General features: G+C 65.0%; 219 protein-coding genes and 3 pseudogenes (2 of these 222 running past the window's edge). 109 read left to right on the top strand and 113 right to left on the bottom strand.

The features are described 5' to 3' along the window. The 5 genes from KU884_RS04185 to KU884_RS04205 form a co-directional block, all read left to right on the top strand. A protein-coding gene (locus tag KU884_RS04185) for a TRAP transporter substrate-binding protein (protein ID WP_167781439.1) crosses the window boundary here: on the top strand, positions 1-74 show its 3' end. 916 nt of this gene lie to the left of the window's left edge; the window shows 74 of its 990 coding nt (coding positions 917-990); the start codon falls outside the window, past its left edge; it ends in the stop codon at positions 72-74. Positions 75-151: 77 nt separating this feature from the next. Next, a complete protein-coding gene (locus tag KU884_RS04190) occupies positions 152-658 on the top strand; it encodes a TRAP transporter small permease (protein WP_167781440.1) in 507 nt (168 codons plus the stop codon). Next, the gene (locus KU884_RS04195) at positions 655-1,935 is read left to right on the top strand and encodes a TRAP transporter large permease (protein WP_167781441.1); all 1,281 of its coding nucleotides are present in this window, start codon (positions 655-657) and stop codon (positions 1,933-1,935) included. The genes KU884_RS04190 and KU884_RS04195 overlap by 4 nt, the downstream gene beginning before the upstream one ends. Before the next feature lie 61 nt (positions 1,936-1,996). Further along, positions 1,997-2,680: a FadR/GntR family transcriptional regulator gene (locus KU884_RS04200; protein ID WP_167781442.1), complete on the top strand. Its 684-nt coding sequence runs from the start codon at positions 1,997-1,999 to the stop codon at positions 2,678-2,680. Next, positions 2,677-3,579 (top strand): amidohydrolase family protein, encoded by a 903-nt coding sequence (locus KU884_RS04205; RefSeq protein ID WP_167781443.1) that lies wholly within the window; start codon positions 2,677-2,679, stop codon positions 3,577-3,579. Before KU884_RS04200 ends, KU884_RS04205 begins: the two co-directional genes overlap by 4 nt. Before the next feature lie 311 nt (positions 3,580-3,890). Here KU884_RS04205 and KU884_RS19230 read toward each other — a convergent pair whose 3' ends face one another. From KU884_RS19230 to KU884_RS04240, 7 genes are all read right to left on the bottom strand, one after another. Then, positions 3,891-3,986: a hypothetical protein gene (locus KU884_RS19230; protein WP_167781444.1), complete on the bottom strand. Its 96-nt coding sequence runs from the start codon at positions 3,984-3,986 to the stop codon at positions 3,891-3,893. A gap of 187 nt (positions 3,987-4,173) precedes the next feature. After that, the gene (locus KU884_RS04215) at positions 4,174-5,778 is read right to left on the bottom strand and encodes an IS66 family transposase (protein WP_254432083.1); all 1,605 of its coding nucleotides are present in this window, start codon (positions 5,776-5,778) and stop codon (positions 4,174-4,176) included. A 45-nt stretch (positions 5,779-5,823) separates the two neighbouring features. After that, entirely contained in the window at positions 5,824-6,180 is a 357-nt protein-coding gene (gene tnpB, locus KU884_RS04220; RefSeq protein ID WP_167780921.1) for an IS66 family insertion sequence element accessory protein TnpB, read from the bottom strand. After that, on the bottom strand, positions 6,177-6,383 hold the full coding sequence (locus KU884_RS04225; RefSeq protein WP_167780922.1) for a hypothetical protein: 207 nt from the start codon (positions 6,381-6,383) through the stop codon (positions 6,177-6,179). Before KU884_RS04225 ends, tnpB begins: the two co-directional genes overlap by 4 nt. A 79-nt stretch (positions 6,384-6,462) precedes the next feature. Continuing rightward, the gene (locus KU884_RS04230; RefSeq protein ID WP_167781445.1) at positions 6,463-6,951 is read right to left on the bottom strand and encodes a DUF2726 domain-containing protein; all 489 of its coding nucleotides are present in this window, start codon (positions 6,949-6,951) and stop codon (positions 6,463-6,465) included. A 286-nt stretch (positions 6,952-7,237) separates the two neighbouring features. Further along, positions 7,238-9,121: an AAA family ATPase gene (locus KU884_RS04235; protein ID WP_167781446.1), complete on the bottom strand. Its 1,884-nt coding sequence runs from the start codon at positions 9,119-9,121 to the stop codon at positions 7,238-7,240. A gap of 142 nt (positions 9,122-9,263) precedes the next feature. Beyond that, the gene (locus tag KU884_RS04240) at positions 9,264-10,037 is read right to left on the bottom strand and encodes a hypothetical protein (protein ID WP_167781447.1); all 774 of its coding nucleotides are present in this window, start codon (positions 10,035-10,037) and stop codon (positions 9,264-9,266) included. 278 nt (positions 10,038-10,315) lie between these two features. Between KU884_RS04240 and KU884_RS04245 the strand changes: the two are divergent. After that, positions 10,316-11,167 (top strand): annotated as a pseudogene (locus KU884_RS04245) (integron integrase); the annotation flags it as partial. Between the two features lie 151 nt (positions 11,168-11,318). On the opposite strand, the gene KU884_RS18875 reads toward KU884_RS04245, so the two are convergent. Both KU884_RS18875 and KU884_RS04250 read right to left on the bottom strand, forming a co-directional pair. Next, the gene (locus KU884_RS18875; protein WP_254432168.1) at positions 11,319-11,888 is read right to left on the bottom strand and encodes a protein-tyrosine phosphatase family protein; all 570 of its coding nucleotides are present in this window, start codon (positions 11,886-11,888) and stop codon (positions 11,319-11,321) included. Between the two features lie 17 nt (positions 11,889-11,905). Then, positions 11,906-12,682, bottom strand: coding sequence for an ADP-ribosylglycohydrolase family protein (locus KU884_RS04250; RefSeq protein WP_167781449.1), 777 nt, complete (start codon positions 12,680-12,682; stop codon positions 11,906-11,908). Between the two features lie 140 nt (positions 12,683-12,822). Here KU884_RS04250 and KU884_RS04255 point away from each other — a divergent pair, with 140 nt between their 5' ends. Then, the gene (locus KU884_RS04255) at positions 12,823-13,191 is read left to right on the top strand and encodes a hypothetical protein (protein WP_167781450.1); all 369 of its coding nucleotides are present in this window, start codon (positions 12,823-12,825) and stop codon (positions 13,189-13,191) included. Here KU884_RS04255 and KU884_RS04260 read toward each other — a convergent pair. The 13 genes from KU884_RS04260 to KU884_RS04315 all read right to left on the bottom strand — a co-directional run bounded on the left by KU884_RS04260 (position 13,124) and on the right by KU884_RS04315 (position 26,937). Beyond that, positions 13,124-14,119, bottom strand: coding sequence for a YafY family protein (locus KU884_RS04260; RefSeq protein ID WP_167781451.1), 996 nt, complete (start codon positions 14,117-14,119; stop codon positions 13,124-13,126). The two genes, KU884_RS04255 and KU884_RS04260, sit on opposite strands and share 68 nt — an antisense overlap. A gap of 54 nt (positions 14,120-14,173) precedes the next feature. Next, a complete protein-coding gene (locus KU884_RS04265) occupies positions 14,174-15,424 on the bottom strand; it encodes a helix-hairpin-helix domain-containing protein (RefSeq protein ID WP_167781452.1) in 1,251 nt (416 codons plus the stop codon). Positions 15,425-15,724: 300 nt separating this feature from the next. After that, positions 15,725-16,057: a hypothetical protein gene (locus KU884_RS04270; RefSeq protein WP_167781453.1), complete on the bottom strand. Its 333-nt coding sequence runs from the start codon at positions 16,055-16,057 to the stop codon at positions 15,725-15,727. After that, positions 16,054-16,803 carry an IS21-like element helper ATPase IstB gene (istB, locus tag KU884_RS04275; protein WP_167781454.1) on the bottom strand — a complete coding sequence of 250 codons (750 nt, stop codon included), beginning with the start codon at positions 16,801-16,803 and terminating at the stop codon, positions 16,054-16,056. Before istB ends, KU884_RS04270 begins: the two co-directional genes overlap by 4 nt. Before the next feature lie 23 nt (positions 16,804-16,826). Further along, positions 16,827-18,362, bottom strand: a complete 1,536-nt coding sequence (gene istA, locus KU884_RS04280; RefSeq protein ID WP_167781455.1) for an IS21 family transposase — start codon at positions 18,360-18,362, stop codon at positions 16,827-16,829. A gap of 195 nt (positions 18,363-18,557) precedes the next feature. Continuing rightward, a complete protein-coding gene (locus tag KU884_RS19150) occupies positions 18,558-18,674 on the bottom strand; it encodes a PIN domain-containing protein (RefSeq protein WP_167781456.1) in 117 nt (38 codons plus the stop codon). A 10-nt stretch (positions 18,675-18,684) separates the two neighbouring features. Next, positions 18,685-19,734: a helix-turn-helix domain-containing protein gene (locus KU884_RS04285; protein ID WP_167781457.1), complete on the bottom strand. Its 1,050-nt coding sequence runs from the start codon at positions 19,732-19,734 to the stop codon at positions 18,685-18,687. Positions 19,735-19,985: 251 nt separating this feature from the next. Further along, positions 19,986-21,440 carry a PFL_4669 family integrating conjugative element protein gene (locus KU884_RS04290; protein WP_167781458.1) on the bottom strand — a complete coding sequence of 485 codons (1,455 nt, stop codon included), beginning with the start codon at positions 21,438-21,440 and terminating at the stop codon, positions 19,986-19,988. Between the two features lie 115 nt (positions 21,441-21,555). Beyond that, positions 21,556-22,902, bottom strand: coding sequence for an STY4528 family pathogenicity island replication protein (locus KU884_RS04295; RefSeq protein ID WP_167781459.1), 1,347 nt, complete (start codon positions 22,900-22,902; stop codon positions 21,556-21,558). Between the two features lie 54 nt (positions 22,903-22,956). Then, a complete protein-coding gene (locus KU884_RS04300; RefSeq protein ID WP_167781460.1) occupies positions 22,957-23,556 on the bottom strand; it encodes a DUF2857 domain-containing protein in 600 nt (199 codons plus the stop codon). Then, entirely contained in the window at positions 23,553-25,184 is a 1,632-nt protein-coding gene (locus KU884_RS04305) for a ParB family protein (RefSeq protein ID WP_167781461.1), read from the bottom strand. Before KU884_RS04305 ends, KU884_RS04300 begins: the two co-directional genes overlap by 4 nt. After that, on the bottom strand, positions 25,177-26,019 hold the full coding sequence (locus KU884_RS04310; RefSeq protein ID WP_167781462.1) for a ParA family protein: 843 nt from the start codon (positions 26,017-26,019) through the stop codon (positions 25,177-25,179). Before KU884_RS04310 ends, KU884_RS04305 begins: the two co-directional genes overlap by 8 nt. Before the next feature lie 408 nt (positions 26,020-26,427). Then, entirely contained in the window at positions 26,428-26,937 is a 510-nt protein-coding gene (locus KU884_RS04315; RefSeq protein ID WP_167781463.1) for a CIA30 family protein, read from the bottom strand. A 98-nt stretch (positions 26,938-27,035) separates the two neighbouring features. On the opposite strand from KU884_RS04315, the gene KU884_RS04320 reads away from it, so the two are divergent. After that, positions 27,036-27,947 carry a histone deacetylase gene (locus KU884_RS04320; protein ID WP_167781464.1) on the top strand — a complete coding sequence of 304 codons (912 nt, stop codon included), beginning with the start codon at positions 27,036-27,038 and terminating at the stop codon, positions 27,945-27,947. 155 nt (positions 27,948-28,102) lie between these two features. On the opposite strand, the gene KU884_RS04325 is transcribed toward KU884_RS04320, so the two are convergent. Beyond that, complete coding sequence (locus KU884_RS04325; RefSeq protein WP_167781465.1) at positions 28,103-29,197, bottom strand: nitronate monooxygenase family protein; 1,095 nt, start codon at positions 29,195-29,197, stop codon at positions 28,103-28,105. Positions 29,198-29,444: 247 nt separating this feature from the next. Between KU884_RS04325 and KU884_RS04330 the strand changes: the two genes are divergently transcribed. After that, entirely contained in the window at positions 29,445-30,062 is a 618-nt protein-coding gene (locus KU884_RS04330) for a bifunctional 2-polyprenyl-6-hydroxyphenol methylase/3-demethylubiquinol 3-O-methyltransferase UbiG (RefSeq protein WP_167781466.1), read from the top strand. A gap of 2 nt (positions 30,063-30,064) precedes the next feature. Here KU884_RS04330 and KU884_RS04335 read toward each other — a convergent pair whose 3' ends face one another. Next, positions 30,065-33,349, bottom strand: coding sequence for a DUF3427 domain-containing protein (locus tag KU884_RS04335; RefSeq protein ID WP_167781467.1), 3,285 nt, complete (start codon positions 33,347-33,349; stop codon positions 30,065-30,067). A 357-nt stretch (positions 33,350-33,706) separates the two neighbouring features. Here KU884_RS04335 and KU884_RS04340 point away from each other — a divergent pair, with 357 nt between their 5' ends. Further along, positions 33,707-34,396 carry an SOS response-associated peptidase gene (locus tag KU884_RS04340; RefSeq protein ID WP_167781468.1) on the top strand — a complete coding sequence of 230 codons (690 nt, stop codon included), beginning with the start codon at positions 33,707-33,709 and terminating at the stop codon, positions 34,394-34,396. 139 nt (positions 34,397-34,535) lie between these two features. Here KU884_RS04340 and KU884_RS04345 read toward each other — a convergent pair whose 3' ends face one another. After that, positions 34,536-35,528 carry a Gfo/Idh/MocA family protein gene (locus KU884_RS04345; protein WP_167784110.1) on the bottom strand — a complete coding sequence of 331 codons (993 nt, stop codon included), beginning with the start codon at positions 35,526-35,528 and terminating at the stop codon, positions 34,536-34,538. Between the two features lie 96 nt (positions 35,529-35,624). After that, positions 35,625-35,690, bottom strand: a pseudogene (locus KU884_RS19235) (hypothetical protein); the annotation flags it as partial. 616 nt (positions 35,691-36,306) lie between these two features. Between KU884_RS19235 and KU884_RS04355 the strand changes: the two are divergent. Continuing rightward, positions 36,307-36,729 carry a RidA family protein gene (locus tag KU884_RS04355; protein WP_217351412.1) on the top strand — a complete coding sequence of 141 codons (423 nt, stop codon included), beginning with the start codon at positions 36,307-36,309 and terminating at the stop codon, positions 36,727-36,729. A gap of 164 nt (positions 36,730-36,893) precedes the next feature. Here the strand turns inward: KU884_RS04355 and KU884_RS04360 are convergent, their stop codons facing one another. Then, positions 36,894-37,919, bottom strand: coding sequence for an IS30 family transposase (locus KU884_RS04360; RefSeq protein ID WP_167781469.1), 1,026 nt, complete (start codon positions 37,917-37,919; stop codon positions 36,894-36,896). A gap of 63 nt (positions 37,920-37,982) precedes the next feature. On the opposite strand from KU884_RS04360, the gene KU884_RS04365 reads away from it, so the two are divergent. The 6 genes from KU884_RS04365 (at position 37,983) to KU884_RS18880 (ending at position 42,155) form a co-directional block, all read left to right on the top strand. Continuing rightward, entirely contained in the window at positions 37,983-38,714 is a 732-nt protein-coding gene (locus KU884_RS04365; protein ID WP_167781470.1) for an ABC transporter substrate-binding protein, read from the top strand. A 20-nt stretch (positions 38,715-38,734) separates the two neighbouring features. Then, entirely contained in the window at positions 38,735-39,415 is a 681-nt protein-coding gene (locus tag KU884_RS04370; RefSeq protein WP_167781471.1) for an amino acid ABC transporter permease, read from the top strand. 4 nt (positions 39,416-39,419) lie between these two features. Continuing rightward, positions 39,420-40,190: an ABC transporter ATP-binding protein gene (locus KU884_RS04375; RefSeq protein ID WP_167781472.1), complete on the top strand. Its 771-nt coding sequence runs from the start codon at positions 39,420-39,422 to the stop codon at positions 40,188-40,190. Between the two features lie 382 nt (positions 40,191-40,572). After that, positions 40,573-41,055 carry an SRPBCC family protein gene (locus KU884_RS04380; protein ID WP_167781473.1) on the top strand — a complete coding sequence of 161 codons (483 nt, stop codon included), beginning with the start codon at positions 40,573-40,575 and terminating at the stop codon, positions 41,053-41,055. Between the two features lie 21 nt (positions 41,056-41,076). Further along, positions 41,077-41,532, top strand: a complete 456-nt coding sequence (locus KU884_RS04385) for a PAS domain-containing protein (protein ID WP_167781474.1) — start codon at positions 41,077-41,079, stop codon at positions 41,530-41,532. Between the two features lie 101 nt (positions 41,533-41,633). Then, complete coding sequence (locus KU884_RS18880; RefSeq protein ID WP_254432169.1) at positions 41,634-42,155, top strand: hypothetical protein; 522 nt, start codon at positions 41,634-41,636, stop codon at positions 42,153-42,155. A gap of 99 nt (positions 42,156-42,254) precedes the next feature. Here KU884_RS18880 and KU884_RS19240 read toward each other — a convergent pair. The 3 genes and pseudogenes from KU884_RS19240 to KU884_RS04400 form a co-directional block, all read right to left on the bottom strand. Beyond that, positions 42,255-42,506, bottom strand: a pseudogene (locus KU884_RS19240) (hypothetical protein); the annotation flags it as partial. A gap of 74 nt (positions 42,507-42,580) precedes the next feature. Next, positions 42,581-43,459: a haloalkane dehalogenase gene (locus KU884_RS04395; RefSeq protein ID WP_167781475.1), complete on the bottom strand. Its 879-nt coding sequence runs from the start codon at positions 43,457-43,459 to the stop codon at positions 42,581-42,583. 144 nt (positions 43,460-43,603) lie between these two features. Then, on the bottom strand, positions 43,604-44,041 hold the full coding sequence (locus KU884_RS04400) for a DUF411 domain-containing protein (RefSeq protein ID WP_167781476.1): 438 nt from the start codon (positions 44,039-44,041) through the stop codon (positions 43,604-43,606). 347 nt (positions 44,042-44,388) lie between these two features. Here KU884_RS04400 and KU884_RS04405 point away from each other — a divergent pair, with 347 nt between their 5' ends. The 8 genes from KU884_RS04405 to KU884_RS04440 all read left to right on the top strand — a co-directional run bounded on the left by KU884_RS04405 (position 44,389) and on the right by KU884_RS04440 (position 53,575). Then, positions 44,389-44,973 carry a DUF1826 domain-containing protein gene (locus tag KU884_RS04405; protein WP_167781477.1) on the top strand — a complete coding sequence of 195 codons (585 nt, stop codon included), beginning with the start codon at positions 44,389-44,391 and terminating at the stop codon, positions 44,971-44,973. A 48-nt stretch (positions 44,974-45,021) separates the two neighbouring features. After that, positions 45,022-46,263, top strand: coding sequence for a zinc metallochaperone GTPase ZigA (zigA, locus tag KU884_RS04410; protein ID WP_167781478.1), 1,242 nt, complete (start codon positions 45,022-45,024; stop codon positions 46,261-46,263). After that, positions 46,260-46,691, top strand: coding sequence for an RNA polymerase-binding protein DksA (gene dksA / locus KU884_RS04415; RefSeq protein WP_167781479.1), 432 nt, complete (start codon positions 46,260-46,262; stop codon positions 46,689-46,691). The genes zigA and dksA overlap by 4 nt, the downstream gene beginning before the upstream one ends. Positions 46,692-46,938: 247 nt before the next feature. Beyond that, positions 46,939-50,154: a cobaltochelatase subunit CobN gene (locus KU884_RS04420; RefSeq protein ID WP_254432170.1), complete on the top strand. Its 3,216-nt coding sequence runs from the start codon at positions 46,939-46,941 to the stop codon at positions 50,152-50,154. A 3-nt stretch (positions 50,155-50,157) separates the two neighbouring features. Further along, positions 50,158-50,637: a MotA/TolQ/ExbB proton channel family protein gene (locus KU884_RS04425; protein WP_167781480.1), complete on the top strand. Its 480-nt coding sequence runs from the start codon at positions 50,158-50,160 to the stop codon at positions 50,635-50,637. Continuing rightward, the gene (locus tag KU884_RS04430; protein WP_167781481.1) at positions 50,634-50,933 is read left to right on the top strand and encodes a DUF2149 domain-containing protein; all 300 of its coding nucleotides are present in this window, start codon (positions 50,634-50,636) and stop codon (positions 50,931-50,933) included. The genes KU884_RS04425 and KU884_RS04430 overlap by 4 nt, the downstream gene beginning before the upstream one ends. 111 nt (positions 50,934-51,044) lie before the next feature. Then, complete coding sequence (locus KU884_RS04435; protein WP_254432171.1) at positions 51,045-52,121, top strand: patatin-like phospholipase family protein; 1,077 nt, start codon at positions 51,045-51,047, stop codon at positions 52,119-52,121. Next, positions 52,121-53,575: a GntP family permease gene (locus KU884_RS04440; RefSeq protein WP_167781483.1), complete on the top strand. Its 1,455-nt coding sequence runs from the start codon at positions 52,121-52,123 to the stop codon at positions 53,573-53,575. Before KU884_RS04435 ends, KU884_RS04440 begins: the two co-directional genes overlap by 1 nt. A 163-nt stretch (positions 53,576-53,738) precedes the next feature. Here KU884_RS04440 and KU884_RS04445 read toward each other — a convergent pair whose 3' ends face one another. From KU884_RS04445 to KU884_RS04460, 4 genes are read right to left on the bottom strand one after another with little or no spacing between them, the layout of a single operon-like run. Beyond that, entirely contained in the window at positions 53,739-54,419 is a 681-nt protein-coding gene (locus KU884_RS04445; protein WP_167781484.1) for a hypothetical protein, read from the bottom strand. A gap of 11 nt (positions 54,420-54,430) precedes the next feature. Next, on the bottom strand, positions 54,431-55,528 hold the full coding sequence (locus KU884_RS04450; RefSeq protein ID WP_167781485.1) for a hypothetical protein: 1,098 nt from the start codon (positions 55,526-55,528) through the stop codon (positions 54,431-54,433). Between the two features lie 36 nt (positions 55,529-55,564). Further along, entirely contained in the window at positions 55,565-56,245 is a 681-nt protein-coding gene (locus tag KU884_RS04455) for a hypothetical protein (RefSeq protein ID WP_167781486.1), read from the bottom strand. A gap of 11 nt (positions 56,246-56,256) precedes the next feature. Then, the gene (locus KU884_RS04460; RefSeq protein WP_167781487.1) at positions 56,257-58,140 is read right to left on the bottom strand and encodes a hypothetical protein; all 1,884 of its coding nucleotides are present in this window, start codon (positions 58,138-58,140) and stop codon (positions 56,257-56,259) included. Between the two features lie 164 nt (positions 58,141-58,304). Here KU884_RS04460 and KU884_RS04465 point away from each other — a divergent pair, with 164 nt between their 5' ends. Together KU884_RS04465 and KU884_RS04470 are read left to right on the top strand one after the other, a co-directional pair. After that, a complete protein-coding gene (locus KU884_RS04465) occupies positions 58,305-58,925 on the top strand; it encodes a bifunctional 2-polyprenyl-6-hydroxyphenol methylase/3-demethylubiquinol 3-O-methyltransferase UbiG (protein WP_254432240.1) in 621 nt (206 codons plus the stop codon). Further along, positions 58,925-59,362: a DUF488 family protein gene (locus tag KU884_RS04470; RefSeq protein ID WP_167781489.1), complete on the top strand. Its 438-nt coding sequence runs from the start codon at positions 58,925-58,927 to the stop codon at positions 59,360-59,362. The genes KU884_RS04465 and KU884_RS04470 overlap by 1 nt, the downstream gene beginning before the upstream one ends. A 4-nt stretch (positions 59,363-59,366) precedes the next feature. Here the strand turns inward: KU884_RS04470 and KU884_RS04475 are convergent, their stop codons facing one another. From KU884_RS04475 to nthA, 3 genes are read right to left on the bottom strand one after another with little or no spacing between them, the layout of a single operon-like run. Further along, positions 59,367-59,711 carry a nitrile hydratase accessory protein gene (locus KU884_RS04475; protein WP_167781490.1) on the bottom strand — a complete coding sequence of 115 codons (345 nt, stop codon included), beginning with the start codon at positions 59,709-59,711 and terminating at the stop codon, positions 59,367-59,369. Further along, positions 59,701-60,351 (bottom strand): nitrile hydratase subunit beta, encoded by a 651-nt coding sequence (gene nthB / locus KU884_RS04480; RefSeq protein WP_167781491.1) that lies wholly within the window; start codon positions 60,349-60,351, stop codon positions 59,701-59,703. Before nthB ends, KU884_RS04475 begins: the two co-directional genes overlap by 11 nt. Next, positions 60,348-60,977 (bottom strand): nitrile hydratase subunit alpha, encoded by a 630-nt coding sequence (gene nthA / locus KU884_RS04485; protein ID WP_167781492.1) that lies wholly within the window; start codon positions 60,975-60,977, stop codon positions 60,348-60,350. Before nthA ends, nthB begins: the two co-directional genes overlap by 4 nt. Before the next feature lie 219 nt (positions 60,978-61,196). On the opposite strand from nthA, the gene KU884_RS04490 reads away from it, so the two are divergent. Both KU884_RS04490 and KU884_RS04495 read left to right on the top strand, forming a co-directional pair. Further along, a complete protein-coding gene (locus KU884_RS04490) occupies positions 61,197-61,670 on the top strand; it encodes a Crp/Fnr family transcriptional regulator (protein ID WP_167781493.1) in 474 nt (157 codons plus the stop codon). Positions 61,671-61,746: 76 nt separating this feature from the next. After that, on the top strand, positions 61,747-63,141 hold the full coding sequence (locus KU884_RS04495) for an amidase (protein WP_167781494.1): 1,395 nt from the start codon (positions 61,747-61,749) through the stop codon (positions 63,139-63,141). 31 nt (positions 63,142-63,172) lie between these two features. Here the strand turns inward: KU884_RS04495 and KU884_RS04500 are convergent, their stop codons facing one another. The 7 genes from KU884_RS04500 to KU884_RS04530 form a co-directional block, all read right to left on the bottom strand. Next, complete coding sequence (locus tag KU884_RS04500; protein WP_167781495.1) at positions 63,173-63,958, bottom strand: DUF2182 domain-containing protein; 786 nt, start codon at positions 63,956-63,958, stop codon at positions 63,173-63,175. Next, complete coding sequence (locus KU884_RS04505; RefSeq protein ID WP_167781496.1) at positions 63,955-64,611, bottom strand: DUF1326 domain-containing protein; 657 nt, start codon at positions 64,609-64,611, stop codon at positions 63,955-63,957. The genes KU884_RS04500 and KU884_RS04505 overlap by 4 nt, the downstream gene beginning before the upstream one ends. 168 nt (positions 64,612-64,779) lie before the next feature. Then, entirely contained in the window at positions 64,780-65,832 is a 1,053-nt protein-coding gene (locus KU884_RS04510; RefSeq protein ID WP_167781497.1) for an alpha/beta fold hydrolase, read from the bottom strand. Positions 65,833-65,893: 61 nt separating this feature from the next. Further along, positions 65,894-66,253 carry a hypothetical protein gene (locus tag KU884_RS04515; protein WP_167781498.1) on the bottom strand — a complete coding sequence of 120 codons (360 nt, stop codon included), beginning with the start codon at positions 66,251-66,253 and terminating at the stop codon, positions 65,894-65,896. Between the two features lie 140 nt (positions 66,254-66,393). After that, positions 66,394-66,972 carry a TetR/AcrR family transcriptional regulator gene (locus KU884_RS04520; protein ID WP_167781499.1) on the bottom strand — a complete coding sequence of 193 codons (579 nt, stop codon included), beginning with the start codon at positions 66,970-66,972 and terminating at the stop codon, positions 66,394-66,396. Positions 66,973-67,115: 143 nt separating this feature from the next. Next, a complete protein-coding gene (locus KU884_RS04525) occupies positions 67,116-67,487 on the bottom strand; it encodes a hypothetical protein (RefSeq protein ID WP_167781500.1) in 372 nt (123 codons plus the stop codon). Beyond that, complete coding sequence (locus tag KU884_RS04530) at positions 67,484-67,744, bottom strand: hypothetical protein (RefSeq protein WP_167781501.1); 261 nt, start codon at positions 67,742-67,744, stop codon at positions 67,484-67,486. The genes KU884_RS04525 and KU884_RS04530 overlap by 4 nt, the downstream gene beginning before the upstream one ends. Positions 67,745-67,845: 101 nt before the next feature. Between KU884_RS04530 and KU884_RS04535 the strand changes: the two genes are divergently transcribed. Then, a complete protein-coding gene (locus KU884_RS04535; protein ID WP_167781502.1) occupies positions 67,846-68,136 on the top strand; it encodes a SelT/SelW/SelH family protein in 291 nt (96 codons plus the stop codon). An 8-nt stretch (positions 68,137-68,144) separates the two neighbouring features. On the opposite strand, the gene KU884_RS04540 is transcribed toward KU884_RS04535, so the two are convergent. From KU884_RS04540 to lexA, 7 genes are all read right to left on the bottom strand, one after another. Then, on the bottom strand, positions 68,145-68,516 hold the full coding sequence (locus KU884_RS04540) for a DUF4870 domain-containing protein (RefSeq protein WP_254432172.1): 372 nt from the start codon (positions 68,514-68,516) through the stop codon (positions 68,145-68,147). Positions 68,517-68,587: 71 nt separating this feature from the next. Continuing rightward, positions 68,588-69,313, bottom strand: a complete 726-nt coding sequence (locus tag KU884_RS04545; RefSeq protein WP_167784113.1) for an amino acid ABC transporter ATP-binding protein — start codon at positions 69,311-69,313, stop codon at positions 68,588-68,590. 2 nt (positions 69,314-69,315) lie between these two features. Next, the gene (locus KU884_RS04550; RefSeq protein WP_167781504.1) at positions 69,316-69,972 is read right to left on the bottom strand and encodes an ABC transporter permease subunit; all 657 of its coding nucleotides are present in this window, start codon (positions 69,970-69,972) and stop codon (positions 69,316-69,318) included. Between the two features lie 69 nt (positions 69,973-70,041). Beyond that, on the bottom strand, positions 70,042-70,788 hold the full coding sequence (locus tag KU884_RS04555; RefSeq protein WP_167781505.1) for a glutamine ABC transporter substrate-binding protein: 747 nt from the start codon (positions 70,786-70,788) through the stop codon (positions 70,042-70,044). A gap of 81 nt (positions 70,789-70,869) precedes the next feature. Next, positions 70,870-72,291 carry a DNA polymerase Y family protein gene (locus KU884_RS04560; protein ID WP_167781506.1) on the bottom strand — a complete coding sequence of 474 codons (1,422 nt, stop codon included), beginning with the start codon at positions 72,289-72,291 and terminating at the stop codon, positions 70,870-70,872. A 91-nt stretch (positions 72,292-72,382) separates the two neighbouring features. Then, a complete protein-coding gene (gene imuA / locus KU884_RS04565; RefSeq protein WP_167781507.1) occupies positions 72,383-73,198 on the bottom strand; it encodes a translesion DNA synthesis-associated protein ImuA in 816 nt (271 codons plus the stop codon). 55 nt (positions 73,199-73,253) lie between these two features. Beyond that, a complete protein-coding gene (gene lexA, locus KU884_RS04570) occupies positions 73,254-73,874 on the bottom strand; it encodes a transcriptional repressor LexA (protein WP_167781508.1) in 621 nt (206 codons plus the stop codon). A 227-nt stretch (positions 73,875-74,101) separates the two neighbouring features. On the opposite strand from lexA, the gene relA reads away from it, so the two are divergent. Both relA and KU884_RS04580 read left to right on the top strand, forming a co-directional pair. Further along, positions 74,102-76,321, top strand: a complete 2,220-nt coding sequence (relA, locus tag KU884_RS04575; RefSeq protein WP_167781509.1) for a GTP diphosphokinase — start codon at positions 74,102-74,104, stop codon at positions 76,319-76,321. Positions 76,322-76,400: 79 nt separating this feature from the next. Beyond that, a complete protein-coding gene (locus KU884_RS04580; RefSeq protein WP_167781510.1) occupies positions 76,401-76,736 on the top strand; it encodes a hypothetical protein in 336 nt (111 codons plus the stop codon). 268 nt (positions 76,737-77,004) lie between these two features. Here the strand turns inward: KU884_RS04580 and KU884_RS04585 are convergent, their stop codons facing one another. From KU884_RS04585 to ccmA, 10 genes are read right to left on the bottom strand one after another with little or no spacing between them, the layout of a single operon-like run. Next, complete coding sequence (locus tag KU884_RS04585) at positions 77,005-77,454, bottom strand: hypothetical protein (protein WP_167781511.1); 450 nt, start codon at positions 77,452-77,454, stop codon at positions 77,005-77,007. A 57-nt stretch (positions 77,455-77,511) separates the two neighbouring features. Further along, positions 77,512-78,411, bottom strand: a complete 900-nt coding sequence (gene ccmI / locus KU884_RS04590) for a c-type cytochrome biogenesis protein CcmI (RefSeq protein WP_167781512.1) — start codon at positions 78,409-78,411, stop codon at positions 77,512-77,514. A 27-nt stretch (positions 78,412-78,438) separates the two neighbouring features. Continuing rightward, the gene (locus tag KU884_RS04595; RefSeq protein WP_167781513.1) at positions 78,439-78,948 is read right to left on the bottom strand and encodes a cytochrome c-type biogenesis protein; all 510 of its coding nucleotides are present in this window, start codon (positions 78,946-78,948) and stop codon (positions 78,439-78,441) included. Further along, entirely contained in the window at positions 78,945-79,475 is a 531-nt protein-coding gene (locus KU884_RS04600) for a DsbE family thiol:disulfide interchange protein (protein ID WP_167781514.1), read from the bottom strand. The genes KU884_RS04595 and KU884_RS04600 overlap by 4 nt, the downstream gene beginning before the upstream one ends. Beyond that, positions 79,475-81,478 (bottom strand): heme lyase CcmF/NrfE family subunit, encoded by a 2,004-nt coding sequence (locus KU884_RS04605; protein ID WP_167781515.1) that lies wholly within the window; start codon positions 81,476-81,478, stop codon positions 79,475-79,477. The genes KU884_RS04600 and KU884_RS04605 overlap by 1 nt, the downstream gene beginning before the upstream one ends. Before the next feature lie 3 nt (positions 81,479-81,481). Next, on the bottom strand, positions 81,482-81,931 hold the full coding sequence (gene ccmE / locus KU884_RS04610) for a cytochrome c maturation protein CcmE (protein ID WP_167781516.1): 450 nt from the start codon (positions 81,929-81,931) through the stop codon (positions 81,482-81,484). Further along, positions 81,928-82,128 (bottom strand): heme exporter protein CcmD, encoded by a 201-nt coding sequence (ccmD, locus tag KU884_RS04615; protein WP_167781517.1) that lies wholly within the window; start codon positions 82,126-82,128, stop codon positions 81,928-81,930. The genes ccmE and ccmD overlap by 4 nt, the downstream gene beginning before the upstream one ends. Continuing rightward, positions 82,128-82,922 carry a heme ABC transporter permease CcmC gene (ccmC, locus tag KU884_RS04620; RefSeq protein ID WP_167781518.1) on the bottom strand — a complete coding sequence of 265 codons (795 nt, stop codon included), beginning with the start codon at positions 82,920-82,922 and terminating at the stop codon, positions 82,128-82,130. Before ccmC ends, ccmD begins: the two co-directional genes overlap by 1 nt. Positions 82,923-82,950: 28 nt before the next feature. After that, positions 82,951-83,619: a heme exporter protein CcmB gene (gene ccmB / locus KU884_RS04625; RefSeq protein ID WP_167781519.1), complete on the bottom strand. Its 669-nt coding sequence runs from the start codon at positions 83,617-83,619 to the stop codon at positions 82,951-82,953. A gap of 5 nt (positions 83,620-83,624) precedes the next feature. After that, positions 83,625-84,293, bottom strand: coding sequence for a cytochrome c biogenesis heme-transporting ATPase CcmA (ccmA, locus tag KU884_RS04630; RefSeq protein WP_167781520.1), 669 nt, complete (start codon positions 84,291-84,293; stop codon positions 83,625-83,627). Positions 84,294-84,501: 208 nt separating this feature from the next. Here ccmA and KU884_RS04635 point away from each other — a divergent pair, with 208 nt between their 5' ends. Continuing rightward, entirely contained in the window at positions 84,502-85,476 is a 975-nt protein-coding gene (locus KU884_RS04635; RefSeq protein WP_167781521.1) for a ketopantoate reductase family protein, read from the top strand. Continuing rightward, positions 85,469-86,620 (top strand): alpha/beta fold hydrolase, encoded by a 1,152-nt coding sequence (locus KU884_RS04640; RefSeq protein ID WP_254432241.1) that lies wholly within the window; start codon positions 85,469-85,471, stop codon positions 86,618-86,620. Before KU884_RS04635 ends, KU884_RS04640 begins: the two co-directional genes overlap by 8 nt. Here the strand turns inward: KU884_RS04640 and KU884_RS04645 are convergent. Next, positions 86,610-88,058: a PLP-dependent aminotransferase family protein gene (locus KU884_RS04645; RefSeq protein WP_167781522.1), complete on the bottom strand. Its 1,449-nt coding sequence runs from the start codon at positions 88,056-88,058 to the stop codon at positions 86,610-86,612. The genes KU884_RS04640 and KU884_RS04645 overlap by 11 nt on opposite strands. Positions 88,059-88,135: 77 nt before the next feature. Between KU884_RS04645 and KU884_RS04650 the strand changes: the two genes are divergently transcribed. From KU884_RS04650 to KU884_RS04715, 14 genes are all read left to right on the top strand, one after another. Then, on the top strand, positions 88,136-88,747 hold the full coding sequence (locus tag KU884_RS04650) for a LysE family translocator (protein ID WP_167781523.1): 612 nt from the start codon (positions 88,136-88,138) through the stop codon (positions 88,745-88,747). A gap of 223 nt (positions 88,748-88,970) precedes the next feature. Beyond that, the gene (gene arfB, locus KU884_RS04655) at positions 88,971-89,384 is read left to right on the top strand and encodes an alternative ribosome rescue aminoacyl-tRNA hydrolase ArfB (RefSeq protein WP_167781524.1); all 414 of its coding nucleotides are present in this window, start codon (positions 88,971-88,973) and stop codon (positions 89,382-89,384) included. 22 nt (positions 89,385-89,406) lie between these two features. Further along, positions 89,407-89,817, top strand: a complete 411-nt coding sequence (locus KU884_RS04660; RefSeq protein ID WP_167781525.1) for an HIT domain-containing protein — start codon at positions 89,407-89,409, stop codon at positions 89,815-89,817. A gap of 72 nt (positions 89,818-89,889) precedes the next feature. Then, on the top strand, positions 89,890-90,546 hold the full coding sequence (locus KU884_RS04665) for a DsbA family oxidoreductase (RefSeq protein WP_167781526.1): 657 nt from the start codon (positions 89,890-89,892) through the stop codon (positions 90,544-90,546). A 163-nt stretch (positions 90,547-90,709) separates the two neighbouring features. Continuing rightward, entirely contained in the window at positions 90,710-90,925 is a 216-nt protein-coding gene (locus KU884_RS04670; protein ID WP_167781527.1) for a hypothetical protein, read from the top strand. Positions 90,926-91,151: 226 nt separating this feature from the next. Further along, positions 91,152-91,898 (top strand): MHYT domain-containing protein, encoded by a 747-nt coding sequence (locus KU884_RS04675; RefSeq protein WP_167781528.1) that lies wholly within the window; start codon positions 91,152-91,154, stop codon positions 91,896-91,898. Between the two features lie 312 nt (positions 91,899-92,210). Further along, positions 92,211-92,666 carry a ribosome maturation factor RimP gene (gene rimP, locus KU884_RS04680; protein ID WP_167781529.1) on the top strand — a complete coding sequence of 152 codons (456 nt, stop codon included), beginning with the start codon at positions 92,211-92,213 and terminating at the stop codon, positions 92,664-92,666. 45 nt (positions 92,667-92,711) lie between these two features. Beyond that, the gene (gene nusA / locus KU884_RS04685) at positions 92,712-94,214 is read left to right on the top strand and encodes a transcription termination factor NusA (RefSeq protein WP_167781530.1); all 1,503 of its coding nucleotides are present in this window, start codon (positions 92,712-92,714) and stop codon (positions 94,212-94,214) included. 85 nt (positions 94,215-94,299) lie between these two features. After that, a complete protein-coding gene (gene infB, locus KU884_RS04690; protein ID WP_167781531.1) occupies positions 94,300-96,975 on the top strand; it encodes a translation initiation factor IF-2 in 2,676 nt (891 codons plus the stop codon). 16 nt (positions 96,976-96,991) lie between these two features. Next, complete coding sequence (rbfA, locus tag KU884_RS04695; protein WP_167781532.1) at positions 96,992-97,369, top strand: 30S ribosome-binding factor RbfA; 378 nt, start codon at positions 96,992-96,994, stop codon at positions 97,367-97,369. A 12-nt stretch (positions 97,370-97,381) separates the two neighbouring features. Continuing rightward, complete coding sequence (gene truB, locus KU884_RS04700) at positions 97,382-98,293, top strand: tRNA pseudouridine(55) synthase TruB (protein ID WP_167781533.1); 912 nt, start codon at positions 97,382-97,384, stop codon at positions 98,291-98,293. A gap of 101 nt (positions 98,294-98,394) precedes the next feature. Beyond that, positions 98,395-98,664: a 30S ribosomal protein S15 gene (gene rpsO / locus KU884_RS04705; RefSeq protein ID WP_167781534.1), complete on the top strand. Its 270-nt coding sequence runs from the start codon at positions 98,395-98,397 to the stop codon at positions 98,662-98,664. A 41-nt stretch (positions 98,665-98,705) separates the two neighbouring features. Then, positions 98,706-100,805 (top strand): polyribonucleotide nucleotidyltransferase, encoded by a 2,100-nt coding sequence (gene pnp / locus KU884_RS04710; RefSeq protein WP_167781535.1) that lies wholly within the window; start codon positions 98,706-98,708, stop codon positions 100,803-100,805. Between the two features lie 207 nt (positions 100,806-101,012). Further along, positions 101,013-101,225, top strand: a complete 213-nt coding sequence (locus KU884_RS04715; RefSeq protein WP_167781536.1) for a cold-shock protein — start codon at positions 101,013-101,015, stop codon at positions 101,223-101,225. A 24-nt stretch (positions 101,226-101,249) separates the two neighbouring features. On the opposite strand, the gene KU884_RS04720 is transcribed toward KU884_RS04715, so the two are convergent. From KU884_RS04720 to KU884_RS04740, 5 genes are all read right to left on the bottom strand, one after another. After that, the gene (locus KU884_RS04720; RefSeq protein WP_167781537.1) at positions 101,250-102,317 is read right to left on the bottom strand and encodes a hydrolase; all 1,068 of its coding nucleotides are present in this window, start codon (positions 102,315-102,317) and stop codon (positions 101,250-101,252) included. Beyond that, positions 102,307-105,048, bottom strand: a complete 2,742-nt coding sequence (locus tag KU884_RS04725; RefSeq protein ID WP_167781538.1) for a sensor histidine kinase — start codon at positions 105,046-105,048, stop codon at positions 102,307-102,309. The genes KU884_RS04720 and KU884_RS04725 overlap by 11 nt, the downstream gene beginning before the upstream one ends. Positions 105,049-105,053: 5 nt before the next feature. Further along, on the bottom strand, positions 105,054-105,284 hold the full coding sequence (locus KU884_RS04730) for a hypothetical protein (RefSeq protein WP_167781539.1): 231 nt from the start codon (positions 105,282-105,284) through the stop codon (positions 105,054-105,056). Between the two features lie 3 nt (positions 105,285-105,287). Further along, a complete protein-coding gene (locus KU884_RS04735) occupies positions 105,288-105,659 on the bottom strand; it encodes a response regulator transcription factor (protein WP_167781540.1) in 372 nt (123 codons plus the stop codon). A gap of 177 nt (positions 105,660-105,836) precedes the next feature. Further along, a complete protein-coding gene (locus tag KU884_RS04740) occupies positions 105,837-106,634 on the bottom strand; it encodes an enoyl-CoA hydratase/isomerase family protein (protein ID WP_167781541.1) in 798 nt (265 codons plus the stop codon). Positions 106,635-106,761: 127 nt separating this feature from the next. On the opposite strand from KU884_RS04740, the gene KU884_RS04745 reads away from it, so the two are divergent. The 7 genes from KU884_RS04745 to KU884_RS04775 all read left to right on the top strand — a co-directional run bounded on the left by KU884_RS04745 (position 106,762) and on the right by KU884_RS04775 (position 114,349). Then, complete coding sequence (locus KU884_RS04745; protein ID WP_167781542.1) at positions 106,762-107,409, top strand: TetR/AcrR family transcriptional regulator; 648 nt, start codon at positions 106,762-106,764, stop codon at positions 107,407-107,409. A 227-nt stretch (positions 107,410-107,636) separates the two neighbouring features. Further along, positions 107,637-108,449 carry an ABC transporter ATP-binding protein gene (locus KU884_RS04750; protein ID WP_167781543.1) on the top strand — a complete coding sequence of 271 codons (813 nt, stop codon included), beginning with the start codon at positions 107,637-107,639 and terminating at the stop codon, positions 108,447-108,449. Next, positions 108,446-109,327, top strand: coding sequence for a branched-chain amino acid ABC transporter permease (locus KU884_RS04755; RefSeq protein WP_217351415.1), 882 nt, complete (start codon positions 108,446-108,448; stop codon positions 109,325-109,327). The genes KU884_RS04750 and KU884_RS04755 overlap by 4 nt, the downstream gene beginning before the upstream one ends. 2 nt (positions 109,328-109,329) lie before the next feature. Next, the gene (locus KU884_RS04760; RefSeq protein ID WP_167781544.1) at positions 109,330-110,373 is read left to right on the top strand and encodes a branched-chain amino acid ABC transporter permease; all 1,044 of its coding nucleotides are present in this window, start codon (positions 109,330-109,332) and stop codon (positions 110,371-110,373) included. A gap of 34 nt (positions 110,374-110,407) precedes the next feature. Further along, the gene (locus KU884_RS04765; RefSeq protein ID WP_217351416.1) at positions 110,408-111,637 is read left to right on the top strand and encodes an ABC transporter substrate-binding protein; all 1,230 of its coding nucleotides are present in this window, start codon (positions 110,408-110,410) and stop codon (positions 111,635-111,637) included. 4 nt (positions 111,638-111,641) lie between these two features. Then, the gene (locus KU884_RS04770) at positions 111,642-112,448 is read left to right on the top strand and encodes an ABC transporter ATP-binding protein (protein WP_217351417.1); all 807 of its coding nucleotides are present in this window, start codon (positions 111,642-111,644) and stop codon (positions 112,446-112,448) included. Positions 112,449-112,525: 77 nt separating this feature from the next. Next, positions 112,526-114,349 (top strand): long-chain fatty acid--CoA ligase, encoded by a 1,824-nt coding sequence (locus KU884_RS04775; protein WP_167781545.1) that lies wholly within the window; start codon positions 112,526-112,528, stop codon positions 114,347-114,349. Positions 114,350-114,554: 205 nt separating this feature from the next. On the opposite strand, the gene KU884_RS04780 is transcribed toward KU884_RS04775, so the two are convergent. From KU884_RS04780 to KU884_RS04810, 7 genes are all read right to left on the bottom strand, one after another. Further along, positions 114,555-115,751 (bottom strand): acyl-CoA dehydrogenase family protein, encoded by a 1,197-nt coding sequence (locus KU884_RS04780; RefSeq protein ID WP_167781546.1) that lies wholly within the window; start codon positions 115,749-115,751, stop codon positions 114,555-114,557. Between the two features lie 66 nt (positions 115,752-115,817). Then, a complete protein-coding gene (locus KU884_RS04785) occupies positions 115,818-117,836 on the bottom strand; it encodes a TRAP transporter fused permease subunit (protein WP_167781547.1) in 2,019 nt (672 codons plus the stop codon). Between the two features lie 168 nt (positions 117,837-118,004). After that, positions 118,005-119,177, bottom strand: coding sequence for a TAXI family TRAP transporter solute-binding subunit (locus KU884_RS04790; protein WP_167781548.1), 1,173 nt, complete (start codon positions 119,175-119,177; stop codon positions 118,005-118,007). A 264-nt stretch (positions 119,178-119,441) separates the two neighbouring features. Beyond that, positions 119,442-120,620, bottom strand: a complete 1,179-nt coding sequence (locus tag KU884_RS04795; RefSeq protein WP_167781549.1) for a TAXI family TRAP transporter solute-binding subunit — start codon at positions 120,618-120,620, stop codon at positions 119,442-119,444. Positions 120,621-120,965: 345 nt separating this feature from the next. Then, positions 120,966-122,150: a TAXI family TRAP transporter solute-binding subunit gene (locus tag KU884_RS04800; protein ID WP_167781550.1), complete on the bottom strand. Its 1,185-nt coding sequence runs from the start codon at positions 122,148-122,150 to the stop codon at positions 120,966-120,968. 103 nt (positions 122,151-122,253) lie between these two features. Then, positions 122,254-123,927, bottom strand: coding sequence for a long-chain fatty acid--CoA ligase (locus tag KU884_RS04805; protein ID WP_167781551.1), 1,674 nt, complete (start codon positions 123,925-123,927; stop codon positions 122,254-122,256). 25 nt (positions 123,928-123,952) lie between these two features. Continuing rightward, positions 123,953-124,747: an SDR family NAD(P)-dependent oxidoreductase gene (locus KU884_RS04810; protein WP_167781552.1), complete on the bottom strand. Its 795-nt coding sequence runs from the start codon at positions 124,745-124,747 to the stop codon at positions 123,953-123,955. A gap of 396 nt (positions 124,748-125,143) precedes the next feature. Between KU884_RS04810 and KU884_RS04815 the strand changes: the two genes are divergently transcribed. Then, entirely contained in the window at positions 125,144-125,971 is an 828-nt protein-coding gene (locus tag KU884_RS04815) for an IclR family transcriptional regulator (RefSeq protein ID WP_167781553.1), read from the top strand. 13 nt (positions 125,972-125,984) lie between these two features. Here KU884_RS04815 and ispA read toward each other — a convergent pair whose 3' ends face one another. Beyond that, complete coding sequence (ispA, locus tag KU884_RS04820) at positions 125,985-126,902, bottom strand: (2E,6E)-farnesyl diphosphate synthase (protein ID WP_254432173.1); 918 nt, start codon at positions 126,900-126,902, stop codon at positions 125,985-125,987. Next, positions 126,871-127,119: an exodeoxyribonuclease VII small subunit gene (locus tag KU884_RS04825; protein ID WP_167781554.1), complete on the bottom strand. Its 249-nt coding sequence runs from the start codon at positions 127,117-127,119 to the stop codon at positions 126,871-126,873. Before KU884_RS04825 ends, ispA begins: the two co-directional genes overlap by 32 nt. A 227-nt stretch (positions 127,120-127,346) precedes the next feature. Here KU884_RS04825 and parE point away from each other — a divergent pair, with 227 nt between their 5' ends. The 3 genes from parE to htpX all read left to right on the top strand — a co-directional run bounded on the left by parE (position 127,347) and on the right by htpX (position 132,610). Continuing rightward, complete coding sequence (gene parE / locus KU884_RS04830) at positions 127,347-129,239, top strand: DNA topoisomerase IV subunit B (protein ID WP_167781555.1); 1,893 nt, start codon at positions 127,347-127,349, stop codon at positions 129,237-129,239. A gap of 127 nt (positions 129,240-129,366) precedes the next feature. After that, on the top strand, positions 129,367-131,628 hold the full coding sequence (gene parC, locus KU884_RS04835) for a DNA topoisomerase IV subunit A (RefSeq protein ID WP_167781556.1): 2,262 nt from the start codon (positions 129,367-129,369) through the stop codon (positions 131,626-131,628). Between the two features lie 94 nt (positions 131,629-131,722). Beyond that, positions 131,723-132,610, top strand: coding sequence for a protease HtpX (htpX, locus tag KU884_RS04840; RefSeq protein ID WP_167781557.1), 888 nt, complete (start codon positions 131,723-131,725; stop codon positions 132,608-132,610). 67 nt (positions 132,611-132,677) lie between these two features. Here the strand turns inward: htpX and KU884_RS04845 are convergent, their stop codons facing one another. From KU884_RS04845 to epmB, 3 genes are all read right to left on the bottom strand, one after another. After that, positions 132,678-134,759 (bottom strand): EAL domain-containing protein, encoded by a 2,082-nt coding sequence (locus KU884_RS04845; RefSeq protein ID WP_167781558.1) that lies wholly within the window; start codon positions 134,757-134,759, stop codon positions 132,678-132,680. A gap of 40 nt (positions 134,760-134,799) precedes the next feature. Continuing rightward, positions 134,800-136,437 (bottom strand): hypothetical protein, encoded by a 1,638-nt coding sequence (locus KU884_RS04850; protein WP_167781559.1) that lies wholly within the window; start codon positions 136,435-136,437, stop codon positions 134,800-134,802. Positions 136,438-136,532: 95 nt separating this feature from the next. After that, complete coding sequence (epmB, locus tag KU884_RS04855; RefSeq protein ID WP_167781560.1) at positions 136,533-137,558, bottom strand: EF-P beta-lysylation protein EpmB; 1,026 nt, start codon at positions 137,556-137,558, stop codon at positions 136,533-136,535. A 151-nt stretch (positions 137,559-137,709) separates the two neighbouring features. Here epmB and efp point away from each other — a divergent pair, with 151 nt between their 5' ends. Beyond that, positions 137,710-138,279 carry an elongation factor P gene (efp, locus tag KU884_RS04860; protein WP_167781561.1) on the top strand — a complete coding sequence of 190 codons (570 nt, stop codon included), beginning with the start codon at positions 137,710-137,712 and terminating at the stop codon, positions 138,277-138,279. An 833-nt stretch (positions 138,280-139,112) separates the two neighbouring features. Further along, on the top strand, positions 139,113-140,084 hold the full coding sequence (epmA, locus tag KU884_RS04865; RefSeq protein ID WP_371807948.1) for an EF-P lysine aminoacylase EpmA: 972 nt from the start codon (positions 139,113-139,115) through the stop codon (positions 140,082-140,084). 221 nt (positions 140,085-140,305) lie between these two features. Here the strand turns inward: epmA and KU884_RS04870 are convergent, their stop codons facing one another. The 3 genes from KU884_RS04870 to KU884_RS04880 are packed head-to-tail and all read right to left on the bottom strand — an operon-like array spanning position 140,306 to position 144,944. Next, a complete protein-coding gene (locus tag KU884_RS04870) occupies positions 140,306-141,724 on the bottom strand; it encodes a SpoVR family protein (protein ID WP_254432174.1) in 1,419 nt (472 codons plus the stop codon). Between the two features lie 39 nt (positions 141,725-141,763). Next, complete coding sequence (locus KU884_RS04875; protein WP_254432175.1) at positions 141,764-142,942, bottom strand: DUF444 family protein; 1,179 nt, start codon at positions 142,940-142,942, stop codon at positions 141,764-141,766. Positions 142,943-142,988: 46 nt separating this feature from the next. Next, on the bottom strand, positions 142,989-144,944 hold the full coding sequence (locus KU884_RS04880) for a PrkA family serine protein kinase (RefSeq protein WP_167781562.1): 1,956 nt from the start codon (positions 144,942-144,944) through the stop codon (positions 142,989-142,991). A gap of 535 nt (positions 144,945-145,479) precedes the next feature. Between KU884_RS04880 and ligA the strand changes: the two genes are divergently transcribed. Next, positions 145,480-147,798, top strand: a complete 2,319-nt coding sequence (ligA, locus tag KU884_RS04885) for an NAD-dependent DNA ligase LigA (protein ID WP_167781563.1) — start codon at positions 145,480-145,482, stop codon at positions 147,796-147,798. Positions 147,799-147,826: 28 nt separating this feature from the next. Here the strand turns inward: ligA and KU884_RS04890 are convergent, their stop codons facing one another. Genes KU884_RS04890 through KU884_RS04900 form a run of 3 tightly spaced genes read right to left on the bottom strand, consistent with a single transcriptional unit; the run spans position 147,827 to position 149,261 of the window. Further along, positions 147,827-148,678, bottom strand: coding sequence for a peptidylprolyl isomerase (locus tag KU884_RS04890; RefSeq protein ID WP_167781564.1), 852 nt, complete (start codon positions 148,676-148,678; stop codon positions 147,827-147,829). Then, positions 148,675-148,965, bottom strand: a complete 291-nt coding sequence (locus KU884_RS04895; protein ID WP_167781565.1) for a BolA family transcriptional regulator — start codon at positions 148,963-148,965, stop codon at positions 148,675-148,677. The genes KU884_RS04890 and KU884_RS04895 overlap by 4 nt, the downstream gene beginning before the upstream one ends. Further along, positions 148,962-149,261: a YciI family protein gene (locus KU884_RS04900; RefSeq protein ID WP_167781566.1), complete on the bottom strand. Its 300-nt coding sequence runs from the start codon at positions 149,259-149,261 to the stop codon at positions 148,962-148,964. Before KU884_RS04900 ends, KU884_RS04895 begins: the two co-directional genes overlap by 4 nt. A gap of 154 nt (positions 149,262-149,415) precedes the next feature. Here KU884_RS04900 and KU884_RS04905 point away from each other — a divergent pair, with 154 nt between their 5' ends. The 7 genes from KU884_RS04905 to KU884_RS04935 all read left to right on the top strand — a co-directional run bounded on the left by KU884_RS04905 (position 149,416) and on the right by KU884_RS04935 (position 155,129). Beyond that, complete coding sequence (locus KU884_RS04905) at positions 149,416-150,042, top strand: L-threonylcarbamoyladenylate synthase (RefSeq protein ID WP_167781567.1); 627 nt, start codon at positions 149,416-149,418, stop codon at positions 150,040-150,042. A gap of 418 nt (positions 150,043-150,460) precedes the next feature. Beyond that, positions 150,461-151,636 carry a tryptophan--tRNA ligase gene (locus KU884_RS04910; protein WP_371807955.1) on the top strand — a complete coding sequence of 392 codons (1,176 nt, stop codon included), beginning with the start codon at positions 150,461-150,463 and terminating at the stop codon, positions 151,634-151,636. Positions 151,637-151,658: 22 nt separating this feature from the next. After that, on the top strand, positions 151,659-152,477 hold the full coding sequence (locus KU884_RS04915; RefSeq protein WP_167781569.1) for a ScpA family protein: 819 nt from the start codon (positions 151,659-151,661) through the stop codon (positions 152,475-152,477). A gap of 5 nt (positions 152,478-152,482) precedes the next feature. Next, entirely contained in the window at positions 152,483-153,097 is a 615-nt protein-coding gene (gene scpB / locus KU884_RS04920; protein ID WP_167781570.1) for an SMC-Scp complex subunit ScpB, read from the top strand. Further along, complete coding sequence (gene rluB / locus KU884_RS04925) at positions 153,090-153,926, top strand: 23S rRNA pseudouridine(2605) synthase RluB (RefSeq protein ID WP_167781571.1); 837 nt, start codon at positions 153,090-153,092, stop codon at positions 153,924-153,926. The genes scpB and rluB overlap by 8 nt, the downstream gene beginning before the upstream one ends. An 8-nt stretch (positions 153,927-153,934) precedes the next feature. Then, positions 153,935-154,600, top strand: a complete 666-nt coding sequence (locus KU884_RS04930; protein WP_167781572.1) for an endonuclease III domain-containing protein — start codon at positions 153,935-153,937, stop codon at positions 154,598-154,600. An 85-nt stretch (positions 154,601-154,685) separates the two neighbouring features. After that, positions 154,686-155,129, top strand: coding sequence for a hypothetical protein (locus tag KU884_RS04935; RefSeq protein ID WP_167781573.1), 444 nt, complete (start codon positions 154,686-154,688; stop codon positions 155,127-155,129). A gap of 14 nt (positions 155,130-155,143) precedes the next feature. Here the strand turns inward: KU884_RS04935 and KU884_RS04940 are convergent, their stop codons facing one another. The 6 genes from KU884_RS04940 to KU884_RS04965 all read right to left on the bottom strand — a co-directional run bounded on the left by KU884_RS04940 (position 155,144) and on the right by KU884_RS04965 (position 160,025). Next, positions 155,144-155,368 carry a hypothetical protein gene (locus KU884_RS04940; protein ID WP_167781574.1) on the bottom strand — a complete coding sequence of 75 codons (225 nt, stop codon included), beginning with the start codon at positions 155,366-155,368 and terminating at the stop codon, positions 155,144-155,146. Continuing rightward, positions 155,365-156,171, bottom strand: a complete 807-nt coding sequence (locus KU884_RS04945; protein ID WP_167781575.1) for an SDR family NAD(P)-dependent oxidoreductase — start codon at positions 156,169-156,171, stop codon at positions 155,365-155,367. The genes KU884_RS04940 and KU884_RS04945 overlap by 4 nt, the downstream gene beginning before the upstream one ends. Further along, positions 156,168-157,028: a squalene/phytoene synthase family protein gene (locus KU884_RS04950; RefSeq protein ID WP_167781576.1), complete on the bottom strand. Its 861-nt coding sequence runs from the start codon at positions 157,026-157,028 to the stop codon at positions 156,168-156,170. Before KU884_RS04950 ends, KU884_RS04945 begins: the two co-directional genes overlap by 4 nt. A 125-nt stretch (positions 157,029-157,153) precedes the next feature. Continuing rightward, positions 157,154-157,924 (bottom strand): phosphoglycolate phosphatase, encoded by a 771-nt coding sequence (gene gph / locus KU884_RS04955; RefSeq protein ID WP_254432177.1) that lies wholly within the window; start codon positions 157,922-157,924, stop codon positions 157,154-157,156. Continuing rightward, on the bottom strand, positions 157,924-158,643 hold the full coding sequence (gene ubiG / locus KU884_RS04960) for a bifunctional 2-polyprenyl-6-hydroxyphenol methylase/3-demethylubiquinol 3-O-methyltransferase UbiG (RefSeq protein ID WP_217351418.1): 720 nt from the start codon (positions 158,641-158,643) through the stop codon (positions 157,924-157,926). The genes gph and ubiG overlap by 1 nt, the downstream gene beginning before the upstream one ends. A gap of 62 nt (positions 158,644-158,705) precedes the next feature. Further along, a complete protein-coding gene (locus KU884_RS04965; RefSeq protein ID WP_167781578.1) occupies positions 158,706-160,025 on the bottom strand; it encodes a TRZ/ATZ family hydrolase in 1,320 nt (439 codons plus the stop codon). 258 nt (positions 160,026-160,283) lie between these two features. On the opposite strand from KU884_RS04965, the gene mtnA reads away from it, so the two are divergent. The 18 genes from mtnA (at position 160,284) to KU884_RS05055 (ending at position 178,489) form a co-directional block, all read left to right on the top strand. Further along, positions 160,284-161,354 carry an S-methyl-5-thioribose-1-phosphate isomerase gene (mtnA, locus tag KU884_RS04970; protein ID WP_167781579.1) on the top strand — a complete coding sequence of 357 codons (1,071 nt, stop codon included), beginning with the start codon at positions 160,284-160,286 and terminating at the stop codon, positions 161,352-161,354. A gap of 49 nt (positions 161,355-161,403) precedes the next feature. Continuing rightward, positions 161,404-162,270, top strand: a complete 867-nt coding sequence (locus KU884_RS04975; protein ID WP_167781580.1) for an NYN domain-containing protein — start codon at positions 161,404-161,406, stop codon at positions 162,268-162,270. Then, entirely contained in the window at positions 162,267-162,614 is a 348-nt protein-coding gene (locus tag KU884_RS04980; RefSeq protein ID WP_167781581.1) for a DUF3301 domain-containing protein, read from the top strand. Before KU884_RS04975 ends, KU884_RS04980 begins: the two co-directional genes overlap by 4 nt. 59 nt (positions 162,615-162,673) lie before the next feature. Next, positions 162,674-163,201, top strand: coding sequence for a peptidylprolyl isomerase (locus KU884_RS04985; protein ID WP_167784123.1), 528 nt, complete (start codon positions 162,674-162,676; stop codon positions 163,199-163,201). 264 nt (positions 163,202-163,465) lie between these two features. Beyond that, on the top strand, positions 163,466-166,060 hold the full coding sequence (gyrA, locus tag KU884_RS04990; protein WP_167781582.1) for a DNA gyrase subunit A: 2,595 nt from the start codon (positions 163,466-163,468) through the stop codon (positions 166,058-166,060). 87 nt (positions 166,061-166,147) lie between these two features. Then, positions 166,148-167,230, top strand: coding sequence for a 3-phosphoserine/phosphohydroxythreonine transaminase (serC, locus tag KU884_RS04995; protein WP_167781583.1), 1,083 nt, complete (start codon positions 166,148-166,150; stop codon positions 167,228-167,230). Positions 167,231-167,285: 55 nt separating this feature from the next. Further along, positions 167,286-168,455 carry a phosphoglycerate dehydrogenase gene (locus KU884_RS05000; RefSeq protein ID WP_167781584.1) on the top strand — a complete coding sequence of 390 codons (1,170 nt, stop codon included), beginning with the start codon at positions 167,286-167,288 and terminating at the stop codon, positions 168,453-168,455. Between the two features lie 19 nt (positions 168,456-168,474). After that, the gene (gene pheA, locus KU884_RS05005; RefSeq protein WP_167781585.1) at positions 168,475-169,560 is read left to right on the top strand and encodes a prephenate dehydratase; all 1,086 of its coding nucleotides are present in this window, start codon (positions 168,475-168,477) and stop codon (positions 169,558-169,560) included. Between the two features lie 20 nt (positions 169,561-169,580). Beyond that, positions 169,581-170,711, top strand: a complete 1,131-nt coding sequence (hisC, locus tag KU884_RS05010) for a histidinol-phosphate transaminase (protein WP_167781586.1) — start codon at positions 169,581-169,583, stop codon at positions 170,709-170,711. Then, positions 170,711-171,595, top strand: coding sequence for a prephenate dehydrogenase/arogenate dehydrogenase family protein (locus KU884_RS05015; protein ID WP_167781587.1), 885 nt, complete (start codon positions 170,711-170,713; stop codon positions 171,593-171,595). The genes hisC and KU884_RS05015 overlap by 1 nt, the downstream gene beginning before the upstream one ends. A gap of 5 nt (positions 171,596-171,600) precedes the next feature. Beyond that, positions 171,601-172,944, top strand: coding sequence for a 3-phosphoshikimate 1-carboxyvinyltransferase (gene aroA, locus KU884_RS05020; protein WP_371807956.1), 1,344 nt, complete (start codon positions 171,601-171,603; stop codon positions 172,942-172,944). Continuing rightward, positions 172,941-173,624 carry a (d)CMP kinase gene (cmk, locus tag KU884_RS05025; protein ID WP_167781589.1) on the top strand — a complete coding sequence of 228 codons (684 nt, stop codon included), beginning with the start codon at positions 172,941-172,943 and terminating at the stop codon, positions 173,622-173,624. The genes aroA and cmk overlap by 4 nt, the downstream gene beginning before the upstream one ends. Before the next feature lie 115 nt (positions 173,625-173,739). Further along, a complete protein-coding gene (gene rpsA / locus KU884_RS05030; protein ID WP_167781590.1) occupies positions 173,740-175,425 on the top strand; it encodes a 30S ribosomal protein S1 in 1,686 nt (561 codons plus the stop codon). A 135-nt stretch (positions 175,426-175,560) separates the two neighbouring features. Further along, the gene (locus tag KU884_RS05035) at positions 175,561-175,842 is read left to right on the top strand and encodes an integration host factor subunit beta (RefSeq protein WP_167781591.1); all 282 of its coding nucleotides are present in this window, start codon (positions 175,561-175,563) and stop codon (positions 175,840-175,842) included. A gap of 94 nt (positions 175,843-175,936) precedes the next feature. Next, positions 175,937-176,230, top strand: a complete 294-nt coding sequence (locus tag KU884_RS05040) for a lipopolysaccharide assembly LapA domain-containing protein (RefSeq protein ID WP_167781592.1) — start codon at positions 175,937-175,939, stop codon at positions 176,228-176,230. A gap of 8 nt (positions 176,231-176,238) precedes the next feature. Further along, positions 176,239-177,408: a lipopolysaccharide assembly protein LapB gene (gene lapB, locus KU884_RS05045; protein WP_167781593.1), complete on the top strand. Its 1,170-nt coding sequence runs from the start codon at positions 176,239-176,241 to the stop codon at positions 177,406-177,408. Positions 177,409-177,410: 2 nt separating this feature from the next. Next, positions 177,411-178,112 (top strand): orotidine-5'-phosphate decarboxylase, encoded by a 702-nt coding sequence (gene pyrF, locus KU884_RS05050; RefSeq protein WP_167781594.1) that lies wholly within the window; start codon positions 177,411-177,413, stop codon positions 178,110-178,112. A gap of 101 nt (positions 178,113-178,213) precedes the next feature. Beyond that, entirely contained in the window at positions 178,214-178,489 is a 276-nt protein-coding gene (locus tag KU884_RS05055) for a ComEA family DNA-binding protein (RefSeq protein WP_167781595.1), read from the top strand. 80 nt (positions 178,490-178,569) lie between these two features. Here the strand turns inward: KU884_RS05055 and KU884_RS05060 are convergent, their stop codons facing one another. Next, positions 178,570-179,166: a glutathione S-transferase family protein gene (locus tag KU884_RS05060; protein WP_167781596.1), complete on the bottom strand. Its 597-nt coding sequence runs from the start codon at positions 179,164-179,166 to the stop codon at positions 178,570-178,572. 205 nt (positions 179,167-179,371) lie between these two features. On the opposite strand from KU884_RS05060, the gene KU884_RS05065 reads away from it, so the two are divergent. The 7 genes from KU884_RS05065 to KU884_RS05095 all read left to right on the top strand — a co-directional run bounded on the left by KU884_RS05065 (position 179,372) and on the right by KU884_RS05095 (position 187,541). Beyond that, entirely contained in the window at positions 179,372-180,340 is a 969-nt protein-coding gene (locus KU884_RS05065) for a PstS family phosphate ABC transporter substrate-binding protein (protein ID WP_167781597.1), read from the top strand. A 244-nt stretch (positions 180,341-180,584) separates the two neighbouring features. Next, the gene (locus tag KU884_RS05070; RefSeq protein WP_167784124.1) at positions 180,585-182,849 is read left to right on the top strand and encodes an ABC transporter permease subunit; all 2,265 of its coding nucleotides are present in this window, start codon (positions 180,585-180,587) and stop codon (positions 182,847-182,849) included. Positions 182,850-182,870: 21 nt separating this feature from the next. Continuing rightward, positions 182,871-184,535 carry a phosphate ABC transporter permease PstA gene (pstA, locus tag KU884_RS05075; protein WP_167781598.1) on the top strand — a complete coding sequence of 555 codons (1,665 nt, stop codon included), beginning with the start codon at positions 182,871-182,873 and terminating at the stop codon, positions 184,533-184,535. A 60-nt stretch (positions 184,536-184,595) separates the two neighbouring features. Next, positions 184,596-185,444, top strand: coding sequence for a phosphate ABC transporter ATP-binding protein PstB (pstB, locus tag KU884_RS05080; protein WP_167781599.1), 849 nt, complete (start codon positions 184,596-184,598; stop codon positions 185,442-185,444). 62 nt (positions 185,445-185,506) lie between these two features. Continuing rightward, positions 185,507-186,229: a phosphate signaling complex protein PhoU gene (gene phoU, locus KU884_RS05085; RefSeq protein ID WP_167784125.1), complete on the top strand. Its 723-nt coding sequence runs from the start codon at positions 185,507-185,509 to the stop codon at positions 186,227-186,229. Then, positions 186,226-186,831, top strand: coding sequence for a Yip1 family protein (locus KU884_RS05090; RefSeq protein WP_167781600.1), 606 nt, complete (start codon positions 186,226-186,228; stop codon positions 186,829-186,831). The genes phoU and KU884_RS05090 overlap by 4 nt, the downstream gene beginning before the upstream one ends. 11 nt (positions 186,832-186,842) lie before the next feature. Then, on the top strand, positions 186,843-187,541 hold the full coding sequence (locus KU884_RS05095) for a tetratricopeptide repeat protein (RefSeq protein ID WP_167781601.1): 699 nt from the start codon (positions 186,843-186,845) through the stop codon (positions 187,539-187,541). A gap of 171 nt (positions 187,542-187,712) precedes the next feature. Here KU884_RS05095 and phoR read toward each other — a convergent pair whose 3' ends face one another. The 6 genes from phoR to KU884_RS05125 form a co-directional block, all read right to left on the bottom strand. Continuing rightward, positions 187,713-189,047: a phosphate regulon sensor histidine kinase PhoR gene (gene phoR / locus KU884_RS05100; RefSeq protein ID WP_167781602.1), complete on the bottom strand. Its 1,335-nt coding sequence runs from the start codon at positions 189,045-189,047 to the stop codon at positions 187,713-187,715. 79 nt (positions 189,048-189,126) lie between these two features. Then, a complete protein-coding gene (gene phoB / locus KU884_RS05105; protein ID WP_167781603.1) occupies positions 189,127-189,816 on the bottom strand; it encodes a phosphate regulon transcriptional regulator PhoB in 690 nt (229 codons plus the stop codon). A 92-nt stretch (positions 189,817-189,908) separates the two neighbouring features. Next, positions 189,909-190,721, bottom strand: coding sequence for a phosphonate ABC transporter, permease protein PhnE (phnE, locus tag KU884_RS05110; RefSeq protein WP_167781604.1), 813 nt, complete (start codon positions 190,719-190,721; stop codon positions 189,909-189,911). A gap of 42 nt (positions 190,722-190,763) precedes the next feature. Further along, positions 190,764-191,561 (bottom strand): phosphonate ABC transporter ATP-binding protein, encoded by a 798-nt coding sequence (phnC, locus tag KU884_RS05115; RefSeq protein ID WP_167781605.1) that lies wholly within the window; start codon positions 191,559-191,561, stop codon positions 190,764-190,766. A gap of 102 nt (positions 191,562-191,663) precedes the next feature. Then, complete coding sequence (locus KU884_RS05120; protein WP_167781606.1) at positions 191,664-192,575, bottom strand: phosphate/phosphite/phosphonate ABC transporter substrate-binding protein; 912 nt, start codon at positions 192,573-192,575, stop codon at positions 191,664-191,666. Positions 192,576-192,736: 161 nt separating this feature from the next. Further along, complete coding sequence (locus KU884_RS05125) at positions 192,737-193,903, bottom strand: glycosyltransferase family 1 protein (RefSeq protein WP_167781607.1); 1,167 nt, start codon at positions 193,901-193,903, stop codon at positions 192,737-192,739. Positions 193,904-194,149: 246 nt separating this feature from the next. On the opposite strand from KU884_RS05125, the gene KU884_RS05130 reads away from it, so the two are divergent. Then, on the top strand, positions 194,150-195,304 hold the full coding sequence (locus KU884_RS05130; protein ID WP_254432178.1) for an OprO/OprP family phosphate-selective porin: 1,155 nt from the start codon (positions 194,150-194,152) through the stop codon (positions 195,302-195,304). A gap of 72 nt (positions 195,305-195,376) precedes the next feature. On the opposite strand, the gene KU884_RS05135 is transcribed toward KU884_RS05130, so the two are convergent. The 3 genes from KU884_RS05135 to KU884_RS05145 form a co-directional block, all read right to left on the bottom strand. Next, positions 195,377-196,516: an ABC transporter ATP-binding protein gene (locus KU884_RS05135; protein ID WP_167781608.1), complete on the bottom strand. Its 1,140-nt coding sequence runs from the start codon at positions 196,514-196,516 to the stop codon at positions 195,377-195,379. Then, positions 196,513-198,264 carry an iron ABC transporter permease gene (locus KU884_RS05140; RefSeq protein WP_167781609.1) on the bottom strand — a complete coding sequence of 584 codons (1,752 nt, stop codon included), beginning with the start codon at positions 198,262-198,264 and terminating at the stop codon, positions 196,513-196,515. The genes KU884_RS05135 and KU884_RS05140 overlap by 4 nt, the downstream gene beginning before the upstream one ends. Before the next feature lie 140 nt (positions 198,265-198,404). Beyond that, on the bottom strand, positions 198,405-199,463 hold the full coding sequence (locus KU884_RS05145; protein ID WP_167781610.1) for an ABC transporter substrate-binding protein: 1,059 nt from the start codon (positions 199,461-199,463) through the stop codon (positions 198,405-198,407). 214 nt (positions 199,464-199,677) lie between these two features. Between KU884_RS05145 and KU884_RS05150 the strand changes: the two genes are divergently transcribed. From KU884_RS05150 to KU884_RS05165, 4 genes are all read left to right on the top strand, one after another. Next, positions 199,678-200,742, top strand: a complete 1,065-nt coding sequence (locus tag KU884_RS05150) for an ABC transporter ATP-binding protein (RefSeq protein ID WP_167781611.1) — start codon at positions 199,678-199,680, stop codon at positions 200,740-200,742. Positions 200,743-200,747: 5 nt separating this feature from the next. Further along, complete coding sequence (locus KU884_RS05155; protein WP_167781612.1) at positions 200,748-201,755, top strand: extracellular solute-binding protein; 1,008 nt, start codon at positions 200,748-200,750, stop codon at positions 201,753-201,755. Between the two features lie 8 nt (positions 201,756-201,763). Beyond that, complete coding sequence (locus tag KU884_RS05160) at positions 201,764-203,440, top strand: iron ABC transporter permease (protein WP_254432179.1); 1,677 nt, start codon at positions 201,764-201,766, stop codon at positions 203,438-203,440. 334 nt (positions 203,441-203,774) lie between these two features. Next, positions 203,775-205,157 carry an OprO/OprP family phosphate-selective porin gene (locus tag KU884_RS05165; RefSeq protein ID WP_167781613.1) on the top strand — a complete coding sequence of 461 codons (1,383 nt, stop codon included), beginning with the start codon at positions 203,775-203,777 and terminating at the stop codon, positions 205,155-205,157. A gap of 76 nt (positions 205,158-205,233) precedes the next feature. Here KU884_RS05165 and KU884_RS05170 read toward each other — a convergent pair whose 3' ends face one another. Further along, on the bottom strand, positions 205,234-205,509 hold the full coding sequence (locus tag KU884_RS05170; protein ID WP_167781614.1) for a hypothetical protein: 276 nt from the start codon (positions 205,507-205,509) through the stop codon (positions 205,234-205,236). Positions 205,510-205,721: 212 nt separating this feature from the next. Between KU884_RS05170 and KU884_RS05175 the strand changes: the two genes are divergently transcribed. Continuing rightward, positions 205,722-206,543 (top strand): UDP-2,3-diacylglucosamine diphosphatase, encoded by an 822-nt coding sequence (locus KU884_RS05175; RefSeq protein WP_167781615.1) that lies wholly within the window; start codon positions 205,722-205,724, stop codon positions 206,541-206,543. A gap of 327 nt (positions 206,544-206,870) precedes the next feature. Next, on the top strand, positions 206,871-207,086 hold the full coding sequence (locus tag KU884_RS05180) for a YjfB family protein (RefSeq protein WP_167781616.1): 216 nt from the start codon (positions 206,871-206,873) through the stop codon (positions 207,084-207,086). Positions 207,087-207,100: 14 nt separating this feature from the next. Here KU884_RS05180 and KU884_RS05185 read toward each other — a convergent pair whose 3' ends face one another. Then, on the bottom strand, positions 207,101-207,613 hold the full coding sequence (locus tag KU884_RS05185; RefSeq protein WP_167781617.1) for a DUF4332 domain-containing protein: 513 nt from the start codon (positions 207,611-207,613) through the stop codon (positions 207,101-207,103). A gap of 93 nt (positions 207,614-207,706) precedes the next feature. Between KU884_RS05185 and KU884_RS05190 the strand changes: the two genes are divergently transcribed. Beyond that, complete coding sequence (locus tag KU884_RS05190; protein WP_167781618.1) at positions 207,707-208,075, top strand: DUF2784 domain-containing protein; 369 nt, start codon at positions 207,707-207,709, stop codon at positions 208,073-208,075. A 48-nt stretch (positions 208,076-208,123) separates the two neighbouring features. Here the strand turns inward: KU884_RS05190 and KU884_RS05195 are convergent, their stop codons facing one another. The 3 genes from KU884_RS05195 to KU884_RS05205 all read right to left on the bottom strand — a co-directional run bounded on the left by KU884_RS05195 (position 208,124) and on the right by KU884_RS05205 (position 213,390). Continuing rightward, positions 208,124-209,887: an AMP-binding protein gene (locus KU884_RS05195; protein WP_167781619.1), complete on the bottom strand. Its 1,764-nt coding sequence runs from the start codon at positions 209,885-209,887 to the stop codon at positions 208,124-208,126. Positions 209,888-210,072: 185 nt separating this feature from the next. After that, on the bottom strand, positions 210,073-211,254 hold the full coding sequence (locus KU884_RS05200) for an acetyl-CoA C-acyltransferase (protein ID WP_167781620.1): 1,182 nt from the start codon (positions 211,252-211,254) through the stop codon (positions 210,073-210,075). A 45-nt stretch (positions 211,255-211,299) separates the two neighbouring features. Next, entirely contained in the window at positions 211,300-213,390 is a 2,091-nt protein-coding gene (locus KU884_RS05205) for a 3-hydroxyacyl-CoA dehydrogenase NAD-binding domain-containing protein (RefSeq protein ID WP_167781621.1), read from the bottom strand. 179 nt (positions 213,391-213,569) lie between these two features. Between KU884_RS05205 and KU884_RS05210 the strand changes: the two genes are divergently transcribed. Continuing rightward, the gene (locus tag KU884_RS05210; protein ID WP_167781622.1) at positions 213,570-214,187 is read left to right on the top strand and encodes a TetR/AcrR family transcriptional regulator; all 618 of its coding nucleotides are present in this window, start codon (positions 213,570-213,572) and stop codon (positions 214,185-214,187) included. Between the two features lie 151 nt (positions 214,188-214,338). Next, positions 214,339-214,968, top strand: a complete 630-nt coding sequence (locus tag KU884_RS05215) for an SDR family oxidoreductase (RefSeq protein WP_167781623.1) — start codon at positions 214,339-214,341, stop codon at positions 214,966-214,968. On the opposite strand, the gene cfa is transcribed toward KU884_RS05215, so the two are convergent. Then, positions 214,961-216,040, bottom strand: coding sequence for a cyclopropane fatty acyl phospholipid synthase (gene cfa / locus KU884_RS05220; RefSeq protein ID WP_254432243.1), 1,080 nt, complete (start codon positions 216,038-216,040; stop codon positions 214,961-214,963). The genes KU884_RS05215 and cfa overlap by 8 nt on opposite strands. 173 nt (positions 216,041-216,213) lie before the next feature. Beyond that, the gene (locus KU884_RS05225) at positions 216,214-217,077 is read right to left on the bottom strand and encodes a crotonase/enoyl-CoA hydratase family protein (protein ID WP_167781625.1); all 864 of its coding nucleotides are present in this window, start codon (positions 217,075-217,077) and stop codon (positions 216,214-216,216) included. A 412-nt stretch (positions 217,078-217,489) separates the two neighbouring features. On the opposite strand from KU884_RS05225, the gene dctP reads away from it, so the two are divergent. From dctP to KU884_RS05240, 3 genes are all read left to right on the top strand, one after another. Further along, the gene (gene dctP, locus KU884_RS05230; RefSeq protein ID WP_217351420.1) at positions 217,490-218,527 is read left to right on the top strand and encodes a TRAP transporter substrate-binding protein DctP; all 1,038 of its coding nucleotides are present in this window, start codon (positions 217,490-217,492) and stop codon (positions 218,525-218,527) included. 118 nt (positions 218,528-218,645) lie between these two features. Beyond that, entirely contained in the window at positions 218,646-219,200 is a 555-nt protein-coding gene (locus tag KU884_RS05235; RefSeq protein ID WP_167781626.1) for a TRAP transporter small permease subunit, read from the top strand. After that, positions 219,197-220,510, top strand: a complete 1,314-nt coding sequence (locus KU884_RS05240) for a TRAP transporter large permease subunit (protein ID WP_167781627.1) — start codon at positions 219,197-219,199, stop codon at positions 220,508-220,510. Before KU884_RS05235 ends, KU884_RS05240 begins: the two co-directional genes overlap by 4 nt. Positions 220,511-220,538: 28 nt before the next feature. On the opposite strand, the gene KU884_RS05245 is transcribed toward KU884_RS05240, so the two are convergent. Beyond that, positions 220,539-221,969, bottom strand: coding sequence for a 1-acyl-sn-glycerol-3-phosphate acyltransferase (locus KU884_RS05245; protein ID WP_167781628.1), 1,431 nt, complete (start codon positions 221,967-221,969; stop codon positions 220,539-220,541). Between the two features lie 262 nt (positions 221,970-222,231). Here KU884_RS05245 and KU884_RS05250 point away from each other — a divergent pair, with 262 nt between their 5' ends. Together KU884_RS05250 and KU884_RS05255 are read left to right on the top strand one after the other, a co-directional pair. Further along, positions 222,232-222,435: a cold-shock protein gene (locus KU884_RS05250; protein ID WP_167781629.1), complete on the top strand. Its 204-nt coding sequence runs from the start codon at positions 222,232-222,234 to the stop codon at positions 222,433-222,435. Positions 222,436-222,638: 203 nt separating this feature from the next. After that, on the top strand, positions 222,639-223,232 hold the full coding sequence (locus KU884_RS05255) for a TetR/AcrR family transcriptional regulator (RefSeq protein ID WP_167781630.1): 594 nt from the start codon (positions 222,639-222,641) through the stop codon (positions 223,230-223,232). 47 nt (positions 223,233-223,279) lie between these two features. Here the strand turns inward: KU884_RS05255 and KU884_RS05260 are convergent, their stop codons facing one another. The 4 genes from KU884_RS05260 to KU884_RS05275 form a co-directional block, all read right to left on the bottom strand. Continuing rightward, positions 223,280-223,684: a globin gene (locus KU884_RS05260; RefSeq protein ID WP_167781631.1), complete on the bottom strand. Its 405-nt coding sequence runs from the start codon at positions 223,682-223,684 to the stop codon at positions 223,280-223,282. A 116-nt stretch (positions 223,685-223,800) separates the two neighbouring features. After that, positions 223,801-224,577, bottom strand: coding sequence for a ferredoxin--NADP reductase (locus tag KU884_RS05265; protein WP_167781632.1), 777 nt, complete (start codon positions 224,575-224,577; stop codon positions 223,801-223,803). A gap of 292 nt (positions 224,578-224,869) precedes the next feature. Next, the gene (locus KU884_RS05270; protein ID WP_167781633.1) at positions 224,870-225,280 is read right to left on the bottom strand and encodes a hypothetical protein; all 411 of its coding nucleotides are present in this window, start codon (positions 225,278-225,280) and stop codon (positions 224,870-224,872) included. A gap of 19 nt (positions 225,281-225,299) precedes the next feature. Then, positions 225,300-226,423: the 3' portion of an MATE family efflux transporter gene (locus KU884_RS05275; protein WP_167781634.1), read on the bottom strand. 253 nt of this gene lie beyond the right edge of the window; the window shows 1,124 of its 1,377 coding nt (coding positions 254-1,377); its start codon lies beyond the right edge, outside the window — the gene reads right to left on this strand; the stop codon is at positions 225,300-225,302.

Here is a 226,423-nt window from a genome sequence, read left to right on the forward strand (position 1 = left end):
GTGTCTACGACGAATACCGCGATGCAATCGGCGGTGACCTGCTCGATATGGCACTGGAACAGGTCTCCGAGTGATCATGCTCCCCACGGCTTCGGTGCGCCGGGGCCGTGGGAGTTTGTAGTCCGCCGCCGTGCAAAGGAGAGATCCTGACATGCTGCGCCGTGGCCTGGAAGCCATCAGCCGCTGGAGCGCCAACGTCACCGCTGTGGTCGCCTGCATAACGGGCATCACCATGGTGATCACGCTTCTCGTCGGAATCTTCTTTCGTTACGTCATGCAGGCCTCGCTCTCCTGGCCGGAAGAGGTCGCGCTGCTAACTTTCACATGGACAGTTTTCCTAACCGCCAGTCTCGGCGTGCGTGAGGATTTCCACGTGCGGGTCACGCTGTTGCGTGACGCCCTCCCCAACAACGCAGCCATCTGGCTTGAGCGCCTCCTGCTCGTTGGTATCGGCGGATTCGCGCTCGCCATGTTCTGGTACGGCTGGGAGTTTGCCGAGTTCACGCAACGCCAGGTTTCGCCGGCCATCCGCTACCCACTCTGGATCCGTAACGCCGCTGTCCCAGTAGCGGGAGCTCTAATGCTCCTTCATGTGGCCGCTCGACTCTCGAGGCCGGCCTGGCACCGCCCCGACGCGAACGTGGAGACGTCGCTATGAGCATGGTGGCCATCGTGATGGTCGTCGGCCTGCTATTGCTTCTCGCGATCGGAATGCCGATTGCTTTTACTCTGGGGATACTCGCACTGACAGGCCTCTTCCTGACAGATACGAATCCGCTCATCCTGGGCCAGCGCCTGGTCGCTGGAACCAACGTCAACAGCCTGCTCGCGATCCCGGGGTTCATCCTGGCCGGAGACCTAATGAGTTCCGGTGGGCTTTCACGACGGCTCGTCAAGATCGCATCGACCATCATCGGGCATCTGTCCGGCGGGCTGAGCATGGCAACCGTTGGTGCGGGCACATTCTTCGGGGCGATCTCGGGTTCGGCTCCGGCAACGACCGCGGCGATCGGCTCCGTCATGACCGACGAATTGGAGAAACGCGGCTATGAACGGGGCTATGCAGCAGCGCTCGCAACGGCCGTTGGACCACTGGGACAGATGATTCCTCCCTCGATTCCCATGATTATCTGGGGAGTTCTTTCGGAAGAATCCATCGCCAGACTTTTCCTTGCCGGCGTCGTTCCGGGCTTGATCGCGGCAAGCGGTTTTCTGGTCGTCAGCTACATCTATGCACGAGTCCATGGGGTGCCTCGTGTAGAACGCGCCACGGTTGGCGATATCGCCCTCGCGCTGCGGCAGGGTGTTTGGGCACTCCTTGCTCCCATCGTCATTCTCGGGGGCATTTACGGCGGCGTGTTTACGCCGACCGAGGCGGCTATGGTTGGCGCGCTGTACAGTTTCATCGTGGGTGTGTTCATCTACCGAGAGATCGGGTGGCGGGAACTCCCCGGGATTCTGCTTCGCTCCCTGCGCACAAGTGCCATGATCATGTTCATCATCGCGACTGCGTATGCCTTCGCGTGGGTCATCGCGAACGAGCAGATTCCCGCTCAACTGGCTGCCAGCATGCTCGCCATCACGGACAATCCGCTCCTTCTTCTGCTGCTTCTGAACATTATGTTGCTTCTGCTTGGGGCCGTGATGGACAACATCTCGGCGATGGTCATACTGAGCAGCGTGCTCATGGCCGTAGGCGCCCAAATCGGACTCGACCCGATCCAGCTCGGCGCGATGGTGGTCATTAACTTCGCCGTGGGTATGGTGACCCCTCCTCTCGGCTACTCCATCTTCGTCGGAGCGTCCATAAGTGGGTTGCGTATCGAGACCGTCGCCCGTCACCTTTGGCCATTTCTCCTCGTCCTCCTGGCGGTCATCGCCATCGTTGCATACGTGCCGTGGGTCACCCTGTGGCTACCGGGCTTGTGGGATTGAGTGAGGGTTACGCATGCATGCTCGAGAAATAGGACGACGTCTTCCTGCAGAACTGGCCAGCGTGCTTGAACGCGACATCCGGGAAGGGAAATTCGCTCCCGGAGCGAAACTGCCAACGGAGAGCGCGCTGGCAGAGCAGTTTGCCGTTAGTCGGCCGGCCGTGCGGGAGGCAATCGCACAGTTGCGGAGCGCAGGCCTTGTCCATACGCGCCAGGGCGCAGGCACCTTCGTGGCAGACGCCACCTCAGCCCGTTCCGCGTTCTCCTTGGCAGGCAGACAGCTGGATAAGGCAGAACTGTGCTACGTGTTCGAGATTCGTGAGGAAGTAGAAACGGGAGCCGCCGCATTGGCAGCACGCTACCGTTCCCTCGAGGATCTTGACGCAATGCGGGTATCGCTGAACCGGCTCAACGATGCGGTGGAACACGGGCAGCCGGCCGCGCAGCACGACATTGACTTCCATCATGCCATTGCCGCCGCTTCGGGGAACCGGTTCTTCCACGAACTTCTGGAGCTATTTGCGGAGCAAATCGTTGAGTCCATCGTCATCGCGCGATCCAACACGGCCAGGACAGGCCGGCTCACGCACAACGTCCAGCTCGAGCACCAGTCGATCTTTGAAGCCATCGAGGAGGGGAATCCGGAGGCGGCGCGAGCCGCCATGCACGTCCACCTCTCCAACGCGAAAAAACGCCTGGGTCTTCGACGCCCAGCAGAATCATCCCGAATCGAGGCCGCGGAATGACGACCGACACCAACATCCCCATGACACCCGCACCTGTCGCTCGGCCAAGCAAGCCGGATACGCCGCTTCCGTCGGGCTCGTGCGATAGCCATGCACACGTTTTCGACCCAGCAGGCCGGACACCGCTGGTCCCGACAAGCGAGTACGCTCCGGCTCCGGCGTCCCTCGTCGATTACGAGAACCTCCTCGCGACACTTGGTTTCGATCGAGGGGTCCTCGTCCAGCCCAGTGTCTACGGGACCGACAATCGGAACATGCTGGAATGCCTGGAGAAGAAGGGGCCTGGCGGCGAGGATGTATTCCGCGGCGTCGTAGTCGTGGACGATTCCGTGACGGACCGGGAGCTCGAAGCGATGCACGCGGTAGGTGTCCGCGGAATTCGCGTCAACGTGGTTTTCGGAGGCGGTGTCGACTTCGACGTCCTCGCCAACCTCGGCGAACGCATCGCGCCATTGGGCTGGCACGTGCAGTGCTTCGTCGATCTTTCAAGACTCCCGGACTTCGCGAAAAAGGCGGAGCGCCTTCCGGTTCCGGTTGTCGTGGATCACATGGGTCACTTTCCGGTTGCGCGCCACACGGACCGGTTACCAGCTTTTCAGGACCTGGTTGCCATGGTTCGAGAGGGTCAGGCCTGGGTGAAGCTGTCGGGGCCCAACCGAATCAGCGGCCACGACCACCCACCCTTCGATGACGTCAGGAGCCTAGTTGATGCCTTGGTGGCGGCCAACCCGCAGCAGCTCGTGTTCGGGACCGATTGGCCCCACGTAAAGCTGCCAACGCCCGTGCCCGACGACGGTGCTCTGATCAACGCGTTCCATCAGTGGATCTCAGACATCGAGATCCGCCACGACATTCTCGTTCGAAATCCTGGAAGGCTTTACGGTTTCAACCACCCGTGAAGAGGCTGCCTTCAAGCGTCTAACTCCAGAGCCTCAGATCACACTGGGGATTCTTGAATAACCGATGACAGACAACGGCTCATATGGCCAATGAGCGGGGCCGATCAAGCCACTTCAGCACTGACCTGATCGCTGCGTCCTCCTGTAACCTCGCGAGCAGCACCATCTGGCACCGTGGAAGCAGGGCCTCACGCGGTCTCACGAATTACGCGGGTGGGAAGAGAATACGGAACAGCGCCGAGCTTTCGCAGTGATGCGACGGTCCGCTCTTGGCCGACCGAGGTGACGGGGAGTCATGTTTCGGTGCCAGTCTAAATGGGGCGAATGCCGCGGCACGTCGGATACGCACTGCACCCCCAGAATGAATGGCCAGCCTTGGCCCCTTTTCGGATGGTCTTGCGCTCCATCGCCGCGGAGCATTTCGGACACGGTGGTGGCGCATCGGCTCCCTTTGGCTGCGGCTCTCCAGCGTGGAGGGCGCTAGGAAGGCCTTCCTCGTCCAGGCCAAGGACCGGCTCGACCCTGGAGGAAGTGGCTCCCTGTGGCTGCGGCAGTTGGTCTTCAAGGGCTTCGTAAGCGCTCCGCGAACCCCACCTACTCAGCGGGTTTGAGCGCGTATAGGCTCTCGTCCTGATGCCACGGCAGCAGTCGGTCGATGGCCTCGCCGGTTGTCGCGCCCGGCAGGTTCTTTAACACCTCGAGCAGGTACGCGTAGGGCTCCAGGCCGTTGATCTTGGCCGTCTCGATGACGCTGTAGATCGTGGCACTGGCGTGCGCACCCCGCGGCGTCTGACTGAACAGCCAGTTTTTGCGCCCCACCACGAACGGCCGAATGGCGTTCTCCGCGGGGTTGTTGTCCAGCGGGATGCGGCCATCCTCCAGGAAGCGGATGAGCCGGGGCCATTGGCTGTTGAGGTAGTGCACGGCCTTGCCGATGGCGCTCTTCGGCGGCACCTTCTCCAGGGACTGGTCAAGCCACTGGCGCAGATCCTCGATCAGCGGCCGGCTGTGCGTGGCGCGCAGGCGTTCACGCTTCTCAACGGGCAGGCCCTGGGCTTCGCGCTCCACCCGGTAGAGCTTGCCGATGGACGCCAGCGCCCGGTCGGCCTTGCCGGTCTTGCCCTTGGGCTGGACCTTCTGGGCCTCTTTGAACTTGCGGCGCGCATGCGCCCAGCACCCGGCATGGGTGATGGCATTATCGCGCACGACCTGGGCATAGCCCTCGTAGCCGTCGGTGAGCAGGATACCACCATAGTCATCCAGCAGGCGCCGCGGGACCTGGCCCGAGCGGCTGGGATCGTAGTCGAACAGCACCACCTCGGCTCCGGGCGGCCCGCCGCGTTGGACCCACATGTACGAGGTGCTGGAGGCGGCCCGCCCGGGCTCGGTGTTCACCTGCACGGTGGTCTCATCCATGTGGATGAGCTCCGCACTGTGCAAATGGGCGCGCATGCGCTCGGCCAGTGGCGCGAGCAACGCACCCAGGTCCACCATCCAGCGGGCGAGCGTGTTCCGTGGCAGCTCCAGGCCCAGTCGTTTGAAGACCTGCTCCTGGCGGTACAGCGGCAGCGCGTCCTGGTACTTGGCGGTGGCGATATAGGCAAGCAGTCCGGGGCTCGCGTTGCTCTTCGGCAGCGGCTGCGGCGGCAGATCGGCGATCTGGACACCGTCCTCGCAGGCCCGGCAGGCGTACTTGATGCGCACATGGCGCAGCACCTGGATCTGGGCCGGGATGATGTCGAGCTGCTCGGTGACCTCTTCGCCGATGCGGGTGAGCGCACCGCAGCCGCAGGCACACTGCTGTTCGTCCTCGGGGAGATCGTGGACGATGTCCACGCGAGGCAGCTCCGGCGGCAGTGGGGCGCGCCCACCCCGGCGACGCTTGCCGCCACTGGGGGCCGGCTGGTTTTCCTCTTCCGCCTCGGCAGTCTCACCTGACTCGGCGGGCTCTTCCACCAGGCTCTCGGCCTCGTCGAAGAACAGGTCCTGCTGCTTGATGCTGTACTTCTCGGTGGAGGGGCCGAAGCGGTTGTCCAGCAGCAGCCGGATTTGCTCGAACAGCGAGCGCTTCTCTGCCGCCCACGCGGCCTCCTTCTCGGCGAGTTGGGCCTGGAGGCGTTCGACCAGAGCGCGCTGCTCATCGAGCTCGCGCTGGAGATCGGAACTGGATGGCAACGTGTTGGTATCGGCCCGTTTCATGTGGGTAATTGTACCAAAACGCCACCGGTGCGGCGAGCAAAAATTTCATCCAACCGACTGAAAATGCAACGCTTTGTGCGGCTGCATACGGGTGATGTCGATGCCGTCGAGCAACCAGTTGAGCTCCTGGCCCGAGAGCGTGAGCCGCTCCCGCTCACCGCAAGCCGGCCACTTGAACCGCTCCTGCTCGAGGCGTTTGTACCAGACCACAAAGCCGTTGCGCTCCCAGAACAGGATCTTCACCTTATCCCGCGCCCGGTTGCAGAACACGAACACCGCCGCGGTGAACGGATCGCACGCCATGACCTCCTGGACGAGCAGCGACAAACCGTCAATCGACTTGCGCATGTCCACGGGCTCGCGGCACAGATACACCGCCACATCCGTCCCGGGCCGGATCATGCCACCACCTCCACGGCCACGAACCGTGCGGGACGGTGACGCTCCGGAACCGGAACTCCGGCCTCATGCAGCCGGCGCTCCCAGTCCATCAACTCGGCGAGCGAGACATCCTGGCGCCGCGCATACTCACTCAGCGACAACCCCAAGGCATGGGCGTGATACAAATGACCCAGCCAGCGGGCGCGTACCGGGGATAACCACATGCTCCAAGCCTCCCATCAATCTGGAAGGCTCAGTGTCGCGGAACTGGAATCGACTCAACAGATGGGGTTCGTGGAGCGCTTACAGGGCTTCCAGGATCTGACTGCGGACTTGGGAGACGGTGTAAGCCTGTTTTGCCGGAAACCGCAGCAGGGGAATTCCCGCCACCTGGCAAGCACGCTCGACGAACTGGTCACGCTGCCGGCTTGCCTTCCTCTGATGGGAGCCGTCGTCGAGTTCGATGGCGCCCACGACCGACAAATCGTCTGCGCGGCACAGCACGAAGTCGACATGTTTCGACGAGATTTTGTTGAAGGCGCTGCTGTGCTTCGATCGGTTGGATACGCCGTGAACCTCGATGACGTCGGCGAGTCGCACTTTGCCGAAGACCCGATAGGACGGTCCCGCCGCCTGGTCGAGCACACCAAGGAACGACCGCTCCGCCGGCGTAAACAGCGCGGTGCACTTCCGGTACGGGAAGTCGGCGGTGCGCAAGGCCCGGCGTGACATCAACAACGCGGTCGTCACCAGGATGAGGATCAGAACGACAACCGTAGCGATGGATGCCATGAGAAACTCCTATCGGTTCGAGCGAGCACATTCGCATATGGCGAGGACCTTATTCCTGGTCAGCCATCACATCTCCTGGATCGGCGCCGCGCGACAACATCGACCCGAAGCCGCCGGCCACGCCTCAGCCCTTGGGCGTCCGCTTTGATCCCAGTAATGCTGCGCTTTTGGAGCGAAGCGGAAAACCTGTCCGGCAGCAGCGCAATGTAAGGTCAATTGTGCCGCCTGAAATGCTCCATTCGACAACCCCCTTCACCTAGCGCACAACCCATCCATATGTGAGAAGTCAAAGTAACTTATCGAAAAGCGCTTTCCACCTTTCTATATCGTCATCCTCAACGTATCGGCTCGTGTTCGCTAGAAGTTTATCTTTGACGCCCAGAGCTAGCTTAACCTTCCACCCATCCTCCATGGCGAAGCCTTCTGTTTCAGCCCAATTCTTTATTTGAGGAACTATTGGTTTCTTTGGATCATGCACGTCTTCAAACTCTTCTTCGGCACGTCGCTCCATTCGGTCGAGCACTTGAATCATCAGACTGGTAGGTAGGAGGTCCTCGATTTCCGTACCTTTAAGGTCGGAAAACACTGCGTCAGTTTCAATTATCTTGTCCTTGTCATTAGAATAGAGATCCCCTTGAAGGGATTTGATAGTCTGCTTTCCAGCCGCGTCACTGTCTAGCAACACCTTCGGCAGGTCGTCATCTCTTCCAGACAAGATAGATGCGATAATCTTTGCGGTTTTGGCGCCACCGGACGGGGGAAAAACTAATTCGAACTTGGGTGCGATCTTTTCCTTGCCTATCAAAATACTTTTGATCGCGGTAAGGTAATGTTGATCTGATGGGCCTTCAACGATGATTGGCTGGCAGCCTAGAAGCAAACTTTCTGAAACAGTCAAGTTCAAGGCAGAATGAACCGCGTAGGTTGCCCCATTCTCTTTCAATCCTTTGGCTCCTCTCGTGACTCGTAGATCACTTGACGCCTCTGTGCAGCCATCATCTCCCACGAATACTTTTCGGACCCGATCCAGACGGTCGGCGTCGATCATAAATGGCGAGTGCGTTGTAAAAATTAACTGGTTAGTTTCGGCTAGATTGTTGAAGAACGCTGTTAAATCTCGCTGTGCGAGTGGATGCAACGAATGCCCTGGCTCATCAAGAAGAACGACTGCCTCTTCATGTGCATCCTCGCTTTCATAGGTAAAGACTAGAAAGAAGCTCAGAAACCATTGAAGTCCAGCGCTCCTGTTCTCAAGTTCGATTTCCTCAGATCGGCGATCATCCGCGACCAAGATTCGAAAGTAGTTTCCATCAGCAACCAGCCGAAACCGATAGTTACCTTGTTTCCACCAGTCCGAGAAGGCTGTCGTCAGCTTAGATGATGCTGATTGCAACAATGCCAAACGCTCACGAAGTTTCGCGTCGTCTTCTTTTATCTCATCGTCGGTCTTGTTTGTAACGCTTCCGACCTTCTCTCCCTTTTGATTTACTCTCTCTACAACACCTGTTGAACGCGCTAGCTCTAACATTTCGTCAGCACTCAGGCTCACGAGGTCAAACAACACTTTAAGAGTCCGAGTCTTTGCAGCTTCTCGCGCCCCCAGATCATCGCGTTCCATGTTATCAACAACATGTGGTAAATAAATTTGATCGTCTAGATTTCCATAATTTGAATAATATACGAAATATGGCAACCGACCCTTGAAACGTTGCCAAAGGCTCGGCCCCTTCTTCGGCTCTTCCCCTTCAGTTTCGGCCGGCTTTTCCAGTTCTGGGTTAAATGTATTTTTAAGGTCTACGTCTGGGAAATCAGGGAATTCGAAGCCGTACTGCCCCGCGAAATTTCGACGAGCAATGATGGTCGCTCCCACTTTAGCTTCGATACCGTAGCTGTTAGCAACTTCAATATCGGATTCATCCATTTCAAACTTGCAGTAAATGAATCGATGTGAACTTGGCTCATTGCGCATTTCCGCGTATCGACTTCGTGGCATGTCATCAAGAAGATTAATTCTACCGGATGCAGTTGGGTTAAATTTCCAAAGAGGCAGTAACAGATTTGTTTTTCCAGCTTCGTTTTCACCAATCAGGGCGGTTACATCGGAGACATCAATCCAACCACTGTCAGCGATGGATCGGAAATTGGTTACGCGGAATTGTATTAATTTCATAATTGACCTTTATGAGAAAGTTGGGCGCCGCTCGCGGCAGTAAGATAGCCTAGACCTCAATGGCTCGGCTTCGACCTAACGGCCAGCGTAACCGGCGCCCAACGGAACGCAGCGGAGTTGGGCGTCCGAGGTGACGCTGTTGTTAGACAAGTCTTGCCAACTCCTCTGGTGTAAGGAACTGGACGCCATATCGCTGTTCCAGCCAGGTTCTGTTCGCGGCCGAGAACACAGAGTTATTGCCAGCAGCTTTGGCGATATCTCGCGTACACACATAATCATTGCCATACGCATAATGTGCAGATATGGCATCACCATCCGCCCACTCAGCGACGGCTTTCGCTATGGGACCCTCTTCTGAGTCGGGGGCCGCCGAGATACCAGCGTGCCATGGCTCATGGGAAGAGGCGTACTCCTGTCCGATTGCTTTCAATTGGCTAATCCCGCAATCCTGCGCTTCGATATCCCTTCCGATTGTCCCGAACCGTTCGGCAATATCGTGGGTCACAGGGATAAACCACTCGGATTTAAGGTCCGGATTCTTGGCCGTTGCTAACCTCGTGCAGTGAAGAATCTTGAATCCGATCTTTTCAGCATCTGCCCAATGCTTCGAAAGGTAATGATTATTGCCGGGATGGGCATTTGGATCAGGGCCGATACCTATCGAAAAGGCTAGCGAACCGTCTGGTTGCTCTTTTTCTTCAAAGTTGACCTTAGCTTTGTACTCGGCCAGAAACTGGTGTCGCCCAGATTTCTTAACAGCTTCCAGCGTAAACACCGTTTCGGCAAGATACGCCTCAATAGTTCCTTGAGCTATCGCGTCATGGATCCGACGGAACTCAGCGATCGCGCTTTCGTTTGGAAAGGAATCGGGCGACGAGACGATCCGCCACACATTGGAATCAAACGTAACCTTCACTGCCCCTCCCAATTTGTCTAACAGTGAATGGATCGCCGTCACGATGATTCGATCACCGTGAAGGCGACATATCCACCGTGACGGGCCTCGGCCCTTCGATTTTTGCTCGTTCTTTCGGGAGGTTACCGCAGGAGGGTCATGCGGGGCCACCAATCACTTGACGGCGCGTTTTCGCGCCGTAATCATGCTGTATATGCACACAGTTGGCACGGAGGCCACAAAAGCAATGAACACGCCGGAGCGCCCGCTTCGACTGCGGGATGTCGTTAGGGATGTTCATGCGCACGCGGCGCTACAGCCCGAGAACCGAGAAGACCTACTGGTACTGGATCCGGTATTTCATTCGGTTCCACAACATGTCCCACCCGCGTGAACTCGGCGAGGCCGACGTACAGGCGTTCTTGACCTGGCTTGCTGTAGAGCGAGGGGTTGCCGCCTCGACACAGAACCAGGCGTTGAACGCCTTGGTTTTCCTGTATGGGAAGGTTCTGGAGAGTCCGCTTGGCGATATCGGTAACGTTGTCCGCGCTCAACGCCCACGCCGATTACCAACCGTATTGAGCCACGGAGAGGCCATGGCCGTGATTGGGCAACTCCAGGCTCCCTACGATCTCATGGCGTCCCTGATGTGCGGTGCAGGCCTCCGGGTGAGCGAGGTGGCACGCCTCCGGGTGAAGGACCTCGACTTTGATCAGCGCATGATCACGGTGCGCAATGGCAAGGGTGGCAAGGATCGGACGACGCTATTACCAGCAACGTTGGTCGAACCATTGCGAACCCGTGTTTCCGGGATTCGTGCGCGTCATCCGTGTGAGGCCGATAGGGATTCGGTGCCCGTGAGCCTCCCGGACGCGTTGATGCGAAAGTATCCCAACGCCGGCAGGTCGGTGCAGTGGAAGTGGCTTTTCCCCTCGGACGCGCTGTGCCAAGACCAGTGGGGCAACATCGTTCGTCATCACGTCCACGTCAGCGCCGTGCAGAAGGCGGTTAGCAAGGCCGTGAAACTCTCTGGATGTTCGAAGCCAGCCGGGTGCCATACCTTTCGGCATAGCTTCGCAACGGAACTCCTCAAGCGGGACACGGACATCCGAACTGTCCAGGAGTTGCTCCGTCACAAGGACGTCAAGACGACACAGATCTATACGCATGTCGTCGGTCAGGCGTTCGCAGGCGTCGGCAGCCCCCTTTCTGAACCTCGTGCTACACGATTGCCGAGCCGAGAGCGGTCATTGATGTACATAGCGCGACCGTCCGCTCCGGGTCGACTCCCGCCCTTCAATTTCACGATGTCGTTAACGCCAGAACGTAGCGCTCCTGCCCGGTCGTCTCCACAGCCCCGGGCCGTGCGGCACGAACCTCTTTCAGGGCCTGCTGAGGCGGCATGCCTCGCTCGACCAGGATGCGGCAGGCAGCAAGCCCCGTGCGCCCGAGCCCGCCCAGGCAGTGGATGACGATGCGCTCGCCCCGGTCGAGGCGGTCATAGAGCGGGTCACGCCATATTTGCCACTGCGCCTCCCAGACAGCATCCGGGGTGCTGCAATCCATGATCGGCAGATGCAGCCAGCCGGCCTCACCGTAGCGGGCGCGGGCCCGCTCCCCCAAATCCTGGGCCTGGTAGTCGATCAACTCGTGGAGTTCCATGAGCGTGATCAGACACCGGGTACCCCAGGCATCCAGAGCCTGGAGATCGTGCTCCAGGTTACGCACCCAGGGATGCCGGTTCCCCGGACCGATCTTGCCAGGGCACAGCGTCATGCCGATGACGACACCGCCGGGTGCGTCCACTGTAGCAATCCGCAGTGGCGAAGAGTGGCTGGTGGCAACGCCCTGGTCGAGGTGGTTCGTGGACATACTGCTCCCTCCCTTGATCACGCGGCGCGAGCAGCCGCTTCCTGGTAGAACCGCTCAATCAATTGGACTTGCTGAGGGTCGAGTCGCTCCATCACCGCCTCGCGGATCCACGCCGGGACCCCGAAGCGTGCCTCGGCAATACCGCCAGCAATGCACGCCAGGGTGTCGGTGTCCGCATCGAGCCCGATGCACACCTCCATGACCTCCTCGAACGAGGTCGCCTCGCAGGCGATACGGATCGCAGGCGGCACCGTGCCCTGGCAGATCTCGTTGTGGCGCAAGGTGCGCTGGATGACCGGGATCGACTCATCCAGGGCGTAGCTGTGGTGCTCGCGCACTGCCTCCAGGATCGCCTCGCCGGTGGCCCCGGTGCGGGCGAGCACGATGGCGTGCGCGGTCGCCTGCGCACCGCGGATGCCCTCCGGATGGTCATGGGTGACAGCGGCGGAACGCTCGGCCTCCCGGAGTGCGTCCTCCAGCGAGCCGGTCCAGAACCCGATGGGGCTCACCCGCATGGCGGAGCCGTTGCCGAAGCTGTTGTACGGGCCCCTATCCGGGTCATCCCCCCACTGCATGAACCGAAGCCCCCAGGAATGGTTGCGGTTCGCCTGGTAGGCGTCGCGGTAGGCCGTCGCGTAGTCGACGCCGTCGAGCAGACAGCGGGCGGTGGCCGAGGTCAGTACCGTGTCGTCGGTGTAGTGGCTGTGGGGCTTGATGAGCGGCGTCCCCGGCACCGCCGGCGGGCCGAACTCGTGGATGGATCCGATGATGTCGCCGGCAATCGCTCCGAGCATGACCTTCTCCTGTTGCTGGGGGTCCAGTGTGGCATCCCGCTGCGACGCATCGTGTCGCAGGGCGACACCCTCGGGGTTGTCTGCGTCCTCAGTGGTTCGTCAGAATACTATATATAATTACAGTATTCACGGTGAGCGCCATGATCGAGGACATCGCCTTCGACCCGGTCCAGGTCCACAGCCCCGGCTGGCAGGAGCTTGCTCGTGCGGGAGCGGCCTCCCTGGGGGAGGCCCGCAGCGTGGTGATCCGCGAGCGGCCCGGGCAGCTCGTGGTCCACTGCGACGTCACCGGTTTGGCCGTTGCCCAGCGCAAGGCCTGTGTCCGGGTGATCACCTGGCTGCAGGCAACAGCCGCGCAGACCTGCCAGACCTGTGGCAGCCAGAGCGAGGCGATTGCCTCGCCTGATGGGCGCAGTCCGCTTCGGTTGTGTCGTACGTGTATCAGTCGTAGCGGTCAGCCGCCCGTCGCAGCGTCGCTGCAATGGTCTGCCGCAGAGACCGCGGGCTGAGCACCTCCACCTGATCGCCGAGGCCGAGCAGCCACCAGCGCACCTGGGCCGTATCCACCACAGTGGCGGTGAGCCGGACACGGCGGTCCGCGGTGTCCTCCATGACTTGATCGTGGCTCAACGGCGTCTCACGCAGATGGAACGCGGTCTCGGCTTCCAGTAATAGCTCCAAGGCGAGCGGGGTATCGCTGAGTTTAAAGTTGAGCCCGCCGTCATCGACATAGCGCCCAAGATCGAAGCCCTCTGGACGATGCACGGGCGTGTCCAGGGGCTCGGCGGCGAGCACCCGGTGGAGGGCAAGTTGGAGCACGTCGTCGTAGTCGTAGAGCGTACAGACGAGATAGACCACGCCGTCGCGGAAGACGACGCCGAGCGGGTTCACCACATAGTCCTTCACCGCGCCATCGTGGCGGCGGTGATAGCGGGCCTGGAACTGGCGATCGTTGAACAGCGCATCGTAGACGGCTTCAAACATCTCGGGATCAACCGTGGGCGCGATCAGCGCCTGGCCGCGGGTGATGGCCTGGACCTTGTCCGGCCAGGCGCGCACGGGGCTCGAGGTGTCCGCAAGCACCTGCTCGGCGCGGCGGAAGTAGGGTGAGAGCGCCTGGAGCGTAGCCGGTGCCATGAGGGGACCAGCGAAGTGTTCGGCAAGTTTGAACGCGAGCGCCGTTTGCGGCTCCATGCCGGGGATGTCGAACTGCGCGGCATCCCGGTCCCAGTACCAGCCATGTGGCCGAGAGCGATCATCTACCGCCAGGCCGAAGAGCTGTCCCGAGAGTTCCTGGAGATCGCGCTGGATGGTGCGCTCGGTGGTCGGGTAGCCCTGCTCGCGCAGGCGCTCGTGCAGGGTGCTGACCGTGATCTTGCGCGGGTGCCTGGGGATGTGGCGGAGCATGGTCCATTGGCGTAGCAGGGTGTCCGACATGGGTGATCCGGCTCTGTTGTTGTCGTGGCGTCCGTGGACAGGGTATCGATGGGGTCAGGAGCAGTACGCCCCGGCGGCGCGGAGATCCTCCAGGCGCTTGGGGCCGATGCCATCGACTGCCTGGAGTGCGCCGAGATCCTGCACCGGGCGCAGCGCGATCACCGCCTGGGCGCGCTCCGGCCCCAAATGCGGCAGTGTCTGGAGTTCTTCGAGGCCGGCGGTGTTGATATCAATACCGGAGGAGACAGGTCTCGCGCCCTGGTCCGGAGCCGCCGGTTCCGGTGCAGCCTCCGGCTCGGCCTCGACTTCCTGCAGTCGCACGCCGGCGAAGTCGGCAAAGACCTCGAGCAGCTCTTCCTGCAGCACGGAGCGTGGCCCGTCCTGCAGGGCCAGGTCATCGGCCTGCAGCAGCACCTCGGCGAGTTCCTCAGCGGGCAGCGCACGCAGGTGCCGGGCGAGGACGGCGACGACGGCGTGTGAGCCCGGCTGGTCTTCCGTTGCACCGCCGCGGGCCGCCTCCAGGCTAGACGTCGTGTCGTCCAGTTCCTGAGTGGTCGGCGCCAGGACAGGGAAGCCCGCATCGTCGGTCGACAGACGCTGCCGCAACGCGTCCTTGATCTCCGTCGCCGCATGCCCAGGCCCCCAGCCCAGGTAGGCCAGGAGCCAGCCGGCGAGGTGCGCATCGGCACGCCACTGCTGTATCGGGGGCTGGAAGGCGAGGTCCGTGTCCGGTAGCTCCCGCTCGAGACCGCGGTTGCGACGGCGCCGCTGCCAGTTGTTCCAGGCATAAGGGGCGGCCAGGACCAGCCTGTACGCGAACCCGCCTACCTCAAGGACCAGCCGGACGGCACCGATGAGGACGGCTGCGACCAACTGCACCACGGCCAAGACCGCGGCGAAGAGCATGTAGACGATCTGGATCTGTGCCGCCGTCTTGCCGCGGACCTGGACGCCGGCGAGCTTGGCCGAGGAGCGGTTGGGCCGGAACCAGTTGAATGAGCCCAGGCGGTTGCGCGTTGAGACTGTTGCGCCAGTCTTCGAGAGGTTCAAGTGAAACGGCCCGGAGCGGTAGCGCCCCCGCAGGATGAAGCGCCCGTTCTGGAACGCTACCTGGGTGTTCCTGGCCGGTGTGCCGGAGACCCGGAACCCGTGCGACGTGTTGGCCGTCACGTTCACGCCGGCCGCCTTGGCCTGGGCGCGCAGGGCGACACCGCCGGTGCGGCTGGCGCGCAGATACCGCCCCCGATGCTCGATGCGGCGCTGTTTGCCGTAGGCGTCCTTCTTGCCGAGGTTGAGAAATGCCATGGGTGCTCCGGCCCTGATTGCCAGCTACTGTGCCATGGGACCCGCGCTCACCGACAGATTGTGTCGTAGTCGCATCGTACCGGTGATGATTGCTCTGAAATGCTGCCGGAGTTCGGGTTACGACGTCAGATAGGAGCGGTAGTGGCGTGTGCCGCATATGGGGACCCGATGATAGGACATCTGGGGTGGGGAACTCGTCGGGCAGGGTGCGTATTCCGGTGAACGTGACCGCTGATTCCGCTGTTCGTGACCGGTTCGCGGCGCGGTGTGCGCTGGGCCGTGTTCATTGAGCGTGATCGGTCACGATGGGTCAAGCGCGACCGGTGGTGGAGGCGTGCCGTCGAGGAGCCAGTTGGCGTAGTGGGTGGATAGTTTTGTATCCGCCACGACGGTGAGGACCTCGCGCTGGAGCCACTGGCTAACGGCAACGCGGCCGGGGTCGTTGTGCTCATCGAGGCGGTGCTGCAGCCAGCGCCGCACGGCCTGATGCGCCTGGGGTGTTTCGGGCTCAAGACCCAGGCGGATGGCGAGGTAGCTGGATAGCAGTGTATCCAGGGTGACGGTGGTGCGCCGTTCACCAAGGCGCAGATGGAAGCGCGTGTTGCGCGACAGGCCGGGTTCCCAGGTGTTCATTGGTCGGCCTCCGCGATGGTTGTGGTCTGGCGCATGGACGCGCCTTTCATGGGCAGGCGGTGGGCGTTGTGCAGCAGCCGGTCGAGGATGGCGTCGGCGAGCGTGGGCTCGCCGAGGTAGTCGTGCCAGTGCTCGACGGGGAGCTGGCTGGCGATGAGTGTCGATCGCAGGCCGTGGCGGTCCTCGATGAGCTCCATGAGGTCCTGGCGCTGGCTGGCGGTCAGCGGCGCGATGGCCCAGTCGTCAAGGATGAGCAGATCCGTGCGTGCGAGCTGCTGCATCAGCCGCGGGTAGGAGCCGTCGGCGTGGGCGATGTGGATGGCCTCGAGCAGCCGCGGGAGGCGGACGTAGCGCGTGGACAGGCCCTGACGACAGGCCTGGTTGCCGAGCGCGCAGGCGAGGTAGGTCTTGCCGGTGCCGGTGGGGCCGGTGAGCAGCAGGTTCTGCTTGTGGTGGATCCACTGGCAGGAGCCGAGCTGGGCCATCTGCGGGCGCTGCAGCCCGCGGGCGTGGCGGTAGTCGACGTCCTCCAGGCAGGCGCCGGGGATACGCAGCCGGGCGGCCTTGAGCAGCCGCGTCAGTCGGCGGTTGTCACGGGCGAGGATCTCGCGGTCGAGCAGCAGCGCAAGGCGTTCCTCGAAGGCGAGCTCCTGCGTGGCCGGTTGGGCGATCTGGTCTTCGAGGGCCTCGCGCATGCCGGTGAGCTTCAGCGCCTGGAGTTTCTCCAGAGTCGGTTCGTTGAGCATGATCGGTGTCTCTTGGTGCGAGGTCAGTGGTAGTAGCCGGGGCCGCGGACGTTGGCGTGCAGCGGCAGGGCCTGGGTCTCAGTGGTCGCCTCCACAGTGGCGCGATCGAGGCCGCTTTTGAGGATCGACTTGATGCTGCGGTAGCCCGGCGAGCCGATGTGCACCGCCCTGGCACATGCGGCCTCCAGGCGGGCGTTGCCGTAGTGGCGAGCGAGGTTGAGCAGCCCGAGGCAGGCGCGGTAGCCGTGCTCGGGATGGGGGCGGCCTTCGAGCTGGGCGCGGATGACCTGGCGTGTTGCCGGGCCGATGGCCTGCGCCCAGTTGAGGAACCGCCCCGGGGTCCACTGCTGGTGCTTGCGGTGGGCGGCGGGCATGTGCTCGGCCAGGGTGCTGTGGGCCCCCGTGCCGTGGCGGGCGTGAACGGCGACGCGCTGACCCTTGTGGTAGACCTCCACCGTGGTGGCGGTGACCCTCGCCTCGATCCGGTGGCCGACCAGGGCGTGGGGGACGGAGTAGAACCGGCGATCGATCTCGATGTGGTAGTCGATGCCGGGTTTGACGTACTTCCACTCGGCGTAGACGTAGGGCTCTGCGGGCAGGGGCTGCATGGCGGGGCGGTCGAGGCGCTCGAACAGCTCCCGGCGGCTGTGGGGCTGGCGCTGGAGGCGGCGTTCGTTGAGTTCGACGAGCAGATCCTTGATGGCGGCGTTGAGCGCGGCCAGGGAGTGGAACGTGTGGTGGCGCAGCCGCGCCAGGATCCAGCGCTCGACCACCTGCACGGCCACCTCGACCTTGGCCTTGTCCCGGGGCTTGTAGGGCCGTGCCGGCAGCACCGCCATCCCGTAGTGCCGGGCCATCTCCATATAGGTGTCGTTGACCTCCGGGGTGTAACGCGAGGCCCGGGTGACGGCGGCTTTGAGGTTGTCGGGGACCAGCAGCATGGGACAGCCCCCGAAGTACGTGAGCGCCCGCTGATGGGAGGCGATCCAGTCGGGCAGCGACTGGGTGCGTGTGGCCTCGGCATAGGTGTAGCTCGACGCGCCCCACACGGCGACGAAGATCGCCGCGGGGTGGATCTCCCCGGTACCCGGGTCGATCACTGGGACCGTGGGGCCGCAGTAGTCGATGAACAGCTTCTCCCCGGCCCGGTGCTGCTGGCGCATGGACCGCCGCTGCAGGGCGCGCCAGCGCCGGTAGCGCTCGCAGAACTGGCTGTAGCGAAGCGCCCCCGCCCCGTGGGCGGCCGCGTACTCCGCCCAGAGCAACTGCAGCGTCACCTCCTTGCGCTTGAGCTCCTGATGGATGGTGTTGTGGTCCGGCTCCGCCCCCCGCCCGGGCAGCACTGGGGCGGGGAACAGCAGCCGCTCCAGCGCGGCCTCGTCCATGCCCTCGGGCAGGGGCCAGCCCACGCCCTTGGCACGGGCGAGGCTGACGTACTTGTTGACCACGCCCTTGGAGAGATCCAGGACGGCGGCGATGCGGGCGTGGCTGAGTCCGGCCTGGTGTTTGAGACGCAGAATCTCGCTGAGTTGTCGCATGGTAATCCTCGGTGCCGGCATGCCCTCTCCCCGGGAACAGTGAAAAGAGAGCTATATGCCTGCAGTCAAAGGGAATTACCAGCGCACACCACGCCGATTCCGGCATCGTGACCAGCGATTCCGGGACCGTGACCAATGATTCCGGCGCCAGGGCCAAAATCGGTCACGCTCCGGCCGGAATCGCCGGTCACGATGCGCCGGAAACAGCGGTCACGATCAATCGGAATGAGCGGTCACGATGGGCCGGAATACGCACAGGGCAAACATACGCTCCAGCGGCTCGCCCACTTCCATGTCGATGAGAACGTTGGCGTTACTGATGAGCAGCGGCATCCGTCTCGGTCTACGTCAGCGATCGGTTTTGCTGGAATTGACTTGCCGACACGCCGAGAAGCTCTGCAGCTTTGGACTGGCCAATGAACTCCTCCGCCAGGGCGCGATAGACCAGATGCTCGAACAAGAGAGAGTGTTCAGGCTCCACAGGGTCACCGGGCTCCTCTTTGTGCCAGCCGCGCTTCCGCAGTTCGACAAACGCCTGCTTCTTGCGTCGCCCATCGATAATGCCCGCTTGAGCAGCACGGGAAAGGCACGCTGCCATACTGATCCCGAACTCGTGCTTGAGTAGATACAACTCGCGCCATTCCAGGGCGGTACGGTGATCCCCAACGCGGTCACGAACCGCTCGCCGAGGCAGCAGGAATGCGCCGCCCAGCCGGTTGCAGGCGGTCTCCTCGTCAAGGTCTGCAGCGAGGCGGCCGGCCAGCAGCCGATGCCCAAGCTCGCGCGCCAGCGTCAGACGTTGCCGATCCCCAGGAACACACTTGGAGACAACGAGGACCTGTTGCTCCCCGACCTCTCCGGCTAAACCATCGAAGCGCGTTCCATCCGGCACAGTGACAAGGATGACCAGCAGTCCTAGACCCTCAAGCGTGTCGAAGAGGTCCAGGGTGGGCTTCTCGCCAAGGCCCCAATCCTGTCGAACGCCCTGGGCGATCCCTTCCAGCTGCTCGTAGTCCGTGATCAGGGGAGGAACAGAAGCTGGCACTTCAAACCGTTTGATCGGGAACTCCGGGTACAAGTCCAGCAACTCCATCCAACGCTCGGCCTGATCCAGCACGTCCGCGGTGATGCGGTCCAGGACTTTCTTGGGAGTCTTGTAGTGCGTGTGGTATTCGACCTCCTCCAGATCCACTTCGGCCCGCTCCGGTCGAAGCAAGTATTCGGTCCGCACGCCAAGGGCGCGGCTCAGCTTGATGAGCTGCTCGGACGAGGGGGTAAGCGTCCCGTGCTCGAACTTGTTGAGGGTGGTAAGGCTGAGCCCCGTCTGTTCGGCGAGGGCACGGAGTGACATGCCGGCTGCCTTGCGAGCCCGCGAGATGCGGATGGCGACCATGGAGATGCTCCTGAAGTTTAAGATGATCTTATTCTTCTACTGAAAGAAAACTAGATGGCCGCCGTTGAACAGAGCGTAGTGGCTGCACAGCGGGATCTCTCGTCTCGCGGGAGAGGCAGGCCGATATCTGCCGGAAGCAAAGGTAGAAGAGTTCCGTCATGCCCGAGACACGCCGACCACAGTCCTTCTCGGGAAGCCTGGGCCGAACCGTACCGGTGTCGCCAAAGGGCGGGTGGCTGCCCTTGCCGTTGTCAGTCGCTGGTTAGTGACTGAAGTTCGGGAGCCAGAGGTGACCGGATCGTGCCGTCCAGTACCTCCTGGGGAGGCCAGCCTAATGCCCGGGCTACTTCAGCTGCCTTCTCCGCTTTACTACGCACGCTGGCCCGGGTCAGGCCCCGGAATCGCCAGGCGGCCGGAATGTGGAAGACACTGCGCACGAGGTGACCGCCCTTGTGCAGGTCGCGCTCGGCTGAGGCTTTCGTGATCAGTCCCACATGGCGAGCCGTCAGCAGGGCGCGAGCGTAGTTGTCGAATTCGCCGACCAGGTAGGCGCCCATGTAGCCGTAGGGGGTCGAGAAGTCGAGAGGGATCTGGATCGGCTCCAGGCTCTCTGCGACGTCGATCTCGACGTTCGGCATTACCTCCAGACGCGCCTCCGCCTGCTGTCGCAGGACGGCAAGAGTCTCCCGGTTTTCGTTGATGGCGTGGTAGGCCCGTAGCAGCAGCCAGTCCGCCCAGGGGTCATCCCTTTCTGCGGCGCGCCAGGCCCAGCGCATGAGTGTGGCGAACCGCGCGAGGCCGATGATCTCGGGCTTGCCTTCGCCTTCCCGACGGGTGCGGCCACGCATCACGCGTTGCGCCTGGCGGGTTTGTATGGTCATCCGAGCGCGCCCGCGCAGGCCACCGGGTTGTTCTTGGGCTGCGGACCAGGTCGCAATCACGTTGTCGGACTTCTCGGCTTGGGCCTCAGTCATGGCCGCCTCCTCCACGGGTTTGCCCGTTCGATGCGTTCCTGGATGGTTGCCTTTACGCTGGTTGGTTGGCGGATGCCCGCGAGCCGGACCTCGCCAGTCTCTCCGCCGCCGGCGGACGAGACTGCAACGGTTCCTATCCCGAGAACGCGCTCCAGCAGGCCCTGCGTCCAGGGTGGGAATTCGGGCATTGCGGTAATACATCTGGCGCACTCGGCGGGCGAGGATGCCCTCCTGAACGCAGATGGCCTCCGCGCCGAGCTCGTAGCGGTAGTAGAAAATCGCGACAATCAAGCGAACGGACGCGATGGCCAGGATCAGCGCCGCTACCGTGGCCAGGGCGACCTGTGCGGCGCTCATGGCGCCGGCGATCGGCACCGTCACCGGTTGGGCGGCCGTCGCGCCCAAAGCCGCGGGAAGCCCGACGAGTGTGTCGACCAGTGCCGGTGTGGCGAACAACAGAGCGAGGCCCGTGAGCCACCAGGTAAGCAAACCCACGTGGCCGCGCACGGCTGGCCGCAGGACAATCGGCGACCCCTCGTCTGTCTCACAGTGGGTGGCCACTCCGGCGGTGCCGGCGGTGGTATCGGTACCGCGCCGTCTGACAACGTAACCGTCGGTCTCCTGCATGGCCTCGAAGGTATGACCGGTGTATTGGCCGAGTGCATCACGAACCGCCTCGGCCTGGTCGAGCGTGGGGTACGGGGTTCCATTGCGTTGTCGGATCGCTGTCATGACTGACCTCCGTTCATCTCCTTCAGACTGCTGGCGCCGGACGAGTGTCGAGCCGGGAAAGGTTTCCCGGGGGCGCCGCACTTTCCTCGTCTACCGACATTACTTCCATCGCGGTTCACGATTGCCCTCCGGTACTCGCTGGGTCATCCCGTTCGAGCTGTGCGCCCAACTCCGGCGGGATAGGCTTGCCGGCGGCCTGGAGCAGTTGCGCGAGTTCCTCGGCGCCGCGTCGGCGGCTGAGCCGATCCTGTTCATTCACAGGCTGGCTCCGCCTGGCTGGGGGCGGGGGAGATTCCGGGCCTGTGCTCGGCGGCGAAGCAGACCGACGTTGCTGCGAGTAAGTGGGAACGAATGTGCCGCTGCGGGCCGCTCGTGCGAGTTTCGACAGGTAGCGGATGGGGTTGCGAATCGGAGCGCGCTCTCTGTCCTCCAGGCATCCGGCAAGCTCATCGAGAACCTGCTGGGCCATTCCTGGCTCGAGCTCACCGAGGCAGAGGTGGGCCAGTTCACGCTGATCCTTGGTGAGTTGCCGCGGGTACTCCAGGGGCGCCTGTGGTTCCTCGGCAGTGCCACTCCCCCCAGACCCCCCTGTAGTTGTTGTGTTGTTACTACTACTACTACCACTACTACCCGTGCGCGCGCGTGAGCGGTTAAGTTGCTTAACATGGGTGGAAGTTGTTGATTTTTCGGGGCTGTCATCCGGGTTAAGTTGCTTAACCCGGTGCTCGTTGCCCGAGTTAAGCTCGTTAACCCGGGTGTCCGGGTTAATCTGGTGAACCTGGGTGCGAGTCGTTTCGGCCTTTCCTGCAGCCTCATTCCGGTTCGGTTCGCGTGGTCCGTGGTGTGCACGGAGTGCGTCGCCGAAGGCGCCGGTCGCGAAAGCGTCCGAGTTCGCCTGGTGGGCGGAGAGCCGGAGTTCGAATCGGGTCGTGATGTCCTGCGCCTCCACGGGTTCAGTGCCGTCCATCAGACCGGCCTGGATGGTGGCGAGGACTGCTTCGGCAACCATCCGCACGCGGGAGTGATAGTGGTTGCACATCTCCCGGACGAAGCCCACGTACCCCTCGTCGAGTTCCATGGCCTCGGCGAGGCAGACCGGTTCGTCGTGGAGCGCGTAGATGTTGCCGCGATACCGTCCCTTCTCGTCGCGTACCTGGCGGCATAGCGAGATCCAGCGCGTGACACGGAGCAGGGCGATGGAAGCGGCGATGGTTGGCTTGCTGCCGACGCCGGCGGCAGCGAAGTCGTCGTACGACGGGAAGGCAGCCGGTGTCCGTGGGTCGCTGTGTGCCTTGATGACCATCCAGGCGATCTTGTCCCTGGCCTCAAGGGCCGGGTCGTACAGCAGGCGTCGGGGATGTGTGTCCTGCCAGTTGCCGGCATAGAGGACGGCGCCGCCTTCGCTGACGGCTGTCTCCGCAGAGGTCGGTATCTCGCACAGCTGACGCGCCGCTTCGGCCATTGCTCCCTGAAAGTTCGTGCCACGGGCGGAGGAGGGTGATTCGCTCATCATGACCTACTCCTCCTGCGCCGCGTGGTGTGTGACCAGGGGGACCACGTCCGGCGGTCCGGCACCATTGCCGCTTGCCGCCTGGATGGCCCGGCTTTCCTGGACGAGGCGCCAGACCGCCTGGGCCGAGACGTCGCAGTCGCGCGCGACCCGGAGATGGCGCTCGGGCTCATCCAGATCCGCGTGCGCCTGCCACAGCCGCCAGATACGGTCCTCTTTGGTGGGCGGCAGCCGTGGTGGCCGCCCCTGGGGACGTTGAACGCCGAGCATCCGTCGACGGCGGCACACTTCGCCCGGGGTAAGGCCGCACAGGGCATGCAGCATTTCGGTGCCGGCGCCCTGGCGAATCAGGTCGTCCTGGGTGCACTCGGTGCGGGCTTCGTCCCGGGCATGAGTGAGTGCGTGGTTCAGACAGCGGTGATCCACGGCCACGTCCAGGAAGTGCGTACCCATACGCGCGAGATGGTGAAGCTCGCCGACGGTCATCTGCTCCATGGCCCGGATCTCGTCGGGCTCGAAACCAAGGTCGGAGACGGCGTTGAGATCTCCGGTTTTCAGTTTGTCCACGGCGAAGCGAATCACTTGGTAAGCCAGTTCCGTGCTCATGTCCGATCCCTCCAGATGTCCATGCCCTGCCGCTGGGCGCTCCGTGCGATTTGGCGGCAGATGCGCATGAGGGTCATCAGGTCGTCGAAGTCCGTGTCGGGGGTCTCCGGGTGCGAGAAGAACTCCGTGGCCGCCGTGGTGAGGTACGGGTAACCGACGCGATAGTGGACGGCACGGTGGTTGTTCTCTTGCAGCATCCGGCCCAGCTCGAACCGCTCCGGGAAACTCCCGCGGGCCTTGCTGTCGTCCATGGCCTCGGACCACACGACCAGCAGCCACCACACCCAGCCGCGGCGTGCCCCCTGGGGATCCTGCGGCTCCCGGAGCACGTCCTCCGGGGGCGGCAGATCCATGAGGAACCCCATGCCGCGGTCCCAGGAGTTCATGTAGATGTCCAGCCGGTATCGGCGGGCGACGCGTTCGGCCACCGCACGGGCGCGCTTGCGTAGTTCGCCGACGTCCGTGCCGGTTCCCGAGTCTTCGTGTTCGACAGGTGTCGGTTCTGGCTCGCTAGTGGATTCCGACAGTGCGGGGCCGGAAGGTGTGGGCGCCGTATGCGGCGTTTCCGTGTTTTCATGAACTGGAGGTGGTTCATTGTCGGAATCCGGTGATGCTGCGGACTTGTCGCCCGTGGATACCGGGGACTGAGTGGTAGCGTCGTTCTGGGAAGCACCTGATGAAACAGCTTCTGTTTCGGGGCCCGAAGCCTTTGGCGGCCGCGAGTCACCAGTAGGCGGGACGTCGCGACTGTTGTCCGCCCGCGTCCGCTGGAGACGCGTCTCAAACTCCATGCGAACCCGCCTCAACGGAAGGTCCAGGGCAGTGGCCAGTTCCCGCTCCAGTTCTTCGCGACCAATGCTCACGTCCCAGTCCGGGCCGTCGGTCGCCTGCAGGGCCTGGGTCCAGAGCGGCTCCAGGAGCTCCTCGTCGTAACCGTGCTCTGTCCAGAGTTCAGAGGTGACCTGGTGCAGTCGGCGAAGTTCTTCGACCGCCGGCCCTCCAAGCCCAGCCCCTAGCGCCTCAGGGATCGCCGGGAGGAGTTGGGTCGCGGCGTATTCGAATCGGGAGAGCAGGCGGCGGGAGACCGTGTAGCCCACTTGCTCCAGCCGCCGCTGGAACTCGGAGCGATTCAGGCGTTCGCCCGCCTCACGCTCGAACTCCGCCCGCAGTTCTTCCAGGCCCACGGCCTTGTCGATCAGGGTCATTTCCCCGCGCAGCTCGTTCTCGACAAGGTGGCCGACGAGAACTTGGGCATCGTCCTGCCAGGGATGATAAAGGCAGTGGATGCGGCGGAAGGCCTCATCCCCCGTTTCTTCGTGGAGTTTTTGAAGGATTTTCAGGCGCGTGTTCCCGCCGGCGCGAATCATGTAGAGCTCATCACCCGGCCTCCGCGTGATTTCGAGCGCGTTGTTGAGGCCGCGCTGAGCCCGTATTGACGCCTTGATCTCCGAGTAGCGGGGGTTCAGTTTCCTTCGCGGGTTTCGGTCGTACGGTTTCACCTGGTCGATATCGAGGACCATCTGCGTGACGGTGACCGGCTCACCGGGGGCAAGTTCGCGGGCGGATTGCCCGAAATGCCCCTGGTAGAGGGTCTGTCGCAGCTTGCCGCGGTCGATTTCCTTAGCCATGGCTCTCGACCTCCCTGTCATCATCGACCAGATGGGGGAGGCACTCGGCGGCGAGCGCACGCATGGTCTCGGCCGCTGCGGGTGTCGGACCGGAGCGTCGCGTCTCCCAGCGATGCACGGGGATCTGATGGGTAGCCGCTTCCCGGTACGCCACCGTGGCGGGTACCGCTGTATCCAGAACGGTGATCTGCCCCCGGCTCGGGCCGTAGGATTCTCGACGCAGTTCGTCGGCGATGACCCGAGCGTCGGCCGTCCGGTCCATCCGGTAGAGCATGCCGCGGAGCGGGCCGATGGGCGCGCCGAGGGCGGCCATCGGCCGCAGTCGTTCCAGCATGGTCACCGTGCCGCGCGCGAACTCCCGAGCTGACAGGATCTCCGGTGGAATCGGTGAGAGCAGGAGGTCGGCGGCGAGAACAGCCGCATCCTGGAGTGGGCCGACTGCGCCCTGGGTATCGATCAGGATGGCGTCATAGATCTCGTCGTAATCCGAGAGGATATGCCGGAGCCGCACGCGACCATCCGGTGTATGCAGAATCCAGTTCTGGAGTGCGCCGTCGGGGTCGTTGGAGAGCACGACGTCCAGCGTGCCTCGGCCTTCGGCCTCAAGCGCCGTGGTGCTCACCGTGGAGCCGGTTTCGCCGGCCGTGATGAGTTCCGTGAGCCCGTAATCGGATTGTTGCGCCAGCGGGAAGTAGCTGGACAGCGTTGGTTGGATATCGGCGTCGATCAGAAGCACCCGGTAGCCCAGGTCCGCGATGTACGCGCCGAGGTTGGCCGTGACGGTCGTCTTCCCGACGCCGCCCTTGGTCGAAGTGACGGTCAGCTTGATTGCCATATCAGCCTCCACAGAGCTAGTTGCTTGCCTAGCTCCGGGGAGGAGATACCGTGGTTTCTCGTTACGAGAATTCGTAAGCTATTGATTTAGCTTCGTAATCAGTAGGTCGGCGGTTCGATTCCGTCCACCGGCACCATAAAATCAACAATATAGGTCGGGCACTGCCATCCACGAACGTCTACGGGGCTCTAGCCGAAAAGACTCGGCATGGGAGCCTGGCCTTCCCGGCGAAGTGGTAGAGAATGAGCCTGGCGGCCCCCAGATCGGCCCTTGGGGCGGCTCGGTGGAGGGCTTCTTCGCCGTTGGCCAACGGTCCGTCTGCTTCTGCGTACTGCCCCGACATTAAAAGCGTTTTGCTATTGGGACTGTCGGTCCAAATGTGGATACCCGGAGATTGGGCCGTGCAGGTTACGTCCCCGAGGGCGGACAGGCGTCGATCCCGTACAGAACCAGCGCAAATGGCCCGGCCTGCTTGCCGGAGATGAACAGACTGAGCGACGCGATACGTGCAGGATCCAGCGCCGGGGCGTCGGGCAGAGTGCGGCCCCGGAAGGATGGAACGAACCCGGCGAACGGCAGCATGATCGGCTCCCGGCAATCGGCCGTGGTCGCAAACGCGTGCTGATACACCGGGGCGTTGCGGTCCCACGTCATGCGCAGGCCCAGCTTGTACTCCTTGCCGTCGCCGCGGACGTCCAGCACCACGCCGTCGTGGCCCGACAGATCCAGGGTGGGAACGTCGCATTTGACCGAGGCAAAGCCGCCGCCATTCGCCAGGCTGACCTCACCCCGGAAGACACTGCTCTCGGCGTCCAGCGGCTCCACGGCCCCGGTGGACTGGCCCCCCATGACCGGGTCGCCCACGGACACCCATTGGGCGGGCCCCGCCTGCAGACCGAAGCGTGCAACTGCGACCATGCATCCTCCTCGGGCGTGCCCGGTTGCCAGGCTGTTCGCGGAGCAGTGTATTCTGCGCGCTTGCCGGAATCGATCCATCCTGCTCACCGGGAGCCGCCATGGGGTTAGCAACCGTCCACCATCCGGGCTACACCATCGATCTGCCCGACACGCATCCGTTCCCCATGCGCAAGTTCCGGGTTCTGCGGGAACAGCTCGCGGCCGCGCCGTATGCGCGTGTGGCGGAGTGGCTGCAACCGGAGCCGGTGGATCTGGCCCTGCTCACCCGTGTGCACACGCCGGAGTACATCGATGCGTTCCTGAATGGTCGGACCGAGCGCGCCGCCCAGCGGCGGACGGGGTTCCAGTGGTCAGAGGACCTGGTGGCCCGGGTGCGTCTGGAGACCGGTGGCACGGTGCGCACGGTGCAGGCGGCCCTGGAGTGCGGAATGGCCCTGAATACGGCCGGCGGCACCCACCATGCGCACGCCGATGCCGGCAGCGGTTACTGCCTCATCAACGACATCGCCGTAGCCGCCGTCCATGCCCTGGCGAGTGGCTGGGCGCGGCGCATCCTGGTGGTGGATCTGGACGTGCACCAGGGTGATGGCACCGCCGGGTTGCTCCGGGATGAGTCCGCGGTGTTCACGTTCTCCATGCATGCCCGCACCAACTTCCCGGCACGCAAACGCGCAAGCGATCTGGACATCGCGCTGGATAAAGGGGTCGCGGACGGCGAGTACATGGACACGCTGGAACGCACGCTGCCTCGGCTGCTGTCGCAGGTGCGCCCGGAGCTGGTGATCTACGACGCGGGGGTGGATGTGCATGCGCAGGACCGCCTGGGCCACCTGAACCTCTCCGACGCGGGCATCACCCGGCGCGATACCTATGTGCTGCAGACGTGCCGCGAGAGCGGCATTCCCGTGGCGGGGGTCATCGGCGGCGGTTACGACCGCGACATCGACGCACTGGCACATCGCCATGCGCTGCTGTTTCACGCCGCACAGGGGGTGTGGCACGCCTCCTAGCCGTGAGAAGCGGGCGGCAACTGGATCTAGTTCCGACGCCGGTCCCACGCTCGTTCGGCGGCTGCCGGGCCAGTGGCAGCTCGGGGTCGGTGGCCTGCATGTACCGCGGGGGATGAGTTTGACGCAGTCGGTGACTTGGCCCGTATCAGCGCTGGCTACAGCATCGCCCGCGCCTCAGTCCAGATTTGGGTGACAAGCTCGCCAGCGGGTTTCGCAGCAGCCATGGCCGCCGACTGTCCTGCCCACGCTTGCATGCGACGAATATCGTTAGCGGCTGCGCCGGCTTGCTTCATGGCCCCGATCAGGCCTCGCTGGATGGGGTAGGGGGCCGGCGCTTGTGCCTCGGGGGCCGCCATGGCGCGCACGAAATCGGTGTCAATGGAGCGGCCCGCCCGGCCGGTGAAAGCGCGGGTGAGCACCGTGTTCTCCGGTTCCAGGTGCTTCAGCGCATTGGCCCAGCTGGCGTGCGTTTCCGCCTCCGGGCAACGCAGGAAACCCGTTCCCATGATGGCGGCGCTTGCGCCGAGGGTGAGCGCCGCGGCGACCCCTCGGCCGTCCGCAATGCCGCCGGCGGCGATAACGGGGATGTCCACGTGATCGGTAATCCGCGGCAGCAGGGCGAAAAGCCCGACTGACTGGCGTTCGCCGCGGGCCGGATCAAAGGAACCGCGATGGCCGCCGGCCTCGGCACCCTGGGCAATAATTGCATCGGCACCAGCCTCCTGCGCCTGCTGCGCCTCTTCGAGGGTGGTGGCTGTTGCAAACCAGCGAATGCCTGCCTGCTTGAAGCGCTCCACGAACTGCGGCGGGAACAGCCCCATGATGGAAGAGACGACGGGCGGCTGTGCCTCCAGGAATGCTTCGCACTGCGCCTCGAAGCCCGGGAGCGGAAGGTCCGCCGCGGATTCGGGGACCTCGGGTCCCCAGTTTGCGAGGAAAGCGCGCATGCGCGCTTCCGCGGCTGTGTCACGGTGTGCCGGCGGATCGGGAATCCAGACATTGAGCTGGAACGGACCGCGACTGTCGGCGCGGAATCCGTTCACCCACTCGTGTATGCCCTCAGGGGACGTCAGTAGCGCGCCCATCGCTCCCATGCTGCCGGCGTTGGCGACGGCGACCGAGAGGCTCACCGGGCAGGCGCCGGCCATGGGTGCGAGGAGGACGGGGACATCGAGCCCGTACGCGTCACAGAATTGTTCGGCGCGCTCGAGCGGGCTGATAGCAGGCGTTGGATGTCGTGACGGGCGCATTGGTAGTTCCTTGTGGCGCGGGCGGCCGACGGTGGCCCTCGTAAGCGACTTGATCCGGTACATCCACCGTGATGTGATTCAGGACTTCCTTGGGATGAGCTGTTTAGACGAGCGGTGAGCGTCCCATGTTCGAACTGGATGAGGGTAGCATGGCGGAGTCCGATCTGTTCCGCGAGGGAGTGGCGTTACATGCCGGCGGCCTTGCAACCCCGATTACTCCTTCAGCAGCGCCCTGTATCCATACGCCATGCCCAGAGCTGACGACCTGAAGCCTCATGTTGCCCCGTACTCCGAGCGGGCCCGAGAGTTCTTCCAGCAGTACGAGTCGATCCGGTTCGAGGAAGCGCATGCGCCGTGGTTGCAGTGCATGCCGGAGTCGCCGGGATTGGCCCTGGATGTCGGTTCGGGCAGTGGTCGTGATGCCCGCGCGCTTGCTGCACGGGGGTGGCGCGTAACCGCCGTAGAGCCGGCGGCTGGTCTGCGCGACCTGGCCGTTGCCGCAACTCGCGATGTATCCGGTGTGGAGTGGGTCGACAGCGCACTCCCGGAGCTTGCAGGCGTTGCTCCCGAAGGAGATGGGTTCGGTCTGATCCTCCTTTCCGCAGTGTGGATGCACTTGGTCCCGGAGGCCGGTCCGCGCGCGATGCTGCGGCTTGCCGAGCTGTTGGCACCACAGGGCGTGGTTGTGATGACTCTGCGCCATGGGCCGTCGCCGGATGAACGACAATTCCACCCCTGTGATCGAGAGGTACTGGAAGAGCTTGCCCGGAAGTGCGGACTTGCCGTGCGGTTTGAAAACCGTGCCGACGACCAGTTGGGCCGCGACGGCGTGCGCTGGGAGACGGTTGTTCTCGGCTGGTCCTGAGTCTATCCCTGCAGCCGCAGCGTGACACTCATGGGCGCTGTGCCGGTGTGGGACTCGTAGTCCACCGGGCCCAGGTACTGGAACGGGGCTGCCTTGCCGTCGGGGCCAAGCTTGTTCTCGCGCACGAACAGGTGAATGGTGATGCCGCGACGGGTATGTTCGATGATTACCCGGCCCCGTTTGCTCTGCGGGGTGGTGCTGTTCTGCGTCTGCCAGTGGAAGGTGCGTTCGTCGATGAAGTAGTCCTGGTAGCGGTGGTCTTCGCCCTTGCCCTGTTTGTTCAGGGTGACCAGTAGCACGTGCGCCTTTTGCTCCGGGAGCACGATATGGCCGCTGTTCCAGCTCCCGGGGTTGAATGTGGTACCGAAAAGCTCCGGGATGTCCTCGCGCATGAGCCACTGCCCCACCGCCAGTTCCAGTGGATCAAGTACGGCGCGCAATCGCGCACGGCTGCGCATGCTGTCGTCGGCGATGACGTCGTCGTAATCGGGATTGGTTGCCTTGAGGACGTAACGGCCATCGGCTGCTTTGGTGACGACACGCAGCAGATACTGGCTGTCGCCAGTTTCGTCCTGGCGCTCGATGACCACGGTGTCGCCGGTGATGGATCCTGCACTGCCGGGGGTGACGTGCTCCAGCAGGAGGTAATCGCCGTCATGAACGGGGTTGCGACCGCCGTTCATGGACTCCCCGGACGCCCGGGCGATGAAGTGTCGTTCGGGGTCGATGCGACCGTGACCGGGGCCGACGGTACGGTACTCCTCGGCATCGGCGCGTCCGCTCTTGAAGTGGCCGCAGGCCACGCGGATGTTGGGAAAGTAGGGGAGTTCCGGCCGCGACGATGCTCCTGGGAACGGCACGACGGTTCCGGAGCCCTCTGGGGTGTGCGGTAGCCGCTGCTCCCGATAGCGGGCCAGCCGGTAGTCCACGATCTCCTGCAGCATGGCGGCGAATGCATCCAGCTGCTCGGATGCGACGACTCGCGCAGGAGTGAACCGGCCCTCACGCAGCGTGAACCAGGACTGCTTCTGCTTGCCCTGATTGCCCCCGGTCCAGGCGTTGATGGGGTTCCTTTGCCAGTACGCGCGCCAGGCCTCCGGGTCGATGCTGTCCAGCGCGTCGAACTGGCCCTCCAGGTCGGCAGCCAGATCGGGTCGCCGGCGCAGAACGTCCAGGGACGCCGTCGCCAGCGCATCCACCGTCGGCGGGTCCTGGAAGCCATCGATCTCCAGCAGCGCCTCCAGCAGCACCATCTTGAACGACTTGGTCATGGCGGTGGTTTCAACTTCCCGGAAGAAGTCGCCGTGGGCGGCCAGGCAGGCCTGCTCCGTGGAGTCGAGATCGCCGCACTCGTCCACGAATGCCCACCAACTTCCGTACTGGCGTCGAAGCTGCTCCATGGCGATGCCGGAGCGGTAGAACTCCAGCAGAGTCGGACGCCGGCCCATGCTTGCCTTGAGGCCGTCGTACTCGTCGGCGATGCCGGATGGATTCAGCGACTTCAGAAACTCGATGAGCTGCAGGTCGTAGTTCACATAGCAACCCGGCGGGAGCTCGATGGTCTGCTTCTCTGCGCGTTCGGCGAATGCAGCAAGGGCACTGCGTGTGCCGGCGACCTCGAACAGTGCCTGCGGCTTGTTGAGAAACCCGCGGTGGTTGCCGATGAAGTCGAGAATGGTCAGGCGCTCCTTGTTCGGAGCGGGGCGCAGCCCACGGCCGATCTGCTGCAGGAACAGGACCTTGGAGTCCGTGGGGCGCAGCATCATGACGGTGTCGATGTCCGGCACGTCCACGCCTTCGTTGAACAGGTCCACGGAGAAGATGACCTGCGTGGCGCCGTTGCGGAGCTGGTCCACTGCCTCATGCCGGTTGATTGCCGAGCGCGAATGGACGGCAACGGCACTGACGCCCGCTCCGGCGAACTGCTCCGCCATGAAGTCGGCATGGCTCGTGGATACGCAGAACGCGAGTGTGCGATGGCCCGCCTTGTCGCGCCACTCGCGCAGGGCGTGGCGGGCTCGGGCCAGGGTCGCGAGCCGGGTGCTCAGGGTCGCCGGGTCGAAGCGCCCGTTGCGCCACGGGATCTCTTCGTAGTCCACGTTCTCATCGAAGATCCCGTAGTAGGAGAACGGGCACAGCAGGTTCGAGCGGACGCCGTCGAACAGGTTGCGTGTGTAGACCAGGTTGTCGTCGCACAGCGCCAGAATGTCGGCCTGGTCGGAGCGGTCCGGTGTGGCCGTAAGCCCGAGCAGAAAGCTGGGTGCGAAGTGCTGCAGCAAGCGGCGGTAGGTGCCGGCCGCGGCGTGGTGAAACTCGTCCACGACGATGTAATCGAAGTGATCCCGCGGGAACCGGCGTAGATGCGCCTGGCGGTGCAGTGTCTGCACCGAGGCGAAGACCATGTCCGCCTCTTCCTCCCGTTGCTCGGCATAGTACCGCCCGACCCGGGCCCGGGGGAGAACCCGCTGGAAGGTGGCTTCAGCCTGCATCAGGATCTCTTCACGGTGGGCCACGAACAGCACGCGCTTGGCCCCCATCTGCCGTGCATCGAAGGCGGCGAGAAAGGTCTTGCCGAGGCCGGTGGCCATGACCACCAGACCGCGCTGAAACCCGGCCTGCCGTGTGGTCGCCAGTGCGCCCAGGGCCTGTTGCTGCTCGCTGTTGGGTTGCGCCGGGGCGGGCTCGGGCTCGTCGCTGCCGGGCGCCACGCTGGGCGTATTCGGCCGCCGGCGACGTTCATACGCCTCGATCCAGCTGTGGCTCAGCGGCGTCGCCGCCGGGTCGTGGAACAGCCGCTGGAATGCCTGGCGGATCTCGGCGAAGCCGCGGCGTCCGGAGTCGTCGGCGGCGCCGGGATCCGTTACGCGGTAGTTCCACTCCAGCCCGCTGGTCAGCGCGGTCTGACTGATGTTGCTCGACCCCACAAAGGCATCACCGCAGAGCACGCCCTGATCCGTGCGCACGAAGATGTACGCCTTCAGGTGGAAGCTTTGGCCCGCGCTTTCATAGACGCGGACATCGGCACCGGCGTCCGCCAACAACATCAGTCGCCGCAGGGCGGCCGGGTCAGTGACGTCCAGGTAATCGCTGGTGAGGATGCGCACGCGTGCGTACGGCTGCTCTTCCAGTCGGCGGGCGAGTGCCTGGAACAGCAGCTCCAGGCCGCTTGCCTTGATGAAGGCCACGGCGAGGTCGATTTCGTCCGCGCGGTGAATCGCGTCCAGAAGTTCGCGGATCAGCGGTTGATCCGCGCCCCCGGTGATGAGGTGCGGCTGCTCGGACTGCATCGCGGGTCCCTGACGCCCAAGGTGATTGTTTTTCTCGGTCGGAAACCGAGCGCAGTCCGTGTGCTCCGTGTTCCGCGCGCCCAGGATAACCGAATGATCAGGGGGTCACGAAAACGAGCATATTCTTGCGGTCGCTGTGCGGGTCGACTGGCTGACGGGCAGCGTGTAAGGCCACTTTTCGGGGCTGTATGCTGTTGCGCTCCCTTGATGTGGAACCACCACGCCTGCGCTCGCGCGCCTTGTCGGCAAGGCGCACAACGTGAGCTCTGACACTATGTCCTGAAATGTTGGTAACTTCGTATTCAGGCCGCCGTCGCCGGGGGAGGCGATGTACCTGGCTGCCTGGAAATCAGCTGCATGTGGCGTGCAGGCGCCAAGGAGTTTCCCGTGTGCGGCCGTTACGCGTTCTACGATTCCCGTCGACGCATCGCCGAATTGCTCCACTTGGACTCTGACGAGCCGGAGTTCACTCCGCACTACAACATCACCCCGGGAACTCATCCGCCCGTGGTCTGGCAGGACGATGATGGTCTCCAGCTTCGGCAGTGCCTGTGGGGGTTCCGCCCTCCCTGGGCCGGCGACGACGCACCGCGCCCCATCAACGCCCGCGCCGAGAAGGTTGCCACGTCCCCTTTCTTCCGTCATGCGTTTGCGCGCCACCGGTGCCTGGTGCCGGCCAACGGTTGGTTCGAATGGCAAACCCGGGAAGGTAAGGGCAAGGTCCCTCACTACATCACGCACGCCGAGAATGGCGAACTGCTGATGTTCGCCGGAATCTATGATCCTCAGCGCGAAGACAAGGAGGCCAACTTCGCCATCATCACCCAGCCCGCCGCGACGCCGATCGCCCACATCCATCCGCGAATGCCGCTTGTGCTTGACCCCGGGTCATATGGCGCCTGGCTCGACCCTTCACTGACCGAGCGCGATGCCATCAAGGCGGCGGTCCGGTCGCGCAACGCGGGGGAACTGCTCCACTGGGCTGTGAGCACCCGGGTGAACAAGCCCGATAACGATGATGCGGGTATTATCTCGAACGAGGAGTGATCCCCGTCTCTTCGGAACATGAACGATCCGAAGACGGTGAGAAGCACATGCTGTCCCGTCGCGTTAGCGCAGGGTGCTGGTGCCCATGGCCCGGATGCCCGCTGACCACTGTGCTGTGCGCCGATCGTCGGCGGGTGGCTCAGGGCTCGTCAGGGTACTGCAACGCCCACTGGGTTCGCAGTTCATCCATGGTTGCAGCGATGGCGACGGATTCGGCCAGGGGCATGGTCGGGTGCTCCTTGCGCCCGCGTCGCACCATGTCGGCAACCTCCCGGGCCTCGTGGCCGTAGCCGTTTCCGGTCACCGGGTGGTATTGGTGGTTCGTCTCGCCATTGTTGCGAGTGAGCGAAACGCACTCCGGTCGGAAGAAAGGTGCTTGCAGCGTGAGACGTCCTTGAGTTCCGCAAAGGACCGCCTGCTGTGGGGTGTTCAGTTCCAGTGCACCGAAGAGTTGGGCAACAGCTCCGCTGCCGTATGCCAGGGTGTAGGCGCTGTGCCCGTCGACGCCGGTCTCCGTCCAGCGTGCCCTCCCGTACACATTGGTGGGGCGGCCGAGGGCCTTATGAGCCAGGGCGATGGTGTACACGCCCACGTCCAGTAGTGCGCCCCCGCCCAGCGCGGGGTTGAACAGTCGACTGTCCGGTGCCAACGGGACATCGATACCGAAATCCGCAAACAGCGCTCGGGGTTCGCCGATGGCTCCCTGGCGCAGAAGTGTCATGAAGGCGTTCATGGCCGGCAGGAAGCGGCTCCACATCGCCTCCATGAGAAAGACGCCACGCTTCTGGGCGAGGTCGGCGAGAGCGGTGACCTGAGCCACGTTCAGACCCATGGGTTTCTCGCAGAGCACCGGGTATTCGCTCTGCAGCGCGGCCATGGTTGCGGGGAGGTGATCGCTGTGCGGGGTTGCGATGTAGATTGCGTCGATGTTGCCGCTGGACGTCAGCGCATTGATGCTGTCCGTGACGGTGGCCCGCAATCGTTGTGACTGCGCGAACGCGTGTCCGCGGTCACGGCTTCGTGATACGACCGCCGTGACCTCCATGCCCGGCTCTTGCTGAATGTCTTCGGCGAAGATAGTTGCGATTCTCCCGGTGCCCACGATTCCCCAGCAGAATGTGTCCTCACGCATGAATCGCTCCTGTCTGGCGTCTGCCGGCGATGAGCGTTGCCTGCGCTCGCCGAGAAAGGGATAGAACACCGAGCTCACGCGCGTCGGCAGCCTGTACCGGGAGATGATGAAGGCGAACGTCAGGCCTGGGAGGGTGCAGATCGCCCAGGTGTGCAGGCCCAGATGATAGAGCGAGAAGTCCGTGGCTTCGCGTGTTGCCTATACGGTATAGGGCTTGGTGTCTGCGTAGGGGGGCTTGCGAGGTGCAGGGTCGGCTTGGCCTCGCCCTAGGACATCAACACCGTGCCGATGCCGCCGGCGAAGAGCATGGTGAACCAGGACAGCAGGGAAATATTCGGGACGGTCGTCCAGCTCACCGAGGCGTAGCGCGCCGAAAGGGCTGAAGGCAAGCCAGAGCAGGAACAACAGTCAGCTGGTTGCGCCGAAGATGAAGAGCCAGCCGAGATAGGTCACGATCCAGCCGCGCCCATCCAGTGCAACCGCACCAACGAGGTGCCGACCCAACATCTGTCATGTAGACCGTTTGGGGCCGTGAACAACTGTTACTTGACCTGGGTGACCAGCGTGACAACCGAAGACCGTGACCAGCCGCAGCCGAAGTTCGGGACCACATCCGGATATTCCCTGTGCGCTATCTCAGTGCGTCCTGCACGCTCCCGCGTCAGGCAGGAGTGCGCAGGAAACCTCGTGAAAGGGTGGGCATGACACGCTTTTCGGTCAGCATGGCACGAGGTCTGCAAAGGTCAGATCGCCCACTGGATCCGAATGAGGAGCCAGGGTGTCGATCAAACATCTGGAGCAGAGCATGAATGACCTCGCCTATCGCATCATTGCCGGTGCCCCGAGCCCGGTCGCACCGTTCAGCCATGCTGTCGAAACCGGCGACTGGGTTTTTCTCACGGGGCAGATACCCCAGGACCCGACCAATGATGCCGCAAGCTTCCCCGTGGACATCGCGGCCCAGACCCGACAGACCATGGAGAACCTGAAAACGGTTTTGAAAGGACTTGATCTCGGGCTTGGGAACGTGGTCGCCGTCCGCGTCTTTCTCACCGACTTTTACCGCGACTACGCGGAAATGAACGCTATCTACGAAAGCTATTTCCCGAAGGATCAGCGCCCAGCAAGGACTTGCATCGGAGTCACCGGGCTCGCCAGAGAGGCGCTCGTTGAGATCGATCTGATCGCCCGGCGAACCTGAACGACCATGACCTTCCAAAGTGTCGACATACTAACGAGGTAAACCACCATGAAATCAGCCGTCAACGCAATTGGAGTGACGCTCTCCGCCATAGCAATTTTCCTTGCCGGAACGGCGCAGGCCGATCGGTTGCAGGATATTCTGAGTGATCGGGAGCCTTGGATTCAAGAATCAAGTGCAACGGATTTTGAGAACGCATGAAGCTCTTCGTTCATGGCCTCTTCGGGTGTTTTCCAGCCGAGCGTTTTGCGGGGGCGCTGGTTGAGCAGCCGCGCAATGTCGTTGAGCTGGGTCTGGCTGGCTTCGCTGAGATCTGCACCTTTGGGCAGGAACTGGCGCAGCAGGCCATTGGTGTTCTCGTTGCTGCCGCGCTGCCACGGCGCGTGCGGATCGGCGAACCAGATATCGAGTCTCAAGCGCCGAGCCAGTTCGGCATGACAGGCCATTTCGCTGCCCCGGTCGTAGGTCATGCTCTGGCGCAGGATGGCGGGCAGATAACCCATCTGCCGGGAGAAGCCCTCCAGGGCGGCTTCAGCGGTCGTTGCGTTCATTTTGCTGAGCACCACGAAGCGCGTCTTGCGCTCGACAACGGTGCCCACCGCCGAGCGGTTGTACGCGCCCTTGATAAAGTCGCCTTCCCAGTGGCCCGGCATCAGGCGCTGTTCGATCTCTTCGGGTCGGTGGCGGATGCGCAGCGATTCGGGAACCATGGAGCCGCCCGCCGGCGTTGTTCGCCGCTGGCCGCGTTGGCCCTTGGCTCGGCGCAGAGCATCGATCATCGCCTTGCGCAGCGTCCCTTTCGGGTGGGCATAGATGGCCGCGTAAATGGTCTCGTGGCTGACGTACTTGTCGGGATCATCGGGGTCCATGGCCTTAAGTCTGCCGGCGATCTGCTCCGGCGACCAAGCCCTGTGGATCAACCGATCGCGCACCCAGGCATGAAGCCATGTGCCGGCCACCAATTTCTGGCCCCGCCCGCAGCGGCTGCGCCGCGCCCTGTATGCCTGCGAGGCGTGCGTCGGGCAATACGCGCCTGTGGCTGGCGAGTGCCCGCGCCGCAGTTCACGACTCACAGTCGCTGGGCAGCGACCAATCCGATGAGCCGTCTCTCGAATGCTCATGCCCCGTTGGTGTTCACAGAAGATCACGGCGCGCTCTTCACTGCTGAGGTGTCGGTATCCGGTATTCATCGCAACAGCCTACCTCCCAAGGGGGCAGGTGTTGCACTTGAAGGTTGAGCCTAAGAGCTTACCGTGGGGTACATAACCTATGATGAACTTACGTATCGGGATTCCGATACCAATGAGATCAAGGGATTTTTCCCGGAGCTTCTGGAACTCATCGCTGAGGAGATGGGCATTGACAGCGGTGATATCGAGTATGTTGCGACGGATTGGTCCGATTTCGCCACCGGCCTTCAGACCGGCCGCTACGACTTCGCTATCGCGGGTCTTTTCTCAACCATACCACGTGCCACGTCTGCAGCGTTTACTGATCCGATTTTCTACCTTGGCAATTCCGCAATGGTGCTGGACGGCGATGATCGCTTCGACGATATCGAGAACGTCATGGATCTCGATCAGGAGGATCTCACCATCGCGGTGGTCTCCGGGGAGCAAAGCCACGATTTCGTGCGCAACAACTTCGAGAACGCCGAAATCGAAGTGGTTCGTTCGAGTGATCTCACGTCCGCGATGCTGCAGGTCATGTCCCGGCGGGCGGACGTCGCCATGTCCGACCATTTCGTGGTGCGCAAGTTTGTCGCCCAGCAGGATGGGACACGCGACCTGTTTCCTGACAACCCCTGGAATATTCAGCCCATTACATGGGCCGTCCGGCACGAAGACCAACAGCTGCTCACGTTCCTGAACAACGCCATTGAGTACATGGTGAGCACCGGCCAGTTGCAGGAACTCATGCGTGATCCGCGCTACGAGGACGTGCCGTTCATTCGCCCGGTTCGCGAGCTCGAACCCATCAACTGAAGTGATCACTGGAGGCGTCCATGGACTACCAGTTCAATTTCGCCGTTGTATGGGAGTACCGGTGGGTTCTCGGTCAGAGCATCTGGATTACGTTACAGATCTCTCTGGCCGCCATTCTCCTGGGTACGGCCATGGGCGTTCTCCTCGGGTCTGTACGTCACTATGCGGCCAGAAGTCTACTGGCATTTCCGGCGTGGGCATTGGCAACAGGCTATGTCTACCTATTCCTGTCCATCCCCGCGCTGGTTTTCATGCTCTGGCTGTACTACTGCCTGCCGCTGTTCGGCATCAATATCAGCGCCTATTACACGGCGATTCTGGCTTTGGCTCTGAACCTCTCGCCCTTTGCCGCGGAAATCTTCCGGTCCGGACTGGCGAATATTCCGAAGGGAGAACTGAACGCCGCCCAGGCCATTGGCTACACACGCCTGCAAACACTGGCGTTGTTCATGGTGCCGCAAATCTTCCGCAACTCGGTTCCACCGATGATGAATCAGTACTACACCACGATTAAGCTTTCGTCGCTGGCCTCGGTGATTGGCGTCTTCGAGATCGTGAATACGTCCCAGGAAGTCATTAATCAGACTTATCGGACCCTCGAGGTCTACACAGCGGTGGCGCTTTGTTATGCCGTGATTATCGTGCCGCTGGCCGTGCTCAGCAAGAAGTACGAGGACCGGGTTCTCATCAAGCGGGTATGAAGCCATGAAGACAGGAATCGAAGTACGGGACCTCGCCGCATCCTACGGCGAGGGGCGCAAGCAGGTCTCCGTTTTCACAGATCTCACGTTCAAGATCGGTCTGGGCGAGATCGCTATGGTCATCGGCCCCAGTGGTGCGGGAAAGAGTACGCTTCTTAATGCTGTCGCCGGGATGCACCCTCTAGACTCCGGGTCAGTCGTGTTGGCGGTGGATCATCCCAACGGCGGTATTCAACACACTCCCGATCAAGGTCTGAAACCACGCGACCGCAGAAGGGTTGGAATCGCGTACCAGAAGCCGAATCTGTGGTCGCACCTCAATGTGCGCGAAAACCTGCTGCATCCCCAGCGTTGGTTGTTGGGCCGGCCCCGCCGAGAGGCGCGCGAACGCGCTGACGCGTTGCTGGAGGCTATGGGTGTCTCCGAGTACGCCAATGCACCGGTGACGGATCTCTCAGGCGGCCAGGCCCAGCGCGTCGGAATTCTTCGTTCCCTGGCTCTGGAGCCCGACGTATTGCTGTTGGATGAGGTGACCGCCAGCCAGGATCCTCAGAACGCGCAGCTTGTTTTCGAACTGCTACGGGACTATGTGCAGCGGACTCAGTGCACGGTGCTCACCATTTCCCATGACATGGGATTCGTGGAGCGCATCGCCGATCAAGTTTTGTTTCTGGCTGACGGGAGGCTCCGCAATGGCGGGCCCCCGAAGTCCGTATTCCGCGGGGAAACGGATCCGGAAATAGCGGCATTTGTCCAGGGCGAGAATGCGGCGTAGTGGCGATCAAAGCGATGGAGCCAACACGTTCCACGGACGGGCAACGTGATCTCCTCGGTACGTGCATCCGGGTGCTTGAGGGTGATACCTCCGACGAGGTGCTGGACAGCCTCGCGCCGGGGGAGGTAATCACTCGGAGGCACCTTGGTATGATTACCGTGGTGCCGTTGATGGTTCAAGTCTGCCACCTGTTCGTGGAGGCGTTGAGACCATGGGTGACGAGGTCCGATCAGCGCGGCGGCAATGGCAACTCCCACCTGAGTGTGTTCATACAAAAATTGTACTAATATCGTAGGATCTTTGAGCAAGTGATGGCAGTCTCCGTGGCGGAACAGGGAACCAACAGCCAGTCTTTCTCATCCCGGGAATCAGAGGTGCATGAATGGTGCTCGGCAATCAACCGGTCGTTGGTGAGGCAGCGACCACCATCCATCGGCCGGTGGAATCGGTTTTCCGCTTCATTGCCGATGAGTTCGAGACCAATTACCCGCGCTGGTCACCGGAAGTGATCGAATTGAAGGTCCTCAGTGCCGGTGCGCTGGACTGCGACTGGTTCGCGCGTCAAACCCGCGTGGATCACGGACACAAGACCACCTCGACGTTTCGGGTCGTCGATATTCAACGACCCAACTGGATCGTCTTCTCCGGGGTGTCGGCCGAGTTCATGTGCACATACGCGCTCGACCATATCGGGGCGAGCAGCGAGAACGCCCGGCTACGATTTCGCTTCGAATTCCCGCGGCTGGAGCTGCGCATGCGCCCGTTCCGTAAACTGATCCAGACCTCCGTTCAGGAGGGAGCAGAACGAACGGTCTATAATCTCAAGGGGCTGGTCGAGCAAGCCGACGCATCGGCAGCACCCTGAGCACGTTTGAGGACGGAGCTAATGACCTTTGTTGTCGAGAAGGATCCGGGCGTGATCCCGACAGTGCTCACCGAGCTGCTGGATCACTGTGCCACGGGTATCACGTTGGCCGATCCCGACGAACCGGATATGCCCATCGTGTACGCCAATGCCGTTTTCGAGCAGCTGACCGGTTACAGCCAGAACGAAACCATCGGGCGCAACTGCCGGTTTCTGCAGGGCGACGACTCGGCGCAGCCCGAGATCGAGCAGCTGCGGCGTGCGATTGCTGCGGGAGAGCCGATCACGGTAACCCTCCGGAATTACCGCAAGGATGGCAGCAGGTTCCACAACCGCCTGTCATTGACACCGTTGCGGGATCCGCGTGATGTATTGGTGTACTACTTGGGGGTGCAGTACGACATCACCGCCCAGGTGGAAGCGGAAGCGGAGAACAAGCGCCTGCGGAGCCTTCTCGGGCAGAAGGGCGTCGATTAGCCGGATGAGGTCAGCACGGGAGAAGTTCGCTGACGCAGGGCACACCGGCATGGTGACGTCCGTTCGCAGACACGATCGCACCGAACGGGAATTGAGACCCTATGCTGCACGAGGGATGGCATGTTCACACCCTGGCGGAGCTGGCTGCCAAGTATCCGGTGACCAATCATCCCGGGTATGTCCCACCGGCCGGCGAGCGCCAGTTCATCTTCGATTACAGCGGTGTCGGCGGTACGCCGCACCAGGGCGCATGTTTCGTGCACATCCGCCGCTTCGGCGACGATGGCTCGGCGATCATCATGCTGGTCGACATCGACCGGGCCGGCGTGTGTGTCTCCGAAGTCGCCGGCGAGATCTCCATCGCCCTGCACCGTTTCTGCTTGCGGGACATGGTGCCGCAGTACACGCCCGACCTGCTGACCTTCCTGGAGCGTGACCGGCTTGGCGACTGGGCCCATATCGAACTGGAATGGAAGACCTTCCGGGAGCGGCTGCACACGCGGGTAGTGAAATGGCGCCCCCTGCCCTTGATGCACGGGGAAGGGCCGATTTGCGGGGCCCACCTCGACTGGTGCCGGAACAATCTCCCGGATGTCGCGTTCTCCCCGAACCCGGAGTGGTAGGTGCGCAGCAGCAGGTACGAATGACAATAGGGCCAGGGCCTTGATGGAGACGGCGTGTCGCAGGGCAGCGGCGTTGATCTGAGCGATATTGTCCAGGTCGTCTACGCATACCAGCACCCGCGCCTGGCGGGCGAGGGCGGTCAGGCGGTCGATCATGTGCGGGTTGATCACCTGGTTGGAGACCATCACGTCGCGCACCCCGCCGTCGACCATGGCTTCGGCCTCGCTGACCTTCTGGCAGCAGACGCCCACGGCGCCGTTGGCGATCTGGTGCAGGGCGATGTCCGGCGACTTGTGTGTCTTGGCGTGTGCGCGGTGGCGCAGCCCCTGGCTTTTCGCGTAGTGCGCCATGCGTCCCACGTTGCGCTCGTAGGCGTCCAGGTCCAGAAGCAGGCAGGGGGTGAGCACATCGTTCAGGGGCGTGTTCACGGAAGAAGGCGGTACCAGTCGGCCAGCGCCTCGCCGATGGCCTGTGGTGCGTCCTCCTGGATGAAGTGGCTGCCGGGCACGGTGACTTCCGCCTGATTGTGCCAGCTCCGGCAGGTCTCCCGAGCGGGGCCGATCAGAATGGCGCCGGGGTCGGCGTTGATGAACAGCTTCGGTATGGCATTGCCGCCCATCCACGCGGCGTACTCGGCAACAATGTCGTGGACGTCGGCGGGTTCAGCGTCCAGCGGGATCTCCCGCGGCCATGTGAGCGTTGGTCGTCGCGCTTCGCCGGTGTCGGAAAACGGGCGTCGGTACTCTGCCATCTCCGCCGGCTCCAGCTCCCGCAGGATCGAGCCCGGCAGGATGCGCTCCACGAAGACGTTCTTTTCCAGGATCATCTGTTCCCCGGCGTCCGAGCGAAGTCCCTGGAACACCGGTTTGATGGCGTCGGGCCATTCCTCCCACTGCAGGGGGCGCACGATGGCCTCCATGTAGGCAATGCCCTTGATCCGGTCCTGGTGCCGGCACGCCCAGTCGAAGCCCAGGGCCGAGCCCCAGTCGTGGAGTACGAGCGTGACGCGATCACCGAGATCCAGCTGCTCAAGCAGGGCATCGAGGTACTCCCGGTGCTCCACGAAGCGGTAACGGCCGGGGCCCGACTCGGCCAGCTTGGCGGAATCACCCATGCCGATGAGATCGGGTGCAATGCAGCGGGCGTGGCCCTCCATGTAGGGGATGATGTTGCGCCACAGGTAGGACGACGTCGGATTCCCGTGGAGAAAGACGACCGTGTCGCCTCGCCCCCGGTCGACGTACGCCATGCTGTGGCCGTTCACGTTCAGCGTGTTCTTTGCGGGCACGTCCGTGGACAGCATAGGGCGCCTCTCGGTAGCGACATCTCGAACAACGTCCTTGGGCTTGAGTCAGGGTTCCGTGCCCCGAGTATTGCACCGAAGGACGCACGCTGCCGAGGACGGAGGTGTTTGTCACCACCGCCCGTCGCTGTCCCGCGATGCGCGTCAGAAGCGCCCGTATACCTCGGGATCCTCGGCATCGGCGGTGATGCGGTAGACGGTGAAGGGTTCCTGCTTCTCGCCGGGCATGCCGGGTGAGCCGGTGGGCATGCCGGGCAGGGTAATGCCGCGGATCATCGGCCGCTCCTCGAGCAGTTGCTCGATGACCTCCACGGGCATGTGACCGATCACCGTGTAGGGGCCCACTTCCGTGGTATGGCAGCTTGCCATGGTGCGGTCGATCCCGGCCTCCCGGAAAAGCGGCACCATGCTGTCATGATCGACAACGTCCACATCGAAGCCCTGGGCCTCCAGGTACTCCACGTAGAAATCGCAGCAGCCGCAGGTGGGCGTCTTGTGCACGGTGGCGGCCGTGGCCAGGGCCGTGCCGGGCACGGCCAGGGCCGCGGCCATGAGCAGGCGTCGCAGAGTGTACTGATTCATCGCTGGTTCCTCGTGTTGCATTCGTGTCGTCAGGCGGACCTGCGGGCCAGGCGCGGCGCCGCCGCGTAACAGCGGGCATCAGGAGCGCAACGCCGACGCGCCTGCGTCGATCCAGCTGGTGGCACCATAACCGGGATCGGCACGATCACAATTGATCCGGGTCAAGCCCGGAGAGAAACCGTTGTTGCGCGCGCACCTCTTTCCGGAATATTGAGTGATATGTTATAACGTCATGCACTGGACTCGGTAACTAAAGGGCGCTCCCGCCAATGGAAACGGTGACAACTTCGGGTAGTGCGGCTGTCCGTCCGGGTGGCGGAACATCGGTCGAGGGGGCCGGATGCGACGTGCTGGACAACGCCACTGCCCAGGGCGTGAACATGGCGATCTGGCGTCGCGGGCCCATGCCCGAACTCGGTCGGGAGGTGGCCGGCATTGGTCCGGACTGGTGTGAGGCCCTCCGCCTGAATACCGCCGTCACGAGTGCCGATGTGGCACTGGCCCGGGCGCTCGACGGCGCTGACCTTGATCCGCAGGCCCTCAAGCACTGGATCATGGACATGGCCGGTCTTGCAGCCGTCTTCGCCAGGCTCCTGGGCAAGTCGTCCGTGCAGATCCGCATCGAAGCCATGCGCGCCACCATGTGCCCGCGGTTCCACGTCGATCACAATGATCTTCGGCTGCTGTGTACCTATCGTGGCCCGGCGACCGAATGGTTGACCAATGACCAGGTCGACCGTCACGCCCTGGCCAACGGGCGCCCGAACGAGGAGTTGATGCGCTTCGGGCCGGCGCAGTGCATGGAGCCGCTGTGGGTCGGCATCATGAAAGGGGGCCGCTTCCCCGGCAACGAAGGCAATGGTCTCGTCCACCGTTCCCCGCCGGTGGAGAACCCGGACCGGACCCGCATCCTGTTCTGTGTCGACGCCTGAACTGCCATCGCCGTAACGCTTGCTCATTCATCACAAGGAGCGTCTTCCATGTCCGTGTATGGATCTCCGGTGACGGGACGCCTTCCCGTCACCGTACTGTCCGGTTTCCTCGGTGCCGGCAAGACCACGCTGTTGAACCACGTGTTGCATAACCGCGCAGGGCAGCGGGTTGCGGTCATCGTCAACGACATGTCCGAAGTCAACATCGACGCCAACGAGGTGCGGAACAGCACGGCGTCGCTGTCGCGTGCGGACGAGCAGCTGGTGGAGATGAGCAACGGCTGCATCTGCTGCACGCTGCGTGACGACCTGCTGCAGGAAGTCAGGCGCCTGGCCGGCGAAGGGCGGTTCGATTACCTGCTCATCGAGTCCACGGGGATCTCGGAGCCCATGCCGGTGGCGGAGACCTTCACCTTCCGCGACGAAAACGGGGTGAGTCTGGGCGACCAGGCGCGCCTCGATACCCTGGTCACGGCGGTGGACGCGCGCAACTTTCTGGCCGACTACAGCTCGCAGGACCAGTTGACCGCGCGCGGCGAGTCCGCCGGCGCGGAGGACGAGCGCACCGTCGTCGACCTGCTGGTGGACCAGGTGGAATTCGCGGACGTCCTGGTGCTGAACAAGACGGATCTGGTCGCCCCGGAGGAACTGGAGCGTCTGGAAGCCATCCTGAGCAGCCTGAACACACGCGCGCGGATCATCCGTAGCGAATTCGGGCAGGTCCCGCTGGAGCAGATCCTCAATACCGGCCTGTTCGACTTCGATGCGGCCATGAACGCGCCCGGTTGGCTCGCAAGCCTGCACGAGGAGGTGGTGCCGGAAACCGAAGAGTACGGCATTGGCCACTTCGTCTATCGGGCCCGGCGCCCGTTTCACCCGCAGCGGTTCTGGGACTGGATCCAGTGCGAATGGCCGGGCGTGATTCGCTCCAAGGGGCTGTTCTGGCTCGCATCCCGGCCGGACATGGTGGGCAACTGGTCGCAGGCGGGCGCGGTTGCCCGGCACGGCCTGGCCGGCATCTGGTGGGCTGACATCGACCCTGCCGACTGGCCCGTGGACCCGGAACTGCTGGCGACCATTCGCGGACGTTGGCAGGAGCCCTACGGCGACCGGCAGCAGGAACTGGTGCTGATCGGCATGAACATGGACGAGGCCATGCTCCGCGGCCGGCTGGACGCTTGCCTGCTAACGGATGAGGAACTTGCGCTGGGCCCGAGTGGCTGGCGGTCCCTGCCGGACCCGTTCCCGCGATGGGCATTCGCCGGCGAGGAGGAGGAAGCCCCGGCATGAGCGTGCCATCCGGTCGATCGGGAGGCATCAGCCAGGCCGAACTGCTGAGCATGCCCGAGCACGAGTACATGAATCGCGAGCAGCTGGAATTCTTCCGGGAGCTCCTCCTGGCCCAGCGCCGGGAACTCCTGGAAGCCGCCGAGGCCAGCATCACTGAACTCAGGGAGCGGCCCGTGTTCCCGGATGAGGCGGACCGTGCCAGCTCCGAGGAAGAGTTCACGCTGTTACTGCGGCTGCGCGACCGGGAGCGCAAGCTCCTACCCAAGATTGACCAGGCTCTCAATCGCATCGATCAGGGCACCTACGGCTGGTGCGAGCAGACGGGCGAACCCATCGGCCTCCGGCGTCTGCTCGCGCGCCCCACGGCGACGCTGAGTGTCGAGGGGCAGGAGTACAAGGAAGCCAGGGAGCGGCACTACAGCAAGTAACTCTGTGGCAATCACCCGTTTGTCGGGCGTTGCGTTCCGCAGTGATTCATCCCGCCATCCCGATCTCCCGGCATCTGCCACACGAAATAAAATGATATAACGTCCTTTTATTATATAGCATGACCTTTCAGGAGGGCAGTCATGAGATACCTTAGAGGCGCTCTGCCGACCACGATGGCCGGCTCGCTTCTGCTCGTCTTCGCGTCCGGACTCCAGGCCGTTCGTGCCGGTGAGCGGCGGCCCGGCCATGACGGATGTGGTGGCGCCCGACGGGGAGTCGGCGATCGATGCACTGCTGTTCTACCGTGTCACCCTCAACCCGGAAGGGCGGCGCGCGGATTTCCTGGCCCTCGACGTGCCGGTGCTCCAGGGCATGATCTACCGCGACGGCCCGGAGTCGGCCTGGCGGGCCGATGATGTCGGCTTTCCCCGGGGCAGTACGCCGTTCTACTTCGCCATGGCGGAGATGGCGGGCATCACGGACCCCACGGTGGTCGCCGCGGAACGCCAGGGCGATGACCAGGTGGTTGCCGTCCGCCCGGAACTGGACATGCTGGTACAGCGGGCATTCAACGCCGTGGAACTGCGGCGCACGCCCAACGCCGACAAGCGGTTCGGCATCTATATCTACAACTACCCGTCAGGCGAAACGAACTTCTCCGCATCCAACCTGAATGTCCCCGAGAGCCTGGCGGCGACCGTGCAGGACCTGGCCGACGCCGGCTACAGCGTCGACCTCGTCGATGCCGACGCCATGACCGACGCCGGCAAGCGGCTGGTGGGCGCGTATTACCGGGATGCGGAGCTGGACGCCCTGATCGAGGATGACCTGGCCGTGCGCTACCCGGTGAGCGCGTACCGCGAGTGGTTCGACAGCCGGAGTGACGCCCTGCGCGAGCGGGTCAGCGAGGAGTGGGGTGACCCGGAGGGAGCACGTACCGTGGTCGAGCATGAGGGCGAGCCCCATTTCGTGATCCCGCGCCTGCGGCTCGGGCACGTGGCGTTGCTGCCGCAACCGCCTCGCGCCATGCCGGACGACCCGGAGCGGGAAGGGGAGTACCACGACACTGATCTGCCCTTCAGCCATGATTACCTGGCCAGCTACGCCTGGCTCCACCAGCAGCATCGGGCCGATGCCCTGGTACACTTCGGGACGCACGGCTCGGCAGAGTTCGGCGTCGGCAAGACCCGCGGCCTGGCCGCCGATGACGACCCCCAGGCCGTGGTCGGCGAGCTCCCTCACATCTACCCGTACATCGTGGACAACCTTGCCGAGGCCACCATCGCCAAGCGGCGCACGCGGGCGACGATGGTCTCTCACCAGACTCCGCCCTTCGCCCCCGCGGCGCTCTACCACGAGCTGGTCGATCTCCACGACCTGATCCACGACTGGGAGGAACTGGAGGACGGCCGGACCCGCGAGCGTGTCGAAGACCAGATCATCGAGACCAGCCGGGCGCTGGATATCCACGCCGATCTGGGCTTCAGTGACGAGGACCTGGACAGCGCCTTCCACGACTACGCCCACGCCGTCCACCACTACATCCACGATCTGGCGCAGGAGAGCGAGCCCATCGGCCTGCACACCTTCGGGCGTCCGGCGGACGACGAACACCTGCTGGCCACGGTCATGCAGATGCTGGGTGATGCGTACTACGAGGCCACCGCGACCGACCGGCACGAGCTGTTCGTGGGCGATTTCGAGACCGCCGTCGTGGAATCCGAACCCTATCGCCTCCTGGAAGACCATCTGCTCGGCGACCCCCCCGAAGCCGACGTGGAAACCGCCATCGCGGCTCATCTGGAACAGGGACGCGGCCATCTGGATGCCCTGCGCAACGCCTGGAACGAAACCGATGCGTTCATCCATGCGCTGGACGGCGGCTTCGTGGAGCCTTCCGTGGGGGGCGACCCCATGCGCAACCCGGATTCCCTGCCCACCGGGCGCAACCTGTACGGTTTCGATCCCTCCCGTGTGCCCACCCGCGCCGCCTACGAGACCGGCGCCGAGCTCATGGAGGGCCTGATCCGGGATCACCGGGACGACCATGGCGAGCCACCGGAGCGGCTGGCGTTTACGCTCTGGGCCATGGAGGTCATGCGCCACCACGGTGTCATGGAAGGGCAGGTGATGACGGCACTGGGGGTGGAGCCGGTGTGGAACGACCGCGGGCGCCTGGAGGGCTACGAGGTCATCCCCCGGGATGAACTCGATCGACCGCGGGTGGACGTGGTGCTGCAGCCCAGCGGGCTCTACCGCGACGCCTTTGCCGGCACCCTGGAGCTGCTGGCCGGGGCGGCTGCCGAGGTGGCGGATCTGAACGAACCCGACAACCCGGTGCGTGCCATGACGCGCCACCTGGCCCGGCAACTGGAAACCACCGACCTGGACGCGGACGCCGTGGCGCGGTTGAGCCGCACCCGCGCCTTCTCCTCGGACATCGGCCAGTACGGTACCGGACTCGACGGCGCCGTGGCGGACGTGGACGCCTGGGCCGACGGCGATGCCCTGAACGAGGACTACATGGGCGAGGTCTTCCTGGACCGCCTCCAGCACGCCTATGGTCCCGATCCGGAGTACTGGGGCGAGACTGTTCCGGACATCAACCTGTTCGCGCAGCAGCTGGCCACCGTGGACGCCGCCGTGTTCGCCCGCAGCTCCAACGTCTTTGGCCTGCTGTCCTCCGACGACCCGTTCCAGTACCTGGGCGGTTTGTCGCTGGGTGCGCAGACGGCCGGCGGTGAACGGCCGGATCTCTACATCAGCACCCTGCGCGATACCGCCAATGCGCGCATGGAGCGGGCCGACCGCTTCCTCTCCCGGGAGATACGCTCCCGCTACCACCACCCGCGCTGGCTGCAGAACATGGTGGACGAAGGGTACTCCGGCACTACCATGCTGCAGGACACCGTGGAGAACCTCTGGGGCTGGCAGGCCACCGCGCCGGAGATAGTGCGCGACGACCAGTGGGAGCGCTTCTTCGACATCTACGTGGAAGACGCCTACGACCTGGGGCTGGACGAGTGGTTCCAGCAGCACAACCCGGAGGCGCGCACCCGCATCACCGAACGCATGCTGGATGCCGTGCGCACCGGTCACTGGTCCCCGGACGACGCCGTTCTGGAGGCCCTGGTGGAGCAGCACCAGGCCTGGACCAACGACCACGGCGAAACCGGCACCAGCGATGAGCGCGAGGCCTTCGTTGCCGACACCGCAGCGGGTTTCGGCACGAACGCCGCCGCACCGGCGGACACCGGCGGCATGGCCGAGCCGGTGACCGTCGCCGGCGAGGTGATGGAGCCGGTCGCCGAGCCGGAGCCGGCGGCCGACGCCGGCGCACCCCGCTGGCAGATCCTGGCCTACATCGGTGCCCTGATCCTGCTCTTTCTGGCGGGAATGCTCCATCAGGCCGTACGCGGGCGCCGCCAATGGGCTCTCACCATGCAACAGGAGGGGAACTGAACCATGACCGCACTGGAAATGGGCATGTACGAACTGGGGCGGCTCTTTCTCGTCCCGGTGCTGGTGATCATCATGGCGTCGTTCGCCTACGCCTTCTACGCCCTGGGCGCCTTCGCGCTGGAGGCATGGCAGCGGCGCCGGGCCACGGCGCCGTGCCCGTTGCAGCACTATCAGGCCCGGGCGGGCAAGGCCGACAGTGAGGAACTGGAGCTGGTCATCCTGCGCCAGCTGGAGCCCCTGCGGGTGGTCTCGCGCACGGCGCCCATGCTCGGCCTGGTCGCCACCATGATCCCTCTGGGCCCGGCGCTGCTGGCGCTGGGTGACGGTGACCTGGCCACCGTGGGCGAGCAGCTCGTGGTCGCCTTTGCCGCCGTCATTCTGGCGCTCATCACCGCCTCCATCACGTTCTGGGTGCTGACCGTGCGCCGCCGCTGGCTCCTCGCCGCCCTCAAGCGACTCGAGCAACAGGGGGCCACTGCATGAGCCGGTTTCTGGATGCCGACGACGCGGACGATCCGATTCTGTCCGTGGTCAACGTCATCGACGTGTTCCTGGTGATCATTGTCGTACTGTTCATCATGGTGGCCCAGAGCACGGCCAGTGAACTGAGCGAGACCGACGAGGTGGCGGAGGACGGCGAGATCGTGCCCGAAACCATGGAGACCCTTGAGCGCTACGAAACCAGCGGCGAGATCGGCGAAGGGCAGGGCGTACGCGCCGGGACCACCTACCAGCTCGACGATGGCACCATGGTGTTTGTACCCGACGGCGACGATTGACGGCTGCCGCCCCGGAGCCTGTCAGCGTTCAATTTCTTCTGGAGGCGCGGCTTCTTCGGCGAGGGATTGCATGGTATGGTGCGGCGCATCATTCGCGCAGGAGGTGATGCCTTGGCGAAGCGCAGACGCAAGCTCATTGATCTGGCATTGCAGGGCGGCGGCTCTCACGGGGCGCTGACCTGGGGTGTCCTGGACCGGCTTCTGGAAGAGGAACGCCTGGAGATCGACGGCGTCAGCGGTACCAGCGCGGGGGCGATGAACGCGGTCGTGCTTGCGGACGGCCTGGAGCGCGGCGGTCGGGACGGTGCCCGCGAGGCGCTGGGGATATTCTGGCGCGCCGTCAGCCGGGCGGCGGCATTCTCGCCTTTCAAGCGCACGCCCCTGGACTGGCTCACGGGGAACTACGGGCTGGACCGTTCGCCCGGCTATCTGCTGTTCGAGCAGATGACGCAGATGGTGCCGCCGTCCGTGCTGAATCCGCTGGGCATCAACCCGCTCCGCGATCTGGTCACCCGCCAGGTGGACTTCGAGCGGGTTAACAACTGCAGCAAGACCAAGGTCTACGTCACCGCCACCAACGTGCGCACGGGGCGCCCGCACATCTTCCGCCAGCCCGGGCTGAGCGTCGACACGGTAATGGCCTCGGCGTGCCTGCCGTTCATGTACGAAGCGGTGACCATCGACGGTGAGCCGTACTGGGATGGCGGCTATACCGGGAATCCCGCGCTGTACCCGCTGGTGGAGGATCAGGGCTGCCGTGACCTGGTGGTGGTGCAGATCAACCCACTGGTGCGCGAGACCCTGCCGCTGGGCGGGCGCGACATTCTCAACCGGATCAACGAGATCACCTTCAATTCCAGCCTGATCAAGGAACTGCGCTCCATCCACCTGCTGCAGCAACTCATCGAGGCGGAAGGGCTGGATCTCGAGAGTTACCGGGCCATGCGGCTCCACCTGATCCATGCCGAGCGGGAGGTGGAGTCCCTGGGCGCGTCGAGCAAGCTCAACGCCGAGTGGCCGTTCCTCGAGCGCCTGTTCCACAAGGGCCGTGCCTGGGCCGATGACTGGCTGGATCGGCATTTCGATGACATTGGCAAGCGGGCCACGTTCGACCTGGACGAGGTGTTCAAGGACTCCTTCCAGCCGGTGCGGCACAGCCCGGACGGCGGCTCCGCAGGCTCCGCCTGATGATCGGTGTCCTGGTCATCGTCGTTGCCCTGGCGCTGCTCATCGTGCTCGCCTATCGGGGGCTCAGCCTGTTGATCCTGGCACCGGCGCTGGCTGCGCTGGTGGCGCTGGTGTCCGTGGAGGCCCCGCTGCTTGCCAGCTACACCCAGGTGTTCATGGGGGCGGCGGGCGATTTCATCGTGCGCTTCTTCCCGTTGTTCCTGCTGGGGGCGATCTTCGGCAAGCTCATGGAGGACTCCGGCAGCGCCGAGTCTCTGGCGCGGGCGCTGGTGGCGCGCCTGGGCGACGGACGGGCCATTCTCGCGGTGGTGCTTGCCTGTGCCGTCATGACCTATGGCGGCGTCTCCCTGTTCGTGGTGGCGTTCGCCGTCTATCCCATCGCCGCCGCGCTGTTCCGCCAGGCCGATCTGCCCAAGCGCCTGATTCCCGGGACCATTGCCCTCGGCGCATTCACCTTCACCATGACGGCACTTCCGGGAACACCCGCAATCCAGAATGCCATCCCCATGCCGTATTTCGGCACCTCGCCCTTCGCCGCGCCCGGACTGGGCATCCTGACCGGGCTGCTTATGCTGGTGCTGGGACAGGCGTGGCTCAACTACCGCGCACGCCAGGCCCGGCACGCCGGTGAGGGGTATGGCGAGCATGCCGGCGAGACGGGCCCGGTGTTGGACCCAGCCATGCGTGAGCACGCCGCTGGCGAGGGCTTCGACGTCAATGAGCTCCCCCGTGAAGCATCGCCGCCGAATCTGCCGCCATTGCCCCTGGCCGTGCTGCCCATTGTCCTGGTGATTGTGCTGAACCTGCTGTTCACGGCCATCATCATCCCGGCCATGGATACCGATTACCTGGCGGAGCCCGTGTACGGCGCGACCACCATTGAATCAGTGCGCGGGCTCTGGTCCGTGATCTCGGCCCTGGTGGTCGCCAGTGCCGTGCTGGTGGCCGTGAACTGGCGTCGCCTGAGTACACTGACGCGCAGTCTCGACAGCGGTGCCAACGCCTCCCTGCTGCCCATTTTCAACACCGCCAGCCTGGTGGGCTTCGGTTCCGTGATTGCCTCGCTGACCGCCTTCGACATGATCAGTGAATGGGTAACCGCCGCCGGCGGCGACAATCCGCTGATCTCACTGGCCATCGCCGTGAACCTGCTGGCGGGCATGACCGGTTCGGCCTCCGGCGGCATGAGCATCGCCCTGGCAACGCTCGGTGACACCTACCTGGCCATGGGTCAGGCCGCGGGCATATCGCCGGAGCTCCTGCACCGGGTCACCGCCGTCGCCACCGGCGGGCTGGACGCGCTGCCACACAACGGCGCGGTGATCACGCTGCTGTCCATCTGCGGCCTGACGCACCGGCAGGCCTACCTGGACATCGCCGTGGTGGGAGTGATCGTGCCCATCATCTCCCTGGTCTTCCTGATCGCCACAGGAACCCTGGTGGGAACGTTCTGAAGACGGCGCCGTGGCGCACGGTCGATCTTCTCGAACGGCTTGGGCACCGTATGCAGCGCAATATTCAGGGCAATGTCGCAGTGCTCGATGATGTCCAGGCGTTGTTCGAAGGTATCGGGCCTCCTGCCGGTTCTCTTTCCGGGCATCGCCTGGCCCACTCGGGTCAGGCGGCGTTCAGGGTGCGCTCAACGGCCGCCACCTCACGCTCGGCATCCTCCGGGGTCAGCCAGGTGTCTGGGCGGATGCCGTTTCGGTACAGATTGGTGAAAGTCTTGATCAGCCAGAAACCGTTGAGGAGATCGTCAATGGAGCTCTTGGAAAACCGGAACATTTTTCTGAGGCCTGGACACTCCGAGAAATAGTCTCGCATTGGCGGCTCAATCTTGCTGTCCCTGAGCCCGTCCCGCAGTTTGCGCGCCTCGTCGATCGCCGCCCGCTCATGCTGGTCCAGAGGCCTTGGAGCCTCGTTCAAAAGCCGGATGAGCGTGTCTGCACAGCGGATCGCGTAGGGGTAGTATGCGGGCTTGAGCAGAAGTCGGCCCTCGCGGGTGAGATAGACCAATCTGGACATGGGCACTTCGATCTCGTCATGCACCCGATCCCGGGAGCTCGCCGTCCAGTTGATCCAGCCTTCGACATCCACACGCAGCAGTGTCCCAAGCCACCCTTTCTCAACCGGAAGCGGCAAGTCGTGGTTCTCCGCACGCTCCTTGAGCCAGTGAAGTTGGGCCACCATCCGCCCTTCGGCGGTGCTGTCCACATTCTCGAATGGCTTGAGCACCGTGCCGAGGAGAATGTCGCAGTTCTCGATGATGTCCAGGCGTTGTTCTTCGGTGTTGGGCATGGTGACTTCCGTCAGGGTTTGAGTACTTTGAGGGCACCTTGGTCGATGGTCACCTGGGTGCCACCACCGGGCATGGTTTTGCGCATGAGGTTCGTGGTGTAGCCACTGGTGGGGTCATGGTACTGGAGCAGTTCAGTGGCCGGGTCGATATCTGCTTTGATCGCCTCCGTGGGCTGGGTGACCTCCAGGATGTCGATCTGATCGGCGCGGTTGAAACAAGGGAGCGCCAGGTGGTTCTTGACGCCCTCCCGGTCCCAGTGGCCATCGCGATGGAATCGCTCCTGGACGTCCCGGAAACCCGCCTCGTCGAGGAGGTAGGCGGAGTTGCCCAGATCCCGATCGCGACCGTGGGAGTTGAAACCGTACGCCCGATCACCCGGCTGCAAGGGCTCCGTTCGGGCGTTGGTTCCGGATTCGAGGACCTCTCTGACCTTGCGGTGAGACCATCCTTGATCGTCCAATTGTTCCGCCATTTGCTGGTTTCTGGTCGACAGATTCTCCATATCGAGCTCACGCTGGGTCCGGAACGAGTCATCCTCGACGTCCGGGCGCATGTCGCTATTGTGTAGTCCCGGGTGCGGGGTCGGCCCAGGTTGCGCGGGTGGTACGGAGCGGCCGTCGCGGCCGATCTCGGGATCATCGCGGCGGCGGTCGTCCGGCCGGCGGCGGCCGCCCGTGCGGCGCAGGAGCTGGACGATCTCCGCCATGACCTCGATGGCGCGGCGGGTGAACTGGCCGATGCGCCGGGAGGCGCGGGCGGCGACCACCGCGATGCCGGCGCCGGTGAGCGCCAGGCCCAGGCCGATGATCACCTCGGCGCCGATGACCACCGCCACCGTGGCGCCGCCACGCAGCAGCCAGGTGCGCCGGTCGAACTCGGAGATGGACTCCTTCCAGCCGATGAGGAAGTCCCACAGCAGCTCCCGGGTGGCGCTGTCGGCGAGCAGCGCCTCCAGCGTCTCGCGCCCCCGGCGCAACAGCGCCAGGGCCCGGTCGATACCGCCCTGGACGGTGAGACCGAGCTGTGTGAGGCGGTGCTTGATATCCTCCCAAGTGGCCTCGGTGAGCCGCTCGCCCAGGTCGTGGGCGAGCTGCCAGCCGTCCGTCATCTCTCTTTCAGGGTATTATCGCCTGGCCCGCTCAGGTCAGGCGGCGTCCAGGGCGCGCTCCACGGCCGCCACTTCGCTCTCGGCATCCTCCGGGGTCAGCCAGGTGTCGGGGCGGATGCCGTTGAAGAAGGCGTTGGCGACCGTTTTGATCAGCCAGAAGCCGTTAGGGAGATCATCGATACAGCTGCCGAAAGGTTTGTAGACACGCCTGATGCCGGGAAACTCTGGAAAGTAGTGCAAGATCGGAGGTTCAATTCCGCCGCGCTCAAGACGCTCTCGCAGTGTTTTTACCTCGCTGATCGCCGCCTGTTCATTCGGGTCGAGAGACCTTGGAGTTTCGTTTAACAGCCGGATCAGAGCAGTCGCGCACCGGATGGCGTAGGGGTAGTATGCGGGCTTGAGCAGCAGTCGGCCCTCGCGGGTGAGATAGACCAATCTGGACATGGGCACTTCGATTTCCTCATGCACCCGATCCCGGGCGCTGGCCGTCCAGTTGATCCAGCCTTCGACATACACACGCAGCAGTGTCCCAAGCCAGCCTTTCTCAACCGGAAGCGGCAAGTCGTGGTTCTCCGCACGCTCCCTGAGCCAGTGGAGTTGGGCCACCATCCGCCCTTCGGGAGTGCTATCCACTTTCTCGAACGGCTTGAGCACCGTATTCAGCAGAACGTCGCAGTTCTCGATGATGTCCAGGCGTTGTTCTTCGGTATCAGGCATTGGGATGTCCGTCAGGGTTCGAGCACTTTCAACGCATTCTGGTCGATGGTCACCTGGGTGCCACCCCCCGGCATGGTCTTGCGCATGAGGTTCGTGGTGTAGCCACTGGTCGGGTCATGGTACTGGAGCAGCTCAGTGGCCGGGCCGATATCCGCCTTGACCGCCGCCGTGGGCTGGATGACCTCCAGGATGTCGATCTGGTCGGCGCGGTTGAAACAAGGGAGTGCCAGGTGGTTCTTGACGCCCTCCCGGTCCCAGTGACCGTCGCGGTGGAACCGCTCCTGGACGTCCCGGAACCCCGCCTCGTCGAGCAAATAGGCGGAGTTGCCCAGATCCCGGTCCCGGCCGTGGGAGTTGAAACCGTACGCCCGATCACCCGGCTGCAAGGGCTCCGTTCGGGCGTTGGTTCCGGATTCGAGGACCTCTCTGACCTTCCCGTCTTCCCAACCTTGTTCATATAGTTGGTTCGAAGCTCGTTGATCCGTCTGAGAGAGATTCTCCATATCGAGCTCACGCTGGGTCCGGAACGAGTCATCCTCGACGTCCGGGCGCATGTCGCTATTGTGTAGTCCCGGGTGCGGGGTCGGCCCAGGTTGCGCGGGTGGTACGGAGCGGCCGTCGCGGCCGATCTCGGGATCATCGCGGCGGCGGTCGTCCGGCCGGCGGCGGTCGCCCGTGCGGCGCAGGAGCTGGACGATCTCTGCCATGACCTCGATGGCGCGGCGGGTGAACTGGCCGATGCGCCGGGAGGCGCGGGCGGCGACCACCGCGATGCCCGCGCCGGTGAGCGCCAGGCCCAGGCCGATGATTACCTCGGCGCCGATGACCACCGCCACCGTGGCGCCGCCACGCAGCAGCCAGGTGCGCCGGTCGAACTCGGAGATGGACTCCTTCCAGCCGATGAGGAAGTCCCACAGCAGCTCCCGGGTGGCGCTGTCGGCGAGCAGCGCTTCCAGCGCCTCGCGCCCCCGGCGCAATAGCGCCATGGCCCGGTCGATACCGCCCTGGACGGTGAGACCGAGCTGTGTGAGGCGGTGCTTGATATCCTCCCAGGAGGCCTCGGTGAGCCGCTCGCCGAGGTCGTGGGCGAGCTGCCAGCCGGATGCCACGGCGTCGGCACTGCGCTCGATCACGACGCTGCCGAGCTCCGGTAGATCGCTGACCGCCTCCCGCACCCGGGCGGGAAGCTCCGCGGCGGCGCTGGTCACCTGCTCACCGAACGCCCAGAGATCCTCGCCCACCGACACTGCGGCACTCCCGGCGGCGTGGAAGAACGCGCCGGTGACGATGAGGTGCTGTTGCCAGACCGGACTCTGGTAGAACGCGGAGTCGGCGGCGTCGCGGCTGAGCCAGCGCTGCCGGAGAATCCCGCCCAGCTCCCGGGCGAGCTCCAGGCGCTGCAGGTGCAGCGCGTCATCCCGCCCGCTCAAGGGGACGAGGTCGCCGTCCACCGTCTCGGGCACTTCGAAGAGCACATCGTCCGGGTTGAACAACCGCCCGCGCTCGGCGGGGTCGAAGGCGTAGATCTTGATGCGTGCCCGCAGGAACAGCTTCTCCAGGCGACTGCGCAGCGCCTGGCCGGACCACTCCCCGGCGGTGGGCACATCGCCGAAGCGCTCCACCAGCCGCACCTGCAGCCGGCGCGGCATGCGCCGGATCAGCGGGAGGAGATCCTCCCGCTCCAGCGCCGTGCGGCGCATGATCATCATGAACGTGGGCCGGAACAAGGCGCCCGTGAACACGTAGAGCACCCGGCTGGTCTCGTAGCCAACGGGACCGCCTTCAGTATGGGCCAGGTGGGAAATCGGGAAGTACTCGTCCATGAGTCGTGCCTTGCGTTGTTCCGTCCGTGGGGCGCATCCATTGCGCCCGCGGGCATGCCCCTGCCCGCGCATTCGCCAAAAATCCTAGCGGATCAGTTCCGGGGTGGCAAGATAACCCCGTCCGGACAAAATCGATGAGTAACGAATGCGGCGATGCAGTTCGTGGTTTCCATCCACCGGTGGACGGGCGCGACTGGTACCATGGCTGCTCGAACGCCGCTGATCCGGAGCCCGTCATCCGAAGCCTGATTTACGACACCCTGGTCCTCAAGCTCACCTCGCGGTGGTACGCGCAGGTGCTTGAGCGTGTGCCCGAGGGTGCTGCCCTGCTGGATGTGGGGGTTGGTACCGCCGGTGCGCTGCTGGCCAATGCCGACCTGGTGGAGCGCAAGCGCTTGCGGATTACCGGCATCGACATCGACGCGGACTACATCGACAGCGCCCGGGGAAGACTCCGCGACTCCAGTCTGCGGGAGCGGGTGGAAGTGCGCCGGGAATCCGTCTACGACCATGCCGGCGGCCCCTACGATGCGGTGTACTTCTCGGCCAGTTTCATGCTCCTGCCGGAACCCGAGCGTGCCCTGCGCCATTGCTGCACGCTCCTGAACCCCGGTGGACGCATCTACTTCACCCAGACCATTCAGGAAAACCGCTCGCCGTGGATGGAGACGCTCAAGCCCATGCTGAGACGCTTTACCAGCATTGATTTCGGTCGCGTGACCTACACCGACGATTTCCGGGCGCAGATCCGCGCGGGAGGAATGGGAATGGAGGAATTCACGATATTGTCGCGGCATGGACCCAGGCTGTCGTGTCTGGCGGTGGCTTCGCCCATGGAGGGCGCCGGGGCAGAGTGATGCAGCGGCTGGTCACGATCGGCTACGAACGGGCGACCATGGAGGCGTTCCTGCAGGCGTTGCAGGTGGCCGGCATCGATGTCCTGGTGGACGTCCGCCAGGCCCCGGTGTCCCGGCGCGCGGGTTTCTCCCGGCGACAGCTCGCCGACGCTCTGGCGGCAAGTGGCATTGAGTACCGGCACGAGGGTGCCCTGGGGGCCCCGAAACCCATCCGGGATGCGGTCAAGGCCGGTGGGGACTACGCGACATTCTTCCAGGCATACGAAGCCCATCTGGCCACGCGGAGTGACCGCGTCGACGGTCTGGTGAGTGATCTGGCGGACAGCAGCGTCGCGCTCATGTGCTACGAGCGGGATGTGGCCATCTGCCACCGCGGTACGGTGGCCCGGGAGATTGGGCGACGAACCGGGCTGGAGCCTGTCCATCTGCAGCCTTAAGGCGTTATTCCGACTGCGCGAGGACTTCGAATCCCTTGTCCAGGTGCACCGGATGGCCGTGTGGCGTTGCCTCGTAGGCGGCAACCCAGGCCTCCCGAAACGCCCGTAACTCGTCCGCTGTGGCCGGGTCGCGCTGGATGAGCAGATGCTCCAGGGCCTGCAGCCAGTCCAGGTAGTACTGTTCCGGCCGGTCCGCGATCCCCGCCTCGCCGGAGCGCCGGCGCTGAGCGGCAAGGGCCTCCGCCCACTCGCTCCAGGTGAACATGCCGCGCTCGTTAAGGTGCACGGCAAGAGCAAACGCCTGGGCCTGCCACGGGGCCTCGAAGCACGGTTGTTCGTCACCGTGCATTGAGGTAGCTCTCCCACAGATCCAGCATGACCGTGTCGCCTTCCAGGGCGTCACTTCCCCAGAGATCCCGGGCGAGGAACTGCACCGTGTACAGGTGTTCGGGGTTCTCCCCCTGGTAGTGCGCGTTGGTATCCGGCAGGACATGGCCGCCATGATGGCGGAGCACCACGCCGGTGCGCCCACGGGCGTAGCGGGGCAGCCGCGTGTGCCCGGTCGGGTGCTCATTGGCCGTCGTGACCCGGTCTCCCACGCGGAACCGGGGCGTGGTTGGCGCGTCGCGCTCGGTAGGTCCTCCGCGTCGGAGCATTGCTCGCGCGCCGTCGGCGTCCACCGGCGGGGTCAGGGGCTCACCCCGGGGTTCGCCGCTGCGCAGTTCCTCCTCCGTGACCAGGCCGGTTTCGAGCATGAGACGCTCCAGGGCGTCGATCCAGCGCTCATAGTAGCCGTAGCGCAGGTACTGCGCCGGGTGCATGTCCTCCCGTGCACGGCGGCTGGCATCGATGTTCCAGCGCCCCCAGGCGGCCATGACCACGGTCATCGCCATGGCGCGGTTGTACCACTCGGGGTGGGGGTGATCGTCCGCCTTGTCCGGCACGGGGCCGAAGCCGTGCATGCCGCCCAGATCGTGTGCGCCGTTCATGCGGCACCTCCGATGTCCTCAGGGCCCCGGGCCAGCCCGGCGCCGACCATGGAATCCCGGGTGACCAGGTCCACCAGCGCCTCTTCGCTCCAGCCCTCGGTCCCGGCCGGCCGTTGCGGGATGACCAGGTAGCGGATCTCCGCGGTGCTGTCCCAGAGCCGCACCTCGGTGCTGTCGTCCAGCTCTACGCCGAATTCGGCCAGCACCGCGCGTGGTTCCCGGACCGCGCGGGCCCGGTAGGCCTCGGACTTGTACCAGGTGGGCGGAATCCCCAGCACGGTCCACGGATAGCAGGAGCACAGCGTGCAGACCACCAGGTTGTGCACCTGGTCGGTGTTCTGCAGCGCCACCATGTGCTCGCCCTGGCGCCCCTGGTAGCCCAGGTGGGCGATGGCCGCGGTGGCGTCATCCAGCAACCACTGACGGTAGTCCGGATCCACCCAGGAGCGGGCCACCACCCGAGCCCCGTTGCGGGGGCCCACTTCGTTGGAATAGGTCTCGATAATGGCTTCCAGTGCGCCGGGATCCACCAGCCCCTTGCGGGTGAGGAGGGACTCCAGGGCCTGGACCCGCAGGGCCGGCTCCGGCGGCACGTGACTGTGATCGTGGTGGTGATCGTCACCCATGGGGAGGCTCCTCGTTGGCATCCTGCGTTGACAATAACGCGTCTGGTGGCGATGTCCAGAACTGGAAAGTCGGGCTTTAGGCACACAGGTATCCTTCGGTAGCGGACTGGCGAGCGGGCGCACAGAGTCCATACTCAGAGGCAGCAGGCCCGGTTTCGCTCCGTCTCTCGTGTGTCTGCCAGCCGGGTAACCGCGTGGCCGGGCACCAGGAGTCGCGCCATGAGCAACGCAGAGATCACCGCCGAGATCCGGAACGAGCCGTTCTTCGCCGGTCTGGACGAACCGGTACTGCAGTATCTTGGCAGTCATGCCACCCGGCAGGTCCTGCCGAAAGGCAACTTACTCTTCCGCCAGGGTGACGCTGCGGATGCGTTCTACATGCTTCTTGGCGGCGAAATCCTGGTGGAGATCCCCGCAATCACGGGCCCGTCACTGGAGATTCAGCGGCTGGGGCAGGGACAGGTCCTGGGGTGGTCCTGGTTAATCTCTCCCTACAGGTGGACCTTCCAGGCCCGCGCCGAGGAGGACACCGAGGTGCTGGCGTTCGATGGTGCCGCCATTCTCGCGCATTGCGAAGAGAACCCCGATTTCGGATATGCGCTACTCAAGCGCTTTTCCGCCCTCATGTCCGAGCGTCTGGAAGCTGCTCGGCGACGCATGATGGACGAGTGGAATCCGCCCGGGTTTGCATGATCCGGTGGGGCACTTCCGTCCCCGGTGCGTTCGGCGGGTGGGGACGGGGGTGCGTGGTCTCTGATAGATTGCCTTCATGGCGGCAATCAGCAATCCGGACACGCTATCGCTCACGGGCCTTCATGCTGCTCTCCGGGCTGGCCGTCTCTCGGTTCGTGAACTGGTACAAGGCGCCGTCGCGGGACACGACGCCACCGAGGATCGCGACCAGGCATACTTCGCGTGGAGCGGTCATCAGGGCCTGGCGCTGGCCGAGCATGTGGACGGCCTCCTGGCCCAGGGGCGCGACACCGGCCCCCTGATGGGGCTGCCGGTGTCGGTGAAGGAACTCTACGGTGTGCCCGGTTTCCGGACCTACGCCGGGTCACCGGCCCCCATGCCGGAACGCTGGGAAGCTCCCGGCCCCTTGGTGCAGCGGTTACTGGGCCAGCTGGCCGTGATCATGGGCAAGACGCACACCGTTGAATTCGCCTTCGGCGGTTTGGGAGTCAATGTGCACTGGGGAACGCCACGCAACCCCTGGGACCGGCAGGCACATCGAGTGCCCGGCGGATCAAGTTCCGGGGCAGGTGTGTCTTTGCTGCAGGGAAGCGCCCGCCTTGCCCTGGGGACGGATACGGCCGGCTCCGTGCGTGTGCCGGCAGCCATGACCGGGGTTGCCGGTCTCAAGACCACCCGTGGCCTGTTCTCCATCGACGGCATCGTGCCTCTGTCGCCAAGCCTGGATACGCCCGGTCTTCTTGCCCGCGACGTGGCTGATCTTGCCTTCGGTTTTCATGCCCTCACTGGTGGTCCCGCAGGCCCGGAGCAGCCATCGGGGCCGGAACCCCGGGCCATCCGGCTGGGTGTTCCCAGGACATTCTTCTGGGAGGATTGCAGCCCCGGGGTTGTCGCGGCGGTGGAAGCGGCTGTCACGACACTGGAACACGCCGGCGTGTCCCTGGTGCCGCTGGAATTGCCGCATACCGGCGAGGCCTTCGATCTTCTGCGGGCAGGTGGGCTCGCGGCCCCGGAACTGGCCGCGTTCCTGGAGCAGGAGAGCCCGTCGCATCTGCAGACGCTGGATCCCGTTGTTGTCGCCCGCATTCGGGCCGCGGAAGCGTTGCCGGCCACGGCCTACATCCAGCGGCGGCAGCGTCTCGAGGCCATGAGCCGGGATGCTGCCCGGGCGCTTGCGGATGTGGACGCCCTGATCACCCCGACTGTCGCAGTGACGCCACCACGGGTGGACGAAGTGGCGAATACGGACGATTACGCCCGCCACAACGTGCTCGCCCTGCGCAACACCGTGGTGGCCAATTTCATGGGGCTGTGCGGGCTGACCATGCCGGTGGGTGTGGACGCCGCCGGCATGCCCGTGGGCCTGCAACTGCTGGCTGAGCCATGGCAGGAGGCACACCTGCTGCGCCTTGGCGCCAGTCTGGAGGGTGTGCTGGGCCGGGGTGCCGACCTCCCGGGATACCCCCTGTAAACGGCACCGCACGCCCCGCAGACCGTGCGCTTCAGTGGGACATGCCGAGGAGCATCGCCAGTCGCGGTTCCACTATCACTGCAACGCCGAGGAGGATCAGCATGACTCCCACCGGACGCACCATGCGGTCGCCGCCGGGGCCGAGCTTCTCGTAGAGCATGAGCAGGGCCAGGGGAACCATCCACGCCAGGTTCGCGATGCCCACTACGAACATGATCAGCATCAGCGCCCAGCAGCAACCGAGACAGAACAGGCCGTGGCGCAGACCGAGGCTGAATCCGCCGGCAACGCCCTGGCGGTAGTGACGGGTGATGAACGCCGCCGGATGACGGCACTGCTCCATGCAGCGGTCCTTCAGCGAGGAGAACTGGAACGCGCCTGCAAGAATAATGACCCCGCCGGCCAGCAGGCCGGGATTTCCCCCGCCCGTCGGCTGATGATGGAGCACGGCGTGGGCCAGGGCGTCTCCGAGGACGGCCGCCACGCCAAACCCCGTCCAGACCACCAGGTAGCCGCCCAGGAAGGCGGCCCGCGGCAGCGCCGGGTGCGGCTGGCGGGCCGATGCCCGCCGGAACAAGCCGATCATGGGCAGGGTTGACGGCAGCATCATGGCCGCGATGTGGACCTGCCAGGCGAGCAGGAACAGAGCAAGGCTGCCCAGGGGGCTCATGTGATCCGTCATCAGGTGGTGGTGATGAATCCACTGCACCCGCCCGGTGTACTCCGCGGCAAGCGCGAGCCCCCAGGCCACGGCGATGGCGGCAGCCACCACCGGCGAGACCCGCCACTGTTGTCCGGCGTCCGCTACCGCATTCATCCCGCATGCTCCATGCGCCAGGCCGTCTGAATGGTGTTGCGGCCCTCGAAGGACCAGTTCATGTCCGCATCGGGCAGAGTGACGCGATAGTGCCGGGATTTGCCCAGGTAGGCCGGGGCGCCCTTGACCGTGGTGAAGGCGCTGTCGTAGAGGGTGGCAGTGGTGCCGTCCGGGGACGACTGGATGGGTTGCAGTTGCGCCTCGACAATGCCTTCCACCTCGAACCGGCCGTCCGCGTTGTCCACCGCGTGTCGCACGGTCGCGCGCCTGACATCCACGAGCTCACCCACCAGGCCGGCCAGGTCGGCGAGCCCGCCGCCGAGCCGGCCGGAGAAAGCGTTCACCAGGGCGTCGTACTGCACGTCGGCGGCGCCGTCGTCCACCACCAGCACCGAACGCCATCCGCCGCTCAGCGCATTGCCCGGGATGTGGGCGATGTTCACCACGGTGCGTCCGGAGACGTCCACGTCCCCGATGCGACCGTGCTCCAGGTGAAAGGCGATCACGCCGAAGCATTCGCCGCCATGGGGGTCCTCGCCGATGAAGCAGGGACAGGGTGATCCGCAGGAGCAGATCTCCAGCATGGTGCCTTCCAGGGTGTAGCCAGTGCCGTCGCCGGCCGGCGTTTCTCTGCTGTCCAGCGGCTCGTTCATGGTGTGGTTCTCCCTTGTCCGGTAGGTTCGGCGTCAGCATGGATCGAGGTGGTCGCTGCCGCATCCCGGAGAACCGTCAGGAGGCACTATCGGAAATCCTGTAGTGGGGTCGTCGCGGGCGCAGGGCACGCCTTCCCGCAGGCGTGGCACGTACCTGGCCGGGGGCGACTAGGGGGCCGGCGAGGAGAGGTTCATGGACAGCGCCGTGCGGACCGCCTCCGCCCGGCAGCGGACGCCGAGCTTGCCGTAGATGTTGCAGGCGTGACGCTCCACTGTGCCGGTGCTGATCTCGAGTGCCGTGGAAATGGCCTTGTTGGACATGCCTTCCGCGATCAGCGCGAGAACCTCGCGCTCCCGCCGGCTCAGGGCCGCAGGCGCCTTGGATTGCCGTGCCGGAGTGCCGTTGCTGCGTCCGGACAGGAAGCCGAGCAGCGTCTCTACCACCGCGCCGGAGTCACGGATAAAGGGATCGTGCTCGTTGCCCTGCAGCACCCGGAACGCGCAGTCGGGCAACAGCGCGGCGACCTCCTGGCCGGCGCTCAACGGCACGGCGTGGTCGTCCCGGTGATGCAGAACCATCGTGGGTGTGTGGACCTCGGGGAGCCAGGCGCGAACATCCATGGACTGGATGTGGTCCAGGAGCGCCTCTGCCATGGCAGCACTCGCCGCGACCTGCTGGAAGCGGGTGAACCATTCAATGTCCCGGGAGCTCCCGGTGGGCACGATCATCGCCGCCAGCGCCCTGGAGCCCAGCCCCCAGTGCATGCGGACCAGGTGCTTGAGGGCCTCGAAGCGCTCGGGAGTGGTGACGGCGGTGCCACGGGCGAAGGCGGAATACAGGATCAGGCGATGAACCCGCTCGGGATGGCGGGCGGCGAACACGGCGGCCGGGCCGGCACCGAACGAGTAGCCGATGAGGCTGGCCCGCTCGATGCCGGCGGCGTCCAGAACGGCCTCGAGTTGCGCCACATCGTTATCCACGGACAACTCGAAGCCGCGCCGGTCCGACAGGCCGCAGCCCAGACGGTCGTACCAGAGGAAACGGTGGTGCCGGGACAGGCGCGCCCTGGCGCTTGCCGCCGCCGGGTGGCTCCATAGCTCGCGGACATGACACAGCCATCCAGGCAGCATCACCAGGGGTCTGCCGGAGCCCATCGAGGCATAGGCCACGCTGGAGCCGTTGTGCAGACGACAGAAGCGTACCGTCGGCGCAACGTTCATGGTTCCGCCTCTCCTTCCGGTCAGAGCGCGGCGGCAGCCGAGCCCAGGGCGTGACTGCCGGCTACCCGGCGGTGTCCGTCTGGGCCAGGTGCCGGGCCCCCTTGCGCGACATTGCCGAGAGGTCCACGGCGATTCCCTGGGCGCAGCCGTCCCAGGAGCGTGGGTCTCTGCGGTCGTTCGTCATGGTGACCAGCAGCCCGTGACGCGCCGCGAATTCCAGACACTGCATGGCGTCCCGGCGATCGGCGCAGCGCACGATCACCGCCGGTCCACGATCACCGTCGATGGTCCGGATCTTGTCCGGCATCGCCCCGGTCTCTTTCTGGAACGACAGCTCGCCGCGCACCGACAGCGCAAGCCCACCCAGATTCACCGGCACCAGCCGATCCCCGTCAACAGAGCGCAAATGGAGTTCCATCATGACTGTGTCCCCTCTCGTGACATCTCGCTGCAATGATTCGTGCGGCCAACACGCATGCCGGCCACACGGGGGCAGCCATGCTGTGCCGGGCCCGGCGGGCTGCCCCGTTATGCGCGGGGCCCGGCGGCGCTGCAGCGACCTCAGGCCGAGCGAGCGCGGGAGAAATAGAAATCCAGCATGTCATCCAGGGGGCGAGGGTCCCTGCGCAGACGGCTGCGCAGGGCGGCGCCCTCCCAGCAGTTGAGCAACAGTTCAGCCATTTCCCGTGGGTCCGCGTCGGCAGCCAGTTCCCCGCGATCACGGGCCTCGGCCAGGCAGGCGGCGAGGCGCCCGGCGATTTCGGAGAAACACTGCTCGATCCTGCGCGCGAAGCCCTCGCTGATGCCGGACATCTCCTGTCCCAGACCGCCCAGCATGCAGCCCAGATGGCCATCCTGGCCGTACTTGTCCCGCGAGATCTCGAAGAAGCGCCGGACGCGCTCAAGCGGGGTCAAGGAGGCATCCGTCAAGGCGCCGTCCAGGCCCTGATGGACTTCGGCCATGTAGCGGTCGATGGCCTGGAGCGCGAAGTCTTCCTTGCTGCGGAAGTGGTAATAGAACGAGCCCTTGGGCGTTCCGGTGGCTTTCAGGATCGCCTGTATACCGAGGTCGTTGTATCCGCGCTGGAGCAGCAGGCCCATGCCCGTCGCCAGGAGCTGGTCTTTGGTCGTCGTGGTCATGCTTTCTCCATTTGACCGACCGGTCTACTACAAAGTGTAGACCCCGGTCAGCGGTCTGCAAGGTAGACCGCTGACCGGGGCGTCAACGCTTGTCAGCGCTGGCGCCCCGGCATGACCTCCCGAAGGTGGTGTGCGATTGTCACTTACCGTGCAGTTCGTTCCGCCATCTGCTGGCTCTCGTGGTCCGAGGGCATGGCCCGGTAGGTCAGGGACTCTCCCTGGAAGCCGAGATCCTGAAGGCGTTGGTCCGTGGCCGTCAGTTCTGGTTTGGGCTGCTTGTGGAACCGTCCCGTGTATTTCACCTCGGTGGCCGCCGGCGCAAAACCCAGGGCGACTGCCTGGTCCATGCCGATGCTGCCGTGGGAGACCTCGACGGTGTTGACCACCTGGGAGGGCTGGATCGGCTCCGGCATGAAGCCGTAGTCGACCAGGCGCTGCTCGGTGCTGTCGAGGGCGGCGGCGCCGGTGGCGAAGCCGGCAAGAGCGATGGCGGTGATCAGGTTGCGCATCATCATGGTGAATCTCCTTCAAGCATGTCGTGGTTGATCGTCAGCGGCGTGGGCTTATCCCTTTCGCCGTTGATGATCAGTCTAGGGATCTGCGCCTGATCCACCATTCGGGGATGTTCGTAAGTACTTGCCACATAAAGGCTGATCCGGAAGTCACGGTGCAACGGATCTAGCGGTCGGGAAAAGCGGCCCGGGTGACCATCAACCATGCTCGCGCCAACCCGGACTCGGAAGTCATCATGGCGCATCACGGGCACGGACACGTACGGGGGTTCCTGTTGGGCTGCATCAGCCAGCGGGTGTGCACGTGGTGCACTGCCCGGCGACCATGGTCCACTGACTGCAGAACCGGAGGACTGATTGCATGAGTGAGAACGTCGTGGAGATTGCCTACTGCACCCGCTGCCGCTGGATGCTACGGGCAACGTGGATGGCTCAGGAACTGCTCACGACCTTCGATGGGGATATCGGGCGCATTGTGCTGTCCCCCGGCACAGGGGGCGTGTTCGAGATCCATGCCAACGAGTGTCGCGTCTGGTCCCGGAAGGAGGACGGTGGCTTTCCCGAGATCACCGAGCTCAAGCGCCGCGTGCGGGATGTGATCGCGCCGGATAAGGATCTGGGGCACGCGGACCGGGAGCGCCGCGGCGCTTGAGGCGGCACTCAGCCGAACAGCCAGCTGGTCGGTTCGTCGATGCCCCGGCCTTCATTGATGCGCATCAGTCCCTTGATGCAGCGCACCAGGGTCCAGACGAACCAGAAGAGGAGGACCAGGCCGCCGATCACGATGGCGGTAAGGATGGATCCGCCGACAATCATCAGTAGGCCGATCCAGAAGGTGCGGATCTGGAACTGCAGGTGGCTCTGCTCAACGGGAGTTGCCTCCTGGCGTTTCACGTAGGCCATGATGACGCCGACAAGTGCGGTGATGGCGGTGAAGTAGCCCACCAGATAGAGCACGTAGACGACGATCACCCAGGTCTTGTTGGGCGTGCCGGTGACTTCGCGGGTGTCCGTGCTGGCTGGGGTTTCCAAGGTTGTACTCCTGATTCGTCCATGGTGTCCGGGCGCACGGTACCCAAAGATCGCCTGGCTCGCCAGCATGCCTATGACTTCACATGCCCCAGGAATTCACGGAAACGCTCCGAAGGTGGGTCAGCGAACATGGGCCCCGGCCGGCCGTCGTGGACGATGCGCCCCTGGTCCATGAAAATCAGACGGTGGGCTGCCGCCTCGGCAAAGCGCATCTCGTGGGTGACGATGAGCATGGTCATGCCTTCGCCGGCAAGACCCTGCATCACCTGGAGCACCTCGCCGCGCAGTTCCGGGTCCAGTGCCGAGGTGGGTTCGTCGAACAGCATCACCTTCGGATTCACCGCCAGTGCGCGGGCAATGGCCACGCGCTGCTGTTGGCCGCCGGAGAGCTGATTGGGCCGCTGGTCGGCCCACTCGATCAGGCCTACGCGTTCCAGCAACCGGTCTGCGGTAGCCCGCGCTTCGCTGCGGGATTGCCTGCGCACCTTGCGCGGGCCGAGCATGACGTTCTCCCGCGCCGTCATGTGCGGGAACAGGTTGAACTGCTGAAACACCATGCCGGTCTCCTGGCGAATGGCGCGGGCACTGGTGCCGCGGGCCCCCAGGCGCTTGCCGTCCACCTCCAGGGTGCCGCCGCTGAGGGGCTCCAGCACGTTGATACACCGCAGCAGGGTTGATTTGCCGGAGCCGGAAGGCCCCACGATGACGACCACCTCGCCGGCCTCCACGGCGAAATCGATGTCCTGGAGCACCGGCGTGCCGCCGAAGTGCTTGTTTAGCTTGTCGCAGACAATCAGGCTCACAGGATGGTCATCCTCCGTTCGATCAGGCGCATGATCATGGCCAGCGTGAAGGTCATGATCAGATAGAACACGGCCACCGCGGTCCAGATCTCCAGCGCCCGCCCGGTCTGTGCCGTGAGCTGTTCACCGCGCTGGGCCAGCTCGGCGACTCCGATGACTAGGAACAGTGCGGAATCCTTGAGGCTGATGATGAACTGGTTGCCCAGCGGCGGAATAGTGCGCCGGAAGGCCAGTGGCCCGACCACCGTTATCAGCACCTGCGGGTAAGACAGCCCCAGGGCCAGGCCCGCGTCGGTGAGCCCCTTGTCGATGGACAGCACCGCGCCGCGCACAATCTCGGTGATATAGGCGCCGGCGTTCAGCGCCAGGCACAGCGATGCGGCGGCGAACCCCGACAGGGTGATGTCCATGGCAAGCGGCAGGGCGAAGTAGATGAACATCGCCTGCACCACGATGGGTGTGCCACGGATCACCGAGACGTAGGCGAACACCAGCCAGTGGATCACCGGCAGCCGGAAGGCGAGAATGAGGCCGCACAGGGTGCCGATGACCATGCCGCCACCGATGCCGATCAGGGTGATCTGGGCGGTCAGCTGGGCACCCTGCACCATCTGTGGCATGGCATTCCAGACCACGTCCCAGCGGAAATCCATGGAGTGTCCTCCCTGGCAGAGCGGGATCAGGGCAACCCGCCGCCGGAATCCGGCGGCGGGGGAGGGGAATCAGCGCGGGCTGGGTGCCTCGCCGAACCAGCGCTCGTAGAGTTCCGCGTAACGACCGTCTTCCATCATGCCGAGGAGGCTGATGTTGAAGTCGTTGCGCAGTTCGCTGTTGCGCGGAAAGGCCATGGCGTAGGACTGCGCTTCCAGGTTCTCGCCCACGGCCTTGACGTCGCCATCGCCGGCGGTGTCGATGTAGTAGAGCACGTTGGGGGTGTCGTGCAGGGCGGCGTCCACGCGGCCAGAGCGGACTTCGAGATAGGCCTGTTCGGCGCGGGGGAAACGAGTGATTTCCGTGTCCGGAAGGTTTTCTTCGGCGTAATCGTCGCTGGTGGTGCCGGTCGTGACGGCGAGGGTTTTGCCGTCCAGATCGTCGATGCCCTGAACATCGTCGTTGTCGGCGCGGACCATCAGCATCAGCCCGCTGTCGTAGTAGGCGTGGGAGAAATCCATGGTCTCCTCCCGGTCCGAGGTGATGGTGATGGCGGCGATGGCGCCGTCCACCCGGCCGGTCTGCAAGGCGGAGATGATGCCGGAGAAGTTCATGGTGTCGTACTCGTACTCCCAGTCGTTCTCTTCGGCGATGGCCTCCAAGAGCTCGATCTCGAAGCCGGTCCATTCCCCGTCCTCCTCGAACATGAACGGCACGAAGCCGGACGGGATGGCGATGGTGAGCCGGTCGGCATGGCTGGAGGCGGCGAAGGCGAAGAGTGCGAAACCGGTGCACAGGGAAAGAAGCAGACGACGCATGGCGGAGCCCTCCGTTGTTGTCTGGCTTTCCTTTGACACTAGGGCGGGGGGTGAGGGCTGTCAAACCCGGGTGCAGGGACGCTACCCGAAGAAACCGTGCAGGAACCAGCGCTGCTCCCGCCGTTCCCGGAAGATCCACATGCGGCTGCCCCGGGGGTTGCGCGCCTGGTAATAGTCGCGGCTGATGTCCGCACCATCCCACCATCCGCCCTCGATGCGCTCGGGGCCACACTCCAGGGTCAGTGGGCCGTGCCAGCAGGGGTGCCCCTGCGGGCTGTCCAGGGGCAGGGGGGTTGGCAGCAACCACAGGGGGCGTTCGCCGACGGGTGGCAATTGTTCCTCGGCAGCGCTGGTGTCCTGGCGCCAGGCATGTTCTGGTCGATGGTCCGCTGCGCTGGCAAGGCCGGTGACCGCATGCTCGCCCAGGCGGGCACCGAGGCGCTCACTGAGCTGTTGCTGATCACGCTCCGGCTGGTCCGATTCCACCATTAGAGAGGTATCCCGTGGTGGCAGTGACTGGATCCGGTCCGCCCGCAGGCACAGGGCGATGACCGGGGCAGCCAGCTGTTCGCGTTCCAGACGGTGCTGGCACACCGAGAGCAGGTGTTCCGGATCGCGGCTGGGGCGGAGCAGGCCGATGTCCATGCGGCTGGCATCCCGGTGCAGGTGGTGCAGCTCCAGGCCCAGATGCTGGACACCGCCTTCGAGTCCCCGGAGCAGACCGGCCAGTTCCCGGAGCAGACGCTGCAGGGCGAACCCCAGCGAGACGGTGTCGTGGGCCTCGGCAGGCAGGTCCAGGTGACGATGGAAACGCCGGGGTGGGCGATGTGCGGGACGGGGTTCCGGGCGCTCGCCGAGGGCGTGTTCCAGCTGGAGCAGCAATCCACGGCCGAACCGGCGTGCCAGATCCCGTCGGGGCAGTTGCAGGCAGTCGCCCAGAGAGTGCACGCCCAGCCCCGCCAGGGCCTGCTGTTGACGCGGGGACAGCTCCAGAACCCGGCAGGGCAGGTGCTGCAGCCTCGCCGCAAGCGTGGCAGGATCGTCCACCGGGGCCGCCTCACCGGCCAGTGCAAACAGCCAGGCTGCGGTAGGCGTGGGCGCAATGCCGTGCTGGTGGGCGTGGCCCAGTGCATCCAGCGCGGTGACGAGGTGCTGGATCAGTGGCTCCAGGCCGCCGAACAGGCGCGTGCTGGCACCGATCTCCAGCAGTAACCCGTCCGGTGTTCGCGGGCTGACATGGCTGCTGAACTGATAGGCCCAGTCCGCCAGGTGGCGTAACGTCCGCGCTTCGGTCTGGCGCTGACGCTCCAGCAGTTGCAGGTTCGGTTCCAGAGTCCGGGCTTCGGTGGGGCGCTGACCATGCTGCACGCCGCTGCCGCGGGCAGACTGATTGCAACAGATGACAACCTGGTTTTCGGTGACGGCCACGGAAGCATCGCTGTTGCCATGGTGGCCCAGGGCTTCCAGGGGAAGCTGCGGCAGATGCAGGGCGAGCCACAGCATGGGAGTCGCCTCCCGCGTGTTGGAGATCGTGGCCCGTCAAGGTACCGGGCCACCGGCATGCCAGTGGCCCGACGGGTGTTCAGCGTTTCCTTCAGTGCAGAGGATGCACCGGTTGCGGACGCCGGCCCCGGGGTGGTTCCAGGGGCAGCCGCATCTGGGGGCGAACCTGCTCTGCCTGGAACGGGCGCTGGCGCGATTGCTGTGAGGGCCGGTATTGATCACGGGCCGTGCCGGAGCTGGTGACATCGCTCACGCGCTGTTCCGGTACCGGCAGTGAGCGGGTGCGCGGGTTGTTCAGGTCCAGTGTCAGGCCATGATGCGGTTGCCCGCCACGGACCTTGACCAGATCCAGTCGGGTGTCACTGTCGCCGTGACTGTGCATGAGAACCCTGAGGGCGGCGGGGGAGCGCTCCTGCCGGGCTTGCTCGGAGCGGAACAGAAGCCCCCAGCAGTTGCCGGCCTCGGCGGCCAGCTGCAGGCGGCGGAGTTGCTTTTCGTCCGCCTGGCGCGGCCATGCCAGGACGGCGGCGCAACTGCCGGAGCGCATGGCCTGCTCCAGGGCCCAGAGGGTGTCGCTGCCGGCACGCGGGTGAATCAGCAGGATGCGCGAGAGATCCACGCCCTGGGCTGCCAGGGCCGGGGCGTAGGGGATGTGTGGTGGCGCCACCAGGGCGATCCAGCGGCCGGCGCGACTGAGTCGGGCCAGAGCCGGCATGATCAGACGCAGCTCGCCGATGCCGGGGTTTGCATGGAGGATTTCCGTCAGTGCCCCCATGGACCAGCCGCCTTCCGGCAGGGCGGCGTCCAGTTCAGCGTAGCCGCTGGGCAGGCAGCCCTGGTGGGTGCTGGTGTCGCCGGCGCGCCAGATGCGCGGTTCGCGCAGCAAGTCATCCAGTGCATTGTTCATGTCGCCCTCGCTCTCGGTTGTTATCGCGGGGCTCTGGCGGACTGCAGCAGCCCGGTCAGAGTGCCTCGCCGTTGCGAATGAGGCCGACTCCGAGTCCTTCAATGACCAGCGGTTCCGTCCGCAAATCGACGTTGATGGGGGTGTAGTCCGGGTTTTCCGGCAGCAGCCGGACGTGGTGACCATCCCGCTGGAAGCGCTTGACGGTGACCTCGTCCTGCAACCGGGCCACGACGATCTGGCCGTTGCGTGCCTCGCTGGTGCGGTGCACGGCCAGTAGGTCGTCCTCCAGGATGCCGGCGTCACGCATGCTCATGCCCTGCACGGCGAGCAGATAGTCCGCCCGCGGGCGGAACATGCCCGGATCGACACGGCAGCGTTCGCGCACGTGTTCCTGGGCGAACACCGGGCTGCCGGCGGCGACCTGGCCGATCACCGGCAGCCCCGGGTCCTGCTCGTCGCCGTTGTCGTTCAGCAGGCGGATGCCGCGGGACGAGCCGGCGCGTAGGCTGATGACGCCCTTTTTCTCCAGCGCACGGAGATGACTCTCGGCGGCGTTGGGGGAGCGGAAGCCGAGGGCTCTGGTGATGTCTGCCCGCGTGGGCGGAAAGCCGGACTCCGCGATGAAGTTCCGGATGAGCTCAAGGATTTCCTGCTGTCGGTCGGTAAGCTTGTGCATGGGTCTGCCTCCCTTGTTACTGGTAATTTATACAGCTTAAGTGCTGTATGCAATACCAGTGGGTGTGATTCTTGTGAACACACCCCGCGGTTGCGAACAGCGACGCGGCAAACTCGCGCATCGTTCAGCGTTTCCTTGACAGGCGTTACACCCTTGCGAGTGACGATGACGTACAATGCGCGCCATTCTGGAAACCGGGCGGGATTGCCCCCACCAATCACGGGATCATGGTCAGCGTAACCGACGACATCAGCGATCTGTTTGCCCACGGTATCCCGGCGCCCGACGCCTGGCTGGACCGGGTTGTGCCGGAGGCCGGCGCCGATGAACGGCAGCTGCTCGCCAGTGCCTGGGAGGCGGCACGTGACGCGTATGGTGACAACATGCGCTATTCCGGAGAGAGCTATTTCGAGCACGGCCTTGCGGTGGCCAGCATCCTTGCCGGCCTGAAACTCGACGCCCAGGCCATCGCTGCCGGCATGCTCCACGATGCGCCGCACGTATGCGGCTCGCGCTGGCCCGCCGTCAGCCGCAAGGCCGGCCGGGATGTCGCCACGCTGGTGGACGGGGTGGGGCGTATGGACGTGATCAGCGAACTGCACGCTCCCTCCGGCCAGGGCAGCGAAGAGGCGGACAACAATCGCACCGAGGCCCTGCGCAAGATGCTGCTGGCCATGGCCCAGGACATCCGCGTGGTGTTCATCAAGCTGGCCGAGAGGCTGCATGACCTGCGCACCCTGCGGGCCCACCCGGAAGACGAGCAGCGGCGCGTCGCCCACGAGACCACTGACATATACGCGCCACTGGCGCACCGCCTGGGCATCTGGCAGGTGAAGTGGGAGATGGAGGACCTCTGTTTCCGCTACCTGGAGCCGGAAACCTACAAGCGGGTGGCGAAGCTGCTACGGGAGAAGCGCCAGGACCGCGAGCGCTATATCAACAAGGTGACCGAACAGCTCACCGATGCCCTGCGACGTGCCGGCATCCAGGCGGATGTCTACGGCCGGCCGAAGCACATCTACAGCATCTGGAAGAAGATGCAGCGCAAGGGGCTGGGGTTTCACGAGTTGTTTGACATCCGCGCCCTGCGGGTGATGGTGCGCGATGTGTCCTCCTGCTACGCCACGCTGGGCGTGGTGCACAGCCTGTGGCGCCACATTCCCAAGGAGTTCGACGACTACATCACCGCCCCCAAGGAGAACAACTACCAGTCGCTGCATACGGCGGTGGTCGGCCCCGAGGGCAAGACCCTGGAAGTCCAGATCCGTACCTGGGAGATGCACGAGCAGGCGGAATTGGGCGTGGCTGCGCACTGGCGCTACAAGGAGGGTACCAGCAGCCGCGACGCCCGCTTTGAGCAGAAACTCGCCTGGTTGCGGCAGCTGCTGGAGTGGGGCCGCGAAGACGGCGCCGCCGAGGACTTCATCGACCGCTTCAAGGCCGAGGTGTTCGAGGACCGTGTCTACGTCATCAGTCCCAGGGGCGACGTGCTGGACCTGCCGCGGGGGGCAACACCCCTGGACTTCGCCTATTACATTCACAGCGACGTCGGGCACCGCTGCCGTGGTGCCAAGGTCAACGGCCGCATGGTTCCCCTGACCTATGAGCTGCGCAACGGGGACCAGGTGGAAGTACTCACCACCCGCAGCGGGACCCCCAGTCGGGACTGGCTCAATTCCGCCCGCGGCTACCTGCGCACCTCCCGGGCGCGCTCCCGGGTGCGCGCCTGGTTCCGTCAGCAGGACCACGACAAGAACGCCGCCGCCGGGCGCCAGATGCTGGACCGTGAACTTCATCGTCTGGGCGTGCAGGACGTCAACCTGGAACGCCTGGCAGAGAAGAGCCGCTACTCCGACCTGGACAGCTTCTATGCCGCCATCGGCCGGGGGGATGTCAGCAGCGGCTACATTGCCGGTCTGGTGGGCGAGCACGTGTTGCCCAGGCACGATTCGGAGACCGTGCTGCCACAGGGCCCCGCTCCTTCCGGCGGCGAGCACACCGATGAGGTCTCCATCTACGGTGTCGGCAATTTGCTCACCCGGCAGGCCGGCTGCTGCAAGCCGGCTCCCGGGGATCCGGTGGTCGGTTTCATTACCCGCGGTCAGGGAGTGACCATCCACCGCCAGGACTGCAATAACGTCCGCCGGCTGCAGGAGACCACCCCGGAGCGGCTCATCGATGTGAGCTGGAGTCGCCATGCCGAAAAGAAATACCCGGTGGATATCCAGGTGGACGCCTACGACCGCCAGGGTCTGCTGCGGGACATTACCGCCATTCTTACCAACGAGAAGGTCAACGTCACCGGCGTGAATACCAGCACCGGCAGCCAGGATCACCAGGCGCGCATGACCCTGACCGTGGAGATCGACGATGTCACCCAGATGAGTCGCCTGCTGGATCGCATCGCCAGCCTGCGCAACGTGCGCGACGCCCGGCGCAAGGCCTGAACATCCACGGTGCCCGGGTGCCTAAGCGGATGGAATGTAGCACTCGCGGAGGTCCCTGACGAAACGCCATGGCGACGAGGTGCGCGCGGCGGCAGTCGGTGTGTTCGCGATTGCGGCGCTGGCCCTGTATCCGCCGGGCACGGTGGCGGATACCGGCATGGAATGGCAGGCGGAGCCCCTGGAATTGGCCACCGGCGAGGCATTCCAGGGTGTGTGGCGGATGAACGACTCCGACTTCCGCTATGTGGATGCCCCTTCCGTCGCGCTGGATGACGACGGCATCGCCAGTATCGTCTGGGTGGATCAGGAAGCGGATGAAATACCAGGTCGTGGAATCCGTGAATCCTTCCTTGTCGGCAGAGACGTTGACGATGTACCAGTGACTATGGATCGTCAGCGCCGCAAAAGTTCGTAAGCCATCGCCCATGGCGATTACCCCCTTCCTTTTCCCGGTTATCCCCGATTGTTCCGGCCGCGAGCGGCGCCATGACGCCATGACGGTCAGTCGCTCCAAGAGTGACCGTAGCAATCGGGCCAGGGGCTATCCTTGACGCTTATCAAGCGCCGTTGCGTGTCGGGAATAAGGCGAAAATCAGGGCATTGCTCCCGGGGGGCAGTGCCCCGGGTTCAGGAAATATTGTCAGGTCTTGGCGTCGCCCCCGGGAGTAAGAGCGAAGCGGTGGTCAGCCGCGTTCGTTGGCGGGCAGGCTGGAGACGGCGTCCAGGATCTCGGCCTCGCTATCGGGGGCAAGGATGGTGGCGTGGAGTTCGCCGTCGCCGTCGAACAGGGCGAGGATTCCGGGGGCGGGGAGGTCGTGTTGTTGTGCGAAACGGTCACCTTCGGGCGTCCCGAGGTTGGCGACCAGGAACTCCACATCGGTGGCGTCGGTATCCAGGCGGTTGACCAGTTCCATGACGCCGATGGCCGTGGGGTGCGCGGTTTCATAGGTGATGACCCCCTTGGGCTGCCCCTGACCTACCCGGGTGAGATCCTGGTCAAGAGCGCCGCTGGGCAGCAGGGTGATGATGAACACGGCGGAGGCGGCAACCACCCCGAGCGAGAGAGTCCAGCGCAGCCAGCGCGGGAAAGGCTTGGGATCGTTACGGCGGCGGTTGCCAGGCTGTCGGTTCATTGTCCAGCTCGTCCAGGGTGTGCGATGTAAGTGCTTTCGCCGGGTCGTGCGGCCGGCTCAGTCCATGCCGGTAATCTCGGCGACGGTGTCCAGGTTGGAGCGCACCACCGCCGCGGCGTCCGAGTCTTCGGGCAGCACTCCCAGGAGGTGTTGCCAGTACTCCCGTGCCGCCTCGTAATCGCCGCGGTAGTACGCCGCGTTACCGGCCAGCCAAAGTCCGCGGGGGTCCTCCGGGTCCAGCTCCAGGGCCTGGTCGATGAGCTGCTGCGGGCGGCCCCGCAGGGTGCCGCCGGCTTCCCCCAGGGCCTCGGCATAGAGCAGCAGGAACTGTGGTTCACTATCCGCGCCGCGGGCATAGGCCTCCTCGAAGGCCTCAACGGACTGCTCGTAGTCCTCCAGGGCCATGAGCGTGCGCGCCAGCAGAATCCAGCCACGGACCTCGCCGGGCTCCTCCTCCAGGCGCTCCCGGAGCTGATCCGCCAGGCGGCGTACCTCGGCAGCATCCGTTTCGTCATGTTCACTGCGGCCGCCGGCCGCGTCCGGCCGCTCGGGCGAGGCGGTCTGGTTGGCGGTCAGCGCTTCCTCGCCGAAGCCGACACTGTTGTACAGCCCCATGGCCAGCAGCGGCACGGCAACAACGGTGGCCACCGTGGCGGCCAGCGTGACCCGGCGCTGGATGGGGCCGGCCGCGCGGACGGGTGCGTCCGGGTCCACCGCACCACTTTCCACCAGTTCCCGGTCCAGATCGGCCACGGCCTCGTCATACTGCTCCCGGGTCAGCGTGCCCTGGGTGAGGTCGTGATCGAGTTCTGCCAGGCGGTCACGGTGGATTTCGGCATTGACTTCCCGCCGGGCGCGCAGGCGTGCCTGGCTCGGGTTCCGCAGAAACGGGTACAGGACGAAGGCCAGCGCCCCGACGCACAGGCCCAGCGCGATGATGAAAAAGGTAATCTGCATGCGTCTATCCTCGCGGCAGGCGCTGAATCATTGCTCGTGTCCGTCATCGCGGAATCGCCGTACGGCGTCGCGTTGTTCGGGCGTGAGTTCCCGGCGCGTTGTGAGTCCCCGGCGATGCCGGACCACCGTGAACCAGATGCCGCCGCCAACTGCCAGCGCCAGGAACGGGCCGGTCCACAGCAGGACTGTGTTGGCCTGCATCGGCGGGCGGTAGCGCACGTAGTCGCCGTAGCGCTGCACCAGGAAATCGATGATCTCCTCTTCGCTGCGGCCCTCGGCGGTCATTTCGTAGACGCGCCGGCGCATATCGGCGGCCAGCGGCGCGTTGGATTCGTAGATGGTCTCGCTCTGGCACACGGTGCAGCGCAGCTCGCGCACCAGCCGGCTATACTGCCGCTCCTTGGCCTCGCTCTCGAATTCCACGGGTTCGCCCATGGCGACCGCGCCTGCGTTGCCGGCACCAAGGGCCAGCCCCGCGGCGAGGGCGGTGCCGAGAAGTGTCCGTAACCGAGCCGTCCGCATGTCCCGCCTTTTCATGTTTCCTCCTCGAGGCGTTCGATCAGCGGGATAATGTCATCCCGAACCACCTCGGCCGTCAGCGGCCCGATGTGCTTGTGGCGGATGGTGCCATCGGCGTCCAGCACATAGGTTTCCGGCGTGGCGTAGACGCCCCAGTCCATGCCCACGTCACCTTTGGGGTCGAAAGCGATGGTGCGGTAGGGATTGCCGCTCTGGCGCAGGTAGCCATTGGCGTCCTCGCGGGTGTCGCGGTAGTTGATCCCGTGGATGGTCACGCCCTGGTTGGCCAGACGGATCAGGTGAGGCTTCTCCGAGCGACAGGAGGTGCACCAGGAGGCCCAGACGTTGACCAGGGAGACGTCGCCGCTGAAGTCCTGTTCGGAAACGATGGTGTCCGGATCGTGCAGCGACTCCACGGCGAAGGCCGGCGCCGGCTTGCCCACCAGCGGCGAGGGCAGTTCCCGGGAGTCCAGCCCCAGACCGACGTAGAACAGGCTCAGCAGCGCCATCACCGCGATGAATGGCAGGGCGATACGTTTGATCATTACGGAGCCTCCTGCGCCGGCCGCGCATTCGGCACGGCGTACGCGGATTGTGTGGCACTGGCGCGCTCACGGGCCAGGCGGTAGCGGCGGTCGGTCGCCGCCAGGAACCCCCCGAAGGCCAGCAGCAGGCCGCCGGTCCACATCCAGAACATGTAGGGCTTGTAGTAGAGGCGCACCAGCCAGGCATCGCCCTGCAGGGGATCCCCCAGGGAGACGTAGACGTCCCGCAGCGGGCGCCGGTCCAGCGATGCCTGGATCATCGGCATTTCCCGCTGAGAGTCGTAGTTGCGCCGCTGGGGTTGTAGCACGGCCACCGGCTCGCCGTTCCGGGAGACGTAGATATCGGCCTCGTCGGCGGTGTAGTTGGGGCCACGCACCTGGCGCGACTCGCCCAGAGTGAAGGTGTAGCCACCGGCGGTGGCGGTGTCGCCCGGCCCCAGGCGCACGTCCCGTTCTACCTCGTAGGTGTTGACCATGGTGATGGCCATGACGATCAGGGCGAGGCCGATGTGGGCCAGGTGCATGCCGACGAAGCTTGGCCGCAGGGAGCGGACCATGGCCACGGCGCCCTGGTTGCGACGGCGACCCATGCGGTCGGCAATGTCCTTGACCGCCGTGAGTACGATCCAGGCCACCAGGCCCAGCCCCAGGGCCGTGAGCGGGTTCCAGGCGCCCATGGTGAGCGGCCAGACGGCGCCGATCAGGAAACTCGCCAGCAGCAGCCAGCGCAGCTGCCGCACCGTCTCCTCTGGCGAGGCCTGCTTCCAGGAGATCAGCGGGCCGACCCCCACCAGGAACAGCATGGGCATCATCAGCGGCATGAACACCGCGTCGAAATAGGGCGGCCCGACGGAGATCTTGCCCAGGTTGAAGGCATCCAGCGCCAACGGGTAGAGCGTGCCGATGAACACGGCGGTGCAGGCCACCACCAGCAGCACATTGTTGCCCAGCAGCAATGACTCCCGGGAGAACCAGCCGAAGCTGCCCCCCAGCCCGACTTTCGGTGCCCGCCAGGCGTAGAGGATCAGTGAACCGATGAGCGTGACGGCGAGCATGCCGAGGATGAAGATGCCGCGTTCCGGGTCGGTGGCGAAGGCGTGCACGGAGGTCAAGGTGCCCGAGCGCACCAGGAACGCGCCGAGGATGGTTAGCGCGAAGGTGATGATGGCGAGCATCAGCGTCCACACCTTGAAGCCGCCGCGCTTCTCGGTGACCGCCAGGGAGTGGAGCAGTGCCGTGGCGGTGAGCCAGGGCATGAACGAGGCGTTCTCCACCGGGTCCCAGAACCACCAGCCGCCCCAGCCGAGTTCATAGTAGGCCCACCAGGAGCCCACGCCGACTCCCAGGGTCAGGAATGCCCAGGCGACGATGGTCCAGGGGCGCGACCAGCGCGCCCAGGCGGCATCCAGCCGACCGCCGATCAGTGCCGCGATGGCGAAGGAGAAGGCCACGGCCATGCCCACATAGCCCATGTACAGCAGTGGCGGATGGGCGATCATGCCCGGGTCCTGCAGCAGCGGGTTGAGATCGGCGCCGTCTGCCGGGGCGGGAATGAGCCGGTCGAAGGGGTTGGAGGTCAGTGCGGTGAATGCCAGGAAACCCACCGACACCATGCCCATCACCGCCAGCACCCGGGCCAGCATCTCCCGGGGCAGCGCCTTGCTGAAGATCGCCACGGCCACGCCCCAGCCGGCCAGCAGCCACATCCACAGCAGCAGCGAACCCTCATGGCCGCCCCAGACCGCCGTCACCTTGTAGATCAACGGCAGCGCCTGGTTGGAATTCCGTGCCACGTACTCCACCGAGAAGTCGCTGACCACGAAGGCCCAGGTGAGCGCGGCGTAGGAGAGCGTGAGGAATACAAACTGTCCCAGCGCCAGGGAGCGCCCGGTGCGCATCAGTCGGTCGTTGCCGGTGTAGGCCCCGAGCAGCGGCAGGACGGACTGTGCCAGCGCCAGGCACAGCGCGAGGATCAGGGCAAAGTTCCCGAGTTCGGCAAGCATGGATCAGTACCCCTCCCCGGCATCCGGCGGATGGCCGGCGCGTTCGATGGCCTCCTGCGCCTCGGCAGGCATGTACTCCTCGTCATGGCGGGCCATGACCTTGTTGGCGTGGAACGTCCCGCTGGAATCGATGCGGCCCTCGGCAACCACGCCCTGTCCCTCGCGGAACAGGTCCGGAAGAATGCCGCTATAGGTCACGACTACGCTCTTGTCCGTGTCCGTGACGTGGAACACCACGTCGGCGGAGTTCTGGTCGCGTTCCACCGATCCCTGTTCCACCAGGCCGCCAATGCGGAAATTGCGCTCCGGCATGTCGCTCATGGCCATGACTTCGGACGGCGTCACGAAGAAAACCATGCTGTCGCGCATGGCATTGAGGACCAGTGCGGTGGCAATGGCAAGGCCTGCCAGTGCTCCGAGTATGATGGTCAGGCGCTTGTGTCGCTTCTTCATGATTCCGAACCTGTCGATGAATGCCGGACTGTGGTTGAGCGCCGGGCCCGCCATGCGAGTCGCGTCCACACTCGCTGCCGGCGGCGGGCGAGCAGCGCTGCTTCCAGCAGGAGCAGCAGGGCGAAGGCGCCGTAGGAGCCCCAGACGTAGGGGCCGTGGCCGCCCATGGCGATGAAATCCCCGATACCATCCCACATCAGTGGCGCCTCCCCGTTGGCATCGCGACGCCCGGCGCCGCCGGTGGTGCCTCGTCCGTGAACACTGCTTGAGTCCACTCGGTGCCGTCTTCGCGCTCCAGCAGTTCGGTCTGTGCCCGGCGCAATGTCACCGCCGCGCAGTAGGCCCAGCATGCGCCGGTGCCCAGCAGCAGCGCGGCGAGCATGGAAGGCGCCATGGAGGCCCCGCCACTGGGGCTGATGGACATGCCCTGGTGCAGCGTGTGCCACCACTCCACCGAGAAGTAGATGATCGGGACGTTGATCACGCCGATCAGGGCCAGAAGAGCGGCAGCCCGTGCGCCTTTTTCCCGGTCGTCAATGGCGGCATAGAGCGCCATGTAGCCCAGGAACAGGAACAGCAGCAGCAGTGTCGAGGTCAGCCGCGCATCCCAGACCCAGTAGGTGCCCCAGGTGGGCGCGCCCCACAACGCGCCGGTCCACAGGGACAGGGCGGTCATGAGCGCGCCGGTGGGTGCCAGGCTGCGGGCCATGACGTCGGCCATCTTGATGCGCCAGGCGAGGAAGATCACCGAGTACACCGCCATGAGCGCGTACAGGAACATGCCCATCCAGGCCGTGGGCACGTGGATGAACATGATGCGGTAGCTGTTGCCCTGCTGGTAGTCCGGGGGAGCCACGAAGAAACCGACGTATAACCCGGCCACCGCCAGCAACGCGGCCACTGCCCAGATCAACGGTACCAGCCGTTGCACCAGCCAGTAGAAATTGCGTGGCACGGTGAAGTACAGCCACGGGATGGGGCGGCGGTTCATTGGGCACTCCTCGTGTGCATGGTGCCTCTCAATCCAGTGCAATCCGCAGGGCGCCGGCGACGGCCAGTGGCGCCAGTGGCAGGGCCAGCGCCAGCAGTGCCCCCAGCAGTGACAGGTGCGGCCCCGGGCCGGCGGCATGCATGGCTTCGCTCACCGCGCCGGAGCCGAGAATCAGCACCGGCACATACAACGGCAGAATCAGCAGTGCCATGAGCGCGCCACCGGCGCGCACCCCCAGAGTCAGCGCCGCACCGGTGGCACCCAGCAGGCTGAGCACCGGGGTGCCCAGCGCCAGGGAGAGTGGCAGGACGAGCAGTGTCATGCCATCCAGACCCAGGGCGTAGCCCATGAGGGGCGACAGCACCACCAGGGGCAGGCCCAGTGCCAGCCAGTGCGCCATGATCTTGGTCAGCGCCACCATTGCCAAGGGTGCAGGCCCCAGGGCCAGCTGTTCCAGCGTGCCATCGCGCCAGTCGTCGGCGAACAGGCGGTCCAGCGAAATCAGGCTCGCCAGGGCAGCCGCGATCCATACCCCTCCCGGCGCCAGCGCCCGCAGGGTCTCCGGCTCCGGCCCGACGGACAGCGGCAGCAGGGTGGTGACGATGAGAAAGAACGCGATGATGGTCATCACGTCCTGCCGCCGCAGGACCAGCAGGGTGATGTCGCGTTTCAGCAGAGTCCATAGTGACCGCCCCATCTATCTCAGCCCAGGTCCAGCATTCGGGCCTGGCGCAGCCCCTGAATCGACTGGTGGCTGGTGCAGATCACCATACCGCCACCCTCCAGGTGCTCGTTGATCTGCTTTGCCATCCACGCGACTGCATCCGTATCCAGGGCCGCGAGCGGTTCGTCCAGTACCCACAGCGTGGCCTGGCTGACCAGCAACCGCGCCAGGGCAGCGCGCCGGCGTTGGCCCTGGGACAGGTAGCGCACCGGTGTGTCGACGCGCTCCCCGAGTCCGGAGGCCTCCAGGGCGTCCAGTAGCCGGTCCTCATCAGCGTTGCCCATGCCACGCAGGCCCAGGTGGAGCTGCAGGTTCTCCAGCGGCGTGAGCTCCTCCTTGAGGGCATCCCTGTGCCCGATGTACAGCAGTGCCATGCGTCGGGCGTCATCCATGGTGCGAATGCTGTCGCCGTGGAACCGGATCTCGCCGGAGGCCGGTTCAGTGAGCCCGCAGATGGCGCGCAGCAGTGTTGTCTTGCCCTGGCCGTTGCGGCCGCGAACGAACAGCAGTTCACCGGCGGTCAGCTCGAAATCCAAGGGTGCGAACAGCGTGGCACCACCGCGCCGGCAGGCTACGCCCCGGACCTGCAGCGCCGGAAATTGCCCGGCCGTCGGGGTGGCGCTGGTTTGTGCTGTCCCTGGCGCCATGTGCTGTGGTCCTCATCTGGAGTAGTGGAAGCGTGGCAGAAGCTCACCGACGCCGGCCAATCTCGTGATGCAGCGTAACCCGAGCGTGGTAGGCGATGATTTGATCTTCGTCAACCTCGGGCTCATCAGCTGTCGCGGCAACGGGAAAGCTGCGATCATCTTGCGGCGACGCGGCGCTGTTGTGGGTGGATCGCGGGAGGTTGCTGGCATGCGAATGGCCGTCATTGGTGCTGGTGGCGTCGGAGGATATTACGGCGCGCGCTGGCTTGCAGCAGGTAATCCGGTCACGTTCGTGGCGCGGGGAGGCCACCTGGAGCAATTGCGGGAGCAAGGATTGCGGGTGGAGCACCCGGAGTTTCACTACCGGCACAGGGTCGACGCCACCGACCTGGCCGCCCTCTGCGCCGGCGATCCGGCGGAGTTCGATCTGTTGGTGCTGGCGGTGAAATCTGCTGCCACACGGGACGTCGCGGCGACGCTGCACGACTGGTTCCAGCGCTACGGTCGGCGTGTCCCGGTGTTGTCCATGCAGAACGGCGTCGACAACGAAGGAGAACTGGCTGCCGTGCTGGGGCAGGATGCCGTGATCGGCGGGCTTGCCCTGCGTGTCGGTACCCACGTGGAGGCGCCGGGCCGGATCACGGCCACCGGGGCCGGGCAGGTTGTGACCGGGCCCTGGCCGAATCGGGAAGAGGCCGTTGCCGGGCCGGCAACGGACATCCTGCCGACCTTCGTGCAGACGGCGAACGCGGCCGGTACACCGGTGATCGAGACCAGTGACATTCGCCGTGAGCTGTGGCGCAAGCTGGTCATCAATAACGGCCTCAACCCGATCTCGGCGCTCACCGGCTGGGACAGTCGCCGCCTGACGCGCAATCCGGAGATGGTGGTGACAATCCGGCGGCTCATGCACGAGGCGGCCGCTGCGGCCCGGGCGGATCGGGTGACGCTGGACGGAGCCGACGTGGACGAGATGTTTCAGCTTATTCATGACCTGGACCCGATCAAGACCTCCATGTTGGTAGACCGTGAGCACGGGCGGCCCATGGAACTGGACGCGATCTGTGGCGCGGTCATGGCGCGGCTGCGACAGCTGGGCGAGGACGCCCCCGCCACAGAACTGCTTGCCGGACTGCTGCGCAACGGTATCTGGTCGACGGAGCCCGACCGTGACGATGCATGAGGGCGATCCCGGTGCCCAGGGGATGCCAGCGGCGTTGCTGCCGCGGGGCATCCGTTCGCGCATGGTCGACAATGGCCATGGGCTGCGCATGCACCTGCTGGAGGCCGGGAAGCCGGGCGCCGAGCGGGGCTGCATCGTGTTGTTGCACGGCTTCCCGGAGCTCGCCTTCACCTGGCGCAAGGTGATGCCGCCGCTGGCGGCGGAAGGGTTCCATGTCATCGCTCCGGACCAGCGCGGCTATGGCTGGACCACCGGCTGGGACGATCGCTATGACGGGGATCTGCGGCAGTACTATGTGCTAGCGCTGGCGCGCGACGTGATCGGGTTGGTACAGGCCCTGGGGCATACCGCGGTGACTGCCGTTGTCGGCCACGACATGGGGGCAACTGTGGCGGCCTACTGCGGCCTGGCAAGGCCGGATCTGTTCCGCTCCGTCGCCCTGATGAGCGCGCCATTTGCCGGGCCGCCGCCGTTTCCGCCGGTGGAGGGGCGTACCGCTCCCGCCGGCGAGGACCTGGATGAATCGCTGGCGGCACTGACGCCGCCCCGGAAGCACTACCAGGCCTACTACCGCGGCCGCGAGGCCGCGGCGGACATGCTCCATTGTCCCCAGGGTGTGCACGCCTTCCTGCGCGCCTATTTCCACCACAAGAGTGCCGACTGGCCCGGCAACCGGCCGGAGCCATTGCCGTCGTCACGGGCCGCGGATCTGGCGCGGATGCCCACCTACTACATCATGGAGCGGGACAAGGGCATGGCCGCCACGGCTGCCGCGGAAATGCCGACGCAGCAGCAGATCGCCGCCTGTGGATGGCTTCCAGACGAGGAGCTTGCCGTGTATTCACGGGCGTTCGAGCACACCGGATTCCAGGGTGGTCTGCAGTGGTACCGGGCGTTCGCCGCGGTGGAGAACCGTCGGGAGTTGCAGCTGTTCGCCGGCAGCACGCTGGATGTGCCGTCGTGTTTTATCGCCGGACGGCAGGACTGGGGCGTCTACCAGATGCCGGGCCGGTTCAAGCGCATGCAGGAGCGCGTGTGTACACGCATGCAGGCTGTCCACCTGGTCGATGGTGCCGGGCACTGGGTGCAGCAGGAGGCGCCGGAGGTGGTGTCGGCGCGGCTACTGGCATTCGTTACAGGGTGACGGGCGTGGCAGGTTGGCCCGCCAGCGTGTCGCGGACAATCTCCAGGCCTTGCCTGACCGCGTCCCGCGATGCCGGCGCCGACAGCGCCAGCCGGACCGCTTCCGGGGCCGGGTGGCGGCCCACCGCGAAGGGCTCGCCGGTCTTGATCTGGACGCCGCGGCTCGCGCAGGCCTCTGCCAGTTCCTGGGCACGCCAGGGCTTGGGGAGTTCAAGCCACAGGTTGAAACCGTAGGTGCGGGCGCGGAACTGAAGGCCCGCGAGAACCTCGGCCGCCAGCGCCTGGCGCGCGCCCAGCTCCTGGCGTTGCCAGCTTGCAAGCTCGTCGGCCAGACCGGATTCGATCCAGCGGCACGCCAGCTCAGCGTTCAGCGATGGTGCCATCCAGCAGTGACCACGCAGCGCGTCTGCCAGCGCCGGGCAGAGTCGACGGGGAGCCCGCAGAAGGCCCACGCGAAGCCCGCCCGCGAGTATTTTCGAGCAACTGGTGATGTAGAGCACGTGGTCCGGCGCCATGTCCACGAGATTGGGCGGGCGCTCGCCGCCGGCCACCAGATGGACGTCGTCCTCGATGACGGTGACCCCGTGGTGTCTGGCCACATGCAGGAGGTCCTGCCGGCGCGTCTCTCCCATGCAAGCCGTGGTTGGGTTGTCCTGGTTGGGCATGCAGTAGGCGGCCCGCACGCTGCGCTGCCTGCACAGCTCGGCCAGTGACGCCGGCACGATGCCCTGGTCATCCGTGGCCAGCGGCAGCAGTTCCAGCTGCTGTTGCCGCGCCGCCGCCAGCATGCCTGGGTAGGTCAGCCCGGCCGCGGCGACGGCATCGCCGGGGCGCGTGAGTACCTGCAGCGACAGGTGCAGCGCATGCAGCCCGCCCACGGTCAGCAGGAGCTCCCCGGCCTTCAGTGCCACGCCCCAATCTTCCCTGAGCCAGGTCGCCAGCGTCTCGCGATGCCGTTGCAGTCCCGGCTCGGGCTGGTAGGAGAGGGTGTCGCGGAGCGCCAGGGGATCGTCGGCCAGGCGTCGAAGCGCGTCCGCCAGCATCGCCTCCCGGTGGGCCGGCACCGGGAAGGCGAGACCGAAGTCGATGGTGCTGGCATCCGCGTCCGCGGCCGGGATGCTGAAGTCCGTAAGCCCGCCGCCGGAGGGGCTCTCGCCGAGTACGTAGGTGCCGCTGCCGACACGCCCTGTCACCAGTCCGCGCCGCTCGGCTTCGCCGTATCCGCGGGTGACCGTGCCCACCGTCACGCCGAGAGCGTCGGCCAGGTGGCGATGGGGCGGAAGTTTGGCATCCGGCGGCAGGGTGCCGTCGGCAACGGCATCCGCAATGGCAGCGGCGATGGCGCGGTATCGCGGGCCCGGATATCCGTCCAGTTCTGGTGTCCAGAATGTCATGGTGACAAAAAAATCATTGCATTCGGTGTCTTCGAATTTAACCATTAAAGTCACTGAAAATAAACATTTTTATACGATGTTTGGCGTATATTGTATCCATACAATAGCAATTGGACGTTTTTATGGGTGAACTCGACTTTCAGGGATTCTTCCTGCCGGTGATGCTCTTCGCCTTCGTCATGTCCGCGACGCCGGGACCGAACAACATCATGCTGACGGCTTCGGGCGCCAACTACGGCTTCCGGCGCACGTTGCCGCACATGTTCGGGATCTCCTGCGGCTTTCTTGCGCTCATCGCCACTGTGGCGGCCGGGTTGGGGGCGTTATTCGTGGCCTATCCGCCGTTGCAGACCACACTGCGGGTGGTGGGCAGCGCCTACCTGTTGTATCTGGCCTGGCGTATTGCCACTGCCAACCCGGAGGGTCATGGTGGTGGCGAAGGCAAGCCCATCACGTTCCTGGAGGCGGCGGGTTTTCAGTTCGCCAATCCCAAGGCCTGGATCATGGCCATCTCCGCAGTGAGTGCCTTCACCCTTAGTGGTGACGCCTACGTGGTGTCTGCGGTTGCCGTGGCGCTGACCTGCTCCCTGGTGAATCTGCCTTCCATCGGCATGTGGGCGGCATTCGGGACGGCCATCGGCTGGTTGCTGCGTTCCGCGAACGCCTGGCGAAGGTTCAATCACGCCATGGGCGGGCTCACCGCCGCATGCGTGCTGTTGATCGTGCTGGACTGAAGCCCACAACTACGGTCGGTGGTACCTGTAGTGATCCGACCGCCCCGTTGAATGCCCCGCGTCCGTGTGCAACAACCCAAAGTGGGAGCCGATCTGATCTGGGCCACGTTGGGCGGGAGAGCTATCGGGATCGTGGTTCATGGCATCAGCATATGGCCGGCCATGATGCGCTATGCTGGCTGCCGATCCACCAGCAATGTGCCGTCGCCGGGGTGATGTCCCGATGTTGCGTATCTCGAATAGTGTTGAACTGCCCGATGGGGAGATCGAGACCACCCAGGTCCGTGCCCAGGGAGCGGGCGGTCAGAACGTGAACAAGGTATCCTCGGCGGTCCACCTGCGTTTTGATGTGCGCGGTTCCAGCCTGCCCGCGAGCTACAAGGATCGTCTGCTGGCGCGGCGCGACCAGCGCATCACCAGGGACGGTGTGGTGGTTATCAAGGCGCAGCAATATCGCACTCTGGAACAGAATCGCGAGGACGCCCTGGAGCGGTTGCGGGTGTTGATTGAGGATGCGGTTCGGCCCGTGAAGGCGCGTCGACCGACGCGACCCACCCGTGGCGCAAAGAAACGCCGTATCGAGGAGAAGAAACAGCGGGGGCGCACCAAGGCCCTGCGCGGGAAGCCAGTGGACTAGCGTCTCACGCCGGGGGAGGGTCATGCCGGAATCGTTCAGTATTCATCCGCAACTCCGGGGAGACTGCCACTGGTTGCTGGCGCTGGAGTGCAGTGAGCTGCTGCTCCACCGTGATGCTGCCGTGCCCTGGTTCATTCTGGTACCCCGCGTGGAAGCCGGGGAACTTCACGAACTGGAATACCCCATTCGCCACCGGCTTGCCGACGAAGCGGATGCCGTGGCGCGTTTCGTGTCAACGTGGTTTCGTTGTGACCGCATCAATCAGGCGAGCATCGGTAATCTCGTCCCGCAGTTGCACCTGCATGTTATCGGTCGCCACCGGGGCGACGCCTGCTGGCCGGGCGTGGTCTGGGGGCGTCTGCAGACCGACGAACGTTACGACGACGATCGCCTCGCCGCCATCGTGACAGCCGTGCGCGCCTGGCACTGCTGACACCGTCCTTCAGCGTGTAACTGCTGGCCCCGTCGTGGACACTGCCGGGTCGCATGGGCGTAGTATGAGCGCATGAAAAAACTGGATATCGATATCGTCTCCGATGTGGCCTGCCCCTGGTGCGCCATTGGCTACAAGCGCCTGGAACAGGCCATGGCGGAGCTGGACGGAGAGATCGCGCTCTCCCTGCGCTGGCGACCGTTCCAGCTGAATCCTGAGATGCCGCCGGAAGGCGAGCCCATTCTCGAGCACCTCACCCGCAAATACGGGCGTAGCGCCCAGGAGATGGAGGCGGCGCAGCAACAGATCGTGGACGCCGCGCACGAGCTGGGGCTGAACTTCGCCGGAGCCCACCAGCGGCGCGCTCATAACACCTTCGATGCCCACCGTCTGCTGGCGTGGGCCGGACAGCACGACCGGCAGACCGAGCTCAGCCTTGCCCTGTTCGAGGCGTACTTCGGCCATGCCCTGAACCCGTCGGATCCCGCTGTGCTTCGGCAAGCGGCGGAGCAGGCCGGTTTGCCACGGGACGAGGCCGCGAGGGTGCTTGCCGACGGCGATTATGACGAGGAGGTACGCCGGGAGGAGGACTACTACAAGCGAGCCGGCATATCCGGCGTTCCGGGATTCGTCATCCAGGGGCAGTACCTGGTGTCCGGAGCGCAGGAGCCGGCGGTACTCGTGGGCGCCCTGCGCGAGATCGTCGGGGAGCGGGGCGCTCACGCCTGAGTTCCAGTGGTTCGTGTTCTGTAACTCTCCGGAATCGTTCAGTGTTCCCTGATCGGTGAGCTATACTGATCCAGGGACTGCCTTCCTGTGCGGGCGGGCCCAGAGTCAGTATCCGTCAACCAACGGCAACCAGGGTCGGTTGATGACGGCCCGGGAGGTCACAATGGTGAAAGCAGTCACCGCTGTCTATCCCACCGTTGGCGCCGCCGAGAATGTCTTCGATGAACTCGTCGCCGACGGTTTCGAGCAGGAAAAGCTTTTTCTTGATCGGGACCACATGCAGGTCAAGGTTATGATCCCGGAAGCCAGCTATCGGGAGGTGGAGGAAGTGCTTGGGCGCCACGGACCCAGCGACCTTTGGTCCACGCAGGTGCAATAGATGCATCCTGGATGCATGCTTGTACAGTCCCGATGCATTAGTTTGTGCATGGTTTCACAGATCCATTTCCTTTGACCCCGGACACTGACCGACACGCGACGTCAACGTACGCGCGTCGGTCAGTGTCCGGGGTCGTCCTGTCACCCCCTCAGGCCGCTTTCGGTTTTCCTGCAGACGTGTTCCTGGGGCCCAGTGGCGCCGCAGGCGGTTCGATTGGAGGTGGTGCATGTCGGAAATGCTGTCCGAGTTTCATCTGGGGTTGGTGGCCCTGTCTTATGGGCTGTCGATGCTCGGTGCGCTCACGGGACTGCTGGTCTCGCGCAACATCCCGACCGAGGCGGGAGGGATCCGCATCGGCTGGTTGCTGCTTTCTGCGGTGGTGCTTGGCTTTTTCGCTGTATGGTCCATGCACTTCGTTGGCATGGTGGCGTATCAGCCGGGCATTGCCATTACTTACGATACCCTGATCACGGTGCTGTCCGTGGTGCCGCCGGTGATCGCCTTCGCCGTCGGTCTCTGGGTGGCCTATACCTGGGCGCAATCGAAGATCGCCCTCGGGATTGCCGGTGCGGGCATGGGGCTCGGGATCGCCGGCATGCACTACCTGGGCATGGCTGGCATGCGTATGGCCGCCGACATGCACATGGCCCAGGGGCCGCTGGTGGCATCGGTGATGATCGGCATGGTGGCCTCGGCGGCGGCGCTGTACTTCATCCGGGATACCCGGGGTGCCCTGCGGTATCTGAGCGCGCCAATCATGGGGCTGGCGGTGTGTGCCCTGCACTACACCGGCATGTACGGCGTCACCCTGGCGCCGAACGAGGCGACGGTCCGCTACTTCGAGGGCGCCGTGACAGGGCCGCAGATGGTGATGTTGATCATTGCCTCGGCCACCGCGTTGACCGTTGTCTCCCTGGGGCTCGCCTGGTGGGCAGACGAGCGACGCACACAGGCACTGATACGGACGGGCTGAGCTGCCATCGAGGCACGGCCGCCACCCGCTGAGGGCGGCGGTTTTGCTTGACCGCACGGTGACTTGAGGTGTATCTTCCCGGCCTCGAAACGTCGCGGATCGACGGGTATGAGGCCCGCTCGCGGCTCGAGCGACGTTACCTCGGTAAAGACAAACTTTAAGGGGCCGGCATCGGCCTTTTTTTGTCGGCGGGGCGCCTGCCGTGTTCCGGGGGCGGAGTACGCAACCCAGCGGGTGGTGCGCGAACGTTGGCACCGCTCGCTGAGAGACGGATGGGCCTCGGGGCCCATTTTTTATTTGTATGGACGGAACATGGACGGAATCCACGACAAGCTGACGGCCATGGCCGAGCCCGCGGTGACGTCCCTGGGGTATGAACTGGTGGGTTTGGAGTACCGGCCCAACAAGAGCGAAGGTCTACTGCGGATTTACATTGATTCCGCCGCCGGTGTCACGCTGGAAGATTGCGAGCTCGTGTCCCACCAGATCAGTGGTCTGCTGGATGTGGAAGATCCGATTCAGGGCGCCTATCGGCTTGAGATTTCCTCGCCGGGGCTGGATCGGCCGCTGTTCAAGGCCGCGGATTTCGAGCGCTTCGCCGGTGTCGAAGCAAGAATAAGGCTGACCGGCCTGTGGGACGGGCGGCGTAAGTTTCGGGGCATCCTGCGCGGCGTGCAGGATGGCCATGTACTGATCGAGGAAGAGGGTGCCGAGTACGCGGTGCCGCTCGACCGTATCGACAGGGCAAATCTGGTTCCGGATGTCTGACAACCCGGCGGGCGGATGCCGTCCGCCGGGCGTGGAGTCGCAAGCATGAGCAAAGAGGTTCTGCTGGTCGTTGAGGCCATGTCCAACGAGAAGGGCGTCGATCGCGACGTCATTGTCGAAGCCGTTGAGGCGGCCCTGGCCTCCGCCACGAAGAAGCGCCATCCCGGCGAGATCGACGTGCGTGTGGACGTGGATCGCCGCTCGGGCGAGTACAGCACCTTCCGCCGCTGGCAGGTGGTGGAGGACGATGCCGAAGTGGAGTATCCGGACCAGGTGATTCGCCTGTCCGAAGCGCAGCAGCGGGATCCCTCGCTGCAGGTGGGCGACTTCGTCGAGGAACCCATGGAATCGGTGGCCTTCGGGCGCATCGCCGCGCAAACGGCCAAGCAGGTCATCGTGCAGAAGGTCCGCGAGGCTGAGCGGGCCAAGGTGGTGGAGGCCTACCAGGACCGGGTCGGCGAGTTGCTCACCGGCGTGGTCAAGAAGGCCGAGCGCGGCAATGTGATCATGGATCTGGGCAGTAATGCCGAGGCGTTGATCCCCCGCGAGGAGATGATCCCGCGAGAAGCTTTCCGTGCCGGCGACCGCGTGCGTGGTTACCTCAAGGAGGTGCGCCCGGATGCCCGCGGTCCGCAGTTGTTCGTCTCGCGCACTGCGCCGCAGTTCCTCATCGAGCTCTTCGAGTTGGAGGTGCCGGAAGTCGGGCAGGAGCTGATCGACATCCTCGGCGCCGCCCGCGACCCGGGCCTGCGCGCCAAGATCGCGGTGCGCTCCAACGACCCGCGCATCGATCCGGTGGGCGCCTGCGTCGGCATGCGCGGCTCGCGGGTCCAGGCGGTGTCCAACGAACTCTCCGGCGAGCGTATCGACATCATCCTCTGGGACGAGAATCCCGCGCAGTTCGTGATCAACGCCATGGCGCCGGCGGAAGTTCAGTCCATCGTCGTGGATGAGGACTCCGGCAGCATGGACGTGGCCGTGGCGGATGACCAGCTCTCCCAGGCCATCGGTCGCGGCGGTCAGAACGTGCGCCTGGCCAGTGAACTCACTGGCTGGGAGCTCAACGTCATGACCAGCGAGGACGCCCAGGCCAAGAGCCAGGAAGAGGCGCAAAAGGTGCTGGACACGTTTATCGAGACCCTCGGTGTGGATGAAGAGGTGGCCGGTATCCTGGTGCAGGAGGGTTTCTCCAGCATCGAGGAGGTGGCCTACGTGCCCGCCTCGGAAATGCTGGAAATGGAGGAATTCGACGAGGATATCGTCGAGGAACTGCGCTCCAGGGCCCGCGATGCTCTGCTGACCCAGATGATCGCGTCCGGGAGCGACGGCAGCAGCGAACCCAGCGATGACCTGCTGACCATGGAGGGCATGGACGACGACCTGGCGCGGCAGCTTGCCGGAGCCGGTGTGGCCACCATGGAGGAACTGGCGGAACAGGCGGTGGATGACGTGGTCGATGCCACCGGTATAGATGCCGAGCGCGCGGCGGCACTCATCATGAAGGCTCGCGAACCGTGGTTCGCCGAGCAGGAGCAGAAGGAATCCTGATCCGTGGTGTGGGCGCCAGCAGCGCCCTGCGCGGGGAGCGGCCGCAGGCCGTCGTGATCGATGACCAGGATTCGGGGAGAAACGCATGTCGGAAGTGACAGTCAAGCAATTTGCGGAAACGGTCGGTACACCGGTGGAGCGGCTGCTGTCGCAGCTCAGCGAGGCAGGTGTCGAGGTGACCGATGCGGAGTCCGTGCTCACGGATGACGACAAGGCGGCCCTGCTGACCTATCTGCAAAAATCCCGCGGCGGCGGCGAACCGGAGGAGTCCGGTCCACGCAAGGTGACGCTGCGCCGCAAGAGTACCAGTCAGATCAAGCTTCCGACCGGCGGTGGCGGTGCGCGTGGCGCCCGTGGCAGTGCCGGTTCGCGGACCGTGAACGTGGAAGTGCGCAAGAAACGCACCTACGTCAAGCGCGAGGATATCGAAGCCCAGCGTGAGCGCCTCGAGGCGGAGCAGCGCGAGGCCGAGGAGGCGCGTCAAGCTGAAGAGGAGCGCGCGCAGCGCGAAGCCGAGGAGCAGGCCGTAGCTGCGACGCAGAAGCCGACCGTTGAGGAAACCGCTGAGGAAACAGTGGCGCCTGCATCCACGGCGGCCGAAGAGATGACCACCGGCGAAGCAACTGAAGCCGGCGCTGAGGCAGCAGAGCCGGAATCGGCTGGCGCAGCTCCCGAACAGCAGGGCGAGGATGCCGAAGCGGCGCCCGCGGGAGAAGCTCCCGCCGATCCTGCGCCCAAGGAGGAGCCGCCGGTGGCCGATCCCGCGACCCTGGAAGCCGAGTCCACAAGCTCAGCCAAGCGCAAGAAGGCCAAGGCCAAGGAGCGCACCCGGGACGATGACGAGGACAAGGGGCGCAAGGGCAAGGGGCGCAAGGGCCGCGAGGGGCGTGACGAGTTGCATGTGTCCCCGGGGCGCTCCGCCGGCAAGCGTGGCAAGCGCAAGGAGCGTGGCAGCGGAGCCGCCAGCTCGTTGCAACACGGTTTCGAGAAGCCCACCGCACCGGTGGTGCGCGAGGTGGAAATCCCGGAGTCCATCACCGTCGGTGAACTGGCCCAGCGCATGAGTGTCAAGGCGCCGGTGCTTATCAAGGAGATGATGAAGCAGGGCGTGATGGCCACCATCAACCAGGCGGTGGATCAGGAAACCGCCGTGCTGCTGGTGGAAGAACTGGGCCACAAGCCCCGCATCGTCAACGAGTACGCCCTGGAGGAAGAGGTGGTCAGCGAGGCTGCCGAGCCCGAGGGCGAGAAGCGGCCACGGCCGCCGGTGGTCACCATCATGGGCCACGTGGACCATGGCAAGACCTCGGTGCTGGACTTCATCCGTCGCGCCAAGGTGGCCGATTCCGAGGCAGGCGGGATTACTCAGCACATCGGTGCCTATCACGCCACCACGGAACGCGGCACCGTGACCTTTCTGGATACCCCGGGGCACCAGGCATTCACCGCCATGCGCGCCCGTGGCGCTCAGCTCACCGATGTGGTGGTGCTGGTGGTGGCCGCCGACGACGGGGTCATGCCGCAGACCGAGGAGGCGATCAAGCACGCACGCGAGGCTGGCGTCCCCATCGTTGTCGCAGTGAACAAGATGGACAAGGCGGATGCGGATCCGGACCGGGTCAAGCAGGAACTCTCCAAGTACGAGGTCATCTCCGAGGAGTGGGGTGGCGATACCCAGTTCGTCCACGTCTCTGCCAAAACCGGTGAGGGCCTGGAAGAACTTCTGGAAGCCATTATCCTGCAGGCCGAGTTGCTGGAGTTGCAGGCGGTGGTGGATTGCGCAGCCACCGGCATCGTGGTCGAGTCCAGCCTGGACAAGGGCCGCGGCCCGGTGGCCACGGTACTGGTCCAGAACGGCGAACTGCACAAGGGGGACGTCATTCTCTCGGGAGTGGAGTATGGCCGCGTGCGCGCCATGCTCGACGAGAACGGCCGCCAGGTGGACAAGGCCGGACCGTCCATTCCGGTGGTGGTGCTGGGGCTGTCCGGCCTGCCCAACTCCGGCGATGATGTCATGGTGCTGAAAGACGAGCGCAAGGCCCGGGAAGTGGCCGAAATGCGCCAGGAGCGTCAGCGCGAGAAGCGGCTTCAGCAGCAGAAGGCCGCGCGCATGGACGAGCTCTTCAGCCAGATGAAGTCCGACGAAGTCAATCAGGTCAACATCCTGCTGAAGGCGGACGTGCAGGGCAGCGCCGAAGCGCTGAGCCAGTCGCTGACCGATCTCTCCAACGACGAGGTCAAGGTCCACGTGATCCAGACCGGCGTTGGCGGCATCAACGAATCCGACGTGAACCTGGCCATCGCCTCCAGTGCCATTCTGATCGGCTTCAACGTCCGCGCCGACGCAGCGGCGCGCAAGCTGATCCGTGAACACGAAGTGGATGTGCACTACTACAGCGTCATCTACGAGGCCATCGACGAGGTCAAGAAGGCCATCAGCGGCATGCTTGAGCCGGAGGTCAAGGAAGAGATTATCGGTCTTGCCGCGGTGCAGGACGTGTTCAAATCCTCCAAGCTGGGGGCCATTGCCGGCTGCCTTGTGGAGGAAGGCGTGGTGCGTCGCCGCTGCCCGATCCGCGTGCTGCGGGACAACGTGGTGATCTACGAAGGTCAGCTGGAGTCGTTGCGCCGCTACAAGGACGACGTCAGCGAAGTCCGCTCCGGCACCGAATGTGGTATCGGGGTGAAGAACTACAACGACGTCAAGGTGGGCGACCAGATCGAGTGCTTCGAGCGCTACGAGGTGGCTCGCTCGCTGTGAGGCGGACGGGATAGACATGGCGAAGGAAACTCCCCGTACCCGGCGTGTTGCAGAGCAGCTCCAGCGAGAGCTGGCGGAAACCATCCGCGATGAAATCCGGGATCCCCGCGTGGGCTCGGTGACCGTCTCCGGCGTCCAGGTTGGACGAGACCTGGCGCACGCGAAGGTGTACATGACCGTGCTGGGCGCCGATGCCGCCGCCAGTGAGGAGGCGGCATCGGTGCTGAACAATGCCGCGGGTTTCCTGCGCCGGGAGCTGGCGCGCAGGGTGCGGCTGCGGACCGTTCCAGCCATGAGGTTCATCCGCGACCCGTCCTTTGATCGCGGCGCCCATCTGACCAATCTCATCGATCGCGCGGTGGACGAAGACGCCGAGCGTGGCAACAACGAGTGACACCGGACACCCGTGGCAGCACGACATCAGCGACGCAAGGTGAACGGCATTCTGCTGCTGGACAAGCCCGCCGGCGGCACGTCCAACAAGGTGCTGCAACGCGTGAAGTGGCTGTTCAGCGCCCGCAAGGCCGGGCATACCGGCAGCCTGGACCCCCTGGCCACCGGTCTCCTGCCGCTGTGTTTCGGTGAGGCCACCAAGATTTCCGGTTTCCTGCTGGATGCGGACAAGCACTACCGCGTGCGCTGCCGGCTCGGGCAGACCACCAACACCGCGGATGCCGAGGGCGAACTCCTGCGTGAGCGCCCGGTGCCGGCACTGGACGAAGCCACTGTCGGAGACGTGCTGCAGCGTTTTCTGGGTGAGCAGGAACAGGTACCGCCCATGTACTCGGCGGTGAAGCATCACGGCGAGCGCCTCTACCGCATCGCCCGTCGCGGTGAAGAGGTCGAGCGCAAGGCCCGTCGGATCCGGGTTCGGGCCCTGGCGCTGGTCGAGCTCGGACAGGCAGAGCTCACCCTGGACGTACACTGCTCCAAGGGCACCTATGTGCGCACGCTGGCAGAGGAGATCGGCGAGGCTCTGGGGTGCGGTGCCCATGTGACGGTGCTGCGCCGTACTGGCCTCGGCCCCTTCACCGGCCAGCCAATGGTGACCATGGAACAGGTCGAGGCCGCCGCAGAACAGGGCTTCGGTGCGCTGGACGAACTGCTGCTGCCATCTGAAACCGGGCTGGTAGACTGGCCCAGGGTCACTCTGGACGCCGACAGTGCCCACTTTCTGCGTCTCGGCCAGGCGGTGTTCGTGCCCCGGGCGCCGGACGCGGAGTGGCTGCGGCTGTTCGGACCGGACGGTTTTCTGGGTATGGGCGTGATGCTGGATGACGGCCGGGTGGCGCCGCGGCGGCTCATGGCCGTAAATTAGGAAAATTCCGGGAGTCAGGCGTGTTTAGCTTGTCGCCCCGCAGGTGCGCCGCTACAATAGCGGCCCTTCAGGAAAGTGGACGGAATACCAGGAGTCATTTGATGTCGCTGACGGCCGAAAAGAAATCGGAGATCGTGAACGAGCACAAGCGCTCGGAAGGGGATACCGGTTCCCCGGAAGTCCAGATCGCGCTGCTTACTCACCGCATCGCCCACCTCACCCAGCACTTCGCGGATCACAAGCAGGATCACCACTCCCGCCGGGGTCTGCTGAAGCTGGTGAACCAGCGTCGCAAGCTGCTCGACTATCTGAATCGTAAGGATCGCGAGCGCTATCAGGCGATCGTGGCCAAGCTCGGTCTGCGCAAGTAAGGCGCCGGCGCCATTTTCCCGCAGGCAGAGGATCAGTCGCTGTGGAATCAGTAAAGAAGTCTTTCCAGTACGGCGAACACACGGTCTCCCTTGAAACCGGTGCCATTGCCCGGCAGGCCACTGGCGCGGTGCTGGTGAATATGGCCGATACCGTGGTCCTGGTGACCGTGGTGAGCAAGAACGAGTCCGGCGCGCAGCGGGACTTCCTGCCGCTCACGGTGAACTACCAGGAACGCACCTACGCCGCCGGCAAGATCCCGGGCGGTTTCTTCAAGCGCGAGGGGCGCCCCTCCGAGAAGGAAACGCTTACCTGCCGCCTGATCGATCGGCCGATCCGTCCACTCTTTCCCGAAGGGTTCTACAACGAGGTGCAGGTGATCGCCACGGTGATCTCCATGAACCCGGACGTGGACCCGGACATTCCGGCCCTGATCGGCACCTCTGCGGCCCTGGCCATCTCCGGGATTCCCTTCGACGGCCCGATCGGCGCGGCACGCGTCGGCTACAAGGATGGCGAATACCTGCTTAACCCCGGCTTCTCCAGCCTGGAAGAGTCGGACCTGGACCTCGTGGTCGCCGGCACCAAGGATGCCGTGCTGATGGTCGAGTCCGAAGCCAGTGAGCTGCCCGAGAAGGTCATGCTTGACGCCGTACTGTTCGGGCACGAGCAGATGCAGAAGGCCATCAGCTGCATCAACGAGCTGGCCGCCGAAGCCGGCAAACCGCGCTGGGACTGGCAGCCGGCACCCAAGGACGAAACGCTGGCCGAGAAGGTCAGGACGCAGTTCGAGGCCCCGTTGCGCGAAGCCTACAGCGTCGCCGAGAAGACGGAGCGCAATGAAAAGGTCAACGCCCTGCGGGACCAGGCCGTCGACGCCTTTGCCTCGGAAGACGAGGAAGGTGGCCCGACGAAGCAGGACGTGGTCGGTGCCTTCAAGGGCATCGAGAAGAAGATCGTGCGCGGGCGCATCATCGAAGGACAGCCCCGCATCGATGGTCGAGACAACCAGACGGTGCGGTCCATCGACATCGAGGTGGGGACGCTGCCGCGCACCCACGGCTCGTCCATCTTCACCCGTGGCGAAACCCAGGCCGTGGTGGTCACCACCCTGGGCACCGGTCGGGACGCGCAGATCGTCGATGCCATCGAAGGCGAGCGCAAAGAGCCCTTCATGCTGCACTACAACTTCCCGCCTTACTGCGTTGGCGAGACCGGCTTCATGGGTGGGCCCAAGCGCCGCGAAATCGGTCACGGCAAGTTGGCCAAGCGGGGCGTGCAGGCGGTGATGCCGTCCGCCGAAGAGTGCCCCTACGTCATTCGCGTGGTGTCCGAGATCACCGAGTCCAACGGCTCCAGTTCCATGGCCACCGTGTGTGGTACCAGCCTGTCGCTGATGGATGCCGGTGTGCCGGTGAAAGCGCCGGTGGCAGGTATTGCCATGGGCCTGATCAAGGAAGGCGATGACTTCGCAGTGCTCTCGGACATCCTTGGTGACGAGGATCACCTGGGCGACATGGATTTCAAGGTGGCCGGCACCGACAATGGTGTCACTGCCTTGCAGATGGACATCAAGATCAACGGCATCACCCGCGAGATCATGGAGAAGGCCCTGGAGCAGGCGAACAGCGGCCGGATGCACATCCTGGGCGAGATGAAAAAGGTGATCGGCGAGCCGCGTTCGGACATGTCCGAATATGCGCCACGTCTGCTCACCATGCGTATCGATCCCGAGCGCATCCGGGACGTCATCGGCAAGGGCGGCTCCACCATCCGCCAGCTCACCGAGGAGACCGGTGCCAACATCGACATCTCCGACGAGGGCGTGGTGACCATTGCCTCGGTGGACAAGGCCGCCGGCGAGGAGGCCAAGCGGCGCGTCGAGGAACTGACTTCCGACATCGAAGTGGGGAAGGTCTACGAAGGTCGTGTGGTCAAACTCATGGATTTCGGCGCCTTCGTCAGCATCCTGCCGGGCAAGGACGGCCTGGTGCACATCTCCCAGATCTCCAACGAGCGCGTGACCCAGGTGTCCGACGAGCTCAGCGAGGGGGATGTGGTCAAGGTCAAGGTGCTGGAAGTCGATCGCCAGGGGCGTGTGCGCTTGAGCATGAAAGCGGTGGACGAAGCCGACGCCGGCTGACGCTGAACACCGCCGTAGATCCCCGAGACCCCGCCGCCGGCGGGGTTTTTTGTGGTCACGTCTCGCCGCAACGGCCGTGTTGCGCGGCCCCGGTGCCGGGCGTACCATCGGAAATGCTTTGGTGTCGGGCTTCCCTGATTTCCCAGAGTGGTAACGCGGTGCCCCGGTGCCGTGATTCGTGATTATGTGATGCAGAGGTTGCAAGTAATGGAAGAACGAGAAACGGGTACGGTGAAGTGGTTTGACGCGGCCAAGGGCTACGGTTTCATTGCCCGTGAGGCCGGGGATGACGTGTTCGTGCACTTCCGTGCCATCCGCGGCACCGGCTACCGGACACTGGAAGACGGTCAGCAGGTGGAATTCGGTGTCGTGAAGGGTCAGAAAGGCCTGCAGGCCGATGACGTGGTTCCCGTCGGCTGAGCCCGACGCCCCCTGGCCGGGATTCTAACCGGCCGATTCGAGAAGGCCTCCGTCCGGGGGTCTTCTTGTGTCCGGGGTACCGCTTGTGTTCCCGGAGCCGAGCATCGACTCCAGCCGCCCGGCGATTGCAGTGTCCAGCCAGTAGTGGGGCCGTGCCGGTCCCGATCCGGCGACGAAACCGACGTGCCCGCCCCGCTCACTCACCTCCATGCGGACTTCCGGCGACAGCTCCCGCACTGATGGCAACGACGATGCGGGGATGAACGGGTCATCCAGCGCGTGGATGATGCGCGTTGGGACCTGGATCGCACCCAGGATCCGGGTTGGTGAACAGCGGCTGTAATAGTCCGCCGCATCACGGAATCCGTGCAGTGGCCCGGTAATACGATCATCAAACTCCCGCAGGCTGCGCGCCCGCCGCAGCGCTGTCGGGTCGACCGGCAGTGCCTGCTGGGCGAGCTTCCGTTGGACCAACTGACGCAGACCACGGACCAGGTGGCGGTCGTAGACGCGACGGAATCCGGAGCCGAGGTAATCAGCGCATTCGGCCAGGGCCAACGGTGTGGAGATGGTGATCGCAGCGTCCAATCCGGCGCGGCCCCCGGCAGCACCCAGCCAGTTCAGCGTCATGATGCCACCCATGGAAAAACCCACCATGGCCGTCCGGCGCCCGGGCAGGCGTTGGCGCACATGGCTCACCGTGGCCTCCACGTCCTCCACGGCGCCGGCATGGAAAAACCGCGGCCCCGCATTGAGATGCTCGCCAGCCCCGCGGAACTGCATCACGACAGCCTGAAAACCCCGCGTCTGCAGCTCCCGTAAGAGCCCCCGCACATACGGTGATTCGGCGGAACCGCCGAGGCCGTGCAGCACGATGACCGCCGGGCCTTGCGCGGGTGCTCCCCAGAACAGTTGCAGGTGGTCGCCATCCTGCAGCGGCAGTGCTTCCCGTTCCAGGGAAACATCGGGGCCACGGCGAAGCCCACCGGCCCACATGGTCTGGGCGTGTCCGCTGCGGAGCCACCAGGGTGAGCGGAAGCCATTATCGGCGATGGCGCCGTGGCGCCCGGATTCCCTGGTTTCATGTGACATCGCAGTGTTCCCCGCCGGCCTGTGGCAGCCGGACCACGAAGGTGGCACCGGCATGCTCGCTGTTCTCGGCGTGGATGGTACCCCAATGGAGGTCCGCGATGCGCTTGCAGATGGCGAGTCCCAGGCCGCTGCCCTTGGGTTTGCCGGCCTGCTGGTCATTGATCTGGTGAAACTTGTCGAAGACACGTTCGCGTTCGTGCTCGGGGATGCCCGGCCCGGAGTCGGTGACGCGTAGTTCCAGGAATGAGCCCGACGGCTTCAACGCGACCATCACCGGGCCCTGGCCGGGTTCCGAGAACTTCACTGCATTGGACAACAGGTTGATCACCAGCTGGATCAGGCGGTCGCCATCGCCCTTCACGACGCAGGGTTCATCGGGCAGATCCTCCTCCAGCGGCAGCTCCCGCTCCTGGAAAAGCTGTGACGTCGCGGCAATGCCTTCCTGGAGCACTCCGCGCAGGTCCAGGCTGCGCAGCTGCCACTCGCTCCAGCCGCTCTCGATCTTGGAGAGATCCAGCACCTGGTTGATCAGCCGAGTCAGCCGCTCGCTCTCGCGGACCACGACTTCCAGGAATTCGCGACGTTGCTCGTCCTCCATGTCCGGGTTGTTCAGCAGGATCTCGCCGAAGGCGCGGATGGAGGTCAGCGGGGTGCGCAGCTCGTGGCTGACCATGGAAACGAATTCGTCCTTGAGCTGATCCAGCTCCTTGAGCCGTTCGTTGGCGGCGCGCAGCTCTTGGGTGGCCTGCTCCAGCTGGCGGGATTTCTGCTCCAGCCGCTGGCTGTACTCGATGGCCTGGGATGTGGCGTCGAGGATCTCCATGACCCCTTCGAAGGTCAGTGCCTCGCCCTTGACGATGGAGGACACCATCACCCGCGCCGAGGCGGAGCCGATGGTGCCCGACAGCAGGCGCTCGGCGTGGTTGACCAGCTCCGGCGGTGCCTGGCGCGTGGCTGCCTCCGAGGGATCGCCGTGGCGTGGCAGATAGGGGGCCAGTGCTTCCGCCGCCCGCTCCTCGCCGATGAACCGCGCCAGTAGCGCCTCCACGTCGCCGATGGAGGCATTACCCTGCCAGAAGCGGGTGTCCTGTTCCGAGCGCAGGAATACGTCCACGAACAGTGTTGCCTGAATGCGCTCGATATCGCTCTGACGCGTCATCAATGAGACCAGGACCAGCCCGCCGATGTTGCCGAGCATGCTCCAGAACAGGGCATGGGTGATCGGCCCCAGATCCTCCAGGCCGAAAAGCGCGTAGGGGTGCAGCCATGCGATACCGAAGGGCCCGTTCTCCAGGGGGCCGCTGGGCAGCCAGCCCGGGTCGGCGAGGGACGGCGCGAACAGGGTGTAGAACCAGATCAGAAAGCCAAGCACCAGGCCGGTGATGGCGCCCTGGCGGCTCGCCCCCTTCCAGTACATCCCGAGCAGGATCGCCGGTGCGAACTGCGCCACCGCGACAAAGGAGATCAGGCCGATGCTCACGAGAGCGTAGGTTTCGGCGATGAGCCGGAAGTAGGCGTAGCCCAGCAGCACGATGCCCACGATGATCACCCGCCGGACGTAGATGATCAGCCGCCGCAGGCCGATGCGTTCGATCACCGGCAGGTGGCGCATGCGCAGCAATGCCGGCATGACCAGGTCATTGCTGACCATGATGGCTAGCGCGATGGTGGCCACGATGACCATGCCGGTGGCCGCGGAAAAGCCGCCCAGGTAGACGAACATGGCCAGCAGTTCGTTACCCTCGGCCAGGGGCAGGGCGAGGACGAAGTTGTCCGGGTCTACGGAGCCGTCGCCGAAGTACAGCAGTCCGGCCAGCGCAATGGGCAGGACGAACACGTTGATCAGCAGCAGGTACAGCGGGAACAGCCAGGCCGCCGTACGCAGATGGTCCTCGTTGACGTTCTCCACCACCGTGACCTGGAACTGCCGCGGCAGGAACATGATGGCCGCCATGGACAGCAGGGTGAGTGCCAGCCAGCTGCCATATCCCCCGGCGGAGTGGCGGAAGTCCAGCAGTTCCCGCAGGGCTTCCTGTTCGCGGACCTGATTGACGATCTCCGCCGGGCCCTGGAAAAGCATGAAGGTGACGAAGAAACCCACCGCCAGGAACGCCAGAAGCTTGACAATGGACTCGAACGCCACTGCCACCACCATGCCCTCCAGGCGCTCGGTGGCATCGATGTTGCGGGTGCCGAACAGAATCGTGAACACCGCCAGCAGCGAGGCCACCCAGAACGCCTTGTCGCCGATGAGCCCGCCGCCCGTGGCCATGTCGGTGCCGTCGGGGAACGTCAGCAGCACATCAAAACTCGCCGACACCGCCTTGAGCTGCAGGGCGATGTAGGGAGTGATGCCGACAACGGCGATGAAGGTGGCGAGGCCGCCCAGCAGCATGCTCTTGCCGTAGCGCGACGCGATCATGTCGGCGATGGACGTGATGCGGTGCTGCTTGGCGATGCGGATCATCTTGCGCAGCACCAGCCACCAGAGGATGGCCATGAGCGTGGGGCCGAGGTAGATGGTGAGGAAGCTCATGCCGTCCTCGGCGGCGCGGCCGACGCTGCCGTAGAACGTCCAGGCCGTGCAGTATACGGCGATGGACAGCGTGTAGACGTAGGGGTTGTTGACCAGCGACCGGCCGCTGTCGGCGCGCTTGTCCGCGGCGTAGGCGATGGCGAACAGCAGGCCCAGGTAGAGGAACGGCGTGATGATGATCAGCCACTCCGGCATGACGGTCATCCCCTGGACCTGCGCCCGAGAATCCAGCCGGTGAGGCCGATCACCACCCCCCAGGTTACGAACAGGTAGAGATAGAGCAGGGGGATGCCGAACACCAGCGTATCACCGGCAAACAGCGACAGCAGTGGGTAGTTGAACAGCAGGAATGCGACAATGAACAGGGCGATAAGCCGCTCGCTGCGGCGTGGGCCGGCAGCGATGGTGTTACGCTTGTCAGTCCCGGACATCGTTCACGGCTGTCCCAGTAACTCGCTGACCTTGTCCACCACGTCCTGGGTAGAGAAGGGCTTGGTGATGTAGTCGTCCGCGCCCAGAGAAAGCCCTTTCTCTCGTTCCACGTCCCGGCCCTTGGCCGTCAACATGACGATACGCACATCGTTGAAATCCTCACGCTCCCGCAGCACCTGGCAGACCTGATAACCGTCCTTGCGTGGCATCATGACGTCCAGCAGCATCAGGTCAGGCTTCTGCTGTTCCACGGCGGCGATGGCCTGATCACCGTCCGTGGCGGTCTCCACGTCGTACCCGTTCTTCTTCATCAGGAACTCCAGGGACAGCACGATGTTGGGCTCGTCGTCGACGATCAGGATGCGTTTCGGCATCGTTTCTCCTCGCCTGTTGTTCTGTTTGCCCCGCCGGTGGGTCCGGGCAGCATCTCAAACCATTATGGCGTCTAAAGAACCGTGCGTCGCCTCCGTGCCGGTGCGTTCTCGACCGAGTGTTACAGAGAGGAACACGGTCGTTACCGGGGGTGACAGTCCGGGCCGGGCGGGGACGGGTCAGCGCCCTCGGAAAACGGGTTTCTCCCGGCGCAGGAATGCGCTCACCGCATCGCGGAAGTCGCGGGTGGCGGCGCAGTCCTTGAAGGCCTGTTCCTCGGCGTCGAGCTGTTGCGACAGGTCATTGTCCAGGCTGGCGCGGAGCAGGTGCTTGATGCGGGCCTGTGCCACAGGTGGTCCCGCTGCCAGGCGCCGTGCCAGTTGCCGGGTTTCACTGGCGAGATCGCCGGCGGGTACCACCCGATTGACCAGCCCCAGCGCTTTCGCTTCGTGGGCGTCGATGGTCTCTGACAGCAGGGCGATCTCCAGCGCGCGGCGGACGCCCACAAGCCGCGGCAGGCTCCAGGAGCCGGAGCAGTCCGGCACGGCGCCGATGTTGACGTAGGCCAGGTTGAAGCGCGTGCTGTCCGCCGCCAGGGCGAGATCCGTGGCCATGGCAAGGCTCATGCCCGCACCGGCCACGGCGCCGTGGAGTTGGGCGATGGTGGGCTGCGGTGCGGCCATGAGCTGTTTCATGGCCGCGTGGGCCGGACCGATGATGGCGTCCACGGTGGCGACGGCATCCTCGCCGGCCCGCTCCATGGCCGTGAGGTCGCCGCCGGCGAGAAAGGCGTCGCCGGCACCGGCGAGAACGATCACGCGGGTGGCGGGGTCTTCCACCACTTCGGTGACGGCATCGTGGAAGGCCTCCGCCATGGCGCGGTCCATGGCATTGAGTTGCTCCGGCCGGTTGAACCGCAGTGTGGCGATGCCGTCCGCGCGTTCGATTTCCACGGTCGTGCTGCCGGTCCCGCTCATGCTGCCTCCGGGGTTGACGCCAATGTTACCGACGAGTATAGAATCGACGCATCAGAAAATGCCAATCGACTGGCGCCGACGCTGTAACGCTGTCACGGCGTGCGTCCGCTGAACGCGGAGAAGAGTGGTGGGCTCCGGAGAACAGCCGCAACAGACAGCCGTATCCTCGCCCTGGCAGCCCGCGGCGGCGCGAGACGGCGAGCGCCTGCGCAAGCGCGAGGCCGTACTCTTGACGGCGGTGCGCTCGTTCAACGAGCACGGCTTCCATGCCACGTCGCTGGATCACGTGGCAGAGACGCTGAATATCACCAAGCCCACGATCTATCACTATTTCGCCAGCAAGGACGAGATCCTGTTCGAATGTACCAGGCGGGGCCTGGAGCGGATCCGGGAGATCGCCGCCAGTGGACGCCGCCCCGGGGAAACCGGGCGGGCGCGCCTGGAGGCGATGATGCGTGACTACGCGGTGATCATGACCGAGGATTTCGGCAAGTGCGTTACCCGGGTGGCGGATCACGAGCTGACGCCGGAGAGCCGCCGCAAGCAGCGGGCCATCAAGCGCGAGATCGACGCCACCGTGCGTGCCACGGTCGAGGAAGGCATTGCCGATGGCTCCATCGTGGCGCGGGACGTGCGACTGCTGACCTTCACCGTCACCGGTGCGCTGAACTGGATTGCCAAGTGGTACGAGCCGGGAGGGCGCTACACGCCGGACGAAGTGGCCGCCGAGTGCGTGGCCATGCTCGTCGACGGGCTCGCGCCGCGTGGCGGGTGAACCGCATCGCGACCGTGGCCCGACAATGATCAGACACAATCAGGCCACCGCGACTGACGGTGACCGACTGGAGGAGAAATCTCATGAACCAACGCATTCCGGGTATCCCCGACAGACCCCGACGGCGCGGAAGCGCGGTCGCTGACGACTAGTCCGCAGGGCGCTCATGCCGCCCGGCCGCGGGGCCGGCGCGGCGCGGCCAATCCTCTCCTGTCGGTGGAGCGATCATGAACATTCTCGATGTCGACGGCATCAGTCTGTCTTTCGGCGGCGTGCACGCGTTGCGTGACGTCAGCCTGTCCGTGGCCCGGGGCAGCATCACCGCGGTCATCGGCCCCAACGGCGCGGGCAAGACGTCGCTGTTCAATGCCATCTCCGGTTTCTACAAGCCCCAGGCGGGACGTGTCCATCTCGAGGGGAACGACATCTCCCGTACCGGTCCGCCACGTCGTGCCGCTCTGGGCCTCGGCCGAACGTTCCAGAACATTGCCCTGTTCCGCGGCATGACGGTGATGGACAACGTCAAGCTCGGCGCCCACGTGCGCACCTGCACGGGGCCGCTCACGGCCATGATGTACCTGGGGCGTGCGCGCCGGGAAGAAGTGCGGATACGCAGCGAGATCGAGCGTGAAGTCTTCGACTTCCTGGAGATCGATCACATTCGTCGCAGCCCCGTGGCGGCGCTGCCCTACGGCCTGCAGAAACGGGTGGAACTGGCCCGGGCGCTGGCCATGCGGCCGAAGGTGCTGATGCTGGACGAGCCGGTGGCCGGCATGAACCGGGAGGAGAAGGAAGACATGGCCCGGTTCATCCTCGACGTCAAGGAGCAGTGGGGCGTGACCGTTCTCATGGTGGAGCACGACATGGGCATGGTCATGGACATCTCCGACCAGGTCTATGTGCTGAACTTCGGGCAGCGCATCGCCGGCGGTCCGCCAGCGGAGGTCCAGCAGAATCCGGATGTCATCGAGGCCTATCTCGGCGCCGACGACATGACCACGCTGCGCGAGCGCCTGCGCGGTGACAAGGGAGCCGCATGATGGACTGGTTATTCTTCTTCGAGGTGAGTCTGGCGGGGCTGGGGTTCGGCGCGCTGTATTCACTGACGGCCGTGGCCTTCGTGGTGATCTACAAGGCGACCCGGGTCATCAATCTGGCCATGGGCGAGATGCTCATGCTTGGCGCATACATGTTCTTCGGTTTCGCCGGGGCGCTGGCATTGCCCATCTGGGGTGCGCTGATCCTGGCGTTGGCGGGCGGCGCCATGGTGGGACTGATCCTGGAGCGTCTGGTGATCCGTCCCATGCTGGGGGAGAGCCCCATCTCGGTGTTCATGGTCACCATCGGCCTGAGCAGCGTGTTCATCGGCCTGGTGGAGATCATCTGGACGGCGGCCCCGCGCAGCCTGCCCGGGTTTCTGCCCAGTGACCCGATCTTCATCGGTGACGCCTTCGTCGCGCCGAAGACGTTCTGGAGTTTCATCATCGCCGCGGTGGTGATTGCCGTGTTCCTGATCCTGTTCCGCTTCTGGCGCGGCGGCGTGGCGCTGCGGGCCACCGCCTCGGACCAGGGGGCGGCCTACGCCATGGGCATCAACGTGCCCATGGTGTACAGCCTGGCCTGGGGGGTGGCGGGTCTGCTGGCCGCCGGCGCCGGGGTCCTGCTCGGTTCCATCGCCGGCATTTCCTCGGAGATGGGCTTCTTCGGGCTCACCGTGCTGGTGGTAGTGATCGTGGGTGGCCTGGACAGTGTCCTGGGTGCCCTGCTGGCGGGATTGCTGATCGGCTGGGTGGAATCGCTGGCCGGGGTGTATCTGGGCGGGGAGTACGAGCACCTGGTGACGTTCATGATCCTCATGGTGGTCCTGCTGCTGCGGCCCTGGGGCCTTTTCGGAACCCGTGAAATCGAGCGACTTTAATCATGCGTATCGGATCGCCGAAGGAAACCTATGCCGCCGACGAGAGCCTGTTCAAGACCCGCACGCAATGGGTCTGGTTCGGCATTCTCCTGGCATCGCTGGCGCTTTACCCGTTCGTCGCCAATCTCTACTGGCTGTTTCTGGCCTGCCTGATCTGCATCAACATCATCAGCGCCACGGGGTTGAACATTCTCACCGGCTACACCGGGCAGGTCAGTCTCGGTCAGGCCGCGTTCATGGGCGTCGGTGCTTACACTGTGGCCTGGCTGGACAACAATGCCGCCACGCCGTTCCTGATCAACCTGCTGGCGGCGGGGGTGCTTACCACGCTGGTGGGCATCGTCGCCGGCCTGCCCAGTCTGCGGGTCAAGGGGCTGTATCTCGCCATTGCCACCATTGCCGCCTCGTTCATCCTGCAGTTCGTGTTCATCAACTGGGAGAGCGTGACCCGGGGCACGCGGGGCATCAACATCCAGCCGCCGCAGCTGTTCGGCATGGAGTTCGACAACCCGGACACCTTCTACTGGCTGGTGGTGCCGGTGACGGTGCTCATGGTGATTCTGGCGGCCAATCTCTTCCGCACGCGCGTGGGTCGGGCGTTCATCGCCATCCGCGACCGGGACATCTCGGCCTCGGTGCTGGGCATCAACCTGCCGCTGTACAAGCTCATGAGCTTTGCCATCGCTTCGTTCTATGCGGGCATCGCCGGCGGGTTCTACGCCTACTTCTTCGGCTCTATCAATCCGGAGAGTTTCCCGCTGCTCATGTCCATCTTTTTCCTGGCCGCGATCATCGTGGGCGGCCTGGGCACGATCCTGGGGAGCATTCTCGGGGCCGTGTTCATGACGTTGACGCCGGAGCTGCTGCGCTACGGTGTCGATGTGCTGGAGCCGTTCGTCCGGGATGCCTCGGCGCTGTTGTCGCCGGTGCGCACCCTGGTGTTCGGCCTGTTGATCGTCGGGTTTCTGCTGTTCGAGCCCCACGGGCTGGCGGAGATCTGGCGGCGTATACGGCGCTTCTTCCATCTGTGGCCGTTCCGTAACTAGCCATTTCCCCTGGCAATGGCAGGAGGGTGATTGCATGACCATCAAGAATCGAACCAGCGAGCTGTTCCTGAGTGTGGCCTCGGGCCTGCTGCTCGGTCTCATGACCGCCGGCACCGCCGTTGCGGACGAGGCCGAGGAGGCCGAAGTCGGCGTCGACGCCGATGTGGAGGACGCCATCGTCATCGGCGGGTCCATCCCCATGACCGGGGTGTTCGCTTTCGCCGGGTTGCAGTTCAACGATGGCATCCGCGACTTCGTGCGCTGGATCAACGACGAAGAGGACGGTGTGGACGGCCGGCTGTTCCGCTACGTTGGCCAGGACACCGGCTATGATGCCGACCAGTCCGTGGGCGTGTTCCGGCGCATCACCAGCCGTGAGGACGTGAACTTCTACTTCGGGGATTCCACGGCGTTCTCACAGAGCATCAACTCGGCCCTGAATCGCCAGGACATCCTGATGACCGGGGCGTCCTTTGCCTCGGAACTGAACAACCCGGACGACTACCCGCTGCAGTTCCTGCTGGGGCCGGACTACAGCGAGCAGGTGGGCATTCTCCTGGAGTACATTGCCAACGAGCAGCCCGGCGCCCGGGTGGCGTTCGTGTACTCCGACACCGAGTTCGGCCGTGATCCCATCAACGCCAGCGTGGAACGGGCCGAGGACCTGGGACTGACCGTGGCCGAGACCATCGTCACCCCCCCTGGGGCGGCGGACATCTCCTCGGCGGCATTGGAGCATCGCCGGGCACGTCCGGATTACACCATCTTCCACGGCTACATCCTGTCGCCGATCCCGGACTTCATCGAGCGCTCCCGGCAGATGGGCATGGAGACCCGCTTCATGGGCACCTACTACACCATGGACCAGGGCATCATCGACGAAATGGGCGACGCGGCAGACGGTTTCATGGGCGTCATGCCGTACCGCTACTACTACGACGAGGAGGCGGACGAGTACCCCATCATGCGCACCATCCGGGAGATGAACGACGAGTACCGTGCGACCACCTACATCCAGGCCTGGCTGGCGGGCATCCTGCTCAAGGAGATCGCCCACGCCACGCTGGAGGCCGGTGACGAGCTCACCGGGACCAACATGCGGCGCGCCATGGATTCCCTGGAGGACATCGATACCGGCGGCATCATGGGTGTGCCGGTGACGTTCCGTGGCAATTCCATCCCCGTGGGCCGGATCTACCGGGCCGACGTGGAAGCGGGGCGGATGGTGCCGGTGTCCGACTGGATCGACCTGACCGAGGAGTGACGACGTGGGGGACGACCGGATTCTCGAAGTCAGCAACATCGAGGTGGTGTACAACCACACCGTGCAGGTCCTCCGCGGCCTGTCGCTGAACGTACCACGGGGCGAAGTGGTGGCCCTGCTCGGCTCCAACGGGGCCGGCAAGTCCACCACCCTGAAGGCTATCGCCAACGTGCTGTTCCTGGAAAACGGCGAGCTGTCCTCGGGTGAAATCCGGTTCCAGGGCGATGTGGTGGGTTCACGCCCGCCGCATCGCCTGGTGCATGACGGGCTGAGCCACGTCATGGAGGGCCGCCGCGTTTTCGAGGACCTGACGGTGGAGGAGAACCTGGTGGCGGCCGGGTATGCCGCCAGCAGCGGCGCGGGCCGGCTCAAGCAGGACGTGGTCTACGAGTATTTCCCGCAGCTGTACTCCCGGCGCCGCTCGCTGGCCGGCTATCTGTCCGGCGGCGAGCAGCAGATGCTCGCCATCGGGCGCGGGCTGCTCGGGCAACCCAGCATGATGCTGCTGGATGAACCGTCCCTGGGCCTGTCGCCCATGCTGGTGGAGGAGATCTTCGGCATCATTGCCCGCATCAACCGCGAGCAGGGCGTCGCCATGCTGCTGGTGGAGCAGAATGCCAACGTGGCGCTGGCCCTGGCCTCCTACGGATACATCATGGAGTCGGGCCGGGTGGTCATTGACGGAACGCCGGAGAAGCTCATGGCGGACGACGACGTGCGCGAGTTCTATCTGGGCAGTGGCGCCGAGGGCGAGAGCAAGAGCTACCGCGAGGTGAAGCATTACAAACGCCGCAAGCGCTGGCTGTCGTAGTCGGCGGCGCCCGGGCGCACCCTTGGGGGTGTCCGGCCGGGGCATGTGGCAGGTGTCAACAGGCTCCAGGAGGAGGCATGGCGGACGCATCTCAATTACCCGATCTCTCCCTGCCGCAGATGCTGCGCTGGAATGCCCGTCATCGCGGTGACCGGGTCGCGCTGCGGCAGAAGGATTTCGGCATCTGGCATCCCACGACCTGGGCGGAGTATTACCAGCGTGCGCGCCACTTCGGCCTCGGCCTGCGGGAGCTGGGTCTGGCACCGGGCGGGCACTTCGCCATCATTTCGGAGAACCGCATCGAATGGGTCATCGCCCAGATGGGGGCAGGCATCGTGCGCGGGGTCACCGTCGGCGTCTATCCGACCAGCCCGGCGCCGGAAGTCGCCTACGTGCTGGAACACTCCGACGCACAGATCGTGCTGTGCGAGGACCAGGAACAGGCCGACAAGGTGCTGGAGGTCCGTGACCAGCTGCCGGCACTGCGCAAGCTGGTCGTGCCGGAGATGAAGGGGCTGCACAATTATGACGAACCCGACCTGCTGTCCTTCGATGCCGTGGAGCGCATGGGCGAGGCGGTGGATCGGGAACACCCGGCCCTGGCAGAGGAACTGCTGGACGCCCAGGAACTCGCCGACCTGGCGCTGATGATCTACACCTCCGGCTCCACCGGCAAGCCGAAGGGGGCCATGATCAGCTACCGCAACATCCGCGCCGTGGCGCCGAGCACCATCGACGGGCTCGGCCTGCGCGAGAGCGACAGTCTGCTGTCCTACCTGCCGCTGTGCCACGTCGCCGAGCAGGCCACTACCAATTTCGCGCCCATCTACCTGGGCAGCCTGGTCAACTTCGGCGAGTCCCTGCGCACTGTCCAGGAGGACCTGCGCGAGGTGGCGCCGACCATTTTCCTCGGTGTACCACGCATCTGGGAGAAGCTGCACTCCGCGATCCACATCAAGATGCTGGAGAGCGGCCGGCTTCGGCGCTGGCTCTACCACCGGGCGCTGGCGGCCTGTGAGCCTTTCTGTTACCGGGACTGGTCGCAGCTCGGTGTGGGCGAGCGCCTGCGCTACCTGGCGTCGTACCTGCTGGTGTTCCGCGCCCTGCAGAACTTCATCGGCCTGCGTCGGGTGCGGGTGGCGATCACCGGCGCCGCACCCATTGCGCCGGACATCATCCGCTTCTTCCGCATCATCGGCATTCCGCTGCTGGAGGTCTACGGCCAGACCGAGACCACCGGCGTGGTGACGGCCCAGAAACCCGACCGCATCCGGCCCGGCACCATCGGCGAGGCCACCCCCGGCGTGCAGCTGAACGTCGCCGATGACGGCGAACTGCTGGTGGCCGGCGGCATGGTGTTCGAGGGGTACTACAAGAACCCGCAGGCCACCGAGGACACCATCCGCGACGGCTGGCTGCATACCGGCGACGTGGTGGAGATGGACGACGGCATCGTGCGCATGGTCGACCGCAAGAAGGACATCATGATCACCGCCGGTGGCAAGAACCTCTCGCCCTCGGAGATCGAGAACACGGTCAAGGCGAGTCCCTACATCAAGGAGTGCGTCGCCACCGGCGAGGCCCGCAAGTATGTCACCGCGCTGATCCAGATCGACTACGACACCGTTGCCAAGTGGGCGGAAGAGCACGGTATTGCCTACACCACGTTCCGCAGCCTGGCCGAGAACCCGGACGTCGACACCCTCATCGACAGCGAGGTGCAGAAGGCCAACGAACAGCTGCCGCGGGTGGCCCAGGTGAAGCGGTTTGCCCTGCTGACCAAGGAACTGGACCACGACGACGACGAGGTCACCGCTACCATGAAGATCCGTCGCGGTAAGATCTACGAGAAGTACAGCGACCTCATCGAGTCGCTGTACAAGGATGCCGGCGCCGCCTGATTTAAGCCTGGAGAGATTTCGGGTGCGTCCGGATGCGCCGTTGAACCAGACGCGGCTGACGCCGCTCCTATACCTCGGCACATGGGTAGGGTGGACCTTCAGGTCCACCCTACGGCCGACGAGCCAGCGCCAGGAATCGTTGAGCGTTCAACCAGAAAGCCCGCCAGACGGCGGGCTTTCTGGTCGTGCCATGGATGCGGCCAGCTCAGTCCTTGCCCACCTCCAGCTTGGCGATGGTCTCCATGTGCACCTCGTCCGGGCCGTCGGCCAGGCGCAGGGTGCGCAGGTTGGCGTAGGCGGAGGCCAGGAAGGTGTCCTGGCAGACGCCCATGGCGCCGAAGGCCTGGATGGCGCGATCCACCACGTTGCAGGCCATGTTGGGGGCGACCACCTTGATCATGGCGATCTCACGCCGCGCCACCTTGTTGCCCACGGTGTCCATCATGTGGGCGGCATTCAGGGTGAGCAGCCGGGCCTGTTCGATTTCCATGCGCGAGCGCGCGATCTCCTGGCGTAGGCCGCCCATGTCCGCCAGGCGCTGACCGAAAGCGGTCCGTTCCTTGGCTCGTGCGACCATGGCCTCCAGTGCGCGTTCGGCCACGCCGATGGCCCGCATGCAATGGTGGATGCGGCCCGGTCCCAGGCGGCCCTGGGCGATCTCGAAACCGCGCCCCTCGCCCAGCAGCATGTTGCTTGCCGGCACCCGCACGTTGTCGTAATGGATTTCGGCGTGACCGTGGGGGGCATGATCGTAGCCGAACACGTTCAGCGCCCGCTCGATCTTCACGCCCGGCGTATCCAGTGGTACCAGGATCATGGACTGCTGCTTGTGCTTGGCAGCCGACGGATCACTCTTGCCCATGACAATGGCAATCTTGCAGTGGGTGTCCAGGGCACCGGAGGACCACCACTTGCGGCCATTGATGACGTATTCGTCGCCCTCGCGGCGGATCTCGGTCTCGATGTTGGTGGCGTCGCTGGAGGCGACCTGCGGCTCCGTCATGGAGAAGCATGAGCGGATCTTGCCTCCCAGGAGCGGCTCCAGCCATTGCTTCTTCTGCTCATCGGTGCCGTATCGGGCCAGCACTTCCATGTTGCCGGTGTCCGGGGCGGAGCAGTTGAACACTTCCGGGGCAAAGGGCGAGCGGCCCATGACCTCGCACAGCGGGGCGTATTCCATGTTGGTCAGCCCGGCGCCGTATTCACTCTCCGGCAGAAACAGGTTCCACAGCCCCTCGGCTCTGGCCTTGGTCTTCAACTCCTCGAGGATGGGCGGCGGGCTCCAGTGGTCGCCCTCGGCGTGCTGACGCTTGAACTCGGCCTCGTTGGGGTAGATGTGCTCGTCCATGAAGGCGACGAGCCGTTCGCGTAGCTCCTTCGAGCGTTCACTGAATTCCAGCATGGCGTGAATTACCTCTGTCTGTTACGAAAAAACCACTGCCCGGGCGGGCAGTGGCCGTCTCTCCGGTTACAGCCGGAGCCGTATTGGCTCGCCCATGGCCCGCCGCTGCAGGAGTATGGTGGTCGCGCCCACGATCAGTAGCCCGGCTGAGGTCAACATCAGCGTTCCATGGGTGATACCGACCATACCACCGCCGGGGGCCGCGAGGATCAGGCCGGAGCAGACAAGGGTGATCCGGGAGAACAGTCCGAGGACACCCGGCCCAACCCGACCGGCTCCGAGCAGGTAGCCCTGCAGGCCGGCAGCCAGCAGGATCACCCCGATCAATGCCGTGATGACCACGGTAATCACCTCCATGGGCGTGCCGAACATGAGCAGCGCCGGGTTGAAGACGAAGAAGAACGGGATGAAATAGATGATCGTCCCCAACCGCATGGCCTCAAGGCCAGCCCGCATGGGGCTGCACTTGGCCACGGACGCGGCAACGAAGGCGGCAATGGCGACTGGCGGCGTAATGAAGCTGAGCATTCCCCAGTACATGATGAACATGTGCGACGCCACCGGGTCCAGTCCGGCCCGGATCAGCGCCGGTGCCAGAATCACCGCCAGGAAGATATATGCCGCGGTGACCGTCATGCCGATACCGAGCACGAACGCGGTCAGGGCTCCCATGATCAGCAGCATGAGCACGTTGTCACCGGCAATGTAGACCAGGTCATTGGTCAGCGTCCCTGCCATGCCCGTGACCTGCAGCGAGCCGATGATCAGGCCGATGGCCGCTAGGATGCCGCCGAGTTCGGCGAGGATCTGGCCAACGGCTGAGAGCAGCTTCAGGAAACCCTTGACGCTGAGCTTGTGCTTGGTGAACTGGTTGATCACCAGCAGCAGCGCTGTGGCAAAGAACGGCGCCGTGGCCTCGCGCTGCAGATGGACCAGCATCCAGACCAGGAGCGCGAACACGAAGATGAAGTACCAGCCGTCCTTGAGGACGTCCAGGGGGTTCGGCAGTTCCTCCCGTGGCAGGCCCTTGAGGTCATAGCGCGCGGCGTAGGCGTCGATCTGCATGAACAGACCGAAGAAGTACAGCAACGACGGGATGATGGCCGCGATGACGATGGTGACGTAGGACACGCCCAGGAAGTTTGCCATGACGAAGGCCGTGGCCCCCATGATCGGTGGCATGAGCACGCCACCCGTGGACGCGCAGGCTTCAACCCCGGCGGCATAGCCGCGGGAGAAGCCGATGCGGCGCATGGTGGGGATGGACAGCGGGCCGGTGGTGAGCACGTTGGTGACCGGGCCGCCGCTCATGGAGCCCATGAGGCCGCTGGAGAAGATGGCCACCTTGGCCGGACCGCCGCGGAAGCGGCCCAGCAGGGCAAAGGCGATATTGATGAAGAACTTGCCGGCCCCGGTGTGCTGTAGCGAAACGCCGAACAGCAGAAAGCCGAACAGCAGCAAGGCCGCCACCTGAGTGGGGATGCCGAACAGGCTCTCCTCACTCATGATGTGGAACGCCGCCGCGTCTTCCAGACCCATGCCCACCCCCGAAATGACGTCGGGCATGCGGTCGGCGTAGAGGGGGTACAGGGACAGCACGGCGACCACGACGAAGATGGGCCAGCCACCGGTCCGGCGACCCGCCTCCAGCACCAGGGCCCAGGTGGCCAGGGCCATGTATATGCCGAACTGCGGCGCGGCGTATTCCCACGCCTCCAGCACGATGCGCTCGGCGTTCACGGCGAAATAGGAGAACAGCCCGACGCTGGTGAGCGCCAGGACGATGTCGTACCAGGCGACGGAGGTTCGCGACGCCGAGCCGGTTGCCGGGAACGAAATGAAGACCATCGTCAGGATGGCCCCCACATAGATGTACAGGTAACGGCTGTCCAGCATCACCTCGCCGATGAAGAAGCCGAAATTGAAGATCTGGTTGATGGCGAGGATGGTGATGGCCACCGTCATCACCATCAGGAGCGTCTGCCAGGGGATTGACAGGGCGCGATAGCGCGTAGCGTAGATTTCCTCTGCGCGACGTTCGGCTTCGTCGCTGGCTGCGTTCAGCGTCTGCTGTTGATCGCTCATGTCATCCGTGCCTGCGGTTTAATGGAGGATTCCCTGACCCGGAACGATTGCTGTCCCGGGTTTTGAACAAGTCGGGAGCAGGTGCCTGGCGTATGTTCGCCTTCGCACCTGCCCCCGGTTACGTCAGGCCCCGATCACACGGGGCTGCGGTCCGACTGCCGGTCCGGCTTACCAGGACTCGGCGATGGGAACCAGATCGTGCTCCTGCAGTGCCTCGAAGCGCGCCGTCATCCAGCCCTCCTGGAACGCGTCGCGATCCGTCGGCGCATCTTCGATGTACCGTTCCCAGGCAGCCATCAGCACCTCCTGGCGCTTCAGGTTGTTCTCCTGATTTTCCTGGGCGGCGTCGGTCCAGACGCCGATTTCTTCGAAGTAACGGATTGCACCCTCGTGGTAAGGCACGAAGGCTTCCTCGAGGCCCTGGCGGTCCATGGCCCAGCCAATGGCGCCGGGAGCGTTGTCCTTGTACTGATCGTAGTGTCGATGCATGGCTTTGACCATGTTGTAGACCAGGTCGGCGTCTTCCTCGTCCCGGGTTGCCAGCATGGGATAGGGCGAGGTGAACACCTCGATACCTTCGTCCGGATCGATGGTCGGACCGTCCGTTGCGACATGCGGCACATACCATGGCAGGCGCGCGCGAACCCGGTCGATGGCGTCCTGATCGTCATGCGGGAAGGTCACGAAACGCAATCCCCGGGGCGAGGATTCGATGCGCAGGAACGGGGCCGAGTTGCAGGAGCCGCCGACGGCGTCGGCGCGGTTTTCGATCACCGCCTCGATGGAGGCGCCATAGCCGCCAACATCAACCCGTTCGACGTCATCCCAGGTGAGATCCGCATAGGAGAGCAAGGCGCGGGTGGCGTTGTTGAGTGACGGCGCGCCCTGTACCCAGGTGACCCGCTTGCCTTCCAGGTCGGCCGCGGTCTCGATGCCCGCATCGGCACCGGTGGCCATGGTGAACGAACAGCCATCGGAGATGTTCCACATGGCGATGCGCAGTGGTTGCGGCCCCCAGTTGACTTCACCGAAATTGAGCATGCCTTCCTGGGCGTACACAGCTTCGGACCCCCCGGCGGAGAAGTTCACGCGCCCCGAACGTAGCGGCGAAAGGCGCGATACGTCGTTCCGACCCGGAATCACGCGCAGGTTGGTGCCGTATTCATTCTGGAGAATGCTGCCGATGGCAACGGACTGGGCGTAACCGGAGGTGCCTGTGGGGTAGGCGGACCAGACCACCGTGCCCGGGAGTTCGATGTCTTGAGCCTGGACGTTGGCTGCCAGGGCGGCGGCGGCAATGCCGCCGAGGGCGCCCAGGGTGACGCGATAGGTAGATTGCATGGTTGCATGTTCTCCTGCGGCCGGACCGACGGGCCGGCATTTCTGTTATCGCCAGCCCTGGCCCCAACCTTCATCGCCAACGGCGTGACGACGCGGTACACACCCTTCCCTTGGTAGCCGGGAACGATGGCATGAACGCGCCCCGCGGTCAATATTTTCGGAATGGAGTTTCGCAGTGCAGAACAATAAAAATGAGATGGCGTCGTGCCCTGGCGCAGCGGCACGACGCCATTCACTGGCGCACCCCCGCGGAGTGCAGGCGTATTACCAGAATGAGCGCAGCGTCGGCAGATCCGCCTCTTCCAGGGCGTTATGCCGTGTCTCCATCCATGCCTCCTCGAATTCGTCCTGGTCCGTGGGCGCATCTGCCATGTGGTCCTCCCATGCCTCTGCGAGCACCTCCTGGCGTTTCAGGTTCTGTTCATGGTGCTCCTGGGCTTCATCGTCCCACAGGCCGATTTCCTCGAAGTAGCGGATAGCACCCTCATGGAACGGCATTGGCATGCTGGTGAGTTCCATGCGCTCCACCTCCCAGCCTTCGGCACCGGGGGCATTCTCACGGTACTCCTCGTAGTGCTGATGCATGGCCTTGGTCATGTTGTAGGCCAGGTCCTCGTCCGTGTCATCCATGCCGATGAGCATCGGGTAGGGCCCCGTGACCACCTCAATCGACTCATCGGAGTCCATGCCCACGTTACGGGTGCTCTCGTGGGGGACCAGCCAACTGGCGTACTGGGAGATCCGTTCCAGGCCCGCCTCGTTCTCATGAGGGAACTCGGGGAAGTTCAGCCCACGCGGGGAGGCGTTGATCCGCTCGAACGGCGCAGAATCACAGGAGCCGCCCATGGCATCGATGCGACCTTCGAGGATGCCTTCGACCGCGCCCATGTAGCCACCGACTTCGACGCGTTCCACGTCGTCCCAGGTGAGGTCCGCATAGGACAGGAGATACTCAAGTCCGTAGTTCAGCGTCGGCGCGCCCTGGACCCAGGCGACGCGCTTGCCTTCCATGTCCGCAACCTCGTCGATGCCCGCATCGTCCGCCGCGGTGATGGTGAACGAGCAGGCATCGGAGATGGCCCACATGAGGACCCGGGTGGATTGTGGCCCCCAAGACTGCTGGGCGAAGTTGAACTGGGCCTCCTGTGCCGCCACGGCCTCGGTGCCGCCCGCGGAGAAGTCGGCTCGGCCGCGGCGCAGGGGTTCCAGGCGCGAGACGTCGTTGCGCCCGGGGACAACACGCAGGTTGGTGTCGTATTCGTTCTGCAGGATCTGTCCGACGGCGACGGACTGGGCATAACCGGTGGTGCCGGTGGGGTAGGCGGACCAGACCAGGGTGCCGGGCAGGTCGACATCAGCGGCGTTGACATTGGTAATCAGGGCCAGGGCGGCTGCGGAGCCACCAATAACGCCTGTGGTGGCGCGGGAATAGGGCTTACGCATGCGTTGTTCTCCTCCGTGCGGATTGTGTAGACGATTCGTCGGCGAGCCTGTTCTGACTCTCCGTCATGCCGTGAGCCTCTAGCGGGCTTTTGGCTCAAGCGCCTCCACGCTGTCGAAACATCGCATGTGCGACAGCCCGGGTCAACGATTGCGGAATGTAGTTCCGCTAAGCGGAATTTCGGGGTCATTTCAAAGGGGGCGGGGCGCCACAGCGGGCGAGGAGGGGACGATGCAAGGCAGGGGTGTCGGAACGGCCAAAGCCCTCTGCCCAAAAGCCGCGATGGCTGGGCATGGATGGCTGTACCGAGCGCGCGGGGCGCCCGCAGGGCGCCCCGCGACATTGCTTCAGTCGATCCAGTTGGAGTTCAGGGCGTCAAAGCCGTGCTCTTCCAGCGCATCCTTGCGGACCTGCATCCAGCCGTAGGCGAACTCGCCGCGATCAGCCGGAGACTCTTCGAGATACCCCTCCCAGGCCGCCTTCAGCACTTCCTGGCGTTCCAGGGCGCGCTCGTGGTTCTCCTGGGCTTCATCCGTCCAGATGCCGATTTCCTCGTAGTAGCGGATGGCACCTTCGTGGAACGGCACCGGGATGCTGGCCAGCTCCATGCGTTCCGGCTCCCAGCCTTCGGCACCCGGGGCACTGTCGCGGAATGCATCATGGTTCTCGTGGATCGCCTTGACCATGTTGTAGACCATGTCCGCATCGGTGTCCGGCATGGTGATCAGCTTGGGATACGGGGTGGTGAGCACCTCGATCTCTGCGTCGGAGTCCATGCCGATGTTCTTCGTGCTGCGGTGTGGTACGAACCACGGTGCGGTTGAATTGACCCGACCGATGGCTTCCTCGTCATCGTGGGGGAACTCCACGAAGTTCAGGCCACGCGGGGAGGCGTTGATGCGCATGAACGGCGCGGAATTGCAGGAGCCGCCCATAGCGTCGGCACGGCCGTCGATGATGGATTCCACCGCCGCCATGTAACCACCCACTTCAACCCGTTCGACATCATCCCAGCCCAGGTTGGCGTAGTTGAGCAGATATTCAACGCCGAAGTTCAGGCTGGGCGCACCCTGCACATAGATCACGCGCTTGCCTTCCAGGTCGTTCGCAGTTTCGATGCCCGCGTCCTCGGCGGCCGCGATGGTAAAGGAGCAGGAATCCGCCACGGCCCACATCACGCTGCGGATGGGCTGCGGCCCCCAGTGACGCTCGCCGAACTGGAACTGGGCGTCCTGGGCAGACACGGACTCCGTGCCGCCGGCGGAGAAGTCGGCGCGGCCGCGACGCAGCGGCTCCAGGCGGGAGACATCGTTACGGCCGGGGATGACCCGCAGGTTCGTGCCGTGCTTGTCCTGCAGGACCTGGCCGATACCCACTGCCTGGCTGTAGCCGCTGCTGCCGGTGGGGTAAGCGGACCAGATAATGGTGCCGGGCAGCTCGGTGTCGGCAGCCGCGATCCCGGAGCCCAGGGCCAGGGCAAAACCGGCGGCTGTCGCGGTTGTGGCCTTTAACATATTGTTTTTCGTACTCATCAGCGATGTCCTCCACAAGGGTGTCGCATTTCAATTGCCAAGTGCATCCGTTCGCGGATGCGATTTCTCACAGTGCCTTCCGGGCACTGTTCCTTGCCGGGCGTCAACCAGCCTGGTTGCGCTCGGCCTCCTGCAGCTCCCGCCACAGGAGTTTGCCGGTACCGGACCGGGGGAGCCGATCGGTGAACTCAACGTAGCGCGGCACCTTGTAGGCAGCCATGTGCTCACGCGCCCATTCGATGATTGTCTGGTCGCTGGTCTGGGCCTGTGCGTCCGGGTGCAGTACCACCACGGCCTTCACGGTTTCCCCCCGTTTGGGGTCCGGTGTCGCGATGACGCAGACCTCCTGGATCGCCGGATGTCCGTAGAGCATGGATTCCACCTCCGACGGCCACACCTTGAAGCCCGAGGCGTTGATCATGCGCTTGAGGCGGTCGACCATGAAGAAGTAGCCGTCCTCGTCGTAGTAGCCGAGATCGCCACTGCGCAGGAAGCGTTTACCGTCGATCTCCATGAAGGTCTCGGTGGTGGCTTCCGGGTTGTTCCAGTACTCGCGCATGATCTGCGGGCCGTGCATGACGATTTCGCCCACTTCGCCAACGTCCTTTTCTTCCAGGTTTTCCGGGTCGATCACGCGACTGTCCACGTCGAATACCGGGATGCCCAGGCATTGACGCTTGGGTTGCTGCGGCGGATTGACGTGGGTCTGGGCAATGGTCTCGGACATGCCGTAGCCCTCGACGTACGACAGCCCGGTGAGGTCATTGAGCTTCGCCGCCACTGCCTCCGGCATGGCTGCGCCGCCACCGCCAACGGCCTGGAGGCTGGAAATGTCGTATTTGTGCAGATCGGGGTTGTTGAGGAAGTCCACCGCCATGGTGGTGATGTTGCGCCAGTGGGTCACGCGGTAGTGCTGGATGAGTTCCACGGCAGTGTTACGGTCCCACCGCGTCATCACCACCGTGGTGGCGCCGGCATACAGCGGGCCGTTCAGAGAGCTCTGCATGCCGGTGACATGGAAGAACGGCAGCGTCGCCAGATTGACGTGGTCGACCTGCATCGGGTTCCACAGGATGCCGCCCTGGGCCGTGGCCATCACCGAGCGGTGGGTGTGCACGCAGCCCTTGGGGCGACCGGTGCTGCCTGAGGTGTAGGGGATCACCGCCATGTCCTGCGGTCCCACCCGGACCGGTTCGAGGGTCAGGCCTGCGCCTGCGCGGATGGCCTCGGACCAGCTCACCGCGGATGGACTGTCTGGTGTCTGTTCCTGCAAACGCACCACGTCGGGCAGGGGGACGCCGATGTCTCCCGTGACATAGGCGCCGTAAGCGGCGACTGCGGCGTGGTCAAGACTGCCGTCGTCGAGAAGCGGCTCGACATACTGGTAGAGCTCCTGGCCGCAGAGGATCACCCGGGCGCCGCTGTCCGCGTTGTAGTGTCGCAGTTCGTCGGTCAGGTTCATCGGGTTGGCGGGCACCACCACGGCACCGGCGGTGAGAATTCCGTAGTAGCCGATGATGTACTGTGGGCTGTTCTGCATGTAGAGGATGACTCGATCACCCTTGCTGACCCCGCAGTAGTGCCGGAGCCAGTTGGACACGGCGTCGGTCTCCTGCTTGAGGCGGCCGAAGCTCAGCTCGCCACCGTAGAAAGCGATAGCGGTCTTGTCGGGGAAGCGTTGCGCATTCACCTCCAGGTTGTACTGCAGGCTGGTTGCCGCCACGGTCATGGTTTGGGGCACGCCTTCGGGCCAGACGCGCAGATGCCGGTCGAACATGAATCTCCTCCGCGCCGCGGCTTGACTAGACCTTCATGCCGGGCATGTTCAGGGATGCAGTATTGCCGCCGTCCACCGCCAGCGCCTGGCCGGTGATGAAGCTTGCATCATCACTGGCCAGGAACAAGATGGCGGCGGCCAGCTCTTCCGGCCGTCCATAGCGACGCAGCTCGCAGCGGGCACCGAGCTTGTCCTCCTTGCCCCGCTCACGGGCGTAGTCGAATACCCGTTTGGTCATGCCGGTCTCGGTGAGACCGGGGCAGACCGCGTTGACGCGCACACCGAACTCGCCGAGATCGCAGGCGCTGGTCTGAGTCAGGTTGATCACCGCGGCCTTGGACGCGCTGTACGGGTTGCCGCCGGCGCCGGCGCGGATTCCCGCCACGGAGGCAGTATTGACGATGGCGCCGGCGCCCTGCTCGCGCATGACGCGACCGGCGTACTTGGTGCCGAACATGGCGCCGAGCAGGTTCACGTCCAGCACCCGTCGCCATGTGTCCGCCTCGTCCTCCATGACCGGGCCGTAACCGCCGCCGGTGATGCCGGCGTTATTGCACATGATGTCCAGGCGCCCGTACTGCTGACAGGCGGCGTCGATCAGGTCGGCGACTTCCTGTTCGTTGGCGACGTTGACGGTCCGTGCCACTACCTCTGCGCCGGTCTCGGCGACCTGTCGTCGTGTTTCCTCGAGATTGGTCTCGTCAATATCTGCGATCATCAGGCGCGCGCCCTCACGGGCGAAGCGGACTGCCGTAGCGCGGCCGATGCCGCTGCCCGCGCCGGTGATGACGGCGACACGATCTGGAATGGATGTTGTCATGGAGGTACGGTCCCGCAGTCATGTGTTTCACTACCGCTCCCGACGCGAGGGAAGGGCCGGGGGCGCGAAACTTGTTTTTTGCCGCCTCGAGGGCGGGAGGCACTTCCGTCGGCGCGGGCGGCGCCCCCGCCGGGACGATCACTTTTCAGGAAACGTTACACCCTCGAGCGGTTTTCGACAACTGGACTTTTATTCCGCATGGCGGAATGATACCTGCAGTAGAGGAGAACGCGAAACGCAGTTCCGCACTGTGGACGCGTGTTCGGGGCAAGGTGCTACCATGCGTTCCTGGAGGAGCCCGCCAGACAACAATAAGCGGGGAGCAATCCCGGTGTATAACGCGGTCGGAGCCTCGCGGCCCTGGTGAGCGAGGCGAGAGGGAATGGACGAGAGATCATGCGACAGAAACCCGTAGCGCTGGTGGATTTCAGCGCCCATGAGCAGGATGGCAAGAAGGACCGCAACTTCGTCATGGCTCTGGCGCGGGGGCTGGAGATCCTCCGTGCCTTCCGGCCGTCGGATGGATTACTGAGCAACCAGGAAATCGCTGCCCGCACCGGGATTCCCAAGCCAACGGTCTCCCGGCTCACCTATACGCTCACCAAACTCGGTTACCTGAGTTATTCGGAGCGCCTGGAGCGCTACCAACTCGGTACCGGGGTGCTGGCCCTGGGCTATTCCAGCCTGGCCAGCATGGGCATTCGGCAGGTCGGGCGGCCGCTCATGCAGGAATTTGCCGACGATACCGGAGCGTCCGTCTCCCTGGGCAGCCGCGACCGGCTGAGCATGGTCTACCTGGAGAACTGCCACGGCCAGGGCGCGCTGACGCTGCGCCTGCAGGTGGGCTCGCGGGTTCCCGTGGCCACCACCGCCATGGGGCGCGCATTCCTGGCGGCCCTGCCGGAGGCGGAGCGGGAGTACCTGCTGGATCATATTCGCCGCAAGGATGAACAGGCCTGGCCCCGCGTGCGCCAGGGGATCGAGCAGGCGGTGGCGGATTACCAGGAAAAGGGCTACTGCATCTCTGCCGGAGACTGGGAGCGGGACGTCAACGCTGTTGGCGTGCCCCTGGTGCTGGATGACGGCTCCGACGTAATGGCATTCAACGCCGGCGGCCCGTCGTTCCGGCTGCCGCGGGAGGAACTGGACCGGCACCTGGGGCCGCGGCTGGTTAACCTGGTGCGAACCGTGGAATCACGTCTGTCGTCCGGCGGCGCCCAGTAGCCACCTGAAGGCGTCAGTGCTGCCGCTCAACGATGAACCGGGCGATGCCCCGCAGACAGTCGGCGCGCTCATCGAAGGGCTCCAGGTTGTGCAACGCGCGCTGCACGAGTTCATGGCCGCGGGCCCGCGCCTCCTGCAGGCCCAGTAGGCCGGGATAGGTGGCCTTTTCCAGTCTGGCGTCGGCGCCGCTGGTCTTGCCGATGGCTTCGGTGGTCCCCTCGACATCGAGGATGTCGTCGCGGATCTGGAAGGCGAGGCCGACGCTCTTGGCATAGCTGTCGAGTCGTTCCAGGGTGTCGCTGTCGGCATCATCGGCGGCGTGGGCGGCCAACATGACACTGGCGCGGATCAGGGCGCCGGTCTTGTGAATGTGCAGGTCTTCCAGCTGCGCCAGATCCAGAGGTTGTCCCGCGGCGGCCAGGTCCAGCGCCTGCCCTCCTACCATGCCCCGTGACCCGGTGGCCACCGCCAGACTGCGCAGCATCCGTACCCGTGCTTCGGCGGGCAGCGGGGGGTCGGCATCCGCCACGGCGCGAAACGCCAGCGACTGCAGGGCGTCCCCCACCAACACCGCCGTGGCTTCGTCATAGGCCTTGTGGCAGGTGGGTTGCCCCCGGCGCAGATCGTCGTCGTCCATGCACGGCAGGTCGTCGTGGACCAGCGAGTAGGCGTGAACCAGCTCCACTGCGCATGCCGGGCCGTCCAGATTCCTCGGCGGAATCCCCAGGGCCTCGCCGGTGGCGTAGACGAGCACAGGGCGCAGCCGTTTGCCGGTGCCGAGCACCGCATAGCGCATGGCCTCGTGCAGTCGCATGGGCAGCGTATCGCCGCCGGGAAGCAGGCGATCCAGCGCCTGCTCGACCTGCGCACGATACGCAGGCAGGCGATCTTCCAGGATCTCACTCGGTGTCGGGTGCGAAGGGCTCGGCACGGTCTTCGTCTCCTTCTCCTTCCCGGGTGAGGATCTCCACCTTCTGTTCCGCCTCGGTGAGCGCTTTCTGGCAATGGCGGGTCAGCGCGATGCCGCGCTCGAACGCCTGCAGCGAGTGTTCCAGGGACAGATCACCCTTCTCCATGCGCTCCACCAGCTCCTCGAGTTCCTTGAGCGCCTTCTCGAAATCCACGCCCTCGCTGCTGTCGTCAGTCATGATGCGTCTCGTCGTCCGGAACCGTGAATCCCAAGATGCTGGGACACTAGCGCAGGCGGGTCGGGTGGTCAATTTACCGCCGGCCAGGGTGTGCAGCCGTCGTCGCGCGTCCGCCGCCATGGTACTCGCCGCAAAGCCACAGGCACTGTAGACTGCCCCCGCCGGTCCGGCCGTGGCGGGGCCGATTCGCAGGCATTTTCCCCAGGCAATGGTCCTCGGTAGAGGTTATGGCAGAGAGCTACGATTCCGCGTCCATTGAAGTGCTCACCGGGCTGGATCCCGTACGCAAGCGGCCCGGCATGTACACCGACACCACCCGGCCAAACCACCTGGCCCAGGAGGTGATCGACAACAGTGTCGACGAGGCCATCGGCGGTCACGCCCGGCGCATCCTGGTCACGTTGCACCACGATCATTCACTCTCGGTGGAGGATGACGGCCGCGGCATGCCGGTGGATGTCCACCCCGGTGAGGGTGCGCCGGGGGTGGAGGTGATCCTCAGTCGGCTTCACGCCGGCGGCAAGTTCTCGCAGAAGAACTACCAGTTCTCCGGCGGCCTGCACGGGGTCGGGGTCTCGGTGGTGAACGCGCTGTCCAGGCGTCTGGAAGTCACGGTGCGCCGGGATGGTAAGGAATACCGGATCGTGTTTGCCAATGGTGAGAAGGTCTCCGATCTGGAGGAGATCGGCACCGTCGGCAAACGCAATACGGGAACCACACTGCACTTCTGGCCCGACTCCGGCTATTTCGACAGCGCCCGGTTCTCGCTGCCGAAGCTGCGCCACATCCTGCGGGCCAAGGCGGTGCTTTGCCCGAAGCTGGAGGTCGTCTTCCGTGACGAGGCCGGCGAAGAAGAGACGATCTGGTACTACGAGGACGGCCTGCGCGACTACCTGGCCGGCGCCCTGGTGGACCTGCCCCGCCTGCCGGATGAGCTCTTCACCGGCCGCATGACCGGCAACACGGAAACCGTGGAATGGGCCCTGGCGTGGCTTCCCGAGGGGGGCGAGACGGTCACCGAATCCTACGTCAACCTGATCCCCACGCCTCTGGGCGGAACCCATGTCAACGGACTGCGCACCGGGGTGACCGATGCCCTGCGGGAGTTCTGCGAGTTTCACAATCTATTGCCCCGGGGCGTGAAGATCACCCCGGAGGATGTCTGGGAGAACATCGCCTTCGTGCTGTCGGTAAAGCTGGAGGATCCGCAGTTCTCCGGCCAGACCAAGGAGCGGCTTTCGTCCCGGGAGTGCGCCACTTTTGTCTCCGGAGTGGTCAAGGACGCCTTCAGCCTCTGGCTGAACCAGCACGTCACCACCGCCGAGACCATCGTCCAGCTGGTGTTGGCCAATGCCAACCGGCGCATGCGCTCCTCCCGCAAGGTGGCGCGCAAGCGCGTGAGCAGCGGCCCCGCGCTACCGGGCAAGCTGGCTGACTGTACCGCCCAGGATCCACAGCGCACCGAGCTGTTCCTGGTGGAGGGGGACTCCGCCGGCGGCTCGGCCAAGCAGGCCAGGGATCGGGACTACCAGGCGGTGATGCCGCTGCGGGGCAAGATTCTCAACACCTGGGAAGTCGACCCATCGGAGGTGATGGCGTCCCAGGAGGTCCACGACATCGCCGTGGCGCTGGGCATCGAGCCCGGCTCGGATGATCTCTCCAAGCTGCGTTACGGCAAAGTCTGCGTTCTGGCGGATGCCGACCCCGACGGCGCCCATATCGCCACGCTGCTGTGCGCGCTATTCCTCAAGCACTTTCCCGCGGTGGTACGCGCCGGGCACGTGTTCGTCGCCATGCCGCCGCTGTACCGGGTGGATGTGGGCAAGCAGACCTTCTATGCCCTGGACGAACACGAGCGCGAGGGGATTCTCGACCGCATCGAGGCGGAGAAGATGAAGGGCAAGGTCTCCACCACGCGGTTCAAGGGTCTGGGCGAGATGAATCCGGTGCAGCTGCGGGAGACCACCATGCGCCCGGATACGCGGCGGCTGGTACAGCTGACGGTGGATGCCCCGGAGGAGACCGAGCGGCTGATGAACATGCTGCTGGGCAAGCGCGCTGCCGGCGACCGGCGCAGCTGGCTGGAGAGCAAGGGCAATCTCGCGGATGTGCTGGTGTAGCATCGGGCCGCCACCCGGCCGTAGGAGCGACGTCAGTCGCGACTCTTGCGATCAAAAGCCGCCACCGTCGCGACTGACGTCGCTCCCACAGACAGTGTCAATGCATCTGTAGCAAACCGAGCAACCGATGACCGAAATCGAAGGCAGCAACCACGAGTTCGAATCCCGGCCCCTGCACGAGTTCACGGAGAAGGCGTACCTGGACTACTCCATGTACGTCATCCTCGACCGCGCCCTGCCGAACATCGGCGATGGCCTCAAGCCGGTGCAGCGGCGCATCGTCTACGCCATGTCCGAGCTGGGCCTGTCGGCCCTGGCGAAGTACAAGAAGTCCGCCCGCACGGTGGGTGACGTGCTGGGCAAGTACCACCCACACGGCGATGCCGCCTGTTACGAGGCCATGGTGCTCATGGCCCAGCCCTTCTCCTACCGCTATCCGCTGGTGGACGGCCAGGGCAACTGGGGCTCACCGGACGATCCCAAGTCCTTCGCCGCCATGCGCTACACGGAATCCCGGCTGGCCAAGTACTCCGAGGTGCTGCTCGCGGAGCTGGGGCAGGGCACCGTGGACTGGGTGCCCAACTTCGACGGTACCATGGACGAGCCGTCGCTGCTGCCGGCACGCCTCCCCAACGTGCTGCTCAACGGCGGCACCGGCATTGCCGTGGGCATGGCCACGGACATCCCCCCGCACAACCTGCGCGAAGTGGCCAGTGCCTGTATCCGCCTGCTGGACGAGCCCGAGGCCTCCCTGGAGCAGCTCTGCGAACACGTCCAGGGTCCGGATTTTCCCACCGAGGCGGAGATCATCACGCCCCGGGAGGACATCCGCAAGATCTATGAAACCGGCCACGGCAGCGTGCGCGCCCGCGCGCGCTACCGGGTGGAAGAGGGCGATATCGTCATCGATGCGCTGCCCTTCCAGGTCTCCGGCAGCAAGGTGCTGGAACAGATCGCCGCGCAGATGCACGCCAAGAAGCTGCCCATGGTGGAGGACCTGCGCGACGAGTCCGACCACGAAAACCCGACCCGCCTGGTGGTGGTGCCGCGCTCAAACCGCGTGGACACCGACGAGGTGATGAAGCACCTGTTTGCCACCACGGACCTGGAGAAGAACTACCGGGTCAATATCAACGTCATCGGGCTGGACGGCCGCCCCCAGGTCAAGGACCTCCGCGGGTTGCTGCTGGAGTGGCTGCAGTTCCGCACCGAGACCGTGCGGCGGCGCCTGCAGTGGCGGCTGGACAAGGTGGAGGCGCGGCTGCACATCCTGGAAGGATTGCTCACCGCCTATCTGAACATCGACGAAGTGATTGCCATCATCCGCGAGGAGGACACGCCCAAGCCGGTCCTCATGGAGCGCTTCGGCCTCAGTGACCGGCAGGCGGAGGCCATCCTCGAGTTGCGCCTGCGCCATCTGGCAAAGCTCGAAGAGATGAAGATCCGCGGGGAGCAGGACGAACTGGAGGCGGAGCGCAAGCAATTGCAGGCGACCCTCGGTTCGGAAGCGAAACTGCGGCGGAAGGTGGGCGAGGAGCTGAGTGCCGACGCCGAGACCTACGGCGATGACCGCCGCTCGCCGCTGGTCGCCCGCAGCGCCGCCCGTCCGTTGGACGAGGCCGCCCTGGTGCCCAGCGAACCGGTGACCATCGTGCTCTCGGAGAAGGGCTGGGTGCGTGCCGCCAAGGGCCACGACATCGACCCGGCCACCCTGAACTACAAGGCCGGCGACGGTTACCTGTCCCACGCCCGCGGGCGCAGCAACCGCCAGGCGCTGTTTCTGGACTCCACCGGCCGCGCCTATGCGTTGCCGGCCCACAGCCTGCCCTCGGCCCGCAGCCAGGGGGAGCCGCTCACTGGTCGCCTGTCGCTGCCCGCGGGAGCCCGTTTCGAACACGTGGTGGCCGGTGACGATGAGGATCGGCTGATTCTCGCCTCGGACGCCGGCTACGGGTTCGTCACCACCGTGGCTGACCTCTATGCCAAGAACCGTGCCGGCAAGGCGGTAATCACGCTGCCCCAGGGCAGTGCCCTGTTGCCGCCCGCCCTGATCCGCGATGCGGACAGCGATGCTATCGCTGCGCTGTCCACGGCCGGTCGCCTGCTGGTGTTCCCGGTGACGGAGCTGCCGCAGCTGGCAAAGGGCAAGGGCAACAAGATCATCGGCATCCCTGCCGACCGGCTGAAATCAGGCGAGGAACGTCTGCAGTCGCTGGTCGCCGTGCCCGCCCGAGCCAGTCTGGCACTCACCGCAGGCAAGCGCACACTGACGTTGAAGCCCGGGGATCTGGAGAACTTCCGGGCCGCCCGCGGGCGCCGCGGTTCGTCCTTGCCGCGTGGATTCCAGCGCGTCAGCGCCATGGAGGTAGTGAGTAACGAGGACTCTTGAACCTGTCGGTTTGTGCCCCATCTAACAGTATGTTCAAGGGCGTAACGTCGGGCCCGTCCCGATTGATGTTCCAACAGGAGAATCCGGACAGATCATGAAGCGCGTCTCACTGTTTCTGATGACCAACCTGGGCATTCTGCTGCTGCTCGGGATCATGCTGAACGTCTTCATCGAGCCGATGATGGCCCGGGAAGGCATGCACATGAACACCACCTTCATCCTGATCCTGGCCGCCGTGCTGGGCATGGGCGGGTCGTTCATTTCCCTGGCCATGTCCAAAATGATGGCCAAGCGCATGACTGGCATGCGGGTCATCGACAAGCCGGCCAATCCCACCGAGCAGTGGCTGGTGGATACGGTGCGCCGGCATGCGCAGCAGGCGGGCATCGGCATGCCGGAGGTGGGCGTTTACGAAGCCCCGGAGATCAACGCCTTCGCCACCGGCATGAAACGGGACGACGCGCTTGTGGCCGTGAGCTCCGGACTGCTGCGGCAGATGAGCTCCGATGAGGCCGAAGCGGTGATTGGCCACGAGGTGGCCCACATCCAGAATGGCGACATGGTGACGCTGGCGCTGATCCAGGGCGTGCTGAACACCTTCGTGATCGTGCTCTCGCGGGTGGTGGGCATGTTCGTGGACAAGGTGATCTTCAAGAACCAGCGTGGCTACGGCCCCGGCTTCTGGATTACCACCATCATTGCGCAGGTGGTGCTGGGGATCATCGCCAGCATGATCGTTCAGTGGTTCTCCCGGCAGCGCGAGTATCGTGCCGATCTGGGTGGCGCCAACTTTGCGGGGCGGGAGAAGATGATTGCGGCGCTGGAAAAGCTGAAGAAGAACGTGGAGCCGTCCACGCTCCCGGAGCAGGTGGAAGCGTTCGGCATCTCCGGGCGCATGGGCTCCGGCTTCAGGCGCCTGATGATGAGCCACCCACCACTCGAGGATCGTATCGCCGCGCTGCGCGAGCGCCGGTACGGTTGAGCCCGGGACGCGCTGAACGCTGCCGCCGGATCAGTTCAGCGCGTCCCTGCAGTGTCCCTTGGCACGTTCAGATGACCGTGCCGGTGAAATCGTAGTCCAGATTGCGTGAGGGCGCCTGCAGGAAGTGGCCCTGGACGAAGTCCACCTGGTGTTGCCAGTACGTGGCCATGGCCATGGCGTCCTCGACGTAGCCGGCGATGACGCTCTTCTTCATGGCATGGGCATTCTCGATGATGCCCTTGACCCGTTCCTGGGTCTCCTCGTTGGTGGCCAGGTCCTGACCCAGGGAACGGTCCAGCTTGAGGTAGTCTGCCGGCAGATGCTTCACCAGCTGGAACGGGTTCACGCCGCTACCGAAGTGGTCCAGGGTGAACCCGCAGCCCAGTTCCTTGAGCCCGCGGAACATCTCCCGCGCCTCGTTAAGCTGGGTGACGGCCACGGGCTCGTTGACCTCGAAGTTGAGATTCTTCCCCTTGATGCCGTGGGCTTTCATGCGCTCGCCCAGGTACTCGAGGAACGATGGCTCGGAAAGCGTCCGGCCGGAGAGCTTGATCATCAGCGTCATGGCGGAGTCCGCCTGGAGCTTGGACTTGAGGGTCTGTAGCGCGTGTTCCACGACCCAGCGGTCCACCTGCGGCATCATGCCGATCTCTTCCGCCCGGGGTACGAAATCCGCCGCCATCATCTCGACGCCGTCCTCGTCCCGTAGCCTGACGCGCACCTCGTAGCGTGCCGTGGTGTCACCGCCCAGTGAGGCCACCGGCATGTACACCAGCAGGAAACCATCCCGCTCCAGGGCATCCTGTAGCGTGGTCTGCCAGCGCTGGCCGTCACCGGCGTCCCCGTCCTCGCTCTCCGCGGGCAGGAGGTGAACCTGGTTGCTGCCTGCCTCGCGGGCGATTTCACATCCCCGGTGAGCCCGGGTGATGGCGTCGTTGGCATCCCTGGTCTTCTCGCCGATCATGACGGCGCCAATGGTGCAGGTGGCGGTAACGGTGTGCTGGTCCACTTCGACAATGTGGTCCTCGACCTTCTGCCGGATGGCTTCGGCCAGGGCGATGGTGTCGTGTACCCCCTGGTGGCGAAGCAGCACCGCGAATACGTCGTCGGCGAAGCGGCCCGCCTCGGCGTTGGCGTCGGTTTCCCCGGTGATGATGCCGGCGATGTCGGTCATCACCTTGTCGCTGGCGGCAATGCCCAGTGTCTGCCGGGTGCCTTCCAGGTTCTCCACCTGGATGTAGAGCAGGCCGTGGCTGCTTTCCTCGTCGCCACCGAGTTCGTCCACGGCCTGTTCCAGGCAGTGGAAAAAATGGGTCCGGTTGTACAGGCCCGTGAGCAGGTCGGCCTTGCTCAGCGAATCGAGCTGGGCTTCCAGGTCCTGCTGGTCGGACTGATCGCGGATCAGCACCTGGGTGCACGCTTCGCCATCCACCGTGGCGGAGGAAAGGTGGACGTTGACTGCCAGTGTTTCGGAGCCGGCGACCATGTGCAGGCTTGCTTCCGGTTCACTGTGGTCACCCCGGCTGTAACGGCGCAGCAGTTCCTTGAATGTCTGCTGATCCTCGCCGGCAATCATGTCCAGCAGTGGCATGCCCTCGATATCGTCGAAGGATTCCACCCCGAACTTCTCCATGTAGGCCGGGTTGGCGTAGATGTGCATGCCCTCGTGGACGTAGGCGATAGCATCCCGGGAGCTGTCCAGCAGGGCGCTGGCGCGGCGTTCCGATTCCTTGAGCGCCTTCTCCACCTGGCGCAGGCGCCGGCGCTCCCGCAGGTGGCGCAGTTCCCGGCGGACCACCAGCTTGAGGTGTTCCAGGTCACTCTTGGCCACCAGATCCAGAGCGCCGGTTTGCATGACCTCGAGGCGCTGTTCCGGGGCGTCCTCTTCGGTGACCGCAATCAGCGGCAGATCGCGACCGCTCTCCTGAATGGCGTGGGCGGCGTCGGCGACGCCCAGCGAGTCGAGACCGGTGTTGCAGAGAAACAGCTCGAAGGCATGTTCCTCCAGCGTGTCCCGGAGATCCTCGACATCCTCCACGTGGCTTGCACGCACCGCATGTCCCGCATTGCGGAGCACGCTGATGAACATCTCCGCATCGTTCAGTGATGTCTCGGCGACCAGCAATCGGACGACGTCGTCCCGGTTCATGAAAACCTTCCTGTTGGGTTGTCTGTTCCCGGCATGCCTGTCAGGAGGCTCCGGCCGCGCCGGAGCCGGTGTCCCGGGCAAAGGTGTAGCGGCAGTAACCGCTCTGGCGTTCCGTGCATTCACGCAGAGTCAGAGGTGACGGCCCGCGCGCCGTCTGTAGCCACAGGGGACGGCCAGCGGCCAGCTCCAGTGGCGGGATCAGAATCGTGGCGGCGATCCCCAGCCTGGGGATTGGCGGCGTCATCAATGCCCCGAAAGGGGCGGTCAGACGCTCGTTAATCCCTTCGCCACGAACCTGCACCGGCTCGGGGCAGGGGGAGACCACCTGCACTCCCGCCTCCATCTGCTCCCCGCGATGGTGCCGCAACCAGCGCATGACGCCAAGCTCCCATGCGAGTTCCTGGCCCTCCAGGTGTTCCCTGATGAGAATCAGTTCGCCGACACGGAAGGAGCCGGCCCCGACGCCTTCGGCCTGTACCCGGTAGCCGCCCGCCGACCGGTCAACCATGTTCCAGCGTGTGGATACGGCCTCGGTGGCAGGGGGAGGCTGTCCTGTGGCGGGTCTTTGTTCTTCGTTGTGAACGTCGTATTTCTCGAGGAGGTCCTCCGCGGGGAACACCAGATTCCAGACGTCCGCCTCGCTGTGCACGCCCCTGGGGGAGCGTGCCTGGAATTCTGCCACCCGCGGCGTGACCGGGTCCCCGGTGAGTGTCCGGTGGATGCGGGTCAGGCCGGCGACCAGTTCTGCTTCCCCCGAGGCCTGGCGCCGCCGATAGTGCCTGGGTGCCGATTTGGCCAAGCCGGCCTCGATGGCGCGTAGTCGGCGCCGTGTGTCTTCGGGCAGTGGGCGCCCCCACGGCCAGCGGCGCGTGCTGGCCTTCAGTTCTCGGCGCAGGGTGCGAAGCAGCGGTTGCGGGTCCACTGCGGCTGCCCGCTGGTCCGGGTGGCCGATGACCCGCAGCGGCATGGGGCCGTTATCACTGGTCACCGCGATGGCGAGGGTGTCGTCACCGGCCTTGTCGGTGGCGATGAGCCGCAGGCGGTGAGCCAGGCGTCCGGCCTGCTGATAAACGCCGGCAACATCCGTTGATGTCAGGCCCCAGGGATTGCTGGCTGCTGCCAGCAGCAGCTGCCGGTACCGCAGGCTGGCGCGACGGAGGCCGGCCTCCAGGCCGTGCTCATGGAGCAGCGCCCAGAGGCCTGGCGGTGGGCTCATGTGGGTGAGGTGACTCTCCTGGAGTGCCAACCCGCCGTAATGCAGAATGCGGGCCGAGGCGAGTCGAGCGGTGCGGCTGCCGCGGCGGGAGGCTGCGTGCGCCAGCCGGTAGCCCCGAACCAGGGTTTCCATCAGCGCCAATGCCATCTGCAGTTGTTGTCTGGCGGACTCGGGCATGGGGTGGGCGCCCTGCCGATAGCTTTCGTGAAGCTGCCCCAGGATCTGTTCAGCGGCCGGGTCGAGGTTGCGTAACAGCGTGACCCTGCGCGAGGCGCTGAGCTTCGCGGCATTGAGTTCCTCGGTGCGGGCGAGAAGCCGCTCCGCCGCCCCGGTGGCGTGTGCCAGGGGCAACGACTGGAGCCAGCGCTTGAGATCACCCACTCTGGCGCCCCCCGTGGTCCCGGTCGGGTCCGCGAGGCCGTGGACGTCGGCGTGGAGGGCGGCAAATACGTCCCGGATCATGTTGTCCTTTATTCTGGGTTTGGCGACCTCTACCCAGCCAGTGTAGGCATGTGGTGAGGGGAAGCCAAATCCGGGCAGTGCGCCGGTCCGGGCCTTCAGCCGTGGCGGGGGGTGATCAGCGGGGTTTTCGCCGGCGCCCCTGCGTCTTCCCGCGCCAGGGTGGGCACCAGGTACCCGGGCAGCCGTTCGGTCAGCGCAGCCGCGAGGGTACGTGCCTCCGTCTCCGGGACAAGGAAATGGGTGGCTCCGGCGACCCGATCGAGCTGGTGCAGGTAATAGGGCAGCACGCCCAGCTCGAACAGCCGCTCGCTGAGCGCACACTGGCTGTCCACCGAATCATTCACGCCACGCAGCAGCACTGCCTGGTTGAGCAGGGTAACGCCGGCATCCCGCAGGCGACCACAGGCCCTGGCCACGCTGTCGTCCAGCTCGTTGGCATGGTTGGCGTGCAGGACCACGATCGGTTGCAGTCGCCCGGCCGCCAGCCAGTCCAGTAACCCGCCATCGACGCGTTCCGGAAGCACGATCGGCAGCCGGGTGTGCACGCGCAGACGCTGCAGATGGGGAATGTCCCCCAGGTGCCCGGCCAGCTCCGCCAATCGGTGGTCCGGAAGGCTCAGCGGGTCACCGCCGCTGAGAATGATCTCCGTGAGGGTCGGGTCGCCGGCCACATGCTTCAGTGCCGGCCCCCACTGGTCTCTGGCCGCATGGGCGGCGCCGTAGGGGAAGTGGCGGCGGAAGCAGTAACGGCAGTTGACCGCGCAGGCGCCGGTGACGATCAGCAGTGCACGGCCGTGGTACTTGTGCAGGACCCCGGGCGTGCCCATGGCGCCCAGGTCGCCCACTGGGTCAGTGTGGAAGTGGGAGTCGCGCATTTCCTCGTCGGCCAGGGGCAGGACCTGTCGCAGGAGCGGGTCCGTCGGGTCACCGGGACGCATGCGGGCGACGAAGCCGCGGGGCACCCGCGTCGGGAATTCGTCATGGCCGGAGTGGGCTGCCGCAGCCCACTCCGGGGGCAGATCCAGGGCGGCGACCAGCTCGCCGGGGTTGCGGAACCCGCGCGCAAGCTCGGTCTGCCAGGCGGGACGGGCAGTTGTGGGTGAGGCGGCAGTACTGGACATGAGACTATTGTACGCGGGTTGTCCGCTGCCTATCAGTGCAGAGGGCGTGTTTCCCGGGCGATTTTTCGTTAGCATTTCGGCGTTTTACTTTCATCGCGTGCGGCAATCACCGCGTTGCCGCCCAGCGATTCCAGTACACAACGGAGTGCCAATGGCGACCTACACCACTAACCAGTTCAAGGGCGGACTCAAGCTGATGCTCGACGGCGAGCCCTACAGCATTGTCGAGAACGAGTTCGTGAAACCCGGCAAGGGCCAGGCCTTCAACCGCGTCAAGTTGCGCAACCTCAAGACCGGCAAGGTGCTGGACCGCACCTTCAAGTCCGGCGAATCGGTTGAGGCCGCGGACGTGCTGGAGACGGAGCTGCAGTATCTCTACAGCGACGGTGAGTCCTGGTACTTCATGGATATGGAGACGTTCGATCAGGTCGCGGCGAACAAGGCGGCCATGGGTGATGCTGACAAGTGGATCAAGGAGCAGGACATCTGCAATGTGACGCTCTGGAACGGCGAGCCTCTGCAGGTGGATGCGCCGTCGTTCGTCGAGTTGAAGGTGATCGAGACCGACCCGGGCGTGCGCGGCGACACCAGCAGCGGCGGCAGCAAGCCGGCCACCGTGGAGACGGGCGCCGTGGTGCGGGTACCGCTGTTCCTGGAAGAGGGCGAGACCATCAAGATCGACACCCGCAAGAGCGAGTACGTCGGGCGCGTCAAGGACTGAGGCGCGCCTCCGCCCCGGAAAACGCTGCTATCTCCCGTAGGGTGCATCTTGATGCACCGCATGCCGCTGCTGCGGGGGCCGGCCCTTTTGACCACGCTTTTGCCGGTGCCTTCGTTCCGGGGGCGCCGATCGGGTACTCCGGTCCCGGACACGCTGTGAATACATCCCTGTACGCTCGGCGCTGGCCCTCCATGGCCAGCGACGGTCCGTGACCGGAGCACCCGATCAGCGCCTGCGGCGCGTGGCACGGTGCGGTGGAGTAACCCTCAGATCCGGATGCTCCGGGAGGTGGTGTCGCTGGGCACCTCTGCCGTCAGCCGCAAGCCGCATGCCTTGAACATGCCTCGGTGTGTCGGGTGGCCGGGACCCGGTGAAAGCGACTCGCGGAGCTCCGACCCGGAGGCCGTCCGGCCCCGAAGGGGTGGCCGCAGGGATGCGGCCACCGGCGCCCAGCGCAGGGATGCGCTGTAAGCCGGCCAGGCCATAGGGGCGGAAACTTTCCTTCGCCAGAAGGGAAGTTAGGCGAAGCGCCGGAGCGCTCACCGGGTCCCGGCCACCCGACACGCCCCGACCGTAAGGCAACGGCCCCGACCCCCGGTTGCGCCCTATTCACAGCGTGTCCGTGACCGGAGTACCCGATCGGCGCCCCCGGATCGAAGGCACACCAATCCCGGCGATTGCCGCGTTTACCCGCGGTTGCCCTGAAAGCGGGTCCCTGTAAGGTGCATCAAGATGCGCCTGCGCGCGCCTACAGAACGCCATGTGCACCGGTGGCGACCGTTGCTGCAGGTACCCGGCGGGGCAGCGTTGCGCACCGGAGCTGATGGAGATCCATGGCAATGAAACCTGACTGGCAGCCCTCCGCCTCCCTGGAGACGCTCCGGGCCCGTGCCCGGCTGACTGCAGCCGTGCGGGACTTCTTCGACCAGCGCGGCGTGCTGGAAGTGGAGACCCCGCTGCTGTCCGCTGCAGCGGGCACCGACCCCAACCTGGAGCCTCTGGTAACGGGGTACGACGGGCCGGGCGCCCCCGAGAGCGGAGCGCTGTACCTCCACACCTCGCCGGAATTCCCCATGAAACGGCTGCTGGCCGCCGGATCGGGGCCGATCTGGCAGATCAGTCGCGTGTTCCGCGGCGGCGAGCGGGGACGGCGCCACAACCCCGAATTCACCATGCTGGAGTGGTACCGTCCCGGCTGGGACCACCACGCACTCATGGACGAAGTGGCGGCCCTGGTGGCACACGTGCTCGGGGATGCGCGGCCCGTGCGGGTGTGGACCTACGCCGAGGCGTGTGCGCCGCTGGGCATCGACCCCCACAGTGACGGTGATGCCGAACTGCTGGAACGGGCGCGGGACCTGGGGATTGCGCCGGCCAGTGCCATGGACCGGGGCGGGTTGTTGGATCTGCTGCTGTCCCACCAGGTGGTTCCTGGTCTGGGCCGCGGGTGTATCGACTTCATTTGCGATTTCCCGGTGGAGCAGGCGGCCCTGGCGCGGATTCGCAGGGATGAACCCCCGGTGGCAGAGCGCTTCGAGTGCTACCTGGAAGGCATGGAAATCGCCAACGGCTTCCATGAACTGGGTGATGCCGGGGAACAGCGTCGCCGGTTTCAGGCGGACCAGGAAACGCGGCGCCGGAGGGGGCAGGCCGTCCTGCCCATGGACAACAACCTGCTGGCGGGGCTGGCCGCGGGCCTGCCTGATTGCGCCGGCGTCGCGCTGGGGCTGGATCGGCTGTTCATGGTCGCCCTGGGGGCGACCACCATCGACGAGGTGCTTGCCTTCCCGCTGGAGCGTGCATGAAGGCCTGCCTGAGGCGGTGCCCGCGATGTTCTGTCATCGCCCACGATTCCCGGGCTCCGGCGCCAGGGCAGACCGGCAGCCCGAGCTGTCGGGCGGACCCGTAGGGCGGGCGTTTACGTCCGCCGCCAAAGGCATGCCAGCAAAGGCGGCTCATCGAAGCCTGATCGGCGGACCTGAAGGTCCGCCCTACGCGATCGCCGACCGGGGCAACCCGGCATCGCCTATCCGTCCTCCCCCTCGGCCTCCGGCTCCAGCACCTTCGGGTCGCCGGCGTGGTCAACGGTTTCCAGCCGCACCGGGCGGCGCCACACGCGCTGGATGTAGTTGAGCACCTTGCGGGAACGGTTGATGTCCAGGCCACGGCCGTCGGACTCCACATCATGCCCCAGTTCCAGGCTGCCGTCGTAGCCGAGCTTGCGGACGTAGATGCGCGGACCGCCGTAGTTGAACTTGGGTGCCACGATGTTCTCCCGCAACATGTCGATTTCCCGGTCGCGGACAATGTACCGTTCTTCGCCTCCGGCGCCGGGGCGGCGGGTGAAGTTGAACAGCTGCAGCTCCCGGGCCAGGTCCTCGTCCAGGTAGTTACGGATAAAGCTGAAGTCGTCCTCGTCACGGCGGATCGCCAGGGCCTCGTCCAGGCTGCAGTCCTTGAGAATCCGCTCCCACATGGCAAAGCCCAGGTGGTACGGGTTGACCCGCAACGACACCTGATCGTCGCCGGCATAGGGGCGGACCACGTCCGAGTGTGTCTTGATGGCGTCCAGATAGACCTGTTGCGGCAGGAAATCCGCCTCCCGCAGCAGCCGCGCGTGCCAGTAGCTGGCCCAGCCCTCGTTCATGATCTGGCAGGCGAACACCGGGTAGAAGTAGAACGACTCCTCGCGCACGGCAAGGAAAATGTCGCGCTCCCAGTCCTCCATCTCCGGGGCGTAGCGCGCCATGAACCACAGCAGATCGTACTCCGGTGCCGGGGGTATGGGGGCGGTTTGATGCCGCGGTGGCGGTTCCGGCGCTTCTTCTCCCGGCAGCTGGCTGTAGTGGCGCTGAAAGCCCTCCAGCGGCCCACGCTCCTGGCGTTCCGTGGTTTCCGGGTAGTCGGGGCGGTTCAGGGGCTGGTTCACATCGATGTTGGATTCCAGGGCCAGGGCTGCATCCAGCACTGTTTCCACGCGTTTTTCGCCGTGGGTCTCGATGGCCGCCTGGATGCGGTTGGCCCGTTCCGCCGCCTGCTCGACGATGTGGTAGCCCACCTGGTGCTGCATGCGCTCGAACAGCTGGTTGTTACGGGAGAAGTCCGCATGCCCCAACACATGGGCGGTGACCAGGGTGTTCTCCGGCAGGGCGTTGTCGTCCACCAGGTAGGCGCGGTTGGGATTGCCGGGGAACACCACCTCGAAGATTTTGGAGTGGCCCATTCGGTGCTGCACGTACTGGTAGATGTAGCGCACGCCGAAGGACCAGTGGGGCATGCGCACCGGCAGCCCGTAGACGGCGACCTCCATCATGAACTGGCTGGGCACCAGCTCGAAGTCCACTGGGTAGAAGCTCAAGCCATGATCTCGCGCCAGCCCTTCGATACGCGGGGCATAGTCGGCCAGCTGTTCGTTGCTCATCTCCGGTCCGTGCACGTGTTCCACGGTCACCTCCAGCGTTAGTCGGCAAGGCGGCCCGGCCCGTCAGTCTGATTCCACGGTGGCCTGGCGGCGGAAGAAGGCGCGAATGGCCTCCCAGATATCCTCGTTGCCATGCACCGTGTAGCTGCTCACGGGGAAGTTGCGTGCCTCCAGGGACTTGAACAGCCGCCCGGTCTCGGAACGGGAGGCCTCGAAGCGGTTCTGCGGTGTCTCCACGAAGCCCATGAAGTTCACCTGGTTGCCCAGCTCCACGGCCAGGGCCTCGGCGGCGTCACGGTCGTCGGCGAAGTTGTCGCCGTCGGAGGCGTAGAAGACGTACTGGTTGTAGTGACTGGGCTCATAACGCTCGGTGAAGATCTCCTGCACCTTGCGGAAGCCACTGGAGGCCACGGTGCCGCCGGTGGCGCTGATCTGGAAGAATTCCTCCTCGGTGAACTCCCAGGCCTCATTGGTGTGGGCCACGAACACCGTCTCGATGTTGCCGTACTGGCGCCGCAGGCCCTGGCTGGCCCAGAAGAAGAAGGCCTTGGCCAGCTTGCGCCGGTTGGCGTCCATGCTGGCGGAGACGTCCAGAACGAAGGCCACGACGGCATTCATGGCCGGCCGTCGGCGCCTGGAGAGCTGCCGGTAGCGCAGATCGTCGTCGGTGAACGGCACCGGGTCCTTCTGCACCGCCCGCCGTTTCACCGCCTCCTTGACCGTGCGACGGCGGTCCAGCCGTGCCCGGGGGCCACGCCGGTCCCAGCCCTCCGGGGTAAGTTCGTCATCCTGCAGGGCGTCAGCGGTCTTGGGTTTCAGGTCGGGCAATTCCAGTTCCTGCCAGATCCAGTCCACGATGTCGTCCACCTGGAACTCCAGCACGAACTGCATTTCGCCTTCGCCGCTACCGCCCTCACCACTGCCCTTGCCGCGCTTGGGCTGACCCCCGGTGCGGTAGACATCACCGGGCTCGCCACTGCCCTGGCCGACACCGTCGTCCTCGTGGGGGTCGCGCAGGCGGAAGCGGTAGTGCTCCATGAACCGTACCGGGACCTGCACGGTGCGGTCGCCGGGCCGGCTGAGGATGTCGGAACCGGTGGCCATGTCGGGCAGGTGCTCGCGGACCGCGTCGCGGACCTTCTGGTTGTGGCGTAGCCAGTCGCGGGCGCCGCGGGAGAACAGGTCGTACCAGCGGTGCTGCACCGCCATGCGGGAGATGGGCTGTCTGTCGTCGTCGCGCATGCTGCCTCCGTTAACCGGCCCCCGGGCGCGCCCGGGGGCGGGCCGGTCATTCCTGGGAGAGCAGGGTCGTGACGTAGTTCAGAGCCTCGCGGGCGCTGTGTGCGTCATACCCGTAGTCGCTGACCAGACGGTCTTCGACGGCGGAGACCTTCTTCTGCGTCTCGTCGTCGGGCCGGGCACTGGAGGTCACCAGGCGCAGCACGTCGCGCCGCTCCTGGAACAGGTACTGCTCCACGGCATCGCGCAGCCGGGCGTGACTGCCCAGCGTGAACTTCTCGCCGCGCTTGTAGGAGCCCATGGCCTTGCGGACCACCTCCTGCCGGAAGGAGTGTTTGCCTGCGTCCGAGATGCTGATCTTCTCTTCCACGCCGCGCAGAAAGCGCTCATCGGCCTCGCGCTCCTCGCCGGTGATGGGGTCCTGGACCTTGCGGCTGTCCAGCACCGCTTCCACCTCGTCCAGGTACTTCTCCAGCAGGTCCTGCGCCTCCTGCTCGAAGGAGACGAACAGCGCCTTGTGCACGTCCTCCTTGACCCAGCGGTTGTAGAAGTCCTTGCGTGTGGTCACCAGCAGATCGATCCAGGTCTTCTTCTCCTTGGCGTCCATGCGGGCATCCGACTCGATGGCGTCCTTCAGCGAGATGAGCACGTCCAGGGTGGTCAGGCTCTTGTTCTCGCTGCGGCTGATGGCGCCCGCCAAAGTGTTGACGATGAAGCGCGGGCTAACACCGTCCATGCCCTCGTCCGGATTCTCGTTGCGGATTTTCTCGATCTCCGAATGGGAGACCCCTTCCACGTCCTCCCCGGCGTGGAGCCGGAGCTTCTTGGTAAGGTCCAGGTCCGCACGCTCCGAGGGCTTGAGCCGGGTCAGCACGGCGAACACCGCCGCTGCCTTCAGGGCATGGGGATCCAGGTGGACTTCCTTGAACGTGGGGGTCGACGAGGTGAGCTTCTCGTAGATCCGTGCCTCATCCTGGTAGCGCAGGGTGTAGGGCACCTGGATGATGACCATGCGGTCCAGCAGTGCCTCGTTTTCCTTTTCCTGGAGGAACTTGCGGAACTCTGCCAGGTTGGTGTGGGCGACAATGGTCTGGTCCATGTGAATCAGCGGGAACCGCGAGACCTTGATGTTCTTTTCCTGGGTCAGCGTCAGCAGCAGATAGAGGAACTCCCGCTTGACCTTGAGGATCTCGATCATCTCCAGCATGCCGCGGTTGGCGGCATACACGGCGCCGGACCAGGACCAGGCACGTGGGTTTCCCTCGTCGCCGTATTCGGCCACCTTGGAAAGATCCACCGAGCCCACCAGGTCGGCGATGTCGGCGGTGGTGGGGTCGTGGGGTGCGTAGGTGCCCACGCCCACCCGGCCGGCCTCGTTGATGAACACGCGCTCCACTGGCACCTTGGTGAAGTCCCCCTCGTACTCTTCGTCGAGCATGGCCCGCGTGTAGGGGGAGAGTTCGCCCTCGATGTTCACGCCGTAGGTGTCGCGGAACTCGGCCCGCTTGCTGTGGGGGATCAGAAGCAGCGGGTTTTCGTGGATCGGGGAGCCCTTGATGGCATACATGGCGCCATCGTCGGTGAGGCTGTACTCCTCCAGCCCACGCTTGAGCAGCGTGACCAGGCTGGATTTGCCGCCGGAGGGCGGGCCCAGCAGCAGAAGCAGACGCCGGCCCACCTCGGAGCCTTCGCTGGCGGCCTTGAAGTAGTTGGCGACCCGCTCCAAGGATTCGTCCATGCCGAACAGGTCGTTGGCGAAGAGATCATAGCGGGTGATGTGCTCACCCTCGTCCGACCGTTCGCTGCCATGCCACCGGATCATGTCCCAGAGGTACTGGTGACTGGTCCGGGCCAGCGCCTCCGGCGCCGTGGGAAGCACTTCCCGGAGGAACTCACCGAAGGTTCCTTCCCAGTGCTTCGCCTTGTGTTCTTTGGTGTAGTCAACCAGGGAGTCGACGAAACGGTTCTGTCCCTGTGCGTCGTGATGCTGGTCTTTTTTCACCATAACCGGCCCTCTGCGGAATGCTGACAACGCAAGACACCCTGATGGCCGGCTACTGACCCTGATTGTCCGTGCCCGGTGGCCGGCCACCACGGCCCACGCTCATAGGATTGGATAGGACAAGGTGCCCGTTAGTTCCGGATGGCGTGATGCCTCACCCTGAGTATGGCCCTGTAGACGGCGCTTTGCTGCCTGTTTTTCGTGTACTGGTTTGCAGATTTTTCATGACGTGCACGGCGTGGCGCCGGATAGGTACACTACCCTCACTTTCTGAAGTCGGTGGTCGGTTTGGTGGTGCAGCAGGCCGGGCTTGAATGGGCTCCGGCGTTCCGCCCAACTTTCCTTCTCGCGAAGGAAAGTTTCCTTTCCTCCGGCCTGGCCGGCTTACAGCACATCCCTGTGCTGGGCGCCGGTGGCCGCGTCCCTGCGGCCACCCCTTCGGGGCCGGACGGCCTGCGGACCGGAGCTACACGAGTCGCCCATTCAAGCTCGGCCTGCTACACCACCAAACCGACCGACGTGTCATACTGGAGCCACCATGACCACATCGCCGTCGGCGGAGGACGCGGCGGGCCGCATCGCGCGGCTCCGCGAAGAGATCGAGGAGCACAACCACCGCTACTACGTGCTGGACGAGCCCGTGCTCTCGGACGCCGAGTACGACGCCATGCTGCGGGAGTTGCAGGGCCTGGAGCGGGAGCACCCCGAGCTGGTGAGGCCGGATTCGCCCACCCAGCGGGTGGGGGCGGCACCGGCTGACGGGTTCGGCGAAGTGACCCACGGTCAGCCCATGCTGTCCCTGGACAACGCTTTCGACGCCGACGAGCTGCGGGAGTTCGATCGGCGAGTGCGTGAGCGCCTGGGGGTTGCCTCCGTCGCCTATGTGGGGGAACCGAAGCTGGACGGGCTGTCCCTGAGTCTGCGCTACGAAGACGGCCTGCTGGTGCAGGCCGGTACCCGTGGTGACGGTCGCGTGGGCGAGGACATCACCGGCAATGTCCGCACCGTGCGCAGCGTACCGTTGCGCCTGCGCGGTGAGCGTATTCCGGCGCGGCTGGAAGTGCGTGGTGAAGTGGTCATCCGGCGGCAGGACTTCGAGCAGCTCAACGCCGGTCGCCTGGAGCAGGGCGAACGCCCCTTCGCCAATCCCCGTAATGCCGCCGCCGGCAGCCTGCGCCAGCTGGACCCGCAGATCGCCGCCCGGCGTCCGCTGACGCTGTTCGCCTTCGGCGTTGGCGAGTGCAGTGAGCCCCTGGGGGAAATGCACTGGCAGGTGCTGGAACAACTGGGCGCCTGGGGGTTTCGGGTGAACCGGGAAATCCGCCGCCTGGATGGCCTGGATGCCTGTCTGGCGTACTACAACGACCTGCTGGGGCGGCGGGACTCGCTGGATTACGAGATCGACGGCGTGGTCTTCAAGGTGGACGATCTCGCCCAGCGGCAGACCCTGGGCTTCACCGCCCGGGCCCCGCGGTGGGCGATTGCCTCCAAGCTGCCCGCCCGCGAGGCGACCACCCGCGTGCGCCGGATTCTACCCTCGGTGGGCCGCACCGGTGCCATAACGCCGGTGGCGGAGCTGGAGCCCGTGGAGGTCGGCGGTGTCACCGTCTCCCGGGCAACGCTGCACAACCTGGACGAGCTGCGCCGCAAGGACGTCCGCGAGGGTGACACCGTCATGGTGCGCCGGGCGGGCGACGTCATTCCCGAGATTGTCAGCGTCAACACGGAGTTCCGACCTGTTGGTGTCGAATCCTGGCAGATGCCCGAACGCTGCCCGGTGTGCGACTCCGAGGTGATCCGCCCCGAGGGCGAGGTGGACTACCGCTGCATCGGCAGCCTGCAGTGCCCGGCACAGCTCAAGGAGTCCATCCGCCATTTCGCTTCCCGTCGCGCCCTGGACATCGAAGGGCTGGGCGACAAGGTGGCGGAGCAGCTGGTGGACACGGGGCTGGTGCAGGAGCTGGCTGACGTGTTCCGGCTGGACAGGCAGCGGTTGCTCGGTCTGGAGGGATTCGCCGAGGTCTCCGCCGGCAATCTGGTGGCCGCCATTGAGGCGCGTCGGCAGGTGCCGCTGGAGCGGTTGCTCTACGGTATCGGCATCCCTGGTGTCGGGGCGGATACAGCGCGCCTTCTCGCGGATCAGGTCGGGGATATGGATTATATCCGCAGGGCGCCCGCCGTTCTTTTCTCACTGATTCCCGGTGTTGGTAGATCGATGGGTGAGGAGATCCATACCTTCTTCACCGACGAGGCAAATGCCCGGGGCGTGGATCGTTTGCTCAGAGAAATCGAACTGGTCAGCGAGAACGGGTTTTCGCCTGATTATGTGGCCAGTCTGACAGCTGGAGAGATTGTTGCGGCGCTCGGCATAAGTGGCGTCGGCCTTGGTCCCAAGCGTGCTCGAGAGTTGGGCAGCAAGGTCACTTATCTGACAGACCTGATGGGTCTGGCGAGTCAGCGGCTTCAGGCGGGCGGCGTGGACGTGCAGGGGTTGCGTCAGCAACTTGAGGAACGTGCGCCGTTGTTCGAGGAAGTGGATGCGCTGTTGATCGAAAAGTGCCTGCACTGGGCGACTGACCGAGGCGGGGCGCAGATTCGCGGCGGTGGCGGTAGCTCCAGTACGCTCGCTGGCAGGAGCTTCGTTCTTACCGGCACCCTTGAAAGCATGACCCGGGACGAGGCCAAGGCGCGCATCGAAGCGGCAGGGGGGAAAGTCACGGGCAGCGTGTCCGGCAAGACGGACTACGTGGTCGCCGGCGAGGCGGCGGGTTCCAAACGGCGTCGGGCCGAGGAACTGGGGGTGGCCATTCTGGACGAGGCGGCCCTGCTGGACCTGCTGCGTGAGGCCGCCGGGTAATGGTCCCGGTGGCTGTGGTCAGGGATGGTCAGTCGTCGCTGTCGGGGCGATAGAGTTCCACGTCTCCCTCCCGGCGCAGGTCCTTGACGTAACCCTCGATACGCTCCTGGGTCAGTTTGCGCTCCAGGTGGCCGGCAACGTCCTCGAACCGCGGGGGTTCCCGGTCGCGCCGCTCTTCCAGACGGATCACATGGTAGCCATAGCGGGTGCGTACCGGCTCACGGGTGTGTTCGCCGATGTCCAGCTCCATGGTGGCACGGCCGAAGGGCTCCACCATCTCCCCCGGGACAAACCAGCCCAGGTCGCCGCCCAGCGAGGCGGTCGGGCCGCGTGAATACTCTTGTGCAAGTTCGGCAAAGTCGGCGCCTTCCTCCAGGTGCCGGATCACTTCTTCGGCATCATCCGCGCTTTCCAGCAGGATGTGCCGGGCATGATACTCCCGGGTGTGTTCCTCGCTGTGCATCACGTCGTCAAAGCGCGCCAGCATCTCGTCCTCGGGGATGGGCTCGCTCTTGAGGTTCTCCAGCATGGCCTGGGCAAGCACCGCATGATGCATGTTCCGCATCCGGGCGTTGACCATGGGATCATTGTGCAGGCCGTGGTCGCGTGCATCCTGGGCGATCAACGCCATTTCCACGAGTTCCAGCAGCAAAGTTTCCCGCTCGTCAGGGTCGATGCTGCCGGGGTTCTGGCCCGTGCGACGCATCACGTGCAGGTCCAGCATGGTCTCGCTAATGGGCTCGCCATTGACCTTGGCGACGATGCGGATATCCCCGTCATTCTCTTCCGTGGTGACGTCGTCGCTGCCGCAGGCGGTCAGCAGCAGGAGTGCGGGGGCAAGCAGCAATGCGCCAAGAGTGATTCGCGCCGGCGCCCTCATGCGGTCTCTCTCTCGTACTCTGCGGGCGTCAGTGCGCGGATACTCAACGCGTGAATGGTGTCCCGGCGCATGGCGTCGCCCATGGCGTCGTAGACCAGGCGATGGCGTTTCAGGGGCGCCAGCCCGTCGAACGCGTCGCTGACCACCAGTACCCGGAAATGGCCGCCACCGTCTTTTGCGCCGGCGTGACCGACATGCAGATGGCTTTCATCCTCGACGTCCAGATGCTGAACCGGGAGCGCCTGCTGCAGTCGTTCCCGGATCATGGCGACACGTTCCTGCGTCATGGCAGTACCTTCTTGAACGGCTTGACGGTCACGGAGCGATAAACGCCCGCGGTTACGTAGGGATCCGCCTCGGCCCAGGCACGGGCATCTTCCAGGCTCGGAAATTCGGCAATGATAAGGCTGCCGGTGAAACCGGCGGGGCCCGGGTCGTCGCTGTCGATGGCCGGATGGGGTCCGGCCACCAGGACACGGCCTTCGGCCTTGAGAGTCTCCAGTCGCTCAAGGTGGGCCGCACGGGCGCCCTTGCGCAACTCCAGGCTCTCTTCCACGTCTTCGCTGATGATCGCGTAATACATTCTTTTCTCTCCGCCTGTGTCGGTAACCGGCAACAAGGCGCGAGGTTAGCATAGCCTTCCGGCGGCTTGGCACTCGGTGGCGCAGCTTGCCTGTCCCGTTACAATTGACACTGCCGCGCGCCATCCGTTCGACACAACCATAAGCGATCGCCCCATGAGCCAGTATTTCGAAGTTCACCCGCAGACGCCGCAGCCCCGCCTGATGAAACAGGCGGCGGAGATCATCCGCAAGGGCGGCGTGGTGGTCTATCCCACGGACTCCACCTATGCGCTGGGATGCGCCATGGGGGAAAAGGCGGCCATCGACCGTATCCGTCAGATTCGCCAGCTTGCCGATGATCACAATTTCACGCTGATGTGCAGGGATCTGTCGGACATCGGCACCTATGCAAAGGTCGAGAACAGCGCCTACCGGCTGCTCAAGGCGTTCACGCCGGGCCCGTATACCTTCGTGCTCCGGGCAACCAGTGAGGTTCCCCGGCGTCTGCAGCACCCCAGGCGCAAGACCATCGGCATCCGCGTGCCGGACCACGCCATTGCCAGGGCGTTGGCGGAGCACGTGGGCGAGCCCATCATGACCACCAGCCTGCTGCTGCCCGGCCAGAGCGATCCGTTCCCCGAAGCCCCGGAAATCGCCGATGCCATCGGCAAGCAGGTGGATCTGATCATCGACGGCGGGCCCTGCGAGCTGGAGCCCTCCACGGTGGTGGACCTCTACGACGGCGTACCGAAGGTCCTGCGGCGCGGTGTCGGTGATGCCAGCGTTTTCGAGGAGGGGTAGTTCTGGTCGATTCGGTCGGAGACTCGTGCGGATGGTCGAGGGTTTCTCTCGCTGGGATGATGGCACGCTGGCGGGAGCGGGGCTGGCCGAGGGATTCCCGGGACGACTAGCGAAGCCCCGGAGTGGAGGCCGTCCGGCCCCGAAGGGGTGGCCGCAGGATGCGGCCACCGGCGCCCAGCGCAGGGATGCGCTGTAAGCCGGCCAGGCCGGAATGGAGGGAACTTTTCTTCGCCAGAAGAAAAGTTAGGCGGAGCTCCGGAGTCCCGGGAATCCCTCGGCCAGCCCCGCTCCCGCCAGCCCCGAAAGTGTACCCTGTGCCCCCGCCAGCCGACCGGGTATCATGGCCGGCCATTGTGGCGTAGGAAAGGAGTCAGCGTTGAGTTCGCTTCCCACACGGCAGAGTCGCGTCCTCTCCGGCATGCGGCCCACCGGCCGTCTGCACCTCGGGCACTACCACGGCGTACTGAAGAACTGGCTGCAACTGCAGCAGGAGCACGAGTGCTTCTTCTTCGTCGCCGACTGGCACGCCCTGACCACCCATTACGAAGAGCGCGAAATCCTCTCCGACAACGTCTGGGAGATGCTCATCGACTGGCTTGCCTGCGGCGTCAACCCGAGCCTGGCGCGGATATTCATCCAGTCCCGGGTGCCGGAGCACGCTGAGTTGCATCTGTTGCTGTCCATGATTACGCCCCTGGGTTGGCTGGAACGCGTGCCCACGTACAAGGACCAGCAGGAACAACTCCGCGACCGCGATCTGGCCACCTACGGCTTCCTCGGTTACCCGCTGCTGCAGTCCGCCGACATCCTCATCTACCGGGCGACCGGCGTGCCCGTGGGTGAAGACCAGGTGGCGCATGTGGAGCTGACCCGCGAGATCGCCCGCCGCTTCAACCACCAGTTCGGTCGCGAACCCGGGTTCGAGGACAAGGCGCTGGCGGCGGCCAGGAAAATGGGCAAGAAGAACAACAAGCTCTACCTGGACCTGCGGCGCAAGTATCAGGAAGGCGGCGACACGGAATCCCTGGAGGTGGCCCGGGCGCTGCTGGACAACCAGCAGAACATCACCCTGGCCGACCGTGAGCGCCTCTACGGCTACCTGGATGGCAGCGGCGTGGTCATCCTGCCGGAGCCCCGGGCCATGCTCACACCGTCGCCGCGCATGCCGGGGCTGGACGGGCGCAAGATGTCCAAGTCCTACCACAACACCATCTCCCTGCGCGACGAGCCCGGGGAAGTGGAGCAGAAGATTCGCACCATGCCCACGGATCCCGCCCGGGTGCGCCGCTCCGATCCCGGCGAGCCGGAGAAATGCCCGGTGTGGGACTTCCACAAGATCTACTCCGACGACGACACCAGGGAATGGGTGCAGACCGGTTGTCGCAGTGCGGGCATCGGCTGCCTGGACTGCAAGAAGCCGGTGATCGAGGCGGTGCAGGCGGAATTGCGGCCCATCCGCGAGCGCGGCAGGGAATACGAAGAGGACCCGGACACGGTGCGCAGCATCATCGCCTCCGGTGTCGAAGAGGCGCGGGACTCGGCCCGGGATACCCTGGATGACGTGCGCCGGTTCATGGGCCTGCGGTACTGGTAGAGCCTAAAGGAGCGAGGCGACGTTGACGGATACGGCGGACAGTGACGGGTTGCTGGAGGAACAGCCGGGTGCGGTGCCCAGTGCCCGGGTGCGCGGCGAACCCGTGCAGGAGCTGCCGCGGGATCTCTACATCCCGCCGGACGCCCTGGAAGTCTTCCTGGAAGCCTTCGAGGGCCCCCTGGACCTCCTGCTCTACCTGATCCGCAAGCAGAATCTGAATATCCTCGATGTTCCCATTGCCGCCATCACCCGGCAATACATGGAGTACGTCGACCTGATGAAGGAACTGCGCCTGGAACTGGCCGCCGAGTATCTGGTCATGGCCGCCGTGCTGGCGGAGATCAAGTCGCGCACGCTGCTGCCCCGCCCGCCGGCGCAGGACGACGAGGACGAGGATCCGCGGGCCGAGCTGGTGCGTCGGCTGCAGGAATACGAGCGTTACAAGGTCGCCGGCGAGGAGCTGGACGCCCTGCCGCGCCAGGGGCGGGATTTTTTCCCCGCCGCCGCCGAAGCACCGGGCGCCGAGCCGCAGCGGCGTGAGCCGGAAGTGGACATGCGCGAGCTTCTGGCGGCGCTGGCGGATGTCATGACCAGGGCCGAGATGTTCACTCACCACCACGTGCAGAAAGAGGCATTGTCGGTGCGCGAGCGCATGACCGAGACACTGGCGCGGCTGGATGGCGAACATTTCACTGGTTTCGCCGATCTGCTCAATCCCGAGGAGGGGCGAGCCGGCGTCGTGGTGAGTTTCCTGGCGCTGCTGGAGCTGATCAAGGCGGCCATGGTGGAAGTCGTGCAGTCCGAGCCACTGGCGCCGATTTATGTGCGTGTCCGGGGGTGATGGGGATGGCAACGCCACCTCTTAAACACATTATCGAAGCGGCGCTGCTCGCCGCGGGCGGACCGCTGTCGCTGGATCATCTGCAGACCCTGTTCGATCAGCACGATGTGCCGGACAAGACCAGTCTGCGGGCGGCGCTGGCCGAACTGGGGCAGGAGTACGAAGGCCGCGGCATCGAACTCAGGGCCCTGGCCAGCGGCTACCAGATCCAGGTGTGCGCCGAGCTTGCCCCCTGGGTGTCGCGGCTGTGGGAGGAAAAGCCCCAGCGCTATTCCCGCGCCCTGCTGGAGACCCTGGCCATCATTGCCTACCGCCAGCCCGTGACCCGGGGCGAGATCGAGGAAATCCGCGGTGTCTCGGTGAACACCAACATCATGCGCACCCTGCAGGAGCGTGGCTGGGTGCGCAGCGTGGGGCAGCGGGACGTGCCCGGGCGGCCGGCCATGTACGGCACCACCCGACAGTTTCTGGACTACTTCAACCTGGCCAGCCTGGACGAACTGCCGTCGTTGCTGGAGCTGCGCGACCTGGACGACATCCACCCGGAACTGGATCTCAAGTTCCCGGAAGAGGCGGACGCGTCCGCCGCAACACCGGACGCGGAGCGACGCGATGAATGACGACACGCAGGACGAGAAATTGCAGAAAGTGCTCGCGCGGGCGGGCCTGGGGTCGCGGCGGGAGATCGAGGGCTGGATCGGCGACGGTCGTGTCCGTGTGGATGGCAATGTTGCCGGCCTCGGCGATCGTGTCACCGGCGCGGAGCATATCGCCGTCGACGGGCAGCGCGTCCCCCGCGAGCGCCTCACGGGGCTGCGGCGGAAGGTGATCATGTACCACAAGCCCGTGGGCGAGGTGACCAGCCGCAATGATCCCGAAGGCCGGCCCACGGTGTTCGGGAATCTGCCGCGGCTGGGCCAGGGGCGCTGGATCAACATCGGCCGGCTGGATCTCAACACCCTGGGGCTGCTGCTGTTCACCAATGACGGTGAACTGGCCAACCGGCTCATGCACCCGAAATGGGAGCTGGAGCGGGAATACGCCTGCCGGCTTTACGGTGCCGTGGACCAGGCGGTGATCGACCGGCTCCTGGCCGGCGTGACCCTGGAGGACGGCGACGCCCGATTCGACTCCGTCGAGGCGGTGGGCGGTGGCGGCGAGAACGTCTGGTACCACGTCGTGGTCCGCGAGGGACGGCAACGGGAGGTGCGGCGGCTGTGGGAGTCCCAGGGCGTCACGGTGAGCCGGCTGATCCGCGTGCGTTACGGGCCGGTACGGCTGCCGCAGGACCTGCCCCGGGGCAAGGTCCGTTTCCTGGAGGGGGAGATGCTGACGCGTCTGTGCAAGGCGGTGGATCTGGACCCGGATGCGCTCATCAGCCCCGCCGGTGAACCCGGCCGCCGCAAGGCACCGCAGCGATCGCGCAAGAAGCAGACGCGACGGCGGTAAGCGGGGCAATGCTTCGGCGGATCTTCGATACCTTGCACGCCGCGTTCGGCGATCAGCACTGGTGGCCGGCCGACTCCGACTATGAGGTGATGGTCGGCGCCGTACTCACCCAGAACACGGCCTGGCGCAACGTGGAGAGAGCCATCGCCAATCTGCGCCGCGAGGATCTGCTGGAGCCCGCAGCGGTCATGGCGCTGCCCGAGGAGCAACTGGCCGAGCAGATCCGTCCGGCCGGTTACTTCAACATCAAGGCCCGGCGTCTGCGGAATCTCACGGCGGTGCTTCTGGACGATGGCGGCGTGGACGCCTGGTGGCACTGGGAAACCGACGCCCTGCGGCGTCGGCTGCTGCAGGTCAATGGCGTGGGCGAGGAGACGGCGGACAGTATCCTGTTGTATGTTTTCCGGCGTCCGGTGTTCGTGGTGGACGCCTATACCCGGCGTATATTCACCCGGCTGGATTTGCTGGTCGGTGACGAGGCCTATGGCACGATTGCCGAGCGTTTCCACGCCGGTCTGCCCGGGGACAGTGGCCTGTTCAACGAGTACCATGCTCTGATCGTCCGGTTGGGCAACCGGATCTGCCGGCCTCGTCCGCGGTGCGGGGAGTGCCCGTTGCGTAATGATTGCCCTGTGGGCCGCGCGTCCGCCGCGGGTGACCTTGCGAAACAGTGACGCCCGTCACGGATAGTTTCGTTTTCAGTCTCCATGCTACGCTATGCCGGCGCACGGAACGCCGTGAAGAACCAAGGGATTCCCCATGATCGAGAGTCTGCACAAAGTCGTTGATTCGGAGTTTCGCCTGGCGGTGCTCGAGACCACCGAGCCGGATCGCGTGGTCGAGGCCTTCAAGCGTCTGACCCTCACCACCGGACGTGCCGTCTATGGCTGGTCCCCCAACGACGGGCTGTACCGCCTGGGCACAGAGCGGATTTTCATTCCCCACACCCGCAGTCTTACCGATGCGTTAGGCTATGTGGCCGCCAGCCGCCACTACGGCATCTACCTGGTTCGGGACTTCCACAATGCCCTGGAGAAGCCCAGCGTCCAGCGGGCCTTCCAGCGGATTCTCGCCAAGGATGACGATGTCCGGCGCCTGGTGCTGATGCTGGGGTCCGACGTCGCCATTCCCGAGGCGCTGCGCGGGCAGCTGGCACGTATTCGCCACAACACCGCGCGCCAGGGCACCACGGGCAGCAGCTGAAAATGCGGCGTTTCTCAGCGATCCACGGCCTCGCAACGCACCGAGGGGCGTTCGCCCCGCTGGTAGTAAGGATGCTGGCGCTTCATGTCCGTGAGCCGTCGATCGCGCTCCTCCTCGGTGGCGAACCAGCGATAGGCCTCCCAGTCGGGCCCCAGCAGGTGCTCGCCGCGCCGCGGATCCCCTTCCGGTAGCGTCATGCGGATGCCGAAGCGCTTTTCGGTGCTCTCGTTGCTGCTCATGATGTCGTCCCGTCCATTCCGTCGTTCTCTGACACTGTCAACCGAGCGCCTTGCAGCCCGTCCCCCTCGGGGCCAAGCGGGTAGAGCAGTAGAGGCGCCACTCGTTCCGGTTGCGGCAGCGCCGCGGCGTCTTCACCCGGGTAGCACTGTCGCCGCAGGGCCGTGTTGACCACGCCGGGATCCACGCTCATGACCCGCACCGGGCTGCGCTTGCCCAGCTCGTCGGCCAGCGTTTCCATGATGCCTTCCTGGCCGAACTTGGACACCCCGTAGGCGCCCCAGAAGGCCCGGCCCCGCCGGCCGGCGCGGTCGCTGACGAACAGGATTCGCCCCTGTTGCGAGCGCTGAAGCAGGCCGAGCAGCGCATGGTTGAGCAGGAACGGCGCGTTGATATTGACGTGCAGCGTGCGCGCCCAGAGCTCCGGGTCATACTGGTACATGGGCGAGAGCTCGCCCAGCATGGCCGCGTTGTGGATCAGGACGTCCAGGCGACCGAACTCCCGGTCCAGGCTCGAGGCAAGCTCCAGGTATTCGGCCGGACCCACGCCTTCCAGATTCAGCGGGTACAGGGCAGCCTGGGGATAGCCTGCCTGTTCGATTTCGTCGTAGACCGCTTCCAGTTTCTTCAGGTCCTTGTCCAGCAGGACCACGGTGGCCCCCCGGGCGGCGCAGGCGAGCGCCAGGCCGCGCCCGAGGCCAGCGGCGGCGCCGGTGATCAGCACCACCCGGTGGGCCAGGAGGTCGTCGGCGGGCTTGTAGTCCCGCGGGATGGCGACTTCGCGCCGTGTCTGTTCCTGAGTCATGCTCCTGCCTTTCTGCTGAGCCGTTGCTGGCGACGTGCCGTGCGCCAGGCGATCCACAGTCGCCGCAGGGGCGTGAGTTCGAACCCCCGTTCCAGCAGCGGGAAATTGTCCTGCGCCATCTCCCGGAGCAGCGCCCGGTCCAGCGCGGCGAGGATGATACCACTGCGGAGTCGTTCCCGCTCGACGTCGGCCAGGTGGCCGTCGGCCTGGTCCAGAAAGGTCAGGATGCGGTCCGCCTGTTCCCGGAACACGGTCCGCAGCGCCGGAGAGGTCTGCTGCTGGAGCAGGGCTTCGCGCTGAAGCCCGGCGCTCTCGAGTTCGTCCTCGGGGATGTAGACTCGGCCGGCGCGGGCATCCCGGCGCACGCTGAGCAGTCGCCGGCGCAGGGTCAGGGCCATGCCCAGGTCGTGGGCGAAACGCGCGCTCTGCGCACTATCAGTGCCGGCAACACCGGTGAGCAGTGACGCCAGGCCGCCGCCGGTACGGTGGCAGTAGACCGCCAGTTCCCGGAAGCTCGGATAGACGTTGTAGCTCAGATCCATGGCGGCGCCCTGGATGATTTCCCGGAACGTCTCCGCGGGCAGGGCATGGGTGTCGATGGCCGGCGTCAGGGCCTGGCTGACCGGGTGGCGGGGCTGGCCGTCGAACAGGCGTTGCAGTTCCTCGCGCCACCAGTTCAGCTTGACCTCGCCCACCGCCGCATCGGAGACCTCGTCGGGAATCTCCGTAATCTCGGCGTGAAAGGCGTGCACGGCGAGCAGGGCGTGATGCTGTGTCTCGGGGGCGAAGCGCAGGGCGTAATAGACCGCCGAGCCGGGGCTGGCCACTTTCTGGCGGCAGTATTCCAGTGGGTCCATGATGCGTCTCCGACGACGGTGAATGCGCTGCACTCAAAATGGCGCCGATTGTAACGTCTCGACGCAGCCTTTGCGGGGGTGGACTTCAGGAAAAAGCGGAGCCGTTGCCCGAGGGCAGGGCGCACTCAGCGGGGGGAGGGAAGGGTCAGCCAGCGAGTCAGCTCGCCCGGGTGGCCGATGAGGCCATCGGCGCCCCAGTAGGTCGGCCTGTCCTCGCCGGTAATGTATCCGAACAGGGCGACCACCGTCGCCGTGCCGGCAAGCCGACCGGCGCTGACGTCCCGCCGGGCATCGCCCACCACCACTGCCTGTTCGGGAGCGATATCCAGGAGTTCGCAGGCGTGGGTGACGGGCCGTGGGTCGGGCTTGCGGTGCTGGACCGAATCGCCACTGACGATACAGGCTGCCCGCCGCGCCAGATCCAGGTCCCGCAGCAGCGGTTCCGTGAGCCAGCCGGGCTTGTTGGTGACCACTCCCCAGCGCAGGCCGGCGGCGTCGAGGCTGTCCAGCAGCGCCGGGATGCCGTCGAAGGGGCGGGTCAGCTCGCTGACGCGGTCGCGGTAGAGTGCCAGGAAGCGCTGACGCAGCGGCTCCATGCGCGGGTCATTCGGGGCAAGGTCGAAACTGCGGGCGATCATGGCCGCACTGCCGTGGGACACCACCGAGGCGTAATAGCCGGGGGGCAATTGCGGGCGCGCGTGTTCGCTCAGCAGCGCGTTGGCCGCACCGATGAGGTCCGGGGCGGTGTCCAGCAGAGTGCCATCCAGGTCGAACAGCACGGTGTCCATGGCCGGGGGCTGCAAATGCCGGCTGCCCGGCGTGCTGACCGGGTCGTCAGCGGTGGGGGCAGAGCCGCTGGCCATTGTCTGTGTCGGACAGGGGGGCGTGTAGAGCATCACGACTGTCCTCCGTCGGTCCGTGTGCAGTGGGTCATGTAGTTGACGTCGGTGTTGTCGGTGAGCCGGTATTCGCGGGTCGCGGGGTTGTAAGTGAGGCCGATGAGGTCATCCAGGCATGCACCGCTCCGTCGACACCAGGCTGCCAGTTCCGATGGCCGGATGAAGGCGCCATGGTCGTGGGTTCCCCGCGGCAGTAGGCCGAGCACGTACTCGGCACCGACAATGGCGTACAACCACGACTTCGCGTTGCGATTCAGGGTGGAGAAGAACAGGTGGCCACCGGGGCGGGTCAGGCGGATACAGGCATCCACCACCGAGGCCGGGTCGGGGACGTGTTCCAGCATTTCCATGCAGGTGACCACGTCGAAAGCGCCCGGCATCTCGTCGGCCAGCGCCTCCACCGTGATTTCCCGGTAGCTGACGTCCGCTTCGGTTTCCAGTGCATGCAGGGAGGCGACGTCCAGGGATTCCCGTCCCAGATCGATGCCGGTGACCCGGGCACCCTGGTGTGCCATGGCCTCGCTGAGAATGCCGCCGCCGCAGCCCACGTCCAGAACCGCCTGGCCGGCGAGCGCTGTATGGCGCTGGATGTAGTCCAGGCGTAGCGGATTGATGGCATGCAGGGGCTGGAATTCGCTTTCGGGATCCCACCAACGACTTGCCGCCTCCGAGAACTTGCGGATTTCCTCTGCGTTGGCGTTGGTGCGATATTCCATGCTGCCCTTATGACTGATGCCGGGAGAGGCGAAGCGGACCCGACAGACTGTCGATGATTCTATCATGCGTTGGCCCTGAGTTTATCCTGCCAGGCGTGCAGCCGAGTGAGAATGCGGTCACGATCCAGCGTCAGGAGTTCACGATGGTGGACCACCTGGCGGCCTGCCACCCAGACGTTGGTGACCTGGTGGCGGCCGGTGCTGTAGATCAGCTGTGACAGTGGGTGGTAGACGGGTTGTGACTCCAGTACCCCCAGGTCGACGGCGGTGATGTCCGCCGCCTTGCCCGGCTCCAGCGAGCCGATTTCACTGTCGCGCCCCAGTGCTCGGGCCGCGTTGATGGTGGCCATGGCAAGGACGTCCTCGGCGCGCAGGGCGGCGGCGTCGCCGGCGACGACCTTGCCCAGCAGGGCAGCGGAGCGCATCTCGCCGAACATGTCCAGGTCGTTGTTGCTGGCCACGCCGTCGGTGCCCAGGGCGACGTTGACACCGGCATCCACGAGTTTCTGCACGGGGCAGCAGCCGCTGGCCAGCTTGAGGTTGGCCTCGGGGCAGTGGAGGACGTGGGAGCCCGTCTCTGCCAGGCGACGGATTTCATCATCGGTGAGCTGGGTCATGTGCACGGCGAGGAAGCCGGGGTTGAGCATGTCGTTGGCGTCCAGCCGGGCCAGAGGGCGCTCGCCGGTGCTGTCGACGCTCATCTGGACTTCGTCGGCGGTCTCGTGGACGTGGATGTGTACGGGCACTTCCAGCTCATTGGCCAGGGTGTTCACACGCCCGAGATTCTCTTCGCTGACCGTATAGGGGGCGTGGGGCGTGAACGCCGTGCTCACCAGCGGATCGTTGCGCCAGGCGTCGTGCAGGGCCAGGCCCTTGTTGATGTAGTCGTCGGGGCCGTCGGCGTACTGGGTGGGGAAGTCGAACAGGATCATCCCCGCCGTGACCCGCATCCCGGCGCGGCTGCAGACGCGGGCGGTGACTTCAGGGTAGAAGTACATGTCGTTGAAGCAGGTCACGCCGCCGGCCATCATTTCGGCGACCGCGGCCTCGACGCCGTCCTGGCAGAACTCGGGGCTGACGTGGGCGGCCTCGGCGGGGAAGATGTGCTCCTTGAGCCAGGTCATCAGCGGCAGGTCGTCGGCAATACCGCGCAGGAGGTTCATGGCGGCATGGGTGTGGGCGTTGATCAGCCCGGGGATGACGGCGTGGTCCGGGAGGTCGTGGACATGCTCCGCCTGGTAGCGCGTCGTGGCGTCCGCGGTGGGCAAAATGTCCAGGATTCGCCCGTCGCGCACCGCCACGCTGTGATGGTCGAGCACGGTATTCGCGGGTTGCACGGGGATGACCCAGCGCGCATTGATGAGGGTGTCGATGTGTTCCATTGCGTGTTCCCCTGCCATGACTGTGCTGTGCTTCAAGGCCATGCATCATCACCCGAAGGGGCGTGTGCGACAATGGGGCGGACTGATTAAAGGCAGGGGCTTCTTCCGGGGCCCGGGCAGGGGGGCAGTGATCCCGGACACGCTGTGAATACATCCCTGTACGCTCGGCTCCAGCCATCCATGGCTGGAGACGGTCCGGGATCACTGTCCCCCTGCCCGGGCGTGCCAGCACCCTTGTCTCCAACGGAACCGCGAATCATGACCGACTTCGACACCATCCGCCCCGTCCATTGGGCTGACGACCACCTGGCGCTGCTGGATCAACGGCTGCTACCGGGGGAGACGCGCTGGCTGCGCTGCGATTCCGCCGACGCGGTGGCGGACGCCATCCGCGCCATGGTGGTGCGTGGTGCGCCGGCCATCGGCATTGCCGCAGCCTTCGGGGCGGTGCTGGCGGCGCGGGAAGCGGTGGCCGCGGCGCCGACGGACTGGCGTGGGCATTTGCGTGTGGCGCTGGAGCGTCTTGAGGGCGCGCGGCCTACGGCGGTGAATCTGCGCTGGGCGCTGCAGCGCCAGAGCGCGCGCCTTGAGGGTGATCCGCCTGATCCTGCGTCGGTATTGCTGGCGGAGGCGGAGGCCATTGCCACGGAGGATCTCGCGGCCAACCGGCGCATGGGCGAACTCGGGGCGGCGCTGATCACCAAGCCCGGCGGTGTCCTTACCCATTGCAATACCGGCTCCCTGGCGACGGCCGGCTATGGCACGGCGCTAGGGGTGATCCGCAGTGGCTGGGCGGCGGGGTGCATCACGCGGGTGTTTGCGGATGAGACGCGGCCCTGGCTGCAGGGGGCGCGCCTGACGGCCTGGGAGCTGTTGCAGGACGGCATCCCGGTGGAGCTGCTGGCCGACGGCGCGGCGCCGGCGCTGCTGCGTACCGGGGCGGTCAGCTGGGTGATCGTCGGCGCGGATCGGGTGACGGCCAATGGCGACGTGGCCAACAAGATCGGCACCTATGCGCTGGCCATTGCCGCGCGCCACCATGACGTCGGCTTCATGGTGGTGGCGCCGCGTTCCACGGTGGACATGGCAACCCCGGATGGTGATGCCATTACTATCGAGACCCGCGATGCCGACGAGCTTTTGTCGCTTGGCGGGCAACGGGTGGCCGCACCCGGTGCCGGTGCCTGGAATCCCGTGTTCGATGTAACTCCGGCGGCCCTTGTGGACGCCCTCGTGACTGAGCAGGGCGTGGTGCATTCCCCCGACGCCGGGCGCATGGCGACTGCATTCGGCGGCGACGCGCCGCGGGCGATGCCCGACGCGCCCTGATCGGGTAGAGTGTGGCGCCTGCGCCGCATGCACGGGAGGCGAACGCGGGATGACAGCTTCACTTCTGGGGGTCGGCCTCTACGTCGATGCTGCCAACATCCAGATCAATGGCGGCTTCGGCATGCAGTACGACGTCCTGCGCCGTTTCGCCTGCCGCGGGCATGCGGAGCCCGTGCGGCTGAACGCCTACATGATCTATGACGCCGAGCGCGCGGCCCGGGACCGGCAGTACGCCAACGGCACCAGCAATTTCTTCGCCTCGGTGCGGGAATACGGCTTCAAGGTCAACGTCAAGAACTACCGCTGGTATCGCGACGACGAGGGGAATGCCTACGCCAAGGCCAACTCCGATCTGGACATGGCGGTGGACGCCTTGCTGCAGTCCAGGAACCTGGGGCGAGTGGTGCTGGCCACCGGCGACGGTGATTTTGTTCAGGTGGTCCGGGCGCTTCAGAACCAGGGCTGCCGTGTGGAGGTGCTGGCCTTTGACAACGTGTCCCAGGCGTTGCGGCGGGAGGCGGACGTGTTCGTCTCCGGCTATACGGTGCCGGACCTGCTGCCGCCGCGCGGCGGCGAGGCGGGTGTGGCCTGGGGGCAGTCGGGTTCGCGGGTCCGCGGTATCTGCTATCACTACAAGCCCGATGGCTTCGGTTTCATGCGCTTCCTCACCACCATCTCGGATCAGCTGTGGATTACCGATACCCGTGATCCGCAGTCGCCCTATGCGTCGGCCTTCTTCCGGGACAGCGACTTGCCGGGCGGCGTGCGGCCGGGGGATCTGCCCAGCCACAATCGGATCTTCGAGTTCGATGTGGTGGCGTCAACGGTGAAGGAGGGTGGTCTGCAGGCTGCCAATATTCGGCAGATCTCCGCCCAGGGTACGCGCCTTGAGAACGGTGATGAGGGCGATGCATGACCGGCGAGGGGCTGTTGCTGGCGGTGCTGATTCTTGGCGCGCTGGCGTTGGCCTGGAGCACGTTGATGGCTGCCCAGGAGCAGGCGCGGCGTGGTGCCTCCCGTCGCTGCCGTGATCTCGGGCTGCAGTTCCTGGATGAGAGTCTGGTGCGGGTGCGTACTCGCCTCGGGCGCGGACGCAACGGCCGGTTGGGGCTGGTGCACTGGTACCGATTCGAGTTTTCCGCAGATGGCAGCCGCCGTCACGGTGGCATCATCGAAGTCGCCGGGCGTGCGGTCCGGCGGATTGAAATGGAGCCCTGGCCGCAGCCGGGGGAAGAGCCAAGGCAGGAGGGCGGAGTGTGAGCAGAGGGCGACGTTCTGTGTGGTGGCTGGCGGCGATTCCCGTCGTCGCCGTTTTGTTGATGGCCGCGCGCCTTGTAAGCGCCGGCGACGAGGAAAAGGAAGCGGATACAATGGTTGTTTTCGAGACAAACAAGGGGGATATCACCCTGGAGCTGTTCCCGGAGGAGGCGCCGGTCACTGTGGAGAATTTCCTCCAGTACGTGGACGACGGCTTCTACGACGGCACCATCTTCCATCGGGTCATCCCCGGTTTCGTGATCCAGGGCGGCGGTTTCGATAGCGACATGAATCAGAAATCCACCCGGGACCCGATCACCAACGAGGCGGACAACGGCCTGCAGAACAAGCGGGGTTACCTGTCCATGGCGCGCACCCAGCAGGTCAACAGCGCCACCTCGCAGTTCTTCATCAACCTGGATGACAATGCCTTCCTGGACCATGGCGTGCGTGATTTCGGCTACGCGGTGTTCGCCCGTGTCGTGGAGGGTATGGATGCGGTCGACCGCATTGCCGAGACGCCCACCGGCAGGCAGGACGTTCCGCAGGAAACCATCAAGGTGGAGAGCGCCCGGCGCGTCGAGCCCTGAAGAGTCCGGCGCAGCCCTGAGCGGCTGCGCCGGCCCGGGATGCCAGCAGGCCAGTCCGCGGCGCCCATGCCGATGCGCTCATGCTGTGGTATGATCGCCGTTTTTCCCGGACCGCGTCCTCTATTGTCGCGCCGCACTCGTGGCGGCCGGTGTCGGGCATGCCAATGCACTCGGGGCTTCTCCTGAGGAGCACGGCCCGCGCCAGCAACTGCGCGATCGCATCCGGACATACCGTACCGTCATTACAACGAGCCGAGAGCGTCGATGGCCAACGTCGCGAAAGAGATTCTGCCGGTCAATCTGGAAGACGAAATGAGGCAGTCGTACCTCGATTACGCCATGAGCGTGATCGTGGGGCGGGCTCTCCCCGATGTGCGCGACGGCCTCAAGCCTGTGCATCGCCGTGTGCTGTTCGCCATGCGGGTGCTCGGCAATGACTGGAACCGCCCGTACAAGAAATCGGCCCGCGTGGTCGGTGACGTCATCGGTAAGTATCACCCCCATGGCGATTCCGCCGTCTACGACACCATCGTGCGTATGGCCCAGTCCTTCGCCATGCGCTACATGCTGGTGGACGGCCAGGGCAACTTCGGTTCCGTGGACGGCGATGCCGCCGCAGCCATGCGGTATACCGAAGTGCGCATGGCGCGCATTGCCCACGAGCTGCTGGCGGACATCGACAAGGAAACCGTCGATCTCATCGACAACTACGACGGTTCCGAGCAGGAGCCGGCGGTGCTGCCGGCGCGGTTCCCGAACCTGCTGGTCAACGGTGGCTCCGGTATCGCCGTGGGCATGGCCACCAATATTCCGCCGCACAACCTCGGCGAGGTGATCGACGCCAGTGTCGCGCTGATCGACGACGATACCCTCACCGTTGACGATCTTCTGGAGTATCTGCCGGGCCCGGACCTGCCCACCGGCGCCATCATCAATGGCGTCAGCGGAATTCACGAGGCCTACCGCACCGGTCGCGGGCGCCTGATCATGCGTGCCCGCACCGAGGTCGAGGAGGATCCGAAGTCCGGCAAGCAGACTATCGTGGTCAAGGAGTTGCCCTACCAGGTCAACAAGGCGCGGCTGCTGGAGAAGATCGCCGAGCTGGTCAAGGAAAAGCGTATCGAGGGCATCACCGAGCTGCGTGACGAGTCCGACAAGGACGGCATGCGCATGGTCATCGAGCTGCGCCGCGGCGAAGTGGCGGAGGTGGTGCTGAACAACCTGTTCCAGCAGACCCAGATGCAGACTGTTTTCGGCATCAATATGGTGGCCCTGGTGGACGGCCAGCCGCAGCTGCTCAGCCTGCGCGACGTGCTGGACGCCTTCCTGCGCCACCGCCGCGAGGTGGTCACCCGGCGCACCATGTACGACCTGCGCAAGGCGCGGGAGCGGGCCCATGTACTGGAAGGGCTTGCCGTGGCGCTGGCCAATATCGACCCGGTGATCGAGCTGATCAAGGCCTCACCCGGCCCCGGCGAGGCGAAGGAAGCCCTCACCGGGCGCCTGTGGGCGCCGGGCATCGTCAACGAGATGCTGGAGCGTGCCGGCGCTCAGGCGTCGCGCCCCGACGGCCTGGCGTCCGGCTACGGCCTCACCGAGGGCGGCTACCAGCTCACCGAGACCCAGGCCCAGGCCATCCTGGATCTGCGCCTGCACCGGCTTACGGGCCTGGAACAGGACAAGATCCGCGACGAATACCGGGAACTGCTGGAGCGCATTGCCGATCTCATCGACATCCTGGACAGCACCGACCGGCTCATGGAAGTGATCCGCGAGGAGTTGGTGGCGGTCAAGGAGCAGTTCGGTGACGCCCGCAAGTCCGAGATCGTGCGCGACCATATCGATCTCACCATGGAGGACCTGATCACCCCCGAGGATGTGGTGGTGACGCTCTCCCACCAGGGCTACGCCAAGTACCAGCAGCTGGACACCTATCGCGCCCAGCGGCGCGGCGGGCGTGGCAAGAGCGCCACGGCCATGAAGGACGAGGATTTCGTCGATCAGCTGTTCGTGGCCAATACCCACGACATGCTGTTGTGCTTCTCCAGTCACGGCAAGTGCTACTGGCTGCGCGTCTACGAGCTGCCCCAGGGCAGCCGTGGCTCCCGCGGCAAGCCCATCGTCAATCTGCTGCCGCTGGAGAACGACGAGCGTATCAACGCGGTGCTGCCGGTGCAGGAGTTCACCGAGGACCGTTTCGTGTTCATGGCCACGCGCAGTGGCACCGTGAAGAAAACGCCGCTGACCCATTTCTCGCGGCCGCGCAGCAACGGCATCATCGCCCTGGATCTGCGCGGCGAGGACAGCCTGGTCAACGTTGGCATTACCGACGGCGAGCGGGACGTGATGCTGCTCAGCAGTGCCGGCAAGGCCGTGCGATTCGCAGAGAGCGAGGTGCGCGCCATGGGCCGGGGCGCTGCCGGGGTGCGCGGTATGCGACTGGACGCGGGACAGCAGGTGATTGCCCTGCTCATCCTCGGCGAGGGCGATATCCTCACCGCCACCGAGAATGGCTACGGCAAGCGCACGCCGCTGGCGGACTACCCGCGGCGCGGGCGCGGCACCATGGGTGTGATCTCCATCCGCACCGGCGATCGCAACGGCGACGTCGTTGGCGCCACACAGGTGGTGGATGGTGACGAGGTCATGCTGATTACCCGCGGCGGCACCCTGGTGCGCACGCCGGTGCATGACATCTCCGTCCTGAGCCGCAACACCCAGGGCGTGAAACTGATCAGCCTGGATACCGACGAGACCCTCATGGGCGTGACCCGGGTCGAGGCACTGGATGACGAGGAAGGCGCGGACGCGACGGCCGAGCCGTTCGACGACGACGCGCCAGGCGACGACGAGACCTGAGAACCCCCGGTCCGGTCGTCGCGCAGGGAAACGGCGAGCCATTCCCGCGTCAACGATTCATTTCGGAACCAAGGGGAGACATTGATAATGTCCAGAGTGTACAACTTCAGCGCCGGACCGGCCGTGTTGCCGGAAGCCGTGCTCGAGAAGGCTGCCGGGGAGATGCTCGACTGGCATGGCTCCGGCATGGGCGTCATGGAAATGAGCCATCGCGGCAAGGAGTTCGTCTCCATCGCCGCCGAGGCCGAGCAGGATCTGCGCGATCTCCTGAACGTGCCCGACAACTACAAGGTGCTGTTCCTCCAGGGTGGCGCCACCGGGCAGTTCTCCGCGATTCCCATGAACCTGCTGCGCGGCGGTGACCGGGCCGACTACATCAATACCGGCTCCTGGTCCGAGAAGGCCATCAAGGAGGCGAAGAAGTACTGCCAGGTGAACGTCGCCTGGGGGGCGAACGAGAAGACCCCGATGCACATCGGTGCCCCGTCCGAGTGGCAGCTGGATCCGAAGGCGTCGTATGTGCACTTCACCCCGAACGAGACCATTTCCGGCGTGGAGTTCCACTGGGTGCCCGACACCGGTGATGTGCCGCTGGTGGCGGACATGTCCTCCACCATCCTGTCCCGGCCCATCGACGTCTCGAAGTACGGCCTGATCTACGCCGGCGCGCAGAAGAACATCGGCCCCGCCGGGCTGACCATCGTCATCGTGCGCGACGACCTGATCGGTGACGTGCTGCCGCAGACCCCGGCGGTGTGGGACTACAAGGTCCAGGCGGACGCCGACTCCATGTCCAACACCCCGCCCACCTATGGCTGGTACCTGGCAGGGCTGGTGTTCAAGTGGCTCAAGGAGCAGGGCGGTCTGGAGGCCATGGCAGAGATCAACAAGCGCAAGGCCGACAAGCTCTACGCCGAGATCGACGACAACCCGTTCTACAGCAATCCGGTGGACCCGGCCTGCCGCTCCTGGATGAACGTGCCGTTCGTCCTCGCCGACGACAGCCTCAACGACACCTTCCTCAAGGAAGCCGAGGCGGCGGGGCTCAGCACGCTGAAGGGGCATCGCAGCGTCGGCGGCATGCGCGCGAGCATCTACAACGCAATGCCCGAAGCCGGTGTCGACCGCCTGATCGAATTCATGCAGGACTTCGCGCGCCGCAACGGGTGAGTGTGCCCGTTTGCCTGCGCGCACGTCGTTTTCTGCCATTGACCAAGGAGTAACCATGTACAAGATTCAGACGCTGAACAACATTTCCGCCAAGGGCCTCGAGCGTCTCCCCCGCGACAGCTACGAGACGGCGACGGAGATCCAGAACCCGGACGCCATCCTGCTGCGCTCCTACAAGATGCACGACATGGAAATGCCGGAGTCCGTGCTGGCGGTGGGCCGTGCCGGTGCCGGTGTGAACAACATCCCCGTCGAGGCCATGACCGACTACGGCGTTCCGGTGTTCAACACCCCCGGCGCCAACGCGAATGCCGTCAAGGAACTGGTGATCGCCGGTATGTTCCTGGCCGCCCGGAACATCTGCCAGGCATGGGATTACACCCGTAATCTGGATGGTGATGACGCGTCGCTGAGCAAGGAAGTGGAGGCGGGCAAGAAGCACTACCGCGGTTTCGAACTGCCGGGGCGTACCCTGGGCGTGATCGGTCTGGGTGCCATCGGCGTCAAGGTGGCCAACGCCGCCCGGGCGCTGGGCATGCACGTGGTGGGCTTCGACCCGGGCATCACCGTGAGCAGTGCCTGGGCGCTGGAGGCGGGTGTGCGCCAGGCCCACAGTGTGGATGAGCTGGTCAGTCGCAGCGACATGATCTCCCTGCATGTGCCCTACAACGACCACACCGCCAACCTGATCAACGCCGAGCGCGTCGGCATGCTGCGCAAGGGCGGCGCGGTGCTCAATTTCTCCCGCGCTGGCATCGTCGATGACCAGGCGGTGGTGGATGCCCTGGATTCGGGCCATCTGACTGCCTACATCAACGACTTCCCCACCAATCTCACCAAGAACCACCCGCGCTGCGTCACGCTGCCGCACCTGGGTGCGTCCACGGGCGAGGCCGAGGACAATTGCGCCATCATGGTGGCCGACCAGGTGCGTGACTACCTGGAGAACGGCAATATCAAGAACTCGGTGAACTTCCCGGAGGTGAACATGCCGCGGGCCGAAGAGTGTGAGCGTATGACGGTGGTCAACGCCAACGTGCCCAACATGCTCGGTCAGATCTCCACCACCCTGGCGGACGCGGGACTGAACATCGATGATATGTACAACAAGTCCCGCGGCGAAATCGCCTACACCGTGGTGGACGTGCACGGCACCATCCCCCGGGAAGTGGCCGACGTGATCCGCGGGATCAAGGGTGTGCTCAAGGTGCGGGTGCTCGACTGACGCCCCCGGAGAAGGCGGCATGACCGACCGGCAACAGCTCAGTGAGGTGCGCGCGCGCATCGATGAAGTCGACCGGCAGGTGCTCGCGCTGGTCAGCGAGCGCGGGCGCCTGGCCCAGGACGTGGCCCGCATCAAGCGGGAGCACGGCGAGCAGGGCGACTTCTACCGTCCGGAACGCGAACAGGAGGTGCTGCGGCGCATCCAGTCTCTCAACGAGGGGCCGCTGTCCGACGAGGTCGTCGCCCGCCTGTTCCGGGAGATCATGTCCGCCTGTCTGGCCCTGCAGCAGCCGCTGAAGGTGGGGTTTCTCGGGCCCGAGGGGACCTTCACCCAGGCGGCGGCGTTCAAGCAGTTCGGCCATGACGTGCAGTTGCAGCCGCTGGCCACCATCGACTCCATCTTCCGCGAGGTGGAGGCCGGCGACATGAACTACGGCGTGGTGCCGGTGGAGAACTCCACCGAAGGCGTGGTCAACCATACCCTGGACTGCTTCCTCACCTCGCCGTTGCAGGTGGTGGGCGAGGTGGAACTGCGTATCCAGCAGAACCTCGCCAGTCGGGAAAGCGATCTTGCGGCGGTGCAGCGGGTGTATTCCCATCACCAGGGACTGGCCCAGTGCCGGGCCTGGCTGGATCAGCACCTGCCCGGTATCGAGCGGGTCACCGTGGACAGTACCGCCGAGGCGGCCCGCATTGCCGCCACCGAGGCGGGCAGCGCCGCCGTGGCCGGCGATGCCGCCATTACCCTGTATCAGCTCACGACCCTGGCCGAGGGCATCGAGGATATCCACGGCAATACCACCCGGTTCCTGGTGATCGGCCGGCAGTCGCCACCGCCCACCGGCGACGACAAGACGTCCCTGGTGGTCTCCCGCGCTGACCGGCCGGGCGGTCTGGTGAATCTGCTGCAGCCCCTGGCGCGGCACGACATCAACATGACGCGCCTGGATGCCCGGCCCTCACGTCAGGGTGTCTGGGAGTACGCCTTCTTTATCGATCTGCTGGGCCACGCCGACGATGAGCATGTACGCGCGGCCCTGGCGGAGATGAGCGAGGAGGCGTCGCTGTTCCGCGTGCTCGGGTCTTACCCCCGGGCGGCACGATAATCCCATCCCGTGGAGTCATCATGACCGAGCTGCGATCTGCTTTCGAGCAACTGGCCGTGGAGGGTGTTCGGAGTCTGCAACCCTATGAGCCGGGCAAGCCCATGGAGGAATTGCAGCGGGAGTACGGGCTCACCGACATCATCAAGCTCGCGTCCAACGAGAACCCCCGCGGACCCGGTGAGAGCGCCCTGGCGGCGGCCCGTGAAGCGGCGGCGACCATGCACCGGTATCCGGACGGCAATGGTTTCCGCCTCAAGCACGCCATCGCCACCCACCACGGCGTGGCGCCGGAGGCGATCACCCTGGGCAACGGCTCCAACGACGTCCTCGCCCTGGTGGCGCAGGTGTTCCTGGGGCCGGGGCGCGAGGCGGTGTTCTCCGAGCACGCCTTCGCGGTCTATCCCATTGTCACCCTGGCCGCCGGAGCGCAGGCGCGGGTGGCGCCGGCGCTGGGTCCAGAAAGCGGCATGCCCCGGGGGCACGACCTGGAGGCCATGCTGAGCCTGATCAACGATGATACCCGGGTCGTGTTCGTGGCCAATCCCAATAACCCCACCGGCACCTGGGTGGAGCGGGAGGCCCTGAAGACGTTCCTGCAGTCCCTTCCGGAGCACGTCATCGCCGTGGTGGACGAGGCTTACTGCGAGTACGCCGAGGACACGCGCATGCCGGATGCCACCCAGTGGCTGAGCGCGTTCCCGAACCTGGTGGTCACGCGCACCTTCTCGAAGATCCACGGCCTTTCGGGCCTGCGGGCCGGCTACAGCCTGTGCCATCCGGCGGTGGCCGACCTGTTCAACCGCGTGCGCCAGCCGTTCAACATGAACAGCTGTGCGCAGGCGGCCGCGGAGGCGGCGCTCGCCGACACCGACTACGTACGGGAGTCGGTGACGCTGAACAACACCCAGCGGGAGTGGCTGCGGGGTGAGCTGGACGCCCTGGGGCTGGATGTGCTGCCTTCGGCGGCGAATTTCCTCTGCGTGCGCGTGGGCGATGCCGCCGCCGTGAACGAAGGACTGTTGCGCGCCGGTGTCATCGTGCGGCCGGTGGCGGGCTACGGTCTGCCGGAGTGGATCCGCGTGACCATCGGCCTGCCACAGGAAAACCAACGCTTCGTTCAAGCCCTGCGCAACATCCTGGGAAAGGACTGATGGCTGCCGCAGGCCTGCAGTCCGTAGCGCTGATCGGGGTCGGGCTGATCGGTGGCTCCTGGGCCCTGGGGTTGCGCGAGGCCGGGCTCGTGGATGGCACCGTCACCGGTTGCGGACGGTCGCTGGATAACCTGGAGACGGCGCGGGAGCGGGGCATCATCGACCACGCCACCACGGATCTGCGGGACGCCGTGGGTGGCGCCGATCTCGTGGTGCTGTCGGTCCCTCTCGGCGCCGTGCGCGGCGTGCTGGAGACCATCCGCGATGACCTGGCCGATCACGCTATCGTGACGGACGTGGGTAGCGCCAAGCAGTGCGTTGTCGATGATGCCCGGCAGGTACTGGGCGATGCCGCCAGCCGTTTCGTCCCGGGGCATCCCATTGCCGGCAATGAGAAGAGCGGGGCCGCCGCCGCATTCCCGGAACTGTTCCGCGGCCGCCGCGTGATTCTTACCCCGGAGGCGGACACTGAGCGGGCCGCCGTGGAGCGAGTGCGGGCCCTGTGGGAAGCCGTTGGAGCGAGCGTTGCTTGCATGACCGCGGCGCACCACGACGACGTGCTTGCGGCCACCTCCCATCTGCCGCACATGCTGGCCTACTCCCTGGTGGACACCCTGTCGCGCTGGTCGGACCGCGACGAAGTCTTCGCCTACGCTGCCGGCGGCTTTCGCGACTTCACCCGTATTGCCTCCAGCGACCCGGAGATGTGGCGGGATATCTGCCTGGCCAACCGGGAGGCGCTGCTGGAGGCCATGGAGCGCTACATGGCGGACCTGCAGGAACTCCGGGAGGCCGTGCGTCACGGTGACGGCGATCGCCTGGAGGCCGTGTTCAGTCACGCCAAGGCCACCCGCGACCGTTTCGTCGCCATGCTGGAATCCTAAGGATCATCATCGTGAGTCAGTCAGCGCCCCCCGTCGATTTTCAGGTTCACCCCGGCGGCGCCCTGCATGGTCGCTTCCGTGTGCCGGGTGACAAGTCCATGTCCCACCGCGCGGTGATGCTGGGTGCCCTGGCAGAGGGGGACACCGAGGTCAGCGGTTTCCTGGAGGGGGCCGACGCCCTGGCGACCCTGGAGGCATTCCGGCGCATGGGCGTGAGCATCGAGGGGCCGCGCCACGGGGAGCTGCGTATCCGCGGTGTGGGCCTGCACGGCCTGCGTGCCGCCGATGGCCCGCTGGACGTTGGCAACTCGGGCACCTCCATGCGTTTGCTGGCCGGGTTGCTCGCCGGTCAGCGCTTCGACTCCGTGCTGACCGGGGATGACTCGCTGCGCCGGCGCCCCATGGGACGCGTGACCGAGCCCCTCGCCACCATGGGGGCGCGCATCGAGGCCACGCCGGAGGGAACGGCGCCGCTGCACATCCGGGGGGACCAGTCACTGCAGGGCGTCCGTTACGAAATGCCGGTGGCCAGCGCCCAGGTGAAATCGGCGCTACTGCTGGCCGGGCTGTACGCCGACGGCGAGACCTGGGTGCACGAACCGGCACCGACCCGTGATCACACCGAGCGCATGCTGCAGGGCTTCGGCTATCCGGTGCAGCGCCAGGGCGCCTGGTCCGGGGTCAGCGGCGGCGGCCGACTGCAGGGCGGTGCCCTGGACGTACCGGCGGATATCTCTTCGGCGGCGTTCTTCCTGGTAGGGGCGAGTATCGCCGCCGGCAGCGACCTGGTCCTCGAGCATGTGGGCATCAACCCCACGCGGACCGGCGTGCTGGATGTGCTGGGCCACATGGGCGCCGACATCGAAATTCGTAATCGCCGGGAGTCGGGCGGCGAGGAGGTGGGCGACCTGCGTGTGCAGGCACGCCCGCTGCACGGGCTGACCATCCCGGAACGGCTGGTGCCCCTGGCCATCGACGAGTTCCCGGCGCTGTTCATCGCCGCTGCCTGCGCCCACGGTCGCACGGTGCTCACCGGCGCCCGCGAGCTGCGGGTGAAGGAGAGTGATCGCATAGCGGTCATGGCAGATGGTCTGGCCGCCGTGGGCATCCACGCGGAGCCGCGGGAGGATGGCATAGTGATCGAGGGCGGCCGTATCCGTGGTGGTACCGTGGACAGTCATGGCGACCACCGCATTGCCATGGCGTTCGCCATGGCGGGGCTGGTGAGCGAGGCGCCGATCACTATTCGCAACTGTCGCAACGTGGACACGTCGTTCCCCGGTTTCGTCGTCCTGGCCCGCGAGGCCGGCGCAAACGTGGAAGAGATGCACGACGGGGAGGCGCAATGACGAGCACAATGATTCCGGTGCTGGCCGTGGACGGGCCGGGCGGCTCCGGCAAGGGGACCGTCTGTCGGGCAGTGACCGACGCCATGGGTTGGCACCTGCTCGACAGCGGCGCCATCTACCGGGCCCTGGCGGTGGCTGCCCGCAACCGCGGCGTCGATGCGGACCAGCCCGATCGGCTGGCCGACGTGGCGCGCAGTCTGAACGTGGTGTTCGAGCCGGTACCCGACGGTGATGTGCGGGTGCTGGTGGACGGCGACGACGTGACCCTGGACCTGCGCAGTGAGACGACCGGTGATCTCGCCTCCCGGGTTGCCGCGGTTCCGGCGGCCCGTGACGCGCTGTTGCAGCGGCAGCGCGATTTCCGCAAACGCCCGGGGCTGGTCGCCGACGGCAGGGACATGGGGACGGTGGTGTTTCCCGACGCCACGGTGAAGGTGTTTCTCACTGCCAGTGCCGAGGAACGCGCCCGGAGGCGTCATAAACAGTTGAAGGATCAGGGGGTTGATGTTACTCTCGCCAGTCTTCTGGACGAGATCGCCGTCCGGGACCAGCGGGATCGCAACCGCGAAGTTGCGCCGTTGGTGCCCGCGGCAGACGCCGAAGAGCTTGATACCACAGGCGTCCCCGTGGAAGACGTCGTCCAACGGGTACTCAAGCTGCTGCGAAACAAGCTATCATAGAGGATTATCCCGGGTGGTCGTCAGGCAAGGTGCCCGCCGACCGGTTTTATTCACTAACGCAACCACAGGCATCGGTCCGCGCCCGCGCGGTGGATGCTCCAGGATTAACTGACCAATGACCGAAAGCTTTGCCGAACTGTTTGAACAGAGCCTCGCCCAGACCGACATGCGCCCCGGCGCCATCGTCACGGGCAAGGTGGTGGACATCCGCGGTGACCATGTGGTGGTCAACGCTGGGCTGAAGTCCGAGGCCGTGATCCCCGCCAACGAGTTCTACGGGGAAAACGGGCAGATCGAGGTCGGCGTCGGCGACGAAGTCGAAGTCGCGCTGGACGCCGTGGAGGACGGTTTCGGCGAAACGCGTCTGTCCCGCGAAAAAGCCAAGCGGGCCCATGCCTGGAAGCATCTCGAGACCGCCTACGAGAATGGCGAGACCGTGACCGGCATCATCAGCGGCAAGGTCAAGGGCGGCTTCACGGTCGATCTCAAGCACATCCGCGCCTTCCTGCCGGGTTCCCTGGTGGATATCCGGCCCGTGCGGGACACCACCTACCTGGAAGGCCGCGAGCTCGAGTTCAAGGTCATTAAGCTGGACGAGCGCCGCAACAACGTGGTCGTCTCCCGCCGCGCGGTGGTCGAAGAAGAGTACAGCGCCGAGCGCGAAGCCCTGCTGGAGCGCCTGCAGGAAGGCCAGCAGCTCAAGGGCATCGTCAAGAACCTCACCGACTACGGTGCCTTCGTGGACCTGGGCGGTATCGACGGCCTGCTGCATATCACCGACATGGCCTGGCGCCGCGTGAAGCACCCCTCCGAGGTGGTGGAAGTCGGCCAGGAGATCGAGGTCAAGGTCCTCAAGTTCGACCGTGAGCGCAACCGGGTCTCCCTGGGTCTCAAGCAGCTGGGCGAGGATCCGTGGGAGAACATCGCCAACCGCTACCCGGAGAGCACCCGCGTGGTGGGCCGCGTGACCAACATCACCGACTACGGCTGCTTCGTGGAAATCGAGGAAGGCGTGGAAGGCCTGGTGCACGTCTCCGAAATGGACTGGACCAACAAGAACGTCAACCCTGGCAAGGTTGTGGCCGTGGGTGACGAGGTTGAGGTCATGGTGCTCGACATCGACGGCGAGCGCCGTCGCATTTCCCTGGGCATCAAGCAGTGCCAGGCCAACCCCTGGGAGCTGTTCGCTGCCACCCACAACAAGGGCGATCGCGTCTCCGGTCAGATCAAGTCCATCACCGACTTCGGCATCTTCGTTGGCCTGGAAGGCGGTATCGACGGCCTGGTGCACCTGTCCGACCTCTCCTGGGACGACACCGGCGAAGAGGCGGTGCGCAACTTCAAGAAGGGCGACGAAGTCGAGGCCGTGGTGCTGTCCGTGGATGCCGACCGCGAGCGTATCTCGCTGGGCATCAAGCAGATGGAAGACGATCCCTTCTCTGCCTGGATGGCCGATCATCCGAAGGGCAGCATGGTCAAGGGCACGATCCGGGAAGTGGATGCCAAGGGTGCGGTCATCGACCTGGGTGACGGCGTCGAAGGCGTGTTGCGCGCTTCGGATATCTCCCGGGAACGGGTGGACGATGCCCGGAGCCACCTCAAGGAGGGCGAGGAGGTGGAAGCCAAGTTCGTCGGCGTTGACCGCAAGAACCGCTCCATCAGCCTCTCCATCAAGGCAAAGGACTACCAGGAAGAGACCAAGGCCGTGCAGGACTACAGCCGTGGCAGCGCCACCGCAGGGACCACCACGCTCGGCGATCTGCTCAAGGAGCAGATGGACAGCGGCAGTCAGGACGACTGAGGCGGCGTCCATGTCCGGGTGACGGCGTAACGGGCCGTCACCCGGATCTCTCCTGAAACGCTCCATTCATCGGTTTGCCGGCAGTGAAGCCCAGCGGGGACTGCCCGAACCGCACGGAATCGTCTGGACACCAGAATGACGAAATCCGAATTAATCGAAGTCATTGCAACCAAACAGCAGCATCTGGCCTACCGGGACGTCGAGGTGGCCGTGAAGACGTTGCTTGAGCACATGAGTGAGGCGTTGTCGTCGGGGTACCGGATCGAGATCCGTGGCTTCGGCAGTTTTTCGCTGCACCACCGGCCACCACGGATCGGGCGCAACCCGAAAACGGGTGATCCCGTTGCCCTGCCGGCGAAGTATGTGCCACATTTTAAGCCGGGGAAGGAGTTGCGGCAGCGTGTCAACGGCGAATAGCCAGCGGCCTGCGTGCCGCAGCGCTGTTGCCCACCGCGGTGATCATTCCTGGCGCCGCCGCGTGCGCCCTCATTTCGGCGGGAGATGAAGTCTTATGCGTCGGTTGCTCGGGTTGGCGGCAATTCTTCTCATCATCCTGTTCGGATTGAGTTTCTCCCTTCTTAACGCCACTCGCGTGGATGTCGATTACTACTTCGGCGCCATCGGCATGCCGTTGTCGCTGGCACTGGTCGCGGCGCTGATCGTCGGCGCCGTGCTCGGTGTTCTCAGTGCACTGGGCGTGGTGCTGGGGAAGCAGCGGGAGCTGCGCCGCTTGCGCAAACGCGTGCGCGACAGTGAAAAAGAGCTGAGTGAGCTGCGCCGCCTGCCCCTGAAGGATAACCACTAGGCCCCGGCATGCTGGAACTCTTCTGGCTCCTGCTCCCGGTTGCCGCCCTCTCCGGGTGGATCATCGGGCGTCGCGGCCGCCCCGCGGGCGACCGTTCCGGGCCCGGTGACGGGCTCCGGGGAGACTACTTCCAGGGTCTCAACTACCTGCTCAACGAACAGCCGGACAAGGCCATCGAGGTCTTTACGCGCATGGTGGAGGTGGACTCCGACACCGTAGAGACCCACATGGCCCTGGGCAATCTCTTCCGCCGGCGCGGTGAGGTGGATCGGGCCATTCGCATCCACCAGAACCTGATTGCGCGGCCGTCCCTGAATCGCGAACAGCGCACTCTGGCCCTGCTGGAACTGGGCGAGGACTACCTGCGGGCCGGGCTGCTCGATCGTGCCGAGAACCTCTTTCAGGAGGTCGTGGAAACCGGCAACTACATGCCCCAGGCGCTGACTCACCTGCTCGACATCTACCAGCAGGAGAAGGAGTGGGAAAACGCCATTCACGTGGCGGCAAGGCTCGAGCAGCAATCCGACCGCACCATGGGCCCACGGATTGCCCAGTTCTATTGCGAGCAGGTGGAGGCTGCCTGGCGCCAGGGCGAGATCAATCATGCCCGCAACCTAATCAAGCGTGCACTGACGGCGGATCCGGATTGTGTGCGTGCCAGCATTCTGCAGGGCGATATCGAGCGCAGTGTGGGCAACTACAAGCAGGCCCTGAAATGCTATCAGCGGGTGCGCGACCAGGACCGTGACTACCTGCCGGAAGTACTGGTGGGACTGCATGAGTGTTATACCCAGCTGGGCCGTGCGGACGGGTTCCGGCAGTTCCTGGAGGGCGTGCAGCGGGAGTATGCCGGTGCCTCGGTGGTGCTGGCTCTGGCCGAGCGCATCCGCCAGGAGGACGGGGAGGACGCGGCCGCACGCTACCTGGTGGCGCAACTTCGGGCCCGTCCCTCGGTCCGCGGTCTGAACCGGTTGATCGAGCTGAATCTGGGGCGCTCCGGCCAGGCGGATGGCGAGGATCTGGAAGTGCTGCGGGAGCTGTTCCATTCCCTGCTTCGGGATCGACCGGGCTACGCCTGCCGCAGCTGTGGCTTCCAGGCGCGAACCATGCACTGGCACTGCCCGAGCTGCCGTTCCTGGGCCACCATCAAGCCGATCCACGGCGTCCAGGGGGAGTGAACATGGCCGGCGGTCAGCCCTGGGTGGTGGTGGCGCTGGATGTGGATTCCGCGGCCCGCGCGGAGGCGCTGGCGGCGGAGCTGGATCCGGCCCTGTGCCGCGTAAAGGTGGGTAAGGAGCTGTTTACCCGGGCCGGACCGGATCTGGTGCGGCGGCTGCAGGCGAAGGGGTTCAGCGTGTTCCTGGATCTCAAGTTCCACGACATTCCCAATACGGTGGCGGCGGTGTGCCGTGCGGCGGCGGACCTCGGTGTCTGGATGGTCAATGTCCACGCCCTGGGCGGCGGCCGCATGCTCGAAGCCGCTCGCGAGGCGGTGGCGGTATACGGATCTGAAAGGCCGCTGCTCACCGCAGTCACCGTGCTTACGAGCCATCAGCGCGAGGATCTGGTTCAGGTCGGTCTTGATCACACCCCGGAAGCGCTTGTGGACAGACTCGCGCACCTGGCCCTGAACTCAGGTATGGACGGTCTCGTGTGTTCCGCCAGGGAGGTGGAGGCGCTGCGGGTCGCGCACGGTCGCGACCCGGTTCTGGTGACACCGGGTATCCGTCCGGCCGACGCTGCTGCTGATGATCAGCGCCGAGTGGTGACACCCCGAGAGGCCCGCCGCCTGGGCTCTGATTACCTGGTCATCGGCCGGCCGATTACCGGCGCGTCGTCACCGCGGCAGGCCCTGGAGCGCATCGCCGCGTCCATCGGCTGACTTGCAGTGAGCCGCAAGCCTCGCTAGTCTCTCAATTGTCCCGGCGCCCGCCGGGACCGCGGGCGGAGGCCTGCGTTCCACAATCGCAAAAGGAGTTGATCATGTGGAAGACGATTCGTCTCGTTTTTCTCTCCCTGTGCCTGTCCGTGGTTGCCAGCGGCGTTGCCCTGGCCGATACCGTGGACATCAACACGGCGGATGCGCCCACTCTGGCAGAGCAGCTCACCGGCGTCGGTGACGCTCGAGCCCAGGCCATCGTGGACTACCGCGAGACCAATGGCGCCTTTGCCAGCGTGGAGGCACTGACCGATGTGGACGGTGTTGGTCCGTCCACACTGGAGAACAATCGCGACCGTTTGACTGTCGGCGACAACTGAGCGCCGCGATTGCGTAACGAGCCCGTGCGCCCGCCTTCCGGCGGGCGCTTTGATTTGGGGGCATTGTCCTCGGGTTCGGCTCAGCCGTCCCGCGGGGCGGTCTCCGTGACGGAACTGCGACCGGCATGATCGGCGTGCCAGGCAGTCAGGGCCGGCCGGCCCTTGGGCCAGTCGAACTCCGGGAAGCGGAACGCCAGGTAGTCCAGCGCCACCAGCGTGGCAATGGCGCCGAGCTCCGGAAACGGCCCCGGGGGCGCCTTGTCCATGGCGTCCAGGGCCGAGACTACGGCCCGGTTACGGCGCTGTCCCAGTGCGGACTCATCGAAGGCGTCGCCGGCGATCTTGCGTCCGAGCAGCTTGTGTACCGCCGTGTCGATCAGGCCCATGGCCAGCCCCGCCTCGCTCATGTTGCGGCTGTAGCCGGTCTTGGGCAGCAGGGAGTGGCTCGGCCACTCCCGCTCCAGGAAGCGGATGAGCAGCAGGCACTCGGTCAGCGGTGTGCCGTCGTCCGTGACCAGGGTCGGGACCCGGACCAGCGGGTTTGCCCGCACCAGCTCCGGAGCATCCTCCCACGGGTTCACCACATGGTGGGTGACGGCGTCATTCCTTTCCTTTTCCATCAGGGCCACGCGCACGACCCGGGCGTAAGGTGAGGTCAGGCTGTAATAGAAATCCATGGGGGCTCCCCGGGCTGCGTCATTGGACCCTTGGTAGTATCGCCCATGTCGCCACCGGGTGCACAGGGGGGATTGCCGGCGCATGTCACAAAACCGTCATGGGGAGTTCATGGTCCTGTCAGACGCCCTTCCCATACTCCACGTCAGCCGCTTACAGACCAGGCGGCTTGAACAATCACGATCGAAAAACGGTGGAGTCAACCCTATGTTCCGTAACAGCCTTGTGACACTGACCGCCTCGGCCCTGGCGCTGGCCGCCGCCACCGCCTCCGCGGATGTCGACCCGGACCTGCCGTCCTACAGTGGCGTCTCCGGTATCTCCGGCAACCTCTCCAGCCAGGGTTCCGATACGCTGAACAACCTCATGACCCTGTGGGCGGAGGAGTTCAACGACGTCTACCCCAATGTCAACATCCAGATCGAGGGCGCCGGGTCCTCCACCGCGCCCACCGCCCTCGCCGAGGGTACAGCCAACTTCGGGCCCATGAGCCGGCAGATGCGCGAGTCGGAAATCCAGACCTTCGAGGAGGCTCACGGCTACCCGCCGACGCTGGTGCGCACGGCGATCGACACCATCGCCGTGTTCGTCAACCGCGACAATCCCATTGAGGGGCTGACTCTCCCGCAGGTGGACGCCATCTTCTCGGAGACCCGCCGCTGTGGCCACCCGGAGGACATCACCACCTGGGGGCAGGTGGGTCTGGACGGCTCCTGGGAGGATCGGGACTTCACGCTGTACAGCCGCAACGCCGTCTCCGGCACCTACGGTTACTTCCGTGAGCACGCCCTGTGCGACGGCGACTTCAAGGATGCTATCAATGAGCAGCCCGGCTCCGCCTCGGTGGTTCAGGGTGTAACCGAGTCCCTCAACGGCATCGGCTACTCCGGAATTGGCTACCGCACCTCCGGCGTGCGCGCCATTTCCCTGGGGCAGGAAGACGGCGAGTTGTTCGAGCCCAACGCCGAGAACGCCGTGAGTGGTGATTACCCGCTGGCCCGCTTCCTCTACGTGTACGTGAACAAGGATCCCAACGAGGATCTGCCCCCCATCGAGCGGGAGTTCCTGCGGCTCGTACTGTCCGCCGAGGGCCAACAAGTCGTGGTCCGTGACGGCTTCATCCCGCTGCCGGAGAGTGCCGCGTCCCGGGCGCGGGCCGAACTCGGCATTGACTGACTGACGGCTCGGTGTCCCGGTGACGCGTCTCCGGGACCGAGCCAGCGCAGGCGTCACGGTCCATGCGGTCGTGGCGCCTTTTTTGCGTTTCCGGCGTGTCACATTTCCTTCGTGAAATGGTAACCAAACTGTCATGGGCTACGACTACCATCCGCACCAGTCAAGCCAACACCGGGCCCTTGCCATGACTGAAGCTGCAGCATCCGACTCATCAGGCGCCGGCGCCACCGGGGCGCGCTCGTACATGCCGGGACCCCGCCAGCGCGAGCGGCTGCGGCGTTGGCGCGCCATCAAGGACTGGGCGGGCAAGGGCACCATCGCGACCTTCGGCATCGGGGTGATCGGCACCCTGATCCTGATTTTCGTCTACCTGTTCTCCGAGACCGCGCCCATCTTCGGCAGTGCCGAAATGGAGGCGGCCGGCGCCTATGACGCGCCCGGAGACGGGGGCGCGGCCACCCTGCACACTGCCATGGAGCGCTACCGCGAGGTGGGGGTGCGCTTCACCGATGATGCCCGTGCCGTCTTCTTCCGTCCGGCCACCGGGGAGGTGCTCCAGGAGGAGGTCCTCAACCGTCCGGAAGGCGTGGAAGTGACCGACTTTGCCACCGGCGAGGCGCGGAGCCGCCTGGTGGGCTACGGTCTGGACAATGGCACGGCCATATTCGCCCGCCACGACTACGACGTCTCCTTCCCCGGCGGCGAGCGGCAGATCACGCCGAACATCACCTACCCCGAGGGCGACGGGGAACCGTTGGACGTCTTCGCCGCGGACGGGCACTCGGTGGATGTCATCGGCGTGCAGCGCGGCGGGCGGGGCACCGCCATTGTCGCGGCGAACAACGAGCACCAGCGATTGCGCGTGGTGCTGCTGGAAGAGGACGAGGACTTCCTCACCGGGGATGTCACCGTGGAGCGCAAGGTCTACGAGATGCCGTGGCCGGATGACGGCGTCGAGGTAACCCAGATTCTGCTGGACACCACTATGCGCAACCTGTTCGTCGGCGGCGCTGACGGCCGGTTGCATTACTACGATATCTCCCGTCTCGGAAACCCGCGCCTGGTAGCCAGCGAGCGGGCCATCCAGGGCGACGACGCGGAAGTCACCGCCCTGGAATTCCTGCTCGGCTCCGTGTCACTGATCGCCGGCGGCTCGGACGGGTCGGTGTCCCAGTGGTTCCTGGCCCGGAACGAGGCCGGCGAGCGTCGGCTGACGCGGGTGCGCAGTTTCGAGTCCCACGATGCCCCGGTGACCAGTATCGGCCCGGAACATGCGCGCAAGGGCTTCGCCACCGCCGCAGCCGACGGCACCGTCCGGCTGCACTACGCCACCTCCCATCGGACCATGGCGCGTCTGGCCCTGGGCGAAGAGATCAACGTGGATTCCGTCTCCATGGCGCCGCGCCAGGACGGCATGCTGATCGTCGGCCAGGATGGCGGCTTCCGCTACCTGAACGTGCACAACCCTCATCCGGAGGTCTCCTTCGGCGCACTGTGGCAGAAGGTCTGGTACGAGGGTCGGAACAACCCGGCGTTCGTGTGGCAGTCGTCCTCCGCGACGCAGGAGTTCGAACCCAAGTTCTCCATGGTGCCGCTGACCGTGGGCACGCTGAAAGGGGCGTTCTACGCCATGCTGTTCGCCGCCCCCCTGGCCATCCTGGCTGCCATCTACTCCGCGTACTTCATGGCGCCGCGCATGCGCACGCTCACCAAGCCCACCATCGAGATCATGGAGGCGCTGCCCACGGTGATCCTGGGTTTCCTGGCGGGGCTGTGGGCCGCTCCCTACGTGGAGAACAACCTGCCGGCGGTGTTCAGCGTTCTACTGCTCATGCCTCTGGCGTTCATCGTCGGTGCCTGGCTGTGGACCCGGGTGTTGCCGGAGGGCGCCCGCGGCCTGGTACCGGCGGGCTGGGAAGCGGCGCTGCTGATTCCGGTGGTGGTGGCGGTGGGCTGGTTCGCGGCCAGCATGAGCCCCTATGTGGAAGTGTGGTTGTTCAACGGTGACATGCGTCAGTGGCTCACCAGCCAGGGGATCAACTACGACCAGCGCAACGCCCTGGTGGTGGGCATGGCCATGGGCTTCGCTGTAATCCCCACCATCTATTCCATCTCCGAGGACGCCATCTTCAACGTGCCCAAGCACCTCACCCAGGGCGCACTGGCGCTGGGCGCGACGCCCTGGCAGGCCATGGCCAGCGTGGTGCTGCTCACCGCCAGCCCGGGCATCTTCTCGGCGGTGATGATCGGCTTTGGCCGCGCCGTGGGCGAGACCATGATCGTGCTCATGGCCACGGGCAACAGCCCCGTCATCAACTTCAACATTTTCGAGGGCATGCGCACCCTCTCCGCGAACATCGCGGTGGAGATGCCGGAGGCGGCGGTCGGGGGCACCCACTACCGCATCCTGTTCCTGGCGGCCCTGGTGCTGTTCCTCATGACCTTCATCCTCAACACCCTTGCCGAGGTGGTGCGCCACCGTCTGCGCAAGAAGTACAGCAGCCTGTGATCACGGACCCGGGAGACCTGCATGCGTAACTGGTTCAAGCGAGGCACCCCCTGGATCTGGCTGAATGCCGGGGCCGCGGCCTTGAGTCTGGTGCTGGTGGTGGGACTCATCGGCCATATCAGCTTCATGGGGCTGCAGCACTTCTGGCCTAACGATATCGTCGCCTTCGAGTATGCCGAGCCGGGTGAGGAGCCGGTGCGGGTTCTCGGCGAGGTGGACCGCTCCGAGGTGTTAAGCGTGCGCGCGGCCCGTGAGCGCGGCTTCGAGGTGGACGAGGACGGCGACCTGGTCACCCGCCACCGTATCAAGCGCGGCAACCGCGACATCACCGACCGGGACTTCACCTGGTACGTGGCGGAGAACATGTCCGAGTGGCGCTACCCGGAGGACGCGGTCCGCCTGGAACGTCGGCAATGGGGTGATTTCTTCGGCTTTATCCGGGAGATGCGCGAGGGCGATGAAGTCATTGCCGACGGTGATGAGACCTGGGAGGTGTTCGAGCGGCTGTTCTCGGAGAATGTGCCGCGTATCGAGGAGATCGGGCGCATCGAGCGCGTGGAAATCGGCAACGTCAACGCCGAGATCGAGGAGCTCCGGCTGGCCGAGCGACGCCTGCGCGCCGACGAGACCCTCGCCGAGGCCGAGCGGCAGGAGCGCGCCGCAGCACTGCAGGAAGAGCGTGACCGCTGGGAGGCGGAGTACGACCAGCTGGTGGAACGCCGCAACGAGTTGCTGGAGGAGGTGGGCCGCTACCAGGCTACCTTCGAGACCATCGAGGGTCGCGAGGTCACCATGGCTCTGGGCGATATCGTCAAGCCCAGTCGTCCCAACGCCATGAGTCTCGGTGACAAGGCGGTGTTCTACGTGGGCGAGTTCTGGGACTTCGTCTCCGGTTATCCGCGGGAGGCCAACACTGAGGGTGGCATCCTGCCGGCGATCTTCGGCACCGTGCTCATGACCCTGGTCATGGCGGTGTTCGTCACCCCCTTCGGCGTGCTTGCCGCCATCTATATGCGCGAGTATGCCAAGCAGGGGCCGCTGATCCGCACCATTCGCATCTCGGTGAACAATCTGGCCGGGGTGCCGTCCATCGTCTTCGGTGTCTTCGGCCTGGGTTTCTTCGTCTACTTCATGGGCGGCGGCATCGACCAGCTCTTTTATTCCGAGCGACTGCCATCGCCCACCTTCGGCAAGGGCGGCGTGCTCTGGGCCTCGCTGACCCTGGCCCTGCTCACGCTGCCGGTGGTGATCGTCTCCACCGAGGAGGGGTTGTCGCGCATTCCAGGCTCCATCCGCCATGGTGCCCTGGCCCTGGGGGCCACCAAGGGCGAGATGCTGTGGCGCACCGTGGTGCCACTGGCGACACCGGCGATGATCACCGGGCTGATCCTGGCGGTGGGCCGTGCCGCCGGCGAAGTGGCTCCGCTGATGCTTGTGGGCGTGGTCAAGCTGGCGCCGGCGCTGCCGGTGGACGGCAACTTCCCGTTGATCCACCTGGACCGCAGCTTCATGCACCTGGGTTTCCACATCTTCGACGTGGGCTTCCAGAGCCCCAACGTGGAGGCCGGGCGCCCGCTGGTGTACGCCACCGCCTTCATCCTGGTGCTGATCATCATTGTTCTCAACCTCACCGCGATCGGGATCCGCAACCACCTGCGGGAGCGTTACCGCGCCGAGAGCGACTGACCCCATGCGTGCCGGTGGCCAGGCCTCCGGCTGCGATCAACGAAAGGCAGGATTCCAGCCATGAGCGACACCGAGACCCGCACCACCCCGACCCACGCCACGAGCACCGAGCGTGGCCGCGCCGGCGGACAGCGGCAGCTGAATATCCGCAACGAGGACATCTGCGTCGAGATCGACCAGCTCAAGCTGTGGTACGGCGACGACCAGGCCCTCAAGGGCATCGACATGAAGATCCCGCGCCAGCGGGTGACCGCCTTCATCGGTCCATCGGGCTGCGGCAAGTCCACCCTGTTGCGGTGCATGAATCGCATGAACGACCTCATCGACGGCTGTCGCATCGAGGGCGGGATCCGAATCGACGGCGAGGACATTCACGACCGCTCCGTGGACGTGCCCGAGCTGCGACGGCGCGTCGGCATGGTGTTCCAGAAGCCCAACCCGTTCCCCAAGTCCATCTACGAGAACGTGGCCTACGGCCTGCGGCTGCAGGGGGTGCGCAAGCGCCGCGCCCTGGACGAAGTGGTGGAAAAGTCCCTGCGCCAGGCGGCGCTGTGGGACGAGGTAAAGGATCGCCTGCACGAGAATGCCTTCGGGTTGTCCGGCGGGCAGCAGCAGCGGCTGGTGATCGCCCGCGCCGTGGCCATCGAGCCGGAGGTGCTGCTGCTGGACGAGCCGGCGTCGGCCCTGGACCCGCTGGCGACGCTGAAGATCGAGGAACTGATCTTCGAGCTGAAGAAGCACTACACCATCGCCATCGTGACCCACAACATGCAGCAGGCGGCGCGGGTGTCCGACTACACGGCGTATCTTTACCTGGGTGAGCTCATGGAGTTCAACGACACCGATACGCTGTTTACCAATCCGTCGAAGAAGGCGACGGAGGACTATATCACCGGCCGGCACGGCTAACGCGCCGGGCCGCCATCGGGCCCCGATCGGGCCAAGGAGCGAGGGTCATGACCGACGATTCCATCGACGAGAACTTCTTCAAGCAGCACATCTCCCACCAGTTCAACGAGGAGCTGGAGGATATCCACAGCCGCGTGCTGGCCATGGGCGGCATGGTGGAGCAGCAGTTGACCGACGCCGTGACCGCCATGGTCGACGGCGACAAGGAGCTGGCGCAGACGGTGGTGACCAGCGACTACAAAATCAACTCCCTGGAAGTGGAGCTGGACGAGGAGTGCACCCACGTGCTGGTGCGCCGTCAGCCCACCGCCAGCGATCTGCGTCTGGTCATGGCCGTGGTCAAGACCATCACCGACCTGGAGCGCATCGGCGACGAGGCCGAGCGCATCGGCCGCATGGCGCTGCACCTGTTGGATGACGATCGGGCGGTGGCGCCCATGAAGGAAATGGGCGCCTTCGGCAACCATGTCCGTGACATGCTGCGCGGTTCCCTGGACGCGGTGGCACGCATGGATGCCGCCGCCGCCGTTCGGGTGGCGCAGCAGGACATCCAGGCGGACAGCCAGTACGAGGTGGTCCTGCAGCGCCTGATGGATCAGATGATGAAATCGCCGGAGAGTATTCCCCGGATCATGGACATCGTCTGGTCGGCCCGCTCCATGGAGCGCATCGGTGACCGCGCCCGCAATATCTGCGAGTACGTGGTCTACTTCGTGCGCGGCAAAGACGTGCGGCACACCAGCTTCGACCAGATGGCCCGGGAGGCCACGGGAGACCGCGGTTGAGGTGGGCGTGGCAGTCCCTGGCGGGGGTGTTCTTCCGCCCGCGCGCGATCCTGCAGCAATGGCGGGAGCAGGACCCGGGCATCCGGCCCCTGCTGCTGGGATTCACGGTGCCCATGATCGTGCTCAGCGTGCTGGCGGCGGGTGGCGCTCACGCGGTGATCCCGTCGGGTTTTCCACCGGAGACACGGCCCGACCCGGTGGCATTCGCCCTCTACAGCGCGCTCACGCAACTGGTGGGCGTGCTGGGCCTGGCCGCCGCCGCCCATTACCTGTGCGACCTGTTCCAGGGACGCTCCGATTTCCACCGCGCCCTGGCGGCGGTGTCCGTGGCGCTTATCCCCGCCTGGCTGGGTAACGTGGTCGCCGCGCTGCCCTGGCCCTGGGGGCCGCACCTGGCGCTGGCGTGCGTCGCCTACAGCTTCGTGCTGCTGTACGCGGCGTTCGTGGTCGTCCTGGGCATGCGCCCGGGCAACCGCATCGGCCACTACGCCGCCAGTCTTGGCGCCGCGGCACTGGTGATCTTCGCCTTCGGCTGGCAGGCGGTGAGTCTCATTCCCGGTGCCGCGCCGGCCACGCGGCTCGGCACCACCTGGCTGATCTGAGGACATCATTAATGTATCAACGTGTTCTGAGTGCTTCCCTGGCACTGTGCCTGATTGCTCCGTCCGCGCTGCACGCGGCTGCGCCGCAGTGGTCGGAGTCCGCCGTCGCGGACCGGTCCGCCACCGAGCGGCTGGCGATTGCCCTGGAGCATTCCGCGGAGGGTGCCTACACGGAAGCCCATGAGTGGCTGGAAGCCGCCGCGGACGCCGGCAGCAGTGAAGCGAAGATTCATCTGGGCTATTTCCATCAGCACGGCCGCGGAGTGGAGCAGGACGGCGAACGGGCGCTGGAATGGCTGGAGCGGGGCGTGGAGGCGGGTGAGACGGGTTTCGCCTTGCGACTGGCCTGGGATTACCTGGAAGGGGAGTTGGTTGACCCGCACCGCGAGCGCGCCGAGCACTGGTTCCAGCATGCCATCGAGCACGGCTACCACGAGGCCCATCTGGGCTTGGGCTCGATTCTGCTAACCGACGTGGTGGGCGGGGACGAACGCCGTGCCGACGAGGCCCGGGCCCACTTCGAGGCGGCCCTGGACGAGGGGCTGGTCCTGGCCAGCTATTACCTGGCGCGCATGTACCGGGAAGGATTGGGTGTGGACCGGGATCCGGAGCGCGCAATGCACTATCTGGAGATCGGCGCGGAATCCGGCGACCCGCAGATCAGCAGCGTCATGGCGGACTGGCTGGAGGAAATGCGCCACGAACTGTAGGAACTGTAGGGCGGACCTTCAGGTCCGCCGTCAAACGACACGCGAGCCGGGGCGCTTCATCGATGCCTGTTCGGCGGACCTTCAGGTCCGCCCTACGCCTGTTTGATGCACCGCTGCACCGCAGCATGGATGGGTAGGGTGGACCTTCAGATCCACCATTGTGGGCTTCGGTTAACCGCCTTCTGCCGCCGCCACCGACCTCGGCCCTTCCGGATACAGCCGTGTCGCCGGGAACCGCGCCCGGAACGTACTGCCCCGGCCCACCGTACTGTCCACCTCCAGGGTGGCGTCGTGGCGTTGCAGCGCATGACGCACGATGGACAGCCCCAGGCCGGTGCCGCCCTTGTCGCGGGAGCGTCCCTCGTCCACCCGGTAGAATCGCTCGGTCAGTCGCGGGATGTGCTCCGGGGCGATGCCGATCCCGGTGTCGGTGACCTCGAAACAGCCGCTGCCGTCGTCGTCGATGTACCACCGCAGCGTGACCTCGCCGCCGGAGGGCGTGTATTTAACGGCGTTCTGGACCAGATTGGAGAAGGCACTGCGCAGTTCCGCGTGGGTACCGTGAATGAGTACTCCCTCGGCAATGCTGCAGTCCAGCTCCACCGTGTTGCCGGCCACGACACGGCCATCCCGGCAGATACTGCGGATCACCTCCGCCACCCGGACCGGCTCCTCGGACTCCGGGTCCGGCTGGGCATCCAGGCGTGACAGCAGCAACAGATCCTCGAGAATACTGCGCATGCGCGCCGACTGCGCGTACATCTCCTCCACGGGCCGTCGCCATTCCTCGGCCGCGGCGCCGTCGTCGTCGCGCATGTGCTCGAGGTAGCCGGTGATCACGGTCAGCGGCGTGCGCAGTTCGTGGGAGGCGTTGGCCACGAAGTCCCGGCGTACCTGCTCCAGCCGGTGCATGCGGGTGATGTCGCGGATGATCAGTAGCCGCTGGTCGCGGCCGTAGGGGATCAGTTGCAGGGACAGGCGCACGCCGTCCTGGAACGGGCTGTCCAGCTCCACCGGCTCGTGGAAGGCATCGCCGTGGAAGTACTCGGCAAAGCGCGGGCTGCGCAGCAGGTTGAGAATGTGCTGACCCATGTCGTCGCCGGTGTTCAACTGCAACATCCGCTGTGCTGCCGCGTTGAACCAGACAATGCGGTGATCCGGCGTCAGCACCACGGTACCGTCCGGCATGGCGGCCGTGGACTGCCGGAACTCGCGCAGGATCGCGCGCAGACGCTTCTTGCGGCGGTGGTTGCGCCGCTGCATGGAGTAGACCTGATCGTAGATCTCGCCCCACAGGCCCGTGCTCTCCGGGGGATGCATGCTGCGCGAGTAGCGAAGCCATTGCACCAGGCGGTACTGCTGCCAGATGTGCCAGGCGAGATACCCGGTTACGCCGAGGAGCAGCGCCGGCCAGACAAGATCAAGCACGAGCCCGGCACCGATTGCCGGAATCATGATGAGCGCGATCCGGCGGATTTCCGCCGGCCAGGGTGAGTGATAGATCATGCCGCGTCCGATCCCTCAATCGCCGGGTGCGGAGTACTGGGCCACGGCAGGGAATGCGCATTCGCACGATGGGCCGCCCTCAGTCGCGGGTGGAAAAACGATACCCCGCGCCCCGCACGGTCTGCACGAACCGCTCCGCACCGGTGCCGTCCAGCGCCTTGCGCAGACGCCGGATGTGGACGTCCACGGTGCGCTCCTCGACATACACGTTCGGCCCCCAGACGTGATCCAGGAGCTGTTCGCGAGTGTAGACCCGTTCAGGGTGTGCGACAAAGAATTTGAGCAGGCGGAACTCCGTGGCGCCCAGATGCACGGCCTCGTCATGCACCAGGACCCGGTGCGCTGCCACCTCGATCCGCAGCGGCCCCGTTCCCAGCACCTCGTCACTGGCATCCCCCGCGGCCCGGCGAAGCACTGCCTTGATGCGGGCGATCAGCTCCCGCGGACCGAAGGGCTTGGTGACGTAGTCATCGGCGCCGGCGTCCAGCCCCCGGACCTTGTCCTCTTCTTCGGTGCGGGCAGTGAGCATGACAATGGGGATTTCCCGGGCCAGGTTCTCCCGGCGCAGGGCCCGAGCCAGGTCGAGCCCGCTGACATCGGGCAGCATCCAGTCCAGCAGGATCAGGTCGGGTCGCTGGTCCGCGATGGCGACCCGGGCCTCGGCGCCATCCGCTGCCTCTACAACGTTGAAGCCCGCGCGTTCCAGGCTGAACTCCACCATTTCACGGATGGGCTGCTCATCGTCGACGACCAGAATCGTTCGGGTCATGCCGGCCTCGGGCGTCTCTGAAGTTGCCGGTATTGAAGCAGTGTAATATGACACGTCTGTGACCATCACGTTGCAATCCTGTGAAGGGCTGGCTACATGATCCGTCGCCGGATCGCGGAGGAGACCGTCTCCACCACGACCACCACGGCCACAATCACCATGATGATGGTCAGGGCCACGTCGTAGCGGTACAGGCTCATGGCCGTGTTCAGTTCCACGCCGATGCCGCCCGCGCCCACCAGGCCGAGGATCACCGCTGAGCGGATGGCCTTTTCCACCCCGAACAGGCTGGTGGCGGTCATGGACGGCATGGCCTCCGGCAGAATAGCGCCAAAGATCACCGCGCTGCGCCCGCCGCCGGTGGACTGAATTGCCTCCGACGGCCCGGCGCGGATCTCCTCGATGCGCTCGGCGAAGAAGCGGGCGCAGAAGCCGATGGTGTCCATGATGATGGCGAGAATGCCGGCCAGCGGGCCGAGGCCGACGGCGGCGACGAAGATCAATGCCCAGATCAGCTCGGGGATGGTGCGCAGTACGGCCGTGATCCCCCGGGCCATGACCCGGACGATGGGGTGGGGCGCGGTGTTCCGGGACGACAGCAGCGCCAGCGGCACGCTGAGTACCACGCCGAAGGCCACACCGACGATGGCCATGTTCAGCGTCTCCAGCATGTAACCGGTGATCGGGCCGAGCCGGCTCATGTCCGGCGGCACGGCCCGGGAAATGAAGTCGCCCATGTTGCCGACGCCGGCGATCAGGCGCGAGCCCTCCACGTCCACGGCGACGATGCCCTGGATGAAGAAGGCGAGAAAACCCACCAGGACCACCCAGGTGAATACGGAGGGCAGCTCGAACCGGCTGGGCTGGGGGCCATGGTGGTCCCGGGGCTGTTCGGGGGAGGCCATTGAAGTCAACTCCTGAACGGTCGAAGTAAATCGGGCGGTGCCTCAGGAGACCTGCCTGAGCGGCACCGTCGATTCGGACGGGGTCTCGTCCACGCGCACGTTGCCCTCGTAAAGAGACTGCAGTTCGGTGCGGTCGGTCTGGTTCATGGGGCGGTCCACCTGCACGTGGCCGGCTTTCATGCCGATGACGCGGTCGCCGTACTCCAGGGCGAAGTCCAGCTGGTGCAGCGTGCACAACAGCGTCATGCCTTCCTCACGCACCACGCTCCACAGCAGATTCATGACTTCCCGCGCCGCCTTCGGGTCGAGGCTGGCAACGGGCTCGTCGGCGAGCACCACGGAGGGGCGCTGCATGAGCATGCGGGCGATGGCCACCCGCTGCTGCTGACCGCCGGAGAGCTGATCGGCGCGCTGATGCGAGCAGTGGGCCAGCTGTACGCGCTCCAGGCAGTGCATGGCGTAGTTGCGCTCTTCCTTCGATGCGAGTGGCGCGGCGACAGAGAAGAAGCTGCGGTGACGCGCCAGTCCGCCGTAGAGCACGTTCTGGAACACGCTCAGGTTGGTGACCAGGTTGAAGTTCTGGAACACCATGCCGATCTGCCGGCGCACCCCGCGCAGCTTGCGCTGGCTGCAGCTGGCCACGTCGGTGCCGTGCACGTGGATGGAGCCCTGTTCCGGGCGTGCCAGGCCGTTCATGCAGCGCATGAGCGTGGATTTGCCGCAGCCGTTGGCACCGAGTAGTACGGCGCCTTCGCGCTCCGGGATGCGGAACTCGATGCCGCGCAGGACATGGACCGTTCCGAAGCGCTTATGGACGTTGTCCACCTGGATAATTGTCATGGGGAAGCCTCCGTCGGGATACGGCGCGTTTCCCTGGCCGTTAAGTCATCGGGGCGGTCCGGGTTTACCCGATCCGCCCCGATGCACCGCCAGGCGTGTGCCTCAGAGCTCGAGGCCGAGCACTTCATAGGCTTCGCGCACCATGTCGTACTCGTCGTCGGTGATGTCGTTGACGAAGGTCGCACCCAGGTACTTGGAGCGTTCCTGACCCTCGTCGGTGTCCGGTTCGTCGGCAGCCGGCTGCACGAAGGCCTGGAACAGCTGGTCCTCGTACTGCATGGCCGTCTCGCTGATGGCGCGGATGCAGTTCTCGCCCAGGGCGTCCCGGGCCACGAAGACGTCCCGCGGCATGGTGCCGCTGTCGGCGATGATGTCGTACTCCAGGTCCGGGTCGTACTCCTCGATGATGTCCACATCCCGGTAGCCCACCGCGGCGGCGTCCACGTCGCCGTTGACGAACGTCTGAACGCGGGCGTCGCCGGCGTGGGTGTAGCGCACGTCATCGCCCAGGCTCAGGCCGGCATCCTCGATCATCCAGCCCTGGGTGATGTGGTTGGTGGTGGAGCCCACGTCGCCGAACGCCAGGTGATGGCCTTCCAGATCCTCGATGCTCTCCATGCCGAGGTCGCTGTGGGCGACGATGTAGGCGCCGTAGCCGTCCCGTTCCAGGCCGAAGGACGGCGACACGTTACCCGAGACGGCGGTCATGACCACGTACTCCGAGGGGCCCGCCAGTACCAGATCGATGGAATCGTAGCGCAGGGCATTGGCCGCGGAGGTACGGTCGCTGAGCGGGAAGAATTCCATGTCGACGCCGGTGAGTTCACTGAACTCCTCGGCAAAGGGGGCGAACGCCCGGCGCAGTTCCTCGGCGCCCTCGATGCCGGTGTCGGCCAGGCGCAGCGGGCTATCACAGTACTCCGCCACGTCGTCTGCCGCGCTTGCCGCGGCCAGGTTGGGAAGTGCCATCAGGGCCGCCAGGGAGAGTGCGGAGAGGGTGATGGTGCGTTTCATCGGAAACCTCCAGTCGCTCGTGAATGAATCAGGTAACAACGGCTGGCAGGGTTGCAGCTGCGGATTGCATGACTGTTGAAGGGGTGTGACGGATTAATGACAAACGGGCAGCCGATGCCGCGGTCCGCGGTCGCGGGGATGGCCGGCGGCACCAAGTGCGATCAGCTCACGCGGGAGAGGACCGGGGTGCCCCGGGGGCTGGCTTCTCTGGAGCCCGCTGCCTGTTCCAGCAGGTGGGCAAATCGCTGACCGACCTGGTTCCAGCTGTGCCGTCGCACGCTGCAGCGCGCCAGGGCGCCGAAGCGCTGGCGCAGGCGCTGCTCCCGTCCCAGGAGAATGCTCAGGGCGACGAACCGGTCGGCGTCGCCGAACGGTGCGATCACGCCGCTGTAGAACGGGCGGATGTGCTCGGCGGCGGCGCCGCTGTCGAAGGCCGCCACGGGCAGACCGCTGGCCATTGCTTCCATGACCACGTTACCGAAGGTGTCGGTGAGACTGGGGAACAGAAACAGATCCGCAGAGGCGTAATACTCGGCGAGGGTCTGGCCGTTGAGCGTACCGGTGAAAATGAAGTCCGGGTTGCGGTCCTGCAGATCGGCCCGCGATGGCCCGTCGCCGACAAGGACGAACCGCGCCTGCGGATTGCTTGCCTGTATGGCGCGGAATGCCCGCACGGCCAGCTCCAGATTCTTCTCCGGGGCGATCCGGCCGACGTACAGCACCACGGTGCTCCCCGGCATGACGCCCCAGCTTGACCGCAGGCTCCGGTCACGGTGTTCCGGGGAGAACTGCGTGGTGTCCACGCCGCGGGGCAGGACATCCACACTGCCGAAGCCCGAGCGCCGGAGTTCATCCGCCAGTGCCGCCGTGGGCGCCAGGGTCAGCGCCGTGCGTCGGTGAAACCGCCGCAGGTACCCCTCCAGGACCGGGGCGGCAACCCCCAGCCCGTAGTGTCGACTGTAGTCGGCGAAGTGGGTGTGGTAGCCGGACACGGCCGGCAGCTGCAGACGCTTTGCAGCGCGGACAGCCGCCCAGCCCAGAGGGCCCTGGGTGGCGACGTAGACAACGTCCGGCCGCTGACGGTGCCATCGGGAAGTCAGGCGGCGGACCGCGGGCAGGCCGAAACGCACGCCCGGGTAACCGGGCAGGTCCAGGCCCGGCAGGGTCACCGTGGCAACGTTGCCGTCATCTCCGGAACACCGGGCGGCGGGCGTGATGACGTCAACGGTGTGGCCGGAAGCGGCGAGATGATCCACCAGTCTGCCCAGCGTCATGGCGACACCGTTCGTCTCAGGGCGATACGTCTCGGATACCAGTGCGATGTACATGGTGGTCAGCTCCCGAACCATTGCCTGTGCCGGAGTCTTGCGCGGACACATGACCAGCGGATGACGCCGATGTAACCGTTTCGTGACCGTGGGTGTCGGGGGAGTGCCGCGTGAGGCCGCTGCTGGTGGTGTCGGCGCAACAACCGTCGCATGTCACCAAACGGTCACCGCTTGGTCAGCAAATCGTCATGTCCGCGGCCTAATGTTGGCGCCGGAATTTCATACGAACTACCCGATGGAGGCATTGTGAACACCACCACCAAACTGACAGCACTGGGCATTGCGGCAGGCATGGGCCTGGCCGGCGTTTCGCAGGCCTTTGCGTATCCGGAATTCGAGGTACGCGGCCGCTTGCACCTGGACGCGGGCTTTTATGACGAGGATAACGTCGAGTTCGACGACGGCTTCAACAACCGCCGGGCACGCTTCGGTGTCGGCGGGGACCTTGACGAGAACTGGGATTTCCGCATCGAGACCAATGTCACTGAAGGTAGCCTCAGCGCCGCGGATTACCGCTTGCGCCGGGGTGTCGGCCCGGGCCGTTTGACCATCGGCCAGACCAAGGTCCCCATGGGTCTCAATCAGCTCACCAGTTCCAACAGCATCACCTTCATCGAGCGGGCGAGCCCCCAGAACATCATTCCGGATTCGCGCCGTCTCGGCTTCTTCTACGATGTCTCCGAGGACATGTTCACGTTCCAGACCGCACTTTTCGGTCGCGATCTGGGCGGTCGTGAGGACGGCGACATGCCGCTGGGCGTTGCCGGCCGCGGTGTGTTCAACCCGTCTATCGGCCAGGGACAGCTGCTGCATCTGGGTGCCTCGGTGGTGTACGAGGATCTCGATTCCGACAGCGGCTACGCGCCTCGCAGCTTCAGTGACCGCCCGGAAGGGCGTGCCGATCCGAATACGCGACTCATCAGCACCGGCGGTTTCGACATCATCGCCGACTCCACCACCAAGTATGGCCTGGAGCTGGCCTACCAGGCCGGGCCGTTCTCCGCGGAAGCCGAGTACCTGAACGTGGACGTGGACCGCGACAACGGTGAAGACGTCAGCTTCGACGGCTACCATGCTCAGGTCAGCTACGTGCTCACCGGAGAGTCCCGCAGCTACGGCGGCGGCTCTTTCGGCGGCATTACCCCCCGCGGCCCCGGTGGTGCCTGGGAAGTGGCGGCCCGCTACAGCCACATGGACCTCAATGACGAGGACGTCATGGGCGGCGAGCAGACCAACCTCACCCTGGGCGTGAACTACTACTACAGCAGCAACCTGCGGTTCATGGCCAACTACGTCATGGCAGACGTCAAGGACAGCCAGGCGGTTTCGGATCTCACCGGCGGCGAGACCATGGACGACAGCCCCAACTTCGTGCTGGCGCGGATGCAGTACAGCTTCTGACGCGAGCTGATTCAGCACCGATGAAAGCCCCGGCCAGTCGGCCGGGGCTTTTTGCTTCGGGCGAACGCATGATCAAGCGATTCGGGCGGCGGACTCCGTCTGCCGGGAGGCTGGCACTGCCTCCGCGTCCGCACGGTAAGCATGGGTTGCGGCCTTCTCGAATGCCACGGACATTCCCGTCCCGGCATCATGGGGCAGGGCGTCGTGGACCTGCAGCAGGCGCTGCCCGTGGCGGCAGTTGATGCGCCAGCCGTGCCCCTCGAAAACCTGCTGTTCCACCTGCACCGGCAGCGTGTTCAGATTGCTTTCCTGGGCGCCTTTGTGGCTCAGTCGACAACCCCGTGGCTGGAACATGACCTGTGTGGCGTCGCCGGTGGCCAGCCCCTGGTCGCGGCAATGTGCCCAGAGTGTCTGCTGCCCCGTCTGCACCAGTGCCCAGTCGTCCTCGCGCCGAAGGATACGACCGTCCAGGATGTTGGCGTAACCCACCAGTTCCGCGACCCAGGGCGTTGCCGGCTTGCGGAAGAGTTCGCGGGTCTCGTCGATCTGGGCAATGCGCCCCGCCTGCATGACCACTACGCGCTGCCCCAGGGCCAGGGCTTCCTGCAGGTCGTGGGTGACGTACAGTGCCGTGGTGCCCAGTTCCCGGAGCATCCGCGCCAGGTCGTCGCGCATCTGCTGCCGCAGCTGGGAGTCCAGGTTCGACAGCGGCTCGTCGAACAGCAGTACCCGCGGCTCGGTGGCCAGCGCCCGGGCGATGGCCACGCGCTGTTGCTGACCGCCGGAGAGCTCACGCGGGTAGCGCTTTTCCATACCGCCCAGGTCCACCAGTTCAAGCAGTTCCGTCACACGCTGGTCGCGCCGGCCGCGCGCGATACCCCGATACTTCATGCCGTACTGCAGGATCTGCTTCACGTTCATGTGCGGCCACAGTGCGAAATCCTGGAACACCATGTTCACCGGCCGGCGCTCCGGCGGCACCTCCAGGCCGTTGCCGTTGACCTTCTGCCCGGCGATGTGGATCTCGCCGCCGGTGGGGGTGTCCAGGCCGGCCAGCAGGCGCAGCAGGGTAGACTTGCCGCAGCCGGACGGCCCCAGCACCGCCAGGGTCTCGCCGGTGGGAATCTCCAGGCTGACCCCGTCCAGGGCGCGGACGGCGCCGATGTGCCGGGTGAGATCGTGAATGGCGACTTCCGCCGTATTGCTCGTCATTGTGAGCCTCCTGTCGCGAAGTACTGTCGGAAAAGGCGCTTCACCAGGAAGCGCGTGGTGACGATGATGCTGGCGGTGATAAGGCAGACGATCACCGTGGCCGCCGTGGCCCAGCCGTACTGAACTGTGCGGAAATGTTCATCGATGATCACCGGGATCGTGGGAAATCCCGAGGGCTGCAGCATGGTGGTGATGGCCAGGTCGAAGACGCTGGTGGCGAACACCGCCAGGCCGGCAGACAGCAGCCCCGCCAGGGTCAGCGGCATGAGGACCGTGCGGATGCGTGTCCACAACCCAGCGCCCTGGAGCGCCGCGCTGTTCAGGAACGACTTGGGCACCTGCGCCACGTTGCCGAGTACCACGCGCACGGCGATGGGGATGGATGCGGCCGCCGAGCACAGCACGATGACCCAGGGCGTGTTGTAGACCTGGATGCCCCAGTCCGCCAGCCAGCGCTGGTTCCACCAGAGGATATAGCCCACCGCCAGCACGATGCCCGGTACCGCCAGGGTGACGGTGGAGGTGATGTCGATGAACCGGCGCAGCCGTGAGCCGCTGTAGGCGAGTAGATAGGCCGCCAGAAAACCCACGGCCAGGGCAATCAGTGCGGCACCAAAGGCGATGCCGAACGAGTTGGCCATGGCGGGGAGCAGCACCGAGCCTTCGGAGAGCACGGCCCGGTAGTTCAGCAGCGTCAGGTTGTCCAGGGTGAACCCGGCACTGTAGCGCTGCAGGAACGATACCGACAGGCTGGTGCCCAGGGGTGCGAAGATCGCCAGGCCCAGGAACGTGACATTGAGCCCGGTGAGCAGGGGCCAGAAGCGCGGACGCGGCCGGTCCACGGGGCGCGCGCCGCCGGTGAGGAAGTCGGCGCCGGCGTTGCGGAGCAGCCGGATCTGGATGGTAATGGCAATCGCCACCATGGCCACCAGCACCGACGCCAGCACCGCCGCCCCTTCGAACGAGACGGGCACCGTCTGGATTTCCTGGCGGATCACGTACGGGATCAGCGGGAACCGGAACACCGACAGGAACGCGGCGGGCAGACCGAAGTCGCCCACCGTGTCCACGAACACCAGGATGGCGGCGGACAGCAGTGCCGGCAGCAGCAGCGGCAGCTTGATGGTGCGCACCACCTGGGCGGAGGTGGCACCGGCCAGGCGCGCGGCCTGCTCCAGGCTGCGCACGTTCCAGTGCAGGGCGGCGCTGAAGGCCAGGTAGGCCAGGGGGAAGTTCGCCAGGCTCATCACCATGACCAGCCCCGGCAGGGAGAAGATGAACTCGCCCAGCCAGGGCATGCCCATCTGGTGCGCCGTGCCGCCGCTGCGCCCGAACAGGACCCAGCCCTGGGCGATGATGAACGACGGCATCACCAGTACGAACCAGGCGGCGAAGTCGATCAGCCCGGCGGTGGGAAACCGGTAGGTGTGGCGCAGGTACGCCATGCCGGCACCGATGAAGGTGCCGATCACCATGGTGCCGAAGGACAGGTACAGGGAGTTCTGCACGGCAGTGCGCCACAGGCGCCGCTCCCAGAGATCGGTGAACAGGTCGAAGTCGCCGAGATCGAAGATGCCCAGGTACAGCTGCGGGTAGGCCAGGTGCAGCAGAATGGCCGCCAGCGGCAGGCCCACCAGCACCACCAGGGTTGCGGCAATGAACCAGCCCAGCAGGCTCTCGGGTTTGGGAAGGCGCGCCAGAAACCCCGTCAGCGGTGAGTTCCGGCGCGTATCGGTGGTGACCGACATGGTGCGAACACTCCGGTGATGATCGATCCGTGGCAGGCGTGTCCGTGTCCTGGCCCGGAACGTAAAGACGGGCGAAGCCCCTGAGGGCTCCACCCGTGCGTGTCATTCCGGCGCGGTCAATAGCCGCGACAGTGGCGTCTTCACTGAGCCATGTCGCTGAACCAGCGCTTGATTTCCTCTTCCACCTCGCCGGCCCATTCGTAGTCCGTGAACTCGTACGGGGTGACCTGATCCAGGAACTGGTTCGGGGGCAGCAGGTCGTTGGGCTCGGCGCCCTCGATCAGCGGCACGAAGTACTTGTTGCGGTGCTCGATCTCGGTGAGGTACTGCTGGGTCTCGGCGGAGAGCATCCACTCGATGAAGGCCTTGGCGTCATCGGACACTTCCGTGTCAGCGGAGATGCCCACGGCGCGGGCGGCGCCGGGGGTGCCTTCATCGGGGTAAACCACCTCGATGCTCTCTTCCTTTTCCACCTCGCCATAGGTGTTGGGCTCTTCCAGGCCGGCGACCCAGATGTCACCCGCGGCCAGGGCTTCGGCCACCGGGCTGTTGGAGCGGTACATGCGTACGCCTTTGTCGAAGACCTGTTCCCAGAATTCGTAGCCGGCATCCATGTCGTCCTCGAAGAACCAGGACACGTAGGGGTAGGCTGGGCCGCTGATGGCCGGATCCGGCATGCCCACGCGGCCCTCGAACTGCGGGTCGTGCAGGGCGTCCCAGCTGGTGACGTCTTCGGCGTCCACGTAGTCCGGGTTGTACACAAGCAGCGCGGGGGCGTTCACCGTCACCGGCCACCAGGCGGTCTCCGGGTCCTGTTCGTAGATCTCGCGACCCATCTCGGTGTAGTTCTCGGCGGCGTCCGGTTGCCAGCCGTCATCCAGCAGCTGGCCGGTCTCGTAGAGCCGGTGCACACTGCCGTGCCCCTGCACGTACACCACGTCCCACTGCGGGTTGGCGCGCTCGGCCTCGATGCGGGCCAGGATCTCGCCGCCGCTCATGTCGACGATCTGGGCCTCGATGCCGGTATCCTCGGTGAAACGCTCGGCAATGGCATCGCCATGGTCGTGCAGGTAGACCGTCAGCACGTCGCCGCTCGGGGTCGGCTCATCGGCCGAGACAGCGGTTGCCGCCCCAGCGACGCCGGCGAGTAGAAGCAGTCTGGCTGTGGCGGTGGAACGAGCATGGAAAAGCCGTTTCATGTGGAAACCTCCAGGGTGGGTTGCTGATGACCGTTGACCACTACCGTGGCGATAAGGAATGACGTGACAGTGACGGCATGGTGACGCTGCCATGACGGTAAGGTTACTGCAGCGCCCGCTTGTCATACCCGTGCAACACACCTGAGGTAAAACCCTTGTCATGGCGCAGAATTCAGGCGCGGGTCAGTCCCGGGCAAACCATCAGGTGACCAGCATGGCCGCGTTTCTCGAGTGCGAAGGTGTCACGAAGGCGTTCAGCGGAACCACCGTCCTGAATGGCATCGATCTGTCAGTGAGAAAGGGGGAATGCGTGGTGCTGCTCGGGCCGTCCGGCTGCGGCAAGAGCACGCTGCTCAACATCATGACCGGAATGCTCAGTCCGGATGTGGGCGCCTTGCGCTGTCGGGGTCGAACCCTGGATGAGCCGGCGCGCGGCATTCACGTGCCCATGCAGAAACGCGGTTTCTCCATGGTGTTCCAGGATTTCAGCCTCTGGCCCCACATGACCGTCGCCGAAAACGTGGCTTTCGGGCCGCGCATGCAGGGGCGCCCGGCGGCGGAGCGCAAGCGCCGGGTGCAGCATGTGCTGGAGCAAGTGCAGATGGCTCATTTGAAGGACCGCAGCCCGGATCAGCTCTCCGGCGGGCAGCAGCAGCGCGTGGCCATCGCCAGGGCCTTGGCCGTGGAACCGGATCTGCTGCTGCTGGACGAGCCCCTCTCCGCCCTGGATGCCCGTCTACGCGAGGATCTCAAGCATGAACTCGCCAGCCTGTTGCGGGAGACGGGACTGACGGCCCTGTACGTGACTCACGACCAGGCCGAGGCGTTCACCCTGGGCGACCGCATCGCCGTCATGAACCAGGGACGAATCGAGCAGTGCGCGCCACCCGAGGCAATCTACAATCACCCGGCAACGCCCTTCGTCGCCGGCTTTCTCGGCACTGGCAACCTGTTTCCCTACCAGCGCAACGGATCCGGCATCGTGATCGGTGAGGATCTGGCCGTTGCCTGCGCGACCGCCAACGTACCGGAGCAGGGCCAATGCCTGGTGCGCCGGGAAGCGGTGTGCATTTCCTCGGAGGAGTGCTGCTCCGGGGATCACCTGGTGGAGTTGGATGGCCACTGCCAGCACACCAATTTTCTCGGTGACCGGCGCGAGGCCTTCGCGCGCTTCGCCAACGGACAGGTGATCCGCGGCTTTGCGGATGGCCCGGTTCGGGAAGGGGGCGCGGTCCGGGTGCGCTTCCCGGCGGATGCCATGCAGTTTCTCGCCGGCTGACGCTGATGCCCCGTTCGTTCGTGATTCTGGCGGCGCTGTTCGCCCTGGGTGCCGCCGCGTGCAGCCAGGACACCGATAACGATGCGCTGGTGGTCTACTCCGCCGGCCCGCGCCCCCTGGCCGAGGCCGTGATCGAGGCCTACGTGGAGGAGACGGGCCAGCGGGTCGAGTTCTTCGGTGCCACTACCGGGCAGGTGATGGCCCGCCTGGAGGCCGAGCGGTACCGGCCGCGGGCGGATGTGGTCATTTTCGCCAGCGAGGTGGCCGCCGAAGCCCTGAAGGACCAGGGGCGTTTGCAGCCCTACCCGGACCCGGGGTGGCTGGAGGACACCGAAGGCGAGTGGCACGACCCTGACCACTACTATTTCGCCACGGCCGCCGCGCTGGTGGGCATGGCGGTGCGCGAGGAGGCGTTCCGGGAGGAGCTGGACTGGGAAGCACTGTTCCAGGGAGACTTTCCGGGGCGCATGACCATGCCGTCCCCCTCGCGCTCCGGTTCGGCCGCCGATTTCGTGATTGCCTACTCGCTGGCCCATCCCGACACCATGTGGGAAGACTTCCTGGGCCTGCGCCGGGCTGGCCTCGATTTCGCCGCCGCCAACAGCCAGGCCATCAGCGGGCTCCTGGTGGGCACCTACGATCTGATCGTGGGTGCGGTGGACTATCTCATCTACCGTCAGATTGCCGATGGCGCGCCGCTGGTCATGCACTATCCGCCCTCGGGATCGGCACTCGTGCGGCGGCCCATCGCCATCCTCGACAGCAGTCAGCACGTCGCGGCGGCGAGGGCGTTCGTGGACCACTACTTCAGCGCCGCCATGCAGGAGGAGGTCGCCGGGCAGCACCTGCTTCCGGCCCGGCGCGGCATATCCCCCTCGGCGACACGCGGCGAGCATGCGCTACCGGCGTTGCTGCCGTCCGACCCGGTCGCGGCGCTGGCGGAGCAGAACCGCGTACTCCGGCGTTTCCAGATTGAAGTCGAGCGCGCCGAGGTCATCGCCGACCCGAACTAGGAGTCCCCGTGTTTCACGCCCTGCCGGTCTGTTTCCGCGTCTCGCTGCCGCTGCTGCTCTGTCTCCTGGTGCTGGGCGCTGCCGCCGGTTATCCGCTGGCCATCCTGTTTGCTCAGAGCGTCTTTCCGGATCTTCTCGGGGGGTCGCTGGACGGCTTCATGGATGCCTATCTCCGGATCGGGACCACGCCGGAGCTGCCGGAGATGATTCTCACTTCCCTGGGGTGGGCGGGGGCGGTCACTCTGGTGAGCTGGATTCTGGGAATCCCCTGTGGCTATCTCCTGGCGCGCACGGATCTGCCCGGCAAGGGGCTTGCCCGGCTGTCGCTGCTGGTACCCATCATGACACCGCCCTACATTCTGGCGTTGTCCTACATCCTGGTGATGCAGGAGGGTGGTTTCGCCGATGCCGTAATCGGGGTCCCGGAGGCGTTGCGTGCCTGGTTCTTCTCCTTCTGGGGGGTCACGGTGGTCATGGCCCTGGCCTCGTTCGGCTACGTGGCCCTGGCGGTGGAGGCGACGCTGGGGTCCATGCCGCGGCGCTTCGAGGACGCCGCCACCATGCTCGGTGCCCGTTCCTGGCAGCGTGCCTGGCGGATCCTGCTGCCCCTGCTGCTGCCGGCGGTCTTCAACTCCGGCCTGCTGGTCTTCCTGGAGGCCCTGTCCAACTTCGGCGTTCCGGCGGTGCTCGGGACCCGCGCCAACCTGCCCCTGCTACCGGCGGAAATCTTCTACCTGATCACCAGCTGGCCGGCGGATTTCGCCCTGGCCACCTCGCTTTCCAGTCTGCTCTGCCTGTTCGCGCTGCTGTGCATGTACGGTAGCCGCTGGCTCTCACGCCTGCTGGGCGGTGGCGCGTTCAAGCCGGGCCAGGGTGCCGACCATCCCCTGGGGCCTGCCGGCAAGTGGGCGGGCTGGATGCTGATCGGCGTACTGTTCCTGCTGAGCTCGGTGCTGCCGTACGCCGCCATGGTGCTGACCAGTCTCATCGATAACTGGGGCGCGCCGGAGCAGGGCCTGACCCTGCGCCATTACGGGGCACTGTTCGAGCCCGGCGCCCGGGGGTTCCAGGCGCTGTTCACGAGCCTGGGGCTGAGTGTGGCCGCGGCGACGATCTGCGTGCTCCTGGGCGGCTACATTGCCTACGTGAACGTGCGCTCCAGCGGCACGCTGCAGCGCATTCTCGACGGGATCGCACTGCTCCCCCGGGTCATTCCCAAGATCGTCATGGCGGTGGCGCTCATTCTTGCCTGGAACGCGCCCTGGGTACCGTTCAACCTCTACAACACCGTGTGGATGCTGCTGCTGGCCTACGTGGTGATCTACATCACCGATGCCCTGAACTACGCCAACGCCAGCCTGCAGCGCATGGGCGAGAACCTGGAGCACGCCGCCGCCATCCTCGGTGCAGGCCGCTTCACGGTCTTTACGCGCATCGTCCTGCCGCGGCTCAAGCCGGCACTTCTGGCGGCATGGCTGACCACCTTCATCGTCTGCATGCGGGAGCTGGTGGCCTCCATTCTGCTGCTGCCGCCCGGGGTGGACACCACCGCCACCTTCATCTTCAACCAGTTCGAGCAGGGCGCCATCGCCGAGGCCATGGCCATGGCAACGGTGACCATTCTGGTGACGACCTTCGTGCTGGTGCTGTTCCAGTTGAAGCGGAGTTCTCGGCCCTCACCGTAGTGACGTGACGTCTTCGGCCCGACGGCGTTGCCTCGGTGGCCCAGAGGGCACGCGAAATGCTAAGGACTCGGGTTAGAGAACACGAGAAAACGCGCAACCATTGTTGCTGAGGCGTCATTGAACCGTTACCGGAATGTCATCCGGGACTCACGGGTCTGTCATTTTCGCTCCCTATGCTTGTCACCTGTTGTGCCGACGCGATCGCTGTCGCGTTTTTGCAACAACAGCATTGGACGCTGCGGAGGCATTTTCAGCCTTCTAACACAGGTCCAATCGGGGGCAGGCCAAGGAACGTTGTTCCCCTGATGACCGATATCACCTTTGGGAGCAACCAATGAGCATTAACAGACATGTCCTGCGTTCTTACCCGGCGTTACTTGCAGCCGCTCTGCTTGCGGCCCCGTCCGTCCATGCGGAGAGTTCCGCACAGCGCTTTGGCGGGCTTGATTACGAGCCCATGATGGATGTCGGCGACGACCCGGTGCGCACGCGCGTGAACAAGTTTCGTGTTGAGACCGAGGACGGCAAGCATCGATTCGGCCTTCGCGGCCGACTCATGACCGATTTCGCCTACGTGCAGGATCCGTTCACGACCACCGATGACGAGGACGCCGATGATGGCGACCTGGCCCGTTACGGTACTATCATCCGCCGCGCTCGTCTCGGCGCGCTGGGCGTCATGTACGACAACTGGGAGTGGCAGCTGGAAATCGACTTCCGCGACGACGAGGTCCGGTTCGCCAATGCCTACATGGCGTACCTGTTCGACAACGCCCGCTTTGCCATCGGTCATTTCAAAGAGCCTTTCAGCCTGGAGAGCTCCACCAGCTCGCGCCGCATCAGCTTCATCGAGCGTGCCGCACCGGTGGATGCCTATCGCCCCAGTCGGCAGATCGGTCTGCTCTACGAAACCCTGGTGCCCGACTACTACCTTGCCTTCGGCGCCTTCGGCGGGGATGGCGTTGCACGTGATCGCGATGTGACCGAAGGGTATAGCGTTGCTGCGCGCGGCTCCTTCGCCCCTGTGTTCGACCGCGAGCGAGATGTCTGGAGTCACCTGGGTCTTTCCGCCAACTACCGCGCGAATGCCTACGAGTGGGATCGCAGCGGCGGCGATGACAGGGAGTACGAATCAGTCCGGATGCGCACGCGACTGGGCACAAGGGCCGTGGACGGCCGGATGATTGGTGAGAATGACATGGAGAACGTCGAAGACTTCACCACCTTCGCACTGGAGGGCGGGTTCGGCGTCGGGCCGTTCTCTGTGCAGGGGGAGTACATTCGCCAGGACTTGAACCGGGATTCCGGCTCCGACGGGTTCGATGATGAACCGGGTAACGACGTGACCAGCATGACGTCCGAAGGCTTCTACGTGCAGACCAGCTATTTCCTGACCGGAGAGACGCGCAATTACCGGCCCTTCAGCGGCGATTTCGGTGCCACACGCGTCAACGCCCCGTTGAGCGCTGGTGGGCGCGGTGCGTGGAAACTGCTCGCACGCTTCGCCACTGCGGACTCTTACGAGCATCACAACCGCGAGGACAGGCAGAAACTGGATCACTATACGGTGGGTCTGAACTGGTATCCGGAAGACGACATCGTGCTGAAGCTGAACGCCATGTACGTGGACGCGCAGCGCGGTGAAGACGGCTTCGGCGACGGCCGGAAAGACTGGGACAGCATGGTGTACGCCGCACGCTTCCAGTTCGAATTCTAGGTTTCCCCAGCAGTTCCCTCAGCCAGAGCCTTGACCCCGCAGCCAGCGGGGTCTTTTCTTTGGATCTCCGGTGTTGTTACCGGAACGGCCCGCAGCTCCGCAGAGACGCCAGATCACGACTCTCGGACACCACCCGGAACCAGCCCCGCCTGCCGTCGTCCAGTTCCAGCAGCGTGGAGCTTCCGCGCGGGATTCGGCGCGGGATTCGGCGCCGGCGCACGCCCAGCAGCGGGATGTGCGCACGCCAGACGGATTTACGACCGCTTGCTTCCCGCTGGAGTACGATCTGATCGCTGGCCAGCAGGGTTCGCCCCTCGCTGATCAGTCTTCCCTCTCCCGTTTCCCAGTGCATGATGACCTCGTTCCACCGTTAATAGACGGCGATCATTGTCATCGCGAATCAAGACACTTTTCTGACCGGCGGGTGACCTTTGAATGATGCGTCGGACCGGTGGGTCACGGTACCGGCGCCATGTCACGGAAATGCCTTGCCGCTGACATATCCCCTTCAAGGTGCCGCTTCACACTTCCCGGCAACAGTGGAAAGAGGGGAGTGGTGCAGCCATGACAACCGTCGAACCCATGCGACCGGTCCGATACCGGACCATCTTCGTTTCTGACGCCCATCTGGGATTTCGCGGTGCACGCGCGGACTATCTGCTGGAGTTTCTGGACGCCACCGAGTCCGAGTATCTCTACCTGGTCGGGGACATGGTCGACATCTGGGAAATGCGTAAACGTGTTTTCTGGCCGCGAGAGCACGCCCTGGTGGTGCGCCGGATCATGGAGAAGGCCTGGGCGGGCACGAAGGTGGTCTACCTGCCGGGCAACCACGACGAGGCCATGCGGGATTACAACGGTAGCGTCATCGACAACTTCTCCATGGTCGATCAAGTCATCCACACCACCCAGGACGGGCGGCGGCTCCTGGTTCTGCATGGTGATCAGTTCGACACGGTGGTCAAGTGTTCCCGCGCGCTTTCGATGCTGGGCAGTCGCGTCTACGGCCTGCTGTTACGGGCCAACCACTGGGTGCACCTGGTGCGCCGGCTGTTCGGCTTTCCCTACTGGTCCCTGGCCGCGCATCTGAAGTACCGGGTCAAGAACGCCATGGCTTACATCTCCAGCTTCGAGGAAATGGTCGCATGGGAGGCCAGTCGTCAAGGCGTGGATGGTGTGGTCTGTGGTCACATCCATCATGCAGAGATGCGCGAGGTCGATGGGGTGCTCTACTGTAACGACGGTGACTGGGTGGAGAGCTGCACCTGCTTGGTGGAAAACCACGACGGCCGGCTGGAGCTGTTGCGCTGGCTGGAGATGCGTCAGACGGATGCTGGTGGCCCGGCCGAAGACGGACAGGTCATGCCGGCCCGAGACGTGGCATGAACGGGGGTTGAGGCGCATACAAAGAAAAGCGCCCCGCAGGGCGGGGCGCAAGGAGTCCTTTCATTGAGGAGGAGAAGCATTGCTGCTGCGGCCTCCTGCCGCACTATCACTAAGGCAATACCCGGGCCAGGTTTTGTTTTCGTTAAGTTATCAGGAAGATCCGTAGCCTTCGTGGTCATGGATGCGACGGGCGTGGCAGGGTATTGCACCGTAAAAGGGCGGGCTTCCGTGATGCTGCCCCCGAGTGGGTCAAAGGTGTGACGGGGTTCGCTTGTGCTGGGGGTCGCGGGATGTTTCCATAACCCCTCAAGTGGAGAGGGTACAGCGATGGCAGACGTATCCAGCATTGCATCCATGGCTTCGTCCATGAGCCAGGCACAACTCCAGGCTGATGTGCAGACCAGTGTCACCCGCAAGGCGCTGGACATTCAGGAATCCAATGCGCAGCAGCTCATTGACGCGTTGCCTGATGCCGGCGGCCCCTCGGGCGCGCCGGTCAATCCTGCCGAGCGCGTCGGTAGTCTGGTTGACACCAGCGCCTGACCGGGCGCTGTCCGTCAGGCCTGCTGCCGGGCAGCCTGCACCCAGCCTTCTACCTTCTTCTCCGAAATCACCACGGACTGCTCCCGTAGTGTGCGGGTGACGGACTTGATGTCAGCCGCCGCCAGATCCTCGAAGGTGCGAATGCCCATGTCCTGAAGGCGCGCGGCCATGGCTGGGCCCACGCCCTTGATGGTGGTGAGATCGTCCACCGCGTCGCCCGCGCTGGAAGGGGCCTTGGGCGAGGGAGCCGTCGCCGCCTCCGGGGCCTTGGTGCTCTCCTTGCCGGGCTTGTTTGCCGCCTCGTTGTCGGGAGTGGTCGACGCTGCCGCAGGCGACGTCGTCGGCTCCGGCGCCGAGGATTTCGCGGGTGATGCCGGCTTGGACGTGGCCTCATCCTTACGGGCGGTTGCGGTACCACTCTGTTGTTGTCCGGAGGGCGGCTGCTGCCCCCTGGACTGGTCGCCGTCGCGGGGAAGCCACCAGAACAGCATGTCCATCCAGCGCTTGAACAGGTCGGGTCCCATCATTCGTCCCCCTCGCACGGGTGCGGCGGTTGCTGGTGAAGTTCCGGTCATTTTTCCATACCCTGCGGTAGAGGTCACGAAATGATGGAGTTGCGGATGACTGCCAAGGGATACCGCTACCTGGCCGACGCGGTGAAGTGGTTTCACGCGGCGTTCGTGGTGTTCGCCGTGCTGGGGGCGTTGCTTGTGCCCTTGGGGGTATGGTGGCTGGTGTTGCACCTGGCGGTGCTCGCCTGGGCGGTGGGAATCAATTTCGGCGGTTGTACATGTCCACTGACCCCGCTGGAAAACAGGTTTCGGGAGGCGTCCGGGGACCGCGGTTACGGGGGCGGGTTCATCGAGCACTACGTGAACAAGGCCGGCCTCGGCGGGCTGCCTCGCCGGACCCTGGAGGTCCGGGTCGCCTGGCTGATTCTGGCCCTGAACGCCGTGTTGTACGTCGTGATCGGATGGATCGCATGGTAAACGAACGGTCCGCGTAGCGATCACCATGGTCGCCACGCGGACAGGGCTTCACGCCTTGCCGAGTTCCCTCATCGCCTCGGCACGCAGATCCTTGCGTAGCACCTTGCCCACCGGTGTCAGCGGGATCTCCTCGCGGAAGACGATCTGCTTGGGGATCTTGTAGCTGGTCAGTGACTGCTTGCAGTGGGCGCGGATGTCGTCCTCGGTGACGGAATCGTCGGATTTCACCACATAGGCGCGCACCGCCTCGCCGGTCTCGTCATCCGGCACGCCGACAACACCGCATTCCTGTACGCCGGGATGCTGGTTGATGACTTCCTCGATCTCGTTGGGATACACGTTGAAGCCGGACACCAGCACCATGTCCTTCTTGCGGTCGACAATGTAGAAAAAGCCGTCCTCGTCCATGCGAGCCACGTCGCCGGTGTGGAACCAGCCGTCCTCCATGGACTCCTCGGTGGCGTCCGGGCGCTGCCAGTACCCCTTCATCACCTGGGGGCCCTTCACCACCAGCTCGCCGGGCTCACCCACAGGCATCGGGTTGCCCTCTTCATCGACGATGCGGCAGTAGGTGCCTGCGTAGGGGATGCCGATGCTGCCGGGTTTCACCGGGCCGTTCAGCGGGTTGGTGGTGACGCCGGGGCTGGTCTCGGTGAGGCCGTAGGCCTGGTAGATCGGGTGCCCGACGATCTCCTGCCAGCGCTTCGCCGTGCCTTCCTGAACCGCCGTGCCGCCGCCAATGGTGATGGTCAGGTTCTTCGGCGGCGCCTCCTGGAACCAGTCTTCCGCCATCAGGCCGTTGAACAGGGTGTTCACGCCGGAGAAGAAGCGGATGTCGTACTTCATGAACGCCTGCTTCAGGTTCTCCACCGGCCGCGGCGAGGGGATGAGCACGTTGTGCCCGCCCAAGCTGTAGAAACTGCCGCTCACGCCCAGAGCGAAAATGTGGTACATGGGCAGAGCGGTCATGGCGACCCGCTTGTCAGGCAGATTCTGTTGCAGGTTGTTGTAAGACTGCTGGATATTGCTGATCAGGTTGCGATGAGTGAGCATCGCGCCCTTGGATCGGCCGGTGGTGCCGCCGGTGTACTGCAGGGCCAACAGGTCGTCCAGGCCGGGGTCCAGCGCTTGCACGTCCTTGCCCTCGGCGATCTGGCTGGCGCCCGCCTTTAGGGCATCGGGCAGTCGCGTGACCGGCATGTCCACGTTGGGAATCATCTTCTTGAGCTTCTGCACCGTGCGCACCAGGGTACGCCGCAGCGGCGGGAAGAAGTCCGCCACGCTGTGGATGACCACATGCTCCACGCTGCTCTTGGGGACCACCTCCGGCAGCTTGTCGGCGAACATGTCGATCATCATCAACAGCCGTGCGCCGGAGTCGTTCAGCGCATGGTCCATCTCCGGCACGGTATACAGCGGGTTGATGTTGACGATGACGCAACCGGCCTTGGCGGCGCCAAACATGAAGATGGGGTAGGCGAGGCAGTTGGGGCTCTGGATCGCGACCCGGTCGCCCTGTTCCAGGCCGAGTTCGTGGCGCAGGTACGCGGCGAACTGGTCGGACATGCGGTCCACCTGGGCGAAGGTCAGCGTGCCCGCTGTGCCGGTGGGCAGACAGGTGGTGAAGGCGGGCTTGTTCGCGTGCTCGCGGCTCGCCTTCCGGACCATGTCACCGAAGCTGCTGTAAGGCAGGGCGTCCAGATCGGTGCTGACGGTCTCGCCGTACCACTTGAGCCAGGGACGGGAATCGTACGCCTCGAAGCTGCCGCTGCCGGGTTTGGCGCCGGTCTGCTCCTGTGCCGTGTCGGTCATTGTATCTCTCCTCTCGTTGGGCTGTTGTTCTTGGTATTCGTCCGGGAAACGGGGGGATCGTTCCCGGAATCTGCCCGCACCGTTTGCGGCGCGGGAATCACGCTTGCGATGGAGACAGAATAGCAGGTTGTCGCGGGGCGGGAACCATGGGCGGCCGGTGACCGGCCGCCCATGAAACCAGTGCTTCAGGCCACTTCGAACAGGCCTGCGGCGCCCATGCCGGTGCCCACGCACATGGTCACCACCACGTACTTGGCATTGCGGCGCTTGCCCTCGATCAAGGCGTGGCCGGTGAGCCGGGACCCGGTGAGACCGTAAGGGTGGCCCACGGCAATGGAGCCACCGTTGACGTTGAGCTTGTCATCCGGAATGCCGAGCTTGTCGCGGCAGTACAGGACCTGCACCGCAAAAGCCTCATTGAGCTCCCACAGGTCGATGTCGTCCACGCTCAGGCCGGTCCGCTTGAGCAGCTTCGGGATGGCGTAGACCGGCCCGATCCCCATTTCGTCCGGCTCGCAGCCGGCCACGGCGAAGCCGCGGAAGATGCCCAGCGGCTGCAGGTTGCGCCGCGCGGCCTCCTTGGCCGTCATCAACACCTGGGCCGAGGCGCCGTCGGAGAACTGGCTGGCGTTGCCGGCGGTAATGACGCCCCCGGGCATGGCCGAGCGGATGCCGCTGACGCCCTCAATGTTGGTGTCCGGGCGGATGCCCTCGTCCTGGGAGACCGTGACCTCCTTGGTCATCATGGCGCCGGTGGCCTTGTCCGCCGTGGCCATGGTGGTGGTCATGGGAACGATCTCGTCGTCGAACTTGCCGGCCTCGCGGGCAGCTGCCGCGCGCTGCTGACTGCGCACGCCGTATTCGTCCTGGGCCTCCTTGGAGATGTTGTAGCGCTCGGCCACGGTCTCGGCGGTCTGCAGCATGCTCCAGTACAGTGCCGGTTTGTGCTCCGCCAGCCACTCCTCCTTCATGTAGGTGGTGTTCACGTCCGCCTGCACCGTGGAGATGGACTCCACGCCGCCGGCGACCATGATCGGGGCGCCGTCGACAATGATGTGCTGGGCGGCCATGGCAACGGCCTGCAGGCCGGAGGAGCAGAAGCGGTTGACGGTCACGCCGCTGACACTCACCGGCAGCCCGGCGCGCATGGCGCCCATGCGGGCGACGTCGTTGCCGGTGGAGCCCTCGGGCAGGGCGCAGCCCATGATCACGTCGTCGATCTCGCCGCCTTCCACGCCGGCACGCTCCACCGCGTGCTGGATGGCGTGGCCGGCCAGGGTGGCGCCGTGGGTCATGTTGAAACTCCCGCGCCAGGATTTGGCCAGGGGCGTGCGGGCGGTGGATACGATTACTACGTCATCGGTCATGTCTTTCTCCTGCGCTCGGCGGGCGATCGACCCGCCGTCATGGAATCAGTTGAAGGTCTTGCCTTCGTTGGCGAGCTTCGACAGCAGCGGTGCCGGCTCCCAGAAGCCAGGCTGGACATTGGGGTTGGCACGGAACTGCTCCATGGCCCGTTCGACGTTGATCAGTCCCACCTGGTCGGCGTAGTGCATGGGGCCGCCGCGGTGGACCGGGAAGCCGTAGCCGGTGAGATAGACGATGTCGATGTCCGAGGCTCGCTGGGCGATCCCCTCTTCGAGAATGCGCGCGCCCTCGTTGACCAGGGCGTAGACGCAGCGCTCGACGATTTCCTTGCTGCTGATCTTGCGCGGAGTAATGCCCATTTCCTTGCGGCATTCCTCGATCACGCGCTCGACTTCCGGATCGTGTTGCGGGTCCCGCTTGCCTTCCTCGTAGCGGTAGAAGCCGGCATTGGTCTTCTGACCGTAACGGCCCATCTCGCACAGGCGGTCGGCGATGACCATGCGCTTCATGTCCGGGTTCTCCTCGTACTGGCGCTTGCGGATCGCCCAGCCGATGTCGCCGCCGGCCAGGTCGGCCATGCGCAGCGGACCCATGACGAAGCCGAACTTCTCGATGGCCTTGTCGATCTGCTGCGGCGTAGCGCCTTCCTCCAGCATGATCAGCGCTTCACGCTGATACGGCCCGACCATGCGGTTGCCGATGAAGCCGTCGCACACGCCGGAGACCACAGCGGTCTTCTTGATGGTCTTGCCGATCTTCATCACCGTGGCCATGACCTCTTTCGAGGTCTTGCCGCCGCGCACTACCTCCAGCAGCTTCATGACGTTGGCGGGGCTGAAGAAGTGCATGCCCACCACGTCCTCGGGGCGCTTGGTGAAGCCGGCGATCCTGTTCAGATCCAGGGTCGAGGTGTTGCTGGCAAGGATGGCGCCGGGCTTGCAGGTGGCGTCCAGCGTCTCGAACACCTTCTGCTTCACGCCCATGTCCTCGAATACCGCCTCGATAACCAGGTCCACGTCAGAGTAGGCGTCGTAGTCGGTGGCGGTGTGCAGCAGGGCGAGCTTCTGCTCGGCATCCTCCTGCTTCATCTTGCCCTTCTTGACCCGGCCTTCGTAGACGCTGCGGATGTGCGCCACGCCCTTGTCCAGGGATTCCTGCTTCATGTCCAGGATGGTCACCGGGATGCCGGCGTTGAGGAAGTTGATGGCAATGCCGCTGCCCATGGTGCCGGCACCGATGACGCCGACTTGCTTGATGTCGCGCGTGGTCGTGTCCTTGCCGACGTCCGGGACTTTGGAGGCCTCGCGCTCGGCAAAGAAGGCGTGGCGCAGGGCCGCGGACTCCGGTGTCTGCATGAGTTCCGCGAACAGCTGGCGCTCGGTGCGGAGGCCTTCGTCAAAGGGCTTCTCCACGGCAGCGCGCACTGCTTCCAGGCACTTCAGCGGTGCCGGGTAATTCTTCGCCATCTGGCTGATGCCGTTGCGTGCATAGAGGAAGAACGGCTCGGCACGCGGATGGGATGCCGGCAGATCGCGCACGCGCTTGAGCGGCTTCTTCTCGTCCGGGGCCTTCTGTGCCAGGGCGATGGCGTCGGCTTCCAGGTCGCCGTCAGTGTAGGTGTCGAACAGGGCGCTGCCCTCGAACATCCTTGCCGGCACCGTGGTACCGGAGACGATCATGTTCAGGGCGTGCTCCACACCCACCACCCGGGGCAGGCGCTGGGTGCCACCGGCGCCCGGCAGCAGGCCGAGCTTGACCTCGGGCAGGGCGATGCTGGCGCTCCGCGTGCTGATGCGGAAGTGGCAGCCCAGGGCCAGTTCCAGGCCGCCGCCCATGCAGTTGCCGTCCACGGCGGCCACCACCGGCTTATTGCTGGTCTCGATTACGTTGATCACCGTATGCAGGTTCGGCTCCGCGGTCATCTTCGGCGTACCGAACTCGCGGATGTCCGCGCCCCCGGAGAAGGTGCCGTTGCTCCCGGTAATGACCACGGCGCGGACGGCCTCGTCCTGTTCGGCTTTGCGGATGCCGTCCACGATGCCGCGGCGCAGTTCGTAACCGAGGCCGTTGACCGGCGGGTTGTCCAGGCGGATCAGTGCGACGTCGCCTTTGACTTCATAGTGGGCGTTGCTCATGTCATCTCCCGACTTGGCTTGAGGGGATCGCTGAAGGGCGGCGTGTTGGTGGCTCTACCGGCCCGGGTGGACGCCTTCTACAGCGACAATACACTGGTGTATGGTGTGTTGGGAAAGGTAGTCCATCAACAGGACAAACGTCAATTTTCAAGAGTAAGTTTTGAAGCGTGGAGGAGAGCATGTCTCAGGCCGACGGCACCGGCGGGCGCGAGCAGTTGAGCCGGGACGACTGGCTTGATGCCGCCACCGAGCTGGTGGTGGAGGGCGGTTTCGATGCAGTCCGCGTGCTGCCGCTGGCCCGTCGCCTCAGCGTTTCCAGGGGCAGCTTCTATTGGCATTTTCGTGACTACCAGGACCTGATCAGCAGTTTCCTGCAGCGCTGGCAGGAGCGGCGCATGGCGGAACTGGGCCTGCTGACACCGGGGGATGCCGACGCACGAACGGAAACGCGCCGGATTCTGCGGCTGTTGCTCGGAGAATCCGGGCGCAGCGTACGCCGCATGCGCGTTGAGCTGGCTGTCCGTGACATGGCGCGGCGAGATGAGCAGGCCGCACGTGTGGTTGCCGCCGTCGATGAGGCCCGTATACGCCATAACCAGGAGCTGTTGTTGCGTCGGGCGGACAACGGCGAGGGCGCAGATGATCTGGCCCTGCTGCTCTACGTTGCCACCATGGGCGCCCAGCTGGTCATGACCGGGCCCGCCCGGGACGAACAGACCCTGGAGCGCCTGGAACGGCTGATCGCGAATCTGGCCATTCAGTGGTATCAGCGCGGCGGTGGACCGCTTCTGGATTGAACCCATCGGCTCTTGCTTGCCGGTGGATCACGGCGGCCATGATCCGTAGGGTAACGTATGAATATCGTGCCCCGACCTTCGGGGCCGGAGTAGAAGGAATTCACCACTGGGTGGCGCCGGCCTGAAGGGCGGGGTTGCCGGAGGAATAGCCATGACCATTCTCGTGATCGGAGCCAACGGCCGCGTCGGCAGGCAATTGTGCGAACTCGCAAGCGGTGCCGGAATGGACCTGCGCGCCATGCTCCGACACCGTGCCGAGGAGCCCGCGTTCGATGAACTGGGGATCACTACCGTGAATGGTGACCTGGAAGGAGATATGCGCGAAGCCATGGAGGGCTGCGAGGAGGTTGTGTTCATGGCGGGTTCGGGGCCGCACACGGGCGCAGACCGCACGCTCATGGTGGATCTGCACGGGGCAGTGCGCGCCATCGAGCTGGCGGAAGAGCTGGGTGTGAAGCGTTTTTTGATGCTCAGTGCGCTGCGCGCCAACGACCCGCTGCATGCGCCGGAGGCACTGCGACCCTACATGGCGGCCAAGCATGCAGCCGACCGGCTACTGGTAGGCTCCGGTGTGCCTTATGTGATTCTGGCACCCGGCAAGTTCACCGACGAGGAAGCAACCGGTCTGGTGTCCACCACCCCGGAGAGCCAGCACGACATTACCGTCAGTCGTGGCAACGTCGCCGAGGCAATGCTGGAGATTCTGCGTCACCCGGATCTGGTCAACCGTCGCATTGAACTGGTGGACGGCGACACACCCGTGGCGGAGGCCTTCAGCTGACGCGCCGATAGCCTCCCAGCTGACCGCGGGGCGATAGCACGAACTGCCACAGCTGCACTTCCCGTGCGCGGAAAAGTGCGGCGCAGCTCAGCAGGTAGTACCGCCACATGCGGTGAAAGCGCTCCCCGTAGCGGTCACGGAAGCGGGGCCAGGCCGCTTCGAAATTCCGGTGCCAGGCCATCAGCGTGTGATCGTAGTCCGCGCCGAAATTGTGCAGATCCTCGACGATGGCCAGATCCTCGGCGGCATCGGCGATCTGTCCCAGGGAGGGCAGGTCGCCATTGGGGAAGATGTACTTGTCGATCCAGGGATCCGGCGTCGAGTTGCGTCGGTTGCTGCCGATGGTGTGCAGCAGGCACAGGCCTTCGTCATGCAGGCAGCGGTTCACCGTTTCCATGAAGGTGCGGTGATTCTTGCGCCCCACGTGCTCGAACATGCCGACGCTGACAACCCGGTCGAAGGTTTCATTGACTTCCCGGTAGTCCTGCAGCCGGAACTCCACCGGCAGACCCTGGCAGCGCTCCCTGCCCAGTCGGACCTGTTCCTCCGAGATGGTGAGCCCGACGCACTCGACACCGTAGTGTTCGGCGGCGTACTGCATGAAGCTGCCCCAGCCGCAGCCAATGTCGAGCACGCGCATGCCGGGTTCCAGTTCCAGCTTACGGCAGATGAGGTCGAGTTTTGCCTCCTGGGCCTGATCCAGCGTCTGCGCCTCCTTCCAGTAGGCGCAGGTATAGGTCATGCGGCTGTCCAGCATGGCTTCGTAGAAGTCATTACCCAGGTCGTAGTGGGCCTCACCGACCTGCCGGGCACGGCGCAGGCTCTGCAGGTTCAGCAGTCTGGCCCGCAGGGAGTGGAAGATCAGGCGCAGAGGTTGCACCTGATGATGAATGCGTGCCCGGAGTACCCGGAAGAAGAACTCGTCCAGCCGCTCGACATCCCAGTCGCCGTCCATGTACGCCTCGCCCAGGCCGAGATTACCGTAGGCGAAGGCGCGTTCCGGCACGTTGCTTCCGTGCAGTTGCATGTCCCAGGGGCGGTCGCCGTTGACGTGGATATCTGCCTGCTGCAGCAGATCCCGCATCATGCGCTCAAGACTGTTGCTCCCCTGTGGACGCCGGTGCAGGGTCGTTATCGCCTTTTTCTCGCCCATGCTCGCTCCCTCCTGCCGGTTGGATTCCGAGCCGACACTGGTCTTCCTGTACCTCCTTTCAGCATAGCTAAAGAACGACCGTTCTTGAATCTCTACTCGAAGCGTCGCTCGTCCCACCAGGGGTAGAAGTCGGGCATGTCCCGGGTCGGCCCCATGCTGAACCGGGCGGGACGCTTTTCCAGGAAGCTGGTCACGCCCTCTCTGGCGTCGTCGGACTGGCCCATGTAGGCGATCGCCCGGGAATCAATCTTGTGCGCTTCCATAGGATGGTCTGCAGCCATCATGCGCCATAGCATCTGCCGGTTCAGCGCGGTCGCCACTGCGGAGGCGTTGTCGGCGAATTCCCGCGCCAGTTCCCGGGCGGCGGGCAGCAGTGAGTCGGGTTCATGGATGCTGCGGATCAGGCCGCCCCGGTGGGCCTCCTCGGCGTCGAAAAGGCGACCGCTGTAGACCCATTCCGTGGCTTGCTGGATGCCGACCAGCCGTGGCAGGAACCAGCTGGAGCAGGCCTCCATGGTGATACCGCGGCGGGCAAACACGAAGCCGAAGCGCGCCTTGCTGGAGGCCATGCGGATATCCATGGGCAACTGCATGGTGGCCCCGACGCCGACGGCGGCGCCGTTGATGGCGCCGATCACCGGTTTTGTGCACTCGTAGATCCGCAGCGTCACGGTGCCACCACCGTCGCGGATGGAGTTGTCGATGCCGTCATCCTGGCGCTTGTCCCGGTTGAAGGTGTCGCCCCCCTTTTCCAGGTCTGCGCCGGCACAGAAGGCTCGATCGCCGGCACCGGTGACGATGATGGCGCGCACGGTGTCGTCGGCATCGGCGGCGTCAAAGGCCTCAATGAGCTCCCGGCGCATCTCGCCGTTGAAGGCGTTCATGCGGTCGGGCCGATTGAGGGTGATGGTGAGAATGCCGTCGTCGATGTTGTAGAGAAGCGTCTGAAAATCCAAGGTCCTTGCCTCCTTTCTGATTTGTCCCGGCAGTGTAGGGCGCCTGACCTGCCTGTGTCAGGCCCTTGTCGTTTCGCTGACGTCCGCCGCAGGTATTTCGAAGTGAAACGCCATGATTGGGCTCGAATTTCACAGTTTCCAGGTCCATCGAAAGCCGTGTAACGCTGTGATGATTGTCTGCAATGATGCTGCCAAACAGCATCGCCGTATCATGGCTTGCGTGTCAGTTTATCCGATTGGTCAGTAGGTTGGGGTTTTCGCAATGCGGACAGCAATAGCCGTAAACGGTGGCACGATCGCGGTGTTGACAGGGGGGGTGCGAAATGTACGCTGGATAACGGCCATACAAATAACAGAAGCCGCCGCGGGATTCGCCCGCGACCAACCAAGTAAGCCAACGGAGGAGAACGCCGTGAAACAGTCCTTCAAGTTCAGTTTGTCCATCGCCACTGCCGGCTTCCTGGCAGCCTCGGTCATGCCTGCGCAGGTCATGGCCGACGACACCATAACCTGGCGGGTTCAGTCCCACTGGCCGAGCGCCAGCAGTTCCTACGGGGACAGCCTCGAGACACTTCGGGATTTGCTCGACGAGCGGACGGACGGCCGCTTGCAACTGGAACTCCACGAAGCCGGCTCGCTGTTCGGCCACGACGAGATCTTCAGTGCCGTGAGTCGTGGTGTTCTGGATATGGGGACCATCTCGCCCGCCTACGAACGGGATCGGTTGTCCCTGGCCGGTATCGTCTACGGCCTGCCCAACGCATTCCAGGACACCTGGGAGGCGGCCTATTACTACAAGCAGATGGGCATCGAGGAGATGATCCAGGAAGAGGCGGCAGAGTATGACGTCTTCTATGCCATCGAGAAGGTCTATCCCACGGAGATGGTGCTCACCGAGATTCCCGAATCCGTGGACGACTACGAGGGCATGAACATTCGCTCCTCCGGCCTGTTGCAGAGCTACCTCTCGGAAACGGGTGCTGCGGCGTCGATGATCCCCGGCGAGGAGCTGTACCAGTCCCTGCAGACCGGCGTGGTTGATGGCGCGCACTGGGGTGCGGTTCAGGGCGCTCTGAGCATGTCTCTCTACGAGGTGGCGCCCTACCATGTGCGCCCGCCGCTGAACATCGGCGGTATCGATGCCTACGTCATCAGTGAGGACTCCCTGGAAGAACTGCCGGAGGACATCCGCGAGACGGTGAAGAACACCATCGAGGAACAGTTCTGGCGCCGTACCAACGAGTACATCTATCTGGAGGAGCGCGCTCTGGCCATGGCCAAGGCCGAGCACGGCGTGGAAGTGATCGAACTGCCGGACGAGGTCCAGCAGCGCATGCTCGAAACCGCCGAAACCATGTGGGAAGAAGAGGCGGACGAGAGCGAAATGGCTGCCGAGGCCGTGGAGATCATGCGTGAGCTTCTGACCGAGCTGGGCCATCTGGACGGCTGATCACCGGTGTCTGGCCCGGCGTTTGCCAGGCCGCAAGCAACGACGCGGGCGGGCCTGACCGGCTCGCCCGCGTCGTTTACACAGGTCCCCGACGAACCCTGCAGTAGACGGAGTTGCCATGACAGCCCTGCGCATGCTTCTGCGAGGCATTACCTGGTTCAATGAATGGCTGGGTCGGGCCGTGCTGGCCTACCTGGTCCTGGTGATGTTCGCGCTGTTGTTCATCGAAGTGAACATGCGCTATGTGTTCAACGCGCCGACGGTCTGGACCGGCGAGCTCACGCAGATGCTCTTCGGTGCCTACGCCATTCTCGCCGGCGCCTACATCATGACCCAGCGGGCCCACGTCAACGTCGACATCTTCTACAGCCGTTTCCCCCGGCGCGTGCAGGCCGGTGTCGATATTCTGACTTCGGTCCTCTTCTTTGCCTTCGTGCTGGTGCTTGTCACCGAGGGCTACTCGATGGCCGCGGACTCCGTCAGCCGTTGGGAGACGTCGCGGTCCGCCTGGGATCCCCCTCTGTGGCCAGTGAAAGTGGCCATCCCCGTGGGTGCGGGGCTGCTGCTGCTGCAAGGCACGGTGAAACTGATCCGGGACTTTCTGGTGCTGTTCAATCTGGACAACGATGAGGATATTGCGCATGCCGGCGACGGTGGGGGAGATCAGCTATGAGCGTTGAAATGGTCACGCTGCTGTTCTTCGGCTCCCTGCTGTTCTTCCTTTTCCTCGGCGTGCCGCTGGCCTTCGTGCTGGGCGGCGTTTCCGTCGTCTTCCTGTACTTCAGCTGGGGGCCGGAGGCTTTCTACATGGTGGCGTCCAACATGTGGAGCACCATGAACAGCTTCACGTTGATCGCCATCCCGCTATTCATATTCATGGCCATGATTCTCGAGCGCTCGGGGGTCGCCCGGGATCTTTATCACATGATGCACCTGTGGTGGGCGGGGGTGCGTGGTGGCCTGGCTATCGGTACCGTTGGCATCTGCGCCATCTTCGCGGCCATGTGCGGTATCAGCGGTGCCGCGGTGACCAGCATGGGCACCATTGCCCTACCCAACATGCTCGAGCGCAAGTATGACAAGGAGATGGCGCTGGGCGCCATCAATGCCGGCGGGGGCTGGGGAATCCTGATCCCGCCGAGCATCATCATGATCCTCTATGCGCTGATTACTGGTGTCTCCGTCGGGGCCCTGTTTGCGGCCGGCATCGTCCCGGGGCTGCTGTTGATGGTCCTGGTGTCGCTGTATATCGGCATCCGGTGCTATTTCCAGCCGCATATGGGGCCGGCGTTACCGAAGGACGAGCGGGGAAATCTGAAAGAGAAGTTCATTGCCCTGCGCTCGGTGATCCTGCCCATGTTCATCGTCGTGATCGTGCTGGGCTCCATCATCGGCGGCGTGGCCACGGCCACGGAGGCAGCGGCCATCGGCGTGTTCGGTTCCCTGGTGTCAGCGGTGGTGTATCGCAGGTTCAGCTGGGCGATGATCAAGGAGGCGAGCATTCGCACACTGCGGCTGACAGGCATGATCATGTGGATCCTGTTCGCTGCTCACGCCTTCAGTACGGCGTACAACTCCATGGGTGCGCAGCCGATGATCACGGAGTTCATGATGTCCATTCCGGGCGGCGAGTGGGGCGTGTTGATCACCATCCTGGTGATTATCTTCCTCATGGCCATGGTTCTGGACCCCCTGGGAATCATGCTGATCACGCTGCCGGTGTTCCTGCCCATTGTCACCGGGTTCGGCTTTGACCCCATCTGGTTCGGCATCCTGTTCATCGTGATGATGGAGATCGGCTACATGACGCCGCCATTCGGGTTCAATCTGTTCTATCTCAAGGGTGTCGCGCCGCCGAGCGTGAGCATGGGCGACATTTACCGCTCGGTGATCCCGTATACCCTGGTGGAACTGTTCGGACTGTTCCTGATCATCATGTTCCCGGGCATCGCGCTTTGGTTGCCCGGTGTTCTGGGCGGTTAGTGTTCTGTCGCGAAGGTATCCGCCGGCTTCAGCAGTTCGCCGTGGCCGGCGGGTCCATGTGGTGGCTGACCGTGTTGGCGTAGTAACGCAGTAGTCCGCGATGGGCGTCCTCCAGGTGCATGCCGTCCTGGTGCTGGATCAGAACGCCGCGCTCGCGCAGCATGTCCACAGCCACGTCGATGGCGTAGGCTGGATCCCGGTGGGGGATGTATGGTGGATTCCGGCGGGTATCCAGTTGTTCCACCGCCTGTCGGTAAGCCTGTTCCAGGGCCTCCCGCGTCCAGGGACGGTCGGGCGCGTGCAGGAGCAGCCATGCCACCAGCGGCACCGGCAGAATCGGGACCACATCGCCGATGCGCTCCATGAGGTGGGTGACGAAGGTGCGGCTGAAGCCCATGCGCTCGCGTTGCCCCAGCCGGCGGGGATCTGTCTGGTGTTCCAGGCACCAGTCCCGCGCCGAGACCGGTATACCGAAACCCGCTGCCGCGTAGCCCATGCTCTCCGGGCGGCCGCGGAGGCGGCCGAGCAGGCTGCGTAGCAGTAGCCATGCCCCCTCGCCCATGGCGCGCACCGTCGAGCGGCGCTTGATGCTCCGGTTCGCCTCTGCCAGCAGGGTCCGGTCTTCCAGAACGCGGTCGTAGTTCAGTCCTACGGGGATGAACAGGATGTCCCGGTCGCCGCCCGGATCGAAGTCCCGCAGCATGTAGTCCACCAGGCCGGAACGCGGCTCGCGGAAGGCGCCGTCCCGGCTGAGGCCGGCTTCCGGGAACACCGCCTGGACCACGCCGCCCTCGACGGCCATTTGCACGTAGCGTTCCAGCACCCGGCGATAGAGGGCGTTCTGGGAGTTGCGGCGGACGAAATACGCGCCCATGGCGCGGATCAGTGGTTCCAGCGGCCATACCCGGGCCCACTCACCCACCGCGTAGGACAGCGCCGTCTGCTCCTCGGTGAGGTAGGCCACCAGGACATAATCCATGTTACTGCGATGGTTCATCACGAACACGACGCTGGCCTCCGGGTTCACGTCCGCCAAACCGTTATGATCCCGATAGGCGAGGCGTACGCGATAGAACATGCGGGCGATGGCGCGTGCGATGCGGTTGCCGAACCGGAAATAGAAGTACGCGTTGAAGGCCGGGACGATCTCGCGGGCATAGGTCTCCACCCGTTTCAGGGCGACGCCCCAGGGGGTGCCGTTGACCTCGCAGTAAGTACGCACCGAAGCGAGCACCCGCGGGTCGTAGGCTAGGCGGTCGATCAGTACCTCACGCTTGGTCAGGCTGAAGGTGGGCAGTTTCACATGCAGTCGCCGGTTGACCTCCTCGATGAGTCGGGTCAGCCGGCGGCGGAAGAACCAGCGCACGGTAGGCATGAGCAGTCGCGCCATGATCGCCCACAGCGTCACCAGCACCATGATGGCCAGCAGCCAGTACGGAACTTCCACCGGATCAGTCACCGCCGGTCTCTCCGGCCGTGTGGGGCGAGTGCGCGTTGCTGCAAGCCAAGGTCATGCTGTTCGTTTACCACGCACGCCCTGCGTCTTGCCAGTCCGGTGAGGCCGAGAAAAAGATTGACGGCATCTGTGCATCCTGTATTCTCCGTTCTGCAGTGTCTTTCCTGAGAGTAGTTTCGGTCGTCCCACCAGTCTGGTAGTCACACCGTACGTTCTTCAGTCCGACCTGCAACACCTAATCATGAATGAATGAGGAAACGTTACGATGATGACCGGTACCGTGAAGTGGTTCGACGACGCCAAGGGCTTTGGTTTCATTACTCCGGAAGATGGTGGCAAGGACGTGTTCGTCCATTTCTCCGCCATCAACGGCAATGGCTTCAAGAGCCTGGCCGAAGGCCAGCGGGTGGAGTTCGAGACCCAGAATACCCAGAAGGGCCTGGCGGCGGCGAACGTCACGCCTGTCTGAGCTATTCCTTCGGCGACACGGGCTTCGCCGCCACCCGGCGGGAGGCTTGCCGATGAACACAAGACCCCGCTCCGGCGGGGTTTTGTGTGTGCGGCTGCCGGCGCCGGGGTTTTTCCGATTTTGCATATGTGCCGGCCAGCGTTATTCTTCCGGAACCATGAACGCCCCGAACGATTGTTCCGGGCTTGGTAAAGAGGTGTCGCATGCCGGCGGGACGGCCACGTCAGTTTGATCCTTCGGTTGCACTGAACCAGGCGATGGAGCTTTTCTGGGCACGTGGTTACGAGGCAACCTCTCTCCAGGATCTACTGGGCGCCACGGGGCTCTCCCGCAGCAGCCTGTACCAGACGTTTGGTGGCAAGCACGACCTGTTCGCGCAGTGCCTGGAAACGTATCGGGACATGGTCGTGGCCAATATGTGGCAGCGGCTGGAGCAGGCACCCAGCGGTCGCGCATTCATCGAAGACTCCCTGCGCCGTACCCTGGCCGAACAGACGGCGCCCGGGGGGCCTCGCGGTTGCCTGGTACTGAATACGGCGAACGAGTTCGGCCACCGTGACCCCCTGGTCACCGAGCGTGTCCGCGCCGGTGTTGACAGCTTTCGTGACGTGTTTGCCGAGGCGGTACGCCGTGGTCAGGCTGACGGTAGCATCCGAAGTCCCAGGGATCCCCGCAGGCTGGCCGCATACATCGTGGCGGGAATGGGCGGGCTGCGTACGCTGGTGAAGGCCGACGAGAACCGGGATTACGTGCAGGATGCTTGCGATGTGCTGTTGCTGGCACTGGACCGCGACTGACGCCAGCCTTTCTATATCGGTGCGGCCCTTCAGGAGCTCCTTGCGGTTCAGTAGGCCCGCTGGAAATGGTCGATGATCGGGCGCATGGCCTGTTGCCATCGGTGTTCCAGCTCCGGGGTGATTTCGGGGTCGCGTTCCCGCACCGCCTGCAACAGCGTGTTCAGCCAGTACTCGTAGAGCGGTGGGCGCACCGGCGCACGTCCGCGACGGCTATGGACCTCGGCCATGCGCTCCACTTCCCGGGTCACGATGTCACTGCCGCTGGCGAACAGAATCGCCGTGGTGATGCCCCGGCGCAGGGCCCGGCGCTGGTGGCCGAAATCGGTGGTGGCGAAGATGGGCCGGATCTCTTCCGAGGAGTCCAGCAGCAGGGTGTAGAAGCGTTCGAGGAAATCACGGCGGCGCAGGCAGCGGCCGTAGCTCTGATGGATATCCTGAAACTGATCCGCCACGACTGCCTCCTTTGGGGTAGCGAAAGGAGGCGCAAGGATGCCTGCGGCAGGAGAGGTCGGTGTTGATGCAGATCAATGCGCCCCGGCCCTGATGGGCCGGGGAAGAATCGGGTGCGTTACTTCTCGACGAAGGCACGTTCGATGACATAGTCGCCGGCGACACCAATGCGCGGCGATTGCTTGAAGCCGCGTTCATCCAGCATGTTGCTGATGTCCTCGAGCATGGCCGGGCTGCCACAGATCATGGCGCGGTCGTGTTCCGGGTTCAGCGGCGGCAGCCCAATGTCCTCGAACAGTTTACCGTTCTCCACCAGGTGGGTGATGCGCCCCTGATTACGGTATTCCTCGCGGGTCACCGTCGGGTAGTAGATCAGCTTCTCGCCGATCATTTCGCCGAGAATTTCGTGATCGGGCAGTTCGTTCTCCAGGAAACCCAGGTAGGCCAGTTCGCTCTTGTAGCGGACGCCATGGATCAGCACGATCTTCTCGAACCGCTCGTACGCTTCCGGATCCTGGATCACGCTGAGGAAAGGCGCCAGGCCAGTGCCGGTGCTGAACAGGTATAGGTTCTTGCCCGGCAGCAGGTCGCTGAGCACCAGCGTACCCGTCGGCTTGCGGCTGGTGATGACCTCGTCGCCTTCCTTGATGTGCTGCAGTCGCGAGGTCAAGGCGCCATCCGGCACCTTGATGCTGAAGAACTCGAGGTGATCCTCATAGTTCGGGCTGGCGATGCTGTAGGCGCGCATGAGCTTCTTGCCGCTTTCGTCCTTCAGTCCGATCATCACGAACTGTCCGTTCTCGAAACGCAGGGACGGGTCGCGGGTCGTGCGGAAGCTGAACAGCGTATCGTTCCAGTGATGCACGTCGATCACGCGCTCTGTGGCCATGCTCATGTTGCCAGTTCCCCCTGGTCGTTCCGTGCCTGCCCCGCCTTGGGTAGGCGTCATGACTGTCTGTACCGGGCCATCGCGGCATCAGCTTGCAATCGTTTCAGTACCGGCGATGACGATTTGGGAGCAGGATAGGGCTAAAAGGAATATGTGTGAAATGGGTTATTCGAATAAGCTATAACCCGTTTCGGAATATGGCGAGTGAGGCGCTTCATTCGCGCGCAGCACCCGCCCGAACGCGCCGCATGACAGCGTTGATCATACGGCACCGCAACATTCTACTACATTTGTCGGCTCAGCGAAGCTGGATCCCGCCGCCGGGGCCCTGGCCGCCGCCCATGCCGCCAAAACCACCACCACCGCCTTGCCCGGGCGTCACGATGGATGTGGCCTGCTCACGCTGCATCTCCTCGATGCGTCGGACCATGTCTTCCAGTGCCTGATTCGCGGTCTCGGCAAACCGTTCCACGGCCTGCTCCAGACTGTCCGCCTCGATCTCGAAGGACAGGGGCAGCGCGCCACCCTGGGTCATGACCTGGGTCTGGCCGTTGTACGTCACCGGGCGTGATTCATCCCGCGTGCCGTCGGTGTGCACCGGGGTCATGCGGCGGATAGCGCCGACTTTGCCATCTGTGAAGGTTTCTTCCTGGACCAGCGCAGCGGTCTCCAGGGACATGTCCGGCATCTGGTCGGCTATGCTGCTCATGGTGTTCTCCTGCAATGGGTCAGTGACTTGGCGCCTTATCATGCCGTAACCCGGACTCCCTGCCCAACCCCTCCTGCTCCCGGGTCAACAGGCGCATCCCGTGGCGGTAGAGAAGCCACGAGGCCGTACCGGCGGCGAGATTGCCGAGCAGGGCGCCGGTGAATACGCCGGTGAGACCGAACATCCAGGCGCCGAGCCACAGCATGGGTAGGTAGCACAGGAACAGCCGAACCAGTGAGATGGCCAGTGCACGCAGGGGCAGGCCCAGCGCATTGCATACCGACACCATGATCATGCACACCCCCAGCGCGCCGTAGCTCAGCGGTACCCGGAGCAGGTAGTCCTGAAGCGTGGCAGCGACGGATTCATCCTGGGTGAGCAACCGGGAGAGCACGCCGGAGAGGGCGAGCCAGAGCAGGGCAATGGCCAGCTGCCAGACCAGTACGAAGCGGACCGCGATGCGGACCACCGTGCGTACATGGTGGAGTTCACCGGCGCCCAGAAACCGGCCCACCATGGGCGGCAGGGACATGGTCAGCGCCAGCACGACCACGATGGAAAAGAACTCCAGCCGCGTGCCGAGGCCCCAGGCGGCCACGGCGCTGGAGCCGAAACCGGCCACCAGTGCCGTGGCGAGCATGGCCGAGACCGGCGGCATGAGCTGGCTGACCATGGCGGGCCCGGTAATACCGGCAATCTGGCGCAGTGCCGGCAGCGGATTGATGCTGAGCAGGTCGAAGTGGAACAGTCGACGTCGTAGCAGGGCAGGATAGATGGCCAGTATTCCCACGGTGAACGCCGTCACCGTCGCCCACGCCGCTCCGGGGAGGCCCCAACCGAAGACGAAGATGTACAGCGGATCCAGCACCAGATTGATCAGGCTGGTGACCACCATCCACAGCCCCGGTGATCGAGTGTCGCCGTGGGCACGCATGACGCTGTAGCCGAAATACAGTACCGCCCCGCACCAGGCGCTCAGCAGCCATGGAACCCAGAAGGTACTGATCAGGGGCAGCAGCTCCGCGTCGGCCCCGATGCTGGTCACCACCGGCGCACGGACCAGCCAGAGCAGACCGCAGAGCAGGGCCACCGCCAGTGAACCGCTGATCACCACCAGGCCTCCGAGGCGACGGGCCCGCTCCG

The organism is Aquisalimonas sp. 2447 (assembly GCF_012044895.1).
Lineage (GTDB): Bacteria > Pseudomonadota > Gammaproteobacteria > Nitrococcales > Aquisalimonadaceae > Aquisalimonas.

Coding starts and splice junctions, on each gene's coding strand:
- lapB (WP_167781593.1), top strand. CDS start 176,239: ATGCTGGAACTCTTCTGGCTCCTGCTCCCGGTTGCCGCCCTCTCCGGG.
- ccmA (WP_167781520.1), bottom strand. CDS start 84,293: ATGGCGCCAGGGACAGCACAAACCAGCGCCACCCCGACGGCCGGGCAA.
- KU884_RS04455 (WP_167781486.1), bottom strand. CDS start 56,245: ATGCCTGATACCGAAGAACAACGCCTGGACATCATCGAGAACTGCGAC.
- KU884_RS04190 (WP_167781440.1), top strand. CDS start 152: ATGCTGCGCCGTGGCCTGGAAGCCATCAGCCGCTGGAGCGCCAACGTC.
- KU884_RS04750 (WP_167781543.1), top strand. CDS start 107,637: ATGAACATTCTCGATGTCGACGGCATCAGTCTGTCTTTCGGCGGCGTG.
- KU884_RS04325 (WP_167781465.1), bottom strand. CDS start 29,197: ATGCGCCCGTCACGACATCCAACGCCTGCTATCAGCCCGCTCGAGCGC.
- KU884_RS04330 (WP_167781466.1), top strand. CDS start 29,445: ATGCCCAGAGCTGACGACCTGAAGCCTCATGTTGCCCCGTACTCCGAG.
- phnC (WP_167781605.1), bottom strand. CDS start 191,561: ATGACAATTATCCAGGTGGACAACGTCCATAAGCGCTTCGGAACGGTC.
- KU884_RS04395 (WP_167781475.1), bottom strand. CDS start 43,459: ATGCTGTCCACGGACGTGCCCGCAAAGAACACGCTGAACGTGAACGGC.
- KU884_RS04645 (WP_167781522.1), bottom strand. CDS start 88,058: ATGGTTAAATTCGAAGACACCGAATGCAATGATTTTTTTGTCACCATG.
- ccmB (WP_167781519.1), bottom strand. CDS start 83,619: ATGGGGCGGTCACTATGGACTCTGCTGAAACGCGACATCACCCTGCTG.
- cmk (WP_167781589.1), top strand. CDS start 172,941: ATGACGAGCACAATGATTCCGGTGCTGGCCGTGGACGGGCCGGGCGGC.
- KU884_RS05095 (WP_167781601.1), top strand. CDS start 186,843: ATGTATCAACGTGTTCTGAGTGCTTCCCTGGCACTGTGCCTGATTGCT.
- rimP (WP_167781529.1), top strand. CDS start 92,211: ATGGACGGAATCCACGACAAGCTGACGGCCATGGCCGAGCCCGCGGTG.
- nthA (WP_167781492.1), bottom strand. CDS start 60,977: ATGGGTGACGATCACCACCACGATCACAGTCACGTGCCGCCGGAGCCG.
- KU884_RS04205 (WP_167781443.1), top strand. CDS start 2,677: ATGACGACCGACACCAACATCCCCATGACACCCGCACCTGTCGCTCGG.
- KU884_RS05135 (WP_167781608.1), bottom strand. CDS start 196,516: ATGACGAGCAATACGGCGGAAGTCGCCATTCACGATCTCACCCGGCAC.
- KU884_RS04875 (WP_254432175.1), bottom strand. CDS start 142,942: ATGCGCGACGACGACAGACAGCCCATCTCCCGCATGGCGGTGCAGCAC.
- KU884_RS04825 (WP_167781554.1), bottom strand. CDS start 127,119: ATGACTGACGACAGCAGCGAGGGCGTGGATTTCGAGAAGGCGCTCAAG.
- KU884_RS04605 (WP_167781515.1), bottom strand. CDS start 81,478: ATGCTTGCCGAACTCGGGAACTTTGCCCTGATCCTCGCGCTGTGCCTG.
- KU884_RS04810 (WP_167781552.1), bottom strand. CDS start 124,747: ATGACAACATCCATTCCAGATCGTGTCGCCGTCATCACCGGCGCGGGC.
- KU884_RS04780 (WP_167781546.1), bottom strand. CDS start 115,751: ATGCTGGAATTCAGTGAACGCTCGAAGGAGCTACGCGAACGGCTCGTC.
- KU884_RS04525 (WP_167781500.1), bottom strand. CDS start 67,487: ATGATGATGCGCAACCTGATCACCGCCATCGCTCTTGCCGGCTTCGCC.
- KU884_RS05155 (WP_167781612.1), top strand. CDS start 200,748: ATGCCCCGTTCGTTCGTGATTCTGGCGGCGCTGTTCGCCCTGGGTGCC.
- KU884_RS05190 (WP_167781618.1), top strand. CDS start 207,707: ATGACTGCCAAGGGATACCGCTACCTGGCCGACGCGGTGAAGTGGTTT.
- ccmE (WP_167781516.1), bottom strand. CDS start 81,931: ATGAAGAAGCGACACAAGCGCCTGACCATCATACTCGGAGCACTGGCA.
- KU884_RS04775 (WP_167781545.1), top strand. CDS start 112,526: ATGGCGGACGCATCTCAATTACCCGATCTCTCCCTGCCGCAGATGCTG.
- KU884_RS05195 (WP_167781619.1), bottom strand. CDS start 209,887: ATGACCGACACGGCACAGGAGCAGACCGGCGCCAAACCCGGCAGCGGC.
- ccmD (WP_167781517.1), bottom strand. CDS start 82,128: ATGTGGGATGGTATCGGGGATTTCATCGCCATGGGCGGCCACGGCCCC.
- pstA (WP_167781598.1), top strand. CDS start 182,871: ATGCGTAACTGGTTCAAGCGAGGCACCCCCTGGATCTGGCTGAATGCC.
- KU884_RS05185 (WP_167781617.1), bottom strand. CDS start 207,613: ATGATGGGACCCGACCTGTTCAAGCGCTGGATGGACATGCTGTTCTGG.
- KU884_RS05170 (WP_167781614.1), bottom strand. CDS start 205,509: ATGCACTGGGAAACGGGAGAGGGAAGACTGATCAGCGAGGGGCGAACC.
- KU884_RS04650 (WP_167781523.1), top strand. CDS start 88,136: ATGGGTGAACTCGACTTTCAGGGATTCTTCCTGCCGGTGATGCTCTTC.
- KU884_RS04375 (WP_167781472.1), top strand. CDS start 39,420: ATGAAGACAGGAATCGAAGTACGGGACCTCGCCGCATCCTACGGCGAG.
- KU884_RS04740 (WP_167781541.1), bottom strand. CDS start 106,634: ATGAGCGGGACCGGCAGCACGACCGTGGAAATCGAACGCGCGGACGGC.
- KU884_RS04785 (WP_167781547.1), bottom strand. CDS start 117,836: ATGAGCGATCAACAGCAGACGCTGAACGCAGCCAGCGACGAAGCCGAA.
- KU884_RS04755 (WP_217351415.1), top strand. CDS start 108,446: ATGATGGACTGGTTATTCTTCTTCGAGGTGAGTCTGGCGGGGCTGGGG.
- KU884_RS04595 (WP_167781513.1), bottom strand. CDS start 78,948: ATGAAAAGGCGGGACATGCGGACGGCTCGGTTACGGACACTTCTCGGC.
- KU884_RS04600 (WP_167781514.1), bottom strand. CDS start 79,475: ATGATCAAACGTATCGCCCTGCCATTCATCGCGGTGATGGCGCTGCTG.
- KU884_RS04890 (WP_167781564.1), bottom strand. CDS start 148,678: ATGAGGGCGCCGGCGCGAATCACTCTTGGCGCATTGCTGCTTGCCCCC.
- KU884_RS04360 (WP_167781469.1), bottom strand. CDS start 37,919: ATGAATACCGGATACCGACACCTCAGCAGTGAAGAGCGCGCCGTGATC.
- KU884_RS05215 (WP_167781623.1), top strand. CDS start 214,339: ATGACCATTCTCGTGATCGGAGCCAACGGCCGCGTCGGCAGGCAATTG.
- KU884_RS05150 (WP_167781611.1), top strand. CDS start 199,678: ATGGCCGCGTTTCTCGAGTGCGAAGGTGTCACGAAGGCGTTCAGCGGA.
- parE (WP_167781555.1), top strand. CDS start 127,347: ATGGCAGAGAGCTACGATTCCGCGTCCATTGAAGTGCTCACCGGGCTG.
- KU884_RS04235 (WP_167781446.1), bottom strand. CDS start 9,121: ATGAAATTAATACAATTCCGCGTAACCAATTTCCGATCCATCGCTGAC.
- KU884_RS04805 (WP_167781551.1), bottom strand. CDS start 123,927: ATGTTCGACCGGCATCTGCGCGTCTGGCCCGAAGGCGTGCCCCAAACC.
- istB (WP_167781454.1), bottom strand. CDS start 16,803: ATGCTCAACGAACCGACTCTGGAGAAACTCCAGGCGCTGAAGCTCACC.
- KU884_RS04940 (WP_167781574.1), bottom strand. CDS start 155,368: ATGAGCAGCAACGAGAGCACCGAAAAGCGCTTCGGCATCCGCATGACG.
- KU884_RS05175 (WP_167781615.1), top strand. CDS start 205,722: ATGACAACCGTCGAACCCATGCGACCGGTCCGATACCGGACCATCTTC.
- KU884_RS19150 (WP_167781456.1), bottom strand. CDS start 18,674: ATGCCGCTGCTCATCAGTAACGCCAACGTTCTCATCGACATGGAAGTG.
- KU884_RS04935 (WP_167781573.1), top strand. CDS start 154,686: ATGATCGAGAGTCTGCACAAAGTCGTTGATTCGGAGTTTCGCCTGGCG.
- KU884_RS04850 (WP_167781559.1), bottom strand. CDS start 136,437: ATGATCCGGGACGTATTTGCCGCCCTCCACGCCGACGTCCACGGCCTC.
- KU884_RS04515 (WP_167781498.1), bottom strand. CDS start 66,253: ATGATGGAACTCCATTTGCGCTCTGTTGACGGGGATCGGCTGGTGCCG.
- scpB (WP_167781570.1), top strand. CDS start 152,483: ATGGCAACGCCACCTCTTAAACACATTATCGAAGCGGCGCTGCTCGCC.
- KU884_RS04520 (WP_167781499.1), bottom strand. CDS start 66,972: ATGACCACGACGACCAAAGACCAGCTCCTGGCGACGGGCATGGGCCTG.
- KU884_RS05210 (WP_167781622.1), top strand. CDS start 213,570: ATGTCTCAGGCCGACGGCACCGGCGGGCGCGAGCAGTTGAGCCGGGAC.
- KU884_RS04260 (WP_167781451.1), bottom strand. CDS start 14,119: ATGTCGGACACCCTGCTACGCCAATGGACCATGCTCCGCCACATCCCC.
- KU884_RS04900 (WP_167781566.1), bottom strand. CDS start 149,261: ATGTATTACGCGATCATCAGCGAAGACGTGGAAGAGAGCCTGGAGTTG.
- KU884_RS04440 (WP_167781483.1), top strand. CDS start 52,121: ATGATCGGTGTCCTGGTCATCGTCGTTGCCCTGGCGCTGCTCATCGTG.
- rbfA (WP_167781532.1), top strand. CDS start 96,992: ATGGCGAAGGAAACTCCCCGTACCCGGCGTGTTGCAGAGCAGCTCCAG.
- KU884_RS04505 (WP_167781496.1), bottom strand. CDS start 64,611: ATGAACGAGCCGCTGGACAGCAGAGAAACGCCGGCCGGCGACGGCACT.
- KU884_RS04905 (WP_167781567.1), top strand. CDS start 149,416: ATGAGCCAGTATTTCGAAGTTCACCCGCAGACGCCGCAGCCCCGCCTG.
- ligA (WP_167781563.1), top strand. CDS start 145,480: ATGACCACATCGCCGTCGGCGGAGGACGCGGCGGGCCGCATCGCGCGG.
- KU884_RS05180 (WP_167781616.1), top strand. CDS start 206,871: ATGGCAGACGTATCCAGCATTGCATCCATGGCTTCGTCCATGAGCCAG.
- KU884_RS04675 (WP_167781528.1), top strand. CDS start 91,152: ATGTCGGAAATGCTGTCCGAGTTTCATCTGGGGTTGGTGGCCCTGTCT.
- rpsA (WP_167781590.1), top strand. CDS start 173,740: ATGACCGAAAGCTTTGCCGAACTGTTTGAACAGAGCCTCGCCCAGACC.
- KU884_RS04730 (WP_167781539.1), bottom strand. CDS start 105,284: ATGTCCGGGACTGACAAGCGTAACACCATCGCTGCCGGCCCACGCCGC.
- KU884_RS05140 (WP_167781609.1), bottom strand. CDS start 198,264: ATGTCGGTCACCACCGATACGCGCCGGAACTCACCGCTGACGGGGTTT.
- rluB (WP_167781571.1), top strand. CDS start 153,090: ATGAATGACGACACGCAGGACGAGAAATTGCAGAAAGTGCTCGCGCGG.
- KU884_RS04285 (WP_167781457.1), bottom strand. CDS start 19,734: ATGGTCGCCATCCGCATCTCGCGGGCTCGCAAGGCAGCCGGCATGTCA.
- KU884_RS05125 (WP_167781607.1), bottom strand. CDS start 193,903: ATGTACATCGCACTGGTATCCGAGACGTATCGCCCTGAGACGAACGGT.
- KU884_RS04985 (WP_167784123.1), top strand. CDS start 162,674: ATGGCCGCGCGCCTTGTAAGCGCCGGCGACGAGGAAAAGGAAGCGGAT.
- KU884_RS04720 (WP_167781537.1), bottom strand. CDS start 102,317: ATGTCACATGAAACCAGGGAATCCGGGCGCCACGGCGCCATCGCCGAT.
- KU884_RS04535 (WP_167781502.1), top strand. CDS start 67,846: ATGAGTGAGAACGTCGTGGAGATTGCCTACTGCACCCGCTGCCGCTGG.
- KU884_RS18880 (WP_254432169.1), top strand. CDS start 41,634: ATGCTGCACGAGGGATGGCATGTTCACACCCTGGCGGAGCTGGCTGCC.
- KU884_RS04640 (WP_254432241.1), top strand. CDS start 85,469: ATGCATGAGGGCGATCCCGGTGCCCAGGGGATGCCAGCGGCGTTGCTG.
- KU884_RS05235 (WP_167781626.1), top strand. CDS start 218,646: ATGACAGCCCTGCGCATGCTTCTGCGAGGCATTACCTGGTTCAATGAA.
- KU884_RS04225 (WP_167780922.1), bottom strand. CDS start 6,383: ATGTGGTTATCCCCGGTACGCGCCCGCTGGCTGGGTCATTTGTATCAC.
- KU884_RS04980 (WP_167781581.1), top strand. CDS start 162,267: ATGACCGGCGAGGGGCTGTTGCTGGCGGTGCTGATTCTTGGCGCGCTG.
- KU884_RS05060 (WP_167781596.1), bottom strand. CDS start 179,166: ATGGATTTCTATTACAGCCTGACCTCACCTTACGCCCGGGTCGTGCGC.
- KU884_RS04270 (WP_167781453.1), bottom strand. CDS start 16,057: ATGAACACCTGGGAACCCGGCCTGTCGCGCAACACGCGCTTCCATCTG.
- KU884_RS04380 (WP_167781473.1), top strand. CDS start 40,573: ATGGTGCTCGGCAATCAACCGGTCGTTGGTGAGGCAGCGACCACCATC.
- KU884_RS05040 (WP_167781592.1), top strand. CDS start 175,937: ATGCGTCGGTTGCTCGGGTTGGCGGCAATTCTTCTCATCATCCTGTTC.
- KU884_RS04290 (WP_167781458.1), bottom strand. CDS start 21,440: ATGACAGCGATCCGACAACGCAATGGAACCCCGTACCCCACGCTCGAC.
- KU884_RS05200 (WP_167781620.1), bottom strand. CDS start 211,254: ATGACCGATGACGTAGTAATCGTATCCACCGCCCGCACGCCCCTGGCC.
- KU884_RS05015 (WP_167781587.1), top strand. CDS start 170,711: ATGGCTGCCGCAGGCCTGCAGTCCGTAGCGCTGATCGGGGTCGGGCTG.
- KU884_RS04500 (WP_167781495.1), bottom strand. CDS start 63,958: ATGAATGCGGTAGCGGACGCCGGACAACAGTGGCGGGTCTCGCCGGTG.
- KU884_RS04725 (WP_167781538.1), bottom strand. CDS start 105,048: ATGCCGGAGTGGCTGATCATCATCACGCCGTTCCTCTACCTGGGCCTG.
- KU884_RS04265 (WP_167781452.1), bottom strand. CDS start 15,424: ATGGCATTTCTCAACCTCGGCAAGAAGGACGCCTACGGCAAACAGCGC.
- KU884_RS04585 (WP_167781511.1), bottom strand. CDS start 77,454: ATGAACCGACAGCCTGGCAACCGCCGCCGTAACGATCCCAAGCCTTTC.
- KU884_RS04250 (WP_167781449.1), bottom strand. CDS start 12,682: ATGCTCGGAGCGATTGCCGGCGACATCATCGGATCCATCCACGAGTTC.
- KU884_RS04400 (WP_167781476.1), bottom strand. CDS start 44,041: ATGAATCAGTACACTCTGCGACGCCTGCTCATGGCCGCGGCCCTGGCC.
- hisC (WP_167781586.1), top strand. CDS start 169,581: ATGACCGAGCTGCGATCTGCTTTCGAGCAACTGGCCGTGGAGGGTGTT.
- KU884_RS04335 (WP_167781467.1), bottom strand. CDS start 33,349: ATGCAGTCCGAGCAGCCGCACCTCATCACCGGGGGCGCGGATCAACCG.
- KU884_RS04670 (WP_167781527.1), top strand. CDS start 90,710: ATGGTGAAAGCAGTCACCGCTGTCTATCCCACCGTTGGCGCCGCCGAG.
- KU884_RS04385 (WP_167781474.1), top strand. CDS start 41,077: ATGACCTTTGTTGTCGAGAAGGATCCGGGCGTGATCCCGACAGTGCTC.
- pstB (WP_167781599.1), top strand. CDS start 184,596: ATGAGCGACACCGAGACCCGCACCACCCCGACCCACGCCACGAGCACC.
- KU884_RS04490 (WP_167781493.1), top strand. CDS start 61,197: ATGAGCAACGCAGAGATCACCGCCGAGATCCGGAACGAGCCGTTCTTC.
- istA (WP_167781455.1), bottom strand. CDS start 18,362: ATGCCGGCACCGAGGATTACCATGCGACAACTCAGCGAGATTCTGCGT.
- phnE (WP_167781604.1), bottom strand. CDS start 190,721: ATGGCCTCCCCCGAACAGCCCCGGGACCACCATGGCCCCCAGCCCAGC.
- KU884_RS04470 (WP_167781489.1), top strand. CDS start 58,925: ATGCAGCGGCTGGTCACGATCGGCTACGAACGGGCGACCATGGAGGCG.
- KU884_RS04945 (WP_167781575.1), bottom strand. CDS start 156,171: ATGACTCAGGAACAGACACGGCGCGAAGTCGCCATCCCGCGGGACTAC.
- KU884_RS04635 (WP_167781521.1), top strand. CDS start 84,502: ATGCGAATGGCCGTCATTGGTGCTGGTGGCGTCGGAGGATATTACGGC.
- KU884_RS04255 (WP_167781450.1), top strand. CDS start 12,823: ATGATCGAGGACATCGCCTTCGACCCGGTCCAGGTCCACAGCCCCGGC.
- relA (WP_167781509.1), top strand. CDS start 74,102: ATGGTCAGCGTAACCGACGACATCAGCGATCTGTTTGCCCACGGTATC.
- KU884_RS05120 (WP_167781606.1), bottom strand. CDS start 192,575: ATGAAACGCACCATCACCCTCTCCGCACTCTCCCTGGCGGCCCTGATG.
- KU884_RS04215 (WP_254432083.1), bottom strand. CDS start 5,778: ATGAAACGGGCCGATACCAACACGTTGCCATCCAGTTCCGATCTCCAG.
- pyrF (WP_167781594.1), top strand. CDS start 177,411: ATGGCCGGCGGTCAGCCCTGGGTGGTGGTGGCGCTGGATGTGGATTCC.
- KU884_RS05065 (WP_167781597.1), top strand. CDS start 179,372: ATGTTCCGTAACAGCCTTGTGACACTGACCGCCTCGGCCCTGGCGCTG.
- KU884_RS19230 (WP_167781444.1), bottom strand. CDS start 3,986: ATGGAGCGCAAGACCATCCGAAAAGGGGCCAAGGCTGGCCATTCATTC.
- mtnA (WP_167781579.1), top strand. CDS start 160,284: ATGACCGACTTCGACACCATCCGCCCCGTCCATTGGGCTGACGACCAC.
- KU884_RS04765 (WP_217351416.1), top strand. CDS start 110,408: ATGACCATCAAGAATCGAACCAGCGAGCTGTTCCTGAGTGTGGCCTCG.
- KU884_RS05055 (WP_167781595.1), top strand. CDS start 178,214: ATGTGGAAGACGATTCGTCTCGTTTTTCTCTCCCTGTGCCTGTCCGTG.
- KU884_RS04475 (WP_167781490.1), bottom strand. CDS start 59,711: ATGCACGGTGACGAACAACCGTGCTTCGAGGCCCCGTGGCAGGCCCAG.
- KU884_RS04495 (WP_167781494.1), top strand. CDS start 61,747: ATGGCGGCAATCAGCAATCCGGACACGCTATCGCTCACGGGCCTTCAT.
- KU884_RS04230 (WP_167781445.1), bottom strand. CDS start 6,951: ATGGCATCCATCGCTACGGTTGTCGTTCTGATCCTCATCCTGGTGACG.
- KU884_RS04665 (WP_167781526.1), top strand. CDS start 89,890: ATGAAAAAACTGGATATCGATATCGTCTCCGATGTGGCCTGCCCCTGG.
- KU884_RS04555 (WP_167781505.1), bottom strand. CDS start 70,788: ATGCGTCGTCTGCTTCTTTCCCTGTGCACCGGTTTCGCACTCTTCGCC.
- arfB (WP_167781524.1), top strand. CDS start 88,971: ATGTTGCGTATCTCGAATAGTGTTGAACTGCCCGATGGGGAGATCGAG.
- gyrA (WP_167781582.1), top strand. CDS start 163,466: ATGGCCAACGTCGCGAAAGAGATTCTGCCGGTCAATCTGGAAGACGAA.
- KU884_RS05205 (WP_167781621.1), bottom strand. CDS start 213,390: ATGAGCAACGCCCACTATGAAGTCAAAGGCGACGTCGCACTGATCCGC.
- gph (WP_254432177.1), bottom strand. CDS start 157,924: ATGCTCTACACGCCCCCCTGTCCGACACAGACAATGGCCAGCGGCTCT.
- phoR (WP_167781602.1), bottom strand. CDS start 189,047: ATGATCTATCACTCACCCTGGCCGGCGGAAATCCGCCGGATCGCGCTC.
- serC (WP_167781583.1), top strand. CDS start 166,148: ATGTCCAGAGTGTACAACTTCAGCGCCGGACCGGCCGTGTTGCCGGAA.
- nusA (WP_167781530.1), top strand. CDS start 92,712: ATGAGCAAAGAGGTTCTGCTGGTCGTTGAGGCCATGTCCAACGAGAAG.
- ccmC (WP_167781518.1), bottom strand. CDS start 82,922: ATGAACCGCCGCCCCATCCCGTGGCTGTACTTCACCGTGCCACGCAAT.
- KU884_RS04965 (WP_167781578.1), bottom strand. CDS start 160,025: ATGGAACACATCGACACCCTCATCAATGCGCGCTGGGTCATCCCCGTG.
- KU884_RS04660 (WP_167781525.1), top strand. CDS start 89,407: ATGCCGGAATCGTTCAGTATTCATCCGCAACTCCGGGGAGACTGCCAC.
- ubiG (WP_217351418.1), bottom strand. CDS start 158,643: ATGGAATATCGCACCAACGCCAACGCAGAGGAAATCCGCAAGTTCTCG.
- KU884_RS04370 (WP_167781471.1), top strand. CDS start 38,735: ATGGACTACCAGTTCAATTTCGCCGTTGTATGGGAGTACCGGTGGGTT.
- nthB (WP_167781491.1), bottom strand. CDS start 60,351: ATGAACGGCGCACACGATCTGGGCGGCATGCACGGCTTCGGCCCCGTG.
- KU884_RS04510 (WP_167781497.1), bottom strand. CDS start 65,832: ATGAACGTTGCGCCGACGGTACGCTTCTGTCGTCTGCACAACGGCTCC.
- KU884_RS04320 (WP_167781464.1), top strand. CDS start 27,036: ATGGGGTTAGCAACCGTCCACCATCCGGGCTACACCATCGATCTGCCC.
- pheA (WP_167781585.1), top strand. CDS start 168,475: ATGACCGACCGGCAACAGCTCAGTGAGGTGCGCGCGCGCATCGATGAA.
- KU884_RS04430 (WP_167781481.1), top strand. CDS start 50,634: ATGAGCCGGTTTCTGGATGCCGACGACGCGGACGATCCGATTCTGTCC.
- KU884_RS04300 (WP_167781460.1), bottom strand. CDS start 23,556: ATGAGCACGGAACTGGCTTACCAAGTGATTCGCTTCGCCGTGGACAAA.
- KU884_RS04880 (WP_167781562.1), bottom strand. CDS start 144,944: ATGGTGAAAAAAGACCAGCATCACGACGCACAGGGACAGAACCGTTTC.
- KU884_RS04800 (WP_167781550.1), bottom strand. CDS start 122,150: ATGAGTACGAAAAACAATATGTTAAAGGCCACAACCGCGACAGCCGCC.
- KU884_RS04735 (WP_167781540.1), bottom strand. CDS start 105,659: ATGCCGAAACGCATCCTGATCGTCGACGACGAGCCCAACATCGTGCTG.
- parC (WP_167781556.1), top strand. CDS start 129,367: ATGACCGAAATCGAAGGCAGCAACCACGAGTTCGAATCCCGGCCCCTG.
- KU884_RS04340 (WP_167781468.1), top strand. CDS start 33,707: ATGTGGCGTGCAGGCGCCAAGGAGTTTCCCGTGTGCGGCCGTTACGCG.
- KU884_RS05270 (WP_167781633.1), bottom strand. CDS start 225,280: ATGAGCAGCATAGCCGACCAGATGCCGGACATGTCCCTGGAGACCGCT.
- tnpB (WP_167780921.1), bottom strand. CDS start 6,180: ATGATCCGGCCCGGGACGGATGTGGCGGTGTATCTGTGCCGCGAGCCC.
- phoB (WP_167781603.1), bottom strand. CDS start 189,816: ATGACCCGAACGATTCTGGTCGTCGACGATGAGCAGCCCATCCGTGAA.
- KU884_RS04425 (WP_167781480.1), top strand. CDS start 50,158: ATGACCGCACTGGAAATGGGCATGTACGAACTGGGGCGGCTCTTTCTC.
- KU884_RS04445 (WP_167781484.1), bottom strand. CDS start 54,419: ATGCCCAACACCGAAGAACAACGCCTGGACATCATCGAGAACTGCGAC.
- KU884_RS04315 (WP_167781463.1), bottom strand. CDS start 26,937: ATGGTCGCAGTTGCACGCTTCGGTCTGCAGGCGGGGCCCGCCCAATGG.
- KU884_RS04460 (WP_167781487.1), bottom strand. CDS start 58,140: ATGCGCGGGCAGGGGCATGCCCGCGGGCGCAATGGATGCGCCCCACGG.
- KU884_RS05035 (WP_167781591.1), top strand. CDS start 175,561: ATGACGAAATCCGAATTAATCGAAGTCATTGCAACCAAACAGCAGCAT.
- KU884_RS04420 (WP_254432170.1), top strand. CDS start 46,939: ATGACGGATGTGGTGGCGCCCGACGGGGAGTCGGCGATCGATGCACTG.
- rpsO (WP_167781534.1), top strand. CDS start 98,395: ATGTCGCTGACGGCCGAAAAGAAATCGGAGATCGTGAACGAGCACAAG.
- KU884_RS04310 (WP_167781462.1), bottom strand. CDS start 26,019: ATGGCAATCAAGCTGACCGTCACTTCGACCAAGGGCGGCGTCGGGAAG.
- lexA (WP_167781508.1), bottom strand. CDS start 73,874: ATGCACAAGCTTACCGACCGACAGCAGGAAATCCTTGAGCTCATCCGG.
- ccmI (WP_167781512.1), bottom strand. CDS start 78,411: ATGCAGATTACCTTTTTCATCATCGCGCTGGGCCTGTGCGTCGGGGCG.
- KU884_RS04975 (WP_167781580.1), top strand. CDS start 161,404: ATGACAGCTTCACTTCTGGGGGTCGGCCTCTACGTCGATGCTGCCAAC.
- KU884_RS05255 (WP_167781630.1), top strand. CDS start 222,639: ATGCCGGCGGGACGGCCACGTCAGTTTGATCCTTCGGTTGCACTGAAC.
- epmB (WP_167781560.1), bottom strand. CDS start 137,558: ATGTCCAGTACTGCCGCCTCACCCACAACTGCCCGTCCCGCCTGGCAG.
- KU884_RS05145 (WP_167781610.1), bottom strand. CDS start 199,463: ATGAAACGGCTTTTCCATGCTCGTTCCACCGCCACAGCCAGACTGCTT.
- KU884_RS04790 (WP_167781548.1), bottom strand. CDS start 119,177: ATGCAATCTACCTATCGCGTCACCCTGGGCGCCCTCGGCGGCATTGCC.
- imuA (WP_167781507.1), bottom strand. CDS start 73,198: ATGAACAATGCACTGGATGACTTGCTGCGCGAACCGCGCATCTGGCGC.
- dksA (WP_167781479.1), top strand. CDS start 46,260: ATGAGCGTGCCATCCGGTCGATCGGGAGGCATCAGCCAGGCCGAACTG.
- KU884_RS04895 (WP_167781565.1), bottom strand. CDS start 148,965: ATGACGCAGGAACGTGTCGCCATGATCCGGGAACGACTGCAGCAGGCG.
- KU884_RS04560 (WP_167781506.1), bottom strand. CDS start 72,291: ATGCTGTGGCTCGCCCTGCATCTGCCGCAGCTTCCCCTGGAAGCCCTG.
- KU884_RS05265 (WP_167781632.1), bottom strand. CDS start 224,577: ATGAGCATGGCCACAGAGCGCGTGATCGACGTGCATCACTGGAACGAT.
- KU884_RS04845 (WP_167781558.1), bottom strand. CDS start 134,759: ATGAACCGGGACGACGTCGTCCGATTGCTGGTCGCCGAGACATCACTG.
- KU884_RS04950 (WP_167781576.1), bottom strand. CDS start 157,028: ATGGACCCACTGGAATACTGCCGCCAGAAAGTGGCCAGCCCCGGCTCG.
- KU884_RS04195 (WP_167781441.1), top strand. CDS start 655: ATGAGCATGGTGGCCATCGTGATGGTCGTCGGCCTGCTATTGCTTCTC.
- KU884_RS04295 (WP_167781459.1), bottom strand. CDS start 22,902: ATGGCCGAAGCGGCGCGTCAGCTGTGCGAGATACCGACCTCTGCGGAG.
- KU884_RS04930 (WP_167781572.1), top strand. CDS start 153,935: ATGCTTCGGCGGATCTTCGATACCTTGCACGCCGCGTTCGGCGATCAG.
- KU884_RS04550 (WP_167781504.1), bottom strand. CDS start 69,972: ATGGATTTCCGCTGGGACGTGGTCTGGAATGCCATGCCACAGATGGTG.
- KU884_RS04450 (WP_167781485.1), bottom strand. CDS start 55,528: ATGACGGACGGCTGGCAGCTCGCCCACGACCTGGGCGAGCGGCTCACC.
- KU884_RS05250 (WP_167781629.1), top strand. CDS start 222,232: ATGATGACCGGTACCGTGAAGTGGTTCGACGACGCCAAGGGCTTTGGT.
- KU884_RS05240 (WP_167781627.1), top strand. CDS start 219,197: ATGAGCGTTGAAATGGTCACGCTGCTGTTCTTCGGCTCCCTGCTGTTC.
- KU884_RS05000 (WP_167781584.1), top strand. CDS start 167,286: ATGTACAAGATTCAGACGCTGAACAACATTTCCGCCAAGGGCCTCGAG.
- htpX (WP_167781557.1), top strand. CDS start 131,723: ATGAAGCGCGTCTCACTGTTTCTGATGACCAACCTGGGCATTCTGCTG.
- zigA (WP_167781478.1), top strand. CDS start 45,022: ATGTCCGTGTATGGATCTCCGGTGACGGGACGCCTTCCCGTCACCGTA.
- KU884_RS04305 (WP_167781461.1), bottom strand. CDS start 25,184: ATGGCTAAGGAAATCGACCGCGGCAAGCTGCGACAGACCCTCTACCAG.
- KU884_RS04910 (WP_371807955.1), top strand. CDS start 150,461: ATGCGGCCCACCGGCCGTCTGCACCTCGGGCACTACCACGGCGTACTG.
- KU884_RS05165 (WP_167781613.1), top strand. CDS start 203,775: ATGAGCATTAACAGACATGTCCTGCGTTCTTACCCGGCGTTACTTGCA.
- KU884_RS04795 (WP_167781549.1), bottom strand. CDS start 120,620: ATGCGTAAGCCCTATTCCCGCGCCACCACAGGCGTTATTGGTGGCTCC.
- KU884_RS04760 (WP_167781544.1), top strand. CDS start 109,330: ATGCGTATCGGATCGCCGAAGGAAACCTATGCCGCCGACGAGAGCCTG.
- infB (WP_167781531.1), top strand. CDS start 94,300: ATGTCGGAAGTGACAGTCAAGCAATTTGCGGAAACGGTCGGTACACCG.
- KU884_RS18875 (WP_254432168.1), bottom strand. CDS start 11,888: ATGTCCACGAACCACCTCGACCAGGGCGTTGCCACCAGCCACTCTTCG.
- KU884_RS05070 (WP_167784124.1), top strand. CDS start 180,585: ATGCCGGGACCCCGCCAGCGCGAGCGGCTGCGGCGTTGGCGCGCCATC.
- efp (WP_167781561.1), top strand. CDS start 137,710: ATGGCGACCTACACCACTAACCAGTTCAAGGGCGGACTCAAGCTGATG.
- KU884_RS04715 (WP_167781536.1), top strand. CDS start 101,013: ATGGAAGAACGAGAAACGGGTACGGTGAAGTGGTTTGACGCGGCCAAG.
- KU884_RS04345 (WP_167784110.1), bottom strand. CDS start 35,528: ATGCGTGAGGACACATTCTGCTGGGGAATCGTGGGCACCGGGAGAATC.
- epmA (WP_371807948.1), top strand. CDS start 139,113: ATGGCAATGAAACCTGACTGGCAGCCCTCCGCCTCCCTGGAGACGCTC.
- KU884_RS04815 (WP_167781553.1), top strand. CDS start 125,144: ATGCGACAGAAACCCGTAGCGCTGGTGGATTTCAGCGCCCATGAGCAG.